This window comes from Paenibacillus sp. AK002 (assembly GCF_053903045.1).
In genome coordinates this window covers 5,030,431-5,261,116 of the sequence record NZ_CP096377.1, presented here as the reverse complement: position 1 = coordinate 5,261,116, position 230,686 = coordinate 5,030,431, and the positions used below count along the sequence as shown (strand labels likewise).

The 230,686-nt window shown below is 52.3% G+C and carries 206 protein-coding genes, 1 tRNA gene, 1 other RNA gene, 1 riboswitch and 2 other annotated features (2 of these 211 running past the window's edge); of the genes, 142 read left to right on the top strand and 66 right to left on the bottom strand.

Annotated features, from left to right (window positions below; translation table 11 throughout):
- The 12 genes from M1D70_RS23475 to M1D70_RS23420 form a co-directional block, all read left to right on the top strand.
- A protein-coding gene (locus M1D70_RS23475) for a glycoside hydrolase family 2 protein (RefSeq protein WP_456288109.1) crosses the window boundary here: on the top strand, positions 1–35 show its end. Its footprint begins 1,708 nt before the window's first position; only the last 35 of its 1,743 coding nucleotides appear in the window; the start codon falls outside the window, past its left edge; it ends in the stop codon at positions 33–35.
- Between the two features lie 87 nt (positions 36–122).
- Positions 123–1,520: a family 43 glycosylhydrolase gene (locus tag M1D70_RS23470; protein WP_456290491.1), complete on the top strand. Its 1,398-nt coding sequence runs from the start codon at positions 123–125 to the stop codon at positions 1,518–1,520.
- A gap of 245 nt (positions 1,521–1,765) precedes the next feature.
- On the top strand, positions 1,766–2,713 hold the full coding sequence (locus M1D70_RS23465) for an ArsR/SmtB family transcription factor (RefSeq protein ID WP_009591885.1): 948 nt from the start codon (positions 1,766–1,768) through the stop codon (positions 2,711–2,713).
- Between the two features lie 480 nt (positions 2,714–3,193).
- Positions 3,194–6,325, top strand: a complete 3,132-nt coding sequence (locus M1D70_RS23460) for an S-layer homology domain-containing protein (protein WP_456288108.1) — start codon at positions 3,194–3,196, stop codon at positions 6,323–6,325.
- A gap of 232 nt (positions 6,326–6,557) precedes the next feature.
- On the top strand, positions 6,558–7,589 hold the full coding sequence (gene tetA(58), locus M1D70_RS23455) for a tetracycline efflux ABC transporter Tet(58) subunit A (RefSeq protein WP_456288107.1): 1,032 nt from the start codon (positions 6,558–6,560) through the stop codon (positions 7,587–7,589).
- The gene (gene tetB(58), locus M1D70_RS23450; RefSeq protein WP_456288106.1) at positions 7,586–8,401 is read left to right on the top strand and encodes a tetracycline efflux ABC transporter Tet(58) subunit B; all 816 of its coding nucleotides are present in this window, start codon (positions 7,586–7,588) and stop codon (positions 8,399–8,401) included. The genes tetA(58) and tetB(58) overlap by 4 nt, the downstream gene beginning before the upstream one ends.
- 117 nt (positions 8,402–8,518) lie before the next feature.
- Positions 8,519–8,751: a binding site (T-box leader), on the top strand.
- A gap of 91 nt (positions 8,752–8,842) precedes the next feature.
- The gene (gene tyrS, locus M1D70_RS23445) at positions 8,843–10,102 is read left to right on the top strand and encodes a tyrosine--tRNA ligase (protein WP_009591882.1); all 1,260 of its coding nucleotides are present in this window, start codon (positions 8,843–8,845) and stop codon (positions 10,100–10,102) included.
- 297 nt (positions 10,103–10,399) lie between these two features.
- Complete coding sequence (locus tag M1D70_RS23440) at positions 10,400–11,500, top strand: NAD(P)H-dependent flavin oxidoreductase (RefSeq protein ID WP_456288105.1); 1,101 nt, start codon at positions 10,400–10,402, stop codon at positions 11,498–11,500.
- Between the two features lie 417 nt (positions 11,501–11,917).
- The gene (locus M1D70_RS23435) at positions 11,918–14,626 is read left to right on the top strand and encodes a LuxR C-terminal-related transcriptional regulator (protein WP_456288104.1); all 2,709 of its coding nucleotides are present in this window, start codon (positions 11,918–11,920) and stop codon (positions 14,624–14,626) included.
- A gap of 112 nt (positions 14,627–14,738) precedes the next feature.
- A complete protein-coding gene (locus M1D70_RS23430; RefSeq protein WP_456288103.1) occupies positions 14,739–15,659 on the top strand; it encodes an NAD(P)-dependent alcohol dehydrogenase in 921 nt (306 codons plus the stop codon).
- Positions 15,660–16,008: 349 nt separating this feature from the next.
- Positions 16,009–16,977 carry a helix-turn-helix transcriptional regulator gene (locus M1D70_RS23425; RefSeq protein ID WP_456290490.1) on the top strand — a complete coding sequence of 323 codons (969 nt, stop codon included), beginning with the start codon at positions 16,009–16,011 and terminating at the stop codon, positions 16,975–16,977.
- Positions 16,978–17,054: 77 nt separating this feature from the next.
- Positions 17,055–17,684 (top strand): SRPBCC family protein, encoded by a 630-nt coding sequence (locus M1D70_RS23420; protein WP_456288102.1) that lies wholly within the window; start codon positions 17,055–17,057, stop codon positions 17,682–17,684.
- Positions 17,685–18,177: 493 nt separating this feature from the next.
- On the opposite strand, the gene M1D70_RS23415 is transcribed toward M1D70_RS23420, so the two are convergent.
- Positions 18,178–18,825: a transcriptional regulator gene (locus tag M1D70_RS23415; RefSeq protein ID WP_456288101.1), complete on the bottom strand. Its 648-nt coding sequence runs from the start codon at positions 18,823–18,825 to the stop codon at positions 18,178–18,180.
- A gap of 848 nt (positions 18,826–19,673) precedes the next feature.
- On the opposite strand from M1D70_RS23415, the gene M1D70_RS23410 reads away from it, so the two are divergent.
- From M1D70_RS23410 to M1D70_RS23395, 4 genes are all read left to right on the top strand, one after another.
- A complete protein-coding gene (locus M1D70_RS23410) occupies positions 19,674–19,856 on the top strand; it encodes a GapA-binding peptide SR1P (RefSeq protein ID WP_009591018.1) in 183 nt (60 codons plus the stop codon).
- A 343-nt stretch (positions 19,857–20,199) separates the two neighbouring features.
- Positions 20,200–21,054 (top strand): NAD-dependent epimerase/dehydratase family protein, encoded by an 855-nt coding sequence (locus M1D70_RS23405; RefSeq protein WP_456288100.1) that lies wholly within the window; start codon positions 20,200–20,202, stop codon positions 21,052–21,054.
- A 732-nt stretch (positions 21,055–21,786) separates the two neighbouring features.
- A complete protein-coding gene (locus M1D70_RS23400; protein ID WP_456288099.1) occupies positions 21,787–23,088 on the top strand; it encodes a DUF1963 domain-containing protein in 1,302 nt (433 codons plus the stop codon).
- A 123-nt stretch (positions 23,089–23,211) separates the two neighbouring features.
- Positions 23,212–24,693, top strand: a complete 1,482-nt coding sequence (locus M1D70_RS23395; RefSeq protein ID WP_456288098.1) for a stalk domain-containing protein — start codon at positions 23,212–23,214, stop codon at positions 24,691–24,693.
- Between the two features lie 197 nt (positions 24,694–24,890).
- Here the strand turns inward: M1D70_RS23395 and M1D70_RS23390 are convergent, their stop codons facing one another.
- Complete coding sequence (locus M1D70_RS23390) at positions 24,891–26,057, bottom strand: MFS transporter (RefSeq protein ID WP_456290489.1); 1,167 nt, start codon at positions 26,055–26,057, stop codon at positions 24,891–24,893.
- A gap of 385 nt (positions 26,058–26,442) precedes the next feature.
- Here M1D70_RS23390 and M1D70_RS23385 point away from each other — a divergent pair, with 385 nt between their 5' ends.
- The 4 genes from M1D70_RS23385 (at position 26,443) to M1D70_RS23370 (ending at position 28,753) form a co-directional block, all read left to right on the top strand.
- The gene (locus tag M1D70_RS23385) at positions 26,443–27,024 is read left to right on the top strand and encodes a TetR/AcrR family transcriptional regulator (RefSeq protein WP_456288097.1); all 582 of its coding nucleotides are present in this window, start codon (positions 26,443–26,445) and stop codon (positions 27,022–27,024) included.
- 85 nt (positions 27,025–27,109) lie between these two features.
- Positions 27,110–27,619, top strand: coding sequence for an N-acetyltransferase family protein (locus M1D70_RS23380; protein ID WP_456288096.1), 510 nt, complete (start codon positions 27,110–27,112; stop codon positions 27,617–27,619).
- Between the two features lie 227 nt (positions 27,620–27,846).
- A complete protein-coding gene (locus tag M1D70_RS23375; RefSeq protein ID WP_009591002.1) occupies positions 27,847–28,131 on the top strand; it encodes an autorepressor SdpR family transcription factor in 285 nt (94 codons plus the stop codon).
- Positions 28,115–28,753, top strand: coding sequence for an SdpI family protein (locus M1D70_RS23370; protein WP_456288095.1), 639 nt, complete (start codon positions 28,115–28,117; stop codon positions 28,751–28,753). Before M1D70_RS23375 ends, M1D70_RS23370 begins: the two co-directional genes overlap by 17 nt.
- A 101-nt stretch (positions 28,754–28,854) precedes the next feature.
- Here M1D70_RS23370 and M1D70_RS23365 read toward each other — a convergent pair whose 3' ends face one another.
- A complete protein-coding gene (locus tag M1D70_RS23365; RefSeq protein ID WP_009591027.1) occupies positions 28,855–29,838 on the bottom strand; it encodes a glycoside hydrolase family 43 protein in 984 nt (327 codons plus the stop codon).
- Positions 29,839–30,006: 168 nt separating this feature from the next.
- Here M1D70_RS23365 and M1D70_RS23360 point away from each other — a divergent pair, with 168 nt between their 5' ends.
- Both M1D70_RS23360 and M1D70_RS23355 read left to right on the top strand, forming a co-directional pair.
- Complete coding sequence (locus M1D70_RS23360) at positions 30,007–31,356, top strand: aminotransferase-like domain-containing protein (protein ID WP_456288094.1); 1,350 nt, start codon at positions 30,007–30,009, stop codon at positions 31,354–31,356.
- Between the two features lie 33 nt (positions 31,357–31,389).
- Positions 31,390–31,764, top strand: coding sequence for a winged helix-turn-helix transcriptional regulator (locus M1D70_RS23355; protein WP_456288093.1), 375 nt, complete (start codon positions 31,390–31,392; stop codon positions 31,762–31,764).
- 65 nt (positions 31,765–31,829) lie between these two features.
- Here the strand turns inward: M1D70_RS23355 and M1D70_RS23350 are convergent, their stop codons facing one another.
- The 3 genes from M1D70_RS23350 to mgtE all read right to left on the bottom strand — a co-directional run bounded on the left by M1D70_RS23350 (position 31,830) and on the right by mgtE (position 35,317).
- On the bottom strand, positions 31,830–32,906 hold the full coding sequence (locus tag M1D70_RS23350) for an SDR family oxidoreductase (protein ID WP_009591008.1): 1,077 nt from the start codon (positions 32,904–32,906) through the stop codon (positions 31,830–31,832).
- 270 nt (positions 32,907–33,176) lie between these two features.
- On the bottom strand, positions 33,177–33,773 hold the full coding sequence (locus M1D70_RS23345) for a DUF1349 domain-containing protein (RefSeq protein ID WP_456288092.1): 597 nt from the start codon (positions 33,771–33,773) through the stop codon (positions 33,177–33,179).
- A 188-nt stretch (positions 33,774–33,961) separates the two neighbouring features.
- The gene (gene mgtE, locus M1D70_RS23340; protein ID WP_456288091.1) at positions 33,962–35,317 is read right to left on the bottom strand and encodes a magnesium transporter; all 1,356 of its coding nucleotides are present in this window, start codon (positions 35,315–35,317) and stop codon (positions 33,962–33,964) included.
- 211 nt (positions 35,318–35,528) lie between these two features.
- Between mgtE and M1D70_RS23335 the strand changes: the two genes are divergently transcribed.
- Positions 35,529–36,449: an aldo/keto reductase gene (locus M1D70_RS23335; RefSeq protein ID WP_009590994.1), complete on the top strand. Its 921-nt coding sequence runs from the start codon at positions 35,529–35,531 to the stop codon at positions 36,447–36,449.
- 211 nt (positions 36,450–36,660) lie between these two features.
- On the top strand, positions 36,661–37,617 hold the full coding sequence (locus M1D70_RS23330) for a 3'-5' exoribonuclease YhaM family protein (RefSeq protein WP_009591032.1): 957 nt from the start codon (positions 36,661–36,663) through the stop codon (positions 37,615–37,617).
- 105 nt (positions 37,618–37,722) lie between these two features.
- Here the strand turns inward: M1D70_RS23330 and M1D70_RS23325 are convergent, their stop codons facing one another.
- Both M1D70_RS23325 and M1D70_RS23320 read right to left on the bottom strand, forming a co-directional pair.
- Positions 37,723–39,576, bottom strand: coding sequence for an alpha/beta fold hydrolase (locus M1D70_RS23325; protein ID WP_254664018.1), 1,854 nt, complete (start codon positions 39,574–39,576; stop codon positions 37,723–37,725).
- A 75-nt stretch (positions 39,577–39,651) separates the two neighbouring features.
- Positions 39,652–40,419, bottom strand: coding sequence for a TetR/AcrR family transcriptional regulator (locus M1D70_RS23320; RefSeq protein WP_456288090.1), 768 nt, complete (start codon positions 40,417–40,419; stop codon positions 39,652–39,654).
- 348 nt (positions 40,420–40,767) lie between these two features.
- Here M1D70_RS23320 and M1D70_RS23315 point away from each other — a divergent pair, with 348 nt between their 5' ends.
- From M1D70_RS23315 to M1D70_RS23265, 11 genes are all read left to right on the top strand, one after another.
- Positions 40,768–41,838, top strand: a complete 1,071-nt coding sequence (locus M1D70_RS23315) for a bifunctional 3-deoxy-7-phosphoheptulonate synthase/chorismate mutase (RefSeq protein WP_009590992.1) — start codon at positions 40,768–40,770, stop codon at positions 41,836–41,838.
- A gap of 80 nt (positions 41,839–41,918) precedes the next feature.
- Positions 41,919–42,148 (top strand) — a binding site (T-box leader).
- Positions 42,149–42,251: 103 nt separating this feature from the next.
- Positions 42,252–43,820, top strand: a complete 1,569-nt coding sequence (locus M1D70_RS23310; RefSeq protein ID WP_456288089.1) for a 2-isopropylmalate synthase — start codon at positions 42,252–42,254, stop codon at positions 43,818–43,820.
- Between the two features lie 392 nt (positions 43,821–44,212).
- Positions 44,213–45,784, top strand: coding sequence for an extracellular solute-binding protein (locus tag M1D70_RS23305; protein ID WP_456288088.1), 1,572 nt, complete (start codon positions 44,213–44,215; stop codon positions 45,782–45,784).
- A gap of 29 nt (positions 45,785–45,813) precedes the next feature.
- Positions 45,814–47,025, top strand: a complete 1,212-nt coding sequence (locus tag M1D70_RS23300; protein ID WP_456288087.1) for a glucuronate isomerase — start codon at positions 45,814–45,816, stop codon at positions 47,023–47,025.
- A 117-nt stretch (positions 47,026–47,142) separates the two neighbouring features.
- The gene (locus M1D70_RS23295) at positions 47,143–47,445 is read left to right on the top strand and encodes an ArsR/SmtB family transcription factor (protein ID WP_009591021.1); all 303 of its coding nucleotides are present in this window, start codon (positions 47,143–47,145) and stop codon (positions 47,443–47,445) included.
- Between the two features lie 142 nt (positions 47,446–47,587).
- A complete protein-coding gene (locus tag M1D70_RS23290; protein ID WP_456288086.1) occupies positions 47,588–48,772 on the top strand; it encodes an MFS transporter in 1,185 nt (394 codons plus the stop codon).
- Between the two features lie 265 nt (positions 48,773–49,037).
- Positions 49,038–50,078, top strand: coding sequence for a LacI family DNA-binding transcriptional regulator (locus M1D70_RS23285; protein ID WP_009591038.1), 1,041 nt, complete (start codon positions 49,038–49,040; stop codon positions 50,076–50,078).
- 732 nt (positions 50,079–50,810) lie between these two features.
- Positions 50,811–51,770: an ABC transporter permease gene (locus M1D70_RS23280; RefSeq protein ID WP_009591040.1), complete on the top strand. Its 960-nt coding sequence runs from the start codon at positions 50,811–50,813 to the stop codon at positions 51,768–51,770.
- 18 nt (positions 51,771–51,788) lie between these two features.
- Positions 51,789–52,673, top strand: a complete 885-nt coding sequence (locus tag M1D70_RS23275) for a carbohydrate ABC transporter permease (protein WP_009590996.1) — start codon at positions 51,789–51,791, stop codon at positions 52,671–52,673.
- Positions 52,674–52,723: 50 nt separating this feature from the next.
- The gene (locus tag M1D70_RS23270) at positions 52,724–54,337 is read left to right on the top strand and encodes an extracellular solute-binding protein (protein WP_456288085.1); all 1,614 of its coding nucleotides are present in this window, start codon (positions 52,724–52,726) and stop codon (positions 54,335–54,337) included.
- A 34-nt stretch (positions 54,338–54,371) separates the two neighbouring features.
- Positions 54,372–55,643 (top strand): Gfo/Idh/MocA family protein, encoded by a 1,272-nt coding sequence (locus M1D70_RS23265; RefSeq protein ID WP_456288084.1) that lies wholly within the window; start codon positions 54,372–54,374, stop codon positions 55,641–55,643.
- A gap of 90 nt (positions 55,644–55,733) precedes the next feature.
- On the opposite strand, the gene M1D70_RS23260 is transcribed toward M1D70_RS23265, so the two are convergent.
- On the bottom strand, positions 55,734–56,165 hold the full coding sequence (locus M1D70_RS23260; RefSeq protein ID WP_009590993.1) for an Lrp/AsnC family transcriptional regulator: 432 nt from the start codon (positions 56,163–56,165) through the stop codon (positions 55,734–55,736).
- Between the two features lie 125 nt (positions 56,166–56,290).
- On the opposite strand from M1D70_RS23260, the gene M1D70_RS23255 reads away from it, so the two are divergent.
- From M1D70_RS23255 to M1D70_RS23220, 8 genes are all read left to right on the top strand, one after another.
- Entirely contained in the window at positions 56,291–57,049 is a 759-nt protein-coding gene (locus tag M1D70_RS23255; RefSeq protein WP_456288083.1) for an MBL fold metallo-hydrolase, read from the top strand.
- A 274-nt stretch (positions 57,050–57,323) separates the two neighbouring features.
- Complete coding sequence (locus M1D70_RS23250; RefSeq protein WP_456288082.1) at positions 57,324–58,217, top strand: helix-turn-helix transcriptional regulator; 894 nt, start codon at positions 57,324–57,326, stop codon at positions 58,215–58,217.
- A 50-nt stretch (positions 58,218–58,267) separates the two neighbouring features.
- Positions 58,268–59,086, top strand: coding sequence for an NAD(P)H-binding protein (locus M1D70_RS23245; protein ID WP_456288081.1), 819 nt, complete (start codon positions 58,268–58,270; stop codon positions 59,084–59,086).
- A gap of 62 nt (positions 59,087–59,148) precedes the next feature.
- Positions 59,149–60,099 (top strand): ATP-binding cassette domain-containing protein, encoded by a 951-nt coding sequence (locus M1D70_RS23240; protein WP_456288080.1) that lies wholly within the window; start codon positions 59,149–59,151, stop codon positions 60,097–60,099.
- A complete protein-coding gene (locus M1D70_RS23235) occupies positions 60,096–60,929 on the top strand; it encodes an ABC transporter permease (protein WP_456288079.1) in 834 nt (277 codons plus the stop codon). The genes M1D70_RS23240 and M1D70_RS23235 overlap by 4 nt, the downstream gene beginning before the upstream one ends.
- Before the next feature lie 201 nt (positions 60,930–61,130).
- The gene (locus tag M1D70_RS23230) at positions 61,131–63,197 is read left to right on the top strand and encodes a HelD family protein (protein WP_456288078.1); all 2,067 of its coding nucleotides are present in this window, start codon (positions 61,131–61,133) and stop codon (positions 63,195–63,197) included.
- A gap of 263 nt (positions 63,198–63,460) precedes the next feature.
- On the top strand, positions 63,461–65,236 hold the full coding sequence (locus tag M1D70_RS23225) for an ABC transporter ATP-binding protein (RefSeq protein WP_009591000.1): 1,776 nt from the start codon (positions 63,461–63,463) through the stop codon (positions 65,234–65,236).
- On the top strand, positions 65,220–67,073 hold the full coding sequence (locus tag M1D70_RS23220) for an ABC transporter ATP-binding protein (protein WP_456288077.1): 1,854 nt from the start codon (positions 65,220–65,222) through the stop codon (positions 67,071–67,073). The genes M1D70_RS23225 and M1D70_RS23220 overlap by 17 nt, the downstream gene beginning before the upstream one ends.
- 79 nt (positions 67,074–67,152) lie before the next feature.
- On the opposite strand, the gene M1D70_RS23215 is transcribed toward M1D70_RS23220, so the two are convergent.
- On the bottom strand, positions 67,153–68,022 hold the full coding sequence (locus tag M1D70_RS23215; protein ID WP_009590997.1) for a LysR family transcriptional regulator: 870 nt from the start codon (positions 68,020–68,022) through the stop codon (positions 67,153–67,155).
- Positions 68,023–68,164: 142 nt separating this feature from the next.
- On the opposite strand from M1D70_RS23215, the gene M1D70_RS23210 reads away from it, so the two are divergent.
- Entirely contained in the window at positions 68,165–68,821 is a 657-nt protein-coding gene (locus M1D70_RS23210) for an ankyrin repeat domain-containing protein (RefSeq protein ID WP_456290488.1), read from the top strand.
- A gap of 49 nt (positions 68,822–68,870) precedes the next feature.
- Complete coding sequence (locus M1D70_RS23205; protein ID WP_456288076.1) at positions 68,871–70,097, top strand: amidohydrolase; 1,227 nt, start codon at positions 68,871–68,873, stop codon at positions 70,095–70,097.
- An 82-nt stretch (positions 70,098–70,179) separates the two neighbouring features.
- Here M1D70_RS23205 and M1D70_RS23200 read toward each other — a convergent pair whose 3' ends face one another.
- A complete protein-coding gene (locus M1D70_RS23200) occupies positions 70,180–70,866 on the bottom strand; it encodes a G1 family glutamic endopeptidase (protein WP_456288075.1) in 687 nt (228 codons plus the stop codon).
- 121 nt (positions 70,867–70,987) lie between these two features.
- The gene (locus M1D70_RS23195; RefSeq protein WP_456288074.1) at positions 70,988–71,473 is read right to left on the bottom strand and encodes an anthrone oxygenase family protein; all 486 of its coding nucleotides are present in this window, start codon (positions 71,471–71,473) and stop codon (positions 70,988–70,990) included.
- Between the two features lie 282 nt (positions 71,474–71,755).
- Here M1D70_RS23195 and M1D70_RS23190 point away from each other — a divergent pair, with 282 nt between their 5' ends.
- The 3 genes from M1D70_RS23190 to M1D70_RS23180 all read left to right on the top strand — a co-directional run bounded on the left by M1D70_RS23190 (position 71,756) and on the right by M1D70_RS23180 (position 74,995).
- A complete protein-coding gene (locus M1D70_RS23190) occupies positions 71,756–73,156 on the top strand; it encodes an ABC transporter substrate-binding protein (protein WP_009591030.1) in 1,401 nt (466 codons plus the stop codon).
- A 98-nt stretch (positions 73,157–73,254) separates the two neighbouring features.
- Positions 73,255–74,145 (top strand): carbohydrate ABC transporter permease, encoded by an 891-nt coding sequence (locus M1D70_RS23185; protein ID WP_009591023.1) that lies wholly within the window; start codon positions 73,255–73,257, stop codon positions 74,143–74,145.
- A 16-nt stretch (positions 74,146–74,161) separates the two neighbouring features.
- A complete protein-coding gene (locus M1D70_RS23180; protein ID WP_009591022.1) occupies positions 74,162–74,995 on the top strand; it encodes a carbohydrate ABC transporter permease in 834 nt (277 codons plus the stop codon).
- A gap of 119 nt (positions 74,996–75,114) precedes the next feature.
- Here M1D70_RS23180 and M1D70_RS23175 read toward each other — a convergent pair whose 3' ends face one another.
- Positions 75,115–76,038: an AraC family transcriptional regulator N-terminal domain-containing protein gene (locus M1D70_RS23175; protein WP_456288073.1), complete on the bottom strand. Its 924-nt coding sequence runs from the start codon at positions 76,036–76,038 to the stop codon at positions 75,115–75,117.
- Between the two features lie 197 nt (positions 76,039–76,235).
- On the opposite strand from M1D70_RS23175, the gene M1D70_RS23170 reads away from it, so the two are divergent.
- From M1D70_RS23170 to M1D70_RS23160, 3 genes are all read left to right on the top strand, one after another.
- The gene (locus M1D70_RS23170) at positions 76,236–76,499 is read left to right on the top strand and encodes an Atu4866 domain-containing protein (RefSeq protein WP_009591033.1); all 264 of its coding nucleotides are present in this window, start codon (positions 76,236–76,238) and stop codon (positions 76,497–76,499) included.
- A 70-nt stretch (positions 76,500–76,569) separates the two neighbouring features.
- Positions 76,570–77,310: an SDR family oxidoreductase gene (locus M1D70_RS23165; protein ID WP_456288072.1), complete on the top strand. Its 741-nt coding sequence runs from the start codon at positions 76,570–76,572 to the stop codon at positions 77,308–77,310.
- A gap of 301 nt (positions 77,311–77,611) precedes the next feature.
- Positions 77,612–78,412: a TetR/AcrR family transcriptional regulator gene (locus M1D70_RS23160; RefSeq protein ID WP_456290487.1), complete on the top strand. Its 801-nt coding sequence runs from the start codon at positions 77,612–77,614 to the stop codon at positions 78,410–78,412.
- A gap of 274 nt (positions 78,413–78,686) precedes the next feature.
- Here M1D70_RS23160 and M1D70_RS23155 read toward each other — a convergent pair whose 3' ends face one another.
- The 3 genes from M1D70_RS23155 to M1D70_RS23145 form a co-directional block, all read right to left on the bottom strand.
- Positions 78,687–79,484 carry an ABC transporter permease gene (locus tag M1D70_RS23155; protein ID WP_009591284.1) on the bottom strand — a complete coding sequence of 266 codons (798 nt, stop codon included), beginning with the start codon at positions 79,482–79,484 and terminating at the stop codon, positions 78,687–78,689.
- Positions 79,481–80,365 carry an ATP-binding cassette domain-containing protein gene (locus M1D70_RS23150; protein ID WP_456288071.1) on the bottom strand — a complete coding sequence of 295 codons (885 nt, stop codon included), beginning with the start codon at positions 80,363–80,365 and terminating at the stop codon, positions 79,481–79,483. The genes M1D70_RS23155 and M1D70_RS23150 overlap by 4 nt, the downstream gene beginning before the upstream one ends.
- A 224-nt stretch (positions 80,366–80,589) precedes the next feature.
- Positions 80,590–81,939, bottom strand: a complete 1,350-nt coding sequence (locus M1D70_RS23145) for an alpha-L-fucosidase (protein WP_009591280.1) — start codon at positions 81,937–81,939, stop codon at positions 80,590–80,592.
- Positions 81,940–82,058: 119 nt separating this feature from the next.
- Here M1D70_RS23145 and M1D70_RS23140 point away from each other — a divergent pair, with 119 nt between their 5' ends.
- Positions 82,059–82,886, top strand: coding sequence for an AraC family transcriptional regulator (locus M1D70_RS23140; RefSeq protein ID WP_009591282.1), 828 nt, complete (start codon positions 82,059–82,061; stop codon positions 82,884–82,886).
- Between the two features lie 65 nt (positions 82,887–82,951).
- Here the strand turns inward: M1D70_RS23140 and M1D70_RS23135 are convergent, their stop codons facing one another.
- The 3 genes from M1D70_RS23135 to M1D70_RS23125 form a co-directional block, all read right to left on the bottom strand.
- Positions 82,952–83,254 carry a putative quinol monooxygenase gene (locus M1D70_RS23135; RefSeq protein WP_009591286.1) on the bottom strand — a complete coding sequence of 101 codons (303 nt, stop codon included), beginning with the start codon at positions 83,252–83,254 and terminating at the stop codon, positions 82,952–82,954.
- Positions 83,255–83,259: 5 nt separating this feature from the next.
- Positions 83,260–84,252 carry a helix-turn-helix transcriptional regulator gene (locus M1D70_RS23130; protein ID WP_456288070.1) on the bottom strand — a complete coding sequence of 331 codons (993 nt, stop codon included), beginning with the start codon at positions 84,250–84,252 and terminating at the stop codon, positions 83,260–83,262.
- 63 nt (positions 84,253–84,315) lie between these two features.
- Positions 84,316–84,813, bottom strand: a complete 498-nt coding sequence (locus tag M1D70_RS23125; protein WP_456288069.1) for a DinB family protein — start codon at positions 84,811–84,813, stop codon at positions 84,316–84,318.
- A 268-nt stretch (positions 84,814–85,081) separates the two neighbouring features.
- Between M1D70_RS23125 and M1D70_RS23120 the strand changes: the two genes are divergently transcribed.
- Both M1D70_RS23120 and M1D70_RS23115 read left to right on the top strand, forming a co-directional pair.
- On the top strand, positions 85,082–86,017 hold the full coding sequence (locus M1D70_RS23120) for an aminoglycoside phosphotransferase family protein (protein WP_456288068.1): 936 nt from the start codon (positions 85,082–85,084) through the stop codon (positions 86,015–86,017).
- A 74-nt stretch (positions 86,018–86,091) separates the two neighbouring features.
- Complete coding sequence (locus tag M1D70_RS23115; protein ID WP_456288067.1) at positions 86,092–86,463, top strand: hypothetical protein; 372 nt, start codon at positions 86,092–86,094, stop codon at positions 86,461–86,463.
- Between the two features lie 208 nt (positions 86,464–86,671).
- Here M1D70_RS23115 and M1D70_RS23110 read toward each other — a convergent pair whose 3' ends face one another.
- The 3 genes from M1D70_RS23110 to M1D70_RS23100 all read right to left on the bottom strand — a co-directional run bounded on the left by M1D70_RS23110 (position 86,672) and on the right by M1D70_RS23100 (position 91,034).
- Positions 86,672–87,811 (bottom strand): zinc-dependent alcohol dehydrogenase, encoded by a 1,140-nt coding sequence (locus tag M1D70_RS23110; protein WP_456288066.1) that lies wholly within the window; start codon positions 87,809–87,811, stop codon positions 86,672–86,674.
- 837 nt (positions 87,812–88,648) lie between these two features.
- Positions 88,649–90,010, bottom strand: coding sequence for a dipeptidase (locus M1D70_RS23105; RefSeq protein WP_456288065.1), 1,362 nt, complete (start codon positions 90,008–90,010; stop codon positions 88,649–88,651).
- Positions 90,011–90,143: 133 nt separating this feature from the next.
- Positions 90,144–91,034 (bottom strand): LysR family transcriptional regulator, encoded by an 891-nt coding sequence (locus tag M1D70_RS23100; protein WP_456288064.1) that lies wholly within the window; start codon positions 91,032–91,034, stop codon positions 90,144–90,146.
- Positions 91,035–91,197: 163 nt separating this feature from the next.
- Between M1D70_RS23100 and M1D70_RS23095 the strand changes: the two genes are divergently transcribed.
- From M1D70_RS23095 to M1D70_RS23080, 4 genes are read left to right on the top strand one after another with little or no spacing between them, the layout of a single operon-like run.
- The gene (locus M1D70_RS23095; RefSeq protein ID WP_009595321.1) at positions 91,198–92,322 is read left to right on the top strand and encodes an extracellular solute-binding protein; all 1,125 of its coding nucleotides are present in this window, start codon (positions 91,198–91,200) and stop codon (positions 92,320–92,322) included.
- 10 nt (positions 92,323–92,332) lie between these two features.
- Positions 92,333–94,042 carry an ABC transporter permease gene (locus M1D70_RS23090; RefSeq protein WP_456288063.1) on the top strand — a complete coding sequence of 570 codons (1,710 nt, stop codon included), beginning with the start codon at positions 92,333–92,335 and terminating at the stop codon, positions 94,040–94,042.
- Between the two features lie 17 nt (positions 94,043–94,059).
- The gene (locus tag M1D70_RS23085; RefSeq protein ID WP_009595316.1) at positions 94,060–95,139 is read left to right on the top strand and encodes an ABC transporter ATP-binding protein; all 1,080 of its coding nucleotides are present in this window, start codon (positions 94,060–94,062) and stop codon (positions 95,137–95,139) included.
- The gene (locus M1D70_RS23080; protein ID WP_009595311.1) at positions 95,136–95,789 is read left to right on the top strand and encodes a metallophosphoesterase; all 654 of its coding nucleotides are present in this window, start codon (positions 95,136–95,138) and stop codon (positions 95,787–95,789) included. Before M1D70_RS23085 ends, M1D70_RS23080 begins: the two co-directional genes overlap by 4 nt.
- Before the next feature lie 91 nt (positions 95,790–95,880).
- Here M1D70_RS23080 and M1D70_RS23075 read toward each other — a convergent pair whose 3' ends face one another.
- A complete protein-coding gene (locus M1D70_RS23075) occupies positions 95,881–96,768 on the bottom strand; it encodes a cupin domain-containing protein (RefSeq protein WP_456288062.1) in 888 nt (295 codons plus the stop codon).
- Between the two features lie 160 nt (positions 96,769–96,928).
- The gene (locus M1D70_RS23070; protein WP_456290486.1) at positions 96,929–98,104 is read right to left on the bottom strand and encodes an MFS transporter; all 1,176 of its coding nucleotides are present in this window, start codon (positions 98,102–98,104) and stop codon (positions 96,929–96,931) included.
- Between the two features lie 199 nt (positions 98,105–98,303).
- Here M1D70_RS23070 and M1D70_RS23065 point away from each other — a divergent pair, with 199 nt between their 5' ends.
- From M1D70_RS23065 to M1D70_RS23045, 5 genes are all read left to right on the top strand, one after another.
- Positions 98,304–98,648: a winged helix-turn-helix transcriptional regulator gene (locus tag M1D70_RS23065; RefSeq protein ID WP_456288061.1), complete on the top strand. Its 345-nt coding sequence runs from the start codon at positions 98,304–98,306 to the stop codon at positions 98,646–98,648.
- Between the two features lie 152 nt (positions 98,649–98,800).
- Positions 98,801–101,074: a helix-turn-helix domain-containing protein gene (locus M1D70_RS23060; protein WP_456288060.1), complete on the top strand. Its 2,274-nt coding sequence runs from the start codon at positions 98,801–98,803 to the stop codon at positions 101,072–101,074.
- Positions 101,075–101,410: 336 nt separating this feature from the next.
- Positions 101,411–103,027, top strand: coding sequence for an ABC transporter substrate-binding protein (locus tag M1D70_RS23055; RefSeq protein ID WP_456288059.1), 1,617 nt, complete (start codon positions 101,411–101,413; stop codon positions 103,025–103,027).
- A gap of 10 nt (positions 103,028–103,037) precedes the next feature.
- Positions 103,038–103,949: an ABC transporter permease gene (locus M1D70_RS23050; RefSeq protein ID WP_009595317.1), complete on the top strand. Its 912-nt coding sequence runs from the start codon at positions 103,038–103,040 to the stop codon at positions 103,947–103,949.
- Positions 103,949–104,878, top strand: a complete 930-nt coding sequence (locus tag M1D70_RS23045; protein WP_456288058.1) for a carbohydrate ABC transporter permease — start codon at positions 103,949–103,951, stop codon at positions 104,876–104,878. Before M1D70_RS23050 ends, M1D70_RS23045 begins: the two co-directional genes overlap by 1 nt.
- Positions 104,879–105,029: 151 nt before the next feature.
- Here the strand turns inward: M1D70_RS23045 and M1D70_RS23040 are convergent, their stop codons facing one another.
- Positions 105,030–105,386: a VOC family protein gene (locus M1D70_RS23040; RefSeq protein ID WP_456288057.1), complete on the bottom strand. Its 357-nt coding sequence runs from the start codon at positions 105,384–105,386 to the stop codon at positions 105,030–105,032.
- A 196-nt stretch (positions 105,387–105,582) separates the two neighbouring features.
- On the opposite strand from M1D70_RS23040, the gene M1D70_RS23035 reads away from it, so the two are divergent.
- Positions 105,583–106,098 (top strand): TetR/AcrR family transcriptional regulator, encoded by a 516-nt coding sequence (locus M1D70_RS23035; protein WP_456288056.1) that lies wholly within the window; start codon positions 105,583–105,585, stop codon positions 106,096–106,098.
- A gap of 337 nt (positions 106,099–106,435) precedes the next feature.
- Here M1D70_RS23035 and M1D70_RS23030 read toward each other — a convergent pair whose 3' ends face one another.
- Positions 106,436–107,323 (bottom strand): LysR family transcriptional regulator, encoded by an 888-nt coding sequence (locus M1D70_RS23030; RefSeq protein ID WP_036672903.1) that lies wholly within the window; start codon positions 107,321–107,323, stop codon positions 106,436–106,438.
- 133 nt (positions 107,324–107,456) lie between these two features.
- On the opposite strand from M1D70_RS23030, the gene M1D70_RS23025 reads away from it, so the two are divergent.
- Positions 107,457–108,137, top strand: a complete 681-nt coding sequence (locus tag M1D70_RS23025; RefSeq protein ID WP_090909357.1) for an O-methyltransferase — start codon at positions 107,457–107,459, stop codon at positions 108,135–108,137.
- Positions 108,138–108,295: 158 nt separating this feature from the next.
- Here M1D70_RS23025 and M1D70_RS23020 read toward each other — a convergent pair whose 3' ends face one another.
- The 6 genes from M1D70_RS23020 to M1D70_RS22995 form a co-directional block, all read right to left on the bottom strand.
- Positions 108,296–111,463, bottom strand: coding sequence for an MMPL family transporter (locus M1D70_RS23020; protein ID WP_456288055.1), 3,168 nt, complete (start codon positions 111,461–111,463; stop codon positions 108,296–108,298).
- A complete protein-coding gene (locus tag M1D70_RS23015; RefSeq protein WP_009593603.1) occupies positions 111,460–111,912 on the bottom strand; it encodes a MarR family winged helix-turn-helix transcriptional regulator in 453 nt (150 codons plus the stop codon). The genes M1D70_RS23020 and M1D70_RS23015 overlap by 4 nt, the downstream gene beginning before the upstream one ends.
- 189 nt (positions 111,913–112,101) lie before the next feature.
- Positions 112,102–113,298: an oxalate decarboxylase family bicupin gene (locus M1D70_RS23010; protein ID WP_456288054.1), complete on the bottom strand. Its 1,197-nt coding sequence runs from the start codon at positions 113,296–113,298 to the stop codon at positions 112,102–112,104.
- Between the two features lie 193 nt (positions 113,299–113,491).
- The gene (locus M1D70_RS23005; RefSeq protein ID WP_009593588.1) at positions 113,492–114,046 is read right to left on the bottom strand and encodes an HXXEE domain-containing protein; all 555 of its coding nucleotides are present in this window, start codon (positions 114,044–114,046) and stop codon (positions 113,492–113,494) included.
- A 156-nt stretch (positions 114,047–114,202) separates the two neighbouring features.
- On the bottom strand, positions 114,203–114,811 hold the full coding sequence (locus M1D70_RS23000; RefSeq protein ID WP_456288053.1) for a TetR/AcrR family transcriptional regulator: 609 nt from the start codon (positions 114,809–114,811) through the stop codon (positions 114,203–114,205).
- Between the two features lie 315 nt (positions 114,812–115,126).
- Entirely contained in the window at positions 115,127–116,005 is an 879-nt protein-coding gene (locus M1D70_RS22995; protein ID WP_456288052.1) for a LysR family transcriptional regulator, read from the bottom strand.
- A 132-nt stretch (positions 116,006–116,137) separates the two neighbouring features.
- Between M1D70_RS22995 and M1D70_RS22990 the strand changes: the two genes are divergently transcribed.
- Together M1D70_RS22990 and M1D70_RS22985 are read left to right on the top strand one after the other, a co-directional pair.
- On the top strand, positions 116,138–117,058 hold the full coding sequence (locus tag M1D70_RS22990) for an NADP-dependent oxidoreductase (protein WP_036672897.1): 921 nt from the start codon (positions 116,138–116,140) through the stop codon (positions 117,056–117,058).
- Positions 117,059–117,303: 245 nt separating this feature from the next.
- Positions 117,304–118,182 (top strand): DUF4097 family beta strand repeat-containing protein, encoded by an 879-nt coding sequence (locus tag M1D70_RS22985; protein WP_456288051.1) that lies wholly within the window; start codon positions 117,304–117,306, stop codon positions 118,180–118,182.
- Between the two features lie 85 nt (positions 118,183–118,267).
- On the opposite strand, the gene M1D70_RS22980 is transcribed toward M1D70_RS22985, so the two are convergent.
- The 3 genes from M1D70_RS22980 to M1D70_RS22970 form a co-directional block, all read right to left on the bottom strand.
- Complete coding sequence (locus M1D70_RS22980) at positions 118,268–118,969, bottom strand: MerR family transcriptional regulator (RefSeq protein ID WP_009593595.1); 702 nt, start codon at positions 118,967–118,969, stop codon at positions 118,268–118,270.
- 130 nt (positions 118,970–119,099) lie between these two features.
- Positions 119,100–119,966 carry an alpha/beta fold hydrolase gene (locus M1D70_RS22975; protein WP_456288050.1) on the bottom strand — a complete coding sequence of 289 codons (867 nt, stop codon included), beginning with the start codon at positions 119,964–119,966 and terminating at the stop codon, positions 119,100–119,102.
- A gap of 202 nt (positions 119,967–120,168) precedes the next feature.
- Entirely contained in the window at positions 120,169–120,792 is a 624-nt protein-coding gene (locus M1D70_RS22970; RefSeq protein ID WP_456288049.1) for a CGNR zinc finger domain-containing protein, read from the bottom strand.
- A 321-nt stretch (positions 120,793–121,113) separates the two neighbouring features.
- Between M1D70_RS22970 and uvrA the strand changes: the two genes are divergently transcribed.
- From uvrA to M1D70_RS22955, 3 genes are all read left to right on the top strand, one after another.
- On the top strand, positions 121,114–123,615 hold the full coding sequence (gene uvrA, locus M1D70_RS22965; RefSeq protein WP_456288048.1) for an excinuclease ABC subunit UvrA: 2,502 nt from the start codon (positions 121,114–121,116) through the stop codon (positions 123,613–123,615).
- Positions 123,616–123,644: 29 nt separating this feature from the next.
- The gene (locus M1D70_RS22960; RefSeq protein ID WP_009593608.1) at positions 123,645–125,408 is read left to right on the top strand and encodes an ABC transporter ATP-binding protein; all 1,764 of its coding nucleotides are present in this window, start codon (positions 123,645–123,647) and stop codon (positions 125,406–125,408) included.
- 97 nt (positions 125,409–125,505) lie between these two features.
- A complete protein-coding gene (locus M1D70_RS22955; protein ID WP_456288047.1) occupies positions 125,506–125,895 on the top strand; it encodes a tautomerase family protein in 390 nt (129 codons plus the stop codon).
- 86 nt (positions 125,896–125,981) lie between these two features.
- Here the strand turns inward: M1D70_RS22955 and M1D70_RS22950 are convergent, their stop codons facing one another.
- Positions 125,982–128,096 carry a multicopper oxidase family protein gene (locus tag M1D70_RS22950; protein ID WP_456288046.1) on the bottom strand — a complete coding sequence of 705 codons (2,115 nt, stop codon included), beginning with the start codon at positions 128,094–128,096 and terminating at the stop codon, positions 125,982–125,984.
- A gap of 148 nt (positions 128,097–128,244) precedes the next feature.
- Here M1D70_RS22950 and M1D70_RS22945 point away from each other — a divergent pair, with 148 nt between their 5' ends.
- The 18 genes from M1D70_RS22945 (at position 128,245) to M1D70_RS22860 (ending at position 150,403) form a co-directional block, all read left to right on the top strand.
- Positions 128,245–128,931 carry a response regulator transcription factor gene (locus M1D70_RS22945; RefSeq protein ID WP_456288045.1) on the top strand — a complete coding sequence of 229 codons (687 nt, stop codon included), beginning with the start codon at positions 128,245–128,247 and terminating at the stop codon, positions 128,929–128,931.
- Positions 128,932–128,951: 20 nt separating this feature from the next.
- Positions 128,952–130,025 (top strand): HAMP domain-containing sensor histidine kinase, encoded by a 1,074-nt coding sequence (locus M1D70_RS22940; RefSeq protein ID WP_456288044.1) that lies wholly within the window; start codon positions 128,952–128,954, stop codon positions 130,023–130,025.
- Between the two features lie 43 nt (positions 130,026–130,068).
- Positions 130,069–130,971, top strand: a complete 903-nt coding sequence (locus M1D70_RS22935; protein ID WP_009593611.1) for a LysR family transcriptional regulator — start codon at positions 130,069–130,071, stop codon at positions 130,969–130,971.
- Between the two features lie 369 nt (positions 130,972–131,340).
- A complete protein-coding gene (locus M1D70_RS22930; protein WP_456288043.1) occupies positions 131,341–132,531 on the top strand; it encodes a glycine C-acetyltransferase in 1,191 nt (396 codons plus the stop codon).
- A 17-nt stretch (positions 132,532–132,548) separates the two neighbouring features.
- Positions 132,549–133,517, top strand: a complete 969-nt coding sequence (locus tag M1D70_RS22925; RefSeq protein WP_456288042.1) for an NAD-dependent epimerase/dehydratase family protein — start codon at positions 132,549–132,551, stop codon at positions 133,515–133,517.
- A 33-nt stretch (positions 133,518–133,550) separates the two neighbouring features.
- A complete protein-coding gene (locus M1D70_RS22920; RefSeq protein ID WP_009593589.1) occupies positions 133,551–134,120 on the top strand; it encodes a helix-turn-helix domain-containing protein in 570 nt (189 codons plus the stop codon).
- 1,259 nt (positions 134,121–135,379) lie between these two features.
- Positions 135,380–136,024, top strand: a complete 645-nt coding sequence (locus M1D70_RS22915) for a TetR/AcrR family transcriptional regulator (RefSeq protein ID WP_456288041.1) — start codon at positions 135,380–135,382, stop codon at positions 136,022–136,024.
- Between the two features lie 6 nt (positions 136,025–136,030).
- A complete protein-coding gene (locus M1D70_RS22910; RefSeq protein WP_456288040.1) occupies positions 136,031–136,540 on the top strand; it encodes a DUF4188 domain-containing protein in 510 nt (169 codons plus the stop codon).
- A 226-nt stretch (positions 136,541–136,766) separates the two neighbouring features.
- Positions 136,767–139,013 carry a helix-turn-helix domain-containing protein gene (locus tag M1D70_RS22905; RefSeq protein ID WP_456288039.1) on the top strand — a complete coding sequence of 749 codons (2,247 nt, stop codon included), beginning with the start codon at positions 136,767–136,769 and terminating at the stop codon, positions 139,011–139,013.
- Positions 139,014–139,347: 334 nt separating this feature from the next.
- On the top strand, positions 139,348–140,253 hold the full coding sequence (locus M1D70_RS22900) for an ABC transporter permease subunit (protein ID WP_433940964.1): 906 nt from the start codon (positions 139,348–139,350) through the stop codon (positions 140,251–140,253).
- A 10-nt stretch (positions 140,254–140,263) separates the two neighbouring features.
- Entirely contained in the window at positions 140,264–141,160 is an 897-nt protein-coding gene (locus M1D70_RS22895) for a carbohydrate ABC transporter permease (RefSeq protein ID WP_009593621.1), read from the top strand.
- A gap of 138 nt (positions 141,161–141,298) precedes the next feature.
- Positions 141,299–142,927, top strand: a complete 1,629-nt coding sequence (locus tag M1D70_RS22890; RefSeq protein ID WP_456288038.1) for an ABC transporter substrate-binding protein — start codon at positions 141,299–141,301, stop codon at positions 142,925–142,927.
- A 19-nt stretch (positions 142,928–142,946) separates the two neighbouring features.
- Entirely contained in the window at positions 142,947–144,371 is a 1,425-nt protein-coding gene (locus M1D70_RS22885; protein WP_456288037.1) for an alpha-L-fucosidase, read from the top strand.
- 176 nt (positions 144,372–144,547) lie between these two features.
- Positions 144,548–146,212 (top strand): DUF4091 domain-containing protein, encoded by a 1,665-nt coding sequence (locus M1D70_RS22880; RefSeq protein WP_456288036.1) that lies wholly within the window; start codon positions 144,548–144,550, stop codon positions 146,210–146,212.
- A 154-nt stretch (positions 146,213–146,366) separates the two neighbouring features.
- Positions 146,367–146,531 carry a hypothetical protein gene (locus M1D70_RS22875; protein ID WP_009593612.1) on the top strand — a complete coding sequence of 55 codons (165 nt, stop codon included), beginning with the start codon at positions 146,367–146,369 and terminating at the stop codon, positions 146,529–146,531.
- Positions 146,532–146,579: 48 nt separating this feature from the next.
- A complete protein-coding gene (locus M1D70_RS22870) occupies positions 146,580–148,034 on the top strand; it encodes an aminotransferase-like domain-containing protein (RefSeq protein WP_456288035.1) in 1,455 nt (484 codons plus the stop codon).
- A 242-nt stretch (positions 148,035–148,276) separates the two neighbouring features.
- On the top strand, positions 148,277–149,194 hold the full coding sequence (locus M1D70_RS22865; RefSeq protein WP_009593585.1) for a D-alanine--D-alanine ligase: 918 nt from the start codon (positions 148,277–148,279) through the stop codon (positions 149,192–149,194).
- Positions 149,195–149,200: 6 nt separating this feature from the next.
- A complete protein-coding gene (locus M1D70_RS22860; RefSeq protein WP_456288034.1) occupies positions 149,201–150,403 on the top strand; it encodes an aminotransferase class I/II-fold pyridoxal phosphate-dependent enzyme in 1,203 nt (400 codons plus the stop codon).
- Here M1D70_RS22860 and M1D70_RS22855 read toward each other — a convergent pair.
- Positions 150,389–151,294 carry an AraC family transcriptional regulator gene (locus tag M1D70_RS22855; RefSeq protein WP_456288033.1) on the bottom strand — a complete coding sequence of 302 codons (906 nt, stop codon included), beginning with the start codon at positions 151,292–151,294 and terminating at the stop codon, positions 150,389–150,391. The genes M1D70_RS22860 and M1D70_RS22855 overlap by 15 nt on opposite strands.
- Before the next feature lie 213 nt (positions 151,295–151,507).
- Here M1D70_RS22855 and M1D70_RS22850 point away from each other — a divergent pair, with 213 nt between their 5' ends.
- Positions 151,508–152,395: a sugar phosphate isomerase/epimerase family protein gene (locus M1D70_RS22850; protein ID WP_009593599.1), complete on the top strand. Its 888-nt coding sequence runs from the start codon at positions 151,508–151,510 to the stop codon at positions 152,393–152,395.
- 26 nt (positions 152,396–152,421) lie between these two features.
- Entirely contained in the window at positions 152,422–153,453 is a 1,032-nt protein-coding gene (locus M1D70_RS22845; RefSeq protein WP_456288032.1) for a Gfo/Idh/MocA family protein, read from the top strand.
- A 152-nt stretch (positions 153,454–153,605) separates the two neighbouring features.
- On the opposite strand, the gene M1D70_RS22840 is transcribed toward M1D70_RS22845, so the two are convergent.
- The 3 genes from M1D70_RS22840 to M1D70_RS22830 are packed head-to-tail and all read right to left on the bottom strand — an operon-like array spanning position 153,606 to position 156,464.
- A complete protein-coding gene (locus M1D70_RS22840; protein ID WP_009593618.1) occupies positions 153,606–154,502 on the bottom strand; it encodes a sugar phosphate isomerase/epimerase family protein in 897 nt (298 codons plus the stop codon).
- Between the two features lie 49 nt (positions 154,503–154,551).
- Positions 154,552–155,409 carry a sugar phosphate isomerase/epimerase family protein gene (locus tag M1D70_RS22835; protein WP_456288031.1) on the bottom strand — a complete coding sequence of 286 codons (858 nt, stop codon included), beginning with the start codon at positions 155,407–155,409 and terminating at the stop codon, positions 154,552–154,554.
- Positions 155,406–156,464: a Gfo/Idh/MocA family protein gene (locus tag M1D70_RS22830; RefSeq protein WP_009593602.1), complete on the bottom strand. Its 1,059-nt coding sequence runs from the start codon at positions 156,462–156,464 to the stop codon at positions 155,406–155,408. Before M1D70_RS22830 ends, M1D70_RS22835 begins: the two co-directional genes overlap by 4 nt.
- A 126-nt stretch (positions 156,465–156,590) precedes the next feature.
- Here M1D70_RS22830 and M1D70_RS22825 point away from each other — a divergent pair, with 126 nt between their 5' ends.
- The 5 genes from M1D70_RS22825 (at position 156,591) to M1D70_RS22805 (ending at position 162,092) form a co-directional block, all read left to right on the top strand.
- Complete coding sequence (locus M1D70_RS22825) at positions 156,591–157,448, top strand: helix-turn-helix domain-containing protein (protein ID WP_456288030.1); 858 nt, start codon at positions 156,591–156,593, stop codon at positions 157,446–157,448.
- A gap of 313 nt (positions 157,449–157,761) precedes the next feature.
- Positions 157,762–159,525, top strand: coding sequence for a glycerol-3-phosphate dehydrogenase/oxidase (locus M1D70_RS22820; protein ID WP_456288029.1), 1,764 nt, complete (start codon positions 157,762–157,764; stop codon positions 159,523–159,525).
- Between the two features lie 325 nt (positions 159,526–159,850).
- A complete protein-coding gene (locus tag M1D70_RS22815; protein WP_009593587.1) occupies positions 159,851–160,660 on the top strand; it encodes an HAD-IIA family hydrolase in 810 nt (269 codons plus the stop codon).
- A gap of 70 nt (positions 160,661–160,730) precedes the next feature.
- Positions 160,731–161,336 carry a glycerol-3-phosphate responsive antiterminator gene (locus tag M1D70_RS22810; RefSeq protein WP_009593577.1) on the top strand — a complete coding sequence of 202 codons (606 nt, stop codon included), beginning with the start codon at positions 160,731–160,733 and terminating at the stop codon, positions 161,334–161,336.
- 42 nt (positions 161,337–161,378) lie between these two features.
- A complete protein-coding gene (locus M1D70_RS22805) occupies positions 161,379–162,092 on the top strand; it encodes an MgtC/SapB family protein (RefSeq protein WP_009593619.1) in 714 nt (237 codons plus the stop codon).
- Between the two features lie 124 nt (positions 162,093–162,216).
- Here the strand turns inward: M1D70_RS22805 and M1D70_RS22800 are convergent, their stop codons facing one another.
- A complete protein-coding gene (locus M1D70_RS22800) occupies positions 162,217–162,900 on the bottom strand; it encodes a lysoplasmalogenase (protein ID WP_456288028.1) in 684 nt (227 codons plus the stop codon).
- 267 nt (positions 162,901–163,167) lie between these two features.
- Between M1D70_RS22800 and M1D70_RS22795 the strand changes: the two genes are divergently transcribed.
- From M1D70_RS22795 to M1D70_RS22785, 3 genes are all read left to right on the top strand, one after another.
- Positions 163,168–164,148 (top strand): copper amine oxidase N-terminal domain-containing protein, encoded by a 981-nt coding sequence (locus tag M1D70_RS22795; RefSeq protein WP_456288027.1) that lies wholly within the window; start codon positions 163,168–163,170, stop codon positions 164,146–164,148.
- A 135-nt stretch (positions 164,149–164,283) separates the two neighbouring features.
- Positions 164,284–164,367, top strand: a tRNA-Leu gene (locus M1D70_RS22790).
- Positions 164,368–164,552: 185 nt separating this feature from the next.
- Entirely contained in the window at positions 164,553–165,278 is a 726-nt protein-coding gene (locus M1D70_RS22785) for a WD40/YVTN/BNR-like repeat-containing protein (protein ID WP_456288026.1), read from the top strand.
- Between the two features lie 100 nt (positions 165,279–165,378).
- Here the strand turns inward: M1D70_RS22785 and M1D70_RS22780 are convergent, their stop codons facing one another.
- Complete coding sequence (locus M1D70_RS22780; RefSeq protein ID WP_090909398.1) at positions 165,379–165,570, bottom strand: hypothetical protein; 192 nt, start codon at positions 165,568–165,570, stop codon at positions 165,379–165,381.
- A gap of 172 nt (positions 165,571–165,742) precedes the next feature.
- Positions 165,743–166,342, bottom strand: a complete 600-nt coding sequence (locus M1D70_RS22775) for a helix-turn-helix domain-containing protein (protein ID WP_456288025.1) — start codon at positions 166,340–166,342, stop codon at positions 165,743–165,745.
- Positions 166,343–166,629: 287 nt separating this feature from the next.
- Positions 166,630–166,729: riboswitch (purine riboswitch) on the top strand.
- Positions 166,730–166,804: 75 nt separating this feature from the next.
- On the opposite strand from M1D70_RS22775, the gene M1D70_RS22770 reads away from it, so the two are divergent.
- The 5 genes from M1D70_RS22770 (at position 166,805) to M1D70_RS22750 (ending at position 170,300) form a co-directional block, all read left to right on the top strand.
- Entirely contained in the window at positions 166,805–168,235 is a 1,431-nt protein-coding gene (locus M1D70_RS22770; protein WP_456288024.1) for an NAD(P)/FAD-dependent oxidoreductase, read from the top strand.
- A 205-nt stretch (positions 168,236–168,440) separates the two neighbouring features.
- Complete coding sequence (locus M1D70_RS22765; RefSeq protein ID WP_456288023.1) at positions 168,441–168,728, top strand: Dabb family protein; 288 nt, start codon at positions 168,441–168,443, stop codon at positions 168,726–168,728.
- A 42-nt stretch (positions 168,729–168,770) separates the two neighbouring features.
- Positions 168,771–169,193 (top strand): DUF86 domain-containing protein, encoded by a 423-nt coding sequence (locus tag M1D70_RS22760; protein ID WP_456288022.1) that lies wholly within the window; start codon positions 168,771–168,773, stop codon positions 169,191–169,193.
- 276 nt (positions 169,194–169,469) lie between these two features.
- Positions 169,470–169,922, top strand: a complete 453-nt coding sequence (locus tag M1D70_RS22755) for a DUF948 domain-containing protein (RefSeq protein ID WP_456288021.1) — start codon at positions 169,470–169,472, stop codon at positions 169,920–169,922.
- A gap of 15 nt (positions 169,923–169,937) precedes the next feature.
- The gene (locus tag M1D70_RS22750; protein ID WP_456288020.1) at positions 169,938–170,300 is read left to right on the top strand and encodes a YtxH domain-containing protein; all 363 of its coding nucleotides are present in this window, start codon (positions 169,938–169,940) and stop codon (positions 170,298–170,300) included.
- Positions 170,301–170,429: 129 nt separating this feature from the next.
- Here the strand turns inward: M1D70_RS22750 and M1D70_RS22745 are convergent, their stop codons facing one another.
- Complete coding sequence (locus M1D70_RS22745; RefSeq protein WP_456288019.1) at positions 170,430–171,527, bottom strand: nitric oxide synthase oxygenase; 1,098 nt, start codon at positions 171,525–171,527, stop codon at positions 170,430–170,432.
- Positions 171,528–171,758: 231 nt separating this feature from the next.
- On the opposite strand from M1D70_RS22745, the gene racE reads away from it, so the two are divergent.
- The 6 genes from racE to M1D70_RS22715 all read left to right on the top strand — a co-directional run bounded on the left by racE (position 171,759) and on the right by M1D70_RS22715 (position 175,527).
- Complete coding sequence (gene racE / locus M1D70_RS22740; RefSeq protein WP_009593789.1) at positions 171,759–172,565, top strand: glutamate racemase; 807 nt, start codon at positions 171,759–171,761, stop codon at positions 172,563–172,565.
- A gap of 237 nt (positions 172,566–172,802) precedes the next feature.
- Positions 172,803–174,005, top strand: a complete 1,203-nt coding sequence (locus M1D70_RS22735) for a M14 family metallopeptidase (protein ID WP_009593790.1) — start codon at positions 172,803–172,805, stop codon at positions 174,003–174,005.
- Between the two features lie 194 nt (positions 174,006–174,199).
- The gene (locus M1D70_RS22730) at positions 174,200–174,475 is read left to right on the top strand and encodes a hypothetical protein (protein WP_009593797.1); all 276 of its coding nucleotides are present in this window, start codon (positions 174,200–174,202) and stop codon (positions 174,473–174,475) included.
- Positions 174,476–174,578: 103 nt separating this feature from the next.
- Complete coding sequence (locus tag M1D70_RS22725; protein WP_009593786.1) at positions 174,579–174,881, top strand: HesB/IscA family protein; 303 nt, start codon at positions 174,579–174,581, stop codon at positions 174,879–174,881.
- Positions 174,882–174,911: 30 nt separating this feature from the next.
- Positions 174,912–175,133 (top strand): DUF1450 domain-containing protein, encoded by a 222-nt coding sequence (locus M1D70_RS22720; RefSeq protein WP_009593800.1) that lies wholly within the window; start codon positions 174,912–174,914, stop codon positions 175,131–175,133.
- Between the two features lie 127 nt (positions 175,134–175,260).
- The gene (locus tag M1D70_RS22715) at positions 175,261–175,527 is read left to right on the top strand and encodes a hypothetical protein (protein ID WP_009593780.1); all 267 of its coding nucleotides are present in this window, start codon (positions 175,261–175,263) and stop codon (positions 175,525–175,527) included.
- Positions 175,528–175,852: 325 nt separating this feature from the next.
- Here M1D70_RS22715 and M1D70_RS22710 read toward each other — a convergent pair whose 3' ends face one another.
- Positions 175,853–177,838, bottom strand: a complete 1,986-nt coding sequence (locus M1D70_RS22710) for an LTA synthase family protein (protein ID WP_456288018.1) — start codon at positions 177,836–177,838, stop codon at positions 175,853–175,855.
- Between the two features lie 170 nt (positions 177,839–178,008).
- Entirely contained in the window at positions 178,009–179,157 is a 1,149-nt protein-coding gene (locus M1D70_RS22705) for a THUMP domain-containing class I SAM-dependent RNA methyltransferase (protein ID WP_009593784.1), read from the bottom strand.
- Positions 179,158–179,317: 160 nt separating this feature from the next.
- Between M1D70_RS22705 and M1D70_RS22700 the strand changes: the two genes are divergently transcribed.
- On the top strand, positions 179,318–179,953 hold the full coding sequence (locus tag M1D70_RS22700) for an O-methyltransferase (RefSeq protein WP_456288017.1): 636 nt from the start codon (positions 179,318–179,320) through the stop codon (positions 179,951–179,953).
- A gap of 93 nt (positions 179,954–180,046) precedes the next feature.
- On the opposite strand, the gene M1D70_RS22695 is transcribed toward M1D70_RS22700, so the two are convergent.
- Positions 180,047–181,258 (bottom strand): MFS transporter, encoded by a 1,212-nt coding sequence (locus M1D70_RS22695; protein WP_009593776.1) that lies wholly within the window; start codon positions 181,256–181,258, stop codon positions 180,047–180,049.
- Positions 181,259–181,496: 238 nt separating this feature from the next.
- Between M1D70_RS22695 and hemE the strand changes: the two genes are divergently transcribed.
- The 7 genes from hemE (at position 181,497) to taeA (ending at position 189,278) form a co-directional block, all read left to right on the top strand.
- Positions 181,497–182,555, top strand: a complete 1,059-nt coding sequence (gene hemE / locus M1D70_RS22690; RefSeq protein ID WP_009593794.1) for a uroporphyrinogen decarboxylase — start codon at positions 181,497–181,499, stop codon at positions 182,553–182,555.
- A gap of 35 nt (positions 182,556–182,590) precedes the next feature.
- Positions 182,591–183,532, top strand: a complete 942-nt coding sequence (gene hemH, locus M1D70_RS22685) for a ferrochelatase (protein ID WP_456288016.1) — start codon at positions 182,591–182,593, stop codon at positions 183,530–183,532.
- 149 nt (positions 183,533–183,681) lie between these two features.
- On the top strand, positions 183,682–185,001 hold the full coding sequence (locus M1D70_RS22680; RefSeq protein ID WP_456288015.1) for a CapA family protein: 1,320 nt from the start codon (positions 183,682–183,684) through the stop codon (positions 184,999–185,001).
- Positions 185,002–185,035: 34 nt separating this feature from the next.
- Positions 185,036–185,809 carry a glycerophosphodiester phosphodiesterase gene (locus tag M1D70_RS22675; protein WP_009593791.1) on the top strand — a complete coding sequence of 258 codons (774 nt, stop codon included), beginning with the start codon at positions 185,036–185,038 and terminating at the stop codon, positions 185,807–185,809.
- 3 nt (positions 185,810–185,812) lie between these two features.
- Entirely contained in the window at positions 185,813–186,436 is a 624-nt protein-coding gene (locus M1D70_RS22670) for a fumarylacetoacetate hydrolase family protein (protein WP_456288014.1), read from the top strand.
- Positions 186,437–186,468: 32 nt separating this feature from the next.
- A complete protein-coding gene (locus M1D70_RS22665; protein ID WP_009593782.1) occupies positions 186,469–187,275 on the top strand; it encodes a DUF92 domain-containing protein in 807 nt (268 codons plus the stop codon).
- A gap of 65 nt (positions 187,276–187,340) precedes the next feature.
- The gene (taeA, locus tag M1D70_RS22660) at positions 187,341–189,278 is read left to right on the top strand and encodes an ABC-F type ribosomal protection protein TaeA (protein ID WP_456288013.1); all 1,938 of its coding nucleotides are present in this window, start codon (positions 187,341–187,343) and stop codon (positions 189,276–189,278) included.
- An 85-nt stretch (positions 189,279–189,363) separates the two neighbouring features.
- Here taeA and M1D70_RS22655 read toward each other — a convergent pair whose 3' ends face one another.
- The 5 genes from M1D70_RS22655 to M1D70_RS22635 form a co-directional block, all read right to left on the bottom strand.
- Complete coding sequence (locus tag M1D70_RS22655; RefSeq protein WP_456288012.1) at positions 189,364–190,398, bottom strand: M42 family metallopeptidase; 1,035 nt, start codon at positions 190,396–190,398, stop codon at positions 189,364–189,366.
- 39 nt (positions 190,399–190,437) lie between these two features.
- Positions 190,438–190,764 carry a LapA family protein gene (locus tag M1D70_RS22650; RefSeq protein ID WP_009594827.1) on the bottom strand — a complete coding sequence of 109 codons (327 nt, stop codon included), beginning with the start codon at positions 190,762–190,764 and terminating at the stop codon, positions 190,438–190,440.
- A gap of 111 nt (positions 190,765–190,875) precedes the next feature.
- Positions 190,876–192,666, bottom strand: coding sequence for an oligoendopeptidase F (gene pepF / locus M1D70_RS22645; protein WP_456290485.1), 1,791 nt, complete (start codon positions 192,664–192,666; stop codon positions 190,876–190,878).
- A gap of 202 nt (positions 192,667–192,868) precedes the next feature.
- Positions 192,869–193,051: a hypothetical protein gene (locus M1D70_RS22640; protein WP_009594848.1), complete on the bottom strand. Its 183-nt coding sequence runs from the start codon at positions 193,049–193,051 to the stop codon at positions 192,869–192,871.
- Positions 193,052–193,054: 3 nt separating this feature from the next.
- The gene (locus M1D70_RS22635) at positions 193,055–193,288 is read right to left on the bottom strand and encodes a hypothetical protein (RefSeq protein WP_009594800.1); all 234 of its coding nucleotides are present in this window, start codon (positions 193,286–193,288) and stop codon (positions 193,055–193,057) included.
- Between the two features lie 196 nt (positions 193,289–193,484).
- On the opposite strand from M1D70_RS22635, the gene M1D70_RS22630 reads away from it, so the two are divergent.
- On the top strand, positions 193,485–193,682 hold the full coding sequence (locus tag M1D70_RS22630) for a cold shock domain-containing protein (protein WP_006211711.1): 198 nt from the start codon (positions 193,485–193,487) through the stop codon (positions 193,680–193,682).
- A gap of 195 nt (positions 193,683–193,877) precedes the next feature.
- Here the strand turns inward: M1D70_RS22630 and M1D70_RS22625 are convergent, their stop codons facing one another.
- A complete protein-coding gene (locus tag M1D70_RS22625; RefSeq protein WP_433940930.1) occupies positions 193,878–195,068 on the bottom strand; it encodes an MFS transporter in 1,191 nt (396 codons plus the stop codon).
- Between the two features lie 249 nt (positions 195,069–195,317).
- On the opposite strand from M1D70_RS22625, the gene M1D70_RS22620 reads away from it, so the two are divergent.
- Positions 195,318–196,400: a tetraprenyl-beta-curcumene synthase family protein gene (locus tag M1D70_RS22620; protein ID WP_009594857.1), complete on the top strand. Its 1,083-nt coding sequence runs from the start codon at positions 195,318–195,320 to the stop codon at positions 196,398–196,400.
- Positions 196,401–196,421: 21 nt separating this feature from the next.
- Positions 196,422–197,393, top strand: coding sequence for a 6-phosphofructokinase (pfkA, locus tag M1D70_RS22615; protein ID WP_009594803.1), 972 nt, complete (start codon positions 196,422–196,424; stop codon positions 197,391–197,393).
- Between the two features lie 136 nt (positions 197,394–197,529).
- Here pfkA and M1D70_RS22610 read toward each other — a convergent pair whose 3' ends face one another.
- The 4 genes from M1D70_RS22610 to M1D70_RS22595 form a co-directional block, all read right to left on the bottom strand.
- Entirely contained in the window at positions 197,530–198,906 is a 1,377-nt protein-coding gene (locus M1D70_RS22610; RefSeq protein ID WP_456288011.1) for an MATE family efflux transporter, read from the bottom strand.
- A gap of 274 nt (positions 198,907–199,180) precedes the next feature.
- Positions 199,181–200,392, bottom strand: coding sequence for a putative glycoside hydrolase (locus M1D70_RS22605; protein WP_009594810.1), 1,212 nt, complete (start codon positions 200,390–200,392; stop codon positions 199,181–199,183).
- Between the two features lie 393 nt (positions 200,393–200,785).
- Positions 200,786–200,980, bottom strand: a complete 195-nt coding sequence (locus M1D70_RS22600) for a hypothetical protein (RefSeq protein WP_006211704.1) — start codon at positions 200,978–200,980, stop codon at positions 200,786–200,788.
- 174 nt (positions 200,981–201,154) lie between these two features.
- Entirely contained in the window at positions 201,155–201,976 is an 822-nt protein-coding gene (locus M1D70_RS22595) for a YitT family protein (RefSeq protein WP_009594844.1), read from the bottom strand.
- A gap of 286 nt (positions 201,977–202,262) precedes the next feature.
- Between M1D70_RS22595 and M1D70_RS22590 the strand changes: the two genes are divergently transcribed.
- On the top strand, positions 202,263–203,864 hold the full coding sequence (locus tag M1D70_RS22590; protein ID WP_009594830.1) for a DEAD/DEAH box helicase: 1,602 nt from the start codon (positions 202,263–202,265) through the stop codon (positions 203,862–203,864).
- Positions 203,865–204,057: 193 nt separating this feature from the next.
- On the opposite strand, the gene M1D70_RS22585 is transcribed toward M1D70_RS22590, so the two are convergent.
- Positions 204,058–204,162 (bottom strand): YjcZ family sporulation protein, encoded by a 105-nt coding sequence (locus M1D70_RS22585; protein ID WP_207797483.1) that lies wholly within the window; start codon positions 204,160–204,162, stop codon positions 204,058–204,060.
- 188 nt (positions 204,163–204,350) lie between these two features.
- Between M1D70_RS22585 and M1D70_RS22580 the strand changes: the two genes are divergently transcribed.
- From M1D70_RS22580 to M1D70_RS22570, 3 genes are all read left to right on the top strand, one after another.
- Positions 204,351–205,154 (top strand): YesL family protein, encoded by an 804-nt coding sequence (locus M1D70_RS22580; protein WP_015736695.1) that lies wholly within the window; start codon positions 204,351–204,353, stop codon positions 205,152–205,154.
- A 45-nt stretch (positions 205,155–205,199) separates the two neighbouring features.
- Positions 205,200–205,391, top strand: a non-coding RNA gene (gene ssrS, locus M1D70_RS22575) — 6S RNA.
- A 145-nt stretch (positions 205,392–205,536) separates the two neighbouring features.
- Positions 205,537–205,929, top strand: a complete 393-nt coding sequence (locus M1D70_RS22570) for a DUF1499 domain-containing protein (protein WP_006211699.1) — start codon at positions 205,537–205,539, stop codon at positions 205,927–205,929.
- 72 nt (positions 205,930–206,001) lie between these two features.
- On the opposite strand, the gene tpx is transcribed toward M1D70_RS22570, so the two are convergent.
- Complete coding sequence (gene tpx / locus M1D70_RS22565; RefSeq protein WP_009594784.1) at positions 206,002–206,520, bottom strand: thiol peroxidase; 519 nt, start codon at positions 206,518–206,520, stop codon at positions 206,002–206,004.
- A 122-nt stretch (positions 206,521–206,642) separates the two neighbouring features.
- On the opposite strand from tpx, the gene M1D70_RS22560 reads away from it, so the two are divergent.
- Positions 206,643–207,257, top strand: a complete 615-nt coding sequence (locus M1D70_RS22560) for a rhomboid family intramembrane serine protease (protein ID WP_009594817.1) — start codon at positions 206,643–206,645, stop codon at positions 207,255–207,257.
- A 91-nt stretch (positions 207,258–207,348) separates the two neighbouring features.
- Positions 207,349–208,269 (top strand): LysR family transcriptional regulator, encoded by a 921-nt coding sequence (locus tag M1D70_RS22555; RefSeq protein ID WP_009594790.1) that lies wholly within the window; start codon positions 207,349–207,351, stop codon positions 208,267–208,269.
- Between the two features lie 140 nt (positions 208,270–208,409).
- Here M1D70_RS22555 and M1D70_RS22550 read toward each other — a convergent pair whose 3' ends face one another.
- Positions 208,410–209,090: a zinc metallopeptidase gene (locus M1D70_RS22550; RefSeq protein ID WP_009594846.1), complete on the bottom strand. Its 681-nt coding sequence runs from the start codon at positions 209,088–209,090 to the stop codon at positions 208,410–208,412.
- Between the two features lie 43 nt (positions 209,091–209,133).
- Positions 209,134–209,583 (bottom strand): MerR family transcriptional regulator, encoded by a 450-nt coding sequence (locus M1D70_RS22545; RefSeq protein ID WP_009594823.1) that lies wholly within the window; start codon positions 209,581–209,583, stop codon positions 209,134–209,136.
- Positions 209,584–209,899: 316 nt separating this feature from the next.
- Here M1D70_RS22545 and M1D70_RS22540 point away from each other — a divergent pair, with 316 nt between their 5' ends.
- The 3 genes from M1D70_RS22540 to M1D70_RS22530 are packed head-to-tail and all read left to right on the top strand — an operon-like array spanning position 209,900 to position 213,202.
- Positions 209,900–211,339, top strand: a complete 1,440-nt coding sequence (locus tag M1D70_RS22540; RefSeq protein ID WP_433940926.1) for an ammonium transporter — start codon at positions 209,900–209,902, stop codon at positions 211,337–211,339.
- Positions 211,340–211,385: 46 nt separating this feature from the next.
- Positions 211,386–212,465 (top strand): DUF294 nucleotidyltransferase-like domain-containing protein, encoded by a 1,080-nt coding sequence (locus M1D70_RS22535; RefSeq protein WP_456288010.1) that lies wholly within the window; start codon positions 211,386–211,388, stop codon positions 212,463–212,465.
- Entirely contained in the window at positions 212,462–213,202 is a 741-nt protein-coding gene (locus tag M1D70_RS22530; protein WP_009594792.1) for a 3'-5' exonuclease, read from the top strand. The genes M1D70_RS22535 and M1D70_RS22530 overlap by 4 nt, the downstream gene beginning before the upstream one ends.
- 36 nt (positions 213,203–213,238) lie before the next feature.
- On the opposite strand, the gene M1D70_RS22525 is transcribed toward M1D70_RS22530, so the two are convergent.
- Positions 213,239–213,772 (bottom strand): M67 family metallopeptidase, encoded by a 534-nt coding sequence (locus M1D70_RS22525; protein WP_456288009.1) that lies wholly within the window; start codon positions 213,770–213,772, stop codon positions 213,239–213,241.
- Positions 213,773–214,265: 493 nt separating this feature from the next.
- Here M1D70_RS22525 and M1D70_RS22520 point away from each other — a divergent pair, with 493 nt between their 5' ends.
- Positions 214,266–214,817, top strand: coding sequence for a TlpA family protein disulfide reductase (locus tag M1D70_RS22520; protein WP_009594850.1), 552 nt, complete (start codon positions 214,266–214,268; stop codon positions 214,815–214,817).
- Positions 214,818–214,909: 92 nt separating this feature from the next.
- Here the strand turns inward: M1D70_RS22520 and cimA are convergent, their stop codons facing one another.
- Positions 214,910–216,526 carry a citramalate synthase gene (gene cimA / locus M1D70_RS22515; RefSeq protein WP_456288008.1) on the bottom strand — a complete coding sequence of 539 codons (1,617 nt, stop codon included), beginning with the start codon at positions 216,524–216,526 and terminating at the stop codon, positions 214,910–214,912.
- Between the two features lie 351 nt (positions 216,527–216,877).
- Here cimA and M1D70_RS22510 point away from each other — a divergent pair, with 351 nt between their 5' ends.
- From M1D70_RS22510 to M1D70_RS22500, 3 genes are all read left to right on the top strand, one after another.
- On the top strand, positions 216,878–218,200 hold the full coding sequence (locus M1D70_RS22510) for a DNA polymerase IV (protein WP_009594849.1): 1,323 nt from the start codon (positions 216,878–216,880) through the stop codon (positions 218,198–218,200).
- A gap of 189 nt (positions 218,201–218,389) precedes the next feature.
- Positions 218,390–218,629 carry a ferredoxin gene (locus M1D70_RS22505; RefSeq protein ID WP_009594795.1) on the top strand — a complete coding sequence of 80 codons (240 nt, stop codon included), beginning with the start codon at positions 218,390–218,392 and terminating at the stop codon, positions 218,627–218,629.
- A gap of 167 nt (positions 218,630–218,796) precedes the next feature.
- Positions 218,797–220,203 carry a L,D-transpeptidase gene (locus M1D70_RS22500; protein WP_456288007.1) on the top strand — a complete coding sequence of 469 codons (1,407 nt, stop codon included), beginning with the start codon at positions 218,797–218,799 and terminating at the stop codon, positions 220,201–220,203.
- Here the strand turns inward: M1D70_RS22500 and M1D70_RS22495 are convergent.
- Complete coding sequence (locus tag M1D70_RS22495; protein ID WP_015736685.1) at positions 220,200–220,337, bottom strand: hypothetical protein; 138 nt, start codon at positions 220,335–220,337, stop codon at positions 220,200–220,202. The genes M1D70_RS22500 and M1D70_RS22495 overlap by 4 nt on opposite strands.
- Positions 220,338–220,532: 195 nt before the next feature.
- Here M1D70_RS22495 and M1D70_RS22490 point away from each other — a divergent pair, with 195 nt between their 5' ends.
- Genes M1D70_RS22490 through M1D70_RS22480 form a run of 3 tightly spaced genes read left to right on the top strand, consistent with a single transcriptional unit; the run spans position 220,533 to position 222,898 of the window.
- The gene (locus M1D70_RS22490) at positions 220,533–221,627 is read left to right on the top strand and encodes a quinone-dependent dihydroorotate dehydrogenase (RefSeq protein ID WP_175320810.1); all 1,095 of its coding nucleotides are present in this window, start codon (positions 220,533–220,535) and stop codon (positions 221,625–221,627) included.
- A 25-nt stretch (positions 221,628–221,652) separates the two neighbouring features.
- Positions 221,653–222,465 carry a GTP pyrophosphokinase gene (locus M1D70_RS22485; protein ID WP_433940919.1) on the top strand — a complete coding sequence of 271 codons (813 nt, stop codon included), beginning with the start codon at positions 221,653–221,655 and terminating at the stop codon, positions 222,463–222,465.
- Positions 222,455–222,898 (top strand): DUF309 domain-containing protein, encoded by a 444-nt coding sequence (locus M1D70_RS22480; protein ID WP_456290484.1) that lies wholly within the window; start codon positions 222,455–222,457, stop codon positions 222,896–222,898. Before M1D70_RS22485 ends, M1D70_RS22480 begins: the two co-directional genes overlap by 11 nt.
- A 153-nt stretch (positions 222,899–223,051) precedes the next feature.
- Here the strand turns inward: M1D70_RS22480 and M1D70_RS22475 are convergent, their stop codons facing one another.
- The gene (locus tag M1D70_RS22475; protein WP_009594847.1) at positions 223,052–223,507 is read right to left on the bottom strand and encodes a PCYCGC motif-containing (lipo)protein; all 456 of its coding nucleotides are present in this window, start codon (positions 223,505–223,507) and stop codon (positions 223,052–223,054) included.
- Positions 223,504–224,031: a thioredoxin family protein gene (locus M1D70_RS22470; RefSeq protein ID WP_009594843.1), complete on the bottom strand. Its 528-nt coding sequence runs from the start codon at positions 224,029–224,031 to the stop codon at positions 223,504–223,506. Before M1D70_RS22470 ends, M1D70_RS22475 begins: the two co-directional genes overlap by 4 nt.
- Positions 224,032–224,191: 160 nt before the next feature.
- On the opposite strand from M1D70_RS22470, the gene M1D70_RS22465 reads away from it, so the two are divergent.
- From M1D70_RS22465 to M1D70_RS22440, 6 genes are all read left to right on the top strand, one after another.
- Positions 224,192–225,796, top strand: coding sequence for an RsmB/NOP family class I SAM-dependent RNA methyltransferase (locus M1D70_RS22465; protein ID WP_456288006.1), 1,605 nt, complete (start codon positions 224,192–224,194; stop codon positions 225,794–225,796).
- A complete protein-coding gene (locus M1D70_RS22460; protein ID WP_456288005.1) occupies positions 225,793–226,554 on the top strand; it encodes a pseudouridine synthase in 762 nt (253 codons plus the stop codon). The genes M1D70_RS22465 and M1D70_RS22460 overlap by 4 nt, the downstream gene beginning before the upstream one ends.
- Before the next feature lie 30 nt (positions 226,555–226,584).
- On the top strand, positions 226,585–227,385 hold the full coding sequence (locus tag M1D70_RS22455) for a Cof-type HAD-IIB family hydrolase (RefSeq protein WP_456288004.1): 801 nt from the start codon (positions 226,585–226,587) through the stop codon (positions 227,383–227,385).
- A 255-nt stretch (positions 227,386–227,640) separates the two neighbouring features.
- Positions 227,641–228,855, top strand: a complete 1,215-nt coding sequence (locus M1D70_RS22450) for an ABC transporter substrate-binding protein (RefSeq protein WP_456288003.1) — start codon at positions 227,641–227,643, stop codon at positions 228,853–228,855.
- Between the two features lie 48 nt (positions 228,856–228,903).
- Entirely contained in the window at positions 228,904–229,974 is a 1,071-nt protein-coding gene (locus M1D70_RS22445; protein WP_456288002.1) for an ABC transporter substrate-binding protein, read from the top strand.
- 9 nt (positions 229,975–229,983) lie between these two features.
- On the top strand, positions 229,984–230,686 hold the 5' portion of the coding sequence (locus M1D70_RS22440; protein ID WP_456288001.1) for an alpha/beta hydrolase. It continues 170 nt past the right edge of the window; 703 of the gene's 873 nt are visible here — the first part of the coding sequence; the start codon lies at positions 229,984–229,986; the stop codon falls past the right edge of the window.

The window sequence follows — 230,686 nt, the reverse complement described above, 5'->3', positions numbered from 1 at the left end:
GCATTAACGCCCGCAAAGCCGCGATTGAAGATTAAGCACCCATAATGACCGGTATCTTGAAGTAGGCTTGTGCCATGTTTGGTGTATGATTGCACATTATCCGAAAGGAACGTGACGAAAAGATGAAGGTGAATTACCGGAATAAATTGTTGCTCACGATATGCGCATTTCTTATTCTTCCGATGGGTCAGGCGACGCATGCGGCCACGCTTCAGAACAACTTCTATAACGTGGTCATGCAGGATGGAGCGGATCCTTGGGTGTATAAACACACAGACGGCTTTTACTACTTCACGAAAACGACCGGCGGCAATGTGACGATATGGAAGTCCGCCCAGCTTACCACGGTGGACGCGGCTCCGACGAGGGTCGTGGAAACGGGCTGCTGCGGGATCTGGGCTCCCGAATTGCATTACATCAATGGCGCCTGGTACATCTACTATGCCAAGGATGACGGGGATAACGTCAACCACCGCATGTATGTCATGGAGAACACGTCGGCGGACCCGACGCAGGGAACCTGGCAGTACAAAGGCCAGATAACGGACCCGACAAACAAATGGGCGATTGACGGCACGGTGCTGCAGGTTAACGGTCAGCTGTATTTTATCTGGTCCGGCTGGGAAGGGGACACCAATGTGCGGCAGAATCTGTACATCGCCCATATGAGCAACCCTTGGACGATTGATTCAAGCCGCGTCGAAATCGCAAGGCCTACGCACAGCTGGGAAACGAATCATTCCCCGCATGTAAACGAAGGACCCCAGGTGGTTGTACGCGGCGGCGTCATCAGCCTGGTGTACTCGGCAAGCGGAAGCTGGACCAATGATTATTGCCTCGGCCTGATCACGGCAAGCACAACCAGCGATTTGCTGAATCCGGCTTCATGGACCAAACGCAGCCAGCCTATATTCAAGTCCGGCAACGGGCTGTACGGCCCGGGCCACCATTCGTTTACCAAGTCACCCGACGGTACGGAGGACTGGATGCTATACCATGTCGCCAAGTATAACAACGCGGGATGGAACCGTGAGGTCCGAGCGCAGAAATTCACATGGCACGCCGACCATACGCCGAACCTCGGCGTTCCGGCGAATCCGAATGCTCCGATAGCGCTGCCTTCCGGCGAAGCGGCGCACACCCGTTATGAAGGTGAGGAGGGAACGTTCGGCGGCGTCGCCTATGCATCCCAAAGCCCTAACGGTTCGGGAGGCATGAAAGCAGGACATATCGATACGCCGGAGAGCTACGTGGAATTTTCGGTGCATGCCCCGTCAGCAGGCGACTACATTTTGCTGGCCCGCACGGCAAACGGAACGGCCGGAGGGAATTGGTCCCATCTTATGCTCAGCGTGAATGCCGGAACGGCCGACAAATTCCATATTACGAATAAAGGGTGGGAGAACTGGGGCCTGTCCACAGCGCGGGTTCAGTTAAAGGCCGGCGTGAACACGATACGTTTTTCAAAAGGCGAAGGATACGGAGAAATCGACTTCTTTGACATCAAGCCGGCGAATTAGGACCAGCGGATGGCTTAGTCAACCGAAAAATGAAGTGCTGCAAGCTCGATCATGGATGGCTTCCGGTTCTCCCGGAAGCCATTTCTGGCTAAGAAGGGACTGGTTTTCTTCGCCGCATCCAGGCTCATGCACTATGGCAAGATGCAGGGAAATCGCGGTTGTAAGCCCTTGCAAGCATGATTGTTTTTCATTTCATTAAGAGATAAGATGAAAGGTAATGAATATGTTTAAAGGAGAGCGGATTTGTGCTGGAACTTGGTTTTAACGACCCGGAAAGACTGGTCACGGTAGCTCATGCCTTGTCAACGCGTTCTCGGGTGGATATTCTGAGGCTCTTGAATTCCAAGAACCTGAATATCATCGAAATCGCCGAGAAACTCAAACTTCCCGTTTCGACGGTGGCGAGCAACATCAAAGTGCTGGAAGCGGCCGAGTTAATCAATACGGAATTGCTCCCGGCTTCGCGTGGAGCCATGAAGGTGTGCAGCCGGAATTATGATGATATCCATATTGCGTTGAATTTGAAGAATTCGGTTCCTAAAGGAGTCACGCATGTCTATGAAGTCGATATGCCGATCGGCCATTACAGCGATTGCGAAGTGGCGCCTACCTGCGGAATGGCCAATGCGGACGGGTACATCATTAAGGAAGACGAACCGGCGAGCTTTTACCATCCTAAGCACGTGAATGCCCAGATCATCTGGCTTCGCAAGGGATACCTCGAATACTTGATGCCGATGGATATTCCGGCCGGAGCACGAATCGAATCGCTGGAACTATCCATGGAGATGTGCTCCGAGGCCCCCAATTATGATCATAATTGGCCTTCGAATATTTCGGTGTGGGTCAATGGCGTGGAGATCGGCATGTGGACAAGCCCCGGCGATTTCGGGGATCGCCGCGGCAAGCTGAACCCGAACTGGTGGTACGATTGGGCAACGCAATACGGGTTTCTCAAAATATGGCGCGTGGATGATGAGAAAACAACGCTGGATATGGAGAAGATATCGAGCGTTACTTTGGATCAGTTGAATATTACTGCAAGCCCCAAACTGCGGCTGCGCATCGGCATCAAACCCGATGCCGTGAATCAGGGAGGGTTGAATCTGTTCGGCCGCCAGTTTGGCGATCACGAACAGAATATCATCATGCAGGTGAAATATACGATGGATCAGGATGAGGAAGAGCTTTGATTAATGGCCGCAGGGTCAGTTGTCACCGAGCAATTCATAAATGGCAGTGCAGAGTTTTTTCTGCACTGTCATTTTTTTATTTGCTCCTCGAATAAGGTTCATTTCACACCCGCTCGCCATTCATTCTCTGACATGTTTAGCTGCTATAACAGGAAACTGTTCCAACATTTTCGGATTGAAGCAGCCCATTATGGAGTTGTGACCGAGCAATCCGGGCTCCATGGTCAGGCATGCTCCTGCTTAAAATTTGAGACAAAAATGAAACATCGCCAATTTTTTAATATATTACACTAGTTATTGGATCAAAGCTCCTCAGCATCTGCAAGTGAAAAGCCTGTTTAATCATACTGAGATGGAAAATGGCTGACAGTGTCTCGTAAACACACCCGAACATACATGTCCTTCTGAATTTTTTACAATAGGGTGGAGTTCATGAAACACGTAATTAGTCCCGTTCGTCTCTGGGGAGGAAAGAACAAGATGAACAACAATCGACAACGGAAGCATAGCTTTTTGGTTTTCGTATTGACGGCAGTACTGATTTGGTTCGGTATGCCGCCTGTCAATGAAGTATCGGCAGAAGGTCCCGTAGGTCCGGTAACTTTAACCGAAGGTTATGGAAATGTGACTCTGCCTTCTAATGAAGGAGAAGTCGTGAAGGAGGAAGAGGACGGATCTGACGAATCTCTCTCAGCCGGAAAGGAAGAGGAGGTGTCTGTGCCGGATGATGGCGCCAAGCAAGCAAAGGAAGACGATATCCGGGCATTCGGCATATTTGCAGGCGGAGACGGCTCACTGGAGTTTCCCTACTTAATCGAGACAGCAGAGCAGCTGGACGCTGTCCGGAATAACCTTGAGGCCCATTACCTTTTGACTCATGATATTGATCTGTCAGGCTTTGCTTTGGTAGGTGGCTGGGAACCGATCGGGATTGATTCGGCCAGATTCAGTGGGACATTCGACGGGCAGGGGCATCGCATTACCGGATTGGGGATAGGTGCTCATTATTGGAGCCCCTTGGGTTTGTTTGGTTTTGTCGGTGACAGCGGAATTATTGAAAATGTCATTCTTGAAGACGTGAGGGTAGGCGTAGGAAGTTATTATCACGGAAGTTCAGGCGGGGCTGCTGGAATTAGCTACGGCACGATCCGAGGAGTGTATGTGACGGGAGCTGTAGAAGGATCCCATTATTCCGGCGGTTTGGCAGGAATGAACTACGGCCTGATTGACGGCTCCTCTTTTTCAGGGACGGTATCAGGTTTAGTCGGCGTCGGTGGTCTGACAGGAGAAAATGACGGTGAAATGAGCAGATCCTATGCTTCGGCGCAAGTCTCTGGAGATGATAACGTTGGAAGCCTTGCAGGACGCAACGACGGCCGGATTCATTCATCATATGCCACGGGAACCGTGAATGGACGACAGTTCTCCGGCGGTTTGGTTGGCGTTAATTTGGATAGCGGCATGATTAGCGACACTTACTTTTCCGGAACCATATCAGGAGCAGGCTACGGTATCGGGGGGCTGGTTGGGATCAACCATGGCTCGGTGGATTCATCCTATTGGAATACGAGTGCATATAATTCGGCCCTTCCTGATAACGGGATCGGAACGCCGGTGCCCGGGGACGAAATGAAGCATTACGAGATATATGATCATTGGGATTTTGAGGATACCTGGTACCTCTATAACGGGCAGACGCTGCCGTTTCTTCAATGGGAGAATCCGTTTGAAAGAACAGTTGTCACGATGGATTCCCAAGCATTGGATGTTGGGGACAGTACTCAAATGGTAGTGACCGCTAATCATCAAAAACAGTCGTCGTTTATTGCAACGAACAACGCTGATTATGCTGTCAGTGAGGGGGAATCTATTGTTGATGTTGGTCAAGAGGGACAGGTTACAGCGAAAGCTCCAGGGAAAGCGGTGATTAGCATCTCGTTGCACGGCGAAACCACCCAGATTGAAGTAACTGTTCATCCGTATACTATCACAGGCGTCATGGAGCCTGATGCGTTAACTGTCGCTAACGGAACGCCCGTCGATGAAATAGGCCTGCCGGATACGGTCCAAGTGACGTTGAGCCCGGGTCAATTGAGGAAATCCGCTGAGGTGGAATGGAGCTCGGCAGATGAGAATCATCCTTATCAGGCTGCAATCCCAGGCATCTATGTCTTCACGGGCAGTTTGGTGAATTTAACGGAAGATATGGCCAATCCGGATGGTATGAAGACAACGATCCATGTAACGGTGGGGCAAAGCTTTATCGTCAAGGTGAACGATATTCCAGCTATCCGGGTAAGCCACGGTACCCCAAAATCCTCCATTACTCTTCCTGAGCAGGTAGAGGTTAGATTAAGTCATGGCGGTACTGCCAAGGCAAATGTGATTTGGGACCATGAAGAACCGGCGTATAATGGACTGCAAGCAGGTGACTACATATTCAAGGGCTCCTTGGAGTTGCCGGAGGGCGTTATCAACCCGGACCAATTACATGCAGTTGTTCATGTCACCGTTCTTGAAAAAAGCGGGGATGGAGGTTCAAGCGGAAGTAACGGCTCCTGGGTGAGCGGCGGGACAGATGAACTGCCGGACAACACATGCGTAAACGGAACGAAAGGAAAAACGATTCCATTTCCTAATGGTAGGATCATTATACCGAAGAGTGCTTGGAACGCGGGGTTTTGTCTCAACTTTAAGGTTATCCAGGACACTAGCGGGCTACCATTAACTGAAACCGATCGGTTTGTCGGCCAAGTGATCGAAATTACGAAGAATTGGACTGGAGCTTTTCACAAAGAGGTCACCCTCAACCTGCAATTTGGAACCGATGCCATCAACCATGAAGAGGATGCCGTGAGTCTTTATTGGCTGGACGAAAAAACGAGCGAATGGATCGAACTAAAGAACATCAAAGTGGATTGGGACCAGAGGACCGTGACCGGGTCAATCGATCATTTGGCCAAATTTGCGGTGATCGCTACAACGGTTAAAAAAGAAGTCGATGTCAACCCTGAGAGAGATTTCACCGATATTGATGGCCATTGGGCTAAGGACATGATTAACCAGGTGGCTCGAATCGGCGTAATTAGTGGTTATTTGGACGGCTCCTTTAAACCTGAACGTCCCATTAGCAGAGCGGAATTTGTATCCCTGCTCGTTCGTTCCCTCAACATGGAGGAGAGAAGCGGACATGTTTTCCCCGATTCAGATGGCCATTGGGCACAAGATATGATTGCGACAGCCCAAGCCTACGGGATCATCGAGGGATATACGGCAACGTACTTCGGAGTGAATGATCCGATTACACGTGAGCAGATGGCCGTGATGGTCATGCGATGGGCGGGATTATCCGCAGCGGAAGGAGCACCGGCATTTATGGATCAGGATAGCGTTTCCTCATGGGCCCGTGAAGCGACGGCGGCAATGTCGGAGCAGGGAGTCATGACAGGCTATCCAGATGGCAGTTTTCTTCCTAAGAAAAAAGTAACCCGTGCTGAGGCCGTGGTCCTTCTCCTCCGAGCTATGGAATTGAAAAGGCCCGTACGAGACGGCCGTGTCATAAACTCGGGCGAGTTGGATGAACAGACGGCCGCTGCAAGCAAAGGACATTGAGATCATGCAGAATTTATTAATACCCGGATCGCGCGAAGAGCGTTGAACCGGGTTTTTTTATTGTCCGCGATTCAAACCAACAAGCCCGCCTGTCGTGAATCGGGTTTGAAGAAATCCATACACTCCGCAAAAGTTTGTTGCAGACAGCCTATTCTTCTCCCGGTTTACATTCCGTTTAAATAGCGGTGATACGATTCAAACATCATCCATTAGCGAAGAGGAGGAAATCATAATGGAGCATGGATACAAAAAGAAATTAGAGCCAACCCCTGGTGACTTGGCCGTTGAGGCGTACGGTCTGGTCAAAACCTTCGGCGATAACCGCGCCGTGGACGGCGTGGATCTGAACGTGCGCGCCGGCACGATTTATGGCGTGTTGGGACCGAACGGCGCAGGCAAGACGACGACCATCCGAATGCTGGCCACCTTGTTAAAGCCGGATGCGGGTTCGGCCCGAATCTTCGGGCACGATGTGCTGACGGAATCGCAGATTGTCCGTCAGTTGATCGGGGTGACCGGCCAATATGCCTCGGTGGATGAATCGCTCAGCGCTACGGAGAATCTGATCATCTTCTCCCGCTTGTTAGGGCTGGGACGCACGGAGGCACGGCGGAAGGCGGGTGAGCTGCTTGAGGAATTCGGGTTGTCGGAAGCCGCCAAACGGCCGCTCAAACATTTCTCCGGCGGCATGCGGAGAAGATTGGATCTGGCGGCTAGCCTCATTGCCCAGCCGCCGCTCATCTTCCTGGATGAACCGACGACGGGGCTGGATCCCAGGACGCGTTCCCAGATGTGGGATACGATCCGCCGATTGGTGAAAACCGGCTCAACGGTGCTGCTGACCACGCAGTACCTGGAAGAGGCGGATCAACTGGCAGACCGCATTGCGGTCATCGATTACGGACGGGTCGTAGCCGAGGGGACGGCGGATGAACTGAAGATGTCGGTGGGGACTTCCTCGCTGCACTTGACCGTCCAGGATGCAGTGGATATGGGCCGCGCCCGCCACACCGTGGAACAGGTGCTAGGCGTTCATGCTAACATATCGCCGGAAGCCGGAAAGATAACGGCGCCGATGGCTAATGCGGGTCTTGTTACAGACCTGTTGATTGAGCTGCGTACGGCAGGCATCGGCTTGTCCGAGATGAGCGTGCAGAAGCCGACCCTGGATGAGGTGTTCCTGACGATCACCGACCACGGCGTGAAGGAAGACGATGCCCTATCGTCTAATGAATCCAACGATAGAGAGGTGACAAGAGTATGAGCAGCACGATCATGAAATCAGGGACGGAACGTCGGCTTAAGAACCGCACGAGTTTCGGTCAGACGGTTCGAAACTCGTTGACGATGGCCTACCGGGGTCTGCTGAAGCTCCGGCGCACGCCCGAGCAGTTGTTTGACGTTACGTTCCAGCCCATTATTTTCACGCTGATGTTCACCTATATTTTTGGCGGCGCCATCTCCGGCGACGTGGCCAGTTATTTGCCGGTCATCATTCCCGGCATCCTCGTTCAAACCGTGATTACGACCTCCGTCGTCACAGGCGTGCAGCTGCGCGAGGATATGGATAAAGGCGTATTCGACCGATTCAAGTCGCTGCCGATTGCGCGCATTGCTCCGCTTGCAGGCGCCCTGCTGGCAGATACCGTTCGTTATACCATTGCAACGGTGCTTACCTTTTCGATGGGATACGTCATGGGTTACCGCCCCGGCGGAGGCTTAGGTTACGTTGCTCTTGCCGCGCTGATCGTCATTGTATGCTCATGGGCCATCAGCTGGATATTCGCGTTCTTCGGCGTGATTGCAAGATCCGCCTCCGGCGTGCAGGGGATATCGATGATCGTGCTGTTTCCGCTCACGTTTCTCTCCAACGCGTTCGTGCCGGTAGATACGATGCCGGGCTGGCTGCAGTGGTTCGTGAACATCAACCCGATATCGCATCTGGTGACGGCTGTCCGGAATCTGACGAACTCCGGAACCGTGGGCTGGGATCTGACGATATCCTTGGTCGGCGCCGCAATCATCGTGGCGATCTTTGCTCCGATCACGGTTCGTGCATACATGCGCCGCACCTGATATTCTAGGGGCACCTCCGGCGGTAATCACCCATGCTGCCGGGGGAAGCGGGACGTCCGTCCAAAACGGAGTTGACATCGATTTATTAATTCACTATACTGTCTGTAATCTTATAAGCGACATACGTTGAAAGAGCCCAGTAGCAGCTTGGTCCCTGTTCTAGAAAGCCGGGGGGCGATGGAACCCGGTACATACCAACGCAGCGAATTACACTCTGGAGTATCTCGGGTAATGCCGAGCGGAAACGGCGAACGATACCTCGTCTAATGAGCGGCATGAATGGCGCGCGGCAAGCGTTGCAGACCATTCGTGCAATCTGGGTGGTAACACGGTTATTAATCGTCCCTATGTCTGTAACAGACAAGGGGCGATTTTTTGTTTTTTCAACAGATGGGCGTTTCGTTATAAGGAAAAATTATGTATTGAAGGAGTGTTAACGCTGTGAATATTATCGACGAACTGGAATGGCGCGATGCGATCAACCAACAGACGGATGCCGAAGGCCTCCGGGAGCTTACGAATGAAAAGTCGATTTCGCTGTATTGCGGCGTGGATCCTACGGGCGACAGCATGCATATCGGTCACCTGATTCCCTTCATCATGCTCAAACGCTTCCAGCTTGCCGGCCATCGTCCGGTCATTCTGATCGGGGGCGCAACCGGCACCATCGGGGATCCAAGCGGACGTCAAACCGAGCGCTCCCTGCAGACGCTGGAGCAGGTTCAAGCTAACGTGGACGCGCTGACAGGACAAATGAAAAAGCTCTTCGTGACGGAGGGCGACAATCAAATCCGCATGGTCAACAACTACGACTGGACGCATAAGATCAACATTATCGAATTCCTGCGCGATTACGGGAAGAACTTCAGCATCAACTCGATGCTGGCGAAGGACGTGGTTGCTAGCCGGCTTGACAGCGGGATTTCGTTTACGGAATTCTCATACCAAATCCTGCAGTCGGTCGATTACCTGCATCTGTACCAGCATGAGGACGTGCAGCTGCAAATCGGCGGATCGGACCAATGGGGCAACATTACAAGCGGACTGGATTTGATCCGGAAGAAGGAAGGACCCGAAGCCAAAGCCTTTGGCCTGACCATACCGCTCATGCTGAAGGCCGACGGCACGAAGTTCGGCAAAACGGCCGGTGGCGCGATCTGGCTTGACCCGAACAAAACGACGCCGTTCGAGTTCTACCAGTTCTGGGCGAACACCGACGACCGCGACGTCGTCAAATACTTGAAATACTTCACCTTCCTGACCAAGGAGCAAATTGACGAGCTGGCCGAAAAGGTGCAGAGCGAGCCGCATAAACGCGAAGCGCAAAAAACGCTGGCCGAGGAAATGACGAGATTCGTGCACGGCGAGGAGATGCTGGAGCAGGCCAAGCGCATCACGGCGGCTCTGTTCAGCGGCGATATTAAATCGCTCACGGCCGATGAGATCGAGCAGGGCTTCAAGGAGATGCCGACATTTGAAGCGACACCGGAAACGAAGAATATCGTGGACTGGCTCGTGGATCTGGGCATCGAGCCTTCCAAGCGGCAAGCCCGCGAGGATATCACCAAAGGCGCGATCTCGATGAACGGCGAGCGCGTCAGCGATTTGGGCCACGAGGTGACAGCCGACCAGGCGATTGGCGGCCGGTTTATCATCATTCGCAAGGGCAAGAAAAACTATAGTTTGGTGAAAATGTCCTAGAAGGGTAACCATCAGGGAAAAGGGGTCTCCCCGGACGAACGCACCCGCAAAAGCCGCTAAACACTGTTCATGTGCTTAGCGGCTTTTCGTATGATCAGGTTAGCCAGAATCTTCTGGTTGGCCTTTATATTAGAGATGAGAAAAAACTTCGAAGGCTTACTCTCCTGATCTCGACAAAAAAATGCTGTATGCGGTCTGTCTTCGAGAGGGTACGCTGATTGTCGTTATTCTTTTATTTGAAAGTTTCTCTCTTTTAATAGGATAATATCTGTAGCGTTAAAGGAGGTTGATTATAGCATGAACATTCAACTGCAGACCGAGCTGTGCGATCGGTTTGGCATCCGTTATCCGCTTATACTGGCTGGAATGGCCGGGGGGCCGACAACCGTTGAGCTGGTCGCCGCCGTATCCAACGCAGGCGGGCTCGGCACGCTGGGTGCGGCTTATATGGAGCCGGCCGCCATTCGCCATAGCATCCAGGAAATCCGCAAGCGGACGGATAAGCCTTTTGCCGTCAACCTTTTTGCGTCCCGGGCCTCGGATCGCCAGGAGCGAATCGAAGATGTTCAACAGGAGTTAAACCGGATGCGCGGCGACCTTGGCATTCCCCATGCGGGATCGGATCACGTAACAACGCCCGATTGGTTTGAGCAGCAATTCGCGGTTCTGCTCGAAGAGAAGGTGCCCGTTATCAGCACGGCATTCGGTATTCCGGATGAGCCCCTCATGCGGCAAGCGAAAGAAGCTAAGCTGCTTGTGGTTGCGATGGCAACCACGGTGCGCGAAGCTATCCTGGCCGAGCAAGCAGGCTGCGATGCCGTCGTTGCCCAAGGCAGCGAAGCGGGGGGACATCGGGGCACGTTTGATATTTCGGAGCACCCGATGGGGGCCCAAATCGGAACGTTTGCTTTGGTGCCGCAGATCGTGGACCGGGTCAAGATTCCCGTCATTGCCGCCGGGGGCGTCATGGATGGACGCGGACTCGTGGCCTCGCTTGTTCTTGGCGCCCAAGCCGTTCAGATGGGGACGCGGTTTCTGACGGCGGCCGAATCGGGTGCGCATGAGGTTTACCAGCAAGCGCTGCTTTGCAGCACGGAAGAGAGCACGGTCATTACCAAAGCGTTCTCGGGGCGGCCGGCGAGAGGCATCCGCAATGCTTTCATTAAGCAATGGGATGCAAGCGGCTTAGAGCCGCTGCCTTTTCCTACGCAGAATACGGTGACCCGCGACATACGAAATGCCGCCAATCGCCAAAGCAATCCGGAATATATGTCCTTATGGGCAGGGCAAGGCACAAGAGGGCTCACTTCGGGGCAACCGGCAGCAGATATCGTAGCCGAGACGATCCAAGAAGCGCTGTTGATTTGTCCATATCGCAACTCCGTCGATGAGAGCTGAGAGAGGTTATGCGTCAAAACTTAAGAAATTCATCATGCAGCAGGCCGCCTAAGGAAGAACCTTTGGGTGGCCTGCCTGCCTTTTGTCAGAAACCGTAAGCATCTCCGCCAAACTTGAAGGATGGCTTAATCATCATATAAAACCTTCTCACTAATTTCGACACTTCGACCGTTCAGTCGGAATCGCTGCATTACGTTGTTCCGGCGCAACACCCATCACCTCGCTTTTGGATCGGACTCTTGTTAAAGCCCTTATAAAATCTTTCATCGTATGCCCAACCCTTCCAATCATGCTTCTGGTTCGACTGCAGCGAGCGGAGGTAGCGCATAAGAGGGAAAACCCTGCATCCGTCGAACACTTAAACATAGTAAACAATAAGTTGAAAACTGCTGCAATGACGGCATAACGGGGGTTATGATGTCCACGACGATTTTGTCCACGAAATTATACATTCCTTCTCCACGGTCCCAGGCTGTCCTTCGTCCCAGGCTGATCGAACGTTTGAACGAGGGGCTGCGTCTGCACCGGAAGCTGACCACGATTTCCGCCTCTGCCGGGAGCGGCAAAACCACGCTGCTCAGCCAATGGATCGGGGACTGTCCGCAGCCCGTTGCCTGGCTGTCCTTGGAAAAGGAGGATCGTGAGCCATCCAGATTTTTTGCTTACCTCTTGGCTGCCCTGCAAACCATCGGGGTTGATGTCGGAGAGAGGATGGTGAGTACACTCCAGGCTCCCTCACCGCATCCTCTGCCAAACGAAGCCATCGTTATGGCCATGCTGAATCAAATCACGGCCAAACCGGACCGTGTCATCCTTGTGCTTGATGATTACCACGTCCTTGATTCCAAACCGATAGACCGCGCTCTTGGCTTTCTCATTGAGCACATGCCGCCGCAGATGCATGTGGTTATCGCCAGCCGCAAGGATCCCGATCTGCCCGTGGCCCGGCTCCGTGCAAGGAACCAGCTGACGGAAGTACGGACACCGGATTTGCGGTTCACTTCCACTGAAACCTCCGAATTCATGTGGCATGTGATGGGGCTGGACCTGTCCGGGGAGGATGCAGCGCTTGTTGCATCCCGTACGGAAGGCTGGATCGCCGGCCTGCAGTTAGCGGCGCTGTCCTTGCAGGGCCATCCAGACGCTGCGGGCTTTATACGATCCTTCAGCGGCAGCCACCGCTACGTACTGGACTATTTGATTGAAGAAGTGCTGGAGCGGCAGCCTGAGAGCGTGCAGGATTTTTTGCTGCGCACTTCCATTCTCGACCGGCTGTGCGGTTCCTTGTGCGAGTACGTTTTGCATAGGGAGGACGGTGATTCCCCGACGGCCGCCGTTTCCGGACAAGAAACCCTGGAGTACCTGGAGCGCGCCAATCTGTTCATCGTTCCGCTAGATAACGAGCGGCGCTGGTACCGGTATCATCATTTGTTCTCGGATGCGCTGCGGCAACGCCTGTCCCGAAAAGGCAACGATGCCGAAGACGGGAAGAGGATCGTGACCGAACTGCATCGGCGTGCCAGCGACTGGCATGATCGTCATGACTTTCGGCTGGAGGCTTTCCAGCATGCGGCTGCTGCCCAGGACGTGGATCGCGCCGCGCGTCTGATTGAAGGGGAGGGGATGCCCCTGATCTTCCGTGGAGCGATCCACCCTATGCTCGATTGGCTGGATTCCCTGCCGAAGGCAGAATTGGACGCAAGGCCCGCGCTTTATGTCATGCATGCCTCCGCTCTGCTGATGGTCGGCCAAATGAGCGGTGTCGAACGCAAACTTCAAGCCGCCGAGGTTCATTTGCCAGCCGAGGATGACGGCATTACCCGGGATCTCATAGGACATATTGCCTCCATACGTGCGACGCTTGCCGTCAGCAAGCATCAGCCGGAAGTCATTATGACGGAATCGCGACGGGCCTTGGAATATCTAAGTCCGCATAATCTGCCTGTCCGCACGGCCTCGATGTGGACGCTGGGATACGCTTACCAGCTCCGGGGCGATCGTGCCGCGGCAGGCCGGGCCTATGAGGAGGCCGTTGCCATCAGTCAGAAGATCGGACATTTCATGATCGCCATGATGGCAACGCTCGGACTCGGACTTCTTCAGGAAGCGGATAATCAATTATATGCAGCCGCCGTGACCTATCGAAGCGTTCTGGAGTTGGCGGGTGACCCTCCGCCTCCGGCTGCATGCGAAGCGCATTTGGGCTTGGCCCGAATCTGCCGTGAGTGGAACGACCTCGATGCCGCTGAACGGCATGGGCGGAAGGCCCTTCAATTAGCCGCGCAGTTTGAACAAACCGACAGAGCCGTGGCATGCGAGGTGTTTCTCGCGAAGCTGAAGCTATTGCGTGGAGAAGTGAGTGAAGCAGCCGCCATGTTAGCTAAGGCGGATTGCCTCGCCCGTCAGCAGCAGTTCATGAATCAGCTCCCCTTCATTGCCGAAGCGCAGGTCCTTGTCCTGCTTCAACAAGGAAATTTCAATGAAGCCTCCCAGCTGGCGCAGGAGCATGGGCTCCGTCTCAGCCAGGCCAGGGTTTTGTTGGCTAAAGGGGATGCGGGGGCCGCCCTGACGATCATCGAACCCTTGCGCGCGCAGATGGAAGCTAAGGAATGGGCCGACGAGCAGCTCAAGGTCATGGTCGTGCTGGCCCTGGCTCTGCATGCCCAGGGCGATAGGCTGAAAGCTGCCCGGATCGCCGCAAATGCTGTGGCGATGGCCGAGCCCGGCGGTTTTATTCGGTTATTCGTCGATGAAGGGCCTCCGATGCAGGAGCTGCTCAGAGCAGCATCTGCCAGCCAACCGATACGAGAGGCAAACGGCATCCAACCGATGCATGATTATCTGGAGAAGCTGCTGCATGCTTGTGAGATTGAAGGACTGGAAAGCGCGGGCAAGTCCTCTCCAAGCCAGCTTCAGCTTGCGGAGTCTCTGATCGAGCCGCTGAGCAGGCGGGAATTGGAGGTGCTGCGTCTCATTGCCCAAGGACTGTCCAATCGTCAGATCAGCGAAAAGCTTTTTGTTGCGCTCAGTACCGTCAAAGGGCATAACCGGATCATATTCGATAAACTCCAGGCTACCCGCCGTACCGAAGCTGTTGCGCGTGCACGCGAGTTGGGCTTGCTGTAGGTGACAGTCCGGTTTGAATACCGCATTTCATTCGAAAACCATACTAAAGTATCTATATCCCGGTGCGTTGCGGCAGATATACTGATTGCAAAAGCAGGTTTGGAGGAAACCCATGAAAGCAATGGTATGCACCGCTTACGGATCACCGGAAGTTTTACAGCTCCAAGAGGTAGCGAAGCCTATTCCTAAGGATCACGAAGTTCGGATCAAAATTCATGCCACTACCGTCAATTCGGGGGATTGCCGCGTGCGGGGATTTCGCAGTCCTCTATTGTATAAAATCCCCATGCGATTGGTGCTGGGCCTGAGGAAGCCGAGACAATCGATACTCGGGGTGGAGCTGGCGGGGGAAGTGGAAGCGATAGGCCAGGATGTTACACGGTTCAAGATCGGCGATCAGGTTCTGGCATTCAGGGGAATGCGATTTGGCACTTATGCGCAGTACATCTGCATGCACGAAGACGGGATGATCGTAATGAAGCCGGAGCACGTGACTTATGACGATGCGGCCGCGATCTTTTTCGGAGGGACGACGGCCCTGCATTTTTTTAGAAAAGCGAACATCCGGCAGGGGCACAAGGTTCTGATCTATGGTGCATCCGGCGCGGTGGGAAATTTAGCCGTACAGCTTGCCAAACATGCGGGGGCCGTGGTTACCGGCGTTTGCAGCACCGTGAATGTAGAGCTGGTGAAGTCGCTCGGAGCCGACCAAGTCGTGGATTATACCCAAGAGGATATTTCGAAAAGCGGGGAGCGGTACGACATCATCCTGGACGCGGTCGGCAAACTGCCGAAATCCCGTTGCAAGCATTTGCTTGCCGCGGGCGGGAGTTATGTAACGGTAGAAGGGCAGGGAGTAGCCAAGGTGCTGATGGAGGATTTGAGACGGCTTACGGATCTGCTCGGGAAAGGGAAGATCAAACCGGTCATCGATAGAAAGTATGCATTGGAGCAAATCGCCGAGGCACACCGATACGCGGATACAGGGCGTAAGAGGGGCAGTGTTGTCATCACGGTGGGGCATGAACATTGAGGAAAGAAAAGTTGTCATTCACGATGCGCATGAGTGTGACAGCAGATGAATGAGGAATTCCCAGTGCATGAGCATGGCAGCTGATGAAGCAGGGCATCATCTTTCCGTTACATCTAGTCGACAGCCATCCAAGCATGCCCCTGAACACGCACCGTGCGCGCGGGAGTAGTGAGCACGATGTACAAAATCAGACCGATCCTACAGCGGGTCGGCTTTTCTCATTGTAAATGGGGGCGCTGGACAACGTCAGAGCGCAGCAGGAAGAATATCTCCAAACCTTCTAAGGAAGTGAGATATAATGGAACAAACGACAAACGAAGGAATTCCAAGGGAAGGACGGCTGCACACGATGTCCAAGGCGGATAATATGCTGGCAATTCTTTGGCTGCTGAAATCGCGCAAGAGAATTTCGGCAAAACAGCTATCAGAGGAACTGGGCGTTCACATCCGAACGATTTACCGGAATATCGATGCCCTATGCATTTCGGGAGTGCCTGTCATTTCGGAGATAGGACGCGACGGAGGGTACTCCATTCCGGATCATATCAAGCTGGAGCCCTTGTTTTTTGATGCCGATGAGCAAAAGGCGCTTCTTCATGCAGCCGCATTCGCACGGGAAGCGGGGTATCCATCCGAAGAGCCGCTGAATCGGGCCATATTCAAAATCAAACGATATACGAATCCGGAGCAGTTGAAGCGTTTGGAGCGACATGAGAACAGCATCGAGGCCATTCATCCGCCCGCAGCTTCCGGGCTTACCTCCATGCTGCATGAGATCCAAACCGGGATCGACCGGCAAACCAGTCTCGAGATCGATTACAAAACAGGCTATGATGGCGTTAAGCAGACACGGACTTTAGATCCCTATGGGCTCGTTCACTGGAAAAGCAAATGGTATGCAGTTGGCTATTGCCATCTGCGCGGTGAAATTCGCTCCTTCCGTGTCGATCGCATGGGCCAAATCCGGCCTACCGACGTCGTGTTTGACCGTCCGGCGACATTTTCCCCACGTGAATTTTTATTGGACAGCCTGTTGACGGAGCAAGGCTCCAAATCCAATCCCCATTTGGTTTCCGTGCATATCCAAGGCATCCCCCAAGCTTTGGACGATTTATGCGGGCATTGGCTGCTCGGCCACGCGCTCGTCGAACGTACGGCGGAGGAGGCGGTGTTTAGACTGGATGAGTCTACGTTGTATACGCAAGTTGCCTACTATCTTCTATCCTTCGGCGGTAAGATTCGCATCGTCGGGCCCGAGGAGCTGAAATCAGGTTTGGCCGATATTGCCGAATCGTTATTCAAATATTATCAAAGCTGATGATAAACACTGACCTTCTTTGTCAGTGTTTGTGTTATATAATGAACTCCATCAGATCGTATCAGGAGGAGAGCGAGATGGCAGGCTCCGTTTTTAAACAAGAAGTGATAAAGGCAACGGAACGTTCGTGGGAAGCATGGGTCGTAGCCCTTGGGCAGGAAGTGGACCCGCTCTGGTCCCATGAGCAGATCAGAAACCACATTGTTGAGCAGCATCAGGTATCCGGGGAGTGGGGCGAATGGATCGCCACGATGTACGAACAGCTGATGGGCCGGGTGCCTGTCGGCGTTACGAAAGATGCCGGGGTTCAGATCGGGATCAGGAAAACGATGGCCGTGACGAAGGAGAGCTTGTGGGATTTCCTCACGTCTCCAGAGGGACTGTCATTATGGATCGGAGCTGTTCCTTCTTTGGAGCTGCGGGTCGGGCAGGAATATGAGTCGAAGGAAGGCGTGTCCGGCAAAATTACGGTGGTCGTCCCTTACCATAAGCTGCGCCTGACGTGGAAACGTAAGGAGTGGGACAACCCGTCCCGGCTGCAAATTTATGTGCTGTCCACGAAAACGGGAAACACGACCATCGCGATCCATCAGGAGATGCTGGATGACGTTTATGTGCGAGAGATCATGAGGCGTTTTTGGGATGAGACGCTGATTGAGATCCAGCATCAGGTGGAGGCGCAGACCGTAGTGAGGTTTGAGGACTGAGGTTCCGTTGTTCGCTTTCTCAGATATCTGCAATATCTATAAGGAAGTAAGACTGTAACTGTAAGAACTGCAAGACTGTAGTATGCTCCCGTCATGAATGTCATTAGAGGCAGAGTTTGTAGGTACGGGCTCGTGTTTGTGACTGTTGCAACCTTAAGAGGACTGAGGTTCCGTTATTTCGTCTTAGATGGCGAGGTTTGGGTTATATGAGGACATCAGATCCGCTATTACTTAGAATATGGCTGATAATCGAGGTATTTAGAGTAAATAGCGGATCCTGTGTCCGGAAGTTCGAATAAAGTGGCTGTTTTTTTCGAAATAACGGATCTGATGTCCACTTAGTGTTACTAATATTCTCTCTTGGATATCTGCAATATCGCCGGGTACCCAGTTCACAAGCTCCCTCCTTGCTGTTTTCATATTCTCACTTGGAAGAACGCATGTCTCCCTTCTTCTTCCAAGAACTGTTGTGTGCCCCCATCATTACTACCATTTACAAGCGCAGTTTGTAGGTACGGGCTCGTTGTTCTCCGCTTGCGATGTCCAGAATCCGGAGCTCGACCAGTTTGTGCAATATTCGTCGGGTATGCCGGTCGCTTATCCTAAGATGGGCGGCAAGCTCCAAAGGGGTTATAGGGCGCAGAAGTCGCCGGGCAAATCGCACAGCTTCTGCCTCCAGCCAGCTTAATGACGCAGGTACATCGGTTGCAACGAATCTGCCGACAAAGGATAGGATGAGCTGCTGGCACTGTTTTGGCTCTTCGACGATGGAGGGATAGGCTATGGGAAGGAATGTCCAGCCATCCAGTGCCAATAAACAGTGGCGGCGACATAAATCCTTAAACCTTCTGACGTCCAGATCGCGGGCATGCGGTCCGTATCCTTGTATTTCGATGCCTCCTCTAGCATCACCAGGCATATAGGCGAGGTCCAAATAACGATAACCATTGCTGAAATCGCGTACTTCCCATTCCGGATGCAAGTCATTGAAATGACCGATCGCCGGAAACCATACGGAACGCAGAAACTCGACGGTGCCGTGGCCTATGCCTTTATTAAGGATTTCGAGCCTGCGGGGATTCTTTTCATTCAGTATATTCGTGTGTATCCATAGCTCATACAGTTGATCAAACCGTGACATGATCAATTACCCTCCTCAGTATAAAACGGAATGCGATTTTGCTAGAACATAAAAAAGCCGCCCCATACAATGCAACCCCAATCCTTCATTGGGGCACTTTGCATAGAAGCGGCGTGTTCTTCACGTCCTTATGTTGGCTAGTATAACTTGTGTTTTGCAGGATTAGCAATAGGTATTGTTCTCATGATTGAATGGATACCGATATTCGGATCGTAATTACATCAGTCTATATCGACCATGAAAAAATGTCCCTGATGCGAAGCCGATGCAATGGCTGCCTAAATCATGGGGCTTTTTTATTGCGATCAATAAGCGCCTTGCGGATATCAGATGGACGTGTGTCTTTCGGTATCTCTGTACGAGCTCATTGGTATAAGAAAGAAGGTGCATTTTCCTAATCGGCACTAGCAATTTAAAACTCAAATGACAACTAGAATTTCTACGAATTAGGCTCTGAACGACAATTATCTTTCGGCACCGATGATCTGATCTTGTCGGGTTTAGAAGCTTCATGATGTATCCCAACCAGCACAAGCGATTAAAAACTCTATGACTGCGACATTTCCGCTCCACAAGGCATGATGGACACTGAGGAGACATGGAACGCCAAACTTGTTTAATATGACGTCATATATAATGAAAATAACTATTTTTTGAATATATATTGTGCATTATATATTTATGGTGTACATTAATTACAACCGATTCATATTTAACATGCTTAATTGGAGGTGGATCCATCCCAAAGAGAAGTAGCGGAAATGGAGGTTCGGTCTGTAGGTAAGCAGCAAGAACATAGCTGGGAAGTTCTGAACACAAATCTGATACCAAGAGAGGATGAGTGAAGCATGAACCATTCCGTTAAAAAGGTGAATATGGGTGTCATCCTATGCAGACATTGCAACGCTCTAATCGATACGGTGGATACGAATCGAATCGCGACCTTTTATGGCGTATGCAATCAACCGGAATGCCGGCAGCAGCGCAGCGCTACGAATGCGTCGATACGGGATGTAACAGAAGAAGAGTAAATGGACAGGAACCGGCTATTATTCTCAAGTGAACGCGCCACTTTCATGTGGTGCGTTTTTGCGTTATGCGAATACGGCGAGGATCCACCCGACTTGGCAAAAAAGAGTTTGTAGTGCGCTTGACTCGCTTTGGCTGATACCGGGTTAACCGTGTTGATCAACTGCGTCGGGGATGAATTGGCACGGTCTTCCCGATGAAAAGTGGCCCTTAAGGATGCTTATCCATCATGCTAAGATGGAACTGCAATTCCAATTTCCGACAGGACCAGGACCCCTTAATGTCTTTCACTCTCGAAGGGTTCCATTCATTTTATATCTAACGAGCAGGAGGTTGTCAGTTTATATGAACATATTTGTTGCAGGCTCTACGGGAGTCATCGGCCAGCGGCTGCTTCCCAAGCTGGTGCAAGCCGGTCATGAGGTTGCAGGCATGACTCGGAATAATCAGGGTAAAGGGTTGATCGAATCCTGGGGAGCAAGAGGGATCGTTGCGGATGCTTTTGACCGCGAAGGAATGATCGCCGCAATCGGGGAGATCCGGCCGGATGTCATTATCCATCAGCTTACTTCGTTAAGCCAATGGAATCTGGAGGATAATGCCAGAATTCGGATAGAGGGAACGCGTCATTTGGTGGAAGCCGCCCAAATCCATGGCATTAAGCGAATGATTGCCCAGAGCATTGCTTGGGCGTACGAGCCGGGAGAGCATCCCGCCACCGAAGACGCCCCCCTGGATGTCCATGCGCCTGTACCTCGCAAGTCGACGATAGACGGTATCGTATCGCTGGAGCATGCCGTTGCCCAAATGCCGAGCCACGTCATTCTAAGGTATGGAATGTTCTACGGTCCCGGCACGTGGTACGACGCTAACGGAATCATGGCGGAAAAAGTACGAAGTCGAGCTCTGCCGGCAACGGATGGCGTTCAGTCCTTTCTCCATGTCGAGGATGCGGCAAATGCCGCTCTGCAGGCATTGAACTGGCCGTCAGGCCCGGTCAACATCGTGGACGATGAGCCTGCTGCGGGAACGGCATGGCTGCCGGTGTATGCCGATGCGCTGCAAGCGCCAGCTCCAGCCTATCAAGCAGGGAGCAAGCGCGGCGAGCGCGGCGCATCCAACGCCAAAGCTCGGAAGGAGTATGGCTGGCAGCCGCTCCATCCCACCTGGCGAACCGGGCTAGCGCAATCGCTGAGGTGAAAGAGCTAGCGGTCCGCCGACCGGCTAGCCTTAAGAGTCTATACGCTCGGAATATGCTATTCCCCATTCGCGCGTTCATTTATCTGCGTGAGCAACTCCCTGATGTAACAGGGTGTACATCGTGCGCATCTCCCTGTGCGCACGATGCGTGGTTCGGGGCATGCTTGGATGGCTGGTCGGCCATATGCCTATCATGAAGCAACGATATTTTCAGTAATACGCGTTTCCGTCGAATATGCGTATTCATAAACGCTAACGGATCTCGCCTTCTTTCTTGTAGTGATAGATCCCAAGAAGATAAGAGAGCTCCTTGTTGATATGGGAATGAAAAGAAAGCTATAGTTAATAGAGGATTTCATGGCCATGAGAAAACAGGCCGGTCTCCAACTGAGGTGGACTTACCATAGAGTAGGGGCCGGTCTCCAGTTGAGGTGGACTTACCATAGAGTAGGGGCCGGTTTCCAGTTGAGGTGGACTTACCATAGAATAGGGACCGGTCTCCAGCTGAGGTGGACTTACCATAGAGTAGGGGCCGGTCTCCAGTTGAGGTGGACTTACCATAGAATAGGGACCGGTCTCCAGCTGAGGTGGACTTACCATAGAATAGGGGCCGGTCTCCAGTTGAGGTGGACTTACCATAGAATAGGGCCGGTCTCCAGCTGAGGTGGACTTACCATAGAATAGGAGCTAGGCTCCAACTGAGTAGACTTACTAGAATAAGGAGGGGACCGCATGACAGAACGGCTGCCATGCCGAAGCGAAGGATGTTCGGCAACGATATTGCCGGCAACCGCGGCCAAAACCGGCGGTTATTGCATGCCGTGCAAGCAGGAGATGGAGCGCGCAGAACGGCAGCGTTACATAGAACAGCACCGGAGAGATATCGACTTGTACGAGGGGATAACGGACCCGGTAGAGATCCTTAAGATCATGCATACCCCGGTGAAGCGGGATCCATTCATCCGATATATTCCCTATCCTCTGAAAAGAGAAGAGGTATATTCCGCTTTATCTGCGGGTGATGCCGACCGCATGCTGAATGCAGCCCTTGAACTGCTGGAATCGGGTGATGAGGACACCTGCCAGGAGATTCTTGTGTCCTTGATCTGCTATCGGAACCGCTCGCTTGAAACCTGCATACCGATACTGCTGGAGCGGGGGATCTATTATCCCGGCATTTTGTTCAAAGATGCATCTGCCCATAGCCGCGACGAACTGCTTCAACAAGTGAAACAGGACAAGGATAACCGCAACCATCTGCTGTTGGCCTTGGCTTGGATCGGGGATGATCAGGTCGTGCACCAATTTCAAGAATGGAGGTTCGATCCTCCATCTTGGGCGAAGGAGCTGTATGTCCCGCCTGAAGCTTATGCGCATGAGGGGGGCTGGGAGCTTGCGGAGAATGGGAGCAAACGCCGACTATTCTACCATGACAGCTACGCCATAGCGAAAATAGTGCCATCAGAAAGCACTTATGCAGCGGAACCCGAGCCCGCACAATTTTTGAAGGAGGATTCCACTTCCTGTCCATGGTGCGGAAACAGCCTGACCACTTTGGCGGATCTGGACATCAGCCATCCGAAGCTTCGATTCCTGGGGTTGTCCGGAGAGAGGCTTCGAGTGACCACCTGCGTGATCTGCAGTTGTTACGATACGATCTATATGGATGTAGATTTCCGCGGAAAATCCGAATGGAGCCAGACTAATATTAAACCGGAATATGTGCCTGAGCCTGATTCCGAGGAGGGTGAGCGAAGCTTTGCGTCGGCGGGGCAATCCTTGCGGCTTGCGGACAACCCTCGCAGCAGCTATTATGCCGCCTATTGGGCGCTCGGGCCGGCGGTCTCGCAAATCGGCGGTTACCCGGCTTGGATCCAGGACGCCGTCTACCCTTCCTGCCCTTGCTGTTCCCGAAGCATGACATTCATCGGGCAGCTGGATTGGGAACAGGTCGAGGAGTACGGGGAAGGCATCTATTATATGTTCCTGTGCGCGGACTGCAAGGTCACGGCAACTTTATTCCAACAAACATAGGCTGAATCCAGCCATGTTTGAATAACGGCTTCCAGCTAAAAGCAGCGGGTATACTATTTTTTCCCTACCATCTATTGATATGGTATTATATACCATTATAGATTGAGAATGGAGGCCTCATTCGTGAAGAAATTCAATCGCAGGGTAGCTTATATGTTAGTGACGATCCTGTTAGCAGTTAATTGTACGGTGCTGGGCTCTGCAGGAGCAGCGGAAACAACGAATGGAGATTCCCACCCCATACCGGTAAGCGTGGCCGGGGGCAGCGGACATGGTGTTGCGGCATGGAGCGACGGCTCCGTGACCGCCTGGGGTTATAACAAGTCAGGTCAAGTAGGTGACGGGACCAGCATTCATCAATGGGTGCCCAAGCAAGTCGCGGGTCTGACTGATATTGTTCAGGTGGCGGCAGGCGACAATTCTTCATTTGCCTTGGACAAGAACGGGGACGTGTGGGCCTGGGGCGATTATTACTCGCCTTATATTAACGAGGATCCGTTGTTACCTTTCCAAAAAAGGGGAGGGCTGATCAAGCTGGAAGGTCTTAAGGATGTAGCCAGCTTGTCCATTTCAAACCATGGTTCTGTCGCATTGCATAAGGATGGGTCTGCGACGATATGGAGTCCGACGTTTGATCCGAATGATCATTTAAAGATGACGGTAAAATATTTCCCTATCAAGGGAGTCACGAATGCAAAAACAATAGTGGTCGCCGGACACGAGGCCCTGATTCTCGGTAAAGACGGCAGCGTCGATATGTTAACGGTATATAATAGCTTCTACGACCGGTTCCGCCTGGAACGCGAGTTTCGCGAAGTTAAACCGCTGGTTGCTTCCTCCATTACCGGAATCGCCGCGCATTGGTATGACGTGTTTCTGCTGCATGAGAACGGAACGGTGCTGCGGTGGAATGTGAATACGAAGCAGCAAGCGCCTGCTGCGGTGAAGGGATTAAACGATATCCAAGAGATAAGGACGGGGGCCAACCGTTTATTTATGCTTAAAAACGACGGCACGGTCTGGCAGTGGAATTACAACGATCCGACGGCAAAGCCTTTTCGAGTGAAAGGTCTGACAGGTATAACGGCACTTTGGGGAAGCAAGGGATATACCGGTTATGCAACCAATCAGGACGGCAAGGTGCTGGCTTGGGGAGAAGAGAAATATCAAGGCAGCGGCTCGCCTAACGAGAACGATGGGAATCCGGTCATGGTACAGCCTCCTTTATCTTGGACGGTAAACGGACAAACGGTTAGCTTCTACGGTTCTTCCGCCATGGTGAAAGGCAAGCTGTATGTACCGTATACTAGCGTATTTGAAGCCCTGGGGATCAAAGTGAAGCGCGGACAGTCCAATCCGGATCCGAAACACGGAAATCAGCGGTTTCCGGTATGGTCTTTCTCTTATGGCGAAAATACCGTATCCATTAAATCCAGTGATCCCGCCGTTGTATTGGTGAACGGGAAGGTGACGCGAGATGATGCAAGTGTTCCATTCCTGGCGAATTCGACCATGTTTCCCTTGGAGTTGATCACATCAAAGCTTGGCATTCCGATGTCCTGGAATAAGACGACAGGCGAAGTGATCCTGGGGAAAACGCCATAAGAATAGGATGAAGGCACGCCCAAACGGCGTGTCTTTCGTTATTTTGAGGAACTGCATCCATAGGAACTGTATCCATAACAATAAATAGAGAGTTTTATATTGACGTATGGGCTGGAAGCTCGCCGCTGTTCGTGGATATTCTAAAAGATCGCCACCCCGTTTCCGAGGGAAGCGATCTTTAGTAGTTTGAATTACTATCAGTGGGCAGCACCTTTAGCGCCTTTGGTCACAGCCCAAAAAATGAGAGCAACAGTGCTGACGGAGGCCCCGAGCACGCATACCCCATGCCAGCCGAAGTGTGCGTAAATATGGGTTGAAGAAATGGAACCGGCAGCACTCCCGATGGAATAGAACATCATGTAGCCGCCAACAATCCGACTGCGCGCCTTCGGCCGCAATGCAAAAATCATGCTCTGATTCGTGACATGCACGGCCTGTACCGCCAAGTCCAACAGAATAATGCCAATGACCAAGGCGAACAGGGACCGTTCCGTGTAGCCGATGGGCAGCCATGACAGCAATAGCAGGAACAATGCAATTCCCGTCGTTCGCTGTCCATCACCTCGATCGGCCAGCTTACCGGCCTTTGCTGCAGCCAATGCCCCTACGACGCCCACGAGGCCGAACGCCCCGATAGCCGAGTGCGAAAGGGATAGCGGCGGCGAGCTAAGAGGCAGTACCAATGGGGTCCACAACATGCTGAAAGCCGTAAAAATCAGCATAGCCAACACAGCGCGGATGCGTAATAGCCGTTCTTGCAGGAACAACATCCATACCGACTTAAGCAGTTGAGCATAAGAAAGAGTCTTTACCTTGTGCGCAGCATTTGGCAGCACCTTATATAATGCGTAAACCATGAGCAGCATCAACGCAGCCGAAACCAAATAAACGAAGCGCCATCCTGCAAGATCCTTCAGGATACCGGAAACGGTTCGCGCAAGAAGGATCCCGATCACAATTCCGCTGGTTACCATGCCGACGACACGCCCTCTTTCAGCAGGGGCAGCCATAGTTGCCGCGAATGCCACGATGGTCTGCGTCACAACGGCAAGCAGTCCCACCAAAGCCAAGCCTGCGAAGAGCATCGCACCAGAGGAAGCAGTCCCAACGATAACCAGAGCTGCTGCGGAGATCGTCATCTGACCGATAATCAATCGGCGCTGGTTCAGTAAATCTCCCAGAGGCACGAGCAGCAGCAGTCCGAATGCATAGAAAACCTGCGTGACAGTAATTACAATGCCGATGATGGAATAATCCATGTTGAACTCGTTTGACAGCTGATCGAGCAGTGGCTGTGCAAAGTAGATGTTAGCAACCGACATGCCGCAGGCAATCGCAAACAATAGCGTCACGTAACGAGTCATTGGAGCAGCATTAACGCATTCAGACGAACTTGGCGCCCCCTGTGACGTAACAGCCCCCGTTTCGTTACGGGCCGCTTTTTTATCCAACATCCCCTCCATTTTCATGCATCCAATCCTTTCGTTTTTTTGTGTACTGATCGGTATATTAAAATCATCGATAAATATATCCCACAGTGACAATTCATGTCAATACGTTTATTGAAATGATTTAAAATTATGCTTAGAGTTGTTGATATAAATGTAAAAATCGGATGTTCGGTGTTTGACAAAAGCATCCGTAGATCTTAAAATTATTTTACTGATTGGTAATGAAATAAAACTATTTGTTTACCACCTGTGATCATCGAGCTTCCTTTAAATCTAAAGTAACGAGAGGTAATTAACGATGGGACGAATCCGCGAATTTGATGAAGAGAAGGTATTGGATGCCGCCATGCAGCTGTTTTGGGAGAAGGGATATGAGGCTACTTCATTAACCGATTTGACCTCCAGAATGGGTATTCAGCGGCCCAGTATTTACGCTGCGTTCGGAGACAAAAAAGAACTGTTCGAAACCGCGCTGCGCAAATACACGAGAGGGCATGCTTCCGAGGTGCGAACCAGGCTGCAAAATCATCGATCGGTCAGGGAGGCGTTTCGAGCCTTTTTTGAGAATGTAGTGGATGAGGAATACGCCGAAAGCCGCAGCCGCGGATGTTTTTGCATTAATACGATGGTCGAGCTTGCGCCTCATGATGAGAAATTTGAAATTCTGACAAGGGAACATCAGATGTACCTGGCGGTCATCTTCCAGGAAACCATTGAGCGGGGCATACAATCGGGCGAGCTTGCGAAGGGCACGGACGCCAAAGCTTTATCGCAAGCGCTCATCGTATCCTTGATTGGGCTGACCGTGATGTTGAAATCCCGTCCGGAGCGCTCTTTCGTAAACAATACGATAGAGGTGACTCTTACATTGCTTAAATAGGATGCTTTCGAGGGTTATGCTTACGAGTTGTTGCTGCCGTCCAACCATAGTAAACTGTTCTAAAAAAACAATAGTAGGTGTTTCGATGAATTTGAACATACGGACAGGACGGACAGAGGACCTTCAGGAAATCATGGCTTTGATTGCACGCTGCGTAACGGTCATGCAGGCTGGAGGCAGCGATCAATGGGATGATCAATATCCGAACCGGGAGGTAATCGGTGAGGATTTACAGCGCGAAACGTTGTTTGCGGCTGAAGGCGAAGGCCGCATTTTAGGGATCGTTGTTCTCGACGAATCGCAGGCAGAACAGTACCAAACCATTAGCTGGAAGCAGGACGAGGGACCGCATCTTATGATGCATCGCCTTGCCGTCGATCCGGAAGCACACGGGCAGGGCATCGCGCGAACATTGGTAGCTTTCTCCGAAGTGTATGGGGCGCGCCAGGGTTACCGAAGCCTACGACTGGACACCTATGCCAAGAATACGGCTGCGCTTAAGCTGTATCAAGGCTTAGGTTATGACCTGCGGGGAGAAGTGAATTTCCCGGATAGAGCGGCAAGCTTTCCGGTATTTGAGAAGGTGCTTGGATAAACAGGCCGTGGAGCAAGCCTGCTATGGATCAGCGCGTAACGCGGGTCCGTGGCGGGCTTTTGTTGTTTATAGGCAAACAATAATTACGTCCATGGCGATGGGGCTTGTCGGGATGCCCATTTTGCATTCTATTTAGAATTTTTTCAAAATAGGTATTGCAATTGGATGCAGGCATAAGCGATAATGTATTTAGATGAAATTCTAAATAGAAATATGGGTGATGCACATTGGGGTTTCCGGAAACATTCAAGGCGTTATCTGATCCGGTGAGACGGGACATCCTGGTTATGCTCAAACGCGGCAAAATGTCAGCCGGAGAGATCGGTCAGCATTTCAATATGACCGGGGCGACCATCTCGTATCATCTGTCGCAGCTGAAGAAGGCCGGACTGATATTTGAAACAAAATATAAAAATTATATTTACTATGAGATCAACGTATCCGTCTTCGAAGAAATCATGCTGTGGTTTTCACAATTTAACGGGGGGAAACAAGATGAGGAAAAAGAATAGTTCGATGCTGGTTATAACAACGCTGATATGCTTGCTGCCGATTATTTTATCGATGACGCTGTACAATCAATTGCCTGATCAGGTGGCGGTTCACTGGGACGCGGCGGGCAACCCGGATAATTATGTGCCTAAGGCGGTTGCGGCGTTTGTGCTTCCGTTGATTACGGCGGTTATTAACGTCATTGTCAATGTGGGGCTTAACAACGATCCTAAGAAAATGAACGCTGCCCCGGTTTTAAGAACAATGGGTCTATGGCTCATCCCCGCACTGTCTCTCATTCTCATGCCAATCACGCTGTTCAAGGCTATGGGGGCCGAGCTGCCGATCCAGACGATTGCACCGGCTCTAGTGGGCATGCTGCTCGTGATCACCGGCAATTATTTGCCGAAGAGTAAACAGAACTATACGGTGGGCATCAAGCTGCCTTGGACGCTGAACAGCCAGGATAATTGGAATAAAACGCATCGTTTTGCCGGGTACCTGTGGATGGCAGGCGGAGCGTTCATGATCCTGACGGCGTTTCTGAAGGTGAACCTTGCCATCGCCATCGTCCCTATCATTATTCTGATCGCGGCGGCTCCGGCGATTTACTCTTTTTCTTTGTTTAAAAAGGGCGTGTAACGGACAGGGCTGCAACGCATGAACAATATCGCGAACGGCAACAAGCTGACTCCATAATGTGGGTCAGCTTGTTTATTTTACGGGATAGCGCTTGCGACGGCTTATTTGCCGTACGGGTCAATCGTCTGGATGGTGCCGTCCTCGTTGTAGGTCAGCTCGGTGAATTTGACGCTGCGTTTGTTGTCTGCACCGCCGGACAGGGAGCTGTCATGGTAGAAGAGATACCATTTATCCTGGAATTGAACGATGGAGTGATGGGTCGTCCAGCCGATAACGGGTGTCAGAACCGTGCCCTTGAACTCAAAGGGGCCCGTCGGACTTTCACTCGTGGCATAGACGATTTTGTGCGTTGATCCGGTGGAGTACGATAGATAGTAGATGCCTTTGTATTTATGGACCCAAGGACCTTCAAAATATCTTCGCTCCTCATCCCCTGCAACGATCGGGCTGCCCTTCTCATCAACGATGGAAATTTCCCGGGGCGCCTCTTTAAAAGTAAGCATGTCGTCGCTCAGCTCAGCGACCCGCGGTCCGATGGCAGGCGCATCTGCCGCAGGTCCCTCCGCATCCGGAATGTGCGAACCGGTCTGCCATTGTTCCAGCTGTCCGCCCCAGAGACCGCCGAAGTAAATATAAGCCCGGTTATCGTCGTCCACGAATACGGCAGGGTCGATGCTGTAGCTGCCCGGAATGTAATGGGGCTCCGGCTTGAATGGACCGGAAGGCGAAGAGCTTGTAGCTACGCCAAGACGGAAAATATCGTCATGATCCCTGGCAGGGAAATATAAATAGTAAGTGTCGTTCTTGAAGGCAGCATCCGGTGCCCACATTTGCTTCTTCGCCCATGGTACATCCTTCACATGAAGGGCTTCGCCATGGTCCACGCATGGAGCATTCACATCCTCCATCGAGAGAACGTGGTAGTCCTCCATGTCATATTGGTCGCCGTTATCATTGGACGTGTTCTCGTGATCCAGGTCATGGGATGGATAAATATAAATTTTGCCCTCGAATACGTGGGCGGAAGGGTCTGCGGTATAGATATGGGTTACGATCGGTTCGTTAGGCTGTACGGGCTTGGTCATCACATTTCCTCCTTGAATCATTGCATTGTAAGCGCTTGTATTTATTTTATCAGACGCTTTCCACTCAAAAAACCTAATAAAATTAGGTTTTTCACCTAAAAATATTAGATCTTTTGGGATAAAGGGGAGTCGGATATAATCAAGCATAGAAAAGACAGGAGGTGCATGATGCAAAAATACTTGTCCATTCTCTCGGAGCTGGAAACCAAAATTTCGGAAGGAGAGTATCGTCCGGGACAAAAGCTGCCTTCCGTGCGGCGTGCGGCAGCCATGTACGGATGCAGCATCAGCACCGTACTACGGGCATACGCCGAGCTGGAGAAACGGCATGCGATTTATTCCGTATCCCAGAGCGGGTATTATGTGGTGGACCGTCCGAAATCGGAGGAGGACGGGAGCGTATACACGATGATCGATTTTTCTTCGGCCTCCCCTGACGTGAATGTATTCCCGTATTTGGATTTTCAACATTGCCTGAACAAGGCGATTGATACCTATAAATATGAGCTGTTTACGTATGGCGATACGCAAGGGATGGAGAAGCTTCGCCATACCCTGGTCTCTCACCTGGCCGGAAATCAGGTGTTCACTACCGCTGAGAGAACCATGGTCACGGCAGGCGCTCAGCAGGCGCTCGAGATCTTGGCGAAAATGCCGTTCCCTGGCGGAAAGTCCATCATTCTGGTGGAACAGCCCAGCTACAATAACTACCTGAAGTTTCTGGAGAGCGAGGGATTCCCCGTTATCGGAATCGCGCGCACGGCAGCAGGCATCGATCTGCAGGCTTTGGAGGAGCAATTCCAAACCGGACGCATTAAATTTTTCTATACGATGCCGAGATATCATAATCCGCTGGGCACTTCCTACGGCACCGAGCAGAGGAAGGCCATTGCAAACCTGGCGACCCGATATCACGTTTATATTGTGGAAGACGACTATATGGCCGATTTAGGCGAAGAACGGGGATACGATCCAATCTATGCTTACAACAGATCCTCGCACGTGGTGTATCTGAAGAGCTTCTCGAAGATCATTTTTCCCGGACTGCGATTAGGGGCCGTCGTCCTGCCGGAACGATTGCTCGAAACGTTCCATGCCTACAAAAGTTACGGGGATACGTCCCTGCTGTCCCAAGCGGCACTCGAAATTTATATCAGCAACGGGATGTACGAGCGGCATAAACAGAAAATTTACAGCCAGTACCACACACGTATGCAAGCTCTGAACGCTGCGGTGCGGAAGTTCGAGGGGACCGGGTTCATTGAAGCCGTGCCCGGCGACGGCGGTATATATCAGCTGTTTAAGCTGCCCCAGACCGTAAACCTGGAGCGGTTGATCAGGCGGCTGAAGGAACGGAACGTTCATGTGGTGTCCGGCAAGCTGTTTTATCTGTCCGACTATCTGATGCGCGAGAAGTTTATACGTATCAGCATTTCCAGAGCTCGATTGGACCAGATCGAGGAAGGGGTTCGTGTTATAGTGGAAGAAGTAAAGCGGGAGATCGGAAATCTGTGGTAATGCCATATCGTGTAACGAAGGAGCGAGGCTTGCATGGAGTCTAAAGAAAAAGTGTACAACACGGCGGTCGAAGCTACGCTGGAGGTCATTGGCGGAAAGTGGAAACCGGTCATTCTCTTTCATCTTACTTTCGGTAAAAGGCGAAATAGCGAATTTTTAAGCCTGATTCCCCAGATCACGCAGAAAATGCTGACACAGCATCTGCGGGAGCTGGAAGAGGAGGGCGTTATAGTACGCAAAACGTACAATCAGGTTCCACCCAAGGTGGAGTATGAACTGAGCGAGTATGGCTGGAGCCTGAAGGAGATTCTTCATCTGATGTGCCGATGGGGAGATGCGCATATCGAGCGAAAATACGGCGAGTCCGCAACCGTGCGGGAAAAGCCCGCGCTTGAAGAAACGCATTAACCTGCAGGAGAAGAGCCGGCTATTCCTCTTATAGTCGGCTCTTCTCCTGCACGTTGCGCGTTCGCTTAGGGAATGACTTTACGCCGCCGGAGTTCGTCAAAGATGTTCATGAACATGGCCTCGGTATCGACATACTCATGAAACCCGAAGCGGCGGGCCTTCGAGCCGTCTGCAAAGAAATCATAATCCCAGGAGAACACGAAATCACCGAACTTCCAGGATGAAACCTCTTCATAATCGTGTTTCGCAAGCCCATGCTTATCAATCATGCGATTCCAAACCGGCTCTTTATCCGCCATGACCGTTTCCAGATTCATCTGCAGGGGCGGCGCGGTTTCCATCTCAAAATACGATGCGATCTTCGGCCACAATTCGTTCCAGCGGAACAGGTCCCCGTTCGTAATATTGAAGGCTTGATTGGCGCAGCGTTCATCGGTCGCTGCCCAAACGGTCGCCTTCGCGAGCAGATCGGCATCGGTCATCTCCAGCAGGCTGTGATAGGCTCCCGGCTTACCTGGAAAACGCAGAGGAATGCCGAGCTCTTTCGAAATCGAGGCATAGACGGCAATGACCATCGCCAGATTCATCGGGTTTCCAAGGGCGAATCCGCTGACAACGGAGGGGCGGAGCGCGGACCAGGTCCAGGCTTTGCCTTGCTGCCGTTCCTCCAGGAAGTTCTGCTGATCCACATTGAATTCCGGCGGCATATGATTCGCATCCGTCTCCCGGGCTGGCGTCTTGAATGGACCGAGATGTGCGCCGTATACCTTATAGCCCTGCATCAGGCTGACATGCTGCAGATTGTCGGCAATGGGCTCGATGGCTTCCACGACATGAACGAGCATGGCCAGATTCGGCGCGACGAGTTCGGCCCATGTTGGCCGGTCCTGATAGGCTGCGTAGAAGATATGCGTTACTTCGGTCAAGGAGCTTAATTTGGCGATCGTATCCTCCCGATCAAGCAGATCGGCGGAGATATAACGTACGCGGTTCGTGGATTCCCCGCCTCGGCGCGATACGCCGATGATATCCCAGCCTTGAAGCGTCGCAAGGTACTCGATGAGGTTGCGGCCGATCACCCCGTTGGCCCCTACAACCAAAGCCGTTTTTTGCGAATGATGTGAACGTTGATCTGTATTCATATAAGTTCATCTCCTAACGTCATGTTCTTGATTAATGTCATTTTGCACGTTAGGATTCGGCTTGAGAAGTACGCACTTTGAAGTGATGTAATTACTTTTTGGTAACGTTTAAGCAGTACCCGCCCTTTTTAACTAAGGAAATATTCGAACTGCATTTATTGAGGACAAGAACTTGCAACTTGTGTCCTTATCAATAGCCGTATAATCTGCTAAGTGTAGGGCACGATTTACGTCCGTAAACCAAAAAAAGAAGCAGCTCATGAGCTGCTTCTAAAACCTGCTTTCCTCATCGGATTCTGATAATAACAAAGACAGAAATTGGACTCGGCAGCCTGCTCCCATCGGTGATTGAGCGACCACACCCGCAGTAAAAGGAACCGGGGCCTCCATTCCGAAGTATCGAATCAATTTCCAAACTTCACCGTCGGATGAGTAGTAAAAGGAGATCGTTTTGTCTTTCTTCGTCATTTTCAAATAAGGATTGCTAACGAATACACGCTCAGAATTACAGTCATCCGACACGCCGTTCCGAGTAACAACGGACACGATGGTAGCATGCTCACCATTGAATTCATAACATAGCTTGGCCCAATTGTTCTCGTCTGCCATCAACATCAAGCACCCGGAATCATATAAATGGTGCATGTCTACCTGAAGCTGCGTTATTAGCTGGAATGTTGAATCAACCTGAAGATGAAGATAGGGAGCAGAATGAGCAATATGTTTTCCTGCAGGGTCTTTGAAAAAATCAGCTTTCGATGGAGCATCCAGGATGAGCCTGTCATCTGTCGTAAACTCCCAATGCCCAGGTTCATGAAGCCACATTAGTTTCTCTCTTGCTTCAGGATGAAATAAATTTTTACTCATCGCCATTTCTCCTCTTTTACGTATATGATAACCCGGACAGCATGAATTGCAAACTTTTTCCTCATTATCCCATAAGACCCAGACGATTTGAGATCATGATATCCTTAAACTGGCGGATCCCAAAAAGACTTCCGGTAATTACCCGGAAGTCTTTTTGTCGAAAAGGATTGATAATCTCAAGTGCTCCGCTAGATATAGGCAAGAAACAGGGTAGCGATGCCAAAGTAGATAACAAGCGAGAGAATATCGTTAATGGTTGTAATCAGTGGACCGGAAGCCACAGCCGGATCGATCTTGAATTTGAACAGAATGAGGGGGATGATGGTGCCGGCCATCGTGCCCACGATCAGCGTGGCAATCAACGAGCTTCCGACCACAAACCCTAAATAGAGGTTGCCCTGCCAGAAGTATGCGATCAGAGAAATCAGAATGCCGCACGTCACCCCGATCATTAGCCCGACCTTCAGCTCCCTGGCTAACAGCCGGAACACCAGCGATTTGGTCATTTCTTTGGTGGTCAGGCCTCTTACAATGACAGCAAGCGACTGCGTTCCGGTATTTCCGGTCATTCCCGCAATCATGGGCATGAAGAAGGCCAGCGCCACAACCTGTGCCAGCGTCTCTTCAAATCTGGAAATGATCGTTCCCGAGATCAGCCCGATGAATAAGAGGAGGATCAACCACGGCAATCTTCGGTAGGCGGCAACGGTTGCTTTGGTGTTGAAGTCGATGGTTTTGCCACCGGTAGCGTTCATTTTCCGAATGTCTTCATCGGCTTCCTTAATGACGACGTCCAGGATATCGTCAACCGTAATGATCCCTACAAGACGGTTGTCCTGCTCAACGACGGGGATGGCGACCAAATCGTATTTTTGGATCATGTGCGCGACTTCCTCCTGATCGGCATCCACGGGCACGGACAGCACCCGGCTGTGCATGATGTCCACGATATATTCCTCCGGCTCGGCCAAGATGAGTCCCCGGTATGACACCACGCCCATCAGTTTCTTGTCATGATCAATGACGTACAGATAGTTGATGGTTTCCGAAATGGAGACGTAGGTTTTCAGCTTCTGGACCACCTCCGAGACGGTGTAATGCTGGGGGATCCACACATAACGGTTCGTCATGATTCGGCCGGCGGTTTCCGGCGGGTATTTCATCAGGTTCAGGACAAATTGGGATTCCTCGTCCCGCATTCCCTTGAGAAATTCGTCCTTCTGCTCGGGTGACAGCTCGTCCAGCAGAATGGCCAGGTCGTCGTTATCCATCAAGTCCAGGATGATGGCCGTTCTTTCTTTGCCCAGCCTGCCCAGAACTTCGATTTGCCGGTCATGCTCCATTTCCTGAATCATGTCGGCCAGTTGTTCCTCGTTCAGAAACTGCAGAAAGCGGGTTTGTTCCGTGTCGGTCAGGTGACTATGTATTTTTGCCAGGTCATAAGGAAGAAATTCGTCGATGATTCGCTGAAAATCATTTGACGTCTTTGCCTTTAGACTCTCTGTAATGTCAGGGATCCATTGCTCCAGTGTCCGGGAATTCACTCGGGGATTCCTCCTTTCTTGTTCCGATCCATTAACGAAATGATTACGTATTATAGGGTTCACCATAACGACTTGTTGTTAAACAGCATGGATACGGCGAGTGCATGAAAAAAGGATTGATGAACGAAAAAAGAATCCTCGGCAAGAGTTGCAAACGCTTGCATTTTACAATAAGATATAGGCGCACAAATTCATGAGTAGGGGTGAGTATATGAAATACAGACGTCTCGGGAAAACTAATCTGAAAGTATCGGTAGTCGGAGTGGGAACCTGGCAGTTTGGCGGTGATTGGGGGAAGGATTTCAACCAAAAGGAAGTCGATGCCATCTTGACGCATGCCAAGGAGCTGGGCATTAATTTGCTGGATACAGCCGAATGTTACGGGCCTCATCATATGTCCGAGAATTTCATCGGTGATTTCTTGGCGCGCGACCAGCGCGAGGATTGGGTCATTGCCTCCAAGTTTGGCCATCGATGGCATGAGCAATGGGAGAATGCTTGGGATGCGAAGCAGATCCGAATTCAGCTGGAGGAATCACTTAAAGCGCTTCGTACCGATTATATCGACCTGTATCAATTCCATTCCGGCTCGGATGACGTGTTCAACAATGATGAGATGTGGACGATGCTGGACAAGCAGGTTCAGGCGGGAACCATCCGAAATCTGGGCATATCCATCGGAAGCAATAGAAATATCTATCAAACCGACAAGGCGGCGGAGGTGAATGCCAAAGCCATCCAAGTCGTGTATAACCGTCTCGATCAGGCGCCGGAGGAAGAGGTTCTCCCTTCATGTTTGAAGCAGGATCTTGGCGTATTGGCGCGAGTTCCGCTTGCGAGCGGCTACTTAAGCGGAAAATACAAGCCTGGAACGGTGTTCAGCGACAATGTGCGCAAGAACCGTGACCAGGATGAGATCAACGCCAAGCTGAAGCTTGTGGAGGAGATCAAGCAGAATGAAGTGCCGGAGGGCGTGAATATGGCCGAGTGGGCCTTGGCCTGGTGCTTGAAGCATCCCGCCGTCAGCTGCGTCATTCCCGGCTGCAAGAGCGTGGAACAGGTGGAGATGAACGCGAAGGCCGTGGAGCTGGATTTGGTGCAGGACGACCATCCGGGAGCCTGGAAATCTTAATACCCGCCATGATTCGAATGCGAATAGGGCGATAGCAGAAAAAGCACCCGCGGGTGCTTTTTCTTGTGTCATCCCTATCCTGCCTGCGAGCCGGCAACCGTCCGCTTCGCAGGCAGGAATCTGCGATTTTACAGAGCTGGTATAGGGTAATAGACTCATTGTACGGGACTTTGTTATAGTAAACGTAACGGGATTTTTTGGGGAGGAACAGATGAAACCTATTAATAAACTCAGCATACAAGATGATTTTGTCGGTTTTTATTTGTTAAAAGAATTGAACATGAGACAGACCAACGGCACGCCGCCGAAAGACTATTTCGATATTGTTCTTGCGGATGCCAGCGGTCAAATATCGGCCAAGTACTGGGATGTGACCATACAGGATAAAGAAACGTTCCTGCCGATGCAATTGGTCAAAATCCAGGGAACCGTACTGAGCTACAGGGACCAGCCTCAAGTCAAGATCAGCCGTATCCGCAAGGCCACCGATGCGGATGGCGTCTCGTTAACGGATTTTGTGAGGGCGGCGCCCATTCGCCCCGTGGATCTGTTACATACGATCAAACTTACGATGAACGAGATTACGGAGCCGCAGGTGCGAAGCATCGTACAGTATTGCGTGTCGAAGGTAGAAGAGAAGCTGATGCATTATCCGGCTGCCAAAACCTATCATCATGCCTATTACGCCGGGCTGGCTTACCATATCGTCCGCATGCTGGAGATTGGCGATTTTATCTGCAAGCAGCGGCCGTTTCTGAATCCGGATTTGATCAGGGCAGGCATTATCCTGCATGATATCGCGAAGCCGGAAGAGATGATCGCACAAATGGGCATCGTAACGGATTACAGCAACCAGGGCAAGCTGATTGGGCATATTGCCCTGGCGTCCAACTGGATCGTGGAGGCGGCAATCGAGAGCGACATCGCGCTTGAATCCGAAGTGGTGTTGGGCTTGCAGCATCTGGTGCTTTCCCATCATAACCTCGGAGAGTGGGGCAGCCCGGTTCAGCCGCAAACCGCCGAGGCCGTCGCGCTGCATCATATCGACCTGCTGGACGCCAAGCTACAGATGGTAGAGGACGCCCTGGATACGACGCTTGAAACGGAGCCATGGACGCCGATGATCCGCGGCCTGGATAATAAAGCGATTTATCGGTTGAAGGTATGAGTTACTGTGATTAAAAAAGGCAGCCCCAGGATCAGTCGATCTTGGGGTTGCCTTTGCAGCGGTTTTTCAGAGGACTGGGATCTAGGAGCGGCATTTTAGTGAGCCCTAAATGCCCAATTGACGTAGATATTTCGCTGTTTCTTCCGGATGCGAAATCGGGAAGTTGTGGGCGGCCGGAATCTCCAGCGTACGCATGGAGCGAAAAGACTCTGGCAGCCGGTACACCCGATCCTGGGTACCCCACAGGATCGAAATCCCATCCTTTCGCAGTGACATATTCTGCGAAAGGCGGAAGCTCTTTGCGCGCGACAATGCAGAGAAGGTCTCCGCAGTCGTCTTCCGCACACGCGGTGACTGCAGCTCTTCCAGCACATAAGTGACATACGCCGGCGGTATGTCACTTAAGTCTGTAAAGCAGCTCTGCGCCAACAGCTGCTTCTTGAGACCGGGTGCGCGCAGCCTGCGAAGCGCAGCCTCGGTCAGGAGTGGGCTCCGGTACATCTTCGGAGCGCGGTGCAGGACAGGTTGCAGCAGGTGCAGCCTGCGGATCCGTTCCGGTACGCGCGCGTAGACGTGGGCAGCCAGCAGGCCGCCCAGCGAATGGCCGATGAGCGTAACCGGGGTGTCGATAGAACGAATCGCCTCTACGAGCGATTCGATGTGGCCTTCGAGGACGTTCCGCCCATGGTGATAGGGCGAACGTCCGAAGCCTGGGAGATCGACCAGACAAACGGTCGATTCCAGGAACTGCTCGGCAAGCGGCAGCAGGCAATCTGCACTGCTTAACGTGCCATGCACGAAGACGATGGTATTCGCTGCGGCAGTACCATTATACCTGGTTCCGTTTCGCTCCAGGGTAGCCAAGGGACCTCTTTTCCCACGCACTAATCCATCTGTAACTACTTGTGAATGTACAAGACGAAAATCGAGATCTGCGATAGTGGCGGGCATGATCGAGGTATTCACGGTATGAGCCAGACCGTATCGATGTTGGACTTCACGAGCGGCGGCCAGGGGATATGCTTCATCCGTTTTGACAATAAAATCGAGAGACTCCTTCGGAATCCCCAGCTTCCGGCCGACGGGACTGTCAAGCACCTTGGATAGTATTCGAGGCGAGACGGAGCCCACCGGTTTACCCACACGAAGCTCTTTCGTAATGACTGTTACGAGCTCCGTCATCGACGGACTGCCATTCTTCTCATCCAGCAAATAGTAAGTCCCGTTAACCGGAAGAGCCTCACGGGCAAGGGCGCCTATGAAGGCGGCGACATGATCCACATGAACGAGCGGCAGCCAATGTGAGGATCCTCCAGGGACGATGCCCATCATTTTGCGCGCTGCAGATTTCACGAGAATGCCCAGCCCCCCGGTTTGCACAGTTTCGCCGTGCTTCGAGCTGCCAATGACGACACTTGGGTGGACGACGGAGAGTGAAAAGCCTGCCCGCTTGGCAACTTGACGAATGCGCAAATCGGCAAGGAACTTCATCCTCTCGTAAGGCGGCTGTTGTCCTAAGTGATCGATAATAGAATCCGGTGAATGGATGTTATCGTCGGTAAAGGGACTTTTGAATCCAACGAGATGAATAAAATGCCGTAACCCCTTGTATTTATGAATTTCTTCGGCTATGCCGAGCATTTCCTCCGCCGCCTGTAAGAAGACTGCACGTGCTTCGTCCTCGCCCAGCAAAATATCCATAGGCCCCCCTGCATGAATGATCACATCTGCCTTCTGCACCATAAGCCGGTCAGGCGCGCTCAATCCAAGGTGGGGTGCACTCAAGTCTCCGATGATGGGGGTTATTCGTCCCGCGTGTTCACGTCCTAACCCCATTTGCTTACACACTTGCTCCCACTTTGCATGGGATCGTACAAGTGCATGGATTATATGATTTTCTTTGGAAATCGCAAGCTCCTTTAATGCATACCTACCGATAAATCCTGTACTACCTGTCATAAAAATGTGTGCCATCAGCAGCACCTGCTTCCATTTAATTTTAGTACTGATTAGTACTAATCGAGGATAAAAAAATTACTTTAGCAATAACGCTAAAGTGGGAAGAGACTGCTCCAACGGGGTTGAGTCTTCACTCGCATGTTGCAGGAATAATCCGCCTTCAATCGCCGCGACGATGAATTGTGCAGTGGATCTGGCCGATAAATCGGCTTTGAATTCTTGTTTTTGTATCCCTTCAAAAATTAATTGTTCCATGATGTCGATTTGATCACGGAAAAACCGGCTGACCTTTTCGCGGATTATTGGAGCATCCTGCGGCATCTGTGTATATAGGGTGATAAAGGGGCACCCGCCTAAACATTCCAACTCTTGGTGTGTCAGCATACGAAGGATAGCCTTGAAACGTTCTTGCACAGTTAAACTCGACCGTTCGCAAATATCGTGAATCATTTCCGAATAGGATTGTATGAGTTGATCCATGATAGCGGACAATAGGTCTTCCTTGCTTTTGAAATAATAATAAATGTTCGTCTTGGACACTTTGCTCGACGTTACAATATCATCCATGCTGGTCGCGAGATAACCTTTTGACAGGAATAACGTGGTTGCGACTTGAAGGACAATATCACGGTTACTGGGTTTATATTTTTTCATCATATTAGAACTATACGGTACTAAAAAAACTTTATCAAACCACGACTTTGATTTTGGAAATGATATTGCAGCGATATGATTCAGTGCATCCCAATACACAGGCCCGTAACACAAAGAAGCACAAATTCTCAACCTGATGAACAAGAGCATTCCACAAGTGTAAAAATAATAAAACTCTTGCAATTTCATTCCGGGGTGTAATACAATGCTTCTTAACCAACACGATACGTTATAACAAGCGATGATGGAAAGAGTAAGCGTAAGAACGTTCCTGACAGGAAAGGGCAGCCACCGACTGAGAGCGCCCGGGTGAAGGTTCTCCGCCGAAGTTCATTCCGGAGCTGGTATTCTGATCGTTTGCATGTTTCGTGCAAGCCGTAGGTTTACCCGTAACCCTTGCGTTAAGAGGTTCAAGTGAGATGTGCTTGCTGTATTTTCGCATATCTAATAAGGGTGGTACCACGACTCCTCGTCCCTTTCCGGGCGGGGGGTCTTTTTGTTTATATACCAGAAAAAAATGCGAGGGAGAGATTCTAGATGAGTCAAGGACGTTTGGAGCAATTGAGATCGGAGCTTGATACCGTCAATCTTCAGCTGCTGGAGCTGCTGTCGGAGCGGGCGCGGATCGCCAAGGAAATCGGTCAGGAGAAAGTGAAGCAGGGAGTGCCTGATTTCGATCCGGTACGCGAGAAAAAAATGCTGGATACTCTGGTGGAGCATAACCAAGGTCCTTTCGATAATGAGACGGTGCGTCATTTGTTTAAACAGATTTTCCAGGCATCCTTGAAGCTGCAGCAGGTCGATCACAAGAAGCATTTGCTGGTGAGCCGGAAGAAGAAGCAGGAGGATACGCTGATTCAGCTGGGCAGCACCATCATTGGCGGCGGCACGCCGGTCATGATCGCAGGACCATGTTCCGTTGAGAGTTATGAGCAAGTGCGCCAGGTTGCGGCTGCCCTTAAGGAAGCGGGCATAACCGTCATGCGCGGAGGAGCGTTCAAGCCGAGAACATCGCCTTACGATTTTCAGGGCTTGGGCGTGGAAGGCCTGAAAATTCTGAAGGAAGTGGCGTCCGAGTTCGGGCTGAAGACGATCAGCGAAATCGTGGATCCTGCCCATATCGAGCTTGCGTGCGAATACATTGACGTCATTCAGATCGGTGCGCGGAACATGCAGAACTTCGAGCTGTTGAAAGCGGCGGGGGATGTCCAAACGCCGGTGCTGCTGAAACGCGGTCTCGCGGCTACGATCGATGAGTTCGTGCACGCTGCGGAGTACATCGTGTCCCGCGGCAATACGCAGGTCATGCTCATTGAACGCGGCATTCGGACGTACGAGAAGGCAACGAGAAACACCTTGGACATCTCGGCGGTGCCGATCCTGAAACAAGAAACGCATCTGCCGGTGCTGGTGGACGTGACGCATTCCACGGGCCGCAAAGACATTCTGGCCCCTTGTGCCAGAGCGGCTCTCGCTGCAGGAGCGGACGGCGTGATGGTAGAAGTTCATCCCGATCCGGCTACGGCGTTATCCGATGCGGCGCAGCAGCTGAATATTCCGGAATTCCATGATTTCCTGGCGAATGTGAAAAAGTCCGGATTGCTGTAAACCATGCATTCTTTGCCTTTGGAAGATAAAGGGTTGACAAAACGCTAATCTTTCCTTAAGATAATTATCAAAATTCATATCGAAATGTTTTGATTAGAAATAGTAAAAGCGAAATGACTTTTCAGAGAGCCGTTGGCAGGTGTGAAACGGTAATGTCGTTCCCTTTGAACTCGTCTATGAACAGCTGCCTGATCATGTAGGGTTAGCCGGAGTTCCACCGTTACAGGGATAGATGGTGATGGCCATCGAAGAAGATCATTTTGCATAAAATGAATTAGAGTGGTACCGCGGGTTCAACCTCGCCTCTATACGTAGAGGCGGGGTTTTTTTGTTGGTTAAATTCCGGGTTTAACCAACCCCGCTTGATATAAATGAACGAAAATGAACAATCGATTATCGAGGAGGAATATCAAATGGAACGAAACATTATCGTATTGGACACAACCTTGCGCGACGGAGAACAGGTTCCGGGCGCCAAATTGAACGTACAGCAAAAAATCGAGTTTGCGCAACAGCTGAAGCGGTTGAACGTCGATATTATCGAGGCGGGCTTTCCCGCGTCTTCGGCTGGGGATTTTCAAGCGGTTCAGGAAATCGCCCGAACCGTAGGCGATAGCGTCTCCATTACTGCGCTTGCACGCGCGGTGAAGAGCGACATCGATGCCGTATATGAAAGCATTAAGCTTGCGCAAAATCCGCTGATTCATATCGTGCTTGGCACCTCGAACATTCATGTGGAGAAGAAATTCAACCGCTCCAAGGATGCGGTGCTCCAGATGGGCGTTGATGCGGTGAAGTATGCCAAAACGCTGCTGCCTAACGTCCAATATTCGACGGAAGATGCCTCCAGGTCCGATTTTGAATATCTGTGGAAAACGATCGAGGCCGTGGTAAAGGCCGGGGCAACGATGATTAACGTGCCGGACACGGTCGGTTATGCCGTGCCGGACGAATTCGGCGAATTGATCCGCAAAATCAACGAGCGCCTGAATAATCTGAACGACCAGGTTATTCTCAGCGTTCACTGTCATAACGATCTCGGGCTTGCTACGGCGAATACGCTCAGCGCGGTGAGAAATGGTGCCCAGAAAGTAGAATGCACGATCAATGGTTTAGGGGAGCGCGCAGGAAACACATCGCTTGAAGAAGTGGTTATGGGACTCAAAGTCCGTGAGAATCACTTTAAGGCCTCCACCAATATCCGGCTCAAGGAGCTGATTAGAACTTCCAGGCTGCTGACGCATTTGACGGGCCTGGATGTGCAGGTGAACAAAGCGATTACGGGCGAGAACGCATTCGCTCACTCTTCCGGTATTCATCAGGACGGTCTGCTGAAAGATAAACAGGTCTATGAAATTATGTCGCCGGAGGAAGTCGGGGCCGACAGCATGGAGCTGATCCTGACGGCCCGGTCCGGAAGGCATGCGTTCAAAAATGCGGTGGAGAAGCTTGGTTTCGAGACGGGCGAAGGCGAAGATTTTGAAGCGCTGTTCGAGAAATTCCTGCTGCTGGCCGATGCCAAGAAGGAAGTATATGACCATGACGTCTTTTATCTGGTAACCCAGCACCGCACCCATGAAGAAGTCAGCAGCCATCTGTACGAGCTGGACTCCTTCCAGGTTGTCACCAATGATCTGTATCCGACGGCAACCGTCAAGCTGAAGAAAGGCAGCGAGACATTCAGGGACAGTATGGTGGGGGATGGTCCGATCGATGCGTTGTACAGTGCCATTAAAGCATTGGTCGGTTTGGACGTGCAATTGAAGGATTACAAAATCAACAGTCTGTCGAGAGGAAAAGAAGCCATCGGCCGGGTGAACATCCGTATCGAATACCAGGGCAAAATCTATTCCGGGCGAGCGATGGATACGGATATTATCAAGGCCAGCGCGCTGGCATTTCTTAACGGAATCAACGCGGTATTGCTTGATGCCGGCCACGATTCGCAGGCGCGGGCGCAAGCGCCGGTGAGTGCACGATAATTTTGCCGTCGTAAGGATCCAGATGGTTGATTCCGATCGGGCTGTCCGATAGCTTTAAAAGAAAGCCCCCGGCGGGAACATATATGAAGGAACCGACTTCGCAGGAAGTCGGTTCTTTTTGCGCGTTGGGGAAGGAGGGGAGCGTTGATAACAGCGTTCCGATCCGGGCATATAACGGCCAGCATAGGAAAACACAGGCAAGCTGAAAAAAGTACATGTCAATCGACAGGATATGAGTGATATTATGAAAGCGTTTTATAACTGAAAGCGATACTCTTCGGGGGTGGCGGGCTATCCGACTTCATTAAAAGCTGGGCAGACTCGAAATCCGGGCAGTCATGTAGAAGCAACTTGATAGGCAATCTGCGAGAATAGGGAAGGAAGCGATGTGGATGAGAAGAAAATGGAGTTTCATTGTGATGAGTGCGCTAATCGCCTTAACGGCAGTCGGCTGTAACGGTGCCAAGGAAGCGGATGGAGGGAAAGCCGGTACGTCCGGGGCCGCGGCCGATGACAGGCTGTCCTTTACGATGTCCATGGCAACCAGCGGAAACAAACACGCCGAGCGTTCGAAGGATGTGAACGAGGAGAGATGGGTGAAGGAGCTTGAGAAGCTGACCCATACGGACATTCATCTGACGATGCTTCCGCTGAAGGATTTCGATAGCAAAATGACGCTGATGTTCGCTTCCAATGATATTCCTGACGTTGTCCAGAACGTGGGAGGGGCCACGAGCAAGGGGATGTCCGGTTCCGTAGAGGCCGGCGTATTCATGCCGCTTGACGATTTGCTGAAGGAGCATGCGCCGAACCTGATGAAGAGCGTGCCGAAGGAAGCGTGGCAGGAGACCAGCTATGACGGCAAAATATACGGAATCCCGGCCTGGCTGTCCAATCCGTCCCGGCGGGCGTTGTTCATCCGTACCGATCTGCTGGAGAAAACCGGTCTTCCGGCGCCCAAGACGGTGGACGAGTTTTTGGACGTGATGCGTGCGATGAAGAAGGAAGGCGTGGAATTCCCGTATCAGATGCGCGAGAATTTTAAATATGCGGATACGATATTAGGCGCTTTTGATGTGCTGCCGTCCCAGTTTGAGCTGCAGAACGGGGAGGTCGTCCCCAAGTTCTTCGACGTGGAGAATATGACGAAGGCGCTGGAGACCTATAAGACCATGTACGACGAAGGCTTGATTCCGAAGGATTTTGCAACCCTGACGTCCAGTGACTACGGCAAAAACAACGAGAGCGGCAAATCGGGCATGTGGTCGGCCAACGCGCAGCTGCTCGCGGAATACCGCGGCAAGCTGAAGAACGCCGTGCCGGAGGCTAAGCTGGACATCATTCCTGCGCCGAAAGGACCCGAGAACGTCGGAGGCCATCTGCTATACTCCAGCATTAATACGTCTTATTACATTAACAGCAAGGTGTCGGAGGAAAAGGCGATCGGCATCATCAAGTTTTTCGATTGGATGCTGACGCCGGAGGCGGAAACGTACTTCTCGTTCGGGATTGAAGGCGAAACCTATACGAATGAGAACGGAACGATAAAGTTCACGGCGCCGACTACGCCGGAGGCCATGGATGAGGACCGCTTCCGCGCCATGTTCTGGTTTGTGCACGATATGGTGTATAACAAGGCAAGAGAAGAGCTGACGGATGACGGGCGGGATATGATCCAGTATATGGATACCGTGGTCTTTAAGGAAGGACTCGGATCGATACGCTTCTCGCCTGCGCTGGATGCTTATTCTAAATATCCGGATGCCGCGCCGCAGGGCGATGACGTGGGCCCGAAGCTGGTTCTCGATCATATGATCAAAATGATCTATGGCAGGGAACCGATCTCGGACTGGCCGAAAGTGATCGAGGAATATAAGAAAAAAGGCGGCCTTGAAATCATCAAGGAAGCGACCGACCGTTACAACGAAGGGAAGGGCGTCGTCGTTTCGGAAAATCGAAAGTAGGCGATTTTTGAAGCGAAGGAGATGTTGGCATGAGCCTGCATGATAACGGCGGCAAACAAGCCGTGTTTTTTGAGCGAATCATGGGACTGCCGGTCTTTGATACCCATACCCACCTTGTCGGCGACCGGCTTGGCGCAAGGGATTTCTGGGAAATCGCGCACTACTTCTGGTTCTATCGGGAGCTCCAAGCCGGAGGCTATCCGGATGGAGCGGAGAAGCTGCCTGAGGAGGAACGCATAGCTGCATTTCTGAATGCCTACCGCTCGACGAGAAGCACGCTGATGAACTGGACATTCACTTCCATTATGCGCGAGTTATACGGGATCGGGATCAAGGATGAAGATTCGATCAGGGAAGCCATAACCGCAGTGCGGCATTCGGCCGCCGAAGAGGGATGGGCACAGGAAACGGCAGACCGGATGAATATCCGCCGGTTTGTCGTGAACCATCCGGAGCACGCTGCATTTCAAGGCATGCGGCATCCTGCGGTATGGATTCCCCGCATTGACGGAGCGCTGGGCCGCTGGGTCGATCGGATCGTCCAATCCGAAGAACCGGCCAGGACGTTTCACGCGGTACGGGACGAGATAAACCGGCAGCTTGACGGTTATAAAGATGCGGGCTGCCCGGGCATTATGACCACGCTGCCGCGGTATGAATCGAGCGCGAACATCCGCCGGGAGATCGGCTCGGCAAGCGGACGTGACGACATCATGATGGAGCTCCTGCACTTGATCTGTGCGGCAGCCGATCGCAACGGCTTGCTTGTCCAGCTGTTTCTGGGCGTCGAGAGGTCATGGTGCGGCACGGCGTTCCCTGCGAACGATACAGAGCGGATCCTGAAGCTGGCCGCTTTATTCGAGACGTACCGTTGTCCTTTTGAGCTTGTGCTTGCGTCGGAGCTGAACAATCTGGATGCGGTGCAGGCGGCCTGGAATTTTCCGAATGTACATGTCGGGGGCATGTGGTGGTTCAACTTCCGTGCAAGCACGTACCGGGACAGCATGCAGTACCGTCTGGAAGCACTCCCGGCCAGTAAAAGCTCGGTGATCGTTTCGGATGCCCGCTGCATGGAATGGAGCTACGGCAAGATCCTGCTTGTGAAGAAGCTGGCTGCCGAGTTTCTGTGGGAGCGGGTCACGTCGGGCTGGATCGATGAAGAAACGGCGCTGCATACGGCAGAAGAATGGTTCTACGCGAGTGCCGTGAAACGCTACGGCATTTCGGCCGGAGGAGCTTGACGGACAATAAAAGTTTTTATGCAATAGTCGATCCTAACGGGATCGGCTATTGCTGGTTAAACAGAAACCGGAGGAATCAGGATTGACATATCGATAAATCTCGATATAATGATACGTATGAAACCAATCGAAGTGTTTAAAGCGTTGTCCAATGAATCAAGACTGGAAATATTGCAGTGGCTCAAGGAACCTGAACAGCATTTTACGCCCCACGAAGGGATTGATATGAGGGAAATCGGGGTATGCGTAAGCCAGGTGACCGAGAAATTGAACATGACGCAGTCCACCGCATCGCAGTATTTATCGATTCTGCATCGGGCAGGCCTGATCAAGACGGAACGCTTGGGGAAATTTACGTATTATAAGCGGGATGAAGAAGTGATCCGGGAAATCGGAGAGTATTTGAAGCAGGAGATATAGAACAGGAACTGAATGTTTCCTTAGAGTAAGGAATATTCAGTTTTGTTCCGCATTACATATCTATATATTGCGATATGTCTTTTTATTGGTTTAACATATCGACATTACACGATATGTAAATATAAAATAAAGGAGTGGAATCATGACGGGTTCATGGAAAATTTATGTTTTGGCAATCGTCAGTTTTTTAGTAGGGACATCGGAGTATATCATATCGGGGGTATTGGATAAAATCGCGGATTCGTTAGGGATTACCATCACCGCTGCAGGCCAGCTGATCACGATTTTCTCGTTGGTATACGCAATCTTGACTCCCGTGCTTATGGCATTGACGGCTAAGGTGGAGAGACGGAAGCTGCTGGTCTACTCACTGGGCGTGTTTGTGGTTGCCAATCTTTTGTCATTCGCTCTGCCGGGGTATATCCCGTTTGTCATCGCCCGCGTTCTTATGGCTATGGGCGCTGGCATGGTGGTTGTCACGGCGCTTGGAATCGCCGCCAAAATCGCGCCGCCAGGCAAGCAGGCGAGCTCGATCGCCACGGTGGTCATGGGCTTCACGGCTTCGCTCATCATAGGCGTTCCGCTCGGGCGAGTCGCAGCCGCTGCTTTTGGATGGAAGTCGGTGTTCGGGTTGATTGCCGTCCTGGGGATTCTTTCGATGTTTGTCCTGCATAAGGCCATTCCCAAAACAACAGGCGATGCCCCGGTCCCGCTGCTCCAGCAGTTCGCCCTGCTCAAGAAACCCAAAGTGGCACTTGGTTTGGCGATTACGTTCTTCTGGCTGGGCGGGTATTCCGTCGCCTATACGTACCTGTCCCCTTATCTTCTGAACGTTAGCGGTTTGAACGAACAATGGATCAGTTCAGCCCTGTTTGCCTTCGGCATTGCCAGTCTCATCGGCTCCAAGTTCGGAGGGTTCAGCACGGACAGATGGGGAGTACCGCTTACCTTAATCGGCGGCATGCTTCTGCATATTATTGCTTTAATCGTCCTGACTTTTACCAATGCGGGCGCATCCGTTATGCTGGTGTTTGCCGTACTTGTGATTTGGTCGCTGGCCGCTTGGTCATCCGGGCCCACGCAGCAGTATAATCTCGTCCAGCTGGAGCCGAATTCCTCGGGGGTCATGCTTGGCCTGAACCAGTCCATGATGCAGCTGTCCATGGCGGCAGGCGCGGGTATCGGTGGAATCGCGATCGAACGAATTTCGTTGTCGTCCATCGCATGGATCGGCGCTGCGGGCGTTGCGATAGCCGCGGTTGTGTCGCTTGTACTGTTTCAATCCATTAAGCAGGAGAGCACGGATCACGCGGCACTCGATGCTTGAAAGCATGACCGATGGTAACAGCCTGCTGCTTCGGGGCCTGCGATGCTCCGGCAGTATCGCTGCTAAGATAACAAGAGTATGTTCAAGAGGCCCGGCTTCGTTTCTAAAATTCGATAATGGAAGAAAGCAGCAGCAACGGCTGAGGCCGCGGCTCCTCGTACAGCCAAATGGACATCCATTTGACGCCCTCCGACCGGAACGTTTATGCTATGATCAATGGATAGCGGAAAATTTGGTTCCAAATTTTGCAGGAGGAGGAGTTCGCTTGGCTAAGCTTAAAGATATCGCCGAAAGGGTCGGCGTATCCATATCCACGGTTTCGCGGGCCATCAGCAACGATGCTAACCGTCCGGTCAATGAAGAAACCAAGCAGAAAATTCGGGAAGCGGCGCTCGAACTCGGTTATAAACTACATGAACCATCCCGAAGCGTACATGCTTACAATACGGCCGACAAACGGGTTGTCTGTGTCGTTCCCCAACACCTGATGGACGATCACCCGTATTTTTCAACGGTTCTAGCCGGTTTTCATAAAAAAATGGAGGAGCTGGGCCAGCCCCCGGCTATCGTCCGCACATGCGAAGAGGTCGGCGATGCGGACCGGATACGGCTCATGCTGAGGGAGACGGGAGCGCAAGGGATCGTAGCCATAAGCTGGTACGACAAGGAGCTGTTTGAGCTGATGCAGCAGGCCGGGGTTGCCATCATGGGAGTAAGTTTGAATGATGACCGGCTGAACGTCCCGGTTGTAGACTGTGACCGGATCCTATCGGCGAGGGCAGCGGTACGCCACCTGATCGACCAAGGGCATTCGCGGATCGCTTATATCGGAGGCCCTGCCTATTCCAAGCAGATGGAAAGCGAGGAACGGTATGTCGGATACAAATTCGCTATGCTCGAGGCCAACTTGGAGGTGCGCGAGGAGTGGCAGATGAACACCGGATGGAACGTGGACCGAAGCTTCAGCAAGTTGTCCGAGCTATTGGGAGGGCTTCCCAAAGGGCAATGGCCGACGGCTGTTTTTTGTGCAAGCGACATGCTTGCCATTCCAGCCATGCGGGCCGTCGTCGAGAACGGCGGCCGCATCCCGGAGGATATCGCGATCGTAGGAATGGATAACATCGATGTGGCCCAGTATACAACGCCGCCGCTGTCCTCAGTATCCGTTCCCAAATACGAAATCGGCAGAGTAGCGGCCAAATCGATTGTGGATTATTTGGATGGTCATTTCCCGATGGCAACCAAGATATTGCTGCCATGCTCATTGATTGTGCGGGAATCCTCCAGATATACCCGAAACGAGTGAAATATAACTTCTCATGTTTAATTAACTGACATTTGAAGAAGAGAAAAAGATGATTAAACAGCCGTCGGCTTGAAAACCGGCGGCTTTTTTTGCTGTTACTCACCAAAAAATAAATCATTTTACGCCAAAAAGATCCAAAAAAGTGTTTGACTTTGCCAAATGCCTATATTATTATGAGTGAAAATCAATGAGGTGTTTGGCGCTGTATTTTCCTTTTTTGGAGTTGGGCAATCAACGCCTGCATCGTACTATTTATATATTTGATTGCGTTTTCATTCCCTTTATATAAACGTAATCTGGTGAAACGAAATATTCCCCGTAGAGAAGTTGAAGACCCTTCGATTTGCAAGTTTAAACTCATACAGGTATCGATAATTATCCAAACAAAATCCAAATATAACATGATGTTATCCAAAAAGAATTCCAAATAACTAGAATAACGTCCGACTCCATCGGATTTTATTTATAAACTCAGAAGGTGTCATTATTTATGACATGAAATTACTGGAATGCCGCATTGAATAAATGAGCCTTAATGCGGTTGTCGCTTTGTCAGATGACGGATAACAGAGCAAAGGAGGGAAATCGTAAACCGAGTGTTTTACCAGCTGGATCCATAGGAAGTGAATACGATCTCCAGAAGGAATCCGGTTGAGCAGGGGTACTATGGAATGTGATTGTTTGTTTTGTTGGCGTATCTAGATTAACCAATACATACCGAGGTGATGCTCATTGGCAAATACGACCCTGCAGCCCGCAGCAAATGCGGTTTCCGAGACGAAGCGTAAGCGCTTCATGTGGAATCGCATCCTTCGCAATTGGCAGCTTTATGCTCTGATTTCACCGGTCATCGCCTATTACGTCCTGTTCCAGTACGTTCCGATGTACGGCATCCAGATCGCCTTCAAGGACTTTATAGCAACGCAAGGGATATGGGGCAGTCCGTGGGTCGGCTTCGAGCACTTTGACCGCTTTTTCAACAGCTATTATTTCTGGCGCTTGATCAAGAACACGCTTGGCATCGGCTTATACAGCCTTGCCGTCGGTTTTCCGATCCCGATTATTCTGGCTTTGCTCATGAACGAGGTTCGGGCCGAACGATTCAAAAAATTCGTGCAGACCATCACGTATGCGCCTCACTTTCTCTCTACCGTGGTCGTTGTCGGGATGATGATGATTTTCCTGTCGCCCCGGTACGGCATCATCAACCATTTCATTGAAATGTTCGGCGGTCAGCCGATCAATTTCATGACGGAGCCATCCTGGTTCAAGTCCCTGTACGTGCTGTCGGATGTATGGCAGACGATGGGCTGGAGCTCCATTATTTATTTGGCTGCGCTTGCCGGCATTGACAACCAGCTGCACGAAGCCGCGCGTGTCGACGGTGCGACAAGGCTTCAGCGCATCTGGCATATTAACATCCCGGGCATCATGCCTACGATCATCATCCTCCTGATCCTGAACATGGGCAGCATCATGGGCATCGGTTTCGAGAAAGTGCTTCTGATGCAGAACAACCTGAACATGGAGAGCTCCGACATTATTGCCACCTATGTCTACCGAATGGGGATCCAGAACGCCGAGTACAGCTTCTCCGCGGCGATCGGATTGTTCAATTCCGTCATCAATTTCATTCTGCTGGTGGTGGTGAACTTTATTTCGAAGCGGGTCAGCGAAACAAGTCTTTGGTAAAGAGGGGAGCATCGAACCATGCAAATTGAATCCAGAGGGGACCGTATTTTTAATGTCATCAACTATGCGATCCTGATCCTGGTCACCGTCATCGTCATGTACCCGCTGCTTTTTGTGCTCAGCGCATCGTTTAGCGACCCGCAGGCGGTTCTCCGGGGCGAGATGCTGCTATGGCCAAAGGGAGTCAATCTGAATTCCTACGCGAAAATTTTTCAGAACCAGGATATCATCAGCGGCTTTACCAACACCCTGGTGTATACATCGCTGGGCACGTTCATCAACCTCACGATGACCATTCTTGCGGCCTATCCGCTGTCGCGGAAGGATTTTGTCGGGCGAAATGCCATCATGGCACTATTGGTTTTTACGATGTTTTTCAGCGGAGGGCTCATTCCGACGTATTTGCTGATCAAGAACCTCGGTATGCTGAACACGCTCTGGGTCATGATTATCCCGAATGCCGTATCCATCTGGAACATCATCATCATGCGCACCTTCTTCCAGCAGTCCATTCCCGGCGAGCTGCAGGAGGCCGCGACCATCGACGGCTGCTCGAACATTAAAATATTGACCCGGATCATACTGCCGCTGTCCATGCCGATTATCGCGGTGACGATTCTGTTCTATGCGGTCGGTCATTGGAATGCGTTCTTCAATGCACTGTTGTATCTGTCGGACAAAGATAAATTTCCGCTTCAGCTCATTCTGCGCGAAATCCTGATTCAGGGACAAACGAACGACATGGTCAAAATGTCGACCGAATCGGCGATTAAGCAGCAAAGGGAAGTGGAGGGCATCAAGTACGCGGTGCTGGTCGTTGCCAATATCCCGGTGCTGGCGCTCTATCCGTTCCTGCAGCGATATTTTGTCAAAGGCGTGATGATCGGGGCCATCAAAGGATAAATTCCTTGCATGGATAAATGGATGGAACACGAAAAAGGGGAGGATTACGGATGAAGCTGAAGCAATGGGGAAGTCTTCTGTTGACCTGCATGTTGTCGGTATCGCTGGCGGTGGGCTGCAGCCCGAAGGGTTCGGGCGGAACGGACTCGGCCGATGAAGGGAAAGCCGCGATTAATGAAACGGGATTTCCGATTGTCGACGACAAGATGACGGTGACCGGCTTTGCCGGAAAGTTCTTTGCCAATGCCGACTGGAACAACATCAAGCTGTGGCAGGAATATGAGAAAATGACCAATATCAAGGTGCAGTGGGACACGGTGCATAAAGACAATTTGGCCGAAAAACGCAACCTGCTGCTTGCCGGCGGCGATTATCCGGAGATGTTCTATGCTTCCGCATTCCCGAGGGCGGATTTGCTGAAGTACGGCAAGCAGGGCGCTTTTATCCCGTTGAATGACCTGATAAATCAATACGCGCCGAATTTTAAAGCGTTGATGGAGAAATATCCGGTCATCGAGAAGGGGATTACGATGCCGGACGGCAACATATACGGGCTGCCGACGCTGTATGACCCCGAATTCCGGTCCGTGCTGTACGGAACGCCGTGGGTGAAGACGGAGTGGTTGACCAAGCTGGGCCTTCAAGAGCCGCAGACGCTGGATGAATTCTACGATATGTTGAAGGCGTTCAAGGAGAAGGATCCGAACAGCAACGGCCAGAAGGATGAATATGCTTGGGGTGGCGTAGGAACCGCCGGCATCGTCAACTATTTGCGGGGTTCGTTCGGCCTTAATTATCACGGAACCTCGAACATTAACGTGGATACCGACCCGGCAAGCGGGAAGGTCCGGTTCATTCCGACGGATCCAAGATACAAGGAACTGCTTCAATTCGTGAACAAGCTGTATAAGGACGGCCTGCTGGAGCAGGATATCATGTCCGTGAAGAGCACGGAGGTGGACGCCAAAGGCGTTGAAGGCATTCTCGGCGTTGTCGATAACGTGGATCCTGTCGCCATCTACAACCAGGAGGGTTATGTGGGGCTTCCGGTATTAAAGGGGCCGCACGGCGATCAGATGTTCAGCGCTACAGGCTCCCCGCTGGGGAACATCGGGATGTTTGTCCTGACCGATAAAGCGAAGAATCCGGCCGCGCTGATCCGCTGGATGGATTATTTCTACAGCGACGAAGGCATCCGCATGTTCTTCATGGGCTGGAAAGGCGAAACGTATAAGGAAGATGCGGACGGCAATGTGGATTACGTGGACGAAATCAAGAACAATCCGGAGGGTCTCAACCTGGACCAAGCGGTCGGGCAGTATCTGATATGGCCCGGCGGATATTATCCGGGCTTCGTGACGCAGAAATATTTCAAGGGAGCGGAAGGCCTGCCGACGTCCGTAGAGAACGCAAAGAAAGCCGAGCCGTACGTCATCCCTCAAGACAAGGTCTGGCCGCCGTTTAACTTTACGGCCGATGAGCAGTCCGAGCTTACCGGAATCCAGACCGACATTCACACGTACGTGGATGAGATGCGGGATAAATTCATAGCCGGCAACGAGTCTTTTGATAACTGGGACCAGTATGTCGCTAACCTGCAAAAGATGGGGTCGGAGCGCTATCTGTCCATTTATCAATCCGCGGCCAACCGATATACCGAATAAGACAAGTACCAGAACATTAAAGGAGCGACATAAGATGACACAATTAAAAGCCATATTGATCGGGGCAGGCGCACGCGGCGCCAGGGGGTACGCCCCCTATGCCCTGGACTACCCGCATGAACTGGCCTTCGTGGCCGTAGCCGAGGCCGATCCGGCGAGGCGCACCCGATTTGCCGAGGAGCATGGCATCCCGCCGGAGCGGTGTTACGAAACCTGGGAACCGCTGCTGGCCGAGGCCCGGCTTGCCGATATCGCCGTCATTTGTACGCAGGACCGTATGCACTATGGCCCAACCATGCAGGCTTTGGAGAAACAGTATCACGTGCTTCTGGAGAAGCCGATGTCCCCGGAGCCGAAGGAATGCCTGGAGATGGAGCAGGCTGCCATCCGTAACAACAGGCTTTTGACCATATGCCATGTGCTGAGGTATACCCCTTTTTGGAGTGCCATCAAACGCGTGCTTCAGGAAGGGACCATCGGCGAGGTGGCTTCGATCCAGTTGAACGAGAATGTGGGATATTGGCATATGGCCCACAGCTTTGTGCGGGGGAATTGGAATAACTCCGACAAGGCAAGCCCGATGATTCTGGCCAAATCGTGCCATGACATGGATGTGCTGTCCTGGTTGATGGACCGTCCTTGCACGCAGGTCACTTCGTTTGGCTCGTTGATGCATTTTCGTGAGGACCAGGCGCCCGAAGGCTCGGGGGACCGATGCCTGGATTGCAAAGTGGAACCCACCTGTCCCTATTCCGCTCCCCGTTTTTACTTGAGCGATGAGTACAAGGGATGGGCGAGGCATTTTACCCAGGAGCTGACCAAGCCGAACATTATTCAGGGGCTTCGCGAGACGGACTATGGCCGCTGCGTATATCGGAGCGATAACAACGTCGTTGATCATCAGGTCGTCAATATGGAGTTTGAGGGCGGCGCCACCGCGATGTTCAGCATGTGCGGATTTACGCATGAACAGGAGCGCAGAATCCAGATCATGGGGACCCGCGGCGAGCTTCGGGGAGAGGAAGGCAGGATCACGGTTTACGATTTCCTGACCGGTCAGAAGACGGAGATTACGATTCCGTCGCAATCCAGCGGACATGGCGGGGGTGACAGCGGGATCGTGGCCAGCTTCCTGAGAGAGGTGCGGAGCTATAATGGGCAGGAGAGCCTGACGTCGGCAAGCGCCTCCGTGCGGAGCCATCTGATCGCGTTCGCAGCGGAGAAATCGAGGCTGAATCAAGGCCGATCCATCAATCTGAACGAATATGCGCGGGAAGTGATGGCGGAAGAAAACGCGGTAAAATAACGAAATTATATTAAAATTACATTATATGAAAAATTCACAACAAATTAAAAAGAAGAAGCGGCTGATCCTGGGGACAGCCACTTCTTCTATTTATTTCACCTGATCAATGGACAGGCTGACTTTATAATTCCCGTACTTCAGAAGCTCTTCCAGAAAATCGTTCAATTCCTTGGGCGAGCCCGCCCGTACCCTGAGCCAATAACAGCCCTCACCGCTGACGCGGTGGGTTTCGGCGACCATGTCGTGCGACTGAATAAAGGACAGGAAGGGAGAATGAGCCGTATTTAGCGCCAAGAACATGGTGACAAAAGCGTGTACGGTCAGACCGATTTTGTCCGGATTCCAACGAAGCGTAAAGCCTTCGATGACACCCAGATCCTGCAGCTTGCGAACGCGGGCCCCGACGGCTTGTCCCGTCAAATGCACCCGCTGTCCGATCGCTTTGTGAGACAGGCTTGCATCCTCGAGCAGGTGCTGCAATATGCGAAGATCGACTTCGTCGAATTCATGAGCGCTTGGCATGCGAAATTTCCTTTCACGATGAAAGTGAGTTCCCCTAATTCCTTTCACGAAGCCGTAGGCAGGAATTATAGCGTTATCTATAATGGGGTCAGAACCATATTAAATGAAACAAAGGGGAAATGAAAGTGAAACTTCAGCTTATACGTAATGCTACGTTAAGGATACAGTACGCCCATCTTGAACTGCTGGTCGATCCGATGTTGAGCCAGGCCAAGGCGAACCCGCCGGTCATCAACTCCGCGAACGACAGACGGAATCCGCTTGTCCCGCTGCCGTTCTCCATGGCTGACAAGCTCCGTCCGAACGCGGTTCTGGTCACACACCTGCATCCGGATCACTGGGATCAAGCCGCGATCGACGCACTGCCGAAGTCAACGCCGATCCTGTGTCAACCGGGGGACGAGGATACCTTGGCTTCGCAGGGCTTTACGTCCGTGACGGCCATCCAGGAAAGCCTGGAACATGATGGGGTTACGATCATCCGAACCGGTGGTCATCATGGCACAGGTGAGATCGGTCAGATGATGGGACAGGTATCCGGTTTTATTTTGAAAGCAGAAGGACACCCGACGCTGTATATCGCGGGCGATACCATCTGGTGCGATGAAGTGAAAGAAGCACTCGATGTTCACAAGCCCGATATGACGGTTGTCAATGCCGGGGGCGCTCGGTTTATCACGGGGGACCCGATCATCATGAATGAGGACGATGTGATCGAACTGTTGCGTTATGCTCCTTATACGAGGGCGGTTGCGGTCCATATGGAAGCCATCAACCACTGCCTAGTGACAAGAGAAGCGCTGTCCGGTCGTCTGGCAGCTGAAGGCCTTGGCTCGCGAATCGAAATTCCGCAGGATGGCCAATGGGTCGAGTGGAAAGCGTAAACCTACAACACGCAGCCGCTCGCGATAGCACCGGGAAAAGCTTGCTGCCTTCCGATGGCTTCAGCAGCAGTGAGACCGTCTGAATATGATATAATCTATGCCGAAAGCTCCGTATCACGGAGCTTTTTTGTTGTCCTGCCTAAATTACTTATCATAAAAAAAATCCCTATTTCAACGGAAACGTTATTTAATCCTGACATGCTAGATGTCAGGATTTATGGTTTAACATTCGATTCAGAAGTCAAAAAGGACGAAAACGCAAGGAGTGTAAACGATGAAGCTGGACCGGCTGCTTGGCATTACGATGGAGTTGTTGACCAAAAAAAGAGTGACCGCCACGGCGCTGGCGGCCCGGTATGAGGTTTCCGTCCGCACGATTTACCGCGATGTGGACATCATCAACCAAGCCGGCATTCCGATCGCTTCCTACCCCGGTGCGGATGGCGGGTTTGAACTAATGAGCGGGTTCTACCTGACGAGGCAGCACTTCTCCGTGGATGACTTTTTGGCTATCTATAATCTCTTAAAGGGCATCGAGGGGACTGTGCAGGGGAGATATACAGCGATCATGAATAAGCTCGGAACCCTGCAGCCTGCCTTGTTGAACGGAGGATGTCATGAACAAATCATAATCGAGATGAGCGCGTCGAAACATGAGCGGGCATGGGTCAGGCAAATGTTGAAAGCCATTGAAGGCTCGAACCTGATAACCCTTCATTATACCAGCGCATCCGGCACCCGCTCAGAGCGGCAAGTGGAGCCGCTGCAGCTGTACTGGGAACAAGGCGTCTGGTATTTGGAGGCTTACTGCTTGTTCCAACAGGCAAAGCGAATTTTCAGGGTATCTCGCATATCCAGTCTTGAAGTATCCGAGAACACATTCCTCCGAAGAGGGGGACTGGAGCGGGAGGAGCAAGAGGAAGTGCAGGGAATTGAGGCGCATCTTCGTTTCGATCCGTCCGCCGGTCCGCGGGTGATCGAGCAGTTTCCGGATGCATGGGCCTCCAGCGAGGGATGCTTGGACGTCCAAACCATCTTTTACACCAAAGCCTACGCGATTTCGGTGATCTTAAGCTACGGTGCCAAGGTGGAGATCGTCTCGCCGCCGGAACTGAAGGAAGATCTGCTGAAAGAGCTGGAGGACATACGGAAACGTTACGAGCTATGACGCAACAAATATACCCCTACCTTTAATCAACGCACAAGGAGGATTTCCATATGACCATTTTGATAACAGGCGCTACCGGAACGGTTGGAAAACACATCGTGCAGCAGCTTGTTCTGCAAGGAAACGAAGTGAGAGCGATCTCACGCAATCCGCAGCAGGCGAAAGTGCCCGAGGGCGTTCAGATGTTTGCCGGCAATCTCAATGACCCGGATAGTCTGATCCCCGCCCTGCAAGGCGTGACGGCGATGCATCTGATCATTTCCAGCGATGAGGCTTGCGGAACCCTTCAGACGGATCCGCGGATTATCGAGCTGGCCGAGAAGGCGGGCGTAAAGCGGGTAACGGTATTGGTGGGCTATGAAGAGGGTCCAGTCGAAGCGGCCCTTCGAAACAGCGGAATGGAATGGACCCTGCTCAAGCCAGGCGAATTTATGGCGAATATTCTGGCCGATTGGCAGGAATCGATCCGAATTGAGGGAGTCGTCCGCGAGCCGTTCGGCCATGCGTTGAGCGCGAGAATCCATGAAGCCGATATCGCTCGCGTGGCCGTTGCCGCACTTCTGGAGGAAGGTCACCATGGCCAAGAATATTTCCTTACGGGACCGGAGGCCATCTCGCGAACGGAAGCAGTTCGGATCATAAGCGAGGTAACCGGCAAGGAGATCCGTTTTGTCGAACTGACCGAGGAACAGGCGAGAGAGCAATGGAGAGAGCAGGGCTACGACGAAGAGTCGATTGAGTTTTTTGTGCAAATGGGGAAAAATCCGCCTGAGATCGGTTATACGGTACTGCCGACGGTGGAGGAGGTCACGGGGCGGCCGGCAGCCACGCTTGCCGATTGGGTCCGTGATCATCTGGACGATTTTTAAGAGATGGCCTTCTTAAGATGATGGAGACCGCGATGATAAAGGAAGAGAAGGGAATGTGATACTTGTCTTACGCCATTGAAACGAAAGGGCTTCGTAAATCCTATAACGGAACGGAGGTCGTTCGAGGCATCGATCTGCGAGTCGAACAAGGAGAGCTCTTTGCCTTGTTAGGTCCGAACGGCGCCGGAAAAACAACCACCATCCATATGTTAACCACCTTGATTCAGCCGGATGGCGGGTACGCCAGCGTAGCCGGATTTGATATTGTGGGCAATGCCCGGAACGTTCGGAGAAGTATTAGCCTGACAGGCCAGTTTGCGGCACTGGATGAAGGACTCTCCGGTCTTCAGAATTTAAAGCTGATCTCCAGGCTTTACGGTCATTCGGCAAAAGCGGCCCGGTCCGTAAGCGAGGAGCTGATCGAAGCCTTCGGTCTCAGCGAAGCGAAGGATCGCGCGGTTCAGCATTACTCCGGCGGGATGCGGAGGCGGCTGGATATTGCCGCCAGTATCGTTACCGAGCCCGATGTTATTTTTCTGGATGAGCCGACGACGGGACTGGACCCGCAAAGCCGTGTTCAAGTTTGGGATGTTGTAAGGTCGCTCTTGAAACGGGGGACCACGGTGCTGCTCACAACCCAATACTTGGAGGAAGCTGATCAGCTGGCGGACCGGATTGCCGTGATGGATAAGGGGAATTTGATAGCGGAAGGGACGCCCCGGCAATTGAAGGCTTCGATTGGCGACAGGACGTTAACCGTCCAATTCAACGAGCAGGCCGATCGGGATAAACTGGGTACGTGGTTATACGAGGCGCATGCCTTGACCTTATTGCAGGACGATCATCCGTTGGTACATAAGATCCCGGTGAAGGATGCGTTTGCAGCCTATCAGGTCATCCATTCGCTGATGGAGAACGGGTTCGCCATTGACTATTTTGCCTTAAGCGAGCCGAGTCTGGATGAGGTCTTTCTGTCACTGACCGACGCAAAGTCGAAAGGAGGCGCTCCATGAGTGCAAGCCAGCATACAGCGAATAAGGACGGCTTGCCGACGGTTCGGCGAGCGGTCATCGTTCCTCCCTCTATCCTGACGTCGATCCGAATCTTTATGTGGAGGACCTGGCAGCATACCAAGCATAACGGGTTTGGTCTGGTGATGGATGCGGTTCTGTCGCCGGTTCTGCTGCTGCTCATCTTCAGTTACCTGTTCGGCGGTGCCATGGCCGGGTCAACCGGGGCTTATATTCAATTCCTCTTGCCCGGCATCCTGATCCTGACGGTCGTTCCCATGACCGTGTACAGCGGAACCACGATATGCTCGGATATTACCAAAGGGGTGTACAATCGTTTCCGAACGCTGCCCTTCTGGCAGCCCGCATCCGTGATTGGCTCCATCCTTACGGATGGGCTGCGTTATGCGGCCGGCGTTATTGCTGCCCTCGGTACGGGCGTGGCGCTGGGTTTCCGTCCCGAAGGCAGCGCCGTTCAGGTCTTATGCGCCATAGCCTACATCCTGTTGTTTGCCTTTAGCGTCAGCTGGATATTTGCGCTGGTCGGCGTCGTGGCCAAACGGCCGGAGACGGTGTCGGGGTCCAGCATGATCGCGATATATCCGCTGCTGTTCGCCAGCAGCATTCTGGTGGATTCGTCGACGATGCCGAAATGGACAGCGACCCTTATTGATCTGAATCCCGTCAGTATGGCGGCTACCACCGTCAGGGCGCTGATGAGCGGTACGGCAGGAACGGCCGAGATCATGACCGGAATCGGAGTCTGCGTGCTGTTTATGGGGATATTTGCCCCGCTTACGCTGTATCTCTACCAGACGAAAAAAGAGCGGTAACCAGCACAAAAAAACCAGGCCTGCATGAGCATGCAGCCTGGTTTTTATCTATGGTACGTCATTTGCAGTTTATGTCAATCGTATCGCTATTTTTGGACCCACGATAAATACACAATACTACAACGGAAAGTATAAGTCTATATTTTTTTTGGGAAACCCCTATACTTAGAGCTATTCTTTAGCAAAGAGGGGGAAATCGGAGTGCTGAATCCAAGCGAAAACGCAGAGCGGGAATATCTTGCATTGGTATTAAAGGAGCTTCAACGGGCATCGGAGGAATTAGAGGGGAAGGTGTCCGATTCGTATAAGGATATCATTGAAGCCAAGAAATACCTGTGGGTCAACATGGCCCAATTGGATGCGGCGGAGCGTGCGGCCAACCGGGTTGATATTTCTTTGTCGATCGATACCGGAGAGAAACAGGCGGCCAGGCTGCAGAGGATGCGCAAGCTGCTTGCCTCGCCTTATTTTGGCAGGGTGGATTTCCGTACGAACGAACCGAAGGAAGAAGAAGGCGCCTATTATATCGGCATCCATTCGTTCACGAACCCGGAGAGTCAGGAGCATCTCATCTATGATTGGCGCTCGCCGGTAGCCAGCCTGTTTTATGATTACAATGCCGGTCCTGCGTCTTATGAAGCGCCCATGGGGAGGCTGCAGGGCGAAATTACCGTCAAAAGGCAGTATAAAATCAAAGACGGCCAAATGGAATATATGATCGAGAGCTCCATGAACATCAATGACGACGTGCTGCAGAAGGAGCTCAGCAGCAACTCGGACGAGAAGATGAAGAATATCGTGGCTACCATCCAGCAGGAGCAAAATGCCATCATCCGAAACGAAACCGCGCATGAGCTGATCATACAGGGGGCAGCAGGCTCGGGCAAAACCTCGGTGGCCCTGCACAGGGTGGCCTTTCTCCTGTATCGCCATAAGGAAACCTTGACTTCCAGCAACGTGCTGATCATATCCCCCCATAAAGTGTTCTCCGATTATATATCGAGCGTGCTGCCGGAGCTTGGCGAAGAGAAAATCATGGAGGTCACGATGGAGGAGCTTGCTGCCAAAGAGCTCCGAGGATTATGCCGGTTCCAGACCTTCTCCGAACAGGTGGACGAAATCGTACACGCCCATGACGAGCAGGCCATCGAACGGATCCGGTACAAGGCCGGTTTGGATTTTGTGTTTGAGCTGGATGCTTATATGGAATATGGTGATCAGCAGTTTTTCCAGCCAACGGATATTCAGATGAAGGGGTTGTTCATACCGGCCTCGGAGGTCATGGATAAATACCTTGGAACCATGAGTTTGCCGGTCAGGCAGCGATTAGAGAAGACCGCCTCGGTCCTGTCGAACCAGGCCCGTACGGAGGACGGCCTGAGGCTGACTTCGGCGGAAGCTAATACTGTCAAAGCCGCGATCCGAAAAATGTTCAAATATCAAAATGCGTTAAGCCTGTACAAGGCATTCTTCTCGTACAGGAACCAACCGGACATGTTCATCATGAAAAACAGGAAAACGATTGAATACGCTGACGTTTTTCCGCTGATTTACCTCAAGATGCATCTGGAGGGGAGTTCCCCCTACGATAGGGTAAAGCATCTGCTGGTCGATGAAATGCAGGATTATACTCCGATTCAGTATGCCGTCATCTCCAAATGGTTTGCTTGCAAAAAAACGATTCTCGGCGACAGCAACCAATCGGTCAACGTGTATACTTCAACCTCGCTGCCCGATATCCAGCGCGTGTTTCCTCAAGCCGATACGATCGAGCTGGTAAAAAGCTATCGTTCCACGCTGGAAATCATGAAGCTTGCAAAGCGGATCCATCCGCGCAGCACCATGATTCCCGTGGAGCGGCATGGTGAAGAACCGCTGCTGATCCGGTGTCATGATGCGGAGCAGGAGCTGGCGTTCATCCAAGATCTCACCCGAGACTTTCCGAATTCCGGGATGCAGACGATGGGGATCATATGCAAAACGTCATCGCAAGCCCGGCAGGTGTACGAGTCGGTCAGGGGGTTAACGGACAACGTGAGCCTGCTCGATTTTAGCAGCGACCGCTTTCAGGAGGGAATCACGATTACCTTCGCCCATATGGCCAAAGGGCTGGAATTCGACCAGGTTATCGTTCCTTTTGCGGGCACCGCAAACTATCGTACCGAGATGGATCGAAGTTTTCTATATATTTCCTGTACCCGGGCCATGCATAAGCTGCTGCTGACCTATTCCGGCGAACCCGCGGCGTGGTTGGCCGGCTCGGCGTAAACCGGATCAGGACCGTGCCATGCGTCAGAATATACGTTATCCAGAGCCGCGGCCCATGTGCGCGGCTTTTTCTTTAGATTATTGGACTCAAATGACCTTGATTGACGTTATGTCTAAATTTAAATAAAACATCAGGCGGTTTAGGAAGGAGGACTCCTTTATATCTAGAAACTATTAATATGGGAGCATCACAGCAAACGTATGGAAGGAGGAACGTAACGGACTGAATAATCCAATAACAGGACAGGAAGTGATATGGGACATTGGACTCTCATCGAATACTTGGAGACTTTTTCAGGAAGACGTGGCCATTTTATGTATTGTCGATTTGTTGTCACTTGGTAGCCAATATCATCCACGTGAATTTCCCGAGGGTGCTGGGCAATTTCACGGATGAATTGAAGGATGGTTTATTGTCGGTCGGCGGTGTTGTGCAGTACAGCTGGACGCTGCTGGGTATCGGCGTCGGCTTTGCCGTCATCGGCGGGATCGGCCAGTTTCTGGTCATGTACACGGGACGTTATTTCGAATTTATGAATCGGCGCCGCCTGTTTGTCCATTTTACGGGGCTCAGCGAGCGGTTTTATTCCAAGAACGGCGTCGGCAAGCTGCTAAGTTATTTCATGAACGACGTGACGACGGTAAGGGAAGCGATCTCGATGGGGATCAATCAGACGGCAAACGCCTCGATCCTGCTGGTCTCCACGATTGTCATGCTGCTGATAACGAATGTTCCGCTGTATCTGGTGGCCGCAAGCATCGTTCCTTTGCTGCTGATACCGATCATCGTCGTCTGGCTCGGGCCGATCATCAGGAGAAGATCGCTCCAGGTTCAGGAAGCGCTCGGCGTGATGACGGAGTCGGCGGAGGAGCAGTTTGGCGGGATTCGCGTCACGAAGAAGTTTGCGGTGGAAGAGACGATGAAACGGCGCTTCGGGGCGACGGTGGACAGTATTCGGGACAAGCAGCTGCGGCTGGTGCGCGTGTCGTCGCTCTTTCAATCGATCATTCCGTTTCTAGGCGCATCCTCCCTTATTATCGCCCTCTCATTCGGCGGTTACTTAACGATCATGGGACGCATCTCGGTCGGTAACTTTGTCGCATTGACGCTTTACATTCGCATGCTGATGAACCCGCTGCAGCAGATCGGGAATGTCATTAATGTTGTCCAGAGAGCGAGGGCCTCGCTTGACCGCTTGAACGATCTGCTTGATAAGCAGGCCGACATTAAGGAACTGCCTGGCGCCAAGAAGCTGAATCTGGAGTATCCAGGCATTGAGGTGCGGGATTTATCTTTTTCCTACGATGCTTTGGACGGCCATGAGGGAGGTTCCAGGCAGGTGCTGCGCGGCATTCGGCTGAGCGTTCCGCCCGGCGCGACGCTGGGCATCATCGGCCGTACGGGAAGCGGCAAAACCACGCTGATGAAGCTGCTGCTGCGCACCTACGACCCGCCTCCGGGGAAGGTGCTGATCGGCGGCGAGGACATTCGGAAGCTTACATTAAAAAGCCTCCGCGAAGGAATCGCTTACGTTCCCCAGGACGGCTTCCTGTTCAGCTCGACCATCCGCGAGAATATTGCCTTCTATAAAAGGGACACGAAACCGACCGTCGTTGAGGAAGCGGCACGAAAGGCACGGGTGTATGACAACATTGCGGAGTTTCCGGACAAGTTCGAGACCCGCTTAGGGGAGCGCGGCATTACCCTTTCTGGCGGACAGCGGCAGCGGACAAGCCTGGCGCGGGGAATCATCAAGGATGCGCCCGTCCTCATTCTGGATGACAGCGTAAGCGCCGTCGATGCGGTGACGGAGACGGAAATCATGGAGACGATTCGCGACATCCGGGAGGGGAAGACCACGATCATCATTGCCCACCGGATTAGTGCATTGAAGTTTGCCGATGAGATCATCGTCCTGGATCAGGGAGAGATTGTCCAGCGGGGTACGCATGAAGAACTGCTGTCTACGGACGGGCTGTACCGGACGCTGCATGACATTCAGGAAGAGGGGATGAAGCATCATGGCACAGGCCATTAACAATTGGCAGCTGGATCAGAAGGCGGATTTGAACGCCCCTCAGTCCAAGCCAAAGTATATTTCCACGTTCCGGGCTTTGTCGGGTTATATGAAGGAACACCGGCTGACCTTTGCCGGGTTTATCGGCTGCACCTTGATTGCCATCTCGGCAGAGCTGCTGCAGCCGTACCTGATGAAAATCGCGATCGACGATAATCTGATGGTCGGCAAGAACGATTACCGGAGCCTGATGATCATCTGCGGCATCTATTTTTCGTTATCGCTGCTCAGCATGATGTTTACCTATCTGCAAAATAATTTGCTGCAAAAAGCGGGGCAGAGCATTGTGGCGAGCATTCGCAAACGGCTGTTTGCCCATATCTCGAGGCTGTCGATGTCGTATTTCGACAAGGTGCCGAGCGGCAGCTTGATTACGCATGTATCCAGCGATACCGAAGCGATCAACCAGTTTTTTAACCAGGTGCTGCTCAGCCTGTTTCGTGACGGCTTCACGCTGATCTTCATCCTGGTGATGATGTTCCAGCTGGACGTCACGCTGACCTTATACTGCCTCATCCTGCTGCCGATCATTGCAGGGATCGCGATTGCGTTCCGGCGGTATATGCGCCACACCTACCAGATGGCGAGAACGCGGTTATCCCGACTGGTGGCTTTCGTGGCGGAGAATCTCTCAGGCATGAACCTGATCCAAGTGTTCCATCAGCAGAAGGAGCAGGAGAAGCAGTTCGAGGAGCGGAATGACTCTTATTTCAAAGCCAACATCCGGGAGATCCGGACCAATGTGCTGTTTAACCGCTCCTACGAAATATTGAACAACCTGGCGATTGCGTTCGTGACGTGGCTCGGCGGGCAAGCCGTTCTGGGGACGACGCTGGAGTTCGGCGTGCTGTATGCTTTTATTACGTATATCCGTTTATTCTTCCAGCCGATCAATACGATCACCCAGCAGTGGAATACGCTGCAATCGGCGACGGTGGCGATTAACCGGATATGGAGCCTGCTCGCGATTCAGCCTGAGGTTACGGATCTACGCAAGCCGGCGGCAATGGAGAAGGCGAAGGTTCAGGGCCGCGTCGACTTTGACCGGGTCACGTTCGGTTACGAAGGCGGGGCTCCGGTCATTCAGGATTTGGATCTTCATATCCAACCCGGGGAAATGATCGGGATCGTCGGAACCACCGGCGCGGGAAAAAGCTCGCTCATTAGCCTGCTGTGCCGTTTCTACGACGTGAACGAAGGGAGCATTCGGATTGACGGGATCGACATCCGAGAGCTGGCACAGTCCGATCTGCATCGGATCGTGGGCCTTGTGCAGCAGGAGCCCTATCTCTACTCCGGAACGGTGCTGGACAATGTGCGGCTGTTCGATGAGGACATATCCAGGGAGCGGGTGATCGAGGCTTGCCGCTTTATCGGTGCGGATTCAATCATCAGGAGGATGAAGGAAGGATATGACACCCGGCTGTCGGAGCGGGGCAGCGGCTTGTCCGCCGGCGAGCGGCAGCTGATCTCCTTCGCGCGAATCATCGTGTTCCAGCCCAAAATTCTCATTCTGGACGAAGCGACCGCCAACCTGGATTCGCACACGGAGCAGCTCATCCAGAATGCGCTGCAGCTCGTTGCCGAGGGGCGGACGACCCTTGTCATTGCCCACCGCTTATCCACCATCATGGGGGCGGACCGAATCCTGGTCATGAGCAGAGGCCGAATCGTGGAGCAAGGAACCCATGAGGAACTGCTGGATTCCCATGGGTATTACGAAGAGCTGTATCTTCACTCCCAAGGACAGAAGCAGGAGCGGGAGGGGGTCGCAGGCTCGTTGTATCGCACGAAATAAACGGCGACTTATTCGAGGACGGAGCTTCATTAGCTCTGTCCTCTTTTTGCTGCTTGGACATCCGATGAGGTTCGCAAATCTATAAGGTGCTAGCCAACAGGTCAATGAAGTTCAGCGCCGTTCTGGAGACATGGTGATCCTTCAGCCAGATTAAGGCCGTGGAGGCCGCAGCCGGGGTGTCCTTGATTTTGAAGGCATGCACCGCTGCGGGCAGCTGCTGTTTGATCAGGGTCTCGGGAACGATCGCCACGCCGAACCCCGAAGAGACCAAGCGCAGCAGCAGCGAAATGTCGGAGCATTCGGCTACGATGTTCGGCTGCAGCTTCTGCTCCGAGAAAGCCATCTGGATCGTATAATACACGCCCAGCCCTTCCGTGCTTGGCAGAATAAGCGGATGCTGCGTGATATAGGGGAGGGTCGTCTCCTGTTCGATGGATGGCTCCGAGGTGAGCATGTAAAAGGGCTCCGTCTGCAGATGAAGGATCGAGAAATCGTCCAATTCAAGGGGCAGGCGTACGATCGCTACTTCGAGCGACCGGTTTCGCACGAGCTCACAGAGCTGATACGACTCGTTTTGCTGGATTTTATACGAGACTTGGGGATATTTTACCCTGAACTCATGGAGCCATGACGGCAGCTCTACCGAAGACAGGGTATTGATACCAAGGCTCAGCGTTCCTTTATCTCCGTTCCCGACCTCTTTCACTTCGGCTTTAGCCTCTTCCATGAGCTGGGTCATTTGGAGCGCGTATTTGTACAGCGCTTTCCCCGATTCGGTGATCTCCAGCCGCTTTCCTCTTCGATATACCAAGACCGACCCGAGTTCTTCCTCCATGGCTTTCAGCTGCTGACTGAGCGGCGGCTGGGATATATGAAGCCGGTTGGCGGCCAGCGAGATGGTGCCTTCCTCCACGATGGCAATAAAATAGCGGAGCTGCCTGATATCCATATGCTTATGCAAACCTCCTTGTATATGAAAAACCTTCATAAATTCAATTTTTTAAGTATTTTTCATATGGTTCTGTCTCATGGTAGCATACCCATATATACGATAGAAAGAGGGGGAGTATCGGGTGCTGCGTATAACAGCTATGCTATTGATCCTTTTCCTGTCGGCCTGTCAACCAAATTCGGAGAAACACGAGGTGAAGAAGGATATGGATCGTCAACTCATTGAATCCGCCGAGCAAGGGAATACGGAGCAAGTGCGACAGCTTCTTCAATCCGGCGCTAACATCGATGCGACGGATGACCAGGGAAGAACGGCCGTGATGGCGGCAACCTACCGCAATCATGTCGATACGGTAGACGCCTTGATCCAGGCTGGCGCCGATATCAATATTCGGGATCATCAACTGAATAATGTGTTTTTGTATGCCGGCGCTGAAGGCATGCTGGACATCCTGAGGCTGGCCATTGATGCCGATGCGGATGTGACGCTCACGAACCGTTTTGGCGGTACGGCTCTCATTCCGGCCTCCGACCGCGGTCATGTGGAGATTGTGCGGGAGCTCCTGACCCGGACCAGCGTCGATGTGAACCATATTAATAATTTGAACTGGACCGCGCTGCTGGAGGCTGTCATTCTCGGTGACGGCAGCGAGAACTATCAGCGTATCGTGAAGCTGCTGCTGGATCATGGGGCAGACCCTGAGCTTCCGGACGGGAACGGCGTAACTCCCCTGCAGCACGCCCGGGAGCGGGGATATCAAGAAATCGAACGCATCTTAATGGAGGCTGCGAACTAAGGGGCATCGAAAAGAAGGCGGATATAAGCGAGAAGGGGATGAAGGTTATATGAACGAACAAAGCAAGGCATACTGGCTGCTGCATGTCCGGCTGGAAACGGGTTACCGCTACGAGGAGGATGTCGTGACCGGAACCGAAACGGGACTTTTCCATGTGAAGATAGAGAATGGGGCTTTTTCTGAGATTCGTCCCGAGGAGGCTTTGCCGGATACGCTGCTGCCAACATGGGATGTGAAGGGGAATCTGATGCTACCTTCTTTTAGAGATATGCATATCCACCTGGACAAAACCTATTATGGAGGCCCATGGAAGGCACCGCTTCGTCCGGCTCACGGAATTTTCAGCCGGATCGAGGAGGAAGAGAGGCTGCTTCCCGAGCTTCTTCCCACCGCCAAGGAGCGAGCGGAGGGACTGCTGGATCTGCTGCTGCGTTACGGTTCTACCCACTTCCGCTCCCACTGCAATGTGGATCCCGTCGTCGGTCTGAAAAATTTGGAAGCCACCTTGCAGGCGGCTGAAGGATATAAGGAAAAAGCATTTGTGGAGATCGTTGCCTTTCCTCAGCACGGCTTGCTTCGCAGCCAGTCCGTATCCCTGGTCAGGGAAGCGCTCCGGAACGGAGCCGCGCTGGTAGGCGGGCTGGATCCCACGACGGTGGACGAGGATATGGAGAAATCGCTGAACACCGTGATGGAGCTGGCGGTGGAAGCCAACGCCGGCATAGACCTGCACCTGCATGAGTCGTCCCAGATCGGATTGAATGCCTTTAAACGGATAGCTGATCTTACGGAAGAGGCGGGTTGGAACGGAAGAGTCACGCTCAGCCATGCCCTCGCTTTCGCGGACGTCTCACCAAGCGAGGTGGATGAAGTGGCGATTCGGTTAGCGGACTTGGGTATTTCCATCACCTCCTCCGTACCGCTTGGCCGAACCATCCCGATCCCGCAGCTGCACCGCCGCGGCGTGAACATCTCGCTTGGGCAAGACAGCATTATGGACCATTGGTCCCCGTTCGGCAAAGGGGATAATCTGGACAAGGCGGGCACGCTGGCCGAACGCTTCCATATGAGCGATGAGCGTTCGCTCGGACAGGCCCTAGGGTTTATTACGGGAGGCGTGACGCCGCTAGACCAGGACGGCCGTTATGCGTGGCCAAACGTCGGGGATACGGCGGATGCGGTGATTGTGGAAGCCAGCTGCTCCGCGGAAGCCGTTGCCAGGCGGTCCCGCCGCCATGCCGTGCTGTTCAAGGGAAACCCGGTTTACGGAATATGATAAAGGGGCAGCCGCTGCATGCCGGACATTTCCGGCGTGCAGCGGCTGTTGTTGGTTGATGGGCATTAAGGCGCCAGGCCCCTTATTGATGAACGCCTTTGACAACGAAACCGTCTCCCGCCCGGTTCGGATTGGAGGGAATGGAGGTAACGGTTGAATTCTGAAGCATAATGCCCCCATCATCCACCGTGAGTTTGGGGCGTTTCCCATTGACGCGGCAGCAGGAGAAGACAACGGGGGACAAACGTGCCATCGTGGCAAGCGCCCCATTGATTTGCGGCGCTTCGACGATCCATTCCGCCGAGGTCTGCGGACCGCCGTACCGCTGCAATGTTCGAAAGGTCCAGTCCCGGGATACGTTGCGAAGGCAGATCAGCCAGTTTGACCCGCTGCACTTGATGATGCTGGCATGCATGCGGTCACCCGGCTGAATGGGCAGCGGAATGATCGTAACCGAGGCGGGGAGAATCTCCCACCAAGCATAATAATAAGCCTTGCCGTCTATCCAATCATGACCCGTTCCGGTCTGTATCAAATTGCTGTTGCTGAATCCGTCAATGCCGATCCAGGCCGAGGAGTAGGACGCCCCGCGGCTTGGCCGAACAAACGGCACATTCCATTTGGCGGAGACCCGTTTGAAAGCCCCTTTTTTTCCAGTGATAGCGTATCCGCTCCAATTGCTTGATATCCATCCGATGTTACGACGCGGCTTGGCTGAAGAGTCAAGTTGGCATGTGTGATTCCACTGACCTATCGTGGAAATCCCCATAATCTCCACCGCCTTTACTAGATTGATAGTATATCTAATGAAGAATCGGTAGAGTTGGTATGGGTTATGTGTTAGAAAGTTTGAACGGCGGCTTTTGAATCTAGTTTTCAGGTTAATAGTCTTAAGGGATATGCCGTAAGGCAAAAACAAACAGGATCATGGCCCCTATGGAGGTGACCGTCCGTACATGGTTCCAGGCCGTCCATTTACTTAGGTAGGCACTCCAGACCTCGCTTCCTGCGCTGCTCGCAGGATCAACGGCAGCCAGCGCGTCATTGAGCGGGACATTGAAGGCCATCGTTACGATGAATCCCGTCAGATACAGCAGACCGGCGGCCAGCAAGTAGACGGATCCCGGTTCTCCCCAGCGGAGGACGGATAGGACCGCAAGAACGATACTGGTTAGGGCGGTACCTGTAAACAGTGCACCGAACGTGGGGTTGAGTATGGTTGCATTGATGGACTGCATGGCGTTAATCCCCTGTTCGTTCGGAATCCGCGATAAAGCGGTCATCATGAAGGATGAGAAGGCGAAGAACAGGCCGGCTATAAGACCCGAGCCTGTCACTGAAAATAGAGCCAGCAAAAAAATCAAGCGATCACTCATGGGTAGGTTACCTCCAGTTTTAGCTGTGTTTCTGACATTTGATTCCATATATATCCACTTTATAATTGTTTGTACATACAAATATATTAGCGTTTTCGTCAAAAGTAAAGACCTAAAATTGAAGGTATGAAGATATAGAGGGATCTGTATACTTGTTTTTACTATATATGGTAATTAGCATATATACGCTATTTACTAAATAGAGTTGAATATACGCTCTCGTAAGCGTATCCAAAATTTGGATCATATATTCAATGTGTTCAGCCAAAAGGAGGGATCCGTATGAAGTCAGGCAAGAGGGGGATTTGGCTAGTAACGACGGCTTTATTAAGCGTTTCTTTGTTATTCGGTTGTACCGGTGGCAAGGGAACGCCGGCCGATACCGGCGATCCGGAGCCGGGAAAGGACGGAGAGACGGCCAAGAAAATCATTACCGTTACGTTTCGGGATGACGGGATCGGCGAGAACGGAGCGTTCTATAAATGGCTTAAGGAAGTGTCGGCCAGTTACCCTGACAAAAGCGTAGAGATTAAGCCGACACCGATTCAGGCATCGGAAGGCGATTATTTTGCCAAGGTGGCCCTGGCGCTGAAATCCAAAGATACGGCGCCCGATATCGTGACGGAAGATACCTTCATCTTGAACTCGGATGCCAGCGCCGGCTATTTGGAGCCGCTCGATGATAAATTGGCGGGATGGGAAGACTGGGGCAACGGCTCCTTCATCGAAGCGATGAAGAAGGGGGTCACTGCCAGCGATGGCAAGGTATATGGCGTGCCGTACAACACGGATTCCAGGGGCCTTTGGTATAACAAGGATATTTTCAAACAAGCGGGTCTTCCGGAGGATTGGCAGCCTAAGAATTGGGAGGAGGTCTTAAACGCTGCGCGAACGATCAAGGAGAAGGCGCCTGACGTTGTACCGATCTGGATGAACATGGGCAAGGCTACAGGCGAAGCAACCTCCATGCAAACCTACGAGATGCTGCTCTACGGAACGGGTGAAAGGCTGTATGACGATGCCAGCAGCAAATGGATTACGAAAAGCCAGGGCATTCTGGACGCGCTGACTTTTGTGGAAACGGTCAACAAAGAGAAGCTGGGACCGCCGCTCTCCAAAGTATTGAACGGCCAGGCAGGCAACACGGCTTCCCGCGAATACCTGCCGCAGGGCAAACTGGCGATTTCGCTGGACGGTTCCTGGATCACGGGCAACTATATGGAAACAGGCGCGGCGCCATGGCCTGAATACAAAGACGTGCTCGGCTTTGCGCCGATGCCGACCAGCCAAGGGCAGGAGCCCGGCTCGATCACGCTGGCCGGAGGCTGGGCGCTGTCGATTCCAAGCAATTCCAAGAACAAAGACGAGGCATGGGAATTTATCAAGTTTGCGCTCGGCAAGGAAAATACCCAGAAGCTCGTCATGTCCTCCGGCAATATTACGGTGCGTGCCGATGTTGCCAAGGATCCGGAATATACGAAAATGCCGTTTAACGAAATCGCGACCGAATACCTGCAGAACGCAGAGTTCAGACCGGCACAGGAGAAGTATCCGGAAGTGTCGACGCAGATCCAGACGATGGTGGAATCCGTAGCAACGGGAACGTCGCCTGCGGATGCCATGAATAAATATGCGCAGGATGTTACCCGCATTGTTGGTGCGGATCATATCGTGGAGAAATAACCTGCTATAAGCAAAACCGGCTTGCTCAAGCGCTCCCGTCATCGCGGAGACTTGGGCAAGCGGTTTTTCAGATCATCAGTATGGAAGGAGAACCACACATGAGCAGTCTGTCCGTGGACGTTTACCCGAAACGAAGAAAAACGTATACCTGGCTCTTTTTTTTGCTGCCTTCAATCGCGATTATGCTCGTGTTTTTTATATATCCCATCCTGTTAACATTCTTCTATTCCTTCACCAATTTGGCCTTGACCGGGGAAGCGGCGAGGGAGCTCAAATTTATCGGCCTCGACAACTATACCCGGATGTTCCAGGATCCCACGGTTCGGATCAGTATCTGGAACACGCTGGTTTTTCTTATCGGTTCGGCGGTGATCGGGCAGCAGGTGCTGGGATTTCTGATTGCGCTGCTGATGAAGCAGAGGAACAAGACGTTTCGGCGAGTGATTGGAACGATTGTGCTTGCGGGCTGGGTAACGCCCGAGATCGTGTGCGCCCTTTGTCTGTACAGCTTCTTCGGGGATGAAGGCACGCTGAATGCGATTATCACATTTTTCGGATTTTCGGAAGTGACCTGGTTGTTTACCGTACCGATGCTGACGATCATTCTTGCGAATATTTGGCACGGCACGGCCTTCTCGATGCTGGTATTTCAAGCCGCGCTGGATGACGTGCCAAACGAAATCGAGGAAGCGGCGGTAGTGGATGGAGCCTCGAAGTGGAAAATTTTCACGCGCATCATCATCCCTTACATCAAAAGCACCATTACCACGAATATGATGCTGGTTACTTTGCAGACGCTCGGGGTGTTCGGGCTCATCTATGCGATGACCGGAGGCGGTCCGGGCAACTCCACGACGACCCTGCCGATCTTTATGTACAATCAGGCGTTTGTGAACTATCAATTAGGCTATGGAACCGCTATTTCGCTGCTGCTGCTGTTGATCGGGATTGTGTTAAGCCTCCTGTATATCAGGTCGATGAAAGAGTAACCAGGGGTGAAATCATATGAATGCCAAACAACGTAAATTAGTCTATCGAATTCTGCCGTATGCGATCCTTGCGGGGATCGGCATTTGCTTCGTGCTGCCGCTGCTCTGGGTGCTTGTGGCTTCCGTCGATCCGAATGCAATGCAATCCCTCAAAGTGCCCAGCAAGATTACCGGCGCCAATTACGTAGAGGTGATTACCAGCAGCGAGAACCAGCGCGCTTATCTGATCGGCCTGGTGATGTCGCTTGGCCAAGCCGTATTGGTCGTCCTGCTGGCGCTGCTAGCGGCTTACCCGTTATCCCGTTATCAGATGAAATATAAGAAGCCCTTCATGCTGACCATTCTGTTCATGACCTCGCTGCCGATTACGGCCGTTATGGTCCCTGTCTACCAGCTGTTCCTGGGATTAAAGCTGTATGACAACATTTTTGGCGTCATCTTGTTCTATGTAGCGTCGTCCATGCCGTACGGGATATGGATGATGAAGAATTTCATGGATTCCGTGCCGAGCGATCTGGAGGAAGCCGCCTGGGTGGACGGGGCCTCGGTGTTTACGGGGATCCGCAAGGTGGTGGCGCCGCTGATGGTCCCGGGGATATGCACGGTGGCCATCTTTACGTTCTCGGGCAGCTGGGGTAATTTTTTCGTTCCGTATATCTTGCTGCAATCGCCCGAGAAGTTCCCGGCTTCCCTGAAGCTGTACCAGTTCTTCGGTCAGTACGGCATGGTCGACTACGGCAGCCTGGCGGCCTTCTCGGTGCTGTACGCCATCCCGGCGATCATCATGTATATTCTATCCCAGCAGTTTATGTCCAAGGGCTTCGGGCTGCAGGGCGGAACGAAAGGATAGGCATGCGAAAAAAAAGGCAGGGTGGCTTGATGCCCGACATAAAAAACGGCAGAAATGCCGTTTTTTTTGTGTTTAACTGGCGAATTCCTTCCGTTTCGCTGTTCGTTTCCCGATCGGGTTCAGGTTCCGTGTGTGCCGAAATCCAATGAGTCGCGAAGACGTTTGATATCCCGGATCGGAGGCAATCCGAACATGCGGGCATATTCCCTGTTGAACTGGGTGGGGCTCTCATAGCCGACCTGAAATCCGGCATCGGCCGCCGCGGAGGTTTCCGAGAGCAGGAGACGCCTGGCCTCTTGCAGTCGGATTTGCTTTTGATACTGAAGCGGGCTCATCGCGGTGATTTCCTTGAAGTGATGATGAAGCGAAGAAGGGCTCATATTGACGGCCGCGGACAGTTTGGCGATGTGCAAGGGCTGATTATAATCACGCTCGATCAACTGGGCAGCCGCCGCGATACGCTGCGCATGACTGCCGCTGACGGCAAACTGCTTCAGGGATTGCCCTTGCTCGGCTTGAAGGATTCGATAAAGAATTTCCTTTGTGAAGAGGGGGGCCAGGACGGGAATATCCTCCGGCGTATCCAGAAGGCGCACGAGGCGGACGACGGCATCCAGCAGCGCTTGATTCATCGGGCTGACAAACAGGGCTTTTGGGGAGCCGGATTTCTTGGGAGGGGTCTCTTGGCCGGATTTGATTAGCTCGAAAATCTGAAGCTTGTCAAAGTCCAGCCGGAGACACAGATAAGGCCGCTCCGGCGCCGCCTGGATAACTTGGCCGGATATGGGCAGCTGCAGCGAGACGACAAGATAGCTGGACGGGTCGTAAACATAGCATTCTTGTGCCAGCATGATTAATTTACGCCCTTGGACCACGATGCATAGCGCGGGTTCATGAATCGTGTGGACCAATTCCGTCTCGCTGGATGCCCGTATAAAATGTAGAGCGGGTATCGGCGTACCATATGTACCGTCCATGCCCGTGTATTTTTCTATGTATCCTGCAAGTTCGTTCTGCAGATGGCTTCCTTCATGGTTGTACATTCAGGGTCGTTTTCCTCCTCCGATAGAATATGGTTCAATCTTAATCAATCGTGCAGGAATAGGCAAGAATCATGGTGGATTCGGCTACCGGATGAATGCGGTATGAACGCATAATAGAACTATCCTCAATGGTTAAAGGCGGGCAGCTATAAATGAAACTCAAGAGGATTAGATAAGAACGAAGAGGAGGGGATGGAATGAATACAGCTCTTGATGCGAATGGGTCGAAGCATCCCTATGCAGGCATGTGGGTTACGAAGGACGGATATATCCGCCACGAGCTGCTCCCGAACGGGCGTTACGATGAAGCAAGAGGACTGCGGCAAAGCGCCTATCAAGGCCGCTATTTCATGGAAGGCGATCACATCGAATATGTGGATGATACCGGGTTCACGGCCGACGGCGATTTTCGGGACGGCGTTCTCTATCATGCCGGAATGGTATTGTATCGGGAAATTTAACGTTATGTCATGGCAAGCATGCGGAATTGGTTTCGAAATACAGGATTAGGATCAGGAGGAGCGTTGTTGCATGTCTAGCGTAAAAGGAAAAGTCGTGGCCATTACAGGCGCGAGCAGCGGGATCGGCGAAGCGGCGGCCCGGCTGCTCGCTCAGCATGGCGCACATGTGGTGCTCGGGGCGAGAAGAACGGACAGGCTGGAGACGCTGGCTGCTGCATTGAATAGGGAAGGCGGCTCAGCCGTTTACCAATCGCTGAATGTCGTTCATATGGATCAGATGGAATCCTTCATCGACTTGGCGGTGAGCCGATTCGGGCGGGTGGATGTCATCCTCAACAATGCAGGCATCATGCCTCTATCTCCCTTGGAAGCCTTGAAGGTGGACGAATGGAACCGGATGATCGACGTGAACGTCCGCGGCGTCCTGCACGGCATAGCGGCAGGGCTGCCGGTGATGCAGAAGCAGGGCTTTGGTCAATTTATCAATATCGCTTCGATCGGTGCGTATGAGGTATCGCCTACCGCTGCCGTTTATTGTGCCACCAAGCATGCCGTTCGCGCAATCTCGGAGGGCCTGCGCCAGGAGGTCGGCAGCAGCGGTATCCGGGTTACGCAAATATCGCCGGGCGTAACGGAGTCGGAGCTGGCCGACGGCATTTCCGATGGTACGGCCAGACAAGTCATGAAGGAGTATCGAAGAATATCGATCCCGGCGATATCGATTGCGCAAGCGATTGTGTATGCCATCGAGCAGCCGCCGGAAGTCGATGTGAATGAAATCATCATTAGGCCAACTGCATCAGGGAGCTAACGAATCAGCTGTTGAGTTCAATCTCAACAGCTTTTTTTGTTGGAAGGATTTGTTATACATTTTATCAAGAGGTGTTGGGACTGGATATGATCATGGATCACGACTGGATCACCAGTTATGGCTCGCAGGAGAAGATGAGCATTCAGATCAGCTTTCCTTCCGAGGGGGGGCGAAGCCGGCAGCTCTCTGCAAAGACTCTGATTCGCCCTCTATACCTATGGATGATGAGATATGTTATACTGTTTATAATATAAACAATTATTTAATATCAGATGCAAGGATGCAGAAAGGAAACATGATCATGTCTAACGATGAGACGATAGATCCGGATATTGGATCTAAACTGCCCAGAGGGGCGGCTCTTAGCTGGGGATTGGTAAAGCCGCCGCAGCGGGGACCGAAACGGGAGATGAGCCTTTCGCAGATTGTGGAGACGGCCATCGACATCGCCGATAAAGAAGGGCTTTCAGCTGTCTCCATGAATCGAATTGCGTCCACTTTGGGTTTTACCGCCATGTCGCTGTACAGGTACATATCCAGCAAGGACGACCTTTTGGTGCTGATGCAGAACGCCGCGTGCGATATTCCCATTCCGCCGGAAGATTCTGCTGACTGGCGCGAGAATATGCGGGTCTACGTCAAATTGACGATGCAGGTATTCCGGAATCACCCGTGGTTCGGAGACATTCCAATTACGGGTATTCCCATTACGCCGAACAATCTGCGATTTATCGATTGGGGTCTGCGGTTCATGAAGGATCTCCCGCTGAATGATTATGAGCGGATGTCTTTGATACTCTTGTTAAGCAATTACGCTAGATCAAGCGGCATGATGCAGCGGGATATGGACCGCGCCATACAGGCAGGCTCCACCCCGGAACAGTTTAGTGGACTTGATTATACGGCAGCGCTGAAACAGCTTATGAAGCCGGATCGGTTTCCGTTCCTGTACCCGGTAGTGATGTCGGGGGTCTATACGGAAGACAGCGAGGAAGTGAATCCGATAGGCAATGACATTGATTTCGGGTTAGAACGCATTTTGGATGGCATCGAGCAATATTTTCAAGCCAAGAAACAACAGGAACCCTCGGACAAGCCATGATGTCGGCCAAGTTACGGGTCGTGGCCGATCCAAAGAGGGGCAGCAACAGCCGAGCAAAAAAACGATCCTCGCATGAGGATCGTTTTTTTGCTGATTGAACCGGCCCAAGCGGACTTTTTCAGTGCCGGTTGGTTGGTATCGTTCCGGTTAGACATTCGATAACGTTAGTTACGGGGTGTAACTGGTGGAATGACCAACTTGAAATAGGAAGGACACGGCAGCCGAAGCGGATGGAGTATCCTTCGTCCGCCCTCAGTAAAGCAACCACCCGTATTTAGCGTCGTCCGGCTTTCCTCTTAAACGTCCACATGCTCCATACCATCGAGCCAATCAGGATGAACAGGCACCATCCGATCGCCCATCCGATCTGATCCTGGATGGAGCCTCCCGTCAGCAATCCGCGAATGGATTCGATGACCGGCGTAATCGGCTGGTTGCTCGCGATCCCTTGCAGCCAAGCCGGCATCGTCTCGGTAGGAACGAAAGCGCTGGAGAGGTAAGGGAGAAAGAGCAGGATGAATCCATAGCTGCTGGCCGCTGCCGGACTGCCTGCAACGAGACCGATAGCGGCGTAGAGCCAGGTGAAGGCAAAGATGAAGAGCGCGATCAAGCCGATGGCGAGTAACCAATCCATAAGCCCAGCTGATGGCCTGAATCCAACGAGCAGAGCCACTGCGATAACAACGCCTGTCGCAAGCATGTTCCGGGCAAGGCTGGCGACCACATGTCCCGTAATGACACTTAAGCTTTGAATGGGCATGGTGCGGAAGCGGTCAATGATGCCATTGGTCATATCCTGTGAGACGTCGACGGCCGTGCTGGACGATCCGAAGCCGGCGCACAACAGAATGATTCCTGGCACCACGTAATTAACATACTGTCCGCTGGGATCGAGGGCACCGCCAAATACATAGGTGAACAGCAGCATCAACATGATCGGCAGCACCATCGCCGTTATCATCGCCTCCGCGTTGCGGATGCTGTGACGCAGGCTGCGGCCGATAAAGACGGACTGGGTAACTGCTAAGGACGTTGTTTTTGTTTTTGTAGCCGTTGCCGTTGCTCTTATCATACAATTCCCTCCATTTCCTTGTCGGTAAGCGACAGGAATACATCATCCATATTGGGTCTGTGAAGACTTACGCGCGTCTCATTCGGGAGCAAGCGTATGAACTCCTGAAGCGTATGCGCGACGTCGCCGATGCTGCCGCTTGTCGGGATCCTATGGATCACTTCGTCACGTGCATCGCGAAGCTCCAGCATTTCACCACCGACCCGGGTCTTCAGCTCGGCCGGACTACCTTCAGCCACGATTCGTCCCCCATCCAGAACCGCAATCCGGTCCGCGAGCTGGTCGGCTTCCTCCAAATACTGCGTGGTCAGCAGGATGGTGATGCCTTGGCTCTTCAATTGAAGGATGATATCCCACAGCGCACGGCGGCTGCGCGTATCAAGTCCTGTGGTCGGTTCATCGAGGAACAGCACGGGCCGCGGCACGACAAGGCTGATCGCCAGATCAAGCCGTCTCTTCATCCCGCCGGAATACGTCTTCACTCGCTTGGCCGCTGCAGCCGCCAGATCGAAGTGCTCCAGCAGCTCGGCGGTTCTCTGTCCGGCTTCCGCCGCGGATAGACCCGACAGCCTGCATATCATCCTAAGGTTTTCTTCGGCGGTCAGCACTTCGTCAACGGCCGCGAATTGGCCGGTCAGACTAATGGACCGCTGCACATCCTGCTTGTGATCGCGGAGATCGAACCCATTAATCCTCACGCTCCCGGCATCGGGCGTCACCAACGTGGACAGGATGTGAATCAAGGTTGTCTTGCCGGCCCCATTAGGACCGAGAAGAGCAAATACGTCTCCTCGCGGCACGCTCAGGTCGATCCCGTCCAATACGGTCTGGTGTCCAAAGCTTTTGCGAAGCTGACGAATTTCAACAGCATAGTTACTCATGAGCCGAACATCTCCTTTAATTAATTGTGTATTATATAAACAGTTTAATTGATAATTAGTATATTTCATAAACAGTTATTGTGCAATACGTTTTTTTTGCGTTTGAAACTGCGTGATGATTATGGGAGGAGTAGGCGTCCGGACATAAAAAAGCCTGACGCGATGTAACAAAACATCGAGTCAGGCTCTTATAGGGATTAGTTCATGTATAAGGGATCTTATCGTTACGAACGGTCCGATTCGTCATAAAGCTCCAGTTCAATGACGGTATTGCGTTTGTCGGGGAGCGGATAGGTAAAGTGTTCAGGACGCGCGAAGTTCACGAATGCGTCTTCGACGAATTCGGCCGCGCTCCAAGGGCGGCTGAGGAACAATTCGTATCCGTCCGCGAGCAGCCGGGCCTTCTTCACCTTGTCGGCCATGCCGATGAGATTGATCGGTCCTATAGACTCCTCAAAGACGTGGGCATAGAGCGTATTGCCTTTTTGGGTATAACGACCCCACTCCGGTTTCGGATAATCGGCAGCCGCGCAGCCATAGATGCTGTCTCCGTTCTTGCTCATCCAGTCGCCGATTTCCTCCAGCACGTCGAGGCTCTCTTTCGGGATGGAGCCTTTCGCGTCAGGACCGACGTTCAACAGCATGTTGCCGTTCTTGCTGACGCATTCCACCAGCTTGCGGATGATGGTGGTTGCCGATTTGTAATTGCGGTCAGCTGCGGCATAACCCCAGTTGTTGTTCAGCGTAATACAGGCTTCCCATGGAATCGGGGCACCTGTCTGGTCCACAACCCCGTGCGGCGGAATGATCTGTTCCGGCGACGCGAAGTCGCCGCTGTATACGGACGGATCGGTGGTATAGATGCTGCCGCCGCTCTCGCCGCTTCCCTCCAGCCGATTGTCGATAAGAATGTGCGGCTGAAGCTCGCGGATCATTTTCATTAGTTCGGTGGCGCGCCACACCTCGCCGCGCATGTTATCATAAGAGAAGTCAAACCACATGATATCGAGTTTGCCGTAGCCTGTGAGCAGCTCACGCACCTGCCCATGCATGTAATCCAGGTATCGGTCGAAGTTTTTCGGATCGCGCTTGAAGGCTTCGTTCGCCCGCATCGGGTGAATCCGGTCTCCATAAGCCGGGTAGTCCTCATGATACCAGTCGATCAGCGAGAAATAGAGGCCGACTTTAAGGCCTTCTTCACGGAAAGCTTCCAGAAATTCCTGCACGAGATCCCGGCCGGCTTTGGTATTCGTTGACTTATATTCCGTCAGCTTGCTGTCGAACAAACAGAATCCGTCATGATGCTTGGCCGTCAGCACCGCATATTTCATGCCTGCTTTCTTGGCCGCTTTGGCCCACTCCCGAGGATTATAGTCAACGGGATCAAATTCATCGAAATAGGCCTGATAGTCCTCGATGCTCATCTGTTCCGTGCTTCGGAGCCATTCGCCTCGGGCCGGGATGGAGTAAAGCCCCCAGTGAATGAACATGCCGAAACGGTCGTTCTGGAACCATTGCACGCGCTGGTTTCGATCATGGATGACTTGATTGGTTGGAGTGGTAGTCGTTGTCATGGATTCAAACCTCCGATTCTTGGAATTGTCGAGTTTGATTTTAACAAGAATGTGTTAGTATGAATAGATAATTACTTAACTCCGACGGGTATTATAATAACTTTAGAGGATAATTGAAGATGAAGAATGAACGAAATAAACATGAAGCCATTCAGCAGATGCTCCTGAACATGCAGGTTCAGATCTGGGAGGCCGAAAGAACGCAGTGCTGGCCGGAATGGAAGGAATTCGACTACACCGTGTCGTACAACAAGCTCTATTTTATCCTGGATGGGGAAGGGTGGGTGAAGATCGGCGATGAGGAGCTGTATCCCGTACCGGGTCAATTGGTTCTGATGCCGGCACGGACGCGGCAATCCTACTCTGTCATCAGCGGCCGTCCCTATCTTAAATACTGGTCTCACTTCTCGGCGACCGTGGGCGATTCCGATGTGTTTTCCTGGCTGAACGTGCCCCATTGCTACGATTTGTCGGGGAACGCGGAGATGCCTGCATTATTCCAGCAGCTCGTCGATGCGCATCGCTCCGATACCCTCGCCGCGCGATTGAGGGAAAAGTCCGTGATGCTGGACATCCTCTCCCGCGTGTTCGAACACCAGCAGCCGCAGATTCATGCGGACAAAATGGAGGATATGGGCAGGCTCCACAAAGTGCAGCAGTACATCAAAAATCATCTGCATGAGGAAATTACACTGGAGCAGATGGCGGGAACGCTGCATTTGCACCCGAATTATTTTATTAAGTATTTCAAACGGCATTTCGGAATCACGCCGCAAAAATATTTAAGCCTCAAACGAATGGAGCAGGCCAAACTCATGCTGAGGACGACGTCTCTAAGCATCAAGGAAATTGCGGATGCCACCGGCTTTGAATCGGCGAACTATTTCTCGAAAACGTTTCGGAAAGAGGTAGGCTACAGCCCCTCGGAATATCGTAACAATATATAGCAAAAAAGAGGCTGCTCCTGAATATCGATTCGGGAACGGCCTCTTTTATTCCTAACCGGGATTACCTAAAACCCTTTGCCCCCAAGCGGCTTAAGCCTGAGCGGCTCTGCGCCGGCAATCAGCGCCCGCCCGCGCTGCAGCAGCTCGGACGTATCCGCTCCCTGCAGGGAAGCGGCATGCGCGTCTTGGCTGCTCCACAATTCCGTGACCCATACGGCATTCGGATCGCTGTCCGAGACGTTGACGATATAAAGCTCACAGTCTTCGTTATCGCGAAGCATCGCGGCTGCTTCAAGCAGGATCTCCGCAAGTTCATCCCGTTTGCCGGGATGGGCGATCAATTTCCCGTACATTGCAAATTTCTCCATGGGTATCATCCTTCCTTTTTGGTCATGCCGGTTAACATGCGTTCGTAATGGAGCGCCAAGCTTGTCGTGATCTCGGACAGTTTCAGGACGAGCGAAGCGGGCTCCAGAATGGTTAAAGCTTTGCCGTAGGGGAGAAGGAAGTAGGGCACATAGGACGTCAGCGAAGACGTGTCCAGCCGGAAACGAGCCTCTCCATCATGACGCGATACGAGGGTATGCCCAAACAACCAATGCTGGCTCAATTCATTCAGAACATGCTCGTGGGCTTGGATGACAACATCGACCAAGGGTTCCGTGCTGCCTGGATCCGGGAGAAGACTGCCAAGCAAGACATCCCTGGCCGAAAAATCAACGGGCCGCTCAAAGACCAGTGCTGTCGTCTCCAGATCGAGGATCCGGTCTACGCGAAAATTGCGAATCTCTTGGCGCAGACGGCAGTAGCCCGCAGCATACCATTGGCCCTTCCAGTGGATAATGCCGTAGGGATCGAACTCTCGGACGGTTCCGGCGCCTTCCCGGCCCTTCGAATACGTCATCTTCAGGGTTTGTCCCTGTGCCGCGGCATTCTCCAGCGTCTGCAGCAGCGGGCGAAGCCCGTCATGGACTGGAGGCTGCAAAACCGCGATGCCGCTGCTGTGCCGTTCGATCTGATGAAGCTGCTCCTCGTTCGTATAAAGCTTCAGCTTGCCGATCGCCCGCTCCAGCGCGTCCGTGAACGGATAGCCGGTTTCTTTGGCAAAGATCGAAGCGTGTACCAATGCTTTCTGCTCTTCAGCGTCAAACATCAGCGGGGATTCCGTAAACTGCCCGAGGATCCGAAAGCCGCCGTTCGGCCCGGAATCGGCGATGATGGGCGCGCCGCTGGCGCATAACGAATCGATGCAGCGGTACACCGTTCGAACATGAATTTCCAGCTCATCGGCGATTTGCTGCGCGGTCATTTTTTTGCCCGAGCGAAGCATCCACAGGATCGACAGCATATTATCCGCTTTGGACATCAAAACGCGCTCCTTCCTTAGGGACGATCCCGACTGCTTACTTTTAAGTAGATTGTATCTTTTTTATACGAGCGGGTCCATGCCCTTGTCGATCCAGGAATCGTAGGTCGGACCGTAGAGCTCGGGAATCCGCAGGCCGGCTTGTCTCATCAGCACCGTCATTTGTCCGCGGTGATGCGCTTGATGAACCAGGGTAAAATGCAGGAATGCCGCATTGGTCCAAGGCTCTCCGTCGAATTCACGGGTAGCGCGAAGATCCTCCTCGCTCCACTGCGATTGAACCGCATCCAGAAGGGCATGCCGGATCCGGCGGTAGCTGTCGGTCATTTCGGCAGCCGAATCGGGAATATTTTGCTCGCGGGACGGGCCCTCAAATTGCAAACCGAGCATGGTCATGTACTGAATCGACATAACCAAATGCCACGCCAGCTGACCTAGCGTGCGATGCTGCTCCGTCATGGCGGTTTTAAGCGAATCGTCGGTTAAAGCGTTCATGACTTGTTCCGTTATATGCGCCTCTTTTAACCATTCTGTCGTAAAATCCGCTTTGCTCATGTTCATGTGTTAACCCTCGCTTTGGTTTAGGATGTGTGCTGCAAATCGAGTATATTACATCATTCCTGACAGTTACGGTCAGTGATTATGAGCCAAAATAAAAAAATGGGATTGTATGCTCAACTATTTCGCAGCAGGATGTTTGGCATGAGGTCAACACGGGTGACCCGAAAGGAGGCTGATATTTTCATCTGAATGGTCTAAGTTTCCCTCTTCATTTATAATGAATGAAGTTCAAGAATCGTGAAGAATTTGGATACAGGAGGTGCAGGGCATGCGGGAAGCGATTCGTGATATCCCGGGGGCTGATGGATGGATTGTCATTCAAGCGGTTGACAAGGGCTGGTCGGCAGATCGTAAATATTATATTCAGGATATGCAAGGGAAGGAGTGGCTCCTCCGGCTATCCGACATCTCTCAGTTCGAGAGGAAGAAATGGGAGTTTGAAACGGTAAAACAGCTGGATCCCATCGAAATGCGCACGTCTCGACCGATGGATTTTGGCGTCTGTCATGGTGGCCGGCAAGTGTATTCCCTGTTCACATGGGTTCCGGGCGAAGATGCAAGGGAGGCGATTCCTTTGCTGGATTCAGAGGAGCAGTACCGGCTTGGCGTTCAGGCAGGCGCATATTTGAACAGGATGCACGGTATTCCGGCAAAAAGCGGTTTGGATACGTGGGCGTCATATTATAATTCAAAAATGGATAGATACATAAAAAATTATGAGAGCTGCGGCATCCGGCTTGCCGGCGCTGAGAACATCATCCGTTTTATGGAGGCGCACCGGTATTTGCTAGAAGAGCGTCCCGTTGCTTTTCAACATGGGGATTATCATGTCGGCAACATGGTGGTTACGCCTGAAGGGGAACTCGGCATCATTGATTTCAACCGGGCGGACTACGGTGATCCTTGGGAGGAGTTTAACCGGATTACGTGGGATGCCGCGATTAGCCCGTGGTTCGCTTCGGGTCGTATTCATGGATATTTCCAAGGACGAGAGGTGCCGGATTCATTTTTCAGATTAATGGCGCTTTATATCGCAAGCAATCAGATTTCCTCCATTCATTGGGCCATCCCGTTCGGAGAGCAGGAAGTGGAGGTTATGATGAACCAGGCTCAAACCGTACTGAATGGGTATGATGGATTCCGGACGCATGTGCCCAATTGGTATATAACGAAAGCCGAGGTTTTGGCAAATCGCCGCGAATAACAGCAATCCAGAAGAATTTAACCAAGCTGCTGCATGATACAATGGCACAAAATCCCCAATGGAGGTTTGCACTCATGACATCAGCGGATATTCAGTTTGTCGGCGGAAATAATATTGCCATTAAAATTCCGAAGCACAAGTATGAGGAGACCGTGTTTTTTTACAAAGAGGTTTTACGGCTGCCATATTTGGGCTTCAAGGACGGGTCGCATGCTTTTCAGCACGGCTCGAATACCTTATGGCTGGATTGCATGCTCAACTATTCGCAGCAGGATGTTTGGCTCGAGGTCAACACGGAGGATCCGGAGGAGGCTGCCCGATATTTGAGAGAGCACAGTGTGGACCGCAGGGATGAGGTGGAGGTTTACGAGAACTCGCGGGGCTACTGGATATCGGATCCGTGCGGGACAATCATCCGGGTGAATCCCAGAAAAGCGAGTGAATAGACAGCCTACCCGGCGAATGTGGTTAACGTTGACTACTCACCCCTTTGGACGTGCGAAGTTATGTCGAAGCGCCTAACTCGCACCCGGCGAAAATTTAGGCTAACTCCCTAAATTCCATGAACCGGGACACAAAAAACCAAGCATCTCCTATCCAAGATAAAGGATGTGACAGGGAATGCTTGGTTTATCCTTTTTCTGTGGAATTACGCTACGGCTTCAGAATGACCTTGGTGCATTCGTCCTCGTGATCGCTGAATATCCGATAGGCATCGCTTGCCTGTTCCAGGGGAAGCCGGTGGGAGACAATCTCCGTCGGATCAAATTCGCCGGCGGTGATCTTCTTGAACAGCTCCGGCATGTAATGAATAACGGGAGCTTGCCCCATGGTAAGGGTAATGTTCCGTTCAAAAATATGGCCGAGCGGGAACATATTGTACAGCGAACCGTATACGCCGGTCAGCTGGACGGTGCCGAATTTGCGCACGGCCTGGATCGCGATATCAATCGCGCTCAACGTTCCGCCCTGGAGCTTCAGCTTTTGGCCGATGGCTTCCATCGTCGACTTCTTCCCGTCCATGCCGACGCAGTCGATCACGATATCCGTGCCGCCTTTGGTAATCTCTCGAATGTATTTGCCCATATCGTCATAGTCTTCAAAATTGTAGATCTCCACGTTGTTCAGCCGTTTTGCTTTTTGCAGACGATAAGGAAGACGGTCCACGGCGATTACCCGTTTTGCGCCTTTCATCCAGGCGAATTTCTGGGTCATCAGGCCAACCGGCCCGCAGCCGAGCACCGTTACGGTATCGCCCGGTTTAACGCCGGCATTCTCTACGCTCCAATAGGCGGTAGGGAGAACGTCGGACAAGAACAGAAGCGCCTCATCCTCCAGCTCGCACGACTCCGGTATGACAAACGGCATAAAGTTCCCGTAGGGCACGCGCAAATATTCAGCTTGTCCGCCGGGATAGCTTCCGTAGCGTTCGGTGTAACCCAAGTACCCTCCGGCATGGACATTCGGGTTGCCATTGGAATTGTCGCATTGACTCTCCATATCATGATTGCAATAGTAGCAGTGACCGCAAGAAACATTGAACGGAAGAACGACGCGGTCGCCTTTTTTCACGCGGGTTACGTTGGCACCGACCTCTTCTACGATCCCCATGGGCTCATGGCCGATCACGAAATCTTTAGCTGTGGGCATAGCCCCTAGGTATATATGAAGATCGGAACCGCAAATGGCTGTAGAGGTGATGCGGACGATAATATCATCCTGGGTCCGAATGGATGGATCCTCCACGTGTTTGACCTGAATGTCTTTGGCGCCTTGAAATGTGACTGCTCTCATACGTTCCCTCCTTATGCTTTGTACAGAAGTTATCTTCTTAATACCCGATTTCCACTTGTATTAACATCCCCACCGCTATTCATGCATATACGCTGATACGCGCAAAAACATAGTCTATGGGAGAAAGGCCGATGCTAAACATTGTGTAATTACTCTTGATGGTCGGTAGGGGCACGCGTATAAGCGAACAGGCTGCGCAAACCGATGACAAATGTGGCAAACGTGACAAACGAGTCAAATGGGATTCACCGGACACAGGGTACGTTATTTGCTCTGATAAGAGCTAAACTTTGATACTTGCGGACATGAGGTCCGTTATTTGCATAAAAAGTCCTTTTTTTGGCGGCGAAAGGGTTAAATAACGGAACTGGTGTCCGTAACACTTAGAGAATGGCCTGATTTGTGGTAAATAACGGATCTGTAGTCCGATGGGAATGGGATTACGGCGCTTGTTTGCCGTGGAAACCGCATGTGATGGGATGAAGACACCTGTTAGGTGTGGAAACCACATGTTGTGGTGAAGAACTGCCTGCTGGTAGGGAAACCACCCCATACATAGGACCGGCAACCATTTAATATGGCACCGTCTGATTGGGGATCTGCAGGTGTTTAGTCGTGTAAACACGTCCTGGCCGCTTTCCGTCGGTAAATCGATGCTCCCACGCCAATAACCGGCTTATGAATGTCAAGTGGCTCCCACGCCAATAACCGGCTTATGAATCGCAAGTGGCTCTCATAAAAGCAAAAGAACGCGTATTGGAAAGGATTCAATTATCCCGCCATACGCGTTCTTATTTAGGATGTTACTATGTTACTTTCGGACTGTTGGCGTCACCGTTATACCAGCTTCAAATATTCTACGATCGTCAGCAAGCCCTTATCGAAATTCTCCAAATTAAAATGCTCGTTCGGCGCATGCAGATTCTCGTCCGGCAAGCCGAAGCCCATCATGACGGCAGGGGCGTTCAGCGTGCTGGACAGCTTCTCCACGATCGGAATCGATCCTCCGTCTTTCGTGAACAGTGCACGTGTGCCATACACGTTCTCGAAGGCATCTGCAGCTTTTTGCAGCATCGGATGGGACGGATCGATATTGAAGGCGAATGCCTTTTCCTTCGGCTGGAAGGTGATCTTGGCGCCAACCGGGATGTGGGCATGCAGATGCTTCTCGATCGCGTCGAGAACAGCCTGCGGATCCTGATCGGCCACCAAACGGCAGGTAATTTTGGCATGGGCCTCCTTCGGAATGACCGTTTTGCTGCCTTCTCCCTGGAACCCGCCGTATACGCCGTTCAGCTCAAGGGTCGGACGAGCTCCCACGCGTTCAACGAAGGAGAAGCCTTCTTCGCCGTACAAGGAATCGAGGCCGAGGTCCCGCTTCAGCTTATCCTCGTCGAATTGCTGCTTGGCAAATTCCTCGCGCATTTCGGGCGACAGTTCAAGTACGCCGTCATAAAAGCCTTCAACCGCAACGCGGCCCTGCTCGTCATGGAGCGAGGAGAGCAAGGACACCATTGCGTGCAGGGCGTTCGGCACGCCGCCGCCGTATGTACCGGAATGAAGATCGGTATTGGCTGTTTCCAGGGACAATTCCAGCGAGCACAACCCGCGAAGACCCGTGGAAATGGCCGGTTTGCCAGGCGCGAGCAGGGATGTATCGGAGATCACGATGGCATCTGCCGCCAGCTTGTCCTTGTTGTTGTCAAGATAGAGCGGCAGGTTGGGGCTGGATACCTCTTCTTCGCCTTCAATGCAGAATTTGATGTTGACCGGAAGCTCCTTCTCTTGCTTCAAAATGGCTTCAACGGCTTTGACATGCAGGAAGAGCTGGCCTTTGTCGTCCGTTGCTCCGCGCGCGTACAATTTGCCGTTGCGGACAGCCGGCTCAAACGGCGGCGTTTCCCACAGATGAAGCGGATCAACGGGCTGAACGTCATAGTGGCCGTAGACGAGCACGGTCGGCTTGCCTTCGGCATGCAGGTAGTCTGCCGTAATAATCGGGTGCCCGGCCGTCTGGTGAACCTCCACATGCTCAAGTCCCGCTTCGGTCAGCTTGCCTGCGAGCCACTCGGCAGCCTTGGCGACATCGCCTTTGTGCTCGGATAAGGCGGAAATGCTCGGAATGGACAACCATTCCTTCAATTCATTCAGATGGGTTTCGCGGTGTTCAGCGAAATACGCTTTATAATCAACGCTCATGAATATAGAACCTCCTTCGATTTACATTGGCATTCGAAAAGATGCCGTATCTTACTATTCTAACCGTTTTTCGGAGAATACGAAATACAGCCGGATCAAATCGGAAACTTGTCTGGAATCCCATCCGCCGCTGTCATGCAAAATTGTCCAAAAGATTTCTCCAGAACATGCGCAGTGCCGGACTGATCAGCTTATTGCGGTGTCGAACCGCATAAATCTGACGTTCAGGCAACCAGGACGGAATAGGTCGTGCATGCAGCTTCCCCTCTGCCACATCCTCTTGTATGGCGGCTTCTGCAATCATGCCGTACCCGAGACCGTGCCGGACGGCGGATTTCAGCGCCTCGGTCCCCGAGATTTCCAGTGATATTTGAAGACGTAGACGATGTTTGTCTGCCCAGTTGTCAATAAGCTGCCTGCTGATAGAGCCCGGTTCATGGGAAACGAAAGGATGTTCGACCAGATCGCCGGGCATTAAATCGTTTAGGCTTGCGAATGGATGATCCGGGGCGAATATAAGAACCAGGTCATCATGGATCAACGGCTGCGCGATGAATTCCGGGTCATCCACTTGCGTGTTCGAAATGATGCCTACATCGAGTTCATATTTCTTGACTTTTTCCAGAATATAGGCCGCAGGACGGACATCCATAAGGATCGACAATCCCGGATAATTGAGCTTCAGCTGCTTCAGGAACGGCGGTAGCAGATAGGTGGCAGGCGTATGGGTGCTGCCGATCGCAAGCACTCCCGCAGCGGTTCCGCGGTATACGTCCATGGTTGATGAAGCTTCCTCAGAGAGGGAATGAATCTGCGATGCGTAATGATAAAAGGCTTCACCGGCTTCCGTAAGCTTGATGACATGATAGGACTTGGTGTGAAACAGAGCAAGGCCAAGCTCTTCTTGCAGCTTGTTCAAATGAAAGGTGACGGTTGGCTGGGTAATGCCCAGCTTCTGGGCCACAAGGTACAGTTTCTTCAATTCGACGGTAAGTACAAACACTTTGAATTGCTGTAAGTTCAAATTGCATCCCTCTCTTCCCATTTCAAACATCGATGGTATTAATCTTATCTTTCATTTGATAGATATTATTTAATTCTTTGTTAACGCAGCGATAATTTTTAATTGAATCTGGGACGTTATGCTGAAATGGAAACAAGAAGGCAATCAGAAACAGGAGGGTGACATGAACAAGAAAACAGGATTCAAACATGGAATATTCATTGCTTTGACTGCGCTCATGTGGTTGTTGTCGGCATGCGCGCAAACGGATGGACAGCCAACGGTTCGCTCGGGGGAAACCACGGGGCCGACGGCCAGCGGAAGCGGAGGTGCAGCCGGGCAGCCGGACATAACCTTAACGAATGGCAATCCGGAGGATACCGGGGAAACGATCTACTTATACGGAAATGATTTTGTGGATTACATTGCCCCGAAATTTATGGAAGAGACAGGCTTCAAATTAGAAGCCGTGCATTATGGAGGGGGAGAAGCATTGGCCAAAATTGAGGCGGAGCAGGGAAATCCGCAATGGGACGTCTTGATGATGGATGGACACGGTTCGGTGCGCAATTTGGGCGACCGCGATTTTCTGATGACGGATTGGGAGCCTGACAATCTCGGAAATCTGTCCGAGAACGGAAGGAGCCATGTACCCGAAGATTTCGCCTACTTCCCTGTCGGCATTCATGCGGCAGGTGTCATTGCTTATAACACAACGCTGGTAACTCCGGAGAAGGCACCGACGACTTGGGAGCAATTTTTTGCCTATGACGGCCCTGTCGGTCATGCCGATCCGGCCGTGGCAGCGCCTGCCTATCCGCTCGTATCCGCATTTTTTGAGCAATGGGGTGTCGAAGCCGCAGAGCAGACATACGAGCAGCGTTTTAAAAAAGGACTTCATGTATACCCCAAGAACGGTCCTGTCGGGAAGGCGCTGTTAAGCGGAGAAATCGAAGTTGCGGCGCTTCAGGAGCATAATGCTTATGAACTGAAGCTTGCAGGCGAGCCTATCGAGGTAATATGGCCGCGCGAGGGTGCGCCAGGGAGCTTGCGCGTTGTGGCGATCAGCAAGCATACCAAGAATCCGGCAGCGGCCAAAGCATTTGTTGAATATATGCTGAAACCCGAGACACAGCAGATGTTAACGAATCTGGATTCAACGGATAGTTTCTTTACGCCGCTTGTGGAGGGCGTGAGTGCACGAAGTGAGCGTGAACCGAATGGAGCCTTTATGCTGCCTTCCGCGAAGTGGGCATCCGAGCATGAAGTTGAGATCAAAACCTGGTTTGCGGATCAAAATGTAAGGTAGGAAGGGCGATATGAATACTTCGGAAGCTCGCTATGGAGGCGGGGTCACCCTCCTCCTGTTTGTTTTTATTTTTTTGCCGCTGCTCGCCGTCCTGATCAACGTCATCTTTCCCGGGCTATTTTTCGGGCAGATCGAGTCCAGCAGCCTGGGCTTGATCGGAGACATCATGAATCGGCCGTTATGGAAACAGTCCCTTCTGAATTCGGTCACATTATCGCTGGGCACGGCAACGATCGGTACGATCATTGGAGGCGTGCTTGCTACCATTCGGGCACGGTGGGACTTTGCAGCGGCCAAATTGCTGGATATGACGGCTTGGGTATTGTTAATAGCCCCGTCCTTCATGATCGCGCAGGGCTGGGTTTTGTTTGCCGGCTCGGACGGACTGGCTCATCAGTGGCTGGGGCTGACGTGGGTCACCTCGTTTATTTTTCAGCCTGTCGGGCTTATGTTCGTCATGTCACTAAGTAAATTCCCGCTAGCTTATTTGGCCATTATGGCAGCTTCGGAGTGGAACATAAGGCAGTTCGGTTATGCGGCCAGGCTGAATGGCGCAAGGCCATTCACCGTCTGGAGAACCGTCGAACTGCCATTGGCTCTGCCTTCCTATGTGGCTGGCTGGACCCTGGTGTTCATGGATACCATCGGGGATTTCGGGCTGCCCGCCGCTTTGGCAACCGTGTATAAATTCCCAACGTTGACATACTCCATATACTCGGCAATCTACCAGTCTCCGGTCCGATTCGATATGGCGGGTGTGCTGGCATTCTATCTTGTCTTAATTCTGGCACTGGCGATGACCTTGCTTATGGTGACCCTGCGGAAATCCAGGTTCGACTTTTTGAATGCAAGAGCGGTTCAAATGGAGAAGGTAAGGCCGCGGAAAGCCTGGTTGTATAATCTGTCGATTACGATTTTTCTCTTTGTGAGTCTTGGGATTCCGATCGGAACCAGCGCAGCGGTGTCTTTCCTGAAGCAGGCTGGCGGAGGCATACATCTGGATAATCTCACGCTGGATCATTATCGCGAATTATTCGCAGGACAAGCCGGGGATCACAGGCTGCTCGGTTATCTGGAAGGCATGTATCATTCGCTTGTCATAGCAGCCGCAGCTGCATTGTTTAGCATGCTGATCGGGTTTGTTGTAGCCTATATGCTGACTTTTACGGAGTCTCGTCTAAGGCCGTTGCTTCAGCTATTCTCGATCATTTCTTTAGCGGTCCCCGGCGTTGTGCTAGGGATTGGCTATATTTTCATATGGAATCAGAAATGGCTGGAACCTTTAGGACTCCATCTTTACGGAACACCCTCGCTGCTTGTGATCGCCGGGATCGCCGGTGCCATCCCCTACGCAGTCAGGGTCCAGCTTGGCGCGTTCGGCAACATGTCCGGCACCATGCTCAAGGCGGCAGCCATTCAAGGGGCAGGCGTATTTGAACGAATGCGGGATATCGTACTGCCTATAGCACGCCAGTCGCTTCTAATTGCAACCCTGGCCTCGTTCGGAACCAGCGTGTTTGATCTGGCCCTGGCTTCCATGCTGAAACCGGCTAACTATTCGCTGATGCCGCTGGTCATAGACAGGGCCTTTGAATTCTCACGCTACGGATATGCAACGGCTGCTACCGTCGTTAGCTGCGGAGCGGTCGTGCTGATCATCATTCTTCTGCAAGCAGCGGGGCGTACATGGTTCAGATGGCTGGATCGCAATAAATGGTAGAAGGGATGGAGAGTGGAATGATCTTAAAGGTAAAGGGCGTATCGAAATCATTCGGCTCACAGCAAGTATTGAAGCCGATCACGTTTGAGGTGGGAGAAGGGGAGCGCATATGCATTCTTGGCCCCTCAGGCTGCGGAAAATCAACGCTGCTCCAGATGATTGCCGGTCTTCAGCGTATCGATGCAGGGGAGGTGGAGATGGCCGGAGTCACCGTCGAACGGCGAGGGCATTATATTCCGCCGGAAAATCGCCCGATTAACATGGTGTTTCAAGATTATGCGCTATGGCCCCATATGAACGTGAAACAGAATATGGAGTATGGGATGAAGCGCCGAAAACTAAATGGGCATGACAGAGCGCGGACATTGGACCGACTCCAATCGCTTTTAAAGCTGGAAGGTTTATTGGACCGGCTGCCGGCCCAGCTGTCTGGCGGTCAGCAGCAGCGCGTCGGCATCGCGAGAGCGCTGGCAACAGAGCCGAAGCTGTTGTTAATGGACGAACCATTGTCCAATCTGGATGTCAAACTGAGAACGGATATGCGTGGTGAATTGGCCAGATTGCTGGGCGAATTATCCATCGCTACCCTGTATGTGACGCATGACCGGATGGAGGCCTTTACGGTGGCTGATCGCATAATGATATTAAGGAACGGGGCGATTGATCAATTCGGGGAACCGAGAGAGCTGTTTGAGCGGCCTGCGAGCCCTTGGGTGGCGCAGCTTATGGGTTACCATAACCGATTGGAAGCCAAACTGAGCCCGAATGGGCAGACTGCAGCCATACTATCCGGAAGTTTGATTGGCGGAAATCTGATAGATATAAATCATGGAGACGACGGTGCCATCGTCATGATCCATCCTGAATCGATCGAAATATGCAGTGACGAAGCTACACCGGAAGGGAACTCGTTGAAGGTAACCATCCTGCAGACGGTCTACGAAGGAACCAGATGGAGAATCATAGCCGAGACGGCAGACCGGCAGCCGATTCATTTATTCCATCATTGCAGCGTAGAAGCGGGAAGCGAACGAAGGATACGGGTGTCACCGGAACAAACCATGATATATGCAGAAAGCAGCATGTTGGCCACATGAGTCAGGTGTATGCGGTTTCGGACATTCACGGCTACGGTTATCTGCTTGAGATCCTGCTGCAGCATGTACATTATCAGCCCGAGGCGGATCGTTTATTTTTGCTTGGGGATTATGTGAATAAGGGACCCGATTCAGCCGGGACCCTGGATTATGTGAAGGAGCTGTGTGATGCCGGCGCAGTAGCGCTACAGGGGAACAATGAACGCAAATGGCTGCATCAATTGCCGGAACAAGCCGGTTTCGTGGCTCCTCAAGGGTTACAATATCAACAATTCATTGCAGCTATGCCGCTATGGATCGAGCATGATGAGTATTTGTTCGTGCATGCGGGCATTCGCCCCGATATTCCGCTCCATGCGCAGAAGCCGGAGGATCTGACGGAGATCCGGGAACCGTTCCATCAGTCGCCGCGTTTGATGGATAAAACGATTGTGTTTGGTCATACATCCACGTTTCGCTTGGGTGTAGAGCCCCATCAGCTCTGGTTCGGCGACGGTAAGCTGGGAATTGATACAGGCGCTGGGCACGGATATTATTTAAGCCTGGTGAATTTGACTTCGGGCATTCATTGGTCCATATCGGTTACACGGCCGGAGAACATTGCGTGCCGGAAGCTGAGAATAACGGGAGCATCCGGTCTTGCTAAATAATATAATTCCATATTAAAAAGAGATACGCAGCATCATGGACGAATCGTGATGCTGCGTATTTCAATAGAGGACTCATTTATCGGAGGGTTGATCAGAATTTATCCCAGCCATTTCCTATTAGCTGGCGCTGCAGGAATGGCAGCTGCTGCTGTTGCTGAATGAACTGCTGACGCTGTTGTTCTTGTAATTGCTGTTGCGAACGGAACTGCTCTTGTGCTTGAGTTGGTGTTCGCTGCGGTTCAGCAGCATACGTTCCATGCTGGGTTTGATCGTGAGCATTGAAATGCTGCTGGAACAACTGCTGCTGTTGCTGGAACTGCTGTTGCTGCTGCTGCTGAAGGAGCTCATAATCTCGCTGGCCAGGCGTTCCTTGATGGTAATAATGCTGATTAAGATGAGACGCGTGAGGCTGATGTTTCATCTGCCCTTGCACTTGCCCTTGCTGCGGGCAGTTTTTTGGCGGCCCGATGACAACCGTGTCGGTGATCGGCGCCAAGGTCTCTTTGACTTTGGCTTCATCCAGGCAGTAGGTGTGAGCGAACACGCTGGCCGGCGTCAATCTCAAGAGATCCGAACCTCCAATGAATTCAGGCACCGGCGCGTCAAAGACCGCGATCAGATGCGTGTTGTCAACCGTCGCCATTTCATAATGCCACCAGCCTTGGGGCACGAGCGCAACTTGACCGGGCGTTACCGTGAAGTTCAGCAGCTCTTTCGTAAACGGATTGACAAGGGAAACGATGGCTGAGCCGGAAACGACATATACCAGCTCCGATGCATTTTGATGGATATGCGGCTCCACTACGTTTCCGGTACTGAGATATATATCCAGCAGGGAAGCGTTGCCGAGCGTGTTCAATTCTTTTACGGAGAGAGAATTAATGTAATTTTGACTATCTTTTTTGAAAAACGGGTTATTGTTCATATCGTAAGTAAACCGAACGGACGGTGAGGTGAAATCCATATAAGAGACTGCCACTGTGACTCCTGCCCTTCATCATGTAATAGGCGTTGACCCATAACACACGTTATGCCCATGGGCAAACATCCGTGAGCCCATTTTTAACAATCAGCAGGATGCAAGCCGCCCGTTGATAGGGCGGCTTGCGCTAAACACACATAGAGTGGAGCAGGCGAGGTCAGGCCGATTTCGGGATGGAAACCGGCGACTTCCGTCCGGCCGAGAAGCTGACCAGTCCTGCCGCCAAGCCAAGCGCGAGCACGAATCCCCCGAGCCATGGATGGTATTGAAGCGTGGATGACGTATTGACCATGAAGCCTCCTGCACCCGCTCCTGCGGCTAACCCCAGATGGACAATGGAGGTGTTTATGCTGAGAACCAGATTGGAAGAACCCGGCGCCCGCTGGATAAAATAGCTCTGGACCGCCGGGCCCGCCGCAAACATGGACATCACCATGACTCCCATCAGCGAAAGTCCGATGACCGATTGACCGGCGAGCAGCGGAAGCAGCGCAAATACCGCAATATGAACGAGCGTGCTGAGGACAATCACCTTGGCCGCCCCAAAACGGTCGACGCCATAACCGCCGAGCCTGGAGCCGATGGCTCCCAATAGGCCAAAGCCGAGCATCATGATGCTGATGCCGGATGGCGCGATGCGAAAAATATCCTGGATAAACGCCGTCACATACGTGAACAGTACCGAGTTGCCGGATTCCCGGAAGAACGTAAGCAGCAGGGCGCTGACGATCACGAGACTCCCCAGCACTTTGAATTGCTGGCGGAAGGGTACGGGGGCATCCCCTTGAACATCCGGCAGGAGCCTGATAAGGACAAAAGCGACCAACAGACTGAGCAGAGCCAGCAGCAGAAAAATGGACTGCCAGTTCAGCAGATTCGTGATCCATATGCCGATCGGAACGCCCAGCACCATGGCGCTGCTGAAACCCAGCACGATGGTGCCAATCGCACGGCCTAACGTTTCCGGTGGCATCATTTTGGCTGCGGTACCCATTGCGGCAACGAGATAGACGCCTGAGCTTACACCCAGAATGACACGGGAAGCCATGAGCATCCATACCTCGGTGCTAAAAAAAGAAACAAGACTGCCGGCAATGAATAGCAGAAGCGAGCCGAGCAGCACCTTTTTTCGATTGATTCGAGCGGTAAGCGAGACCAGAAACGGTGTTCCGATCGCAAAAGCAAGCGAATAGGCGGTAATCAGTTGGCCGGCAAAAGCCAAGGAAATATGAAGATCGTCAGCAATCGCGTACAGAATACCCGAGACGACCAGTTCCGAGGTAGCGGTAAGAAAAACCCCGAGCGCCAATAAATATATCGTATATCGATTCATATCCATTATCCTTTCCGTTGGGAGATCGATACCCTCAATCGGATCATGGCTAGCACATGCCGTTTCGGATAGTAAAGCATGAAATCTCTTTGTGTTTGTATTATAAGCAGTGCGCACATATGATGTAAGAAGGCAAAGTATTTGGATATTATCCAGTCATTTTGACTAACTTACGATTAGTTAGTGATGGGGTGAGGCAATGGAGCCGGTTAAAGAAGACTATCAGGAAAAGCCAGCGTTCAATCATATCTGCTCGGTGCTGCAAATTCTTGGAGCCAAATGGGCGTTCCTTGTCATCGCGCAATTAGCCCAGGGACCGAAACGGTTTAATCAGCTTCACCGGGATGCAGCCATCATCAAGACGCAATCCTTGACGGATGTCCTGCGCCATTTGGAAAGCAGCGGCATCGTGAGACGCGAGGTATTCCCTACCGTTCCGGTCTCCGTGGAGTATTCATTGACCGAGAAGGGGATGGACTTCCTGGATTCTTTGAAGGAGATGGAGAAGTGGGCCGAAAAATGGGGAGTGGAACAATCCTCCTGACGTTCCCGCTGCCGCCAAAATGGTAAGATATCAGAAAACTCATTTCCGACGCGTATACAGCGGAAATGAGTTTTCTTTTTTTTGAAAATTTCGTATTCTTATAGATAACATTTTCGAAAATGGGAATGAAGTGATAGGGAGGTGGTTGCCGTTTGCGAATCCATAAGATTAACCTGCTGACCAAGTTGTTGATTTCCTATTTGCTTGTGCTGATGTTTCCCGTGATCGTCATCCTGTGTTATTACTATCCCTATTCGGCGGATGTTGTGAAAGAGAAGGAAATGGACTGGAATGCGCATATTACGGAGCAATTCATGACATCGATGGATACGTTTACCCGGTATGTATACAATTTGCCGTTCGAGCTGGTGCAGAATCGGGAATTCAAGATGTACAAGGCCGAGGAAAGCGACTACCAGCGTGTCCTCATTGCCAATGAGATGAAAAAATACAATGCAACCGATGCATTTATTTACAACACCTTGCTGTATGTAAAGAACATCGGTTATTTGTTTTCCAAAACTGGAAGCGCATACAGGTTGGACGACCTGTCCATTCCGGGCGTCGGTTACTACTATGAAAACTGGGCCAGCGAAGATATGATCCAGACTTTGAATGATCTCGAGTCTCCCGTCGTCAGGCCTGTCGAGAACGTGATTGTGCCCGGCAACAACCGGGTTCGAATGCTGACTTTCGTGCAGCCGCTGCCGGTAGGAGGCACGAATTCACCCGGAGCCGTCATGATCATGGTAAGGGAAGATACGATCGTCCGGATGATGAAGTCCGTCTCGGAAACCTATAGCGGCGATTTTTTTGTGTTTGACGGCCAGGGAAGGCGGTTGGTATCTTCCCATGATACGTCATACCAATCCTCCGATGACTTCAGGAAGCTTGTGCAGGGCATAGGTGAAGAGACATCTTCCTCTTCGGGCATTTATGCGATCAGCGGATCGGATTATCTGGTATCGTCCTCGGTTTCGGACAAGAATGGCTGGAAATACGTGAGCCTGCTGCCGGTAGCCTCATCCCTTCAAGGCATTCGGACGATTCAGTTGAATACGGCCATCCTGGTCGGCCTGATCCTGCTGCTTGAAGTGTTTATCATCTATATATCGATCCGGAACAACTATCAGCCGATTCGCCGCCTGGTTGATCTTGCCGTTCAAGTCTTCGAACCGCGGGAGGGGAAGCCCATGAACGAGATCGATACGATCAAATATACGCTGGAGGAGCTTTCGCTGGCCAACAGCAAGCTTGACGAGCATGTGAAGGGATCGTTGCCGATTATGCGGGATAACCTGCTGTTTGAACTGGTGAGCGGGCATCTTGCAGGCTGGGATGATTTTGAACGGGAAGCAAGCAAGGTCGGCCTCCGGTTTCAGCATGATTACTTCTCGGTTGCCGTACTATGCTGCGAAGCGGATGGAGCAGAGATGGAGAAGATACTGGATTACTGCCGGCGCTATGAAGGACGGCTGCCGGAGGATATCCAAGGTCATTTCTTTAAAAGCATCTATCCGCAGGAATTGATTCTGGTGTGCTCCCATGCGGAGAATGTCCCGCTCACATCCTGCCTGGAACGGATGCAGGATGAAATATTGGAGCACACGGGCCGGCGAACGGTGATCGGCATCGGCAAGCCTGGCGAAGCCCCGTCTCCGCAGGACCTCCATCTCTCTTATCTGCAGGCACTCCGGACGGCGGAGTTTCTGCGCATCCGAAAGACCGACGCCGTGCTGGTTTTTGATAACATCGGGATTCCCCAGACCGGAGCCGTCTCCTATTATGCCGAAATCCTGCAATCCCTCGAGCTTGCGATCCTCAAGAATGATGCAGCCATGCTGGCCTCTTTAGCGGAGAGAATGATCGGTTACCTAAGCAATGACAGCCTCCCGCCACATATGATTCAGAGCGTGTATCTCAATACCGTTACCGTCATCTTCAACGGCCTCCAGCGGTTCCGTCATGACGATCAGAGCCTGCTGCGGCTTACGGATGCGGCTTTTAACCATCGTTATACGCTGGAACAGATGGTCGGGATCATAAGGGAAAGCTATGCCAAGCTGTGCGATATGATCAAGGAAACCCTCCCCGTTTCCCGGGCGGCAACCCAGGATGAGATCCTGTCCCTGATTGCGGAGAAAGGGATGGATCCGAACTGTTCGCTGCAGATGATGGCCGATTATTTTGATATGTCGGTCTCCAACTTCAGCCATCACTTCAAAAAAACGATGGGGCAAAATTTCAAAGAGCATATCGATCAGCTTCGGATCCAGAAATCCATTCAGCTTCTGCGGGACAGCGAGGAGACGCTCGAAGCCATCTCCCAACAGGTCGGGTACACCAATACCTCGAGTTTTATCCGATCCTTCAAAAAAATGGTGGGCACGACGCCTGGGCAATATCGAAATACGCATAAAGCTTAAATCGAAAGACCGCTGATGCCGATGACAAGGCCGATTACAGCGGTCTTTTATAAACCTGCTTGCTTAACAGCTATTCCTAGGCAAGGCTGTTTCACAGGTTAAGATTTTTCAATTTTTGAACATATACAAAATTTGAATTCCCTGTACCGGCTTGTAATGGATGCGTTTACATATATGGGATGATGGGCGTCTTCAAAAAATGAGGATGCCTGAAAAACTGTCCGTTTACGGTGCCCGCCGCCTTCATTTAGAGTGAAAACTGTCCCAAGGCAAGGCCGACTCAAGGCCGCATACCCCCATGGACCAGACCAACAAACGAAACCAGGAGGTAATGGAATGAAGAAAAGGGTAAACGTTTTCATCTCGCTTGTCGTCATCACGGCCATGTTGTTAACAGGCTGCAGCGGGGCCGGAGGCGGCCAGAACGACTCGGCGGAGACTCCCGGAGACCAAACCGGCAGCAAAGTAAAGCTTACCGCCATCATTACCAAGCACCCGCTCACGAAGCCGCTGGCCGAAATGGAGTGGCTGCAAAAGGTTGAGGAGACGGCGGGCGTGGACATCGAATGGCAGGAGATTACCGCGGATTGGGGACAGAAGAAAGGGACGATGCTGGCCAGCGGCGATATTCCGGATCTGTTCATCGGGCCGAACGTCATTACGGATGCCGACTTTGCGCAATTCCAGGGCTTGTTCCAGGATCTATCCGGCATGCTGGAGCAGGCGCCCAACGTACAGAACATGTTTAATGAAAAACCGGATACGAAAATAATCGCCACGCAGTCGGACGGCAAAATCTACGGTCTCCCGAAATATCAGCGGTTCTGGCCCGCTACCGCCAGCAGGCAGTTCATTAACCAGCAGTGGCTGGATCACCTCGGCCTGAGCATGCCGACCACATGGGATGAGCTGTATGAAGTACTGGTGGCTTTTAAAGAGAAGGATGCCAACGGCAACGGCGATCCGAATGACGAGATTCCGATGGATTGGCCGGGAGGCATCGGTGGATATTTTAACCCAGCGGTGCTTTTGGGCAGCATGGGCATTACGCTGACGGACGGCAGCGGACAGGGCTATTTCGTGGAAGACGGTCAAGTGAAGAACTTCCTGACGGATGAACGGTACAAAACGATGGTCTCGTTTCTGAACAAATTGTACAAGGCCGGTCTCATTAACCCCGAAGTGTTCACGCATGATTATACGAAATTTCAATCCATCGCGCGCGGGGAAGGGGATACGGCCAAGGTCGGTTTTACCTGGGGATGGGTGGCGTCCGACCGGTTCGGCGAGCAGCTGGCACCGCAATATGCTTCCATGCCGCCGATGAAGGTGTCGGCAGATTATGCAGGGAAGCTGTCCTGGAGCTACGATCATTACTCCCTGAATTATGGCACCAACCATATCGTCATGTCCGCCAAGACCAAGAACAAAGAAGCGGCCATGAAATTCATCAACGAGCTTTATGCGCCCGAGGTGGGCATGCAGGTGCTGTTCGGATCCCTCGGACCGAACATTAAAGATAACGGAGACGGTACATATGCCGTTCTGCCTCCGGCCGATGCCAAGATGGATCCGGGCACGTGGAAATGGACCTCGACGATGGCGGACAACGGCGCATTTTATATTCCCGATACCTTAAAGCTGACGCTTGGCACCGATATGCAGGAGGTGCTGGGTCAATCGGAGCCGCTGGAGGCGGCCTTGGACGTGGATCCCGATAAAGACGTGTTCCCCGGCATGTTCATCAAGTATTCCACCATGGACAATAACGCCATGAGCCTGAACAATACCAACGTTATGAATCTGGCGGAATCCAGCTTTGCGAAATGGGTCACCAAGGGCGGCGTGGAAGCCGAATGGGACGCGTATATCAAGGAAAGCGAGAAGGCAGGCCTGAAGCAGAATCTTGAGATTATGCAAAAATATTACGACGATTACATGAATCAAAACTAGGAGGGAGGATATGGGGCCTCGCAAAAGATTGGACACCTTCAGACGTGATTACCAGCTGTGGATTATGATTTTTCCGGCGATTGCCGTCATTCTGTTGTTTAACTATGTGCCGATGTACGGCATCCAGCTTGCGTTTAGGGATTACGATTTCAGCCAAGGCTTGACCGGCGGAGAGTGGCGCGGACTCGCCTACTTTCAGCAATTCATCGACAGTTACCTGTTCACCGATTTGATGCGAAACACGTTTCTGATCAGTCTGGCCACGATCGTGCTCGGCTTTCCGGCCCCGATCATCTTAGCGCTCATTCTAAACCAGATTCGCAGAAAAAGAATGAAGCAGGTGATGCAGACCACCGTTTACCTGCCTCATTTCATATCCATCATCGTGCTGGTCGGGATGCTGAACGTGCTGCTGTCCTCCGAAACCGGGGTTGTCGGTCACTTCATGAAGGCGGTGGGGCTGGGGCATATCAATTTGTTAGCCTCCACCTCGACCTTTATTCCGGTGTACGTGCTCTCCGACATATGGCAGCACTGCGGCTGGAACAGCATTATCTATCTTGCGGCCTTGTCCACCGTGGATCCCCAGCTGTACGATGCCGCCAAGATCGATGGGGCCAGCCGCTGGCAGACGATCCGGTACGTCGACATTCCCGCGCTCGTTCCAACCATCATCATCCTGTTCATTCTCAGCATGGGGAACATCCTCGGGACCGGCTTCGAGAAAATATTCCTGATGCAGAATTCGCTGAACCTTCCCGTCTCGGAGGTCATAGCCACCTATGTTTACAAAATCGGGATCATCTCCAACCAGTTCAGCTTGGCTTCGGCCATCGGTTTGTTTAACACGCTCATCAATTTCGTATTTCTGTATGCGATGAACACGATATCGAAGAGAATGTCGGAAACGAGCTTATTCTAATGATCGGGGAAGGAGAAACGGTTGTGGAACATGAAACTGCCAGAATGCGCATCAACGGCAAGGAGCTGGGATTTAAGATCGTCTTGGGTTTTCTGTGTGTTTTGATTTTTCTGCTGATTGCGTATCCGCTGTATTTTATCATCATTGCTTCGTTCAGCGACTCAACGCTCGTCTCTACGGGGAAGGTCATGTTTATCCCCAAAAATGTTAGTTTTTTTGGTTACCAGGAAATTTTCAAGGATATGCGGATTTGGACCGGGTACCGAAATACGTTGTTTTACACGGTGTTCGGCACCCTGGTGAACATGCTGTTCACGCTTCCGGCAGCTTATGTGCTGTCCAGAAAGGAATTTCGCGCCAGGCGCATCATTATGTTTATTTTCGTGATCACGATGTTCTTCAACGGCGGGCTGATTCCGACCTATTTATTGATGAAGGGTCTTGGCTTGACCAACACGATCTGGGTGTTTATTCTCCCGTTCTCCGTGAATGTGTTTTATTTGATCATTGCGAGGACGTTCTTTGAAAACTCGCTGCCGCAGGAGCTGCATGAAGCCGCCGTCATGGACGGCTGCTCTCACTTTACCTTCTTCTTCAAAGTGGCTTTGCCGCTGTCCAAAGCATTGGTCTCCGTCATCGGGCTCTATTATTTGGTGGGGCATTGGAATGATTTCTTTACGGCGCTGATCTATATCCGGGATACGAAGCTCCAGCCGCTGCAAATCGTTCTGCGGGATATCCTGCTGTCGAACCAGGTATTCTCGAGCGGTGCGGGAACGGGCGGGGATGCCGGAGGGTACGCGCAGCGATATGCCGACCAGATCAAGTACGGCGTCATTATCGTCTCGACGCTTCCGATTCTGCTTATTTATCCGTTTATGCAAAAATATTTCGAGAAAGGCGTCATGATCGGCTCCATTAAAGGGTGACGCGCGGCGATTTACATTTAGATGATAGACAATAAAAGGGGGCTGTCCCGATAGATCCTGGATCTGGCGGGAAGCCCCTATGTTATGTCAAATAGCGGGAGAAGGCACCTCCGGCATTTCAGACCGGGAGCGCCTCAGGCGTAAATCAGGATCAAGAGTCGTGCTTGCTTTCATCCGTAAAGTAGATTCCGTTGCCGGAATCATCCTTGGCACTCAACCAGAGGCCGTCAGGAGTTTCGCCCGGTTCGCCGATCAATTGCAGCTTGCCGGGGTTGTTCTCGTATATATCCCGGACAGAGGGTACGAGAAAAACAGGTCCGGCAGCATCCTGGCTTCCTTCCGAGACTTGTTCAACCATCAATTCCACGTTGGTTCCCGGGAGCTTAAAAGCAACCGTGTAATCCCCTTCGCGCCATGATTCTTCCAAACCGAGCGTGTCGCGATAAAGGGATTTGGCTGCCTTGATATCTTTGACCGGAACAAAATAAAAAATAACGTTTCCTTCCATGTACTCACCTCGAAATAGAATATGGTTTCGTGATGTAAGATAATTAGGTTATATTTAACATAACCCAGTTATGTTATTTGTTCAAGCTATTTTTTGGAAAATGGCTCATTTGCAGCTATCAAAGATTTATATCTCTTAAAGAGCAGCTATGTTAGAATTTAAATATCTTTGCATGAACGTTTTCGGAGGGAGTTACATGAGTCATATACCAATACCGGGTACCACGCAGCACAAACTCATACAGGCAGGTTTAAAGCGTTTTGCCGAGATGGGATACAACCAAGCGGAAGTTGACGACATTGCTGCCGATGCAGGAGTGACCGTGGGAGCTCTTTATCATCATTACAAATCCAAGAAGAAATTTTACGGCTTGCTTCGGGATGACATAACGCTTCGAATATTGGACCGCATGGAAGCTGTTGCCGATGCGGCTCCTCCCGAGTTGCGCCTGAAATTGGTTCTATTGACCGCCTACGACAGCATGATTCGCCTTAAAGTGGGCCGATTGCTGTCTGAGCCCGATCCCCGCAAAGGAGACAATCCCGTCGCGCGTTATCTCGGTGAACTGGCTGCAGCATCAGGAGAAGAGGCTGGCGATCAATTGGGCATCATTCTGGCGGAGGCATTGCGTGCCGCATTTGCGCAAGTCGTGGAACACGGAGGCGATGAGGCTGCGATGAGGTCGGTATTAAACAGATTATTATCGTCATAAACGAATGTTTAGGTCATCCTTCACATGAATAGAGTAATGATACTTATTGCTTGATGGCAGTTTTTGTGCTGACGTTAACAGGGGAGACATCGGGGTTATGCCAGTTTCAGTACGCAAGAAAAGAGAAAGCCCGGCAATGCAATATGTGTATAAGGGAAATGTAACGGTTCAATAAACCTATGAAAATGATTGGGTAAATACAAGTGATAATAACGCAAATAAACAACCCGTATGCCGGAGCAGCATACGGGTTGTTTTCTCTGACAAGGCTCCAAGGAAGAATGCAGGCAAGCTCCAAAAAGTGCAGCTCCATCTTGCCAAACGACATACGGTTATCTTATGGCCGTTCCCGGATCATCTCCACGAAATTCATGGCGGCAGCGGATAACGCTTCATGCTTGCGGGTGCAGACCGCAATGATATTTTGCAGCTCGATGCCATCGACGTATACCTGGCTGAGCTCACCGCGCTCCACGTATTCCCGCACCACGAGCGAAGACACGAAGTTGGCCCCGTATCCGGCAATGACGGCCGTGATCGCTTCGTGCAGGCCGTTGAATTGCAGCGTGATGCGGGGCGAAGGGGAGCTGTGGGTGCGGCATAAGGCAAATAACCGTTCCCGCGTCGAGCTTCCTTCCTCCCGCATGACAAAAGGCTCTCTCATCATTTCATCCAGGGAGATATGCTGATTGGCATAACGGTGGTCGGGGGAGACGACAAACCACAGCTCATCCCGGAACAGCTCCTCGGTCTGTATCGTATCCGGCGATTCCTCAGGGAGGCCGCCGTATATCGCAAGATCCACGTCCATGTTCAGCAGCTGCTTAAGCGCATCGCTGGAATTCGTGGTGGTAATGCTCATTTCGACGTCTTCGTACCGCTGCTTGTATTTTGCAAGCCAAGCCGGCAGAAGAAAATGGGAGGGGAGGTAGGTTGCAGCCAGTCGGATATGCCCCCTCGAACCGCTGCGGTAATCCCGGCAGAATTGTTCGATCTGCTGCTCAACCGAGAAGAGCCTTTTGGCAAGCGGGAGCAGCTCGGCGCCAGCCTGCGTCAATCCGATGCCTCTGCCCTGCGGCTTGAACAGGGTAAGGGAAAGCTCCTTCTCGAATTTCTTAACCTGTGCCGTTATGGCCGGCTGGCTTATATTTAATAATTCGGCAGCCCGGGTGACGCTGCCCGTTGTGGCAATGACGTGAAACAGCCGTAAGGCATGTAAATTCATATGGAGCCGCACTCCTGTCTGATTTATATATTTTATTTATATAACCTACTTAATTATATATTATTTTTATAATATTAAATCACATACAATGAATGTGTAAAATCCAATTTGAAGTTTAAGGGAGGAAACAGGCATGAAAGCGAATGCGAATGATGCTGCGACTTGGGGCAAAGTGGACGATTATGTGACGGAACATTTGATTCCTTATGACGAGGTGCTGGAGAAGGTGTTGGCCGCAAACCGGGAGGCAGGCTTGCCTGAGATCGATGTATCTCCCGCTCAGGGCAAGCTGCTGAACGTGATCGTTCAGATCAAGGGAGCGAAACGAATCTTGGAGATCGGTACGCTTGGCGGTTACAGCACGATCTGGATGGCTAGGGCGATCGGGGCAGAAGGGCGGCTGATTTCATTGGAGCTCGATCCGCATCATGCGAAGGTTGCCAAATCCAACGTAGCGTTGGCTGGACTGGAGGATAGGGTCAGCATCCGCGTAGGCGATGCATTGGCGCAGCTGGAGCAGCTGGCTAAGGAAAAGGCTGAGCCGTTCGATCTGATCTTCATCGATGCCGATAAACCGAACAATCCGAATTATTTGAAGTGGGCCTTGCAGTTCTCCAAGGCCGGCACCGTCATCATTAGCGATAATGTCATCCGGAACGGGGAAGTCATCGATTATCACAGCACAGACCCTCGGGTCCATGGCATCCGAAAATTCATGGATATGCTGTCGGCAGACTCCTCGATTGCCGGCACGGCCATTCAAACGGTTGGAAGCAAGGGATATGACGGGTTTTATATCGGAATTGTGCAGTAGAGGACATAACGGCCCGGACCATGCTCTGAATGCGATAGCCCCGCCCTTACGGAAGAATGGCATGAAGATTCCGATGTTTGGGAGGAAACGACAAAAGGGCTGCATCCCCCGTATGCCTAACGCGGGTGCAGCCCTTTTTATCGTATTCAAAATGTTAATTACATCTTCAGATCATGTCCCGTTCTGGAAGCGTCGCCCTGTTCCTTAGGGCTGAACGGCCACCAGTTGGCCCGGCCGAAGATGCGAACCATCACCGGCACGAAGAATGGCAGGAACAGGAGTGCATAAAGCACAAGTCCGACCAAGACGACCGTGGCGATCTGCATCATGGACAATACGCCGGATGGATACATGGCCGCAAAGGTGCCGCCAAGAATGACCACCGCGGACAGAATGACCGTGCCCATGTTGCGCATGGCATGGAGAATGGCATCCTGAACGTTCCAGGCTTTGTTCTCGTTGAAGCGTGCCATCAGGAAGATGCTGTAATCCACCCCTAGCGCGATCAGCATGACAAAGCTGAAGAACGGCGTGGCCCAAGTAATGCCGGAATATCCGAAGCCGTGGACGAAGATCATCTCCGTAACGCCGACGGCGGTAAAGTACGTGATGACCAGCGAAATAATCAGGTAGATCGGCATCACGATGGATCGCAGCAGCACGACCAGGATAATGAAGATTCCGCTCAGCATGAGAATCACGGTACGCGTGTAATCTTCATTCGAGATGCTCTGCAAATCGTTGTTGGTGCTGGTAATGCCGCTGATGGCAACCTCGGCGTTCTCCAGCTTCGTGTCTTTTACTGCACGGTCGACGGCTGCCTGAATCTGTTCGACGCTGCCCAACGCTTCTTCGCTGTACGGATTGGTTGACAGAACCACATCCAGCGTCATCACTTTGCGGTCATCGGACAAGTAGGTATCGAATACCGTCTGGAATTCTTCGTTCTCCAGGGCTTCCTGCGGGATGAAGAATCCGCTGAGATCCTCATCCTGAACGTCCTGAATTTGCTGCAGGTAATCCTGAGCGGAATGCAGTCCGTCCGAAATTTGTTTCAGCCCGTCGACGCTGGAATTCAGTCCTTCCGTCAGCTCTCCGATCTGTCCGGTAAAATCGCCGAACCCGTCGGCAAGCTGCTTCTGGCCGCCCTGCAGCTGGTCCAGTCCGCCCGTAATGGAAGGGATCTGGCTTACGATTTGGCCCTGCCCGTTAGCGGCTTGCGAGAGGCCGGATTGAAGCTCTGCGATCCCGGACACAAGCTGCTGAAGACCATCGGCAAGTGCCGTTTGCCCTGCGGCTGCCTTGGCGTAGCCGGCGTTGGCTTCCGATAAGCCTGCCGATGCGCCCTTAAGCTGCTCGGAGATCTGTCCCAACCCCGCGGCCAGCTCTGCCGTGCCTGCTGCAGTTTGGGTAACGGTGCCTTTAATCGTTTGATAATCGGTATCCTGAACAAGCTCCGGATGACTGCTCTCCAATCCCGTGAAGGAGCCTTCAAGTCCTTTCAGAGCCGCGGCAACGCCGCCCAGCTGTTCCTGGATTCCAGCAACGCCGCCGTTTAGGGCCGCTAATCCGGTGTCGAGCTGCTTGTAGCCTTGTAGAAGCTGGTCGTGGGCAGCGGCCAACTCTTTCGCGCTTTGCGCTGCCTTGGCGAGTCCGGCTTTGAGTTCACCGGCACCGGCGCTTCCGCTTTGAATCCCTTTTTGAATGGCGCTGAGACCCTGACCAAGCTCGGTGATGCCGTCCTTCAGGTCGGCCGTTCCCTTCGTCAGCTCTTGCGCTCCCGCAGCAGCCTCATTCAGCTTCGGCGCATTCTCGCTGAGCTGCTTGCCTGCTTCGGAAAGTCCGTTCTGAATTTGGGTCAGCCCGTCTTTGGACTCTCCCAATCCTTCATTTAACGTTTTGACTTGAGTCGGAATGAGGAAATCGTTGATTTGCTCGCCGGTTGGACGCGAAAGTCCGCGAACGCTCGAAACGCCTTCAACCTTTTCCACTTCCCGACTGATTTTTTCCGCGAGTCCCATGTACTCCGGCGTATCCATCCGGTCATCGTTCTTGATCACGATGGTGGAAGGCAGCGACTGCCCGGGACCGAAGCTGTCGGAAATGATATTAAAGCCCTTGACCGAATCATAACTCGGACCGATTTCCTCCAGGCTGTTAAACGACAGCTTGCCGCTGTACGTAGCGAGGAAGGGCCCGACGATGACGGCCACGACGAGCATGGCGGCCCAAGGACGCTTGAGGGAGAAAGAACCGGCCGCTCCCCATAGTTTATTTTCGCTGTGTTCCAGCTTGCCGCGTGACGGCCAGAAGAGTTTCTTCCCGAGGACCGCCATGAAGAACGGCACGACCGTGACTAACGCAAGAAGCATAACCGCGATGCCGATCGCAACCGCAACCGCGGATTTATACAGAATGAACTTGGATAAACCTATGGCTGCAAAGCCGACGAATACGGCAAGCCCGGAATAAAGCACGGTGCCGCCGGCTTTCCGATAAGTTTCAATAATGGCCGATTGGGTATCTTCGGATGTGGTGAGTTCTTCCTTAAACCGGCTGATCAGCAGGATGCAGTAGTCGGTTCCGATCCCGAACATGACGGCCACCATAAAGATCTGGGTGAAGGTGGATATCGGGAAGTTGAACTGGTCCACGAGAAAGGACACAACCGACTGGGACACGAGATAACTGAGCCCTACGGTCAACAGCGGCACGAACGGTGCCACGAAGGAACGGAATACAACGAACAGGATCAACAGAATAAAGATGACCGTAATATATTCCGTTTTCTTCAGGCCTTCCTCGGAGCTGACGATGGTATCTTCGTTGATGAGACCTTCGCTGGTCAGGTAATGGTCGGCTTGAACGCCTTCGAGCACCTGATCGACCTTCCCGGGCAGCTCTTTCACGGCTTCCTCGCCCCCGCTGACCTGAAGCGCGACCATGATGGTCTTGCCGTCTTTGGCAATGAGCGTGTCTTCCAGCTCCGTCTGCGTGAACGGTTCATTTATGGAATCGATGTGAAGGCTGTCTTTATTGTCGTTTAAAGCTTGAACGCCCAGCCGGATGCTTTCTTTATCCGCTTCGCTTAACCCGTCGGGTTTGTTGAAGACAAGTGCAACCTGGTTCAGGGTTTCCCCGCCCTCGCCCCCGGAGGCTTCCTTCAGAATTTCAGCCGCGCGCGAAGAGCTATATCCATCCGGCACGGATAGCTGGCCCTTCTCCCGCACCAGGTCCGCCATGGAAGGCGCGAACATAAACAGCGCGACGGCGGCCACCAGCCACAGCACGATGATGGCCCATCTTGCTTTCAGTATAGCTCTCAATTCTTTCTCCCCCCTGATTCAAACATCAATTGCCCCAGTTTCTCGAACATCGAGATAAACATTTCGATATCTTTTTCTTCAAAATGCTGCAGGTAAGGGGAGATGATCTCCCTTATCTGCTCCTGGGCCGATTCAAAAATCGTATGTCCGTACTCCGTTAAAGTCAGATACACCAGCCTGCGATCTGCTTCGTCCCTGGTCCTGTCGATAATGCCGGCATCCACGAGACGGTTGACGATGGCCGTAACCGAGCTTTTGCCGACCGCGAGAGCTTCCGCCAGATAGGACGAAGTACAGCGATTCATGCCGTTGATCAAGCGGACAACCTGAAACTGGTCGCTGGTGAGGTCTTCGCCGAGCTGCTCCCGGATCTGGGCATTGATCCGCCGCGATACCAGCAGGTAGACATCGACATAACGGTCGATCCACTGCCTTGCTTTGTCGTTCAATGATAGTTCTCCTCTCAAACAGTTCACGTATGAAATAGTTTCATTAATGAACTATATGGCAGAAGGGAGGAAAAGTCAATCTCAGCATGAGAGCACATGCAGACTGCCTCGGAATCAAGCCCTTAGGCAGGTCTGCAAGGCCTTTCGATAACGCGGGCAATGTCTGAGACAAAGAAGAGGGAAGGAACGTTATCGCGGATAATACGAATATCCCGGATATTTTACGACGGGCCACTTCTCCTTGCGCAAAGCGGCGGTGACTTCGTTTCCGACGTTCAGGTTATCCCGGACCAGGTCCCGAGGCGTCAAGGCCATCCATTGATTCAAGGATATATCCTCGAACCGGTCGCTTCTGAACATTTCCAGAAACCATAAGGATTCCGTGCCAGTATTCTGTATGTAGTGACCGAAGGCAAAGGGCACGTAACCGACGTCGCCGGCTCTGTAATCGAAGGTCCGAGCTGCTCCATTGCCGGCGAATACGGTCATTCTTCCCTGCCCGGTCAAGTAATACTGCCATTCGTCCTGATTCGGATGCCAATGGAGCTCCCGCATGGCGCCAGGCTTGATCTCGACCAGCGCGGCTGCAACGGTTTTGGAGATCGGGAAATTGCGGGAATCCACGATCCTTACGCTTCCTCCAGGGGTTATGATCGGTTCCTGCGCCAACAGCCGGTGCTTGAAGCTGAGCGGCACCGTTCCGTAGGGAGATTGCACCTCCTGGCTGGCAAGCGAATCCGGTACCTGGTCTTGAAAAATATAAACCTGCTCCTTCGGGATATGGGCAAACGCGTTCTCCGGCACGCCGAAGTTGGCGGACAACACATCCTTAGGCGTGTGGGCAAACCAGTCGGAGATCGATAAGGTGTTCAGGTCCGAGAAGTGGCCGTCGTCAAAGACCAGCAGAAATTCACAGCCTTCCTCGAGTCCTTGGATCGAGTGGGGGAGGCCGGCCGGAAAATACCAAAGGTCGCCCGGTCCCACATCCGCTATAAAATTCCTGCCGCTTGCATCCATGGCCGTAATCCTGGCGCTGCCCCATATCATATAGGACCACTCCGCCTGCTGATGCCAATGCAGCTCCCGAACGCCGCCGGGCGTCAGGCTCATGTTCACGCCGGCCAGCGTGGTCGCAATCGGCAGGTCCCGTACCGTAATTTCCCGCGACCAGCCGCCATGATTCAGCTGCATATGCGTGTCGGAGAACGACATTTTCAGATTCGGCATCAAGCCCGCATCCGTGACCGGAGGTACTAGCATATCGGGATTCTCGATATCCCTCATCACATCCCGCGGACCATAGTCCGGCCCGCCTGCACCGTCGCTGCGAATCGGCTGGGGTATAGGGCCGGCATTTTCTCGTTTCTGGTTCTGCTCCTCCATCATCGGTATCTCCCTCCATATGGTTTGTACGTAACGTATCCGGTTTAACTGCCATCCATTAAGCTTATGAGCCGGCGCTTGGCTAATATGTTGAGGAAAACGAAGTCGTCCAGGGAGAGATTCGCAATGACATATCTCACGTTTAATCGAAAAGAGTGTTGACTTTTGAAAGCGCTGCAATGCACGTTATCGGAGCCTACGTATTTATGCGGTGCGGCGCGATCCGTTTCCCAAGCGTTAAACCGAACCAGACCAGAAACAGAATGAGCGGCATGGAGATCAAAGTTCCCATTACGAATGCCGTGGCATCAACGATTCCAGTGGACAGCAGGCGGTTAAGCGCATAAAGTCCGTATGGAATTTCAAGGACCGCAGCTGTAATGACGCCAGGGGTGTATGCCTTCAGCGCGATTGAGGCGCCAACATGTTTCACGCCGTCCAGCAGGAACACCGTAACGAAGCCCGCGAACAGGGCGTTAGACGGGCTGCCGATATGGAAGGTATGCGCCGTTAGAAACGTTACGCAGGTGAGAACGATGCCAATCAGCAGTACGGCAAAGGAGAATTGCAGGGTGATGTTCTTATCCCACGGAATGGATACGGGCGAAAATTTCGTGATCCAGGGGCTGTTCTTGTTCTTCCTGAGCCACCATTCCATCGTGGCAATCTCTTCCCCGTCGTGAATGAAAAATACAACCGGCAGCAGCCACAACAACATGACGAAATTCCAATCCGGCATGAATGACAGCATAATCCTCATTTCTCCCTTCAATCTAACCATATTAGCGATGCCTAAAGAATAGAAACTGAGTAACCACTCAAATTCAGAGGATAAAAGAAGCCGATGCAGCATGCTCTATACGGCCATCAGCTTATTGTATACATCGTTCTTCACGGAGCAAAAACGTCATGATCCGGGTTCTTCGTTCATCCCATGCAGCAGCAGCCGGACGAGCTCTCGAATATAGGATTCGTCCCCGAGCGGGAGCGCTTCCTCTCCGAAACGGGAATGGAGCATGCAATAGACCAGGATGGAGGAGGTCATCATCATCATGGCAACCTGAACCGTGTGTTCCGGTTGATGATCGGGTCCCGCTGTCTGTCTGAGCATGCTGCTGCCTGCTGCCCCAAAACCTCCGATCAGCCGCGATACCTCTTTTGATACCTCGGCATCCCTTATGAGTTCAGGTGACCAAATGAGCATCAGATAATCCATGTTCGTCCTGAGGAATTGGAGATATGCCATGCCGTATTGAAACAGGGCCTCGTCCGCAGGAAGCTTCGACAGTTCCCCGGCATCCTCTTGAAGCTGCGCAGCAAAGGAAAAATTGTTCACAAGAAAGAGCAGCAGCTTCCGTTTATCACCAAAGTGGTAGAAGATCAGTCCTTCGGCCACGCCGCTTTCGGCCGCAATCTCTTTGGTTGTCGTTGCATGGAATCCCTGCTGGGAGAACAGCTTCAGAGCGGCGTTCAATATCCGTTCCTTCTTGGCATTTCGACGGGTTGTTGTTGGCATAGGCAGATGTCTTTCTCCTTTGAAATGAAATAGGCAAAGCTTCCTTGCGGAGCTACCGGTTTCCATGGATGCTAAATAGTCATGAGCGATGAATTCGAAAAAACTGAGTGTTTACTCAAAAGTATAATCATTCCCCAAATATTGTCAACCCTCGAAATATCAAAGCAGGGAAAGATCATTGTAGTCTTGTTCTACCAAGGTCCACAGACAGACGCGTGCCCAAGTGAGAATAGCCCGAGAATGAAACGGCGCTGCAGGGTTTGGAATTTCGATATCATAAAACAACCACGTCGTTTACGACGTGGTTGTTATGTCTCAATTACCGTGATCCGCGTAATATTCAACGAGGTAATCGCGGAAGGAAATCGCGGCCTTGGACAAGTATCTGGATTCCAGCCATGCGATTTGAAATACCCGGCGTGCGAGAGGTTCTTGAATGCTGAGCTTCGTCAGCTTTAATTCCTCGCTGCTTCTGCATTCCCCGATTAAAGCCACGCCAAACCCCGAACGGACCAGATCAGCGATGGTCCCAGGGTCTTCCACCTCGCAGACGACCTTCGGTTGAAAACCGGCTTGCTTGCAAAACTCGTTATTCATCTTCTGATACGGATGGCCTTCTTTATAACCCACAAAGGATTCTCCGGCAGCCTCAATTAAGCGGATGCGATTGTTTCCGGCTAAGCGGTGGGTGGGGGGAACGGCCAAGAACACCTCTTCCACGTGCAAAGGCAAGCTGCGTATATCCGGATGCCGAACGGGCATGGAAGTCAGAAAGAAATCCACTTCATTATGTTCAATCGTCTGAACCATATCCTCCATCGAGGACTGGATAATGTGAAAGTTGATCTTCGGATGCTCGCGCAGAAACAAGCGTAAAGGCTCGCGGAGCTGCTCCATGTTGGATAAGGCCAAATGAATGCGCCCATGCTCCAGCCCCGCAAGATCTTCCACTTCCCGCCGTCCCTCTTCCAGCAGCTGCAGGGCAGCTTTGGCTTTCGCCAAAAATGCTCTGCCGTACGGATTGAGACGGATTTGCCGGCCTTGGCGTTCAAATAACGGAACCCCGAGATTCTCTTCGAGTCTGGAGATGGTTTTGCTGAGCGCAGGCTGAGCAATATGGAGCTCCTCTGCGGCTTTGGTCATATGTTCAAGCCTTGCTACGGTAACAAAATACTTCAGCTGCAACATTTCCATTACGGTTCACCGTCCCTGCTTATATACTCCAGTATATATATACATAGACTATTTTGTATTTTTTATTATATATCGATGATTATAGAATGGTCTCAGATACAAGATCAAGCGATGCAGGAAAGGATGATCGATATGAAAGCAGCTGCGTTCAGTACGATTGGACCGCCGGAAGTTTTGCGCGTTATGGACTTCGACGATCCTCAGGCCGGCAACGGCCAGATAAGAGTTAACATCAAGGCGGCAGGCGTGCAGCCGGCCGACTGCGGAATCAGGGGGAGCGGCTGGGCGCCGCCCGGTGTGACATTGCGGATGCCGCAAATCCTCGGTAACGAATTCGCCGGAACGGTTGATCAGGTAGGGGAGGGAGTGACGGATTTTAAAATGGGGGATGACGTCATTGGCTGGTCATTGCTCGCTTGTTACGCTGAATATGTCGTGGTCAGCGCAGACCAAGCTGTACGGAAACCCGATTCGATGCCATGGGAGGAAGCGGGTGCCTTGACCGCATCGGGGCAAACCGCCCATACGGCACTTGCGGTGCTAGGGATTGGCCATAGGGATACGGTTTTGATTCATGCGGCAGCGGGAGGAGTCGGCTCTTTTGCCGTCCAGATCGCTCGAGCCTGGGGAGCGCGGGTCATCGGGACCGCAAGCGAGCGAAATCATGATTATCTTCGTTCGCTGGGCGCCGTTCCCGTTGTTTATGGACCAGGCCTTGTAGACCGGGTCAAGGCTTGCGCCACCGAGGGAGTGACAGCCGCGCTTGATGCCGCCGGCGAAGAGGCGCTGCGGGCCTCGGTGGAGCTTGTCGGCGACCGGAGCCGCATCGGAACGATCGTGGCCTTCGATCTGGTGGAAGAATTGGGGGTGCGCCCCATCCGCAGCCAGCGCTCCAAGGATCGATTAGCGGAACTGGTCCAAATGTATGATCAAGGGAAGCTGAAAATCCATGTGTCGCAGACGTTCTCGCTGAGCGAAGCGGCGGAAGCGCATCGTGCCGTGGAATCCGGCCATGTGCGGGGAAAGGTCGTGCTGCGGATAGGCCAGCCATGAGATCCTCGCATGATTTTAGAGAAAAGGGATGTTCCAAGAGTAGATCTTATACTGCGGGAACTCCCGGGCAACAGCGATTGGAGGAATGATTCGTACGTGCATCATACAAAAGACGGAGGGGGTGTCCCAGACTAAGGTCCAGGAAGAAACTGGTCCGCGGCAGCGTGTGAACTTTTCCCTCCACGATATAATGGACATATACATAAACAGGAATGGACGTGGAGGATTTGAGGAGAAAACAGAGCATGATGGCCGTGAAAATTTCGTCGCTGTTGATATTTGCCGTGCTGGTCGGATGCGATGCTGCCCTAAATGCAGATGAATCGGTAAACCGGGAGCTTGATAAATTAGCGCAAATCGGGAACCTAGCCGGCGAATCGGCGATAGCCATCAGCGATCAAGTAAAACGGGAAGGGAAGGAGTTCGAATGGACGACGGCTCAGGAAGCCGGCACGGCCGAGGGACTGGTCATCGACCATGCCGTAGGCAATATCGAGCTTATCGCGGTACCCGGTAGCGAGGTCAACGTGAAAACAACCGTATGGTTCAACGACAGTTTTTTCAAGAACGATAACATTCGCACCCAGGTGACGGAGCAGGCCGCTACCTCCTTGACGCTCCAGGATGGCATGCTGGAATTAAGGACGCATCCTAGAGACGACTCCGGCATTAGCCTGTGGGACTGGTCGCAGAAGCAGTTCGGCGATTCCGGATTCATGATTGATTATGTGATCGAGGTACCGGAAGCCCTGCAGAATATCCGCATCAAGAATGATGTCGGTAAGGTAAGGGTGAACGAGTTGAAGGGGGCTTTCGAGCTGCAGCTGGGAGCCGGGGAAATTCAGCTCAACCAAACGGAAATCACGGGCAGCTCCAGGATCGTATCCGAAGCGGGCAGCATCAAGCTGGATCTTAAGCAGATCGACACGGACGGCTCGCTGACGGCCAACACATCGGCAGGCAGCATCACCGCTGCGTTCGCGCCGTCCATGAAATATACGCTGGATACCGAAACCGAGCTGGGACAGATTACAGGAGCAAGCCGGGGACAGAGCGACGTCAACGGCGGCGGAGCGAAAATATCCCTGACGACCTCGGTCGGTTCCATCAAGGTTAATCCATAAGCGGCACATACACACAAACAAACCCGGATGAGGCTCCGGGTTTGTTTTTTTGAACAGCAAAAACCAATGTGCGAATGGATAGCGATTACATTAACTTCAATACTTGGCACAACTGATATAAGTAGTGCACGCCGCGTATTTGGTTATGATTGAGGTAGTTGAGGTACACCAGCGTGTCCTTGAGGACCCGTCTGGCGTTATGAACCTGATGATGCTCGAGCTCTTGCAGGACGTCCTTGATGACTTCAAGCGGGTAATTGGCTGAGCGGAGAATCCGAATGATCATAATCTGCCGGATTTGGGCACCATCGAATTTCCGGTAGCCGTTATCCTGATCCCGCGGCAGGATAAGGACGCCCTCCTTCTCCCAATGGCGGATGGCCGAGGTGGGAACGCCGATCTCGGCTGCAACCTCCCCGATGGTCAGCTCTTTCTTGCGGCCTCGGGCATCGACTGCGTCAAGCTGCTCCGTTTCCAGAATGCGGATGGTGCGCTCCGCAAGGATTTTATCCTGCTGGAGGCGGGCCTGGGCCTCGCTTACGATCCAGAGCGCATCATCCAGCTCCCTTTCCTGCAGCTTCTTCATGACTTGCTTCGTCACGTCTACGCCGAAACCGGGAAACATGGCGCGGATGCACTCGAAATAAGCGGCATGCTCCTCGGTATATAACCGGTAGCCGTTCGGCGCACGCTCGGCAGGAGGGACGATTCCCCATTTCTCATAGTGCTTGAGCGCACTTGTGGTAATCCCCAGTTTCTTGGCGATATCAATCGGTCGGATGCCCATGATGTCCCCCCTACCTCATTCGGATCTGCCTGAATCCTTACTTATTGGGGGATTGTATCATGAAGTGCGTTTCCGTGAAAAGACGGATGTATAAGTAGCCTGTCATCGTGGGTATGAATCATGCCCAGAATCATTGCCGTTCCAAAAATGCCCGGATGTATTGAACGATTTCCGGTCCATGGGATTCCAATGCAAAATGACCGGCCCCCTTCAGGAGATGCAGCTCGGCATGAGGCAAATCACGCAGATACGGATGGGCGCCGTTCTCAGGGAAGATGTGGTCGCCTTGCCCCCACACAATCAGGGTTGGCGGCTGAGCATGGCGGAAATATTGCTGCCAAGCCGGATATAAGGGAGGATTCGATCCGTAATCCAGGAACAAATCCAGTTGAATTTCCTGATTGCCTGGACGGTCGAGCAGCGCTTGATCCAAGGTATAGGTGTCCGGGCTGATGAGGGAGGCGTCAGCGACTCCATGCGTATACTGCCACTTCGTTGCCTCGATGCTGGTTAGCCGGCGCAGGGCCTCGCGTTTATCCGGATTCGCGGGATCTTCCCAGTATGCTTTAATGGGATTCCAGAATTCTTCGAGTCCCTCATGGTAGGCGTTCCCGTTCTGAATGATCAGGCCTCGGATTCGCTCGGGATGTCGCGCCGCGATCCGGAACCCGACGGGTGCACCATAGTCCATCAAGTACATGTAGAAGGTCCGGATATTTAATTGTGCCAGCAATTCTTCGATGAGCTGACTGAAATGGTCAAAGCTGTACCGGAACTGATCATGGTCTGGCGCGCTGCTGTAACCAAATCCCGGATAATCAGGTGCGATCACATGATACTGATCGGCAAGGGCCGGAATCAATTGACGATACATATGGCTGGAAGTCGGAAAACCATGCAGCAGTAATACGACAGGCGAGCCGGGAGCTCCTGCTTCACGGTAAAAAATGTCCAAACCGTTGATTTGAGCCGTATGATACTGGACTTTATGTTCCATTGGATAAACGCCTCCTTGAATACCTGCGATTTTTTTATGAAGCGATTGCTATTTAGATCCTTTTGGCTGGTCGTTATGTTTGTAGAACACCTCTTTTCATTTTATTAACCACCATAACTAACTTAAGGGTATTATATATCCCGAAAATTAACCTGTAAAGTTTTATTTTGGGTATTAAAAAAAGGAATCTTAGACGGTTTATCTAAGATTCCTTCGTTTGTTGTTTCTGACGCTCCAGATAGGCAGCGACCTTCATGCGGTTTCCGCATGTTTTGGGGCTGCACCAGCGCCTTGTGCCGTTTTTGCTATTGTCGTAAAAGCGAAGCACGCACGCCGGATTTTCGCATTTTTTCACCAGCTTCAAGTCATGGGTCGTTAAAAAATCAACGGCGGATACGGCGATCGGGCTCAGCAGGTCCAGCGGCTTCCGAAAAAGCATCCGGCTTTTGCGGCTGTAGGCGCTGCCTTCGACCACAAGCACGGTGCGCATGATTTGCTCCTTCAGCAGCCCGTTAATGAACTGCAGGCTTGCTTCCGTTGAACTCTCGTTCGCACTGCCCGGCTGAATCAGATGAAAGAGGTGTTCGCGGAGCAATCTGGCGGACTCCACGATCCGGGCTTCCTCTTCGTTGCCGTTATACACCGCTTTGCGCAGGTTGCGTTCCACCTCCGACAGCAGGTTCGCCTTCACCATCCAATCCAATAAAGAATCGAATGTATCCAGCAAATCCAGCGGCTGACCGCTGACAGCGATCTTGGTATTCACGAAATCCAGCACGGGATGGTTGCCAATAAAATAAAATTCTGGTGCGATTTTTTTCGGCATGGGTACCTCTCCTCTGAAAACACGATACGTAGATATCTATAGCCTATTATAAAGTCAACTGCAGTGCATAGACAACCAACAGGGCTTCAAACATTGTACATAAACCTTAAAGCTCCGTGACGGCTTTCGCCGTTATAAACAGTGATGGAGCAACCTTTGCAGGTTTGAAATTTTGTACTTGCATCAATGTTGTAAGATGGGTTTGTAAAATGAAGGATTGGAGCTAAGCTTCCAAACGAAAGCGTACGCTTTCGAAACGAGTTTCATGGCGAGGGCCTTAAATGAAGCTATGCTCCGCAAAACTTTTAGGAGGTAGGGAAGATGGAAGGAACGATTAAGATTCGCGGTGCCAGGGAGAACAATCTGAAAAATGTTTCGCTTGAGATTCCAAAATACAAACTGGTCGTCATGACAGGTCCGTCCGGCTCGGGCAAGTCTACGCTGGCCATGGATACGCTGCAGCGGGAATGTCAGCGGCAGTACATGGAATCCATGGGCATGGTGTCGGACTCGGTCAGCAAGCCGAAGGTGGATTCGATTGAAGGGCTCTCCCCGTCGATCAGCGTGGGTCAGCACATTACGAACCGAAACCCGAGATCCACCATCGGAACGGTGACGGATATCTACACGCTGCTCCGGATACTGTTTGCCAAGCTTGGGGAACGAAGCTGTCCTTCCTGCGGCGACAGGGTGATACCGAGCGTGGACGGAGAAGCCTATCACGGTCCCTCTGACGAGGAAGAGATCAGCGATTCCCACGAGACGGTTCATTGTAGGCGATGCGGTCATGGTCTCGACAAATTGACGATGTCGCATTTTTCCTTTAACAAGCCGGAAGGCGCATGCGAAACGTGCAGCGGACTCGGTCAAACGGTCAGCCTGAACCTGGATGCCGTGTTCCAGCTTGACTTAAGCCTAAGAGACGGCGGGGTGGCAATATGGTACAGCGCTCTCACCGATTATAACATCAGCATTCTGAAAGCAGCAGCCCAATATTACGGGTTTGTGTTCGATGAGTTTATGCCGCTTCGGGATTATGGCGACGTTCAGCGCGATCTCCTGTATTACGGCGTGGAGAGCGAGCCGTTCAGCCGGCATTTTCCTGAAGTGAAGCCGCCGAAGTCCGTAGGACAAGGCAAGTACGAGGGCGTAGTCACCGGAATATGGAGAAGGTACCGGGAGAAGGGGAGCGAGTCCGGGGAAGCGTCCCTGTTTCATGAGCATGTCTGTCCGGATTGCCACGGAACAAAGCTGAAGGAGGACAGCCGCCGCGTCCGGATTGACGGCGTCTCCATTAACGAAGTTAACGCATGGTCGATCGGGGAAGCGCTGAATTGGATGGAGGCGCTGCTGAAGAAGCTGACGGCGGACCAATTAACGATCGTGGAACCGCTCATTTATGATTCCGTCGTGAGACTAAAGCGCATCATGGATGTCGGGCTGGGTTACATGTCCATGGAGAGGCAGGTCGTCACGATGTCGGGCGGGGAAGCCCAGAGGCTGCGGCTCGCATCGATTCTGGGCTCCGGCCTCACGGGCGTGCTGTACATTTTGGACGAACCGACGTCGGGTCTGCATCCCAAAGATACCAGGGGACTTATCCAGGTTCTGAAACAACTGAGGGATCTCGGCAACACGGTGCTTGTCATCGAGCATGACGAAGAAGTGATGCGGGCCGCCGATCATATCATTGATATCGGACCGGGTGCGGGAACGATGGGCGGCACGGTCGTCGGTCAAGGAACGCTGGAGGAATTGATAGGGAATCCCGAGTCCGTGACCGGATCGTATTTCCGGGATCCCACGATGCTGACGGCTCCGAGTCGGCGCAGGACCGGAAACGGCAGCCTGCTGACGATTGAGGATGCACATCTGAGAAATCTGAAACATATTACGACCTCTTTTCCGCTAGGCTGTCTCATATCGGTGACAGGCGTATCGGGATCCGGTAAATCCACGCTTTTATTTGATCTTCTGGCGGAATCCGGAAGCGATCAATCAACTCCAATCGGCTGCAAAGCCATCACGGGCTGGGAATCGGTGGGACAGCTGATCAAGGTTGACCAATCGCCGGTATCCCGAATGCAGCGCTCTAACATTGCTACCTATACGGATGTTTACACTCATATCAGAAACTGGTACGCCAGCTTGCCGGAAGCTAAACAGAATCAATTGACGGCCAAGCACTTCTCCTTTAATACGCAAGGCGGGCGCTGTGAGACATGCCAAGGCCTTGGCGTCGTGTCCGTGCATATGCACTTTCTTCCGGAGCTGGAAGTACGCTGCCCGGACTGCAAGGGCAAGCGCTTCAAGGAAGAGGTTCTCCGCGTGACTTTTAACGGTTACACCATCTCCGATATTTTGGATATGACGATTGAGGAAAGTCTTGCCCTGCTGGAAGTGAAGCCAAAGATCATGGAATTGACCCGGCTGCTCTGCGATGTCGGACTTGGATATTTGAAGTGGGGACAATCGGTGAGCACCCTGTCGGGCGGCGAGGGACAGCGGATCAAATTAGCAAAGGAACTGAGTAAAAAAACGAAAAACCACACGCTCTATTTGCTGGACGAACCCTCGACCGGGCTTCACCCGGGAGATGTCCGGCAGCTTCTCGTCCTGTTAAACCGTTTGGTGGATGCGGGGAACACCGTGATTTTGGTTGAGCACAATCTGGACCTGATCTGGAATTCCGATTGGATCATCGATATCGGGCCTGGCGGGGGAGCAGCCGGCGGATCGCTGGTGGCGACAGGAACACCCGAAGAAGTGGCTGCAGTGGTAGCCTCGTTTACCGGCCGCTTTATCAAAGAAATCTATATGTGACAGGTTGAACGAGAAGGGAGGAAGTTTGTATGGAGCAAACCGTAGATGAGAAAGGCAAGGTAACAAAAACCACGGTTCGATATTTTATCAAGCTGCTGCGTTCTTCGGGCATTCCGAAGCTGGTGCTCTTTCTGGCGATCGTATTAAGTTTGGTCGGGGCGGTGACGGGACTTATCGTCCCGCTCATCACCGGCCAGCTCATCGATAATTTTGCCGCAGATGCGTTTAATATTCGCATGGTCGGCTTTCTGGCCGTCCTCTTCCTGCTGGAAGCCGTGGCCAGCGGACTTTCGTATTATATGCTTGCCTATGTCGGGAACCAGACGGTGAACAAAATTCGGAAACGGCTCTGGACGAAGGTGCTGGCCTTGCCGGTTCCGTTCTTCGACAAGCATCGCTCGGCCGAGACGATGAGCCGTGTGACCAACGACACGAATGAAGTAAAGACGCTGATCACGGATCATCTGATCGCTTTTTGCTCGAATCTGCTGACTGTTCTGGGGGCCGTTGCGATCCTGTTTTACCTGGATTGGCGGATGACCCTCATCATCCTGATTGCCGTTCCGGTCGGGTTCGGCATTTTGATGCCCATCGGCGGTAAAATGTACAAAATCTCCATCAGCATGTATGGACAGCTGGCCCAGCTGTCCGCCATGCTGACCCAGGTGATCGGCGAGATCAGGCTGGTGAAAGCCTCCAATGCAGAGCGGAGGGAGGAGAAAAGCGGGTATGAGGATATGGACAGCCTGTACCGTTTCGGCATGAAGGAAGCCAAGATTAACTCGGTTCTGATTCCGTTGATGTCGATGGTCATGGTCGTTCTGCTCGTGGTCATCATCGGATACGGCGGCGTTCGCGTTTCTTCCGGTGCGCTCAGCGCCGGCGAGCTGGTATCGTTTATCCTGCTGCTGTTCCAAATCATGTTTCCTTTCAGCCAGTTCGCCACGTTTTACTCCCAGCTCCAGAAGGTGATGGCGGCAACCGAGAGATTGCGGCTTATCCTAGAATTCGAACCGGAGAGCGATCATCGTGCGGTGCGACCGGCACCGGAAGGCCATCGGAACGTTGAATTCAAAGAGGTTACGTTTGCTTACCATGAAGGCGAAACGATTCTGTCCGATGTGTCCTTTTCCATTCCAGCCAAGAAGGTCACTGCCCTGGTCGGGCCCAGCGGCAGCGGCAAAACCACGGTATTCTCCTTGATCGAGCGGTTCTATGCACCATCCGGCGGGGAGATTTGCTTCGGCTCGGAAGCAATCCGCGATTATACGCTGGAGTCCTGGCGGCGAAAGCTCGGATATGTGTCCCAGGACAGCCCGCTCATGACCGGAACGATTCGGGACAATATCGTTTATGGACGGGAGGAGCCGGTCTCCGACGAGGAGATTGCGGAAGCAGCGAGGCTCGCCTACGCGGAAGGGTTTATCGAAGCTCTGCCGAGAGGGTACGACACGGAGGTTGGCGAGCGGGGCATCCAGTTATCCGGAGGTCAGCGCCAACGGGTCGCGATTGCAAGGGCTTTGCTGCGGAAACCGGACATCCTGCTTCTGGATGAAGCGACGGCAAGCCTGGACAGCGACTCGGAGCACGAAGTGCAGAAGGCGCTGAACAATTTGATGGTGGAACGCACGACCGTGGTCATTGCCCATCGGTTATCGACCGTCGTCGAGGCGGACCAGATTATTGTGCTTGAGAAGGGTCATATTACGGGAAGCGGTACGCATGAAGAATTGATCCGAAGCCATCCGTCCTATGTCGAGTGGGCGAAGAAGCAGTTCCAGACCGGAGAATAGGGACGGGGCAGGAAGGATTATTTACTGCCTGAAACGAATATAACGACAAAGTGACATAGCCTTTAGTTTAGATGAGTTTAGAGGAGATGAGCAGAGCATGGCGCAGATCAAAATTTACGGCGTCCGGGAGCAGCTGAACCCGATGAAGGAGCAGCTGTCGGAAGTGATACATTCGTGCGTGGTAGACGCATTTGAACTTCCGGCGGATAAGAAATTTCATCGTTTCTTCCCCATGAGTCGGGAGGATTTCCGCTTCCCTGACGGGAGAACGGATCGTTACACGGTGATCGAGATCAGCATATTTGAAGGCCGGACGGTGGAGGCTAAGAAACAGCTGATTCGATTGCTGTTCGAGCGGATTCAGCATACGCTGCATGTTTCTTCCCAGGATGTGGAGATTACGATTTTCGAAACGCCGCAGCACAACTGGGGAATCCGGGGGCTTCCCGGGGATGAACTGGCTTTAGGGTATAAGGTGAATATTTAGAGGCTTAGCCTAGTCTTACAATTGCAAACAAGCGCTCGATTACCGCTGGCTCGGAAAGACTGGTGATCGGCGCTTGTTTTTTGTAATTATTCGTATCTATTTACGGTGGCACTCCCGATTTCGAAAGGCGTGTAAACCCCCTCATACATGAGATGCATCGACATCCCGGCCGCGGCATGGTCCAAATTGTGGCAGTGATCCATCCAAAGCCCCGGGTTGTCGGCTTCAAATGCAGCTTCATACGTCTCGCCGGGCGCTACATTCAGCGTATCCGTCCACCAGGGACTTCCTTCGACAGGTTCTCCATTACGCTTCAATACGAGAATATGGTGACCATGCAGATGCATCGGATGATCCATGAAGCCCCGATTCACAAACTTCATTTTTACGATATCCCCTTCGCGAACCATGAGAGACGGCGTATTCGGAAAGACATAACCGTTGATGGTCTGCACATTGGTCATCATGCCGTTATAGAAGCCCACGCGGTTGTCGAGAACAAGCGTAAAGTTACGGTCATAGACGGTATCAGCGTCAAAAGGAACCGAGGACGGCGTGCCGTATTTGGCCGGATTGAATACCGGGCCCTCCCGGCCAGGAAGCGGCAGGTCCCGATCATTGCCGGCCATAACAATCGCTTCGCTCCGTTCGTTGATCGCATCGGCAGTATGCGTCAACGATACCGCATGATCCGGCATGGCAAAGGAAATATCGTAGCGTCCGCCGGCAGCCAGCAGCATCTTTTGATTTTGTATCCACTCGGGACCGCTCAGATCCACGCCGTCAATGGAGGTTACTTTAAAGGAGGCTCCTGACAAATAGAACATTTTAGGCATGTTATGTGCATTGATTATTCTTAACCTCACGGTTTTGTCCGGCATTACGGTCTGCCGCTGGAGCTTTCCCGTGGCTCCTAAGGTGATCGTTGTTCCATTGCTCGTTCCTTTCGGATGAGCCAACACGGTTAAATCGACATCTTCCAAAACGGTAGCGTCATCCGGTTCGATGACTAGCGTGCCATACAGCCCTTTGGCAACCTGGACCGAGGATTGCTGATGGGAATGATACCAGTATGTGCCCGTCTGTTCCGCGATGAACCGGTAGATATGCTGTTCTCCAGGCATGACGGCATTCTGCGTTAATCCTGCCACGCCATCTTCTCCGTTCGGAACATTTAGCCCATGCCAATGGATCGTAACGCCATCCTCCACATCGATATTGACCAGGGTAACCTCGACCAGCTCGCCTTCCTGAATACGGAGTTCCGGACCGGGAACGAGGCCATTAAAAGCCCATACCTCTTCGGTTTCGCCTGAGGGCATGGTGAGCAGCTTTTTCTGTGCGCTTAATTCGAATTTGCGGTCAGGCGTTGAGGTCTGCGGTCCGTGCAAGCTGGCTACACTGATCGATTCTATATTCTCTACAGATATGCTCGATGCTTCCGCGTGACTTCCATGATGGCTATGGTTCCCGGGGCTTCCGCTGCTGTCATGACGACCATGGTCCATCATGCTCATTCGGTCCGGCAGCCGGGACGAGATCAAGCCCGCGGAAACCATTATGGAGGTGATGGCAATGACAAGCAGGCACTTCCATGAGAATCGGACAAGTCTCTGCTTGTAGGTTACACGGTGATCCATGTTCAATGAATGCTGCAATTCCTTGAATTGTTTTCTGCGTGAAACCCACGCCATGCCCATCAGAATACCGAATGCAATCCAGATGGTTATAAAACTGCTGAATCGGAGTGGAGATTGCGAGAGAAACAACATGTATAAGCAGGAGCATGCTGCTGCATAGAACGCTGCCGAAAAAGGTGCCACAAGGAAGCGGTTGTTCAGGTACCCGCTTGAACCGTCGTTTAACTTATCATCAAGGACTGTTAATTTGCGACTCGTTAATACGGGCAGTGAGAAGAAAAAGACGGCGGAAATCGAGAGCGCATAAAGCGGCCGCTGGATGAATACCTTGTCTTCGACAAACGCCCAATCGGCATTCCACAGCACCGCACCCGCAGCGAATTTAAGCCCTGTCATGATCATGGCGGGCCACAACCAGAAGCGAAGAATGTTTAGATGCTTAAGCAGGTCTTCCTTCGGTTGCGGCAGGCATGTTTTTTTTACTCTGTAATAGACGATCCACCATATAAAAAAATTTAGAAACGTTAGTACGTATTCAAACATTAGCCAGCTTCTCACCATTGTGTACGCCCCTTTACATTGGTTTTGCATTCAGTGTACAGATCAAATGTGTAGAACTGTTGGAGATGATCTTTTCATTCTGTGTAGGATCACTTCTTATGCTGGAAACGGGTTATAATGGTTCTAAAAAGTGAGAGGGTTATTCGCAATGGAGATGACGCTGTTGCTTGTGGAAGACGAAGTGGCGATGCTGGAAACGATGAAGCTTTATTTAGAGGGCGAAGGGTTCCGGGTTCTTGCCGTGACCAATGGTCAAGATGCGCTTGAGTGCGCCCGAAGAGAGCAGCCCGCCCTTGTGGTGCTGGATTGGATGCTGCCTGGAAAGAGCGGAATCGAAGTGTGCAAGGAACTGAGGCAATCCAGTGCTTGTGGAATCATCATGGTAACGGCGAAATCAGAGGAAACGGACAAAATTATTGGCCTGGAGCTTGGTGCGGATGACTACATAACCAAACCCTTCAGTTTGCGGGAACTGACTTCCCGCATTCGATCGGTTCTCAGACGAACGGCTCCAATCCAGGTTGAGGCGCCGCCCTTGCAGCGCGGGGATCTGTTGATATCGGAAACCAAATGCCAGGTTACGCGAAACGGGGAGCTCATCCCGCTGACCCCGACCGAGTTCAAGATCTTGCTGACCCTGGCCAACAGGCCGGGGGTTGTGTTCAGTCGATTGCAGCTTATGAAGGCAGCTATGGACGATGATTTCATGAATTATGAACGCACCTTGGACTCTCATGTCAGTAAACTGCGTAAGAAGCTTGAGCCTGATCCTGACCATATGAAATACATTCAAACGGTGTATGGGTTTGGATATCGATTCGGTGAGCCGAGATGACGGTGCGCGGCAAAATATTCATGGCGATGGGCGTCCTGGTCATGCTTGTAACGGCCGCGTATATCGGCACAACGCAAGGCTACTTGGGAAGCCTGTTTGCCCGGTATGTTCCCGAGGGAAGCGGGGGTGGCCTCGAAGGTCTCGAGGGGCTAAGCAAATATGTGCTTGGCGAAATGAAGCTCAAAGCTCTTATGGTGACGTTGTTTGTTGCATGCGCTGTGGTCATTTTGGGTTATTGGCTTTCAGGTCTAATCATTCATCCGCTCCATAAACTGATCGCGGTTATGCGAAAAGTAGCCGATGGAGACTTGACAACGGAAGTGCCGATCAAGCGAAAGGACGAGTATGGTCAGGTTGGGGAGGCGTTCAATTCCATGACGCACCAATTACGAGAGGCCATGGACCTCCGAAAAAGACTTGTCGAAGATATAGCGCATGAATTAAGGACGCCGCTATCCATCGTTCAATCCAAGCTGGAGTTGATTCAGCAGTCCCCAACCGATGTGAAGCCGGAAGTTTTGCTTCCCCTTCACGACGAGGTGCTGCGTCTGGTGCATTTGGTGGATGAGCTTCATCTTCTGAATACGGCAGAAGCGGGGGAGTTAGTCTTACATAAAGAGAAGACCGATCTGAACTTGCTATTGGTCAATCTCATGGAGCTCTTACAGCCGGAGGCGGATGCTTGCGGGGTTACGTTAAGGCCTGAATATCGGGATTCAGCATGGGCCCAGGTCGATCCGAAACGGCTGAAGCAGCTTTTACTTAACTTGTTAACCAATGCGCTGCGGCATACGCCGGAAGGGGGAAGCATTTCGGTTCGAATCGATGCGAGGGATCTGTCCGGGCAGATTGCGATAGGCATAACGGACACGGGCACAGGCATACCTGCTGATGCGCTTCCTCATGTATTCGACCGTTTCTACCGGGTGGATAGCGGAAGAGGCAGGTCGACAGGAGGCTCCGGTCTGGGGCTTTCGATTGCTAAGCAGATTGCAGCGGCTCACGGTGGATACATCCAAGTACAAAGCGAGCTTGGCAAGGGGACGGAATTTAAGGTAATCCTTCCCTGGAGCCATGATAGCAGTAAAAATTAACGTGCGAATGTTATCCTTGATAGTATAAAAAGGGGGAATCACATTGACCTTACAACAATTAAAGTATGCCATCGAAGTTGCCAACCGTGGTTCCATGAACGAGGCGGCCAAACGATTATTTATTTCCCAGCCCAGCCTGTCCAACGCGATCAAGGATCTGGAAGAGGAGCTTCGTATTACGATATTCGAGCGGACCAACAAAGGCATATCCTTGTCCAAGGAAGGCGCGGAGTTTCTAGGCTATGCGCGGCAGGTGGTGGAGCAGGCTGAGCTTCTGGAGGGACGTTATCTGAACGCAAAGCCTTCCCCGCAGCATTTTTCGGTATCCACCCAGCACTACGCCTTTGCGGTCAATGCCTTCGTGAAGCTGGTCCAGGAATACGGGCAGGATGAGTACGAATTGGCGCTGAGAGAGACGAAGACCTACGAAATCATCCAGGACGTCAAAACCCTGCGCAGCGAGATCGGCATTCTCTACCTGAACGAATTCAATGCCAAGGTAATCAACAAGCTGCTGAAGGATGCAGGGCTGCAGTTTACCAGCTTGTTTACGGCGAGGCCGCATATTTTTATCAGCATCAAAAATCCACTGGCCAAGCAGTCGATCGTGACCATTGACGAGCTTCAGAATTATCCGTATTTATCCTTCGAGCAGGGGGAATACAATTCGTTCCACTTCTCGGAGGAAATTCTCAGCACGTTGTCTCATAAAAAAAGCATCCGGGTCAATGACCGTGCAACCTTGTTCAATCTGCTGATTGGTCTGAACGGTTATACCATTTCGACCGGGGTGCTGAGCGCCGACCTGAACGGGAACGAGATTATTCCGGTTCCGCTCGCCTGCGATGAGACGATCAACGTCGGATGGATCAGCCATAAAAACGCAACCCTGTCCAAGCTTGCCGCAGCTTATGTCGAGGCGCTGCATGAGGCGATTGCCACCTGATTTTTTCGATATAGATCAATAGGCTAATAGCTGGAGCTAGCTATAGTTTATTAGAGTTATTTATAACAACAGCATGATGGATACCTTCTTACTCACCCAAACGGAAGAACAGCAGTTGGAGAAGCTGAGATTCATTAAAGATTTCGCATACGAAATTTGGACCTCGTCATCATTCATTCGCCCTTTAGCGTTCATATAGGCAGGCTGACAGGCAGACTACCTATCGAATGCTGAGGGGATTTTTTTGCTAGAAAATCTAATATAACATATTTATGTACAGGATATTGCATGCGTGTGACTTTTTGCATACAATGGAAGGGTAAATGATATGTACGTTAAGATACTTCGGATCCACGGGAGGAATTTCATATGTCCAGTCAATCGTTAAGCGCTTTCTTACAGGATAATCTAACGGAACTCAAGCAGCAAGGGCTTTATAATACCATCCAGCCTCTTGAAAGCCCGAACGGTCCGCTCATTACCATTCAGGGTCGTGAATTCGTGAATTTATCTTCCAACAACTATCTCGGACTGGCAAATGATGAGCGACTGAAAGAAGCAGCCATCCGAGCTACGACCGATTTCGGAACCGGAAGCGGCGCCGTTCGCTCCATTAACGGAACCCTAATGCTGCATGTTGAGCTTGAGGAGAAGCTTGCGCAGTTCAAGGGAACGGAAGCGGTACTTACGTATCAGTCCGGTTTCAATTGCAATATGGCGGCGATCTCGGCGGTGATGGGTGCCGGGGATGCGATTTTGTCGGATGAGCTGAACCATGCGTCCATTATTGACGGCTGCCGGTTGACCAAAGCCAAAGTCATTCGGTTTAACCACTCGGACATGGATGATTTGCGTTTGAAAGCGAAAGAAGCGAGAGAGTCCGGTTTATACGGCAAGATTATGGTGATTACCGATGGCGTGTTCTCGATGGATGGCGACATTGCAAAACTCCCCGAAATCGTGGAGATCGCCGAGACCTATGATCTGATCACTTACGTGGATGACGCGCATGGATCGGGCGTGCTTGGCGGCGGTGCAGGCACCGTGAAGCATTTCGGGCTGTCGGATCGGGTGGATATCCAGATCGGAACCCTGTCCAAGGCGGTTGGCGTTGTCGGCGGTTATGTTGCCGGATCGCGGGACCTGGTGGATTGGCTCAAGGTCCGCAGCCGGCCGTTCCTGTTCTCCACAGCGCTGCCTCCAGGTACCGTAGCCGCTTGCATTACCGCTATCGACATCCTGCAGAACAGCAAAGACCTGCAAACGAAGCTATGGGAGAACACCCGTTATCTGCAGGAAGGACTTAAGCGCCTTGGTTATTCCGTCGGCCGCACGGAAACTCCGATTACGCCTTGCATCATCGGAGATGAAGCAACGACCCAGACATTCAGCACGAGACTGTACGAAGAAGGCGTGTATGCCAAATCGATCGTGTTCCCGACGGTGCCAAAAGGCACGGGAAGAGTTCGGAATATGCCAACCGCCATGCATACGAAGGAGATGCTGGATCGCGCACTTTCCGCATATGAAATCATCGGGCGCGAGCTGGGTCTGATCTAATAAGGGGGCACGAGCTTATGAAACGAATTATGGTAACCGGTGCACTCGGTCAGATCGGCTCAGACCTGGTGGCGAAATTGCGCCAGAATTACGGCGAAGAAGCCGTTCTTGCAACGGACATTCGTCAAATCCATCATGAAACGGTCCTATCGGGACCGTTCAAAACACTGGACGTAACCGATCACCATGCATTTCACGAAGCGGCTAAAGAGTTTCGGGCAGATACGATCATTCATCTAGCGGCTCTGTTGTCGGCCAAGGCAGAATCCAATCCGGCACTGGCCTGGAATCTGAACATGGGCGGTTTGTTAAGTGCGCTGGAGACGGCGCGGGCCTTGTCCTGCCAGTTCTTTACGCCGAGCTCCATCGCGGCATTCGGGGCAGACACCCCAAAAAACGCAACGCCGCAAGACACGCTGCAGCGCCCGCTAACCATGTATGGAGTCAGCAAGGTCTCCGGGGAGCTGTTGTGCGACTACTATTACCATAAATACGGAGTGGATACCCGGGGATTGCGCTTTCCGGGACTGATCTCCCATTCCGCGCCTCCGGGCGGGGGAACGACGGATTATGCGGTTGAGATGTATGTGGCCGCGATCCGCAGCGGAAGCTATACTTCTTTTATTGATAAAGGGACCTACCTTGATATGATGTACATGCCGGATGCGATCTCCGCCATCATTGCATTGATGGAAGCGGATCCGGCTAGGCTGAAGCATCGCAATGCTTTCAATGTTACGGCGATGAGCGTCGATCCTGAGGGAATTGCGGCCAGCATCCGCCGGCATATTCCGGATTTCAGCCTCGACTATGACGTGGATCCGGTCCGTCAAGCGATTGCAAGCGAATGGCCGGACTCGATTGACGCAACTGCGGCACGCGAAGAATGGGGATTTGATGTACAATATGATTTGAACCATATGACCGATGATATGGTGTCAAAGCTTATGGAGAAGCGGCGGGCTGATCAGAGCAAGATCAGTTAACGGCTTAGTTTCAGAAGGAGGATATGGTTACACTTGGAACCCATTCATAAAAAGGTAGGGAGAAATCTGCAAGCCATTCGTAAATCACGGGGCCTCAGCCTCGATAACGTAGCCGAGTTGACCGGTGTCAGTAAAGCCATGCTGGGACAGATCGAGCGTGGGGATTCTAACCCGACGATCTCGGTATTATGGCGCATCGTCAGCGGCCTCGGCATTTCATTCACCACGCTCATCGAGGAGGCGGAAACCGAAGTGACCGTGGTCGCTCCGGATGACGTGGAGCCTTTTCACGAGGCGGAAGGCGCGTACCGGGTGCACCCCTTGTTCTCCTACAACCTGCGTACCAAATTCGAGTCTTATATGGTCATCATGGATCCGGGCTGCGACCACGGGTCCGAAGCTCATAATGACGGCGTGGAGGAGTATATTTTTGTGCATCAGGGAGAGCTTGAGCTTTGGCGCGAAGATGAAAGCTATACCGTGCCTGCCGGAAGCTCCGTCCATTTCTCGGCTAACCGGCCCCATCGGTACGTCAATCCTGGCAAGGAAACAACGAAATTTTACACGATTATATTCTATGCGGATGCCGCAGCCAGGGGATGATTGTATTGGCGGGCCAGTGATCGTGGTACCCTAAGCGCTAGTTTACGAGTTAAACGTGCTGTGAGTTGAGTTGTATGGCGGTGTGACGGGGATTCTTATACAGGTGTATCCGGCATTGCGATGGAGCGATACCTTCAGGGTGCTTGCCAGTGTGGCGCGTCCAAAGTCCGGCAATGCCGCTTGGTCTTGTGGCGCGGCGAAAGCCTGACAATGCCGCTTGGCCGTGTGGGGCGGCGAAAGTCTGGCAATGCGGCTTGGGCGTGTTGAGTGGTCAAAGCCTGGCAATGCCGCTTGGTCTTGTGGCGCGTCCAAAGTCCGGCAATGCGGCTTGGGCGTGTTGAGTGGTCAAAGCCTGGCAATGCCGCTTTGTCGAGTGGCGGGTAAGCCTGGCCTTGCGGAACAACGGTAATTGCCGTTCTGCCATGCCTCCATGAAGTTGCCCCGCGTACACGTGGTGTTTAGCGGACACAGGGGACCTTATTTCGTAGAAAATAGAGGTTTGAGCGAAATTAACGGACAGGGAATCCGTTATTATCTGAAAACGGCGTTATTTTGGCCGTTTGCGAAGTAAATAACGGATCTGGTGTCCGTTAGAACGTTTAATGGACCTCTTATCTGGGAAATAACGGATCTGCTGTCCGTTAGCATGATACAGGGGCTTCTTATCTGGGGGAAAACGTATCTGATGTCCATTAGCTACGGCGTTGGGCGTTCGGCGGGTGTTCTTGTTACCCGTCGCCGCAGCTTCAATCTCGGCAGAATCACCAAAACCGAGTCTGGACCAACAAACGCTAGTTTCCTTTGCCGCCAATGCTCCTTTAAGTAGTTAGTTATCAATTTGTCTGACAGTGGATCACCGTTTTTTGCATACCCATTATGATCAGAGGCGAGATCAGGAATGTAGCCTGAAACTTGCCTTTTTGTTTGTCCCTCCTGAAAATCACGCTCCCGGCAGTATGGGTCATCCTGGTTCGTTTCCCCAGCAATTCTCTGTGTTCCTTATCCCGCATATTTCTCAAAGTACCGTTACCAGTTACCGCATTTTCCCCCATGTCTCTATTCAGAAAAAGAGGGGCATTTCTGCGCTTTCCCTTCCAAGTCATTCCCCCGTGTATCCAATCTCAATAAACACACTATGATCGACAGCCAACCAAGCAAGCCCGGACCACGCACCGTGGGCACGATGCACTTTACTTTGACAAAATAAATTAACTTGTGTTAATTTATTTACAAGAGTTAATCAAAGGTGGTGTGTTCCATTGCAACATCCGGATATCCCATTAAGGGAGTTAAAAAAAGCCAAGAACAAAATCGCGCTGTACGAAGCCGGATTATCCTTGATGAAGGATCGGATGTTCAGCCAGGTCATGCTGGAGGACATCTGCAGGAGCGCCGAAATATCCAAGGTCACTTTTTTCAAGTTTTATCAACGCAAAGAGGATCTGCTGATTTATTTTATGCGGGTTTGGCTGACCGAGCGGATGATCGAGATCGACCAGGAAGGGATGGAAGGGTTTCAGGCATTCCGCCATCTGCTGTCCGAGGTCGCTAAGGAGCATCAAGTAAGGCCGGGCATGATGCCGAGTTTGATCTCTTTTCTCGCGGAGCAGAACATGCAGCCCTGCATGCCGGAGCTCAGCCGGGCGGAAGTAACGCTGCTTTTTCCCGGGCACGAGGAAGCGGGAAGCGAATCGCCCAACATGTATGCATTATTCAAGCGGTTCATGAAGGAGGAAGCTCAAGCCGGCAGGCTGAATAAAGCCTTAACCTTGGAGCAAGCCGTACAGATTTGTTTCACCGTTTTTTACGGGGCGTTTCTGACGGCCCAGTTGTACAATTCCACGGAAATCGGCTGCTTTTACGAAACGCACCTAGGTCTGCTCGAAATAAAGGAAGGGGAGTGAGCAAGCATGAGCAAAGTGATTCCAGGTCGATATACCGCCAACATTGACGGTTCTTTCGTTGTATTCGTCATCGGGTTTCGAATTAACAAATGGTGGGCGGTACATAAGTGGCTGCCGGTCATGAACGCCATGTCCCCGATGCTGCAGGAGCTATACCGGAACAAGGAGGAGCTCGGCTTCATGGACGGTACCTATCATTTTTCGGGGCGCGGGCTTACCCTCATCCAATATTGGAGAAGCTTCGAACACCTCGAGCACTATGCCCGCCACGGAGCCAACCACCTGACGGCATGGCGGGAGTTCAACCGCAAGGTCGGAACGGGAGGAGACGTGGGGATTTTTCACGAAACCTACCTGGTCCAGGAAGGCCAGTATGAATGCCTGTACAACAACATGCCGCGGTTCGGTTTGGCCAAAGCCGGAGCCCATGTATCCGCGACAGGCCGCAGGGAAACGGCAAGCCGGCGGCTTGGCCGCGAGGGTGAACCCGCTGTGCCGACTCCTCCCAATCCCTAGACCCTTATAGATTTACGGCGGCGAATCCTCTGCGTTTCCCTCAGCTAAAGATAAGTATGATTACCATAGGATCAAGACCAAGTCAATGCTATGGAAGTAATGATGCTTTAGACGCGTTTTTCTTCCGCGGTTCAAAAAAGTGTTGGTAAACCCCGTCCGTTCTTCTATGATGAAATTACTTTCAATCGATGACGAGACAAGGAATTAATCGCTCAGGGGGATGCCTATGGGAAGGAAAGCGTGGTTTTACCGTCAGCTTTTATCGTATATGCCGGTCTTCTTTATCGTGATTTCCTTTGTGTTTTTTGTCTTTTTCCAAATGCTCGGGGAACAGTCGCGGCAGGGCGCGATCCAGGCTAATGAGACGATGATTCAGCAGGCGATGCGTTCGGTCGACAATTCGCTGAAGGCCATCGATCAGATGCTGGTGCAGGAATTGCTGTTCAACCCTGATATGTCGGGATTTTTCAATCAAGAGGATCAGGACAACGTCTATTTGAACATGCAGGCCGTGAAGGCCATGAAGCAGTTCAAGGTTTCCAACCCGCTTGTGGATTCCACGGTCCTCGTTCGAACCCAGGATGAATTCGTCCTAAGCACTTCGTCCACCTTCCGTTTGCAGGATTATGCGGATTATGACTTTCTCCAGCCTTATCTGAGCCAGGTCAATAGCGAAGCAAAATGGAGTGCCCTGCGGAATTATCGGGAATTCAGCTTTAACAGCACGCAGCAGGTGGTCACCCTGGTACGGGATGCCCCCTTCGTTACCCATGGCAAAGGCGTGATTGCCGTCAATATCAAGGTGGACGCCATACATAACATGATTCAGGGCATGGTTAATCCGGAAGTCAGTTTCATTCATGTGATGGACACTGGGGGCAGATCCTTGATCGCCGGCACCTCGGGCGCCGATCACGGGGAACTTGTGTCCCAAGCGATATCCCCTTACACCGGATGGGTTTACGAAGGGGGGCTTACCCAAGGCAGGGTGGTGGGTATCGTCAGCCAATTGTACAATGTCTGGTTTATCGTCGGCCTTCTGATGTGCATGGCCGGCGTGGCCTGGATCGTATTCGTCACGCGCCGGAACTATAAGCCGATTGAAGCCATCGTGTCCCGGATTTCAAAATATTCGCAGACCAAAACGAGCGTTCTGCTCCATGGCGGCAAACAGGATGAGTTTGCTTTTATCGAATCGGCGCTGGAGAGCCTGCTGGAACAGGCGAGCAGCTTTCAGCAGCAGCATCGTGAAGATTTGCTCCTGCGCAAAGCGTACCTGTTTCAGCAGCTGATGGAGGGACAGTATCCTTCTCATCTGGAGCAGTGGAACGAGCAGCGCGAAGCCATGGGGCTGCCGGACCTGTCCCAACCACAGATCGTCAATGTCATCGAAATCGATAAATACCCGCTGTTTTGCGAACAGTATCCCCAGCAGGACCAGTATCTGATCAAGTTTGCCTTAAAAAGCGTCGTTCAAGAAATTGCGGCCGGGCAGGAAACGATGCTTTGGACGGAATGGATTTCAGCCTCGAAGCTGGGAGTTCTCGCGGCAGCGGAAGATCAGGATCCGAATCGGCATGTGGCTACGCTGCTGGAGCAAGCCCGCCAGTGGGTGGAGGAGCACCTGAAGCTGACCATAACCGTTGGCATCGGGGAGAAAGCGGAGCGGTATACGGTTATCCCGGAATCCTATGAGCAGGCACGCGCCGCATTGAAATACAAAATGATCCTCGGCGACAACCGAATCATTCATTACGCCGAAGTATCCGGTGAGGACCGGGGGAATGCATTCGATTTTCTGAACCTGATCCGCTCGATGGCGCAGTCCTTCCGGCTCGTCAACAAGGATTGGCAGGAGAAATACAGCACTCTTATCCATAACATCGAGCAGAACATGCTGGACCGGGACGGCGTGGTGAACCTGGCGGATTACATGATGTACTCGCTGGGACGCGAAATGTCCTGCATGGCGAAGGAATTTCAGGAATTATGGCTTACGGAGGGGCAGCCTGCTTTACGGAACGCGCTTCAGTCGTCCGATACGCTGGAGGAGCTGGAACAGGAACTCGGTGAGGCTTTATCCGCTCTGTACGACAGCATCCTCGCTCTCATGGAGGGCCGAAATCATGCGGACACGATTCAGAAGGTGCGTTTGTTTATGGAGCAGAACTCGAGCAACCCGGACCTGTCCCTCAATTATTTAAGCGAACGCTTCGGCATGAACTGGAAAACGCTAAGCAAGCTGTTCCGGGAGGAGACCGGCCAGAAATTCGTGGATTATTTGATCGAGCTGCGGATGACCCATGCTCGGAGACTGCTGGAAGAAACCCTGCTGCCCGTACAGGATATCGCCACCGAAGTCGGGTATTCCAACGCCATCTCGTTTGGCCGGATGTTTAAAAAGCTGATGGGAATGTCGCCGGGGGATTATCGTGAGCAAGCTGCTATCAAGCAGCAGAAATTCGGGAATTAACGAGTCCTTCGGAGTCCCTTCCATGCATACTCGAACCAAGTATAGAGCCCTGCGGACGATGCTGTCCTGCGGGCTTTTTTGCCGTCAACGGAGAGAGGTTTAGCGGCGGAAAAAGGTTTATCGCTCTTTACGGCCTGCCGGCTCTGAAATTTTCCCCTGCTCGCGGAAATACGTTGATTCGGAGAATCTTGTATATTGATCGGATGGAACCGTCCGCTCTAAACTTGGGACCAACACAAAGCGAAGGAGGGTGACCCCATTGGCTCGTATGAGCAGCGCAATTTCAGTACCTGCAGATGCACAGGCACCAACGAATCTACCATCGAACAAGCCCATGAACCGAACGAGGAAGAAGCTGATGAAGCACTGGCAGTTCTACCTGCTCGTGTTCTTCCCGTTAGTCTACATCATCCTCTTCAAATACGTTCCGATGTTCGGCGTACTGATTGCATTCAAGGAATACAACGTCGTACAGGGGATCTTCGGCAGTCCATGGGTAGGGTTCGATTATTTCCGGCAATTGTTCGACGCGCCGTTCTTCTGGCAGTATGTCCGCAACACGCTCGAGATTTCCCTGTACGGCCTGCTGGTCGGATTCCCTGCACCCATTCTGTTGGCGCTGGCCCTGAATGAGATCAGGAACGGCCGATTCAAGAAAACCGTCCAGATGGTGACGTACGCGCCGTACTTTATTTCAACGGTTGTCATCGTCTCGATTCTGATCGTGAACCTCTCGCCCAACACCGGGCTGATGAGCAACCTGTTCCGGGCGCTGGGACTGGAAACCGTTGATTTTCTCGGCGTGCCGGAGCTGTTCAAATCGATCTATGTCTGGTCCGATGTATGGCAGTTCACCGGTTACGGCGCCATCATCTATATTGCAGCCTTGGCGGGAGTTAATCCCGATTTGTACGAGGCGGCCCGAGTGGATGGGGCGACCCGGTTTCAAAAAATCATCAATATCGATATTCCCAGCTTGTTTCCGGTCATCGTCATTTTGCTCATATTGAATCTGGGCAATTTGATGAGCCTGGGCTTCGAGAAAATCTATCTCATGCAAAACCCGCTGAATCAGAACACGTCCGAAGTCATCTCCACCTATGTGTACAAGGTCGGCCTGCTCGGTGCGAACTTCAGCTTCTCCGCCGCCATCGGCCTGTTCAATTCCGTTATCAATTTCATTCTCTTGGTCATCGTCAATTACGTATCCAGAAAAGTCTCATCCACAAGTCTATGGTAGGAGGAATCGCATGAGCAGATCAACCGTACGGGAGTCCGCTGCAGACCGGATTTTCCTTGGTATCGTGTATTTATTTCTATCCGTCGTCCTGATCGTCATCCTGTTTCCGCTGCTGCATATTGTAAGCGCATCCTTCAGCTCCCCGGGCGCGGTGTCGTCGGGCAAGGTGTGGCTGTGGCCGGTGGACGTGACCTTGATCGGCTACAAAGCGGTATTCCAGAATTCCAATATTCTGATCGGGTTTGGCAACTCGCTGTTCTATGCCGTTGTCGGCACGCTTGTCAACGTCGCATTCACGGTGATGCTTGCATATCCGTTAGCCCGAAAGACGTTTTACGTTCGCAACATCATCATGATGCTGCTGGTGTTCACAATGTTTTTTGACGGCGGGCTCATTCCGAACTATCTTCTCGTGAAGTCGCTCGGCATGCTCGACACGCGCTGGGCCATGATCATACCGGGTGCGTTAGCCGTGTTTCAGGTCATCATCGCCAGAACCTTTTTTCAAACCACGATCCCGGAGGAGCTCGCCGAAGCGGCCGAAATGGACGGCAGCAGCGACATTACCTTTTTTCTGAAAATCGTCCTTCCGTTATCCAAGCCGATCCTGGCCGTGCTCGCGCTGATGTACGCCGTCGGCCATTGGAACTCCTATTTCAATGCCCTGATTTATTTAAAGGACAGCAGCCTGTTTCCGCTGCAAATCTTCCTGAGGGATATTCTGATCCTGAATTCCGTCAGCGCCGAGATGGTGACCAACGTGAATGAGCTGCTGGTCCGCGAAGGGCTGAAGGATCTGCTGAAGTATTCGCTGATCGTGGTGGCAAGCGCCCCGGTGCTGGTCATTTACCCGTTCGTGCAGAAGTATTTTGTCAAAGGCGTGATGATCGGGTCCTTGAAAGGGTGATTCCTGCTTATTGTGAAGGAGGTGAGGCCGACAGTATAGAATGGGTAATTCCGATGATCGGACACATAGGGGGTATATGCAAAATTACGGTTCGTTTATGAAGTACGGGCAAGCATTTCATATTAGGGAGGAATTGATTTGAAAAGGTTCACTGGATTAGGATTAAGTCTGATTCTCGCGGCAGTGCTGGTTTTATCCGCTTGCGGCAAATCGAGCGAAACAGGAACTGGAAATCCGGCAAGCCCTCCGGAGTCGGGGGCACCCGTTGAACTATCGGTATTCGCTCCTCAGTCCGCCGGCATCGAGAGCCTCGATGTCAATCCATTCTCCAAGCATATCGAAGAGAAGCTGGGGATTACGTTCAAATGGAATACGACGCCCGACGCGGTATTCAACGACAAGAAACTGCTGATGCTGGCCAGCGGGGATTATCCGGCGCTTATTATGAATGCCGGCATATCCAAGGCGGATCAGATCAAGTACGGAATGCAGGGGGCCTTTATCCCTTTGAACGATTTAATCGACCAGCACGCGCCGAACATCAAGAAGGCATTGGAGGAAGTTTCCTATTTGAAATCCGCCATGACGGCCCCGGACGGCAATATATACGCGCTTCCGAAGGTGAACGAGTGCCTGCACTGCACGTATGGCCAGCGGATGTGGATCAATACGACCTGGCTCGAGAAGTTAGGGCTTGAAATGCCAACGACCACCGACGAGTTCTATGAAGTGCTGAAAGCCTTTAAGGAGCAGGACCCGAACGGCAACGGAAAGGCTGACGAAATTCCGATGACCACTTCCCTCGATGTATGGGGAGGAGGAGTTGACGCCTTTTTGATGAATGCTTTTATATACAACAATGGCACGACTTATCTAAGCGTGAAGGATGGCAAGGTGATTTTGTCCGCGGCTGAGCCCGAATGGAGGGAAGGGCTGAAATATCTGCGTAAGCTTTATAGCGAAGGACTGATCGATAAAGGAGCCTTTACGCAAAACGGCGATGCCGTCAAGCAGCTTGGCAACAAAGAGGAGAATGTGGTCGGCACCGTCGGTTATGCGCTGATCAGCAGCGTGCTGGAGCCGACCGACGCCAAGCCCCGCCATAAGGAATACGATGTCGTTCCCCCGCTGAAAGGACCGAATGGCGTGCAGCTGGCAGGATATAGCGTCGGAGCAGGGGACGGATCGTTTGTCATTACGAACAAAGCGACGGAGGAGCAGCGGATCGCAGCGATCAAGCTGGCGGATTACTTGTTCTCCGAAGAAGGCACCGTCATGACTTCCTGGGGGTTCGAGGGAGACGGATGGCGAAAGGCGGAGTCCGGTGCGCTTGATTACAACGGCGAGTCGGCCGCATACGAAGCGTTGAAGCGGGACGTGCCCGAGGGATCCCTTGACGTAACCTGGTGGCAGCTCGGCACGATGCTGATGGTGAATTCCCTCCGCGAATCCTTTGTTGCTCCTGAAGATCCGCTCGGCAACGGAGCCTACGAGTATCGTTTATGGCTGGCTGCCAAGAAATATGAGCCTTTTGCCAAACCGGAGCTAGTGTACCCGACCGATGTGTTCATCGATCCGAAAGACGCAACCTTTATCGCGCAGATTCAGAAGACGATTCAGGATTACGTGAAATCGAACCTGGCCCAGTTCGTAACCGGCAGCAAAGACATCGAGAAGGATTGGGATGCCTATGTCAGCGGATTTAAGGGGCTTCAGCTGGATAAGTATCTGGAGATTCATCAGAAAGCATTAGACAATCAAGGATGAGGTATGGGAGGTTTATCGCTTGCACAATTTCATTGAATACGCTGCCAACATCGAGCCCTCGGAACGTCAATTAGCCGTACAGGAGATGGAGTTCTACGCCTTCTTTCATTTTACCATCAATACGTTCACGGATATGGAATGGGGCACGGGAAAGGAAGACCCGGCGCTGTTCAATCCGGCGCAGCTGGATGCGGATCAATGGGTCAGCGCTTGTGTCAGCGCCGGGATGCGCGGCTTGATCCTGACCTGCAAGCATCATGACGGATTCTGTTTATGGCCGAGCCAGTATACGGAGCATTCCGTGAAGAGCAGTCCATGGCGAAACGGCCATGGGGATGTGGTGAAGGAGGTTGCCGATGCCTGCAGGAGAGGGGGGATCAAGTTCGGCATCTACTTGTCCCCCTGGGACCGGCATGAACCGTCCTATGGGGATTCGCCGCGGTACAATCAATTTTTCCTGAATCAGCTAAGAGAGCTCCTGACCGGCTACGGCGAGATATTCAGCGTCTGGTTTGACGGAGCCTGCGGCGAAGGACCGAACGGCAAGCGCCAGGAATACGATTGGGATGCGTATTACGCCCTGATTCGGGAACTGCAGCCGAATGCCGCCATCTCGGTATGCGGACCGGATATTCGCTGGTGCGGAAATGAAGCGGGGCATTGCAGGGAGTCGGAGTGGAGCGTCGTTCCGGCGTCGCTGCGCCAAAATGAAGCGATCCAGGAAAAGTCGCAGCAAACCGATGACCGGGAGTTTGCGCGCCGCTATGAATCCAGCGAAGAGGATCTCGGCAGCCGGAGCGTCATTCAAGGCGAGAAGGAGCTGGTATGGTATCCGGCCGAAGTGAATACCTCGATCCGTCCCGGCTGGTTCTACCATGCGTCCGAAGACGATAAGGTTCGATCGCTGGAAGAATTGCGGCATATTTATTACGGCTCGGTTGGCGGCAATGCCACCTTTCTGCTCAATATTCCGCCGGATACCCGCGGACTCGTTCATGAGAACGATCTGCGGCGTCTGCAGGAACTCGGGGACGCCATCCGAACAACGTTTAATACCGATTTGGCAGCCGGAGCGGATATTACGGCTTCCGAAACGAAAGCCGGATCGGATGCTCGAAATATGGTCGACGGTAACAAGGATACGTATTGGAGCCCTGAGGAGGGCACGGAATACGCCGTGATTGAGCTGGACCTCGGGCGGGCGATCGATTTCGATCATATCGTATTGGCCGAATACCGGTACGGGCAGCGGATCGAGCGCTTCGAGCTTGAATATATGGAAAACGGGAACTGGCACACGATCCAATCCGGGACGGTAATCGGGCGCAAACGCATCTGCCGCTTTCCCGCCGTACGCGCTCAATATATTCGCCTGACCATTTTGGAATCGAGATGGTGCCCGCGCCTGTCCGGCATTGAAGTTTACCGGAGCTCGAGGGATTGAAGGGAGGACTGCAGATTTGCAGCCTCCCCTAAGGATTGGCAGTAATAAGGCGGCCATCGCAAAAGAGCGGCGGCTCCTTTTTTTCGAAAACGCAAAATTTACCTTCCGTTCCATCCAGATTAGTGTAAGATGTACGTGAAAGTACCTCATTCCATTGTAGAGAGGATGCAACCAGCATGAGTCATTCCGTAACGTTTGAAACCCGGCTGTTGAGCTCTTTGTCCAAAGTATTCGCCGATGAAGAAATGTCCCAAGCCGCCTACGACACAGGAGCAGCGTTTAACAATGAGACATTCTCGTTTCAAGTTGCCTACCGTTCCAATCGTTTGTTAAAAAACATCCGGGTCATTCTGCAATCTGAGTTAAGCGAACGAATTACCGTTCGTGCCGTAGGTCTAGTTCCGTCGGAGCTGCCTACATATCATGACCATGATGAGTTTGTCTTAAGAGCCACGCCCGGGTTGTATCCGGATCCGTTGCTGCCTCTAACATCAGAATCTGTTGTAAACGGTTACCCGAACCAGTGGAGAAGCCTATGGATCACGGTACGGCCTGATGGTGAGATCAAGGGCGGTACGTATGAAATCCGGATCCGCTTTGAAGCGGAATCGGGAGATACGCTTGGGGAAGAGGTATTTACACTGGAATTGATTCCGGCAGCTTTGCCTGCACAGACGCTGATTCATACGGAATGGTTCCATGCCGATTGCCTGGCGAACTACTATGAAGTGGGGATTTTTAGCGAACGGCACTGGACCTTGATCGATCAATTTATGCAGACCGCAGCTCAGCATGGGATCAATATGATCCTGACCCCGGTGTTTACGCCTCCGCTGGATACGGAAGTGGGCGGGGAGCGGCCGACGGTACAGTTGGTCGATGTCGATGTGAACGAAGATGGAACATATTCGTTCGGGTTTGACAAACTCGACCGCTGGGCAGACCTGTGCGATTCCAATGGGATTCAGTACCTGGAATTCTCCCATCTCTTCACGCAGTGGGGAGCCCGCCATGCGCCGAAGATTATGGCTAACGTGAACGGACAGCCGGAGAAGCTGTTCGGATGGGAGACGGACGCGACGGGAGAAGCGTATCATGCCTTCATCCGGCAATTCATCCCTGCCCTGACCGGCTGGATCGAAAGCCGGGGGCTTGAGCAGCGCTGTTATTTCCATGTATCCGATGAGCCGTCAGAGTCCCATTTGGAGGCTTACGGCCATGCAAGCCGGTTGATGAACGAGCTGCTGCCGGATTACCCGATCATCGACGCGCTTTCCGATATTTCGTTCTATGAGCAGGGGTTGGTGAAGCGTCCGATTCCGGGCAATAACCACATCGAGCCTTTCCTGGATCAGCAGGTAACGCCGCTGTGGACCTATTATTGCTGCTCCCAGTACAAGGAAGTGTCCAACCGATTCTTCAACCTGCCTTCGGCGAGGAACCGGATCATCGGGATTCAGCTGTATAAGTTTAACATCGAGGGATTTCTCCATTGGGGATATAATTTTTGGAATTCGCAATACTCGAAACGCGCCATTGATCCGTTCAAGGTGACGGATGCGGATTGCGGTTTTCCTTCCGGAGATGCTTTTGTGGTATATCCCGGCGAAGAAGGGCCGATCGAATCCATTCGGCTGAAGGTATTCCAGGAAGCGCTTCAGGATTTGAGAGCGCTTCAACTGCTGGAGACGCAGATCGGCAGGGAGGCAGTTCTGCAGGCGCTGGAAGAAGGGCTTGAAGAGCCGATCACCTTCAAAACGTACCCGAGGGATCCGGAATGGCTGCTGTCGAAGCGGCAGTGGATCAATGATAAGATCAGGGAAAGCTTGGCTGTGAAGTAAGCGGGCCGGGCATACGGCTTATTTTGACGAATCAGGGCCATTTAGGCCTAACGAATCCAGCGTTATACTGCCCCATCTTCCTTTGAGAAGGTGGGGCAGTTTTTGATTTTTCGATCTGTTTTTTCGCCTGACGGGTACCAAGAAGGTTTCATTCTTGCTTGTGCATGATCCCGTATGGTTCCATGATAAAGAGAACGTGCATGTCATCAAGGTATATTGGCGCAAAGGGCAGTCCAATCCTAGAGATGAGATGGCCAGGATGCGGCAAACGATATCGGCAAACCACGCCCGAGGCGAAAGAGGCCTGCTGTGGTTCTAGTGGTGCCGCCGAAATTATGCCATCATAAGAGCAAGGGGGAAATGAACGATGTATTTGGATTTCAAGTTGGCGAATGACCGCCCGGCGTATATTCAAGTCAAGGATTACATGAAGCGCTTGATGACAACCGGGGCGCTGCAAGCCGATCAGAAGCTTCCCTCCACGCGTGAGCTAAGCGCGCTGTTTCGAGTGGGCCGCAATACGGTGCTGAGCGCATACTCCGATTTGGAGGATGAAGGCTATATCTACGCGGTTAAAGGGCAAGGACACTTTGTTTCCCCTTCGATCAGCGGGGCATCCGCACAGCCTGAAGGTAAACGGCTGGACTGGGGTCCTCGCCTGAACGAGTATGCCAGGCTTGCGGAAGCGAATGATCTGATGAAGCACGGGATCCGTGCTGAGAAGGGCTCCATATCGTTTACAAGCATCGCTCCCGATGAGAAGCTGTTCGACCTGCCCAATGTCAAGCGCGCATTCCTGGACCGGATGTCGCTTGAAGGGGATATTCTACTAAATTACGGTTACGCCAAAGGCTATAAACCGCTTATTGATTACCTTCTCCGTTACATGGAGAACAAAGGCGTGAATATTCAGGGCAAAGATATGCTGATCACCAGCGGTTTTACGGAAGGCTTAAGTCTGGTGCTATCCGCCTTGAACCAAGGGCATGGCCGCATTCTATGCGAGAATCCCACCCATCATACCGCCATTAAAAATTTTAAAATGCACGGGTACGCCATTACCGGCGTCGAGATGGAGCAAGACGGCATCAGCCTGACAGGGCTCTCACGCGAGCTGTCGGAGCGGTCGTACGACATGGCGTACCTTGTGCCTTCCTATCATAATCCTACCGGAATCGTGATGTCCCACCAGAAGCGGCTGGAAGCGCTGCGGCTGCTGAACGAGCACGAGATTCCCGTGATCGAAGACGGCTTCAACGAGGAGCTGCGTTATTCGGGCTCTCACATCGCGCCTCTCGTTGCATGTGCAGGGGGAGAGAACAACAGCGTGATTTACTTGGGCAGCTTCTCCAAGATTCTGTTTCCCGGCTTGCGAGTCGGATGGGTGCTGGCCGACAAGACCCTGATTCATTATCTGGAAAGCGTGAAGCGGGCCCGCAGCATTCATACGTCGACGCTGGATCAGTCCCTGCTCTTTCAATATTTGTACAATGGCAACTTCGAGAAGTATTTAAAGAGAGCGAAGGCCGAGTACAAGCGAAAATACGAGCTTGCGATCCGCTGCTGCGAGGAGTGGATTCCGATGGAGCGGCTGTCCGGCGACGGCGGGCTACACCTGTTCGTTGAATTCGGTCCCGAATTCCGAACCCGCGAGCTGCTGGAGGCATGTTCCGCCCAGGGCGTGGTATTCACGCCGGGCGATATTTTCTATACCGATGGCGGCGGCCAGCACACCATGCGTCTTGGATTCTCACGCGTCTCCGACGAGAACATCGAGAAGGGGATTCGGATCATCGGCGAGACGGCAAGGAAGTTGGTGTGATCGGTCTGCAACGGAGAAGGCGGAATTATTGTGGAGAAGCGGAGCGTTCACCTTTGCCGTCGGATTTCAACTTATGAATATTCAAATCAGTAGAAATCTGAGGGCAACGAAAGATCGGAAGAATAATCCGCATGCGGAGTGATGATTAGCATACAAAAGAGATTTAGCTTACGGAGCATGTTTAACTCGTTGGAGCTTTAGAAATTCATATTTTTCCACCACAGTTTTAGGAGGTCTACATCATGAAGGTTGGCGTCATCATGGGAGGCGTATCATCCGAGAGGGAAGTTTCGCTCATGACCGGCAAAGAGATGATCGCTCATTTGGATAAAAGCCGCTACGAGGTCTATCCGATCGAGATTCACGATAAACGCGAGCTGATCAGCAAAACCGAAGGCATCGATATTGCGCTGCTCGCCCTGCACGGCGCGTTCGGGGAAGACGGCACGGTGCAGGGCACCCTCGATACGCTGGGGATTCCGTATACCGGCAGCGGCGTTCTGGCCAGCAGTCTCTGCATGGATAAAGATTTGAGCAAGAAGCTGCTGCGTTACGAAGGATTGCATACGGCTGACTGGATCATGGTCAGCTGCATGGAAGAGCTGGCGGCCGCCGACGTGGAGGGGCTCGGTTTTCCCGTTGTGGTGAAGCCGAATGCGGGCGGGTCCAGCATCGGTACCCGGATCGTGCGCGACTCGGCTGGCCTAGCATCCGCCGTCGAAGAGGCGCTGCGGTGGGACCGCTTCGTCATGATCGAGCAATGGATCGAGGGAGAGGAAATCACCTGCCCGGTCCTGAACGGCGATATGCTTCCGATTGTGTCGATCAAGCCGAACTCCGAATTCTTCGATTATGCATCCAAATACGAAGAAGGCGAAGCGGATGAGCAGGTGATCGAGCTTCCCACAGAACTTCAGGAGCAGGTGCGCACAGCCGCGCTTCAATGCTATAAGGCGATGAAGTGCAGTGTATATGCCCGGATCGATATCATCCTGAAGGGAAAGATTCCTTATATTTTGGAGGTCAACACGCTTCCGGGTTTAACGAAGACCAGTCTGCTGCCAAGAAGCGCGGAAGCGGCGGGATATTCGTTCAGCGGACTTTTGGATGCCTTGATTGAAACCTCATTATCGGAACGAAAAAGCGAAGGCAAGGAGTAGAAGGATATGAAGACAACGAGCAGCTTTCTAACATCGACGGTGCAAGTCATGCCGCCATCCGGCATCCGGCAATTTTTTAATGCTGCGGAAGCGGATGACGAGGTCATTTCGCTCGGCGTGGGCGAACCGGATTTCGTGACGCCCCAGTGTGCGATCGACGCATGCAAACGGGCGCTGGAGCATGGGCGCACGATGTACACGCCGAATGAAGGGCTGATGGAGTTGAGGGAAGGAATTGCAGACTATCTGCATGCCGGCTTCCAGCTGCAATACGAGCCGTCGAGGGAGGTCCTGGTTACGGTCGGCGGCAGCGAAGCGATTGATCTTGCGCTGCGGGCGCTCATCTCGCCGGGCGATGAAATTATCATTCCCGTACCGGGATATGTCGCCTATGCTCCTCTAGTGCAATTGAACGGCGGCACCGTCGTCGAGTTGGAGCTATCCGCGGAGCATGACTTCAAATTGACGGCGGATGCACTGCAGCAGGCGATTACGCCCCGGACGAAAGCGATCGTTGTTAACTTTCCGAGCAATCCGACAGGAGCCGTCATGACCCATGAGGATTGGCTTCCGATCGCGCGCCTTGCGGTCGAGCACAATTTGGTGGTGATTTCAGACGAAATGTATGCCGAGCTTACTTATAGCGGTACGCATACGAGCGTTGCTTCCCTGCCGGGGATGCGGGAGCGGACCGTCATCATCGGCGGATTCTCCAAAGCCTTTGCCATGACGGGCTGGCGGGTCGGCTACCTCTGCGGCGATGCCGGGCTGGTGAGCGCTATGGTCAAGATCCATCAGTATACCGCGCTCTGCGCGCCCATCATGGGACAGATTGCGGCCATCGAATGTTTAAGGAACGGGCTCGGGGATCGGGATGTGATGAGGCAGGCTTACGATGAGCGCCGACAAATGTTTGTGCAGGGACTGAGCGATATCGGCCTGAGCTGCCGCGATCCTCAGGGAGCCTTCTATGCATTCCCCAGCATAACCGGAACCGGCCTCGGCTCGCAGCAGTGCGCGGAGCGATTGCTTCGGGAGGCCAAAGTAGCCGTTGTGCCGGGCCATGTATTCGGTGCCGGGGGCGAAGGCTTTATCCGCTGCTCGTATGCCGCTTCATCCGCTCGACTCTGCGAAGCGCTCGAACGAATGGAACGCTGGCTTCAAACGCATGTACGTGCCGAAGATCTTCATGCCTTACAGAATTCTTGACAGCTTCCGGTAATCGGTAGCGGTAATCCCCTCCAGCCTCCGGAAGATCCGGCTGAAATAATGAATGTCCGGGTATCCGACGCCTTCGCCAACCATCTCGATCGAGATGTCGGATTCCCGGAGCAGCCGGCGCGCTTCCCGGTGGCGAACGGATTGCACGAATTCGCTCGGCGGCATCCCGGCAAGGCGCTTAAACAATTTGGCGGTATGATCCGCGCTTAACATCAAATGCTCCGCGATGACTTTGTTGCTCCAGTCTTTGGCTGGAGCTTTTTCGATTTGAGCCATCAGCTCGATCAGCTTGGCCTCGTGCGGCGACGTTTCCGTCAATGCCCGGGAGGGGTGCGTCCGAAACAGCTGAACCAGCACATCCAGCATCAGTCCCTTGCAGGCAAGCTCATAGCCGGCGGGACGCAGGGTGAATTCCTCTACGATGCGTTCCATCATCTGTACGCATGGCAGGGGTGGCGTGTAGATAATCCGTGAAGAAAGGGGAGGGAAGGCGGATGATACGGCTTCATGCGCGAACTTATCCGCATCCACCACGGCTTCGTTCACGATCATATCGGCTTCCGTCTGGATGTCCAGCTCATCGAAAAAATCAAAATGGATGCCCAGAAAACGCGCGTCGGGATGGGAAACCACCTCATTCTGGTGGTAAACGCCGGACGGCAGGAAGATCAGCTGGCCTGCTTCAACGACATGCCGGTTCCCGTACATCGTGGTAACGGCTTCCCCATGGCATACATAGAGCAGCTCGAAATCATATAACCTGCGCTGCGGGAGAGCTCCCGTCGCCATGCGTTGAAACTGTGCATAATGAATGCTGGGCGACCATTCGCAAAAAGGCGCTTCGCGTTTTACCGGATAATCGGGGTCCATATCGGCCATCGTAGATTCACTCCCAAATGTTAGTAAGAGAATAGAACGGAATTGTCCAAATAATCACTTTTCTTTCTAAATCATTTTTTGGAATGTTTATTTATTATATAAGTATTATTACATCCAATTGGTTTATTTACAACTTGACGGAAAAAGTCAAATGATGCGTTTCAGAAAACATTTGCAACATCATCAACCCATAAATTTTAGGAGGGATTTGCGATGAAAAAAGGGATTAATATCTGGTCGTTCCCGGGAGAGGCTTCCATCTCCGACTGTATCCGATTGGCAAAAGAAGCGGGCTTTGACGGAATCGAACTGTCGCTGAACCAAACGGGGGAGCTCGGGCTCCAGGCAGGCGATAAGGAAGTGCAGAACATAGCGGCACAGCTGAAGGACGCGGACCTCGAGATTGCAGGATTGGCGACCGGCTTGTATTGGGATTATCCGATGACCAGCGACGACCCGGCTATCCGTGAAAAGGCTATGGACGTTTGCAAGAAGCAGCTGGAGCTCGCGGCTGCATTCGGAGTGGACGCCATTCTTGTGATACCAGGGGCGGTCGGCGTCGATTTTGTTCCCGGTTCCGCAGTCATCGACTACGAATATGCCTACGAGCGGGCACAAGAATCCATTCGCAAGCTGGTTCCGTACGCGGAAAGCGCCGGCGTTGCGATTGCGCTCGAGAATGTCTGGAACAAATTCCTCTTGTCCCCGCTGGAATTGCGAACCTTCATTGATGAGATCGGTTCCGACTATGTCGGCTCTTATTTTGATGTAGGCAACGTCGTGCACAACGGTTATCCGGAGCATTGGATTCGAATTTTGGGCGAGCGGATCAAGAAAGTCCATTTCAAGGATTACCGCAGGCAGGCAGGCGGATTGCACGGCTTTGTCGACCTGCTGGCAGGAGACGTCAATTATCCTGCAGTGGTGGAAGCTCTGCGCCTGATCGGCTACGACAACTATGTCACGGCAGAGATGATCCCGGCCTACACCCATTACTCGGAGCAGATCATATTTAACACATCCAATGCGATGGATGCGATTCTCGGACGGACGCCGTCTTTGCGCAAGCCGGACGCGCGGCAGCATCAAGGACAATCATAATCATAAGGAATACGGAGGGAATAAGAATGCTTAAAATCGGAATATTGGGTTTTGGTTTCATGGGCCGCATGCATTTCGACAATTATCTTCGTTTGGCTCAAGAAGGTGCGGACATCGAGCTGGTGGCGATTTGCGATCTGCGCATCGATGAGCTTAAAGACAGCAAAGCCAACGGGAATATGGCGACCGAGCGCGATGTCTACGACCTGGAGCCCTATCGTCTTTACGACCACGTGGACAAAATGCTCGAGCATGAAGAGCTGGATATCGTGGATGTATGCCTGCCGACGTATTTGCATGCGGATATGTCCTGCATGCTGCTGGAGCGCGGCATTCACGTCCTGTGCGAAAAACCTGTTGCGGGCAGCTCGGAAGGAGCCTGGCGCATGGTGAAAACAGCGGAACGCACGGGCAAAACGCTAATGATCGGACAATGCCTGCGTTTCTGGCCGGCTTATGAATATTTGAAAGATTGCGTGGAGGACGGCCGCTACGGCAGCATCGTTGCAGGCGAATTCTTCCGGGGATCGGAGCCGCCTAAGGGCTGGTTCCTGGAAGGGGAGAAGAGCGGAGGCTGCATCACGGACATGCATGTGCATGACGCGGACATGATCCACTGGCTGATGGGCAAACCGGAGCGGGTGTCCACATTCGCCAAAACGATCATTGAGGGAAGCTCGTACGATATCGTATCTACCCATTACACATACCCTGACGGGAAAGTGATTAACGCCCATGCGGATTGGACGCTGCACGGCGAACATGGCTTCTATATGGGATACCGGGTAAATTTCGAGGCGGCTACCCTGGTGTTCGAGAATAATGAATTGAAGGTGTATCCTGAAGACGCACCGGGCTTTTCAGCCGAACTGTCCGGAGATTCCGGCTACTACCGCGAGCTTCAGTATTTCATCGAGCATGTTGCGCAAGGGAAGCCGGTAGCGGTATGCACGCCAGACAGCGCGGCCGGGTCGCTGGAAATTATCGAAGCCGAGATCCGTTCCGCAAGAGCGAACGGGGCTTTGGAGAACGTGACGGGGAAACAGGCGGTATCTTAAGGTACACAAGTTTCAAGTTCCAACACATCATGGTAAAGACAATGAACAGGCCGATCAGGAAATTTCCTGATCGGCCTGTTGTTTGGGTTTATCGAGACCGTGCCAAGCGAACGCTGCGGTTTGCTTGGCACGGTCTCAAAGCTTGCGTCGGTTTATGCTCTGAACGTCTTCAAGAAGTCAACGGCAAGCTTGATGTCCGCTTCCGGGTTAGCCTTCACTTCGCGTTCGATTGTCAAATACCCGGTATAGCCGATATCCTTAAGGGCCTGCAGGTAAGCATTCCAGTTAACGCCGCCTTCGCCAAGCGGAACCTCACGGAACTTCTCGCCGGACTCCGCCATATCGGCAATTTTGTCATGGTCAAGCGCGGGTGCTTCATATCCGAAATCGCCGTATACGTCACGAGGGTCGATGTAGTCTGCCAGCTTGATTCCGTCCTTCGCGTGGGTATGGACGATGTAATCCTTCAGGTTATATACGCCCTGTACTGGATCGTCACCCGTAACCATGACCATGTTGGCCGGGTCGAAGTTAACGGATACGCCGTTGGAACCGAGGCCGTCCAGGAATGATTTCAAGTGAGCCGAAGGCTCCGGCCCCGTCTCGATGGCAAAATATGCGTTCATCGAGTTCGCGAAGGTGCTGAGCTCTACGCAGGCCTTATGCATCGTTTCATATACGCGGCCGTTGTGATCCTGCGGCACGATGCCGATATGGGTCGTAATGATATTGGTTCCAAGCTCCAAACCGAGCTCCATGATCCGTTTGGATTTTTCGATTTTGGCCGCATTCTCGGCGGGATCCTGAAAGCCGTGTCCGCCAAGGTCACCGACGAGGGCGGAAATTTCAAGTCCCAGGGAATCGATATAATCCTTCAATTCTTTTCGCGCGGAAGCGGAGAGGTTGGCCGGATCCATTTCGCCGTGAACGGCATAAATCTGAACGCCGTCCGCGCCGACCTCCCGTGCTTTGACAAGACCTTCTCTTACGCCAACCCGAAAGCTGTCAACGATAACGCCAATTTTGTTAGGCATGATAGGCTTCGACATCCTAATATCCCCCTTATATCATCCTTATGTGATCCATAAGCCTTCTGTCTTAAGCTTCGTTCCAGGCTTTACGGACATATTCCAAACCGAATTTAGCACCCGTGCGGCAATCTTCCATCCCTTCGAATTCAATCGAGATATAGCCGTCATACCCGGATTCCTTCACGATGCGAACGACTTCCGGCATATCGATATCGCCTTGGCCGACAATCGCGCCGCGCAGCCAGTTGCCGCTGGAGGTGTTAAACCAGCCGGATCCGGGTGCACGGTGAGCCGGACGATAGTAGAAGTCCTTGAAGTGAACCATCGAAGCCAGGCCGATGTTGTTTGCCACTGCCACCGTGGATACCTCGTCTGCGCAGAGGAAATTCCCGATATCCAGAGTAGTTTTGAAGTTAGGGTGATTCACGGTTTGAACCAACGCTTTGACACGGTCGCTGTGCTGAATGAAGTAGCCATGGTTCTCCACGCTGGTGGTAATGCCGCGTTCTGCCGCATAATCGGCAATGATACGGCATGCATTGGCCATCCGCGGAAGCTCCTCCAGGAAATGAGTGATGGACAAGTCTTTGGAGGAACCTACGTCATGGCGCATGAGCTTGGCGCCAAGCGCAGCCGCTATGTCCACTTCGCCTTTGACTCGTTCAATCTCCGCTGCATAAGCAGCGTCATCCAATTCCGCAAAATTGGCGCCGATGGCGTAGTTGGAGATGTCAAGTCCTTTAGAAGCGGCGTGGGATTTGATCGTATCAATCAGCTCCGGCGTTTCCTTCAGGTTAAAGCCGATCGGAACGATCTCGATATGCTCTCCGCCGATCTCCGCAACGTAATCGATGACGTCGGTAATGGTCATTTCGCCTTTGTTAATGGCTTGGTACAGGCTGTACGAGCTTACTCCGAGTTTCATAGGAGAACTTCAGCCCCTTTCTCAGCGGATTCATAGATGCCGCACAGAATTTTCATGATCTCAACGCCGTCTTCAACCGGGCTGAGCGGTGTCGTGCCGTTCTCGATACAGGAAATGAAATGATTGACTTCGCTTTGGAAAGCGGCATCGAAATCGAATCCCTTGCTGTCCGTTTGCGGCTGGATGTTGATAATGGTATCGTGTTTCTCGGTCACGATGGATACCTCAGGATCAATCTCGAATCCGCCCTTGTCTCCATACAATTTAACGGATTGCAGATTTTCCTTCGAGTGCAGCGTGAAGCTCACGTCCACCAGCAACGAAGCGCCGTTCTCAAAACGGATCATCGCGTTCGCCATATCCTCGACCGTGTTCTTCTCGGCATCATAATCCGCTGCTTTATAGAAGGACAGGTTGCGCACGTTGGAGCGGTTGCCCAGCTTCCGGTATGTATTGGCACTGACGGCAACCGGCTTCGGACGGCCCATCATGTACCAGCACAGGTCGATGACATGCACGCCGATATCGATGAGCGGTCCGCCGCCGGAACGTTCGATGTCGGAGAACCAGCCGCCCGGATTGCCAAGGCGGCGAATGGAGGAAGCCTTCGCGAAGTAGATCTCCCCGAATTCACCCTTGTCTGCAAACTCGCGGAGCATTTGAGCGTTAGGGTCATAGCGTCTTACGAAACCGACCTGGAGCATCTTGCCGGAGGATTTCACGGCCTCCTGTACTTGAAGCGCTTCCTCAACGGTGCGGCAAAGCGGTTTCTCAACCAGAACGTGTTTGCCGGCATTCAGTGCCGCAATGCTGATTTCGGCATGCGTATTGTTCCAGGTACAGATGCTTACCGCATCGATTTCCGGATCGGCCAGAAGTTCTTTATAGTCCGTGTAGACTTTGGTAGCGCCGTATTTTTCAGCTGCGCGCTGTGCTCTTTCTTCGTTTAAATCGCACACGGCGAGCAAGTTCGCGTTCGCATGTTTTTGATAGGATTGCAAATGCATAGCAGAGATTGATCCAGTGCCAATGACGCCAACATTAATAGATTTCATGAGTTCACTCCTCTGAATTTACTGCATTACACTTTCGTATTATAATGCTTTTAGAGGAAGACACCATGATAAACCGTGCTGTTTGTTTGTACAATTGTGCTGTCTTACTGGAAGGAGATCAGAGCATTGGACAAAACACTGCGAGAACCGATGACGATGCCGGATCCTCAGTTTCCGATCAAGGTTCATCGTTGCGAGTTTGATGGCCGGGGACAGGTATTATTTAATCATCACTGGCATGAGCATCTTGAAATATTATATTTTGTTTCGGGGGAAGCGACGCTGGAATGCGGCTCGACCACCTTTACCGCCAAGGAAGGCGATATGATCGTCATTAACCGGAATGAACTGCATTATGGCCTCAGCCAGTCGGACCATTTGTTTTATTATGCGTTAATCGCAGATTTCTCGCTGCTGCAGAGCCATTCCCTGGATGCGCCCGAGATGAAATTCATCACGCCGATCACCCAGAGCCGGCTGATCTTCGAGAACCGAATCAGCGGGGATGATGCGCTGGCGCCCATGCTATCCATTATCAAGGAGCTGGAACAGCAGGAGTTCGGCTATGAGCTGGCCATCAAATCGGAGCTGTACCGGCTGCTTACGCTTCTGCTGCGAGGTTATGTCGCGACGGTTCTGACGCAGGATGAATACGTCGAGCGGATGAAGAACGTCGAGCGGTTTGCACCGATATTCAAGTATATCGAGGAGCATTACCGTGAGGATCTGTCGGTGGAGCAGTTATCCGGCATGGCAGGTCTCAGCCGGTTTCATTTCAGCAGATTGTTCAAGGAAATCAGCGGCAGGACCGTAACGGAGTACGTGAATGAAACCAGGCTCAACCGGGCGGATTACCTGCTCCGCGAAAGCCCGCTTACGGTATCGGAAATCGCCGCTGCTACAGGATTCAACGATATTTATTATTTCAGCCGGACCTTCAAGAAATATAAGCGGATGGCTCCATCGGCTTTACGGAAAAAGTGATCCTGAGGGTTTTGCGGTTCTATTAGGTTCCATATAGACATAAATATAAAAGCGACATATAATGAGTAATCATATTGATTGCATAAAGCGGCGGAGACGACGGAGAACCCTTTTGCTTACATGCATACCGTATTTGGTATGCATTCCGAGCAGATGCGGTTCTTTTTTTTAGATTATTGAATGTAAAAGTTTTCAGCGAAGCTGAACCCATTCGATAATCGCAAGAAAAACGTCCACTAAATGCGGTCTGTCTTCTGTGAAGATACGTCGATAGATGTTTTTCTTATTATATGTTGAGAGAGGAGAATGTCAGGTGGGCACAAGCTTATCCGCCAAGATGCGGACCCGTTATTTACAGGACATGTCGGCAAATAAGCTGGATGTACTGGTGATTGGCGGCGGTATCACGGGGGCGGGCATTGCTTGGGACGCCAGCTGCAGAGGGATGAGCGTCGGCTTGGTGGAGATGAATGATTTTGCTTCGGGAACGAGCGGCAGATCAACGAAGCTGATTCACGGGGGACTCCGGTATTTGAAGCAAGGGGAAATCGGCCTGGTACGGGAGGTGGGCTCCGAACGGGCACTGCTTCACCGCAGCGCTCCGCACCTGGTGGAGCCAATCCCCATGCTGCTCCCTATTTATAAAAAAGGCACCTATGGTTATTTTGCCAGTTCCGTCGGATTGTATCTGTATGATTGGCTGGCGGGTGTCAAGCGCAGCGAACGGCGGAAGATGTTTCGAAGGGAGAGCACCCTGGCCCTTGAACCGCTCTTTCGGAAGGAGGGATTGAAAGGTTCCGGTTATTATTACGAATACCGCACCGATGATGCGCGTTTGACGGTCGAAGTGGTAAAATCTGCAAGGGCTAAGGGAGCGCACATCGCGAATTACGCCAAGGTGCAGGAATTTATATATCGAGGAGGAAAAGTAGCAGGAGCACAGGTGGAAGACCTATTGAGCGGGGAGACCTATGCGGTATATGCCAAAAAAATCATAAACGCCGCCGGTCCATGGGTGGATCAGGTCAGGCTGAAGGATAATTCGCTCAAGGGCAAGCAGCTGCTCTTAACAAAGGGCGTTCACCTGGTGGTGGATCATGCCAAGCTTCCCGTACGACAGGCCGCTTATTTTGATGTGCCGGGCGGCCGAATGATTTTTGTCATTCCGCGGGAGGGCAAGACATATATCGGAACGACCGATACTCTCTATAAAGGGGCGATTGAGACGCCCGGCATTACCGAGGAGGACCGCCGCTATCTCATCGATGCGGTCAATCATGCGTTTCCGGATGCAGGGCTGAAGCCAAGCGATATCGAATCCGGATGGGCGGGGCTGCGGCCGCTCGTTCGCGAGGAAGGAAAAGGTCCTTCGGAAATATCGCGAAAAGATGAGTTGTTTATATCCGATTCCGGGTTGATCACGATTGCGGGCGGAAAGCTGACCGGATTCCGGAGAATGGCCGAAAAGGTCGTCAACCTTGCAGCTAGACAGCTTCAGGACGCAGATGGCACCATCTATCCTCCCTGTACGACGGATCGGGTTCCGATAAGCGGAGGAGACCTGAACGGACTCACTTATGCGGAAGCTCAGGAGAAGCTTATTAAACAGGGGGAAACCCTCGGCATCAGGCCTGATGACGTGAGGAGTTTCATGGCCAGGTATGGTACCGATACCCTTGAACTGTTTAAACGGATCAAGGCTGCATCCGACAAAACAGAAGCTATCGGATTTAGATTGCTGCGTGCCGAAATCGAGTATTCCATCGAATGCGAAATGACGATGAGTGCCGTGGATTTTCTGTTAAGAAGAACAGGCTGGATGTTATTCGACCGGCCCAAAACCGAGCGGGTCATTGCTTCCGTCATGAGCTTGATGGGGGAATGCTTAGAGTGGGATCATGAGGAGGTCGACAGACAATGGGAGCTACTGCAGGACCAATTGCAAGCGGCATGGGGAGTGGCGGAAGGCAGCAGAATAGAGTTGGCTGCAGCTCCGACGGATCGGGAACACGCCAATGATGCGGTCTCCGAAGAAGAAGCCGGGCATCCGTCGGCCGTGTCGGCGATGAACCGATAAGGTTTATCATCATGATGATCTTGTCAAATGTAAAATGTGGATGTAGTATAACCATATAAAGTTATAGAGCGGGCAGAGATGATGAGAAGCCCTTTGCATAACGAGAATCTTTCATTTGTCATGAATGAAGGTTTCTTCCATGCAAAGTGCTTCTCATTTTTTTGTATCCGCAAGGAACCGCCGGTCAGGGACTAAAGGACATGGCGCTGTCATATGTATACCTTACGGACAGGGGCTGGAGATATAACATAGCGATCTGACCGGACATATGTCCGTGACGTTTGTAGGCAAATTTACAGATTGAACATGCAGAGGAGAACGAAGTATGGATCATTTTGCAGGGTATATTTTTGATTTGGACGGTACGATTTACCTTGGGGCCGAGGCCATCGACGGTGCCGTGGAGACCATTCATTACTTGCAGGGACTGGATAAGAGGCTGTTGTTTTTGACCAACAAAACGATAGACTCTAGGGAGAATTATTTGAAGAAATTAGCGAAGCTTGGCATTCAGGTTGAAATGAATCATATTCTGAATCCCGCGCTTGTTACGATTCATTATCTTCAGAAGCATCATCCGGATGCAAAAGTATACGTTATTGGCGAGGATATATTGAAGAATGAGCTGCTGGACAATGGGATACGATTCGCCTCATCTCCGGAGGAAACCGACGTCGTGGTCGTATCGTGGGATCGGGATTTTCACTATCGTCATCTGGATTTTGCATATCAGGCGATCAAGGGGGGCGCCGAGGTTATTGCTACCCACCCGGATCGAACATGTCCGATGCCTGGCGGTGATGTGCCGGATGCCGGCGGCATGATTGGTGCCATCGAAGGCACTGCCGGCATTACCATTACGACGGTCATGGGCAAACCCTCCGTCTTGACGGCATTGACGGCTCTTGATATTTTGGGAGTGAAGGCCGAAGATTGCCTGATGTCGGGGGATCGGCTGGAGACGGATATCAAGATGGGCAATCAGGCGGGAATGAGCACGGCTTTGGTGCTGACCGGGGTTTCGACCAAGGAGGATCTGATGGACAGCAGCGTGAAGCCCACCTATGTGCTGAATTCGGTTCACGATATTTATCTCAGCGGTACTGCCTTGCAGCAGGCAAACGAAGCACAATGACGAGTATCTACAAAAATATGCCGGGGCAACGGGAGAATTGGAGAGGTTGCGGCGGCAACGAGGTGAAAACATGAAAACCAGTGTTGAAGGTGCACAACGAATTTCGTATTGCTTGAAGCGTAAACCCATTATTACTTCATTAATGAATGCGGATGAACTTCCTGCCGTGTTAGCGACCGAATCGAACATCGTATTTATTCTCAAGACCGATATTTTTATCATTGAATCGATCGTCGAGGAGATTCGCGAGGCGGGCAAGCTTTCGTTTGTGCATTTTGATCTGATTGAAGGGATCGGCAAAGATAAGACGGGAGTTAAGTACTTGGCTGAGAAGGTTGGCATCGACGGGATTGTCACGACAAAAAACACGGCGATTGTGGAAGCGAAGAAGTTGGGCTTGTTAACGGTTCAACGTCTGTTCGTATTTGACTCCGTCTCCCTGGACAACGGGATCAAAATGATTAAGGCCTCCAATCCCGATGCCATTGAAGTGCTCCCGGGCATGGTGTGCCAGCGGATTATGGAACGTATCCGCGCAGAGGTGGACGTGCCCGTCATTGCAGGGGGGCTCATGATCGATTTGGAGGATTTTGATACGGCTCTAAAGAGCGGTGTAATCGGCATATCCACCTCCAGCAAAGAGTTATGGCGCTGGCAGGATGAACATATGGCATAACGAAGAGCCGCCTTACAAGATGAAGATGGGTGGAGATTAGGAATGGATGTGTTTCAACTGGATACGGAGACCATGCTGATGCGGCTGCTGTTCGCTGCATTGCTCGGCGGTTTGATCGGTTGGGAGCGGGAACGCCGGAATAAGCAGGCCGGGTTAAAAACCCATCTCTTGGTGGCCGTCGGATCGACGCTGATTATGCTGACTTCCATCTACGGGTTTGACTCTGCACTAATCAATCATCCCAATGCGAGGTTTGATCCTGCCCGGCTGGCAGCACAAGTTGTAAGCGGTATCGGTTTTCTTGGTGCCGGAGCCATATTGCGGCGTTCCAATCATATCATTTCAGGTCTGACCACGGCCGCCACTTTATGGGTGGCAGCGGCTATCGGTTTAAGCGTGGGCTCCGGTTTTTACTGGCCTGCAATCATCACGACAGCGATCGTTCTGGTCAGCACGCTGGTGCTGAATAAATTGGAATCGAGGTTTCTCTTTATCAAAAAGTCCGGCAGCTTAAAGATTATCATCGAGGCGGGTGACCGTCCGGTACATGTGAGCACGATTACGGAATTGCTGCAAAAGGCCAATATGACGGTGGAAGGCATGATCGTGAACAATGACACGACGGAAGACGATTCGACCAAGGTCACAATGGAATTCCGGGTGTACTCGTTCAACAGCAAGGGAATTAACGGATTGTTCGAGCAGTTGTGGCAGGTAGAGGGGATTAAGCAGGTTCGCATGAACTGGCGTGATTAAGGACTCGGCGTTGCTTCGTTGCTTGATGGGGGAGTTTTGGACCGACATATCATGGAACATGGAGCGGTGAAATGTCCTGTAAAAGCTGAGCCCGGGGGAACCCGGACTCGGCTTTTTTGGTTTTCTAATGGATGGCGGAAGCATTGAGTGACGAGTCGCCCCTGCTCCGCGCTTTCGTCCAGTTAAAAGCCGAGATGCTTCTGGCTATCAGGAACTGGGCTGCGTAATACGTGGTCATGATCCATACGTTCGAATAAAGGATATCGGAAACAAACATGTTCCAGGACAGGATCGAGTCCGAGATGACAAAGAGCAGACTTCCAAGCATGGCTAACCGGTTTCCGGTCATGACGGAGGTCCAGAGCATGGTCGAGATGACCGCAATATAAGCGATGACGGGAAATATCAAAGCCTGCTCCCCATTTGAGTCGAGAGAGGTCACCAATTGAATGCCCATCCAGACCGAATAGGCCGCAATCGGAACGATGCTGAGGAGGCGGGGAAGCGAAGATCGCCATTGTCCCAGGAAGCCGATCGTATAGAACAGGTGACCGATCAGAAAAAAGGTAAGGCCGACGACAAACCAGACGAGCGTACCGTCACCAATCATGCAGAAGAACAGTCCCGATAACAGAAGATAGTGAACTTTCGTGGCACGGGGCGGGAACTGGCGATATGCAAACAGGATGATGAGCCACATGGGGATGAGCTTGAACAGCAGTTTGATTAGCAAGGGCTCGGAAGGAATGAAGAAAATGTAAAGCAGACTCATGATCAGGATAAACAACGGCAGCGCATATCGTTTCAAATCAATTCCCCCCGTAAGAAATGTAATCTCATGCTTAGACAATTCTTCCTCAGCGCCCCAATTCCTCTTTCCTGCTTTTCGACGTAAAGGGGATGTTGAGCGAATATAATGGGGGGTTAGCCATAGCGGACCTGGAGCGTGAGGGGAGGGCATATCCAGTGGCCTGTACGGAGTAACCGGCAATTGCTTTAGGGACGGGTCCATGGGTTATAGATGTTCTATAATGGAAATGGGAAGTGAACTGAGCTGAAGGAGGGAGAGTTCGTGATGAAGAAACGTCAAGCAGTGAAAAAGCTGCTGGCCGGTTTCATGGCGGCAGCGATTGGGATCGCCGTTTTCCAGTTCGGAGGAGAAGAAGTTTGGGCATCGGGCACATCTTCAGACCAACCTATTGAAGTTAGGGTGAATGGCGGCAAATTGCTGCTGGATTCGCCTGCTTTTATTCATCAAGGGAGGGTGATGGTGCCATTCCGCGGCATTTCGGCAGCAATGGGTGCCGAGGTGCGTTGGAATCAAGCCGATCGGACGGCGGTCGTGAGCAATGGCAAACATACAACGAGTTATACCGTTGGGCATACCCGTGCCATGAAAGACGGCAAGGTCGTGACCCTGGATGCTCCGCCTCTTCTCAGGGAGGGACGAGTTTACATCCCGCTCCGTTTCTCGGCTGAAGGGCTTGGAGGCAAGGTATCCTGGCATAACAAGGCAAAAGAAGCTATGATTTATCCGCTGCTCACGCCGAAAGAGGCAGAAGCTGCCCTGTCCAAAATCAGTGCTGAAGCGATCACATTTTTAAAAAACAAGGATTTTGAGAAGCTGGCCGAACTCGTTCATCCAAACGGAATCACCTTTTCACCGTATGCTCACGTCGACCGGCAGAAGGACGTAACGCTCGGCAAGCAGCAGCTGCGGCAGGGATTGAACAACGACGCCGTTTACCTATGGGGTGAGTTTGACGGCAGCGGAGAACCGATTTCGATGACTTTTGATGACTATTACAAGAAATTCATTTATTCGCTGGACTTTGCGAAGGCGCCGTGGATCGGATACAACCAATCGAAGAGCGAAGGAAATACGGTGAACAATGCCAGCAGCCAGTATAGAGAGGCCGGCATCGTTGAGTATTATTATGATGGATTTGATCCTGATTATGCGGGCATGGACTGGGAAAGCCTGCGGCTTGTGTTTGAGCGGTATGAGGATCGTTGGGTATTGTCCGGCATCATACATGATCAATGGACGATCTGAGACTGGCCTGATTAGTCGAAACCATGATGTAATGATGGTTTCGACATTTTTTTTTGAAAAAATGCTTGCTTTTTAGCTTGGGGCGTTATATACTCTTAATTACGGTGATCAACTCGATCACGACTTACATAATATGCGGTCGTGGCGGAATTGGCAGACGCGCACGGTTCAGGTCCGTGTGGGCTTACCCCCGTGGAGGTTCGAGTCCTCTCGACCGCATCTATGAAGCAAAGCTGTTTTTCAAGTGAAATTCGACTTGAAAAACAGCTTTTTTCGTTCCTCTTCAAGTGGAAATCGCGTTATACTGAATATGAGGGACCGTTCCGTATGAGTGTGATGGAATGGGACGAATAGCGTAAACAGCCGTTACGGTTGGTTACTTAGAACATAAGGGGTGTGATCGCATGATAAAACCTCGAAACAGGATGGGCTTTATGCTGATGATGTTGATCGCAGTCAGCGTAGCTGTCGGATGCCAGTCATCGGATATAGGGAATGGGGCCGGGCCTTTGCCGACTGAGGCATCGGCGAATTCTCCCAAGGGAGATATTCCTGAGACTACGCCGCCTTCCGGCACGGATGAGACCTCAGGCCATACGGATGGCAGCGCAGGAAACGGTTCCGCAGCAGACACGCAAGAAGATCCAGCGGCCGAACCCGATGTGGATTTATCGGATGTGACGGCAGTCCGGCTCGTTAATCATAACTCCGGCTGGATCGGCGGAGAAGGCTGGATTGCTTTTAGTGATGACGGAGGCACCGAATGGGAGGTTCAGGCTCAGCCGAAGGGCACTGTACGCCAAATCTTTGCGCTGAACGGGAAGCAGGCCTGGACCGTGATGGAGAATAACGATCTGTACCGTACAACGGATGGCGGAGAAACATGGAACCGGATCGGAAGCACGCCGAATGCCGGCTTTCTCCATTTTATCTCGCCTGAAACGGGATTCAGCGGTCAAGCCAAAACCGAGGACGGAGGCAAGACCTGGAGTATTCAGGATATGCCGGATACGACCACGCGAGGCCATGACCAAAGAGCCGCCACTGACGGAGTCGTTCAACATTTCAAAAACGATGGCGTTAAGCCTGGGAAATTGTACGTTATTAACGAGACGAAGACCCATAACTAATCATAGCAAAGCAGACCGGGAAATTACCGGCCTGCTTTTTTTGAGCTTATGCCTAAATGTTCATCAAGAATCAGGCAGAACGACGAGCCTCGCATGGTTCTTAAGGGAGCTCTTTGAATATTCTTCGGGAGCCTGCCCAAAGACCGGCTGCAATTCCGAAAAAACCGAAAAGGGAAACCAGGACCATCAGATTGTAGGAGTGCCATCCAAGCAGGAATCCGATGCCGCTTCCCATGGTCGTTCCAGCCAGCAATCCCAGTGAAGCGCCAATTTCCTTCTGACGCAGCTTCATTCGTCAGTCACCTCATTCCTGGATCGCTTTCGTATGCCCGATGTTACTTGTATTCCCTGAAAACCTCAAACTATGCCATGACACAAAATAAGCCCGGCTTGGCCGAATGGAGTCCGGCAAGCAGAGCATTTGTGTCAGATAATAAGTATGGTTATTGGTTTAACGGCTAGTTTTATCGGGACTCTTGCTTCAGTGCGCAATCTGCGAATAACACAGACTTAGGGATTCGGAAGAACTGTTCCGCTTTCTCCTGAAATGCTGCTGAAGGTACGGTGCCTTGGTGCAGCCATTTGCGGAACGTGCCAGGATGTACGCCGATCCAGCGGCTGACATCGCTCACCGACAAATCATGAACCATGCACAGGCCTGTCAGAATCCGATTGCTGACCGGAGAGCGTGTCAGGGTGCGTTTCATGAATCGGGAAGCCGCTGGCTGACAGATCAAGGGCGACTTGTCCAGCAATTCTTCTCTGAAGAGAATGTGGCGGGGATAACCCAAGTAGTCGCAGGCTTTCTCCAGGTTGTTTTTTCCGGGAACGCGTCCCTCATATACCCAGGCGCTGACGCTACGGGAGGATACTCCCAGTTCCTCGGCCAATTGCGACAATTTGATATCGTTGGCCATAAGTACGGCTAGCAGGACGCGGTTACGAATTTGGCAGCGGGTCGGCCGACGAAAGCGCTTGACTCGCACGCCTTTCCCCAAATATTTACGATTGATCAGGGACCACGCCTCAATGGAGTGTTTTTCTTGCTGCAGTTGTGTAGGCATAATTCCTCCGATTTTTTTAACACAATACTACAATATTCGACACTAGCTTTTCAATAGCCAATCACTAAACATTTGTTTCCATTTCGTTGTTACATGATTTATGGAGCCGGTGCGGTGGTTCGATAGACCTACAATGTGTATTTGGTCTTGTTGGAGCATTGTTCGTGTTTTTATAGAATTTAACGATAATAACCCGAATTTAAACATATTACGGCCTGAAAGGCGAACAATTTTAAATATTATTATTGACTCATTCGTAATTACGTTTTATATTAACTATGGTTGTTGAAGAGAAAAATAGGCTTATTCGTATATCCCTGAAAATAAGGTTCAGGGGTTTCTACAAGGGACCTTAAATTCCTGACTACGAATAGGGTGCGCAAGCATACCTATTCGGAGCAGGATTTTTTTGTGCCTGGAATCGGTGTGCGTAAACGACAGTCAAACACACAGGGGGATATGATGAGCAAATATGATGTTATCGTTGTTGGTGCCGGTCCTGCAGGAATTTTTGCATGTTATGAGCTGACATTGAAATCACCAGGCAGCAGGGTGCTGCTGGTTGACAAGGGACATGATATTTACCGGAGAAGCTGTCCGATTCTGGAGGAGAAGATTAAGCTGTGTCCTCCGGCGGTAGGCCGGAAGGAATTCGCCGGTTGCCTGCCGGCCTGCTCGATTACGGCCGGATTTGGTGGAGCCGGGGCATACAGTGACGGCAAATTCAACATAACCACAGAGTTTGGCGGCTGGATGACCGATTATTTGCCCGGATCCAAAGTCATGGAGCTCATTCAATATGTGGATGCGATCAACCTGGAGCATGGGGCGACACCTGCCATTACAGATCCGACGACCCATGCGATCCGCGATATTGAACAGCGAGGATACGCAGCAGGCCTTAAGCTGCTTCGCGCACAGGTAAGGCATCTTGGAACCGAGCAGAATTTGGAAATCCTGAAGTCGATTTATGAATATTTAAAGACAAGGATTGATATGGCATTCCGGGCGGAGGTCGAGGACATCGTCACCATCAAGGAGGACGGCACCCACCGCGTCACCGGCATCGCGATGAAGGGCGGAGAGGTCCATGAGGCGAATCTGGTGATGGTTGCCCCCGGCCGCGACGGGTCTGCCTGGTTGACCGGCATTCTTAAAAAACGCAGATTGAAAATGCATAATAACCAAGTGGATGTCGGCGTGCGCGTCGAAACCTCGGATGTGGTCATGCGTGAAATCAACGATCATTTGTATGAAGGCAAATTCATCTTCAACACTTCGGTCGGGACCCGCGTGCGGACATTCTGCAGTAATCCTTCCGGCCATGTCGTGGTGGAAAACCACAGCGGAGTCATGGCTGCCAACGGTCATTCCTACAAGGATCCGGCATTGGGCTCAGCCAATACGAACTTTGCGCTGCTGGTATCCCATAAGTTTACGGAGCCGTTTGATAAGCCTAACGAATACGCGCGCGAAATATGCAAGCGGGCGAATGATCTGTCCAGCGGCGGGGTCATCGTGCAGAAATACGGCGACGTGCTTCGCGGCCGGAGATCCACCGAGGGCAGAATCCGCGAAGGGTTTCTTGAGCCGACGCTGAAGGAAGCCGTTCCAGGCGATCTTGGCTTGGTGCTGCCTTACAACACGATGAAAAGTCTGATCGAGATGGTTGAAGCGCTTGATCAAGTCACGCCGGGGATCGCGTCGGAGCACACGTTGTTCTATGGCGTCGAGGCCAAGTTCTACTCCGCAAGGCCGAAGCTGTCGGATTCCTTCGAGACGGAGATCAAGGGGCTGTATTGCGGCGGGGATGGCGCCGGAATTACCAGAGGGCTTGCTCAGGCAGGAGCCGCCGGGGTCTGGATTGCCCGGAACATGCTGAACCATATTTAGCACATAAATCCAAATGACGGGCTTTTTTCGTAGGATGTTCATTCAGGAGCACGTTCTGGCGCCGTCCAGTCGGTGCTCCTGTTTGGTTATATCTGGAGAGCCATGTATGTTCCTCATGTTCGTGGGAGCGATTTCTTTTTCCGGACGAACGGGGTATGATAGATACGGGAGATTTACATATATGCTAGAGATGGAGGAACGGACGATGATTAAACATATTGTTTTTTTCAAATTGAAGGATCCAACCGCAGAGAATATTGAGAAAACCGTGCAGGTGCTGCGCGACATGGACGGTAAAATTCCGTTGCTGAGATCCCTTGAAGCTGGTGCCGATGTGATCCACTCCGAGCGCTCTTATGATTTGGCTTTGATCGTTGAAGTGGACAATCTTGAAGATTTGCAGGCTTATGCCGTTCACCCTGTACACCAGGAAGTGATCCAATACATCAATACGGTGAAAGATCATACGCTTAGCGTTGATTTTGAAGTGTAGGCGGTAGATAGACTTACAACAACAGGCTGGAGGAGATTTGCGGTGTATTATGTGAATCAAGAGCAAATTGAACGGCGGCTGAACGCGATTCCGGACATTGCGGAAGGTTTGCGTGCCGCTGCGCAATCGTGGGACGGAGGCCTGGTGCTGGGCCTGGTTCAGGAGCGTGCGCTTCATCTGGCGATCGAGGTCGTCACGGATGTCGGCAGCTACCTGATCGACGGATTTATTATGCGGGATGCCAGCAGTTACGAAGATATCATGGATATCAATCATGAGGAAAAGGTGTTTCCGCAAGAGGTTCATAAGGTGCTGATGGAGCTGGTTCGTTTACGTAAGCCGCTCGTACAGGACTACTATGATTGGGACCGGCAGGCGCTGCATTCTTTAACGCCCGTACTGGCCGACGTGCTGGAGCAGTTTGCGGGAAACGTTCGCGAATATTTAAAGAACGAACTGTACTGATGGCTGCTTAGCTTGAATGATTTCTCCCATGACGGCATGGGCTCGCTCATCCATATGACGCATGGAAGAACAGACCTACAGGGAAATCCCCTGAAGGTCTGTTTTTTTTGTTGAATTCGTACCGTTGCCGGCATGTTACTCGAGCGGGCGGGGATATTCGTTGTTCTCTGGCCGCAATAAAAAGATCGCCGATGTTGTGTCAAGACAAGCCCATCCTGCTTATAATGCATCAAGCGACTAGGCATTCGCCCGGTCGGACGAAAGGAGGAGTTCCCGATGACAGAATGGAGTGCGCTGACCGCTGCCGCCGGCATCGTGCTGATCGCGGTTGCCGCGGTGGTCATGATGCTGTCGATTAGAAAGCTGATGCGGCGGGCTGAGACCATGCTGGGCCGGCTTGAAGAAGACAGCGCCCGATTGACACAGGAGGCTTCGCAAGTGCTTGAGCAGGCTTCCGTCTCTTTGGAGATGATACAGCGTCAGCTGGCAGCCGGCGAAGCTTTTGCCGCTTCCATGTCCAGTGCAGCGACAGCCGTAGCCAAGACGGCCGATGCGGTTCATGCTGTTGGGAAAAAAGCTTCCATAACGGCCATTGAGCATCTGGAACGTGCTCGCCTCGATAATGAACGGCAGATCGGGGAGATGTTCCGGTGGGTGGATGCCGGGATGACGCTCTGGCATTCCTGGAACAAATATGCCTCCAAGTCCGGCGAAAGGCAAGCCAAATAGAAGGAGAGATGGGATATGAAAGAGAAGAGCAAAGGACTCCTCTGGGGAGTATTGATCGGCAGTGTTGCAGGTTCTGTTACCGCACTTCTTCTGGCTCCGAAATCCGGCAAAGAGCTTCGGGATGACATTGCAGACGGCGCACGCGAAATCGGTGCCAAGGTGCAGGAGGCGGCGGAGAAGGTAGGCGAGCAGGGCGTTAATCTGATCGGCATCATGACGGATCGTGCCGAGAATGTCATCTCCGACATTCAATCCTGGCGGAATCGGCAGGAGAGCTGGCTGGCAGAAGAGGAAATCGCACAGGTGTCCTCGTTTGATGAGGATTTTGAAGAAGAGGCGTATGTGCCCTCTGTTTCGGAAGAGAAGATCAACGATTAAAACCAGGGATCATCGGTCTTCAGCACATCGATTGCGGGAATAAGGATCACGCCAAAATACATGAAAAGCCGGGGCGGCGTCAAACGCCCCGGCTTTGCTGCGTTTAGTGTTTAGCATGGTCAGGCGGGATTATTGTCCCTTGTTCCTGTAATGGAAATTCGGCGAACGCATGTCATTATGATAGGATGCATGGAAAATATGCGTGGTGGCCGGCGAAACCGGAGGAATCAGCCAGCTCCAGTCTCCGGTAAGCTCGCGCCCGGCCTGCGCTTCACGCTGTTCGAACAGACCGAACTGGGCTGCAGCCGAGTGATGGTCCACGATGCTGACACCCGCCTTTTTGTAGGAATAAAGCACGGCCACATTGAGTTCGACCAATGCACGATCCCTCCACAAGGTGGCTTCGCTTGAAGTCTCCAGTCCCATCAGGCTGGCGATGAGCGGGAGCTTGTTGTAACGGGCCTCGTCTGCGAGGTTGCGGGCACCGATTTCGGTTCCCATATACCATCCGTTGAACGGAGCGGCCGTATACGTAATGCCCCCGATCTCAAGCAGCATGTCCGAGATGAGAGGCACCCCGTACCATTTTAACCCTTCCTCTTTAAGCTCCGGAAGATCAGGATGCTCCAGGCAGACCTCCAGCACGGAGGTTTTCGGTATCGGCAGCCACTCAGGCGGCTCATTCCCCTGCTGCACCACCAGCGGCAGCACATCATGGGCGGTCAAGTCACCCTGCCAACCCATCTCCAAGCATTCCTTCGTGAAGGCGATCGAAGCCGGGTCGCCAATCGTGCCGTCCGGCGTTTCGTAACCCGCATACCGAATCAATTGATGGTTTTTGATCATAAGGGGAGCTTCCCCGGGACGCGCAGCTCTGAAAATGGTAATCGTAGGTATGATCTTTCCGCCATTGGTGGCACTCTCGATATGGTGGAGAAGCGCCGAAAAGATGTCGGAGGTCTCCGTTAAGTGTCTGGCATCAAGGACCTTCAGGCGATCCCAAAACAGTCTCCCGATACAGCGGTTGCTGTTTCGCCAGGCCATTTTGGCCCCGTGCGTCAGTTCCTCTATCGTATGTTCATATGTACCTGTCCGCTCGATCTGTGAGCGAATGTCGCTGATCCGGGACTGCACTTCTTCCCCGGTCCGGTTTAACTCTGCATAACAGAGCCCGATAAACTGCTCCGCAGCCTGAAAAAGGCCGGTGCGATGTATGCTGTCATTCACGTGAGATTCTCCTTTTCTATACGCGCGCTTACTATAGTATAAACTACCTAAGCTCCGCATCTGGAGCAAGAGTCCTACAATTGCTTGAACAATGTATCCAAGGTTGTTCACAACGGCGCCCTTGTTGAAGATAGGGGGGAATTGGGGTAAGATTTAAGGTACATTTCGATCCGAAATGACATATGGTATCACTGTAAACCATGAATTTGACAAGAAGGAAGCGGTGGGTTCGTGCAGCAAGCAATCGCAATACTAGACTCGGGTGTGGGCGGGCTGACTGTCGCCAAAGAAGTGATGAGACAGCTCCCGAGAGAGAAGATTATTTATTTCGGAGATACAGCCCGCGCACCCTACGGACCCCGTACACCGGAAGAAGTCCGTTTATTTACGGAGCAAATCGTAGATTATTTAATTCAATATGATCCCAAAATGATCGTTATCGCCTGTAATACGGCAACGGCGGCGGCGCTTGATTATATTTCGTCCAAAGTGCCCGTGCCGGTCATCGGTGTCATTCATCCAGGGGCACGAGCCGCCATAAGCGCAACGAAGACCGGACACGTCGGCGTGATCGGTACGGTCGGAACCATTGGCAGCGGAGCGTATACAGCGGCTCTGAAACAGCTGTCGCCATATATCGGGGTAGAGAGTCAAGCCTGCCCCGAACTGGTACCGCTCGTCGAACACGGATTGTTCCGGTCCAAGGATTCCCTGCAGGTTGTGGAGCGATCGCTACGAGGCATCAAGGATACCTCCATTGATTGCCTGATCCTGGGGTGTACCCACTATCCGTTCCTCATGAATACGATTCAAACCGTCATGGGGCCGAATGTGAAGCTGATCAGCTCCGCCGATGAGACGGCACGCGAAGTCAGCACGATTCTGTACGATAAAGGCCAGCTCGCGAGCAGCATGGAAGGGCCGGTGCATCAATTTTTCTGTACAGGAGATCCGGAGATTTTTCAGAGCATTGCAACCGAATGGCTTGGTGAGCATATCAAGCGGACGCCAGTGGTATGGCAGATTACGAAGCTATAATTCACGGTTCATACTTTAAAGCTTATTAGAATGATTGCGAATACGAGATTGCGAGGCAGGCAGGACAAGGGATGAGGCCCTTTCCTGCCTTTCTTTGGTTTTACGATCGCCTTCATACGAAAGGAAGGGGCTTGGCCCGGTTTCGATTGGCTGCATCATTCATGTCGGACAAGCGGCTGCTCATATACATGGATTGGACACTAATTGAAGCGGCTTAGCCGCGGAAAGGAATCCATTATGCAGCAATATGTCGTACAGAAAGGCGATACACTAAGACGCGTGGCTGCCAGACATGGTCTGGCGTATGAACAGCTGATTACGGCAAATCCATGGGCCGCCCAGCAGCCGTATCTTCAGCAGGGACAAATGCTCTATCTTCCTGCATCGCTGCGCCGGCGGTATGTCATTCAGGAGCATGATACGTTTGATCGTATTGCCAGTGCGTTCCGGTTTCGCAAGGAAGCCTTGGAAGAATTGAATCCCGGTTTATCGGCTAATCAGCTGCCCCAGGGAAAAACGATCGTTCTGCCGGGCCCAACACATAAGCATTTGATACGGTTATCCGGTGAATATGGGCCGGCGGATCTGGAACGCGATATCCAAGAGATGCAGCTGCATTACCCTGTCATCGAGTGGAGCGTCATCGGACGGAGCGTGCTCGGCAAACCCATATATGCGGCCAAAATCGGCAAAGGCCCGAAGAATCTCCACATGAATGCAGCGCTGCATGCCAATGAATGGATCACCACTCCTTGTCTGATGCGATTCATGGAGGAGTACGGCAGGGCGTTGGCTCAAGCCTCAACAGTTTATGATCAGGAGCCGACTGCCTGGTACCAGGACTATACGCTGTGGGTTGTCCCGATGGCAAACCCGGACGGAGTAGAGCTCGTACAAGAAGGAATCACACCTTCTCATCCATATTATGAACGTCTGCTGGAATGGAATGGCGGTCGTGAGGACTTTCGCCGCTGGAAGGCGAATATCAACGGCGTGGATTTGGGCGACCAATTCCCGGCGCATTGGAACGAGGAAGTTGCTCGCAGGGGCAAAACGCGTCCTTCTCCGCAGGATTATGCGGGGGCTAAGCCGCTTAGCGAGCCGGAAGCCGAGACCGTCTATCAGCATACCCTGTCGATCTCTCCGGAACGAGCCGTTTCCCTTCACAGCCAAGGCAGGGAAATTTATTGGAATTACAGGGACTACGAACCTCCGGAAAGCGAGAACATGGCCAGAATAATGGGTCAGGCGGGCGGTTACAGGCCGGTGAAGCTTCAGGGGAGCGATGCGGGCTACAAGGATTGGTTCATCCAGCATTTCAGGAGACCGGGCTTTACGGTGGAGATTGGATATGGGATTAATCCGCTGCCGCTTGAGGATTTCGAGGACCTGTGCGTCGAGGTGGGATCGATCCTGTCGGCGTTCATGTCTTTGGAATAACCTGATAATGAAACGAGAAGCATTCCTAAACGTATACAAAGCTAGAAGAAGCGGCCGCTGCTTGTCATGGATCAAGGCAGTGGCCTCTTTTCGCCCTCTGATTGATTGCGGGCCGCATAGGAATGGCCGGGATTTCTTAGAGATTCAGGAATTGGGTAATATATATTCATGCAATTGGAATGGAGGTATACACCATGAAGTGGAGAAGATTATGGTCGCTTCGGCGCTGGTCGCACGTATTCCAGCGGATATTCGGGTACTTGGCCTCTTCCCGGGTTGCTTTAGGGGACAAGCTGTTATTCCTGGTTCCGGTTGCGCTGTACTGGGTGCTGCCTGATTTCATGCCTTTCATGCCGATCGATGATATCGGAGTCACGATGCTGCTGATGAACTGGTTCGTGTCCCGCGTCGAACGGAAATATCCGGGTTTGCTCGGTGAGAATCAAGGCAAGGTCAAGCGCGCAAGGTAAGCGGCCTTCGGGCAGCGGCAATACGGACAGAACCCTTGCGAAAAAGTCGGCAGGGGTCTACAATAACATATTGAATGAAACATCCGTGAGGAGATGAATATACGTGAAATGTAAAATTACCCGCAATGCGGCCAAAGTGATAAAGCGAGAGCTGGACAAGGAAGAAAACAAGGACAAGAAACTTCGCGTGCTGGTTACCCATGCGCATGGCGACCATGCTCACTATGGACTGGACCTGGACACACCTAAGGAAAGCGATGTCGTCGTATCGACGGATAAAGAGATCGACGTCATTTTGGAGGCTGGACAACCTTTTCTGGACGGCGTCAAAATCGACTATCTTTATTTTCCCGAGGAAGGCTTTGTCATTACGAATCCATCCCAAGGGAATCACGGCGACCACTAGGATACTTCAGAACAAAGAAGGTAATGAATAATGGCTAATGATATTCGCGTCTGCGAGAAATGCAGGCATACGAAATTGAAGACAATCATCCCGAAGATTCAGAAAATGGTGCCGGATGCCGATATTAAAATCGGCTGCAAATCCTATTGCGGTCCTTGCGGCAAACGCGCATTCATTTATATCAACGGCCGGTATGTCAGCGCACCTACAGAGGATGAGGTGCTGGCAAAGGCGATGCCGTTTGTGAAGTAACCAACGGGCTGTTCGGGGCCCCAATCGAAGATTCATGGATTTCCCATTTCTTCTGGTATAGTTCCTGGCTCAGCCATCCATGCTAAGAGGGCACCAGGAACAATGACTTTAGAAGGGAGCATCCGTCATGAACAGTCACGATTCCAGTCTTCACTCCAACAGTCCAAGCAACAGCGCGTTAGATTCCGTGGAGAAACTGCACCGTGCCGTATCCTCGGCCATGTCCCATCCGACGGAACAGTTAATTCAGCAAGCGGAGAATTCGTTATCCCATACAGAGCAAGCGGTCGCTCAGGTGATCGAGCAGGGGAACCGAAACGCCGTGGAATTGGCGGAAGAGTTGTTAGGTGAAGAGAAGGAACGCCTGTCCAAGCTTCGTTCGGCTAAAAAGTAAATCATCCTGTGCAAGCCCGTTCCAGAGCTTTCAAGCTTTGAACGGGCTTTTTGGCCAACTTATATGAAGCTGGGACGGCCATCCTGGAAGAAGCTCAGGTGATATGTGGTGAAACGTTTGCCAAGATGGGGAAACCGACTCGAGTCAGTGTCCTATTGGGCAGGGTGGAAGAAGCAGGCGGCAAGAATAAAGATCTTATTGTAACGGGACATGGTCTTATCGAAAAATCGCATTAAAAAACAGGCTGATCATTAAGATCAGCCTGTTTTTTTGGTTAAGTGGGACGCCAGGGTATTAGGTCGAACCTAAATCCGATGCTGTTCTGTTACTCCGTTTCACCCTTGCCCTGTGCTTTAAATAACTTCAGCAGATCGTACGTGATGACTTGGTCCGAGATTTGCAGCTCCTTCCGGGTTTCGTCGTACCCGTCACGGCAGGCCTGGATGTCAGTTGGCTGACGCGTCGTCAGATCATAACAGGTTCCACCTTCCAGCCCGGCCGTTTCAGAAGGCAGGTAGAACACCTTCTCTTCGGAAAAAGCGCCGCTGCGCAGCGGAATCAGACGCGGCTTATCATCAAACAGATGGCCCCCGATCCAGTAATACGGCGCTTCCGATACGCCGAGAAGATGAAGGATGCTCGGCGTCACGTTCATCATGCCGGCAGCCTCGGGATAGACTCCGGCATTCCCGCCGTCAGGCAGGCGAATGAGCAGGGGGACCTGGTTCATGATCTGTTCCATGTCGAGTGCGTTCAGATCCCGTCCCAGGAACTTCTCATAGTCCGATATTTCCTTGATCGAATTATCGTGATCGCCATAGATGAGCAGTATGGTATTATCCCACAGCCCTTGCTGCTTCATCTGCTCCGCGAACTGGCCGAAGGCTTCGTCCACATAATGGATCGACTGCAGATAATCCCCGAACATCGTGCCTTCGAATTCTCCTGTATCCAGCTTGCGGGCATCCTTCGGGACATAATACGGATGATGGCTCGTTAACGTAATCAGGAAGGAATAGAAGGGCTGCTCGATGCCTTTCATACGATCCAGCGATTGCGCGAAGAATGCTTTGTCGCTCAGCGACCATCCGAGCACATCGTTCATTTCATAATCCTTCTTGCTGTAAAAACGGTCATAGTTCATTTCCCGATACATCGTCGTCCGGTTCCAGAAGCTGCTGTCATAGGCATGGAACACGTTTGCGGCATAACCCTGCTCCTTCAGAATCTCCGGAAGAGTATCGTACTCGCGGTCGGCATATCGCGTAAACACGGAACCCGTGGGCAGGGGAAGCAGGGAGCTGTGCGTGACAAAGTCCGCATCGGACGTTCGTCCTTGCCCGGTTTGATGGTAGAAATTGCTGAAATACATGCTGTCCTTCATCAAACGGTTGAAGTTGGGGGTAATTTCCTGCCCCCCAATCGACCGGCCAATGACAAAATTCATGAAGGCCTCCGTCTGGATCATGATGACGTTGCTGCCTTTATACTTGCCGAACAAAGCCCCGGTTCCGGATGCTTTCCCTTGCTTGGCATCAAACCATGCCTTGACCTGGTTGACCTCTTCCTCTGCCAGCTTGGGCTGGCCGATGAGATGATCCCGGCCGTAACGGTACAGATCATATCCGTGAAAACCGATCAGTCCCGTCACGTTATATAGCGTAATATTCCACCAATTGCCTTCAAAGAGGCCGACAGCCCAAGTATCGGACGCTTTCTTGATGGGAACGAAAGTCATCACCATGCCAAGGATGAAGACGAGTGCACCTGCTGCCAACCGGCCAAGCACCCGTTTCCGCCGGTGCCGGCGAAATTCACCCGGGAACCCGTACGTTTCGGAATTCGATCTCCGTTTGCGGAACATCATCACGGCCGTAAACGGGACGATGACAACCCAATCGATAAAAAAGAACAGGTCGACGCCGTGTATAAGGGAACGGATGCTGTCTCCGAGCGAGCCGACTTGCCCGGCCTGCATGAGCACCGGCACCGTGATGAAATCATCGAAGTACCGGTAATAGATTAAATCGGCGTACAGGATCCCCGTCCATACCAGATTCAGTAAGGTTAATGAAGCAAGCCGGCCTCTTGCCGGGAGCCATAAGGTCCAGAAGGAGATCAGCAGGATCGAGCCGACGGCGATCACATAGTCGGCCCGATCCAGCTTCATGTTGGCAATATGGAGCCGATGATCCAGCATGATCAGCTTGTACATCATGAGGATAAGGAATAACAGATAGGCGGTGTACCGGTAATGCAGTCCTCTGGAGACCCGGCTGCGGATATCGATCCATGACGGCGATGAGAGCACGAGGGTATCCTCCTTTATCTAAAACTATAACATTCTCGAAACGTTGTCTGATTTCTATGCAAGAACGTCGATAGATGCTTTTCTAATTATAGCTTGGCCCGGCATGAATTCAAACGGCGATGCAGACAAAAAAGCCGCCCGAAGGCGGCGGTTCAAGCGGCGTCATGACGTTATTCCGCCGATTTGTTACGCGGTGGCAAGGGCCCCAGATATTGATAATACTGGCACTCGATCCGGCCGTTGAACAGCTTGCGGCGCTTGTCCGCCTTGCGGCCGAAGTAATGCTCGAATTGCTTGGTCGGGCTGATCGCGAAGAAGGACCAGGTCGGAAGCGAATGCATGACGGAACCGAATTGGCGGATCAAACGTTCAACTTCCTCCTTCTCGCTTAACCGTTCGCCATAAGGAGGATTGGTGATGATACAGCCGAATTCGCCATCAGGGATGGCTTTGGCCGCTGGAAGGACCTTGAAGTCGATTTCGCCGGCAAGCCCCGCGCTTTTGGCAGCGGCTTTGGCTACTTCGATGGCTTTCGGGTCGATATCGCTTCCTGCTATATGGAGCGGAATATCGTCCTTCACCGCATCAAACGCCTCCTCGCGCGCATCCTCCCACAGGTTGTCTCCGATGATATCCCAGTGCTCGGACGGGAACGACCGGCGCAGGCCTGGCGCAATATTCCAGGCCATCATAGCAGCTTCGATCAGGATCGTGCCCGAACCACAGCACGGATCATACAGCGGCCTATGGGGGCCCCAGCGGCTTAACTGCAGCAGGGCGGAAGCCATTGTTTCTTTCAGCGGAGCTTCCGTCACCAGCTTGCGGTAACCTCGTTTATGCAGGGCGGGTCCTGTCGTATCCAGCGTCAGGATGGCTCGATCCTTCAAGAGAGATATCTCGACTACATAACGGGGACCGTCCTCGGGGAACCATTCCGTACGGTGCGAGAGCTTCAGCTTCTCCACGATTGCTTTTTTCACGATGCCCTGACAGGCGGGAACGCTGCTAAGCTGCGATTTATGGGAACGTCCTTCCACGGGGAATTCGCCATCCGCCGGAATCCATTCCTCCCACGGCAGCGCTTTTGTTCCTTCAAAGAGCTCGTCGAAGGTCAGGGCCGTAAATTCCCCCATCTTGACGAGGATTCGGTCCGACGTCCGGAGCCACAGATTGCAGCGGCAAATATCGATCAGGTCACCCGAAAAGGTAACTCTTCCATTCTCTACTTCCATGTCGGTATACCCGAGCTCTTTCAACTCGCGGGCAACGACGGCTTCCAGCCCCATCGGGGCCGTCGCGATCAATTGTAATCGAGGCATTAACGATGTCAACTCCATTTAACATGTGTACGGCGAGAGTCGCCGCCGGTTCAATCTATATAGTATAGGCGATTGCATTGACTAAGACAATTATCATATGATAGTTCTCGTTAGGTTTAACGGAGTCAAGGCATGTTATTAGAAAAAGGAGGCAGCTTCATTGCTTACGACCCCTGATGATTATGTTAACCAATTATACCCTGAAGATGAAGAGCTTCAGCTTGTAATAGAAGCCATCCGGGAGCACGGGATGCCGGAGGTTTCGGTGGCACCGGCATACGGCCGGCTGCTGACCATGCTGGTACAGGCTGCCGGCGCAAGGAATATTCTCGAGATCGGCGCCCTTGGCGGCTATAGCGGCATCTGTCTGTGCCGCGGACTTGCAGCCGACGGCAGGCTCACGTCCTTAGAGCTGAAGGAAGAATACGCGTCACTCGCAGGACGTCATCTGGAGAAGGCCGGTTTCAAGGATCAGGTGGAGTACCGCATCGGTCCGGCGGCGGATAGTCTGGAGGCGTTGAAGCAGGAAGGGCGGACATTCGATTTTTTCTTTATTGATGCGGATAAGGAGAACTATCCTCTGTACTTGGAATATGCCATGGAGCTGGCCAATCCCGGCGCCCTCATTGCCGGAGACAACTGCTTTTTGCGGGGCCGGACGCTGAACTCGGAGAAGAACGGTCCTTCGGTTCAGGCCGTCCGCCATTTTAATGAAATCATCGCGACGGACGAGAGGCTGATCAGCACGCTGCTGCCCGCCTATGACGGGCTGATCCTTGCGCGCGTGAAGGGATGAATCAGATAACACAAAGGGGCTGTCCTCGGGTCGGTTAGACCACGGGACAGCCCCTTTTTGCATGAGACGGTTGCTGTTATTCTGCTGGCAGGCTCAACGGTATTTGGGCGAAGGCTTATGCGAGAACAGTTTCCGCCTTACCCATAACATATTGATGATCAGCAGGCAGCCGGATGTAATGAACAATCCTTCGATTCCGATGAATCCGGATAAGAATCCGCCGATCACCGCGCCCAGCATGTTGCCAAGCGCAAGCGAGCTTGTGTTGAAGCCGAAGGAGCGGCTTTCCATGCCGTCCGGCGTGTAGGAGCGAATCAGCGCGTTGACGCTCGGCAGCAGCCCGCCCATGAACACGCCCATCATGAACCGCACGATGATCAGCTGCCACACGGATTGCACGAAGGCTTGCGGGATCAACGTAAGTCCCGTACCGATCAAGGCGTACGTCAGTATGCGGTGCGCGCCGACCTTGTCGCTGAGCTTGCCGAGAATCGGGGAGGCGATCATGTTCGACAGCCCTGTGACCGCCACGACGAATCCGGCCCATATCGCGATATCCACCGCGGATCCATGAAGCTTCTGAACATACAGCGGGAGCAGTGCCATAGGGCTGATCATCGCGAATTGAAGCAGGAACGTGACGGCAAATAACGCCGGCAGCTGCGGAATATGGCTCAACTCCTTGAGCCCGGCGATAACCGAAGGCTGCGGTGCCTTGGCGGCCTGCTCGCGGTTGAAGTTTTCCTTGACGAGGAACAAGGCGAGCAGCGAGGCCGTAAAGATTAACCCGCCCGTAATATAGAAAATCGGCCGGAAGCCGACCCAGCTGGCCATGAGTCCGCCGATCAACGGACCGAGTATGGTGCCGGCGACTTGTCCGGATTGCATGATGCCCATCGCAAACCCCATCCGATTCTTGGGCGTCGTGCCCGATACGAGTGATATCGCTGCAGGGTTAAATCCCGATATGGTACCGTTCAGCAGGCGAAGAGCCAGCAGATGCCACGGATGGGTGGCAAAGCCCATGCATGCGATGACAAGCGCCATGCCGAAGCCCGAGCGCAGCAGCATGATTTTGCGTCCGTACTTATCGGCGACTTTTCCCCAGATCGGCTGAAAAATAAACGAGGTCAGGAAGTTGGCCGCAAAGATCAATCCGGCCCAGACTCCTATCTCCCGGTCTCCAACGACATTCAGGTCCTGGGCTAAATACAATGTCAGGAACGGGGTGATCATGGTCATCCCGGAGTTGACCAAGAACTGCCCGAACCAAAGCACAATGAGATTGATTTTCCAATTGGTCAATGTGCCCTTCACTTCCTTTCTAAGCTGTCGGGTCCGGCGTAAACCGGACGTATGTGGAATTACCCTAAAAAATGCCGTTCTTCCAGTATAACATATTTAAAAAGCGCCAAAAGCTAACAATGTCATAAGATTGTCATGCGATTTTCATAGGATGTCCATGTAAGACGGTTGTTACTTACTTTTAAAAAGGGCATAATGTTCTTTAGGAAACTTTATACACATTGATGGGGGCCTAATCATGACCTATAACGATCAATTCATCCGCGCCTGCCGCAAGCAGGAAGTGGACCACGTTCCTGTATGGTACATGCGACAAGCGGGACGCTACGACCCGGAGTATCGAAAGATTAAAGAAAAGTACTCCCTGCTGGAAATATGCAGTCAACCCGAGCTGGCGGCAGAAGTAACCTTGATGCCGGTACGGAAGCTCGGCGTGGACGCGGCTATTTTATATTCTGACATTATGAATCCCGTTGCCTCGATCGGGGTAGACTTCGATATTGTGAAAAATATCGGTCCCGTGATCGACAATCCGATCCGAAACGCAGCGGATGTAGAGAAGCTTCGCCCGATCGACGTGGAAGGTGATCTCGGCCATGTCTTGGAGACGATTCGCATTCTGGACAAGGAGCTCGACGTTCCGCTCATTACGTTTGCCGGTGCTCCGTTCACGATTGCCAGTTATCTCATCGAAGGCAGACCTTCCAAAAATTATCTTCGCACGAAAGAGCTTATGTACAGCGAGCCGAAGGTATGGTTTTCGCTGATGGACAAGCTCGGCGACATGGTGATCGCTTATTTGCGTGCCCACGTGGCAAACGGCGGGAAAGCGTTTCAATTGTTCGACAGCTGGGTGGGAGCTTTGTCTCCAAAGGATTTCCAAACGTTTGTCCTTCCAACCATTCAGCGTATCTTTGCCGAGCTTCAGGACCTGAGCGTTCCGAAGATCTATTTCCCGGGGGTAAGCTCAGGAGAGCTGCTGCCTACGCTTACGGATCTCAGCACGGATGTCATCGGTCTCGACTGGCGAGTGTCCATTGCGGAAGGACGCCGCCGCTTGGAGCATAAATATGCCGTTCAGGGCAATTTGGATCCGACGGTTCTGACCGGGCCTATGCCGGTCATTCAGCAGTATGCCAAAGAAATTATCGATCAGGGGATTCAGGAGCCGGGCTTTGTGTTTAATCTAGGACACGGTTTATTCCCGGAGGCTTCCCTTGAGAAGTTGCGTGAGCTGACCTCGTATATTCACGAATACTCCGCTCAAGCACTGCAGGCAGGAGCACAACGCTCTTAAACGTTGAATATTTTATTAGCCAGAGGTGAGATGGTATGAAGAATAAGTTTGGCGTATTGGTCATGTCCTACGGCACGCCGGAGAGCATGGAAGGAATCGAAAGTTATTATACGCATATCCGCCGCGGAAATAAGCCGTCGGAAGAGCAGCTCAAGGAGCTGACGGACCGCTATGAGGCGATTGTGGGAGGCGTGTTTCCGCTTCGCGAGAACACGGACCGGCAGGTCCGCACGCTGCAGGATACATTAAATGCGGATCCCCGGGCCATCGATCTTGAGTTTGTATGCTACCAAGGCTTGAAGCACGCGGCTCCGTATATCGAAGACGGCGTGGAGCAAATGGTCCGGGACGGCATCAAGGAAGCCGTAGGCATCGTGCTGGCTCCCCATTACTCCACCATGAGCATCGGATCCTACGTGAAGCGTGCGCAGGCGAAAGCCGATGAGCTGGGACTTCAGATTTCGTTCGTGGAGAGCTATCACATGCATCCGAAACTGATCGAGGCTTTTGCAGACCGGGTGTCGGCGAAGCTGAACCAGTTCGAGCAAGCGGGGGCTGTCCGGGACAGCGTGAGGGTGCTGTTCAGTGCCCACAGCCTTCCGGAACGCATCTTGTCCGTCGGAGATCCTTATCAGGATCAGCTGCTTGAGACATCCAAGGCCGTAGCCGAGAAGGCAGGCGTGAAGCAGTGGCAGTTTACGTGGCAGAGCGCCGGCCGGACGGCGGAGCCTTGGCTGGGCCCGGACATTCTGGATACGCTGCAGACGCTGAACAAAGAAGAACAGGTGGAGGACGTGCTGGTCGCGCCGGTCGGTTTCGTATCGGATCATCTTGAGGTGCTGTACGATTTGGATATCGAAGCCAAAAGCATTGCCAAGGAGATGGATATGCGGCTTGAGCGCATCGACTCCTTGAACAGCGACCCGCTCTATATGGAGGCGCTCAGCGACTCCGTGATCACCTTGATTGGACTGTAAGCCGTTATTACCCGAATTTCGAATTTCTCAACAGAATGCTTTGTTATGGAACTCCCCGGCGACGGGGGGTTCTATTCTTTATGGGGAAGCTGGTATAATGGGGGAAGCGACTTATTGCGCGAGCTCATGAGTGAATAAAGGAGTGACCTATGCAGCATCTGTCACGATCAGAGAAAAGCAAGGCCGAGAAGAAGGCCCGTAAGCAGCGAACCGGACAGGTTTGGCTCATTCTAAACCTATGCTTGATTATTATGATCGCTGCTTTGCTTGTCTATCATTTTAAATTCAAGGAAGATCCGGTTTCGCAAACGGCTTATCCCCCTGGTATGCCGGACTTTGGCATGGAAGGGGAGCAGGCGGGAAGCAACGGCTCCGGGCAGCAGGACGAAGGCGCGGGCACGGATTCGGATCCTTCGAAGACGGCGGAGCCCGGCGAACCTCCCGATTCTGCGATGACCGAGCCTGTTGGTGGCGCAGCGGATGAACCTGCCGATGACGAGACGGCAGCGCGGGTGGTTATGCATTTTGCGGGGGATACGTTGTTCTCGGGCAAGGTGGAGGCTGAGCTGAAGAAGCATGGATATGATTATCCCTACAAGCACCTGGGCACCGCATTCCTGGAGGACGATCTAACCGTGCTTAATCTGGAAACCCCGGTTACGACCGGAGGCGTTGGCGCCGCCAACAAGAAATTCGTATTCAAGTCCTCTCCGGACGTATTGCCCGCCCTCCGGGATGCCGGGGTGGAAGCCGTTAATCTGGCTAACAATCACATCCTGGACCAGGGGCAGGAGGGGCTATTGGATACCTTGAAGCACCTGAAGGACCATGATATCCGTTATGTGGGCGCGGGCCGAAACGAGGAAGAAGCCTTTGCGGCCCAGTATTTCGAACTGCAGGGCATGACGGTTGCCCTGCTGGGCTTCAGCCGCGTCCTGCCGGAGACGACCTGGTATGCGCTGGAGAACAGGCCGGGGGTCGCCGGGGCTTATGACCATGTGCTGCCCAAGGCGGTTGAAGCGATCCAGGAGGCAAGGAACAAGGCCGATCTGGTGGTTGTCATCGCCCATTGGGGGGAGGAGCTTCACAAGACGCCGAATGTCCATCAGATCAATCTGTCACGCGCATTCATTGACGGCGGCGCAGATCTGATTATCGGCGGCCACCCGCATGTGCTGCAGGGATTGGAGCAGTACAAGGGCAAGTGGATTGCGTACAGCACCGGCAATTTCATCTTTACCAAATCATCGAATGCGGATACGTGGAAAACAGCCGTGTTCCGGGCTTCATGCAGCAAGCAAGGAGACTGCGACCTGAAGCTGACGCCTTACCGTACGGAGATCGGACAGGTCATTCCGCTTGAAGGCAAAGAAGCTGAAGCCCTGCTGAAAGAGGTCCAGGAGCGATCCGTCGGCGGCGTCAAAATAGCGCTTGATGGTGAAGTTATAGCAGGCAAGGCCGCAGACTAATTCGTTTAACGTTACATCAAGGAGGTCCCACCATATGAACAATTTATGCGTGGCTCACCGGGGGTTTTCCGGGAAAGCGCCTGAAAATACGCGCGCAGCCATTCAGATGGCGATGGATGAGCCCTTCGTGCATTGGATGGAAATTGATGTGCAGCTGACTCAGGACGGGGTCCCTGTCGTGATCCATGACTTCAGCGTGGATCGTACGACGACCGGGAAGGGCAAGGTGAAGGATCTGACCTGGCAGCAAATCCGGAGGATGGACGCCGGAGAATGGAAGGGACGCCAGTTTAGGGGAGAGCAGGTTCCTTCGCTGGATGAGGTCCTGCAGCTGGTCAAAGGCCGATTGAAACTTAACATCGAACTCAAAACGAGCGGGGACATGTATCCCGGCTTGGAAGCCGCTGTCCTGGAGCGGATTCAAGCCCACCGGATGCTGCCGGACGTGGTGCTTACTTCGTTTGAACCGAAAGCTTTGATGAAGGCCAAGGAATTGGAGCCCGACGTGAAAACCGGACTTATCATCGATGCGCATCCTCGCAATTTGCTGGCACGCTTGAAGCAAATGAAATGTTCCTTTTTATCCATCGGCTATTCCCACCTGGATGCGGCTTTTGCGTCAGATCTGGTGAAGAACGGCATTACGCCCATGGCTTGGACGGTGGATGATGCGAAGAGCATGAGATCGCTCGCCCGAATGAATCCCGCCATCATGATCTGTACGAACCGGCCCGATACATGGGGCCAAATCTTTATTCATAAAATTGCACCAAAAGTTCCGTTCTGGCGAAGAAAATGGAGGTTTTAATTGATGTGTGCCCTAGTGAATAACGTTTATTGTGTAGGACGTAATTACCAACTGCATGCGGCGGAGCTCGGCAATGCCGTACCGGAAGAGCCGATGATTTTTCTTAAGCCCTCGCATGCCGTCGTTCCGCTGGACGGCAGCGTGCTGAAGCTGCCGTTGGACAGGGGCAGCCTTCATTTTGAAGGCGAGCTTGTTATTCAGCTAGCGGAGGATTACGCGCCAGGCAAGACCGTGGACGAGCTTGTAAAAACGATGGCCCTGGGCATCGATTTCACGCTGCGTGACGTACAGACGGTCATTAAGGAGAAAGGACACCCGTGGACGGCGGCAAAAGCGTTTAAATCTTCCGCGCCGCTTACGCCATCCATTGCTTTCCCGGGAACCGCCAAGCTTGGGGATAAGGATTTTACCGTTCGGAAGAACGGCGCCCAGGTCCAGCGGGGGAATGTGAAGGATATGATCTTCTCCCTTCAGCGCATCATCGATTACATCGGCGAGCATTACGGTCTTGGTCAAGGGGATTTGATCTTCACAGGCACGCCGGCCGGCGTTGGACCCACGGAATCCGGTGACGTGTTCGAATTGTTCTGGGGAGACGTCCGTCTGGGCCGCTGCGAAATCGGGTAATCTGACAAGCTTTATTATGGGAGGGATCGCGGATGGATTGGCTGATCGGGGCAGCGGGTGCCGTCATCGTGGCAGGAGCCGCTTACAGGAAACGATCGTTATCGGAATCCGGAGCCTTAGCCGCTATTCTGATGGGTACCATATATTACGGAGCAGGGAACGCGTTTTGGTTCGGAACCCTGCTTCTTTTTTTCATAACGTCCACGCTGCTCTCGCGGTATGGGAAGCAGCGGAAGGCGGACCTGGAGAAATCCTATGCCAAGACCGGCCGGCGGGATGCCGGTCAGGTCTTGGCCAATGGCGGCATCGGCATGGTGCTGTGTCTGTTGAACGTATGGATTCCGTCCCATCTGTGGGTGTACCTGTTTATAGGCGTCATGGCTACGGTGACGGCAGATACCTGGGCCACGGAGGTAGGCAGCCTTAGCCGGAAGCCTCCGCGTTCCGTGCTGAACGGAAGGGTGCTGACAGCCGGGGAATCCGGCGGCGTGTCCTGGGTAGGCTCCGCGGCGGCCGCAGCAGGGAGTATGCTGATTGGGGCAGGCGGATGGCTGCTGGCCGAGTGGAGCGGCATGAATGCGGGTCTGTTGCCGTATGTCCTGGCTGCCCTTGCGGGCGGCATGGTCGGAGCTTTTGCCGATTCGTACCTCGGTGCGACCATGCAGGTCATGTATCGCTGCCCGTCGTGCGGCAAATCGGTGGAAGTGTCTCGACATTGCGGCCAGGCTACGGTGCGCATGCGCGGACATGCCTGGATGTCCAACGATGCGGTCAATCTGATCAGCTCATTGCTTGGCGGCGCGGCAGCTTATGGGATTGCGGCGTGGATTGCGTTATAATGTATCCGTCTTAGTGATGAACGAACGATCAACGAAATCTATAGATGTAAGTAGGGATCATAACTATGAATATATTGACCGTGGAACAGGTAACGAAAAGCTATGGAGACAAAATTCTGTTTCAGGATGCTTCCTTCGGGATGGAGGACCAGGATAAAATCGGGATCATCGGCGTAAACGGCACGGGGAAATCCACGTTTATGCGCGTTATCGCGGGGCTTGAGCCGCCGGATGCCGGTAAAATATCGATGGGCAATCGCATCCGGGTGCGTTATCTGGCCCAGAACCCCGAGTTTGATCCGGACAATACCGTCCTGCAGCAGGTATTTGAGGGCGATCTTCCAGAGATGAAGGCGGTGCGGGAGTACACCGAAACGATGGAACTGCTGGAGCTGCATCCGAATCGCGAAGATCTGCAGCAGAACCTGCTGAAACTCAATCAGACGCTGGATACGCTGCAGGCGTGGCAGCTGGAAAGCGATGCGAAAACCATCCTGTCCAAGCTGGGCATCCGGAATTATGACGCGAAGATGGGGGCGCTCTCAGGCGGCCAGCGTAAGCGGGTCGCATTGGCCGCGGCCTTGATTCAGCCTTCCGATTTGCTCATCTTGGATGAGCCGACGAACCATATCGACAATGAATCCGTGGCCTGGCTGGAACAGTATCTGCAGAAGCGCCGGGGTGCGCTGCTCATGATTACGCATGACCGGTATTTTCTGGACCGGGTGGCCAATGTCATGCTGGAGCTGGATCACGGGCGGCTGTTCCGATACGAGGCGAATTACAGCCGCTTTCTGGAACTGAAGGCGGAGCGCGAGGAGCGTGAGGCTGCTTCCGAGCAGAAGCGCCAGAATTTGCTGCGAAGCGAACTGGCCTGGATCCGCCGAGGAGCCAAGGCGCGTACGACCAAGCAGAAGGCGAGGATCGAACGATTCGAGAAGCTCAAGGATCAGGAGATGGTACACAGCTCCGGCGAACTGGACGTCTCGGTCGCTTCCACCCGGCTGGGACGAAAAATTCTGGAGATTGAAGGTCTGCGGAAGAAGAGCGACGACAAAGTTCTCATTCAGGATCTTTCCTACATTGCCGTTCCCGAGGATCGGATTGGCATCGTTGGCCCGAACGGCAGCGGCAAATCCACGCTGCTCAATCTGATTGCCGGGCGGCTTCAGCCGGATGCCGGGGAAGTCGTGCTTGGCCCCACGGTCAAGCTCGGTTATTTCACGCAGGAGCATCAGGAGATGGACGGCAGTCAGCGAGTGATTGAGTATATCAAGGATGAAGCGGAGGTTGTCCGCACGGCGGACGGCTCGGCCATTACCGCGGCCCAGATGCTGGAACGCTTCCTGTTCCCGCCGGCGCTGCAGTGGACGCCAATCGCCAAGCTTTCGGGAGGCGAAAAGCGCAGGCTGTACCTGCTGCGGGTGCTGATGAGCGCGCCGAACGTGCTGCTTCTCGATGAACCGACCAATGATCTGGACATTCAGACGTTGTCCGTCCTGGAGCAGTACCTGGATGAATTCCCGGGCGTCTGCATCGTGGTATCCCATGATCGCTTTTTCCTGGATCGAACGGTGGACAAGATCATGGCGTTTGAGGGCAACGGACAGATCCGTGTCCATGTCGGCTCTTACAGCGAATATGCCGAATGGATGCAGCGCCATGGCGGCGAAGCCGCCGGGGGCAAGGCGGAAGCATCCAGTGCCAAGCCTGCTTCGGGAGGCTCAGGCAGCGGTTCCGCTCAGGAAGCGCCGCGGGAGCGCTTGAAATTCAGTTATAAAGAACAGCGGGAGTACGAGCAGATTGACGGTCTTATCGAAGCCGCCGAGAACAAGCTCGCTTCGATTCAATCGGAGATGGAGACCGCCGGCAGCGATGCGGCCAGGCTTCAGGAGCTGATGAAGTCCCAAGAGGAGACGGAAGGCGAGCTGGAGCATTTGATGGAGCGCTGGACCTATCTGAACGAGCTTGCGGAGAAGATTGAGCAAAGCAAGAAATCTTGAATATGCAAGCGAAACACCAATAATAAAGGGGCGTCCCCAGGCTTAAGGCCTTGGCGGGACGCCCCTTTTTCTGTATGGAGATGACTTATTTCACGTAGGCAGCCAGCAGCTTAACGGTGTTAAGAACAGCCTGTTTATGCGTTCTTTCCATCGCATGGGAGGCATGAACGCCGGGACCGATCAGCGCAGCTTTGATGTTGCTGCCGGCGGAGAGCGCCGCGGATGCATCGGAGCCGTAATGCGGGTACACGTCCACCGCATAAGCAATGCCTTCGCTTTCAGCCAACTGGATCAGACGGCTGGTCATGCCGTAGTCGTAAGGACCGGAAGAATCCTTCGCGCAGATGGATACATCGGTTTCCTTGCAGCTCAGGTCATCGCCGATGCAGCCCATATCGACCGCAATCAGTTCATTGATGTCGGCAGGAATGTAGGCGGCGCCATGTCCGACCTCTTCATAGTTCGAGATGAGAAGCTTCACATTGCAGGCAGGCTTCCAGTTATCCCGCTTCATGCTTTCGAGCAAGCCGAAGAGGGCGGCAACGCTGGCTTTGTCATCCAGATGGCGGGATTTGATGTAACCGCTCGGCGTAATGACCGCACGCGCATCAAAGGACACAAAATCACCAACGCCGATTCCGAGTTTCTTCACATCATCGGCAGACTCCACCAATTCGTCGATCCGGACCTCCATATGGGCTTCCTGGCGCTTGAAATCACGGGCATCGCTGTACACGTGAACGGAAGGATGCGTGGACAGGATCGTGCCCGTATATTTCTTGCCGCTGCGCGTATGGATGATGCAGTATTCATTCTCGATGCTGTTCATCATGTATCCGCCGACGGAGGTAAGCCGGAGCGTTCCTTCCGATTTCACGGCACGAACCATTGCGCCGAGCGTGTCCACATGAGCGCTCAGGCCGATGGTTCTGCTGCCGTCTTGTCCGGGAACGGACAGGATGGCTCCGCCTTTCTCATTCCATTCCAGGGAAACTCCAAGCGAAGCGGCTTCCTGCTCGATCCGCTTCATGATGTCGTGGGTATATCCGGTAGGGCTCGGCGTATCCAGCAGTTCTTTTAGCAGGTCCAGCACGTAAGTTTCATTCGGTTGTATCGACACGGGTTGTTATGCCTCCTTGATTCGATGGGACAGCCTTCCCTATTCAACGGGAGCGTCCTTCTGATCTTTCTTGTTTTCCTCTTCCGCCGCTTGTATTTCAGGGGTGTATCCCGTTACTTCACGGATATGTATGAGCTGCTCCGCTAACGAACGGATTTCCTTCTGCATTTGATATTGACGGTAAATCCCGAACGTGCCGACGATCAGTCCCCCGATCAGCGAGCAACCGATAATCAGCAGAATCAGCGGTACGTTGACGGTGCCGAATAACAGGTTCACGGCAACCGGATTGACATTGATGACGGCGAACACAGCCGTAATCAGGGCAAACAATAAGGCTGCGATTAACGACCATTGAATTTTCATGGGGAACACCTCCTTCCTCCAAACAGTATAAAATCCCTCGCCCGTAAAGGGCAAGGGATTTTATTCCACTGGTCAATTGAGATTGGCTCAAGCCTGCGGAAGCAGGGCTGTTTATTTCGTCAACTGCTCCATCTGGTTGATGACGTCTTCAAACACGCTCATCGCCTCACGGATCGGCTCCGGAGAAGACATATCCACGCCGGCTTTCTTGAGGATGTTGATGGAGTAGTCGCTGCCTCCGCTCTTCAGGAAGCCGAGATAACGGTCAACGGCAGGCTGGCCTTCCTCCAGGATTTGCTTGGAGAAGCTGGTCGCAGCCGAGAAGCCCGTCGCGTATTTGTACACGTAGAAGCTGTTGTAGAAATGAGGAATCCGCGCCCATTCCATGCCGATCTCTTTATCCACCTGCATGCCTTTGCCGTGATATTTCACGTTCAGCTCGTAGTAGATGTCGGAAAGATCCTGTGGCGTCAGGGATTCGCCGCTTTCCACGCGTTCATGCACGATCTTCTCGAACTCGGCAAACATCGTTTGACGGAATACCGTCGTCCGGAATTGATCGGCATAATAGGTAAGCAGATACATCTTCTGCTTCGGATCCTTGGCGTTCTTCAGCAGGTAATCCATCAGCAGCGCCTCGTTCGTGGTGGACGCCACTTCGGCCAGGAAGATGGTGTACTGCGCATCACGGTATTTCAAGGCGTTGTCGGAGTAGTAGGAGTGAAGCGCATGACCCATCTCGTGGGCAAGTGTAAACATGCTGTTCAGGTTATCTTTATGGTTCAGCAGAACATATGGATGGGTGCCGTATGCGCCCCAGCTGTACGCGCCGGTCCGTTTGTTCTCATTCTCGTACACGTCGATCCAGCCGTTGTCATAGCCTTCCTGCAGGCTGCTGAGGTAATCATCACCAAGCGGCGTAAGGCCTTCCTTGGTCATTTGTTTCGCTTCCTCGTAAGTGATATCCCATTTGTACTCTTCTACGAGCGGAGCGAACAAATCGTACATATGAAGCTCATCCACGCCAAGCAGCTTCTTGCGGAGCTCCATGTAACGGTGAAGGAGCGGCAGGCTTTCGTGGATGGTGTCGATCAGGTTCGTGTAGACTTCCTTCGGAATGTTATCCCCATAGAGAGCCATTTCCAGAACGGAAGGGTACTTGCGGACGCGGGAGTAGAACATATTTTTGTTAACGTTGGCGTTCAGCGTAGCCGCAATCGTGTTTTTCTGCTTGCCGTAGGTTTCGTAGACGGCTTTGAAGGCACGCTCGCGAACCTCGCGGTTCGGGCTCTCCAGGAATTGAATATAATTGCCGTGCGTAAGCTCGACGTCCTTGCCGTCCTCGTTTTTGATTTTCGGGAATTTCATGTCCGCATTGTTGAGCATGCCGAAAATGGTCTGCGGTGCAGAGGAGAGGTTGCCGACTTGAGCCAGCAGCGCTTCTTCCGTTTTGGATAGCACGTGCGCTTTCTCCCGTTTCATTTCGGTCAGCGTGAATTTGAATTCCTTCAGGGAAGGGTCATCGATCAGTTTATCCAGTTCCGCCTCGGACAGGGACAGAATTTCAGGCGTGATGAAAGAGAGGGCTTCTCCGGCTTCGACGTTCAGTTTTTTGGCTTTGGCGGTTAGTGCCTGATATGTAGGGTTTGCCGTATCTTCGTCATGGTGCATATGGGCGTATACGTATAAGCGTTCGGCATGGTATGAGATTTCGTCTTCGAGCTCGAAGCATTCCTTGATGGAAGCTGCGTTGTTTAACTTGCCTTGGTAATCGGCGGCGCGTTTCAGCAGATTCTTCAGCTCCGCAAAGCTTGCATCCCAAGCCTTTTGATCAGCAAATAAATCCTCGAGTTTCCATTGATGCTCCTTAGGGACATCAGCGCGTTTTAACAATTGTTCCATGGAAATCCTCCTTGAATGATATGGATTAGTTGGAGTCCGGGTTCCTTCAGACAAGACTTCGGAGCGGGCAGCGGATAGAGCAAGCAGGCTGATGGCAAGCGTAATGCAGAGCACCTTGGCGCCTCTCATGGCATAATACCTCCTCGAATTGAAGCATCCGAGCGATAGTATGCCGCGTACCCGCCACTTTCATCCTATAAATTTACGAGGAACCCAGATTCAAGAAACTGTATACAATAAGGTAAAAGGCAAACAAGATAAAGGCGACGGCAATCAGGGCCATCCCCTTTCTCAGTCTTTGGGGTATCCGATCCCGGTACATGATCATGATGGCACCCAGACTGAAGGCCAGAATAATGAAGATGACGATATTCGTATAATCCATCCATTACACCTGCTTAAAGGCAGCCATCATTTCTCTCCACTCATCTTCCCGGCCTTCGAAATCTTCTTTGGGAAAGCGGTTTTGAGCCCAGTGCATCAAGGCTGGCCGACTCATGAAGGTATGGGTCTCTTCACCCCACTGGTCGGAAATTTCGCGAAGAACGATGTATCGGCCCTGAACTTCGACCGTCATCATGTTCCACTTGTCTTTTTTGTATATTTCATGTTTTTTGATCATATGCATCTCCGTTTGCTACTTAGGCTTTTGGGTAAATGATAACGCACTCGCGGGCTTAAAAGCAAATCATCTTCTGATTAAAATAGTGTACCGAAAAAAGCCCCTTAGGGTGAATTGACGGATTGCATTGTCAGAAAACATGGGATATAATATGGATATTCGCCATAGATGGCGGTATTTTTAGGAGGTTGTTCATTTGAAAGGTACAGTTAAATGGTTTAACGCAGAAAAAGGTTACGGCTTCATTTCCGTTGAAGGTGGCGAGGATGTATTCGTACACTTCTCCGCAATTCAAGAAGAAGGCTTCAAGAGTTTGGAAGAAGGTCAAGCGGTTGAGTTCGACATCACAGAAGGTAACCGTGGTCCTCAAGCAGCCAACGTAACAAAACTGTAAGCTAACTCCCGATACGGAGATCTTATAGAATTACCAAGGCATGAAGCACAGTTCTCGGTAGAGAACTGTGCTTTTTTGTATTCTTTTGGGTCAAGCAGGGTCTGGTCGGGATCAATCAAAGGCAGGTTCGGATCGAAACCGGGTCCGTGCTTGCCTTTGATTCATCTTATACCCAGGGGGCGATTCCGCTGTATTCTAAGCGCCGAATCCAGAGGCATGCATCTCCTCCGGCTTGGCGAAGAGGTGCCGGTAGATAAAGCCGAGGCAGGCAGCGAAGGACAGGAGGGCTGCAAGCAGGTAGAAGGCCGATCTCCCCGCAGCTTCGAACAGCAAACCGCCGAAAGCTCCACTGAGAAGCCCCGAGACGCTGGACCAGAAAATAATGAAGAGCGCCATCCCGGTCGCCCGGTACTGCCACGGAATGATCCTGGTAATATAACGGACTGCGGTTACATAGAACACGCCGAAGGTAATGCTGTGAAGCGACTGGACGGCGAGCACCGACAACGGATCGGACGCCAGCGCCATGAGCAGGAAGCGGAGCGCAAACATCAGGCTTGCAAAGCCGAGCAGCGGCAGCTCCTTCATCTTGTCGCCATACTTGCTCAGCAGGAAAAAAATCGGGATCTCGCTGGCAGCCGAGATCATCAAGGACCACCCGATAAGCCCCTCGCCCGCACCAAGCCCCGATAAGGTGAGCGTCAGAAAGGCTTCATTCATGCGGTGGGCGATGGCAAGACAGAAAGTGCAGCCGAAGAACCACAATATTTCTTTCGAACGCAATATTTTGAGCAGGGCTGCCAGTTCCACAGGCTCTGACTTGGCCGCGACGCCATCGCGGATAAGAAAGGAGCATATGAGCGTAAACACGCCGATCCCGATGCCGATCGACAGCGCAGCCGAAGCGCCCGCTGCACCGATGGCATATCCAATGCCAAGGGCGAAGAACGCGTAGCCCAGCGAGCCGAATACGCGGATGACGGTAAAGCTGCGACCGTACCGCTGCGCCGTCTGGATGGCCATCGTATCCGCCAACGGATAGACCGGGTAGTAGAAGAAATAAAACAAGCTGATCGTAATCAATACAACGCCGAAGCTTGCAACCTGCCATAGAATAAGCATCGTGACAAGCTGCCCGATAATCAGAATGTTCATGATGCGCTTGATGGTCCGGTATTTGTCGCTCGTGTAGCTCCAAATCATGTTGGAGAACATGGATATCAACGGGCCGATGGCATACAGATAGCCGATCTGCGCGCTGCTGAAGCCGATCTCTTTGTAATACAGCGGAAAATAAGAAATGACAAGGGCTGTCGTGCCGAATATCGTAAACATAAAGGCGCGGAGCCAATTCTGATCCGGTCTGGATGAAGCGGGAAGTTTCATGCTGGGGATCTCCGTTCTTTCATGAACCCGTGGACCGGTGGATGAAACGGCATTCGCGAAGTTCATGGTCTGTTGTTCAACTCCGACTAGTATATAACATATCGCTGATTGGAGATAGATGGATAATAGAATGCGTTAAAGGCCCACCCCCGTCAATGATCTGTGTTATTTGTGCAAAATGGGCGATCATATTATAATAGGTTTGATTTGGATAGGTATAAAAAGACAACCATGTGGAGGCAGAGTTCATTGAATAATCAAGAGCTAAGCCGTAAGGTTCCGCGCAGTCCGGTCGGGCTGATGAGCCGGGTGTACAAATTCATACTCCCGGAAGTGCGGAGCGAATTGGAGAAGTGGCGCCGGGAGGCTGAGCAAATTCCGGATGAGGAGCTACGAAAGCAGGCACTGGCCAGTATAGATACCAAAAGATTTCACTGCCAGGGCGGTGCGGTGTATGCCGCAGCCAATCTGCCGGAAAAGCACATTCTGATTCCATTGATTGTAGCTTACCAGACAATTAGCGATTATCTCGATAATTTATGTGACCGCAGTACTTCGCTGGATCCAGCGGATTTCAGACAGCTCCATCAGTCGATGCTGGATGCCGTTACACCTGAAGTGGAGCCGGCTGATTATTACGCGCTCCGGTCCGAAAGGGAGGACGGAGGTTATCTTCTCCGCCTTGTGCAGAAATGCCGGGATTGCATCGGGCAATTATCAGGATATGAAGCGGCAAAGCCCTACATAAGGGATTTGGCTGGGCTTTATACCGATTTGCAGGTATACAAGCACATCCATCCGGATAAGAGAGAAGCGGCATTGCTTGAATGGTGGTCCCGGCATGCACACCGGACACCGCATCTGCGGTGGAACGAGTTTGCGGCTGCAACGGGATCAACCTTGGGTGTATTCATGCTGTTCTTGGCTGCAACCGATCCGTTTCTGGATGACGAGGATGCATCGTCCATTCATGCGTCTTATTTTCCGAATGTATGCAGTCTCCACATTATGCTGGATTATCTTATTGATCAAGACGAAGACAGGCTGGGCGGCGATCTGAACTTTTGTAATTATTACGAAGATGCCGATACGATGCTGAACCGTATAGCTTCCATTGTTGAGTGGGCCCGGAAGGATGTCAGAACGATTCCCTCGACCCCTTTTCATCGTATGATCATTGAGGGGTTACTGGCGTTATATTTATCCGATCCAAAAGTCAGCGAGCAGCAACTGGTTCGCACCGTATCCAAACGTTTGATGAAGAAGAGCCCGATGACTCGGATTTTTTTCTACGTCAACAGCCGATGGATTCGTAAGCATAAGCATGAGTGACATTGAAGGAGGAAAAGAGACATGGCAGAGGTTAAAAAAATTGCAGTTCTTACAAGTGGTGGCGATTCCCAAGGGATGAACGCGGCGCTGCGCGCCGTTGTACGAAGCGGTTTGTATTATGGACTAGAGGTATACGGGATTCAACGCGGTTACCAAGGTCTTCTGGAAAACGACATTATCAAAATGGACCTTCGCAGCGTAGGGGATATCATCCAGCGCGGAGGCACGATTCTTCGTTCCGCCCGTTGTGAGGAGTTCAAGACGGCGGAAGGGCAGCAGAAAGGCGCCGACATTCTGAATCAGCACGGCATCGACGGTCTGGTCGTCATCGGCGGAGACGGCTCGTACCAAGGTGCGAACAAGCTGAGCAAGCTCGGAATCAAAACGATGGGTCTTCCGGGCACGATTGATAATGATATTTCCTTTACCGATTATACGATCGGTTTTGATACAGCGGTCAGCGTCGTTGTAGACGCTGTAAACAAATTGCGCGATACGATGTCTTCCCATGCCCGCTCGTCGGTTGTAGAGGTTATGGGACGCCACTGCGGTGACATCGCCCTTCACGCGGGCCTGGCTTCCGGAGCGGAGACCATCCTGGTGCCGGAAGTGGAATACAATCTTGATGAAGTGGCGACGCGTCTTCGCGAGAATTTTGCCAAAGGCAAGCGTCACAGCATCATTATCGTAGCGGAAGGGGTCGGACGCGGCGAGGACGTTGTTCACGATCTGAAAGAGTGCCATGCGTCAATCGATGCCCGCGTAACCGTGCTTGGTCATATCCAGCGCGGCGGAGCTCCGACTCCGTTTGACCGCAACCTGGCAAGCCGTCTCGGCGATTTTGCGGTTCGCAGCCTGATTGATGGCCAATCCGACAAAGGATGCGGCATCATCAAAGGCGAACTGGTCCTTACGGATATTGACAAGGTCGTTAACACCAAGAAGGAATTCGACCGGGATCTGTACGATCTGGCATTGCGATTGTCCCAATAAGTCCGTTTTGACGATATCGATAAAAGACCGTCTCCATGGCAGAATCCATTCTGCTTGGAGACGGTCTTTTTTTAGTATAGATGTTAGACCATCCTGATATCGCAATAACAACTTCCGCGATATGCGGTCCGTTGTCTTATGATGCGGATAAGGACGTTGCCTTTGCCTGGCCAGCGAACTTGCGTTGGACTTTGACCAAGCGCATAAGCATCAGGACCGCGCCTACCCCAAGACCCGTGATCAACCCGATCCAGTAGCCGAAGGCTTGCCAATCGGTATAGTTGGCGAGCACGTATCCCACAGGCAGGCCAATGACCCAGAACGATAGAAAAGCGAGCATAAAAGCGACGTTAACGTCTTTGTAGCCTCGCAGCGCTCCTTGGGTCGGCGTGGCGATCGCGTCCGAGATCTGGAAGAAAATCGCGAACAGCAGGAAATGCTGGATCAACGCCACGACCTCAGGCTCGTTGGAATATAAACCGGCAACCTGGCGGCCGGCCATAAACAGGACGACAGCGGTGATCAGCGACAGGATGACGGCCGTCCCGATGCCGAGTTTGGCGTACTTCCAGGCATCCTTCATCCGGCCCGAGCCAGCTTCAAAGCCTACAAGAATGGTTAAGCTCATGCATATGCTTAACGGCAGCATGTACAGTGTCGTAGCGAAATTCAAGGCGGCCTGATGCGCGGCAATGGTAGCCGTGTCAAAGCTGCTCATGAGCAAAGTCACCGCGGCGAAGACTGCGGTCTCGAGAAAAATCGAGAACCCGATCGGCACGCCGATTTTTAACAGGCCCTTCCAAGCGCTCAGGGATACTCCCCGAAGCTGCCTGAAGATACCGAATGGAGAGAATGGGTGATTTCTATGGATGATGACGATGGCGATCGCCAGAACCGTCCAATAGGTAATGGCGGACGCCAGGCCGGCACCTACGCCTCCCAATTGCGGAAAGCCCCAGAAACCATAGATCAATAGGGCATTCAAGCCTACGTTCACCGGGAGGGTGATCAACGTGATGACCATCGAAATTTTCGTTTGCCCGAGCGCATCGATGAAGCTGCGAAGCACGGTGTAGGCAAACAACGGAATGATGCCGATCGAGATGGCGGCGAGAAATTGGGAAGCAATACGCCGAACCTCAGGCTCCAGGTTCATGGCACCAAGAATGCTCGGTACGACGGCATACCCGATCGCAAGGACGACGATGGCGAGTAAGACGGACAGCCAGAGCGCCTGGTTGACCTGATAGGCGACTTTTTGTTCCTGTCGTCCGCCGACGAGCTGCGAAACGATGGGGGTGATCCCCATTAGAATTCCGCTGAGTCCGGTTTGGACCGGAATCCAAATGCTTGTAGCGATGGCTACGCCTGCCAAGTCGACCGAGCTGAATTTTCCCGACATGTTGGTGTCAAAAAAAGTAATGGCCGATAAAGCAAGCTGCGTTACGAGAATGGGGATGAGAATGATCGCGAATTGTTTCAGCTTTCCCCGCGTTGTAGTGGTCGGTTGCATTGTGATTTGCCTTTCTTTCGTTGAAGTTTTATGACGCTGTTCCTATATTGTAGGCCCCGTCCCTGAGCGGGCACAATAACGGGCTTATTGAGCGGCAAGCCGTAACTCAACCAGCGTTTGAATTGGGGTGCGTCAGCTTGCTTGTTCATGGCCGGAAGTCCGGCCCTAATCTTCATCATAGCATTGACTGTCAAGAGAGGGGTTCATCGATCGTTTAAACGGAAGAAAGGGCCGGCCATGAATGATGGCCGACCCTTTCCAAACGGATGAGTGATTATTTATGAGTGACGCCTTCCGTATAACGGTTGGAAGCATTCCAGAGTAAATATTCATCGACGTTCGTGTCTTTGAGGGCGCGAATCTGCTCCTCGATTTCCTTTTTGCCGTATTTGGCATAATTTCCGCTTCCGAGCCAGCTGGCGGTAAAGTCCTGAATCCAAGGCCGGATGATCGGCTTCTGCTCTCCCAGCTCATCGAGCTTTTTGTGGGTGTCTTCCATAGATCCCTTGATGGTCTGGTAAGGAGCCTTGTCCGGAACGGGGGAGCCGAACCAGCCCGCCGTGTAATGGCTCGGGTATACCATCGGACTGATGATATCGACGTTTTTGGAGATTTTGACGAAGTCCTGCCCGATGCCTTCTGCCGCAGGCACCGAGGCCGCATAGCCGAAGATGTCAACGGATACGCGGATGCCGAGCGGCGCGAGCTCTTCCCGAGCATACTGCACAAAATCGGATACCACGTCCACGCGCGATTGATCCGTCTTGGTATATTTCAGGGAACCGGCCCGTTTCTCGAAGCCTTCCGGAAAACGAACATAATCGAACTGGATTTCCTTGAATCCGAGTTTGGCGGCTTCTTTGGCGATCTCGATGTTGTAATCCCATACCTCTTTGCTGTACGGGTTGACGAAGCTGTCGCCGCCGCCGTTGGTCCATACGGTGCCATCGCTTTTACGGAAGGAAAGCTCCGGGTTTTTCTTGGCAAGAATGGTATCCTTGAACACAACAACCCTGGCGATCGGATAGATATCGTGTTTCTCCAACCGCTTCATCAGCTGCTTGATGTCTTTGATAAACGGCTGGGATTTGCCGAGCTCCTTCAGTTTAGGATTATCGGTCTTGTACGTTATGTATCCTTCATCATCCTTGATGTCGATGACCATGGCATTGAGCTCCGTCTTGTCCAAAAGATCCACCAGCTGATTCATTCTGGAGCCACCTGCGCTATAAGCCGTTACATAAATGCCCTTGACTTTAGGCGCCTCGACCTGCGGATCGATTGCGGTCGTGTTCGGCTTGATGCCGCTTTGCCCCTGGCCTTTGCCCTCGGTTTGGCCGTTGCCTTGGCTGTTGTTTTGGTGCATGCCCTGGATCATGGCGGTGTTTAATGAGGCCTGAAGTTTGGCGGTTAGATTGCCTTCCTGCGGACTGGAACTGCCTAAACCCGCGGATGCCAAGATGAATAAAGCCAAGATGATATTCATAATTACTCTCTCCCTTGTGTACATTCACATCATGATTATAAAGGAACGGTTGCCTTCAAAAAGAACAGGATTGTTACAATCGACAATAAATTGGAAACGGTGGGCGAGCGTACCTAGTTCATTAAACGGGTGGAGGGCGTTTTAAACGCTAAAGTTCGACATTAGCGGCAAGTTTACCGTGAACAACGTGTGAACAAGGGGAGTGACAAGTCGGATTAGAAACACAAAGAAGATAGATAGCGGTTACATGCGGCATTATGCCGCTTAACGGGAAATGACGTGCTTATAGAATTCACATTTTCTCTTAAAAAAATGCCGTTTTTCACCGGTGGATTTTACCTGAACCGGAGAAGAACGGCATTTCTCGTGCAATGATCGCGTGTTGCTTTAAAATTAATGAAGCGGAGTTTGATTCTGATGTTCGCAAATGCTGAACTGAATGATCTCAAGAGCGTCCTCCTGCTCCAGAATACTCAGCCCGTCCCTAAGAACGATCATGGAATTCAATTCGTTCTGTCTGAAGAACGGTATCATTTCCGGGAACCACTTCATGACGATTTGTGACAATTTTACCGTTTCCATTTCCATAAAAATCACCCTTTCCTTCCGAATTGGTTAGGCAGGACGTTCTTTTGTAAAACGGAAAAACAATTAAAATTGGGCCTGAGCGTACGCCCGGGAATCAGATCTCATGAATATTGTAGGAACCGCGCACAAATATTATACCACAAATTTACCTTTCCCTCACACCCTGGTAAATATTTAGTTCTTGCGGAATTGCCCCATGACGGCCGTCGTTTCCACGATATTGACGAAAGCCTCGGGATCGGTTTCCGTAATGATTTGTTTCAGCTCAGCCAGCTCGTATCGCGTCGTGACGGTCATGAGCATATCCTTCTCTTTATGGCTGAAAGCTCCCTGGGTTTTGATCTTGGTTATGCCGCGGGGGCGCTTGAGCAGCTTCTCCAGCAAGGCCTCCGTCCGGTTCGTGACGATAAAGACGGTCACCTTGATGTGGCTGATGTGAAGCATGTCCACCATTTTACCGGCAACATAGATGGAGGCCATGGAAGCGAGCGCCAGGTTCCAATCCTGCTCCAGATAAGCCACCGCCATGATGACGATGGCGTTCAGCGTCACCAGTACGCTGCCGACTGGGAAGTCCCGATGTTTCGTGACCAGGGAGCCGATGATATCGAAGCCCCCGGTTGAACCGCCGACCCGAAAGGAGAGGCCGGTGCCGAACCCGACAAGCACGCCGCCGAAAACCGAGGACAGCAGCACATCGGTTGCAACATGATTCACCGGGATGAGCTCAAGAAACAAGGTTGTGACGATAACCGAGAGGATGCTGAGACCGACGAACCTTTTGCCCAGCTTGAACCAGCCGGTGATCAGGATCGGAATGTTGAGCACAAAATACATAATGCTGATATTAAGCGGCGTGAAATAACCGATCACGAGGGCCACGCCGGATACGCCGCCGCTGAGCAGATGATGAGGAATCAGAAACAAATTGAATCCGGCGGCGATAATCATGCCCCCGAATACGATCGAGAAATAGGTCCATAGACGCTTCAACATAGGAATCACCTCCCGGTTATTATGACTTCTTTAAGCTTGCTGGTATTCCAGAAATGTTTTGTGATATAATGTATTGGATATTCTTGAGTAGTCCGTTACATTGATAACTTTGCAAGCTTATCAGGATGATTATACATTAACCAGTCACCATACTGGTGATAAGAGAAATATACCGGTTCACCTCGTGCAGAAAATCCTGCTGGCCGGGAAAGCCTATAAACGTTACCACTACTTAAGAATACAGAGAAGAAAGTGGAAGTCCACAGATAGAAGGAGTATGAACCTATTGAAAAATTTCGCAGATTTTGGCTTGGAGCCGCGCGTGCTGCAAGCAATCACTGAGCTTGGCTTTGAGGAAGCCACACCGATTCAATCCCAATCGATTCCGATTGCTCTAACCGGCAAGGATATGATTGGACAAGCACAGACTGGTACAGGTAAGACAGCAGCATTCGGCCTACCTCTTATCCACAAAATCGCCAAGGAAGAGGAGCGTATCGTCGCCCTCATTATGACACCGACCCGTGAACTTGCCATTCAGGTTGCTGAAGAAATCGGCAAGCTGTCCCGTTTTAAAGGAATCCGTTCCTTGGCTATTTACGGTGGACAGGATATCGGGCGTCAAATCCGCGCTTTGAAAAGAAAGCCTCAGATTATTATCGGTACACCGGGTCGATTACTTGACCACATCAACAGAAAAACCATCCGTCTTGATGACGTACAAACCGTTGTATTGGACGAAGCGGATGAAATGCTGGACATGGGCTTCATGGAAGACATCCAGTCGATCCTTAAGCTTGTTCCTGAAGAACGTCAAACCTTGCTGTTCTCCGCAACTATGCCCGCTAACATTCAGAAGTTGGCATCCCAGTTCCTAAAGGAACCTGAGCATGTATCCGTTATTCCTAAGCACGTTAGTGCTCCACTGATCGACCAAGCATATATCGAAGTTCCTGAACGTCAAAAATTCGAAGCCTTGAGCCGCCTTCTGGATATGGAGTCGCCTGAGCTTGCGATTGTTTTCGGACGTACCAAGCGCCGCGTCGACGAATTGGCAGAAGCCCTGCAAAAACGCGGATATTCGGCAGATGGCCTCCATGGCGACCTGTCCCAGCACCAACGCGATACCGTCATGCGTAAATTCCGCGACGGCAGCATCGATGTTCTCGTGGCGACAGACGTGGCAGCGCGGGGTCTCGACGTATCCGGCGTTACCCATGTCGTAAACTTCGACTTGCCGCAAGATCCGGAAAGCTATGTACACCGTATTGGACGTACGGGCCGTGCGGGCAAGGAAGGTACAGCCTGGTCCTTCGTGACGCCGCGTGAAATGGATCATCTGTATTTCATCGAGCGTGTGACGCGCCACCGTATTCCGCGCAAGCCGCTGCCAACGATTGCCGAAGCGATCGAAGGTAAACAGCGCATCATCGCTGAGCGCGTGCTTGAAATCATTGAGCAAGGGGAATTGACCGAGTACAAAGGTCTTGCCATTCAATTGCTGGAGCAGTACGATTCCGTACAATTGCTTGCAGCTGCAATGAAAATCCTGACAGGCGACAAGAAGGAAGCTTCCGATATTCACCTTACCCCTGAGGATCCGATCCGCGCCAAACGCCGGAAGCCGGATATCCGTAATGGCCGCAAGCCTAGCGGCGGTTATGGGGGACGCGGCAACAGCGGCGGATATCGCCGTGACGGAGGAAGCGGCGGCGGCGGTAACCGTGGCGGCTACTCCAAAGGCGGATACAACCGTGACGGCGGTGGTGGTTACAACCGTGATCGCGATGGCGGTGGTTACAACCGTGACCGCAACAACAGCGGTGACCGCAAACCGCGTTCCTATAGCGGCGGAGAGCGTCGTCCTAACCGGAGCGGGGACGAATAATAACGGCTAACTTCCCTTACCGGAAGTAACTTGCCGAAAAACCAAAAGACGAAGCAGCAGCCCACGCCAAGTGGAGCCGCGCTTCGTCTTTTGTTCATGGTTAAAGAGGATGCACCCTGAGTGCATCCCCATTAACCGCGCAGTTTAAACCCACGATCAGCCTATCTGTTTCACGATAATGACTAAAGAGACATTAGATATAGAATGTGCTGAGAATAATTACAAGCAGAATGAACAGAACCAGGACAATACCGACGTTATTTCCGTAGCCGTAACCTCCGCCACCTTCACAAGACATACATAATCCCTCCTCTTTAAATTTGGAAATTCAAGCTTGTTGAATGGATTACGTGATATCGTATGGGGAAACAGGGCCATTGGATTGGATATACACCCAGGATCGTATAAATTAGGCTCTGGCAATGCATGTACAAAATAAGGTATATTAATAGATACATGCATGATTTGAGTGAGGAGGAAACGGATTTGGAAATGAAAGGAGCCATGGGTGGCTTATATAAGCTCACCGAGTGGATTACCCGTATTGCTTTTTCGAACATCTTGTGGGTTATTTGTACATCGCCTTTCCTGTTTATCGTTCTAACCAAATTCCTAATGGCCGTTCAGACGCCGGAAGCGCATAACGAGCAGCTGCTGTCGAACTGGATCCTGGGAATATTATCACCGTTTGTTCTATTTCCGGCTACGGCGGCTTTATTTACCGTTGTTCGGAAATGGGTAATGGGCAACCCGGACGTGTCCGTGTTCAAAACGTTCTTTAAGGGCTATAAGGAAAATTACAAGCAGAGCATGATCGGCGGTATTTTTTATACGCTGCTGTTCGTGATTATGTACGTGGATTACACGGTTTATATGACGCAGCTCGATGGTTTCCAGCTTGTCGGCATCGTGATGCTGGTGCTGCTCATTGTACTGTTTGTCTCCCTGTTTAATTTCTTCTCCATGACCGTTCATTATGAGATGAAAACGACTCAGCTCCTAAAAAATGCGGTGCTGCTGACTCTGATTCGTCCGTTCCGCGTATTTTCGACTTTGATCGGAAGCGCTGTCTTGGCGTATATCGGCACGCAAATGCCGGTGCTCTTCGTGTTCTTCCTGTTCTGCCTGATGGCCTTGTTCGCGTTCTTTAACTTCTATGCGACCTTTACCAAAATGCAGGAGCAGCAGGAAAAAATGAAGAAGGCCGAGGAAGAGGAGTCGGAAACCGAGCAAGCTCTTCTGGAAAGCATGGATTCTGCCAAAAAGGGAGAGAACGGATCGAAACCTTAAATAACGAGAGGTTTACTTTTCCGGCAAAACCCCCTATAATAAGACTACATCCTGCGATGTTCGTTTCGGTTTTCCGTTGTTTTGAACCAATGACGATGTCTAGGGAGATCTATACGTAATCGTGGCTGAAATGCCCTGTCTATATGACAAGGGGAATTCATAAGCGGTTCTGCGGTCACCCACCTGCTATAGCAGGTTCGAAGACAATGTTTACCGGACGGCATAGGCGGGTTTCGTCAAGCCAATGAATGGGCACCTCTTTTATTTCGAATTCGAAGTGAAAGAGGTGCCTTTTTGCTGTATATAAAGGTTTGCTGAAAGCATAAACAATGTTAAACTAGAGTATGGAAAGGAACGGTCATTTATAAAGGAGGAACGGTCTTTGTCATTAAAACGAGTTCTAATCGGTATCGTGCGCAGCTATGACGGCACAAGCGACCGTGCTAAAGATCCCAAGCTGAAGACGCGTTATTACAATCTTTCAAAAGAAAAGTGTTTTGAAGAGGTTTCCTCGACACTGAAAAAAATTCCGGGTTACAAAGTTCTGCATGAGGTAAAATCCGTGGGAGAAATCACGTTAGAGAAAAGAACCTCCTTTGGACGTACACTGGACATTACCGTATCCGTGCTCGGCATCAGTCCGGTTCGCAGCGCAGTTGATATGTATTCGGCATCCCGCGGTTCCCTTGGGGATCTGGGGGCGAACTATCGGGTCATCTTGAACCTGTACGCTGTACTGGACAAAAAACTGAGCAAGTATAAAGTGGATGCTTAGTAGAATAAGAAAAAGCGGGAGAGCTGCTCTCCCGCTTTTTAAAAGTGTGCCGCATATGTAGCCTTCGGCGTGTTAACGCAGAGATTTCACGGCATCGATGGCAGCTTCGTAATTCGGGTGCTCCGTCATTTCGCCAAGGTATTCTACGTAGGTGATGGTATCGTTAGCATCCACGACGAAGATCGAACGCATGTCGAGCTGAAACTCCTTGATGAGCACGCCATACGCTTCACCGAAAGAACGCGATTTATAGTCGGACAGCGTAATGACCCGGTCAACGCCTGCAGCTCCGCACCAGCGGGCCTGGGCGAACGGAAGGTCGGCACTGATTGTAAGGATCACGACATCGTCGCCAAGTCCGGCGGCCTCTTCGTTGAAACGGCGCGTCTGTGCGTCGCATACCCCGGTGTCGAGGGAAGGAACGACGCTGATCAGCTTGATTTTACCTGCATAATCTTTAAGAGATACGTCTTCGAGCAGGTTCTTGCTCACGGTAAAATCCGGCGCGGCATCACCAGCCTTGAGCTGTGGTCCGATGAGTGTAATAGGATTGCCCTTGAAAGTGGCAGCTCCTGAACGTTCTTGAGCCATGAGAAATCTCCTCCTTGGATATCAAAGTTTGGTGATCAGGTTCATGGTACATTATAATCTTTTTAAAAAGGGAATGTCCACTAAAGGGCACCCCTGGCCTGGTTTAGGATGAGGAGGATGCTATGATATTCGTACGTTATGAGAATTGGAAAAGTTATTTGCGTTATTATCCCGTTACATCGCTGCTGCTTGTGATCAACCTGGTGATGTTTGTGATTACATCCTTTGACGGCGGTTCGAGAAATCCGATGACGCTGCTGAAATATGGAGCTTTGTCGGATTTGCCGCAGTTCGTCGACCAGGCATGGAGATACTTTACGGCGATGTTCCTCCATAACGGATTTGACCATTTGTTGTTCAACAGCTTCGCACTGCTGGTATTTGTTCCTCCGCTGGAGAGAATCATGGGGAGCTGGAAATTTGCCATTCTGTATCTGCTCAGCGGTGTTCTCGGTAATGTAATCGGATTGGCTTATTATGAGCGCATGGAGGACTATACCTTCCTTGTAGGCGCCTCAGGAGCCATATACGGAGCTTATGGCGCTTATCTGTACATCGCCTTGTTCCAGCGGCATGTCATAGATGAGTCGTCCCGCAAGACGCTGTTCACCCTGCTTATATTAGGGATCTTGTTCTCTTTTACCCCAGGGGTCAGCCTTGTAGCCCATGTCGGCGGATTGGTAGGCGGATTTTTCCTCTACGGTCTCATGATTCGATTATTCAAACGTCGAACATAATCGGACCTAAGAGGGTCTGTTATAATAGAATTGGATGATTTGGATAAAGTCTTCAAGTCTTCTAGGGAATAAGAATGGAGCGATAAAAGGCGTGGAATTACGACAGTTGCAATACTTTGTAAAGGTTGCGCAAAAGGAACACGTTACCCAAGCGGCAGAAGAGCTTCATGTGGCTCAGTCGGCCGTCAGCCGTCAAATACATCAGTTGGAAGAAGAACTGGGTGTTAATTTGTTCATGCAAAAGGGCCGGAATCTGCAGTTAACCCCGGTAGGCCAGCTTTTTTGCAAACGGGTGGAGAGCATTATGAAGGATTTGGACCGTGCGGTCGTCGAGATACATGAATTCCTGGACCCGGAGCAGGGGGAGATCCGCATCGGTTTCCCTCACAGCCTGGGCATACATTTGATTCCGTCCATCGTGGCTGAATTTCGGAAGAAGTACCCGAACGTGAAGTTCCGGTTTAAGCAGGGCATGTTCCCGACTTTGATCCGGGACGTCGTCGGGGCTGAAGTGGATTTGGCGTTTGTGTCTCCGTTTCCGGATCGCCACGATCAAGTGGACGGAGATATCGTGTTGACAGAGGAGCTGTTTGCGATCCTGCCGCCGAATCACCCGCTTGCGGGGGAGCAGTCCATCAAGTTGGAGCAATTGAAGGAGGAGCGCTTTGTGCTGTTCAGCAAGGGCTACTCCTTGCGCCCGATTGTATGGCATGCCTGCCTGGAAGCCGGGTTCACGCCGAAAATTGCTTTTGAAGGCGAGGAGACGGATACGATCCGCGGGCTGGTTGCTGCCGGCATGGGGGTCAGCCTGCTACCTGAAATGGCGCTGTTCCAGACGAATCCGCTTCAGCCGGCACGCGTCCGAATCTCGGAGCCGAAGGTAACGCGTTCCATCGGTCTGATTCACCGCGCGGACGAGAAGCTGCCACCGGTTGCGCAAGCCTTCCGTGCGTTTTTGCTTCAATATTTTGGCATTGATCCGTCGCCGAAAAAGGAAGAGAAAGCGGAATGACGCTTCTCTTCTCCTAATAGTCAAGCTTCATGAATTCAAGCTGGACATCATCAAGTGATTATAAAAAAGAGGGCTTTCCGTCTCCGCCAATCAAGGTAGAGAGGAAAGCCCTTTATTGTTGTTCTACATGTCAAACGGGTTTATTCCCGGTTGCTCGTAAAGATCATGATGTAACGGATCAGCTCGAGCAGCGAGATCAAAGCTGCAGCGACGTAGGTCAGGGCCGCAGCGTTCAATACCTTAGCGACTCCGCGTTCTTCGTCATTGGCAATATAGCCTTCTTGAACCATCAGCTGACGGGCACGGTTGCTTGCGTTAAACTCGACCGGCAACGTGACAAGCTGGAAGGCAACGGCGCAAGAGAAGAAGATAATCCCGAGACCGACCAGGTTCATGGCTTGGAACAGGAATCCGGCAATCAAGAGAAACGGAGCGATACCGGATGCAAAGTTAACGACCGGGAACATCTTGTGACGGGCTACGAGCATCGGATAGTGCTCCGCATGCTGGATCGCATGGCCTACCTCGTGACAAGCGACGGAGACGGCCGAGATGGTACGTTCGTAATAAACAGGCTCCGACAACCGGACAACGCGTTTGGTCGGGTCATAATGGTCAGAGAGCGTGCCTGGCACCGGTTCAATCGGTACGTCATGGAGTCCGTTGGCATCCAGCATATGACGCGCTGCATCGTATCCGGTCATGCCGGTGCTGTTTTCAACCTTGGCCCATTTGTTGAACGTGCCTTTGACCCGGAACTGAGCCCAGAGAGAGAATATAAACGCAATAATAATGAGTATAAACATCCAGTCAGAATACATTTATCATACCCCCATACAAAGTTGTCAATTTGGTGTTGCATCATTACATCGAAGTGAACTGGTTCAGCAAAATTTGCAGCGACTCGATACAGGCAGCTCCCTTGGGAAGAATGTTAGCGAGCACCTCCCGTGCTTGACTGGGTTTTAATTCGCTAAGAAGCGGGTTGAGCTCCTTGACATCCCGTTCCAGCTGTTTCATCTGTATTTCGAGTTTGGTTAGCTTCTCCGTCATTTCGGAATCATCGGCAACCGACTTCCAGCGATCCAGTCTCTCCTTAATCTCATCGAGAGTATATTTCTCTTGCTTCAACTGATTAATACGTTCGAGAGTGCTTAAGGTTTCAGAACTGTACAGCCGGTAGTTTTTTAACGTCCGTTTTTCAGGGGAGATCAAACCCAGCTTCGTATAGTAGTCAATGGTTCTTTCGCTGATTCCGGCAGCCTTGGCCAGCTCACCGATCCGGAAGAGGTTTCCGCTCGTGATCCCCATCATTCATCACCTCGCAAGCCTTCATTGAATTGGACATTAATGAATGCATTTATATTTTCATTTTAATAGAAATATGATACATGATCTTCAACCATACAGTCAAACGTCATAGTTGTGACAAAAAACCTTGAAGCCTAGTTTATTCTTCACTGAGCATCATGTTCAACGATTTGCACTGTATGCACTTAATGTTAGATTATATTACATAAAGGAAGTTTTTTTTGAAAAAAACCGTTGCGGTTTTTTAATTGTCCCCCTATAATGACAATAAGAATTCAAGGTTATGTTATATTAGTTAACACAAAGGGGAGTGTAAAACATGAAAAAAAGATGGCTAGGTTTAATGGCGGGAGTAATCGCACTACTCGCATTCCCGGCGAGCGCGTTCGCCGCTGATGGGGGAGCCACGAACGTTGAATTAACGGCTGGTCTGAACTCCGTATTCGTATTCTTGGCAGCGCTGCTCGTATTTTTCATGCAAGCAGGGTTCGCTCTGCTGGAGGCCGGTTCGGTTCGCATGAAAAATGCGGGGCACGTTGCAGGCAAGACCTTTCTGACCTTCGGCATTTCGATCGTAGCCTTCTGGGCGCTAGGGTTTGGTCTAGCCTTCGGTAACGGCAACAGCTTCTTCGGATTTGAAGGCTTCTTCTTAAGCGGCGACAATGCAGCAGGCTCATTTGATTCCTTGTCCGCATACGATGTGCCGACGACCATCATGTTCCTGTTCCATCTGTCCTTTGCGGCCGTATCCTTGGCGATCGCTTGCGGCGGTATGGCAGAACGGGCAAAGCTGAGCGTTTATATCGTGTTTGGATTGCTGTTCACCATCGTGATTTACCCCATCGTTGCTCACTGGGTGTGGGGCGGCGGCTGGCTCGGCGCTCTGGGCATGCAGGACTTTGCCGGATCGACGGTCGTTCACTTGACAGGCGCAACAGCAGCACTGGTGGCTACGATTCTTCTGAAGCCTCGCCTTGGCAAATATAATAAAGACGGGAAGCCTAACAGCATACCGGGTCATAACCAAGTTTTATCCGTACTCGGCGTATTCATCATCTGGATCGGCTGGTTCGGGTTTAACCCGGGCAGCACCATCTCGGCACTTACAGACGGTTTCTTCGGTTTCGTGGCATTGAATACGAATATCGCAGCGGCGGCAGGCGCGCTGGCCGCATTGCTGATCTCTTGGGCGGTTCTTGGCAAAGCGGATATTCCTAGCATGCTGAACGGTATCCTCGCTGCATTCGTTGCCATCACAGGCGCTTGTGCTTTCGTGGAGCCTTGGGCGGCCGTCGTGATCGGTGCCGTAGCGGGTACGATTACGTTCTTTACGGCGCAATGGTTTGACCGCAAAGGTATCGATGATCCTGTATATGCATTCTCCGTACACGGCATTGCCGGTATGTGGGGTGCCGTGTCCACCGGATTGTTCGCGGCTCCTAGGCTTGTTGAAATCACGGGCGTAGGCAAGGAAGGATTGTTCTACGGCGGGGGCTTCGGCCAGCTCGGCGTTCAGCTTCTGGGTCTGATCGGCACGTTTGCATTCGTTCTGGTGATCTCGTTCATCATTCTGTATATCATGAAAGTTACGATGGGCATCCGCGTAACGGAGGAAGAGGAATTGATGGGTCTTGATATCAGTGAACATGGAACCTACGGATATCCGGAGCAAATGAAACTTTTGGTGGAATCCGAAGGGAAGTCTCCCGAGTTCCGTTCCGGAAGCAAAGCGGTTCCAGGAAGCGACGCGGCTTTATAAGCTCACAATTAATTGTTCATGAAATAAGTCAGAAGGAGGCCGCGGCATGAAACCTCTGAAATCCGTAAATCTGTTTCCGGCATTGTCGGAAATTCAGAAAGCAGCAACAGCCCAGCAATTACGAGATGAACGGATCGCTTGTCAGAACCATCTCATCGAGATGCGCAGTAACATGGAGCTGAGAGAGTGGATCGCATCCGTGAATACGATGCACGATCTGATTGGACAGCGTGCCGCGGCAATCTGTGAGCAGGACATGTGGGAGGCTGGCTTTGGCCGGCCTCCTGCGCGTTATGCTTTTGTTGCTTTTGGCAGCTGCGGAAGGCAGGAAGCTACGCTGTGGAGCGATCAAGACAACGGTTTGATCATTGGCGATGAGCTGGAAGAGGAGGCGCTCCCCTTCTTTCGGGAATTTGGGCTTCGGCTGGCGAATCTGTTGGAATATCTCGGGTACCCGAAATGCTCCGGAAAAGTGATGTGTTCCGAGCCATTATGGAGCAAGCGGCTTGGCGATTGGAAGAATCAGATCAGCGAATGGTGCGGAGACCGGCAGTGGGAACCGATACGAAACTTCATCATTGCTTCGGACCTGCGCCATATATCGGGCGATACCGAGCTCTCGGAGGCGTGGGTGGACCATTTCCGCAGCTCCGTCGAGCAGCATCCGGACATCGGCCATGCCGTGCTGCGGAACACGGTCAAGCATAAAGCAACGCTGAATGTCATGGGGCGAATCGTGACGGAGCGGTTTGGAGAGCATGCCGGCGAGTTTGACGTGAAGTATGGCGTTTATATTCCGCTGGTGAACAGCATACGCACCATGGCGCTGCAGCGGGGGATCATCGAAACCTCGACGCAAAAACGCATGGAGAAGGTGATGCTGCTTGAAGGCGGGAACCTGCTGCTGGAAAGCGTGCAGCGCGCTTTTTTGACGGCGCTTCGGCTGAGAAACGATACGCCCTTTCGGGTGGAGGACGGACTGATTACGAGCAGCGGGTATATCCCGCAGGAGCAGCTCAAGAACAAAACCATGCAGTACGAGCTTCGCGATACGCTTGGAGTGGTGAGACGGATACACCGGTCATTGCAGCGCGAGCATCGTTTTGCGGAGAGGAGAAGCCCATGACTGAACCGGGACAATCGAACGGCGGTTTCTGGAGATCGCTTCGTTCGGGTAACATCAATTCCGCCATCGCCTCCATGCGCGGTGCGCAGACAGCCCAGCAGTTGGCATTCATCCGATCCCAGATGAAGGATAACCGAAGGCCGGAGGTTCTGGGCACCCCGCTGGACGAGCTGGAGGTTGTCGTGTTCGATCTGGAGACGACCGGTTTCAACCACCAGCACGGCGATGAAATATTGTCTTTCGGTGCGATCCGGGTCATCGGTGAGCAGGTGATCGAGAATGAAACCTTTCATATGATCGTGAACAGCGGTGCCCCGGTGTCTCCATTCATTGCCGAGCTTACGGGTATCACGCAGCAAATGGTTGATGCAGCCCCGCCTTTAATGGAGGGGCTGCATGATTTCATGGCCTTTATTGGGGGGAGGGTGCTTGTTGCCCATGCGGCCGCGCATGACCGGGGATTCTTGAACGCAGCCTTGTGGAAGACCTCCAAGGTTCGATTAACGCATCGGCTGCTCGATACGATGATGCTCGCGCAGAGGTTATATCCCGAACAGAAGGATTACAGTCTGGATGAGCTGCTGCGAAGCAGCGGCATTCCGGTGGAGGGAAGGCACCATGCTCTGTCCGATGCGCGCATGACCGCCCGGCTGTGGGCGGATTACATGAAGGACATTCAGGCGCGCGACCAGGCTACCACGCTAGGAGATTTATACGTCTATCTAAGCGAGGGGTAGCATTGGGAGTGGAGATTGGTGGTGTCCGCCAGTTCGTCATTCCTTTAGGATCGCGAACGGGATCGGGGCAAGAGAATAAAATGCCCTTCCCTGAAGCGACCAGGAGCTTGGCGCCAGCTGGCTGAAGGATTCGCGTTCTTCCTCACTCCGGATAATTTTGTAGGCATGGAGCTGCAATGCGTTTAAGCCGGAGGCGCCGGGAACTGCAGGAGAAGCAATAGCATACACCCGGAGCAACCCGCCGAAGGATTGGAGCTGAAGCAGATCCTCGCCCGAGGGGTCAGGCATGGTATGCGGGTGACTGTGAAACAAACCGACGATGCCTTTTTCAGCCAATACCAAGCGAGTCCACTGAACGGGGTCCAGATGAAAAGAATGCAGCGGAAATTCCGCTGTATTTTTTACGGGAATATATTGCGTAACGGTGATTGACCGGCTTGCTTCATCGGCATGTCCGATAAGGACGCCGCAAGCTTCCTCCGGCAAACGATGATGCATATGGTCCGACATATGCTCTTTGACGGCCTCGCGCAGCAGAAGCCGCTCCAGGGACGCGTGAGACGGGTTCATGTATAATCCTCCTGGATCATATAATTGGTCTGATCTTATGATGGTGTCGATCGCGTGTTTGAAAGATCAGGGTTTCAGGGTACAATAGGGACTATAAGTGCGTGTTCAAAAAGGTCGATTTTCAGCACCGAAGCTAATGCTTCCGATGTGCGTTTTTTCAAAACGCTTCAGTTGGATAAAGCTAGGGAGTGAGGAGCGGAGCTACACGTTTTCGCAGAAAACGCCTTCGAAAGCATCTGCTGTTTTGGGTACGTGAGCACCGGAAGGCCCGGCTGAATTCAAGATTCGATGCTGAGCTGCTTCCTGATTCGCTTCGTGTTAGATATAGAATTTATGAGTTATCAGTGGAACTGATGAAATTCTATATCGCAAGAAAACCTACCTATGCATCGCGGTCGCTCATCCTTGAAGTGGCCTCGATAGAGGTTTTCTTATCAAAAGCGGACTTTTTGAACAACCTCTATAACTAAGTTTAGCAAAGGAACCTATACCTATGAAACGTAATATCATCATTATCGTCCTGCTTCTGGTCGCGGCAGGCGCTGTTGTCTATAATCAAGCCGGCGACGATATCCAGGCCGTCTTCATGCAGGAGAAGCCGCTTCCGACGGAGACGGGGGCCAAAGCCGGCCTACTTGCCCCGACCTTTACCTTGAAGGGGATGGACGATAAGTCCTATTCCGGCGGCGGAGCCCGCGATAAAGCAATGCTTGTCAATTTCTGGGCATCCTGGTGCGAGCCGTGCAAGCAGGAGGCACCGGAGCTCGACAAGTTGGCTGCAGAGTATGCAAGTGAGCTCGAAATCTACGGCGTGAACGTGTCCAAGTATGACAATGCGAAGAAAGCGCGTCAATTTGTTCAGGATTTTAACCTTCAATACCCGATCCTTCTCGATACGAAAGGAGAAGTGTTCGAGGAGCTGTATAAAGGGCAGGTTTTCCCGACGAACGTGCTGATCGATCGTAACGGCGTGATTCAGGAAATCATTCTGGGCGCTCCCGATCCCAAGGATCTTCGTAAAAAGGTGGCCAAGCTGTTAAATTAATCGTTTGCTTAGCCAGCTGACAAAACCAAAAAAAAAGCGCGGCCGCCATGTCTTGAACATGGTGGATACGCGCTTTTTATATTGGACATAACCTAATGATTTACCAAGCCTTGCCTTGCCGCAGACTCATGCACCTGCTCCGGGGAAATCTGGCCTAGCAGCGCATAACGCATACTGTCCACCAGCGCTTCCCAGCTGGCCTCGATGACATTGCTGGATACCCCTACGGTGTTCCAAGCATTCTCGAAGTTCTTGGATTCGATCAGCACCCGGACCTTGGCTGCCGTTGCATCCTTGTCATCCAGCACACGCACCTTATAGTCGGCAAGATGCATTTCCTTGAGCGTCGGGAAGTATTGGACCAGCGCTTTACGCAGCGCATTATCGAGCGCATTGACCGGACCGTTGCCTTCCGCAGCAGTATAGATGCTCTCGCCGGCGACGTTGACTTTGACGAAGGCCTCGGAGACGACCGGCTGTCCGGCCGACTTCTCGACCAGCATCTTGAAGGACTCGAAGGTAAACAGCTCCTTGAGCTCTCCGTTCGCTTCCCGAAGAAGCAGCTCCAGGGAAGCGTCTGCGCCCTCGAATTGATACCCTTCATGCTCGAGATCCTTGATTTTTCCGATAATATGCTTGGATTGCTCGCTTGCGGGATCAAAGTCAAGCCCCATGTCCTGCGCCTTTGATACGATATTGCTCTGCCCCGCGAGCTCGGAGACCAGCACGCGCTGTTTGTTTCCGACCTTCTCCGGTTCGATATGCTCGTACGTTCTGGAATCGCGCAGGATCGCGGAAACGTGGATGCCTCCCTTATGGGCGAAGGCGGCGTTGCCGACATACGGCTGGTTAACCGGCATGTTAACGTTGGCGATTTCGCTGATATACCGTGCGGTATTCGTCAGCGTGCGGAGGTTGTCGTCACCGATGCACTCATACCCGAGCTTCAGCTGCAGATTCGGAATGATGGAGCATAGGTTGGCGTTCCCGCATCGTTCCCCGTATCCGTTCATCGTTCCCTGCACATGCCGGACACCGGCCTGCACGGCGCTCAGGGTGTTGGCAACGGCAAGCTCGCAGTCGTTGTGGGTATGAATGCCGAGCGGAGCGCCAGGCAATGGACCCGTCAGCGACGTGACAATGTCCGAAATCTCGTGCGGGAGACTGCCGCCGTTCGTATCGCACATGACAAGCCAGTCGGCGCCTGCTTCCCGTGCCTTGGACAATACGGCAACAGCATATTCCGGATTGTTCTTGTAACCGTCAAAAAAGTGCTCGGCATCAAAAATGACCTCGAGGCCTTTCCGCTTCAGGAAAGCGATGGAATCATAAATCATGGCCAAATTCTCTTCGAGTGTCGTTTGAAGCGCCGTATGGACGTGGAAGTCCCAAGACTTCCCGACCAAGGTGGCGGCAGAAACGCCGGATTCCAGAATGCGAAGCAGATTGGCATCCTGGTCGGCAATGGAACCTTTGCGCCGGGTGCTGCCAAAAGCGGTTACTTTTGAGGTTAAGCCGAGATCCTGGACTCTTTTGAAAAATTCGATGTCCTTGCTGTTGCTTCCCGGGATACCGCCTTCAATATAATGAACACCAAGAGCATCGAGCTTCTTGGCGATTTTGACCTTGTCGTCCGCTGACAAGCTGATTCCTTCGCCCTGGGTTCCGTCGCGAAGTGTCGTATCAAAGATGGAAATGGACTTAGACATGATGTCCTCCTTTGGGTGTCCGGGATTGGACCGCATTGTTTATAATTTTGTATTATAGCATTTCTTTGCGGGAAAGTAACAGAGTAAAACAAACTTTTCCCTCAAGGGGCCCATCCTTGACCCTTGCGAAGGGGGACGGTATGCTGGAGGCGTAAATCGGGGGCAGCCGTGCGTACATGATTCGCTTAGTGGACAAGATCATACAGGCATCGATCTCTAAAAACGGTATAATGGAAGAGGCACCATTGCCTCAAGTACCGTAACCGTCATTCAGACCGAACCCTAAATAATGGGGCGACCCTATTCCCTATAGATTATGAAGAACCGTACCGAAGAAAGAAGGAATTCTGCGTGGGACCAATCGACGATTATTATCCGGCCAGCGGCCGCGTTATCCTGCATGTGGATATGAATGCTTTTTACTGCTCCGTGCATGAGGCGGAGGAGCCGGAGCTCTATCGCGGCAAAGCCACGGCTGTCGCAGGCAGCATCGAGCTGCGCAAAGGCGTCATCGTCACCTGCTCCTACGCGGCGAGGTCGCTGGGGATCCGCACCGGCATGAACGTGAGGCAGGCGCTGCGAATCTACCCTGACCTGATGATCATCCAGCCGGATTTCCATCTGTACCGCAAGTATTCCAATGCGTTCATGAACATAGCTTATGCCTATACGCCGCTGCTGGAAGCGACTTCGATCGATGAATGTTACCTGGATATTACCGGCTCGAAGCAGTTCGGCACCCCTCTGGATATCGCTCGGGAAATCCAGGAGCGCATCCGCGAGGAGCTGTCGCTACCGTGCTCGGTCGGCATTGCTCCCAATAAATTGCTGGCCAAGATGGCCTCGGACATGAAAAAGCCCAACGGGCTGTCCGTGCTGCGAATTCGGGACGTCCCGCAAGTGCTTTGGAACAAACCCTGCGCGGAGCTGTTCGGCATCGGGAGCAAGACGGCCGACAAGCTGCGCAAGCTGAACATTCAGACCATCGGGCAGCTGGCTGCCGCCGACGAAAGCCTGCTGACCTCGACCTTTGGCGTGATGGGGTCATGGATGAAACGGGCGGCCAGCGGCATCGATCATGCTCCCGTCGTCGCGGAGCGGGAACAGAGCAAGTCCATCGGACACACGACCACGCTCCCGCAGGATGTTACCTCGGCTGAGGAGGCCAGAAGGGTGCTGCTGAACTTAAGCGATCAGGTAGCGCGCCGTCTCCGCAGGCAAGGTTTGGTGACCAGCGGCATTCAAATTACGCTGCGCACACCGGACATGAAGACGATCACCAGGTCGAGGCATCTTGCCATTCCGACGGAAAATACCGAGGACATCTACCGGGAAGCATGCGAGCTGTATAACCGGCATTGGAAGCAGGACAAGCCGCTCCGTCTGCTCGGCGTCACGCTGCAGCAGCTCACGGCGAAGGAGGAATCCGCCATTCAGCTGGACCTGTTCGACTACGAGAAGCAGCCCAAGAAAGAGTCGCTGACCCGGGTGATGGACGAGCTGCGCAATAAATTCGGCGAGAGCGCGGTACTGACCGCCGGCATGCTGGGCGATGACCCATCGTCCTTAATCCGCAATCATAAGCGGAGAGGTACATCTTTACAGATGGATTTTGCAAGGGAACTGGGGAACGATAATAAAAATGCCGATCGTCAGGACCGAGATCGCGATTAGACGTTTTTTTGTTCGTCACAGAACAGCTCATTGGCCTGCAAGTACAGCCGATTTTTGTCGGAAAATGTTAGGAAATTTATTTGTATTCCTAAAACAATTGTATTAATATATGTAGATGGTGGCGGCAGAACCGTCAGCTTATACTATGTTTATTGAGATGTTTATAGATATACAGGAGGAAGAGAGACTATGGCGAAGTTTACTTGGGTAGATAAAGATACCTGCATCGCATGCGGCGCATGCGGCGCAACGGCACCCGACATTTACGATTACGACGACGAAGGCCTGGCAGAAGTTATTTTCGACGGGGACAACAACCGCGGGGTAACGGAAATTCCGGAAGATATGCATGACGACATGCTGGATGCTTGCGACGGCTGTCCAACAGATTCAATTCGGATTGCAGACGAGCCGTTTAACGCAGAATAACAAATTCCGCTCGATCCCTGATATTCCATCTTGAACTTATACCGACGTCCTCTGCCCGACTAAGGCAGGGGGCGTTTTTTCATATCCGGGGACTCATACATAATCGGAGCGTTAATTCCGATATACAGGATAATAGAGGTAAAAATGTCATTATAGGAGGCTCTCGAATGAACAATTCGCTGTACCTCAAAAGATATGTGGAGACGCATCCTGATAATAAAATGGCCTGGTACCTGCTGGGCAAGGAGTATGAGCAGGCCGGCGAGCAGGGCAAGGCGAACTACTGCTACAACAAGGCCGAAGGGGTCTACGAAGCCTTTGAGCTGAGTCAGGTCCCGTCCGACATATGGAAAAATTACGAGCATCGCTTATTGGAGATGGAGAAGGACAAGGAGCGCAAGCGAAAGAGGACCCGGCGTTTGCTAGCGGCGCTGGTGCTTCTCCTGCTGGTTTTCCTTCCGCCCGCCCAGGCGCCGGGCTCCGCTACAGGGAATCTTGCGGAAGATTTGTTCCCGCCGCATGAGCCGGCGTCCGCCAATGCGCTTAACAAAGAGAAGCCGGATTCGCGCAAGGAACCGCTGTACACAGCCGTTCCTACCGGCCAAGGCAAGGATTCCGCGGGTGCACTGTCCTCATTGCTTCAGCATCCGCAGCAGCTGCCGAATTGGTCGGTTGCGCTGGGGATGAAGCGTTCGGGCAAATGGCTGCTGTGGAGCCGGGACATGGAACGGTTATACGGTCTGCATCGGAATGATCAAGGCGCGATCGCTATTCAGCCTTACGAGGGAGCAGCCGAAGAGTGCGATTGCGAGCCTGCGGACAGTTCGAGGCTTAAGCGGAGCGCGGGGCAGTGGGCCGATCTGCAGGTCGAGACGGCCGTTCTGCAGGAAGCGGCCAAACAGTATAAGGCTCGGCACGGCCGCCTGCCCAAAAGCTTGGATGAATTGACACAGCCGTATCCGAATAATTGGCTGTCCGGCCGCTCGAAAGCGATGGAGCAGATGTTCGAAACGTTAATGCAGCAGCAATCCCAAGGAGCTGGCGGTCAAGGGAAAGCGGGACAGCAGCCGGGGAACAGCACGGAGGAACCTGGATATTGGGGGACTTCGCCGAACGGAGACCCCTTTTTCGAACAGCCGCTTCAGGTCATCATTGACCGGAAACGGCATCGGCTGGCCGTCGTAAGCGGCGGCATCCTGCTGCGTAATTATGAGGTCGGGCTCGGCGGAGCCAAAACGCCGTTGGGTGATTTTCATATCAACGATAAGGTAGTCAATCCGAACGGAACCACGAAGGGTCCCTACGGCACGCGGGGAATGCAGCTTTCCGATACGCTGTACGCGATACACGGGACGCTGGACATGGACAGCATCGGCGCGAACGAATCCGAGGGCTGTATCCGTATGCTGACTGAGGATGTGGAGGAGCTGTTTGACTTGGTTCCGATGGGAACCGCCGTGAAAATAAGGGAAGGGGTCCTGCCCGAGGACCTGTGGACGCCGAAAGAGCGTTTTAAGCTCAAGCATACCCAGGGTCAGACCAACCCGGGCAAGGTGTATCACTGGCTGGATTAAGGCTGGGCGATCACAATCAGAACGATAATCAGGATAATCAGAAGAGCGATGCCGGAGCTGATCCATAGTATGGCCTTCTTATTAACCTCTTCTTTTTTTTGCTGCAAGGTCGGAGGCTTACGTTTGGCTGACATGTCTTTCCCCTCTTTCTCTCATGATCGTGAAATGATTTGTACAATCTTCCTTTATTGTAAGGGGTTTGTCCTAAAATTGCCATATCGCTTTCAAGCCGGGACGATCGCTCAGTTTATGCCGAAGAACTTTCTTTTTGAGGAAGAAACGGATAAACTGAAGGATAGAGAAATAACTGGATGAGAGGAAGAGTGGATGTGCTGTACCGCAACATAGGCAAACCTATATTTTTTAGACTGGATCCCGAAAAAGCCCACCACCTTGTGGTTGGCGGCCTTGGACGTGCCTCCGGCGTGGTCGGCGCAGACGCTGTCATGCGGGGGATGTATGGTGTGAACGAAACGCCGGATTTGGCAGTGGACCTGTTCGGGCTTCATTTCCCGACGCCGGTCGGACTTGCCGCCGGGTTGGACAAAAATGCTCACGCCGTCAAAGGCTTCTCCTCCATCGGCTTCGGATTTATGGAAGTAGGCACGGTAACCCCGAAGGGACAACCAGGCAATGAACAGCCGCGATTGTTCCGGCTTCCTCCGGATGAGGCGCTCATCAACCGGATGGGCTTCAATAACGAAGGGGCCGAGGCCATGGCCAAAAGGCTGTCCGCACTCAAGGAACGCCGCATTCCGGTTGCCGTCAACATCGGGAAGAACAAGGCAACGCCAAACGAGAAAGCCAACGATGATTATGAAGCTTGCATTCAAGCTTTATTTCCGTATGGCGACTTTTTTGTTGTCAACATCAGCTCGCCGAACACGCCGGATTTGCGCAGCCTTCAGCATGGAAGCGAATTGTCATCCCTGCTGGAAGCCGTGATGAACGAAATGTCGCGGCAGGCGAAGATCCATGGGGGCGAGAAGGCCGTTCTGGTGAAGATTGCGCCGGATGTGAGCGATGAGGAGCTGGAATTCATGGTGGATACGATCAGCGCTAGCGGCGTTTCCGGCATTATCGCCACGAATACGACGCTTTCGCGGGACGGCCTGACGCACAGCAACGCCAAGGAAACCGGAGGCCTGAGCGGCAAGCCGCTGCGGAACCGCTCGACGGAGATCGTGTCGCGAATCTACAAGCAAACCGGCGGTTCGCTTCCGATTATCGGTTCCGGTGGAATTTTTACGGCAAGGGATGCTTATGACAAAATACGGGCAGGCGCAAGCCTGGTGGAAATTTATACAGCACTTATCTATGAAGGGCCAGAGGTGAATCGCAAGCTTCATTCCGGTCTCCGGGAGCTGCTTGCACGGGATGGCTTCAGCCATATTTCCGAAGCCGTCGGCGCTAATCATCGGTAAAGGGGTAAAGACAGGAGGCAAGGCGATGGACGTTAGAGACTGGGGGACATTTTTGCTTCCGTATGAGCAGACCGTTGAGGAATTGAAGGTCAAATTCAAGACGATGCGTGCCGAACTGAAAAAAAGGGAGGAATACGCACCCATCGAATTCGTAACGGGTCGGGTCAAACGGATCTCGAGCATACTGGACAAGGCGAAACGCCTCAATGTGCCGATGGACCAGTTGGAAACCGGGATTGAGGATATCGCAGGCATTCGCATTATGTGTCAATTCGTGGAGGATATTCGGCGGGTGGCCGAATATATCCGGGCACGGAAAGACCTGACTGTGCTATATGAGAAGGATTACATTACCAATTTCAAAGAGAGCGGCTATCGGAGCTTTCATATGATCATTGAATATCCGGTGCAAACGGCTTTGGGACAAAAGAAGGTGCTTGCCGAAATTCAGATCCGCACGCTGGCCATGAATTTCTGGGCTACGATTGAGCATTCCCTTAGCTACAAGTACCGTGAAAGCCTGCCGGATGACATTCGGGCCCGCCTGAAGAAGGCCGGAGAAGCGGCCAATACGCTGGATACGGAAATGTCGAGCATCCGTGAGGATATTTTGGAGGCACAGCGGCAGTTCGAGGACGATTCCAATATTACGACGCAGGTGCTGAACGCGATACACAAGCTGTACTTTTTCCATCTGGTCAACGAGGCGATCGCATTCCAGAGCCGCTTTAATGCGATATGGCAGGCTCATGACATGGATGAGATGAAGGTGCTTCTGGACGAAGTGAAGGAGCTGCTGGCTGCAGCCAAGAAGAAAGTAAATGAAGATGAGCTATGAGCCGCTATATGTCGCTTACCTCGTCTATTTCAACCGGGACCGGGACTACTTCGAATGCCATGAGGTGTTGGAGGAGCTGTGGCTGGAACGGGATCGCGATCCCAGGTACAAGGGGCTGCTGCAAGTGGCAGTCGGGCTCTTTCACTTCCGGAACAACAACGTAAGAGGAGCATATAAGATGTTCACAAGCGCCGCCTCCCGGCTCGAAAGCTATCCCCGGGATGAACTCGGGATTTCGATGGGGAAGCTGGTGAGCGAGGTGCGGGACTACGCCAGGCAGCTGTTAACGTATGACGTTCATCCGTTTCCCTATAGGGATCTGACGATCGAAATTGGGGATACGGAGCTGAAGCGGGCGGTTTTGTTGGCATCGAATCGGATCAAGCCGAACATTCCGCAGCGGCGCAAGCCGGAGCGGGCACATGCCAAGTAGCGCCGAGAGAATAAGTAAAAAAGAGCTGCCCGTCTGTAGAAGGATCTACGTGTGGGCAGCTCTTATTTGTGATTTGCATTTATATGTCTTGGGGCCCCCCGCAAAGTAATTGGAATAAGCATCGAAGCATAGGCTCCACTTTGTGGGGCAATCTCAGGATTCGGTGCCTTTATATTTGTCATCGATGAACTGTTTGATTTCGTCAACGGATTTTCCTTCGTCATGGAGCCGTTTGGCATCCTGAAGCTCGGTCAGGCAGATGCCGCACTGGGCACCATGGTCCGTCCATTTGACTTCGCCGTCCTTGCTCTCGGCGATGAAGCAGCGGTGGAGGGAATCGTGATAGCCGGTCTCCTCGTCCATGCAGCCGCAGTAGCATTTGATTTCCTTGATAATGTCCTCAAGTTCTCCGACCGTGGCATAGGTTGCTTGCGTATTGTCGGTGTAATTGGACAGAAACTCCGGCATCACCGTCAGGCTGGCCGTTGTCTCGTATCGTTCGGAATCGGCGCCGTGCTGATGGCTGGCAGCGGATTCTTTGCCGCCGCATGCGGTCAGCAGCATGCCCGATATGACGAAGGTAAAGAGAATGGCGCGGGTGCGGTTCATTTCGTCACGCTCCCTTTGTATTTATCCAGGAATTGCTTGAAGTCGTCGATGGAGTAGCCTTCGCTGGAACCTTCCGGTTTCAAGCCGCCGACCATGCGTTCCTTCTCTACGCCGTTCTCGAAGTAAACGAGCGTCGGGGTGAACTCGATGTTGTATTCTCTCCAGCCCTCCTGATACTCGCGGAGATTGTACTGGTGCATCGTAATGCCGGCGTCATCGGCCAATGGCATCAATTCCGGGGTCGTCGCCCGGCAGTGCGGACAATCGGAAGCAAAGAAGTATACGAAGAAGTTCTCTTTGTTGTCGACCTTGCTCTTCAGCTGATCCGGCAAAACGATTTGCTGGTAATTCGGATCATTAAGGAGCTCCTGTGTAGCCGGGTTCAGGCTGGAGACCTTCTTGCCGCCGTATAAATCGCTTGCTTCTCCTTGACCGTTCAAGAAAACGAGTGCGGCAACCAACAGTACGAAGACTCCCCCGAAGGCGTATAACGCGGTGTATTTATTCTTTTTTTTGCGGTTCATGGATCCACCCCCTAATGAGTAATAATAAACAAGGACTTGTCCTTTTTAATGTAGTTTATTATACAATATTAAAAGTCGCAGCGGAACATGCGAAAGTTCGCTTCGGCTGTGCGAACATACACTTCAAACCGATACGATACAGAACAGGTAGGTACTTAGTATGGCATTACGTCTGCCTTCGCCGTTTCTGGCGAAGATGAAATCGCTGCTCGGCGAAAACTATGACAATTTTATGAAGTCTTATGAACAACCCCCGTTTGCCGGCATTCGGGTGAACACGCTGAAGATCGGCAAGGCCGATTTCTTGGAAATATCCCCCTTTGCCCTTGCGCCCATCCCCTGGTGTCCAACCGGTTACTATATTCAGGAGGGGGAGCGCCCGGGGCGGCACCCTTACTATCATGCAGGGCTTTATTATATCCAGGAGCCGAGCGCCATGGCTCCCGTCGAGCTGCTTGATGTTACGCCGGGCGACCGGGTACTGGATTTGTGCGCCGCTCCCGGGGGCAAATCCACGCAGATTGCGGCGAAGCTGCAGGGTCAGGGGGTGCTGATCAGCAATGATCTGCATCCGGACCGCACCAAAGCGCTGGCCAAAAATTTGGAGATGTACGGCGTGCGGAATGCCGTGGTGCTGAATGAGGAGCCGGAGCGGATTGCCGGAGCTTTTCCCGAATTTTTCACGAAAATATTGATCGATGCTCCATGCTCCGGCGAAGGGATGTTCCGCAAAGACGAATCCATGCTGAAGTACTGGGAGGAATCGTCTCCGCTCAAGTTTCCGGAGATGCAGCGGGATATCCTGAAATCGGCGGCAGCCATGCTCTGCCCGGGAGGCCGGCTCGTGTATTCCACCTGCACCTTCTCGCCGGAAGAGAATGAAGGGATGATTGCGGAGTTTCTGAGCGAACATCCGGATTTTCGCGTGGTTCCGGTGGATCATTCGGAATTCTTTTCCCCGGGAGAAACGGATTGGATGGCGGGCCAAGGGAACGTGAAGGACGATGTGCTGGGGCAGCTTGCCGGTACCGCCCGATTGTGGCCGCATAAGGTCAGAGGCGAAGGGCATTTCATGGCCGTGCTTCAGCGGGAAGGTGAGCTGGACCTTCGGGAGGCCGAGAAAGACCAAGCTCCTTGGATCCAGACAGGCGGCCTGGACCACGGTTCGCTTGCTGTCTCCCCGCGGACCGAACCATCAAGGGAGCGTAAAGGGAAATCCGCGCTCCGGGAAGATCGGCCGGGAAAACCCGGGAGGGGCAGCAACGGCGCTTCGCGTCAGCAGGCATCCCGCCGAAGCGGAGGAGATCGTCAGTCGAATCCGACTTCGATCGACCCGTTCCATGCCTTTATCCATGAGCAGCTGCACGTTAAGCTGCAGGGATATCCCGTTATCTACGGCAGCCATGTGTACGTATCGCCACTGCCGGAGGAGCGTCTGAAACAGCTGAAGGCCATCCGTCCCGGATGGTACATGGGACAGCTGAAGAATGAACGGTTCGTGCCGGGGCATCCTTTGGCCACGGCGCTGCAAGCGGATGAGGCCGCCCGGCATGTGAGCCTGTCTTCACAAGACGGCGAAGCGGTCCGGTATTTGAAAGGGGAAACCTTGTCGATTTCGGAGGAACGCTTGACGTGCCGGTCGGGTGCTGAAGCGAAGGGTTATGTGTTAGTGTGTATAGACGGATACTCGGCCGGCTGGGGCAAATGGCAGTCAGGCATGTTGAAGAACGAGTATCCGGCAGGGTGGAGGTGGACATCGGTATGAGCGGCAAAGGCAGGAGAACGCAAAGATTGGACAAGGTGCTGTCCAATCTGGGATTCGGCTCGAGGGCCGAATTAAAGAAAAAAGCGAAGCAGGGGAGCATCGTCGTCAACGGAACGATAACGAAGGATCCGGGGAAACATGTGGATCCCTACGCGGATATCATTGAGTTTGAAGGGGAAACCATTCAATACCGGGAGTTCGTGTATCTCATGCTGCACAAACCTCCGGGCGTCGTCTCGGCAACCGAGGATCTGCGCGATCGTACGGTGCTGGATCTGCTGGATGCGGAATATCGGGTCTTCGAGCCGTTTCCGGTGGGCAGGCTGGATAAAGACACGGAAGGACTGCTGCTGCTTACGAATGACGGCAAGTTGGCCCATGAGCTGCTGTCGCCCCGGAAGCATATCCCCAAGACCTATGAAGCGACCGTAGAGGGCCTCGTGGACGAAGAGGATGTACGTCGGTTTGCCGCAGGAGTCACATTGGATGACGGATACGTAACCTTGCCCGGAGAACTGGCGATCCATTCCCATGAGGAACGGGAGGACGGAGTCCAGCTGTCCCGCATCTCGCTGACCATCCATGAAGGCAAATTTCATCAGGTCAAGCGGATGTTTGAGGCAGTAGGCAAAAAAGTCGTGTATCTCAAAAGAATCAGCATGGGCGAACTTCGATTGGATGAAAATCTCGAGATCGGAACTTACCGGGAGCTGACCGAGCAGGAACTGGCTTTGATCGGAAGAGCCGGATCAGAATAGAGAAATAGAGACTTAAAGGATGGATGGAGAATGGGATACAAATTGGTTGCGCTTGACGTAGACGGAACGCTGTTGAATGATCATCATGAAATTACGGAGAAGACCAGGAACACCGTGATGGAAGCCGCAAAACAAGGGGTAGAGATCGTACTGTGCACGGGCAGAGGACCGCTGAATTCGATTCCTTTCATGAAAAGCATGGGTCTTGGCGGTTATGTCATCAGTCATAACGGCGCGGCAACGGTCGAAGTGGAAACCCATCACATCGTGCATCAGTTCGGCATGGACCCGGCTCAGCTGGAACCCTTCATGAAATATTGCCGTGAGCACGGGGTGCATTTTGACGTGAATACCGCCTTCGAGATGTACGTGGACCAGGTGGAGGAGCTTGCCGGACCGGTACGTTCGATGTACGAAAACTATTTGATGCTGCCTAGCAACCTGCCGTCATGGGAGGAGCTGTCGGACCCGGTCGTGAAATTTACGGTATTCGGCGAATCCGCCGATATCGACCGCGTTTATGCGGATTGGAGCAAGTGGACCCTGCCCTTCAACATGCTGCGAAGCGGCGAGTTCTTTATCGATCTGATGCACAACCAAGCATCCAAGGGAAATGCGCTGAAGCAGCTGGCAGCCAAAAGAGGCTATCGGCCGGACGAAGTGCTGGCCATCGGCAATTACTTCAACGATATTACGATGCTCACTTACGCAGGCATGGGCATAGCGATGGATAATTCGCCGGTAGAGGTCAAGGCCGCCGCCAATGCGGTAACGGCTTCGAATAACGAGGATGGCGTACACGAGGCGCTGGTGAAATACTGCTTGTCGTAAAAATTGAATATTGCAGAAGCGAGAACCCGCCATAGGACACTTGAAAAAAAGTGCCCGAGGGCGGGTTTTTTGCGTGATTGGGAGCCGGTTAACCGCATTCTCTAAGAAGATGAAGACAAGCATATCCTTCCAAATTTGGATTGACACGATAGAAGCGGCATGCTATTTTAATCAATGAAAATGATAATCATTATCAATTATAAGAGCGGAAACACCACGCCGGCATATCGTTTTATCGAAAAAAGGAGGCAACTCATGCATACGGAAGAAGAGCTGATCATAGATAGCGCATCGGATTCGGATCGCAGCGGAAAAACCAGCCTGGTGGAGATCAAGGAGTACATCGACAGCCACTATCACGAGGCGTTGACCATTGGCCGACTGGCCGGAATGGCTAATATCTGCCCCAAGTATTTCGTGGACCTGTTCAAGAAGACATTCGGCCAGACCACGATTGATTACCTGACGCATGTTCGCATGAATCACGCCAAGCGTTACTTGGCCGAATCGGACGACCGGCTTCGGGATATCGCACAGAAGGTTGGTTATAAGGACGAGTTTTATTTCAGCCGGATATTTAAAAAGAAGGTGGGCATGTCGCCGTCGGAATATGCCCGAAATTCGAGGCAGCTGATCGCGGCCTGTTCTTCTTCGATCATCGGGCAGCTGGTGGCGCTGAACGTCATTCCAGCCGCCGCGCCGCTTGATGCGAAGTGGACCCCGTTTTATTACAATGCCTACAATTCGGAGATCAAGTCCCGCTTGAAATTGACGAGCCCTTATCCGGACAGCCGCTTTGAGGAGAATATCGAGCAGCTGTTCCGCGCCAAACCCGACGTCATTATCGGCATGGATCACCTTAGTGAAGAGGAAATCGCCAAGCTGGAGCCTATCGCCCCCACTTTCATTGTTCCGTCCCATGCAGGGTGGAAGAAGCAGCTGGAGCTGATCGCGGCATTCCTGAACAAGGAAGAACAAGCACAGTTCTGGATCGGACAGTATGAGCGGAAAGTGGCGCAGGCACGCTCGCGAATGCAGGAAGTGGTGGGGAATGATCGTGTTGCCGCGCTGCGGATATATGGGCAAAACCTCTATTCCTACGGTAACCGGGGGCTTGAGGAAGTGCTGTTTCAGGATTTGCAGCTCAAGGGAGCTTACCGATTTGATTCCAGCCGGAATCAGCAGATAACGATGGATGATTTACAGCAGTGCGATCCGGACCGGATTCTGATCGCGGTATGCCCGGAAGCCGCATCGCGGCGCTATTGGCTCGCGCTCCAGCATTCCGCCGAGTGGCATAGGCTTCGAGCCGTCGCTCAAGGAAGGGTCTATACGATCTCGTCCGATCCTTGGTTCGAATACTCCGCGCTTGCCGTGACGAGAATGCTGGACGAGGCGATGCTGCTGTTTACAGGAGATAATCCAAACGGACTTCTGGATAAAAGCCATGGTGAATCGTTTGCTACGTAATATATACTCGTCTTAATTGAGAATCATTATCACAGGAGGAGATACATTGTGGCAAAACGTTTCAATCGTGGAAAGAGAATTTGGAGGATCAATATAGCTGCACTTGCGTGGTTTGCCGTCATCATAGGCTTGCTGTCAGGCTGTGGGGATAAGGCGGAGACCGAAGCGTCCGGTGGCGATCAGGAGGCAGTGAAGACCGCAGCGGTGGAGACGTCCGGCAAAGCAGGGAGCAGCCAAGCGTCGACGGAGGAACCAGGGACGAACCGTGAGGAGACGTCCACGAAGGAGGAACGTACGGTAACGGATGAGCTTGGGCACGAAGTGAAGATTCCGGCTGAGGTGAACAAGGTGTTTGCGCCGAACATGGAAGATTCCTTGCTGAAGCTCGGCGTGAAGCCCGTTGCCCAATGGGCCAACGGCAAGCTGGGGCACTCTTATTTGCAGGAGGAGCTGGAGGGCATTCCCCTGATCGATTTTTCGGGAGGCTTGCCTTCGCCGGAGGCCCTGATGTCCTACGAACCGGATCTTATCGTGCTTCACACGGAGACTTACGCGGCGGACGGCACCTATGAGAAATACGCCAAAATCGCGCCGACGTACGTGTTCAAAAATGCTTCCGGGAATGTCGAGAAATCGCTGACCACCCTGGGCGATCTGCTTGGGAAGGCGCCGGAGGCAGAGACCGCCTTGAAAAATTATCAGCAAAAAGCAAGCGAAGCGAAGGCGAAGCTGAGTTCCGTTGTAGGGGACAAGAACGTGGCCATTATCCGATTCGCACCCAGAGGAGTCAGTTTAATGGGCGGAAATTACCTGTGCGGATATGTCATCCATCAGGACCTGGGACTAGGCAAGTCCAAGCTGGTTGAGAATGAAAATGCAGCTAACATATCTCTGGAAATACTCCCGCAGCTCGATGCGGACTATATATTCGTCATCAACGCCTATGATCAAGGAACGGAACGCATGAAGGAAATGACGGAAAGCCCGATCTGGAAAGGCATGCCCGCGGTCAAGAGCGGTCAGGTCTATGAAGCCGATAACGAATACTGGCTGGGAAGCGGCCTGATCGCTTACGAGAAAATCGTGGATGACGTCGTTCGCTCCATTACGGGGCAATAGGAGGAACATATGAGCCATCATACGACTTCCGTAGACATGATGAGGCACAGCGTGGTGCTGGCCCGTGCGGAGCATTGGGTGATGCACTCGAGGGGCGGGCGCAGCTATCGAATCATAACGGCACAGCCGACGGGACCGGCTCCGCCGTCCGGATATCCGGTCATCTATTTACTGGACGGGAACAGCGTGTTTCACACGATGGTCGAGACGCTGCGCCTGCAGTGCCACAGGCCGGACAAAACCGGGATATTGCCGGCTGTCGTTGTAGGCATCGGTTACGAGACGGATGGGCAGTATGCTTCGGACCGGTTCTATGATTACACGCCCTATCCAAACACGAAGTTCAGAAACAAGCTGGACGGGGATTCCGTGCCGGAGCAGGGGGGAGCGGCTGAGTTTCTGCAATTCATCGAGGAGGAGCTGAAACCGCAGATCAAGGGCGAGTTCAACATTGACCGGCATCGCCAGACGATATTCGGCCATTCCCTCGGCGGGCTGTTCACGCTCTATGCCATGTTCAGCAAACCGCAGGCGTTCTCGTGTTACATCGCCGGCAGCCCTTCTATTCACTGGAATTCGGAGTGTTTACGCGAGCTGGAGCAGCGCTATGCCGATCAGGTCAAGGAAAAACCTTATCCTGTCCGGCTGCTGCTTGGCGCAGGAGAGCTCGAAAGGCCCCATGTCACCGGCAATTGCATCCGTGCATCTGAGC

Coding starts and splice junctions, on each gene's coding strand:
- M1D70_RS22545 (WP_009594823.1), bottom strand. CDS start 209,583: ATGATGGGGATCACGAGCGGAAACCTCTTCCGGATCGGTGAGCTGGCC.
- M1D70_RS22495 (WP_015736685.1), bottom strand. CDS start 220,337: ATGTCAGCCAAACGTAAGCCTCCGACCTTGCAGCAAAAAAAAGAAGAG.
- M1D70_RS22950 (WP_456288046.1), bottom strand. CDS start 128,096: ATGGTGAGAAGCTGGCTAATGTTTGAATACGTACTAACGTTTCTAAAT.
- M1D70_RS22865 (WP_009593585.1), top strand. CDS start 148,277: ATGAAGGTTGGCGTCATCATGGGAGGCGTATCATCCGAGAGGGAAGTT.
- M1D70_RS23405 (WP_456288100.1), top strand. CDS start 20,200: ATGAACATATTTGTTGCAGGCTCTACGGGAGTCATCGGCCAGCGGCTG.
- M1D70_RS23005 (WP_009593588.1), bottom strand. CDS start 114,046: ATGCTGTCATTCATGCCGGATTGGAATTTCGTCATGTTGTTGTGGCTG.
- M1D70_RS22955 (WP_456288047.1), top strand. CDS start 125,506: ATGGCGCAGATCAAAATTTACGGCGTCCGGGAGCAGCTGAACCCGATG.
- M1D70_RS23425 (WP_456290490.1), top strand. CDS start 16,009: ATGTCCAAGGCGGATAATATGCTGGCAATTCTTTGGCTGCTGAAATCG.
- M1D70_RS23010 (WP_456288054.1), bottom strand. CDS start 113,298: ATGATGGAGGAGCAGAACCAGAAACGAGAAAATGCCGGCCCTATACCC.
- M1D70_RS22765 (WP_456288023.1), top strand. CDS start 168,441: ATGATTAAACATATTGTTTTTTTCAAATTGAAGGATCCAACCGCAGAG.
- M1D70_RS23150 (WP_456288071.1), bottom strand. CDS start 80,365: ATGAGTAACTATGCTGTTGAAATTCGTCAGCTTCGCAAAAGCTTTGGA.
- M1D70_RS22500 (WP_456288007.1), top strand. CDS start 218,797: ATGAACAATTCGCTGTACCTCAAAAGATATGTGGAGACGCATCCTGAT.
- M1D70_RS23345 (WP_456288092.1), bottom strand. CDS start 33,773: ATGAGTAAAAATTTATTTCATCCTGAAGCAAGAGAGAAACTAATGTGG.
- M1D70_RS22585 (WP_207797483.1), bottom strand. CDS start 204,162: ATGTCTTGTGAAGGTGGCGGAGGTTACGGCTACGGAAATAACGTCGGT.
- M1D70_RS23195 (WP_456288074.1), bottom strand. CDS start 71,473: ATGAGTGATCGCTTGATTTTTTTGCTGGCTCTATTTTCAGTGACAGGC.
- M1D70_RS22995 (WP_456288052.1), bottom strand. CDS start 116,005: ATGGAAATGTTGCAGCTGAAGTATTTTGTTACCGTAGCAAGGCTTGAA.
- hemH (WP_456288016.1), top strand. CDS start 182,591: ATGAAGAATAAGTTTGGCGTATTGGTCATGTCCTACGGCACGCCGGAG.
- M1D70_RS22770 (WP_456288024.1), top strand. CDS start 166,805: ATGAGCAAATATGATGTTATCGTTGTTGGTGCCGGTCCTGCAGGAATT.
- hemE (WP_009593794.1), top strand. CDS start 181,497: ATGACCTATAACGATCAATTCATCCGCGCCTGCCGCAAGCAGGAAGTG.
- M1D70_RS22785 (WP_456288026.1), top strand. CDS start 164,553: ATGATAAAACCTCGAAACAGGATGGGCTTTATGCTGATGATGTTGATC.
- M1D70_RS22665 (WP_009593782.1), top strand. CDS start 186,469: ATGGATTGGCTGATCGGGGCAGCGGGTGCCGTCATCGTGGCAGGAGCC.
- M1D70_RS23420 (WP_456288102.1), top strand. CDS start 17,055: ATGGCAGGCTCCGTTTTTAAACAAGAAGTGATAAAGGCAACGGAACGT.
- M1D70_RS23000 (WP_456288053.1), bottom strand. CDS start 114,811: ATGCCAACAACAACCCGTCGAAATGCCAAGAAGGAACGGATATTGAAC.
- M1D70_RS22970 (WP_456288049.1), bottom strand. CDS start 120,792: ATGCCGAAAAAAATCGCACCAGAATTTTATTTTATTGGCAACCATCCC.
- M1D70_RS22530 (WP_009594792.1), top strand. CDS start 212,462: ATGACTGAACCGGGACAATCGAACGGCGGTTTCTGGAGATCGCTTCGT.
- M1D70_RS22925 (WP_456288042.1), top strand. CDS start 132,549: ATGAAACGAATTATGGTAACCGGTGCACTCGGTCAGATCGGCTCAGAC.
- M1D70_RS23305 (WP_456288088.1), top strand. CDS start 44,213: ATGAGAAGAAAATGGAGTTTCATTGTGATGAGTGCGCTAATCGCCTTA.
- M1D70_RS22485 (WP_433940919.1), top strand. CDS start 221,653: ATGGACGTTAGAGACTGGGGGACATTTTTGCTTCCGTATGAGCAGACC.
- M1D70_RS23290 (WP_456288086.1), top strand. CDS start 47,588: ATGACGGGTTCATGGAAAATTTATGTTTTGGCAATCGTCAGTTTTTTA.
- M1D70_RS23070 (WP_456290486.1), bottom strand. CDS start 98,104: ATGAATCGATATACGATATATTTATTGGCGCTCGGGGTTTTTCTTACC.
- M1D70_RS22775 (WP_456288025.1), bottom strand. CDS start 166,342: ATGCCTACACAACTGCAGCAAGAAAAACACTCCATTGAGGCGTGGTCC.
- M1D70_RS22460 (WP_456288005.1), top strand. CDS start 225,793: ATGAGCGGCAAAGGCAGGAGAACGCAAAGATTGGACAAGGTGCTGTCC.
- M1D70_RS22670 (WP_456288014.1), top strand. CDS start 185,813: ATGTGTGCCCTAGTGAATAACGTTTATTGTGTAGGACGTAATTACCAA.
- M1D70_RS22735 (WP_009593790.1), top strand. CDS start 172,803: ATGCAGCAATATGTCGTACAGAAAGGCGATACACTAAGACGCGTGGCT.
- M1D70_RS23165 (WP_456288072.1), top strand. CDS start 76,570: ATGTCTAGCGTAAAAGGAAAAGTCGTGGCCATTACAGGCGCGAGCAGC.
- M1D70_RS23400 (WP_456288099.1), top strand. CDS start 21,787: ATGACAGAACGGCTGCCATGCCGAAGCGAAGGATGTTCGGCAACGATA.
- M1D70_RS22780 (WP_090909398.1), bottom strand. CDS start 165,570: ATGAAGCTGCGTCAGAAGGAAATTGGCGCTTCACTGGGATTGCTGGCT.
- M1D70_RS23390 (WP_456290489.1), bottom strand. CDS start 26,057: ATGACTCGTTACGTGACGCTATTGTTTGCGATTGCCTGCGGCATGTCG.
- M1D70_RS22975 (WP_456288050.1), bottom strand. CDS start 119,966: ATGGAACATAAAGTCCAGTATCATACGGCTCAAATCAACGGTTTGGAC.
- M1D70_RS23315 (WP_009590992.1), top strand. CDS start 40,768: ATGAGTCAAGGACGTTTGGAGCAATTGAGATCGGAGCTTGATACCGTC.
- M1D70_RS23410 (WP_009591018.1), top strand. CDS start 19,674: ATGAACCATTCCGTTAAAAAGGTGAATATGGGTGTCATCCTATGCAGA.
- M1D70_RS23140 (WP_009591282.1), top strand. CDS start 82,059: ATGAAGAATGAACGAAATAAACATGAAGCCATTCAGCAGATGCTCCTG.
- M1D70_RS22750 (WP_456288020.1), top strand. CDS start 169,938: ATGAAAGAGAAGAGCAAAGGACTCCTCTGGGGAGTATTGATCGGCAGT.
- M1D70_RS23220 (WP_456288077.1), top strand. CDS start 65,220: ATGGCACAGGCCATTAACAATTGGCAGCTGGATCAGAAGGCGGATTTG.
- M1D70_RS22470 (WP_009594843.1), bottom strand. CDS start 224,031: ATGAACCGCAAAAAAAAGAATAAATACACCGCGTTATACGCCTTCGGG.
- M1D70_RS23030 (WP_036672903.1), bottom strand. CDS start 107,323: ATGAATTTACATGCCTTACGGCTGTTTCACGTCATTGCCACAACGGGC.
- M1D70_RS22870 (WP_456288035.1), top strand. CDS start 146,580: ATGTATTTGGATTTCAAGTTGGCGAATGACCGCCCGGCGTATATTCAA.
- M1D70_RS22625 (WP_433940930.1), bottom strand. CDS start 195,068: ATGAAACTTCCCGCTTCATCCAGACCGGATCAGAATTGGCTCCGCGCC.
- M1D70_RS22985 (WP_456288051.1), top strand. CDS start 117,304: ATGATGGCCGTGAAAATTTCGTCGCTGTTGATATTTGCCGTGCTGGTC.
- M1D70_RS23320 (WP_456288090.1), bottom strand. CDS start 40,419: ATGAAATTGCAAGAGTTTTATTATTTTTACACTTGTGGAATGCTCTTG.
- M1D70_RS22595 (WP_009594844.1), bottom strand. CDS start 201,976: ATGTTGAAGCGTCTATGGACCTATTTCTCGATCGTATTCGGGGGCATG.
- M1D70_RS23215 (WP_009590997.1), bottom strand. CDS start 68,022: ATGGATATCAGGCAGCTCCGCTATTTTATTGCCATCGTGGAGGAAGGC.
- M1D70_RS23050 (WP_009595317.1), top strand. CDS start 103,038: ATGGGGCCTCGCAAAAGATTGGACACCTTCAGACGTGATTACCAGCTG.
- M1D70_RS23130 (WP_456288070.1), bottom strand. CDS start 84,252: ATGTCCAAAGCGGATAATATGCTGTCGATCCTGTGGATGCTTCGCTCG.
- M1D70_RS23110 (WP_456288066.1), bottom strand. CDS start 87,811: ATGAGAGCAGTCACATTTCAAGGCGCCAAAGACATTCAGGTCAAACAC.
- M1D70_RS23120 (WP_456288068.1), top strand. CDS start 85,082: ATGCGGGAAGCGATTCGTGATATCCCGGGGGCTGATGGATGGATTGTC.
- M1D70_RS23040 (WP_456288057.1), bottom strand. CDS start 105,386: ATGGAAGGAAACGTTATTTTTTATTTTGTTCCGGTCAAAGATATCAAG.
- M1D70_RS23265 (WP_456288084.1), top strand. CDS start 54,372: ATGACACAATTAAAAGCCATATTGATCGGGGCAGGCGCACGCGGCGCC.
- M1D70_RS23260 (WP_009590993.1), bottom strand. CDS start 56,165: ATGCCAAGCGCTCATGAATTCGACGAAGTCGATCTTCGCATATTGCAG.
- M1D70_RS23365 (WP_009591027.1), bottom strand. CDS start 29,838: ATGACCAAGCCCGTACAGCCTAACGAACCGATCGTAACCCATATCTAT.
- M1D70_RS23355 (WP_456288093.1), top strand. CDS start 31,390: ATGGAGTCTAAAGAAAAAGTGTACAACACGGCGGTCGAAGCTACGCTG.
- M1D70_RS23435 (WP_456288104.1), top strand. CDS start 11,918: ATGTCCACGACGATTTTGTCCACGAAATTATACATTCCTTCTCCACGG.
- M1D70_RS23025 (WP_090909357.1), top strand. CDS start 107,457: ATGAAAGCGAATGCGAATGATGCTGCGACTTGGGGCAAAGTGGACGAT.
- M1D70_RS22845 (WP_456288032.1), top strand. CDS start 152,422: ATGCTTAAAATCGGAATATTGGGTTTTGGTTTCATGGGCCGCATGCAT.
- M1D70_RS22475 (WP_009594847.1), bottom strand. CDS start 223,507: ATGAACCGCACCCGCGCCATTCTCTTTACCTTCGTCATATCGGGCATG.
- M1D70_RS22715 (WP_009593780.1), top strand. CDS start 175,261: ATGAACAGTCACGATTCCAGTCTTCACTCCAACAGTCCAAGCAACAGC.
- M1D70_RS22855 (WP_456288033.1), bottom strand. CDS start 151,294: ATGGCCGATATGGACCCCGATTATCCGGTAAAACGCGAAGCGCCTTTT.
- M1D70_RS23080 (WP_009595311.1), top strand. CDS start 95,136: ATGAGTCAGGTGTATGCGGTTTCGGACATTCACGGCTACGGTTATCTG.
- M1D70_RS23055 (WP_456288059.1), top strand. CDS start 101,411: ATGAAGAAAAGGGTAAACGTTTTCATCTCGCTTGTCGTCATCACGGCC.
- M1D70_RS23380 (WP_456288096.1), top strand. CDS start 27,110: ATGAATTTGAACATACGGACAGGACGGACAGAGGACCTTCAGGAAATC.
- M1D70_RS22900 (WP_433940964.1), top strand. CDS start 139,348: ATGAACCGAACGAGGAAGAAGCTGATGAAGCACTGGCAGTTCTACCTG.
- taeA (WP_456288013.1), top strand. CDS start 187,341: ATGAATATATTGACCGTGGAACAGGTAACGAAAAGCTATGGAGACAAA.
- M1D70_RS23275 (WP_009590996.1), top strand. CDS start 51,789: ATGCAAATTGAATCCAGAGGGGACCGTATTTTTAATGTCATCAACTAT.
- M1D70_RS23160 (WP_456290487.1), top strand. CDS start 77,612: ATGTCTAACGATGAGACGATAGATCCGGATATTGGATCTAAACTGCCC.
- M1D70_RS23125 (WP_456288069.1), bottom strand. CDS start 84,813: ATGAACATGAGCAAAGCGGATTTTACGACAGAATGGTTAAAAGAGGCG.
- M1D70_RS23180 (WP_009591022.1), top strand. CDS start 74,162: ATGAATGCCAAACAACGTAAATTAGTCTATCGAATTCTGCCGTATGCG.
- M1D70_RS22520 (WP_009594850.1), top strand. CDS start 214,266: ATGAAACGTAATATCATCATTATCGTCCTGCTTCTGGTCGCGGCAGGC.
- M1D70_RS22650 (WP_009594827.1), bottom strand. CDS start 190,764: ATGAAAATTCAATGGTCGTTAATCGCAGCCTTATTGTTTGCCCTGATT.
- M1D70_RS22455 (WP_456288004.1), top strand. CDS start 226,585: ATGGGATACAAATTGGTTGCGCTTGACGTAGACGGAACGCTGTTGAAT.
- M1D70_RS23105 (WP_456288065.1), bottom strand. CDS start 90,010: ATGAGCGTTGATTATAAAGCGTATTTCGCTGAACACCGCGAAACCCAT.
- M1D70_RS23330 (WP_009591032.1), top strand. CDS start 36,661: ATGAAACCTATTAATAAACTCAGCATACAAGATGATTTTGTCGGTTTT.
- M1D70_RS22795 (WP_456288027.1), top strand. CDS start 163,168: ATGAAGAAACGTCAAGCAGTGAAAAAGCTGCTGGCCGGTTTCATGGCG.
- M1D70_RS22640 (WP_009594848.1), bottom strand. CDS start 193,051: ATGGATTATACGAATATCGTCATCTTCATTATTCTGGCCTTCAGTCTG.
- M1D70_RS22505 (WP_009594795.1), top strand. CDS start 218,390: ATGGCGAAGTTTACTTGGGTAGATAAAGATACCTGCATCGCATGCGGC.
- M1D70_RS22535 (WP_456288010.1), top strand. CDS start 211,386: ATGAAACCTCTGAAATCCGTAAATCTGTTTCCGGCATTGTCGGAAATT.
- M1D70_RS23250 (WP_456288082.1), top strand. CDS start 57,324: ATGAAGCTGGACCGGCTGCTTGGCATTACGATGGAGTTGTTGACCAAA.
- M1D70_RS22480 (WP_456290484.1), top strand. CDS start 222,455: ATGAGCTATGAGCCGCTATATGTCGCTTACCTCGTCTATTTCAACCGG.
- M1D70_RS23245 (WP_456288081.1), top strand. CDS start 58,268: ATGACCATTTTGATAACAGGCGCTACCGGAACGGTTGGAAAACACATC.
- M1D70_RS23350 (WP_009591008.1), bottom strand. CDS start 32,906: ATGAATACAGATCAACGTTCACATCATTCGCAAAAAACGGCTTTGGTT.
- M1D70_RS22605 (WP_009594810.1), bottom strand. CDS start 200,392: ATGAATATCATCTTGGCTTTATTCATCTTGGCATCCGCGGGTTTAGGC.
- M1D70_RS22835 (WP_456288031.1), bottom strand. CDS start 155,409: ATGAAACTCGGAGTAAGCTCGTACAGCCTGTACCAAGCCATTAACAAA.
- M1D70_RS22450 (WP_456288003.1), top strand. CDS start 227,641: ATGCATACGGAAGAAGAGCTGATCATAGATAGCGCATCGGATTCGGAT.
- M1D70_RS23175 (WP_456288073.1), bottom strand. CDS start 76,038: ATGTACAACCATGAAGGAAGCCATCTGCAGAACGAACTTGCAGGATAC.
- pepF (WP_456290485.1), bottom strand. CDS start 192,666: ATGGAACAATTGTTAAAACGCGCTGATGTCCCTAAGGAGCATCAATGG.
- M1D70_RS23325 (WP_254664018.1), bottom strand. CDS start 39,576: ATGACAGGTAGTACAGGATTTATCGGTAGGTATGCATTAAAGGAGCTT.
- M1D70_RS23385 (WP_456288097.1), top strand. CDS start 26,443: ATGGGACGAATCCGCGAATTTGATGAAGAGAAGGTATTGGATGCCGCC.
- M1D70_RS22905 (WP_456288039.1), top strand. CDS start 136,767: ATGGGAAGGAAAGCGTGGTTTTACCGTCAGCTTTTATCGTATATGCCG.
- M1D70_RS22945 (WP_456288045.1), top strand. CDS start 128,245: ATGGAGATGACGCTGTTGCTTGTGGAAGACGAAGTGGCGATGCTGGAA.
- M1D70_RS23460 (WP_456288108.1), top strand. CDS start 3,194: ATGAACAACAATCGACAACGGAAGCATAGCTTTTTGGTTTTCGTATTG.
- M1D70_RS22980 (WP_009593595.1), bottom strand. CDS start 118,969: ATGGGCATCCGACCGATTGATATCGCCAAGAAACTGGGGATTACCACA.
- M1D70_RS23185 (WP_009591023.1), top strand. CDS start 73,255: ATGAGCAGTCTGTCCGTGGACGTTTACCCGAAACGAAGAAAAACGTAT.
- M1D70_RS23470 (WP_456290491.1), top strand. CDS start 123: ATGAAGGTGAATTACCGGAATAAATTGTTGCTCACGATATGCGCATTT.
- M1D70_RS23370 (WP_456288095.1), top strand. CDS start 28,115: ATGAGGAAAAAGAATAGTTCGATGCTGGTTATAACAACGCTGATATGC.
- M1D70_RS22730 (WP_009593797.1), top strand. CDS start 174,200: ATGAAGTGGAGAAGATTATGGTCGCTTCGGCGCTGGTCGCACGTATTC.
- M1D70_RS23335 (WP_009590994.1), top strand. CDS start 35,529: ATGAAATACAGACGTCTCGGGAAAACTAATCTGAAAGTATCGGTAGTC.
- M1D70_RS22680 (WP_456288015.1), top strand. CDS start 183,682: ATGCAGCATCTGTCACGATCAGAGAAAAGCAAGGCCGAGAAGAAGGCC.
- M1D70_RS23095 (WP_009595321.1), top strand. CDS start 91,198: ATGAACAAGAAAACAGGATTCAAACATGGAATATTCATTGCTTTGACT.
- M1D70_RS23440 (WP_456288105.1), top strand. CDS start 10,400: ATGAACATTCAACTGCAGACCGAGCTGTGCGATCGGTTTGGCATCCGT.
- M1D70_RS22850 (WP_009593599.1), top strand. CDS start 151,508: ATGAAAAAAGGGATTAATATCTGGTCGTTCCCGGGAGAGGCTTCCATC.
- M1D70_RS23360 (WP_456288094.1), top strand. CDS start 30,007: ATGCAAAAATACTTGTCCATTCTCTCGGAGCTGGAAACCAAAATTTCG.
- M1D70_RS22560 (WP_009594817.1), top strand. CDS start 206,643: ATGATATTCGTACGTTATGAGAATTGGAAAAGTTATTTGCGTTATTAT.
- M1D70_RS23310 (WP_456288089.1), top strand. CDS start 42,252: ATGGAACGAAACATTATCGTATTGGACACAACCTTGCGCGACGGAGAA.
- M1D70_RS22940 (WP_456288044.1), top strand. CDS start 128,952: ATGGCGATGGGCGTCCTGGTCATGCTTGTAACGGCCGCGTATATCGGC.
- M1D70_RS22550 (WP_009594846.1), bottom strand. CDS start 209,090: ATGTATTCTGACTGGATGTTTATACTCATTATTATTGCGTTTATATTC.
- M1D70_RS22990 (WP_036672897.1), top strand. CDS start 116,138: ATGAAAGCAGCTGCGTTCAGTACGATTGGACCGCCGGAAGTTTTGCGC.
- M1D70_RS22895 (WP_009593621.1), top strand. CDS start 140,264: ATGAGCAGATCAACCGTACGGGAGTCCGCTGCAGACCGGATTTTCCTT.
- M1D70_RS22635 (WP_009594800.1), bottom strand. CDS start 193,288: ATGATCAAAAAACATGAAATATACAAAAAAGACAAGTGGAACATGATG.
- M1D70_RS22880 (WP_456288036.1), top strand. CDS start 144,548: ATGAGTCATTCCGTAACGTTTGAAACCCGGCTGTTGAGCTCTTTGTCC.
- M1D70_RS23145 (WP_009591280.1), bottom strand. CDS start 81,939: ATGACAACGACTACCACTCCAACCAATCAAGTCATCCATGATCGAAAC.
- M1D70_RS23210 (WP_456290488.1), top strand. CDS start 68,165: ATGCTATTGATCCTTTTCCTGTCGGCCTGTCAACCAAATTCGGAGAAA.
- M1D70_RS22675 (WP_009593791.1), top strand. CDS start 185,036: ATGAACAATTTATGCGTGGCTCACCGGGGGTTTTCCGGGAAAGCGCCT.
- M1D70_RS22830 (WP_009593602.1), bottom strand. CDS start 156,464: ATGAAATCTATTAATGTTGGCGTCATTGGCACTGGATCAATCTCTGCT.
- M1D70_RS22840 (WP_009593618.1), bottom strand. CDS start 154,502: ATGTCGAAGCCTATCATGCCTAACAAAATTGGCGTTATCGTTGACAGC.
- M1D70_RS22815 (WP_009593587.1), top strand. CDS start 159,851: ATGGATCATTTTGCAGGGTATATTTTTGATTTGGACGGTACGATTTAC.
- M1D70_RS22465 (WP_456288006.1), top strand. CDS start 224,192: ATGGCATTACGTCTGCCTTCGCCGTTTCTGGCGAAGATGAAATCGCTG.
- M1D70_RS23085 (WP_009595316.1), top strand. CDS start 94,060: ATGATCTTAAAGGTAAAGGGCGTATCGAAATCATTCGGCTCACAGCAA.
- M1D70_RS23190 (WP_009591030.1), top strand. CDS start 71,756: ATGAAGTCAGGCAAGAGGGGGATTTGGCTAGTAACGACGGCTTTATTA.
- pfkA (WP_009594803.1), top strand. CDS start 196,422: ATGGCAGAGGTTAAAAAAATTGCAGTTCTTACAAGTGGTGGCGATTCC.
- M1D70_RS23415 (WP_456288101.1), bottom strand. CDS start 18,825: ATGTCACGGTTTGATCAACTGTATGAGCTATGGATACACACGAATATA.
- M1D70_RS22960 (WP_009593608.1), top strand. CDS start 123,645: ATGGAGCAAACCGTAGATGAGAAAGGCAAGGTAACAAAAACCACGGTT.
- M1D70_RS22705 (WP_009593784.1), bottom strand. CDS start 179,157: ATGCCTCGATTACAATTGATCGCGACGGCCCCGATGGGGCTGGAAGCC.
- M1D70_RS23035 (WP_456288056.1), top strand. CDS start 105,583: ATGAGTCATATACCAATACCGGGTACCACGCAGCACAAACTCATACAG.
- M1D70_RS23235 (WP_456288079.1), top strand. CDS start 60,096: ATGAGTGCAAGCCAGCATACAGCGAATAAGGACGGCTTGCCGACGGTT.
- M1D70_RS23155 (WP_009591284.1), bottom strand. CDS start 79,484: ATGATAAGAGCAACGGCAACGGCTACAAAAACAAAAACAACGTCCTTA.
- M1D70_RS23065 (WP_456288061.1), top strand. CDS start 98,304: ATGGAGCCGGTTAAAGAAGACTATCAGGAAAAGCCAGCGTTCAATCAT.
- M1D70_RS22610 (WP_456288011.1), bottom strand. CDS start 198,906: ATGCAACCGACCACTACAACGCGGGGAAAGCTGAAACAATTCGCGATC.
- uvrA (WP_456288048.1), top strand. CDS start 121,114: ATGGAAGGAACGATTAAGATTCGCGGTGCCAGGGAGAACAATCTGAAA.
- M1D70_RS23045 (WP_456288058.1), top strand. CDS start 103,949: ATGATCGGGGAAGGAGAAACGGTTGTGGAACATGAAACTGCCAGAATG.
- M1D70_RS22540 (WP_433940926.1), top strand. CDS start 209,900: ATGAAAAAAAGATGGCTAGGTTTAATGGCGGGAGTAATCGCACTACTC.
- M1D70_RS23300 (WP_456288087.1), top strand. CDS start 45,814: ATGAGCCTGCATGATAACGGCGGCAAACAAGCCGTGTTTTTTGAGCGA.
- tpx (WP_009594784.1), bottom strand. CDS start 206,520: ATGGCTCAAGAACGTTCAGGAGCTGCCACTTTCAAGGGCAATCCTATT.
- M1D70_RS22600 (WP_006211704.1), bottom strand. CDS start 200,980: ATGGAAATGGAAACGGTAAAATTGTCACAAATCGTCATGAAGTGGTTC.
- M1D70_RS23200 (WP_456288075.1), bottom strand. CDS start 70,866: ATGGGGATTTCCACGATAGGTCAGTGGAATCACACATGCCAACTTGAC.
- cimA (WP_456288008.1), bottom strand. CDS start 216,526: ATGTCTAAGTCCATTTCCATCTTTGATACGACACTTCGCGACGGAACC.
- M1D70_RS23115 (WP_456288067.1), top strand. CDS start 86,092: ATGACATCAGCGGATATTCAGTTTGTCGGCGGAAATAATATTGCCATT.
- M1D70_RS22805 (WP_009593619.1), top strand. CDS start 161,379: ATGGATGTGTTTCAACTGGATACGGAGACCATGCTGATGCGGCTGCTG.
- M1D70_RS23135 (WP_009591286.1), bottom strand. CDS start 83,254: ATGGAGAAATTTGCAATGTACGGGAAATTGATCGCCCATCCCGGCAAA.
- M1D70_RS23170 (WP_009591033.1), top strand. CDS start 76,236: ATGAATACAGCTCTTGATGCGAATGGGTCGAAGCATCCCTATGCAGGC.
- M1D70_RS22525 (WP_456288009.1), bottom strand. CDS start 213,772: ATGAACCCGTCTCACGCGTCCCTGGAGCGGCTTCTGCTGCGCGAGGCC.
- M1D70_RS22720 (WP_009593800.1), top strand. CDS start 174,912: ATGGCTAATGATATTCGCGTCTGCGAGAAATGCAGGCATACGAAATTG.
- M1D70_RS23430 (WP_456288103.1), top strand. CDS start 14,739: ATGAAAGCAATGGTATGCACCGCTTACGGATCACCGGAAGTTTTACAG.
- M1D70_RS23090 (WP_456288063.1), top strand. CDS start 92,333: ATGAATACTTCGGAAGCTCGCTATGGAGGCGGGGTCACCCTCCTCCTG.
- M1D70_RS22910 (WP_456288040.1), top strand. CDS start 136,031: ATGAGCAAAGTGATTCCAGGTCGATATACCGCCAACATTGACGGTTCT.
- M1D70_RS23295 (WP_009591021.1), top strand. CDS start 47,143: ATGAAACCAATCGAAGTGTTTAAAGCGTTGTCCAATGAATCAAGACTG.
- M1D70_RS23205 (WP_456288076.1), top strand. CDS start 68,871: ATGAACGAACAAAGCAAGGCATACTGGCTGCTGCATGTCCGGCTGGAA.
- M1D70_RS22755 (WP_456288021.1), top strand. CDS start 169,470: ATGACAGAATGGAGTGCGCTGACCGCTGCCGCCGGCATCGTGCTGATC.
- M1D70_RS23270 (WP_456288085.1), top strand. CDS start 52,724: ATGAAGCTGAAGCAATGGGGAAGTCTTCTGTTGACCTGCATGTTGTCG.
- M1D70_RS22930 (WP_456288043.1), top strand. CDS start 131,341: ATGTCCAGTCAATCGTTAAGCGCTTTCTTACAGGATAATCTAACGGAA.
- M1D70_RS22810 (WP_009593577.1), top strand. CDS start 160,731: ATGAAAACCAGTGTTGAAGGTGCACAACGAATTTCGTATTGCTTGAAG.
- M1D70_RS22860 (WP_456288034.1), top strand. CDS start 149,201: ATGAAGACAACGAGCAGCTTTCTAACATCGACGGTGCAAGTCATGCCG.